Annotated in this window: 190 protein-coding genes and 2 tRNA genes (1 of these 192 cut by a window edge); 76 read left to right on the forward strand and 116 right to left on the reverse strand. The window is 42.2% G+C overall.

Going from position 1 to position 230,686, the window contains the following annotated elements; all coding sequences use genetic code 11:
• Window positions 1-154: 154 nt before the first annotated feature.
• The 3 genes from ACFQ1M_RS01945 to ACFQ1M_RS01955 form a co-directional block, all read right to left on the reverse strand.
• A complete protein-coding gene (locus ACFQ1M_RS01945; RefSeq protein WP_386403064.1) occupies window positions 155-2,101 on the reverse strand; it encodes a putative porin in 1,947 nt (648 codons plus the stop codon).
• A gap of 262 nt (window positions 2,102-2,363) precedes the next feature.
• Complete coding sequence (locus tag ACFQ1M_RS01950; RefSeq protein WP_386403066.1) at window positions 2,364-3,761, reverse strand: RagB/SusD family nutrient uptake outer membrane protein; 1,398 nt, start codon at window positions 3,759-3,761, stop codon at window positions 2,364-2,366.
• 20 nt (window positions 3,762-3,781) lie between these two features.
• Entirely contained in the window at window positions 3,782-6,751 is a 2,970-nt protein-coding gene (locus tag ACFQ1M_RS01955; protein ID WP_386403069.1) for a SusC/RagA family TonB-linked outer membrane protein, read from the reverse strand.
• Between the two features lie 201 nt (window positions 6,752-6,952).
• Here ACFQ1M_RS01955 and ACFQ1M_RS01960 point away from each other — a divergent pair, with 201 nt between their 5' ends.
• Together ACFQ1M_RS01960 and ACFQ1M_RS01965 are read left to right on the forward strand one after the other, a co-directional pair.
• Window positions 6,953-7,549 carry a ribonuclease HII gene (locus ACFQ1M_RS01960; protein ID WP_386403072.1) on the forward strand — a complete coding sequence of 199 codons (597 nt, stop codon included), beginning with the start codon at window positions 6,953-6,955 and terminating at the stop codon, window positions 7,547-7,549.
• Window positions 7,550-7,586: 37 nt separating this feature from the next.
• Window positions 7,587-10,073, forward strand: coding sequence for a ribonuclease HII (locus ACFQ1M_RS01965; RefSeq protein ID WP_386403075.1), 2,487 nt, complete (start codon window positions 7,587-7,589; stop codon window positions 10,071-10,073).
• Between the two features lie 43 nt (window positions 10,074-10,116).
• On the opposite strand, the gene lipB is transcribed toward ACFQ1M_RS01965, so the two are convergent.
• The gene (gene lipB / locus ACFQ1M_RS01970; protein ID WP_386403078.1) at window positions 10,117-10,824 is read right to left on the reverse strand and encodes a lipoyl(octanoyl) transferase LipB; all 708 of its coding nucleotides are present in this window, start codon (window positions 10,822-10,824) and stop codon (window positions 10,117-10,119) included.
• 169 nt (window positions 10,825-10,993) lie between these two features.
• Here lipB and ACFQ1M_RS01975 point away from each other — a divergent pair, with 169 nt between their 5' ends.
• A complete protein-coding gene (locus ACFQ1M_RS01975; protein ID WP_386403080.1) occupies window positions 10,994-11,479 on the forward strand; it encodes a hypothetical protein in 486 nt (161 codons plus the stop codon).
• Between the two features lie 351 nt (window positions 11,480-11,830).
• Here the strand turns inward: ACFQ1M_RS01975 and ACFQ1M_RS01980 are convergent, their stop codons facing one another.
• Window positions 11,831-12,313, reverse strand: a complete 483-nt coding sequence (locus ACFQ1M_RS01980; RefSeq protein WP_386403083.1) for a hypothetical protein — start codon at window positions 12,311-12,313, stop codon at window positions 11,831-11,833.
• A 952-nt stretch (window positions 12,314-13,265) separates the two neighbouring features.
• Complete coding sequence (locus ACFQ1M_RS01985; protein WP_386403086.1) at window positions 13,266-14,765, reverse strand: hypothetical protein; 1,500 nt, start codon at window positions 14,763-14,765, stop codon at window positions 13,266-13,268.
• Between the two features lie 170 nt (window positions 14,766-14,935).
• On the opposite strand from ACFQ1M_RS01985, the gene yiaA reads away from it, so the two are divergent.
• The 4 genes from yiaA to ACFQ1M_RS02005 all read left to right on the forward strand — a co-directional run bounded on the left by yiaA (window position 14,936) and on the right by ACFQ1M_RS02005 (window position 18,785).
• The gene (gene yiaA / locus ACFQ1M_RS01990; protein ID WP_386403088.1) at window positions 14,936-15,415 is read left to right on the forward strand and encodes an inner membrane protein YiaA; all 480 of its coding nucleotides are present in this window, start codon (window positions 14,936-14,938) and stop codon (window positions 15,413-15,415) included.
• A 103-nt stretch (window positions 15,416-15,518) separates the two neighbouring features.
• Window positions 15,519-16,790 carry a DUF2157 domain-containing protein gene (locus tag ACFQ1M_RS01995; RefSeq protein WP_386403091.1) on the forward strand — a complete coding sequence of 424 codons (1,272 nt, stop codon included), beginning with the start codon at window positions 15,519-15,521 and terminating at the stop codon, window positions 16,788-16,790.
• Between the two features lie 10 nt (window positions 16,791-16,800).
• A complete protein-coding gene (locus ACFQ1M_RS02000) occupies window positions 16,801-17,352 on the forward strand; it encodes a GDYXXLXY domain-containing protein (RefSeq protein WP_386403094.1) in 552 nt (183 codons plus the stop codon).
• 113 nt (window positions 17,353-17,465) lie between these two features.
• A complete protein-coding gene (locus tag ACFQ1M_RS02005) occupies window positions 17,466-18,785 on the forward strand; it encodes a hypothetical protein (protein ID WP_386403097.1) in 1,320 nt (439 codons plus the stop codon).
• A gap of 112 nt (window positions 18,786-18,897) precedes the next feature.
• On the opposite strand, the gene ACFQ1M_RS02010 is transcribed toward ACFQ1M_RS02005, so the two are convergent.
• Both ACFQ1M_RS02010 and ACFQ1M_RS02015 read right to left on the reverse strand, forming a co-directional pair.
• Window positions 18,898-19,332, reverse strand: coding sequence for a thiol-disulfide oxidoreductase DCC family protein (locus ACFQ1M_RS02010; protein WP_386403100.1), 435 nt, complete (start codon window positions 19,330-19,332; stop codon window positions 18,898-18,900).
• Window positions 19,333-19,409: 77 nt separating this feature from the next.
• Window positions 19,410-21,155 carry a hypothetical protein gene (locus ACFQ1M_RS02015; protein WP_386403103.1) on the reverse strand — a complete coding sequence of 582 codons (1,746 nt, stop codon included), beginning with the start codon at window positions 21,153-21,155 and terminating at the stop codon, window positions 19,410-19,412.
• A 198-nt stretch (window positions 21,156-21,353) separates the two neighbouring features.
• On the opposite strand from ACFQ1M_RS02015, the gene ACFQ1M_RS02020 reads away from it, so the two are divergent.
• The 4 genes from ACFQ1M_RS02020 to ACFQ1M_RS02035 are packed head-to-tail and all read left to right on the forward strand — an operon-like array spanning window position 21,354 to window position 24,278.
• A complete protein-coding gene (locus ACFQ1M_RS02020; RefSeq protein WP_386403106.1) occupies window positions 21,354-22,190 on the forward strand; it encodes an alpha/beta fold hydrolase in 837 nt (278 codons plus the stop codon).
• A gap of 1 nt (window position 22,191) precedes the next feature.
• Window positions 22,192-22,689: an RNA polymerase sigma factor gene (locus ACFQ1M_RS02025; RefSeq protein WP_386403109.1), complete on the forward strand. Its 498-nt coding sequence runs from the start codon at window positions 22,192-22,194 to the stop codon at window positions 22,687-22,689.
• Window positions 22,676-23,245: a hypothetical protein gene (locus ACFQ1M_RS02030; protein ID WP_386403112.1), complete on the forward strand. Its 570-nt coding sequence runs from the start codon at window positions 22,676-22,678 to the stop codon at window positions 23,243-23,245. The genes ACFQ1M_RS02025 and ACFQ1M_RS02030 overlap by 14 nt, the downstream gene beginning before the upstream one ends.
• A 58-nt stretch (window positions 23,246-23,303) precedes the next feature.
• Entirely contained in the window at window positions 23,304-24,278 is a 975-nt protein-coding gene (locus ACFQ1M_RS02035; protein ID WP_386403115.1) for an endonuclease/exonuclease/phosphatase family protein, read from the forward strand.
• Between the two features lie 33 nt (window positions 24,279-24,311).
• On the opposite strand, the gene ACFQ1M_RS02040 is transcribed toward ACFQ1M_RS02035, so the two are convergent.
• The 5 genes from ACFQ1M_RS02040 to ACFQ1M_RS02060 all read right to left on the reverse strand — a co-directional run bounded on the left by ACFQ1M_RS02040 (window position 24,312) and on the right by ACFQ1M_RS02060 (window position 30,768).
• The gene (locus ACFQ1M_RS02040; RefSeq protein WP_386403118.1) at window positions 24,312-25,913 is read right to left on the reverse strand and encodes a hypothetical protein; all 1,602 of its coding nucleotides are present in this window, start codon (window positions 25,911-25,913) and stop codon (window positions 24,312-24,314) included.
• A 117-nt stretch (window positions 25,914-26,030) separates the two neighbouring features.
• Complete coding sequence (locus ACFQ1M_RS02045; protein WP_386403121.1) at window positions 26,031-26,942, reverse strand: endonuclease/exonuclease/phosphatase family protein; 912 nt, start codon at window positions 26,940-26,942, stop codon at window positions 26,031-26,033.
• A 7-nt stretch (window positions 26,943-26,949) separates the two neighbouring features.
• Window positions 26,950-28,647: a lysine--tRNA ligase gene (lysS, locus tag ACFQ1M_RS02050; RefSeq protein WP_386403124.1), complete on the reverse strand. Its 1,698-nt coding sequence runs from the start codon at window positions 28,645-28,647 to the stop codon at window positions 26,950-26,952.
• Between the two features lie 63 nt (window positions 28,648-28,710).
• Window positions 28,711-29,607, reverse strand: coding sequence for a thioredoxin family protein (locus tag ACFQ1M_RS02055; RefSeq protein WP_386403126.1), 897 nt, complete (start codon window positions 29,605-29,607; stop codon window positions 28,711-28,713).
• A gap of 108 nt (window positions 29,608-29,715) precedes the next feature.
• Window positions 29,716-30,768 (reverse strand): response regulator transcription factor, encoded by a 1,053-nt coding sequence (locus tag ACFQ1M_RS02060; RefSeq protein WP_386403129.1) that lies wholly within the window; start codon window positions 30,766-30,768, stop codon window positions 29,716-29,718.
• Between the two features lie 99 nt (window positions 30,769-30,867).
• Here ACFQ1M_RS02060 and ACFQ1M_RS02065 point away from each other — a divergent pair, with 99 nt between their 5' ends.
• Both ACFQ1M_RS02065 and ACFQ1M_RS02070 read left to right on the forward strand, forming a co-directional pair.
• Window positions 30,868-31,026, forward strand: a complete 159-nt coding sequence (locus ACFQ1M_RS02065) for a YqaE/Pmp3 family membrane protein (RefSeq protein ID WP_386403132.1) — start codon at window positions 30,868-30,870, stop codon at window positions 31,024-31,026.
• An 11-nt stretch (window positions 31,027-31,037) separates the two neighbouring features.
• The gene (locus tag ACFQ1M_RS02070; RefSeq protein WP_386403135.1) at window positions 31,038-31,838 is read left to right on the forward strand and encodes a hypothetical protein; all 801 of its coding nucleotides are present in this window, start codon (window positions 31,038-31,040) and stop codon (window positions 31,836-31,838) included.
• A 119-nt stretch (window positions 31,839-31,957) separates the two neighbouring features.
• Here the strand turns inward: ACFQ1M_RS02070 and ACFQ1M_RS02075 are convergent, their stop codons facing one another.
• From ACFQ1M_RS02075 to ACFQ1M_RS02095, 5 genes are all read right to left on the reverse strand, one after another.
• Window positions 31,958-32,338 carry a cytochrome C oxidase subunit IV family protein gene (locus ACFQ1M_RS02075; protein WP_386403138.1) on the reverse strand — a complete coding sequence of 127 codons (381 nt, stop codon included), beginning with the start codon at window positions 32,336-32,338 and terminating at the stop codon, window positions 31,958-31,960.
• Between the two features lie 66 nt (window positions 32,339-32,404).
• On the reverse strand, window positions 32,405-33,379 hold the full coding sequence (locus ACFQ1M_RS02080) for a cytochrome c oxidase subunit 3 (RefSeq protein ID WP_386403141.1): 975 nt from the start codon (window positions 33,377-33,379) through the stop codon (window positions 32,405-32,407).
• Window positions 33,380-33,429: 50 nt separating this feature from the next.
• The gene (locus tag ACFQ1M_RS02085; RefSeq protein ID WP_386403144.1) at window positions 33,430-34,011 is read right to left on the reverse strand and encodes a cytochrome c oxidase subunit 3; all 582 of its coding nucleotides are present in this window, start codon (window positions 34,009-34,011) and stop codon (window positions 33,430-33,432) included.
• Entirely contained in the window at window positions 34,012-34,917 is a 906-nt protein-coding gene (cyoE, locus tag ACFQ1M_RS02090; protein ID WP_386403147.1) for a heme o synthase, read from the reverse strand.
• 218 nt (window positions 34,918-35,135) lie between these two features.
• Window positions 35,136-37,241 carry a gliding motility protein RemB gene (locus ACFQ1M_RS02095; protein WP_386403150.1) on the reverse strand — a complete coding sequence of 702 codons (2,106 nt, stop codon included), beginning with the start codon at window positions 37,239-37,241 and terminating at the stop codon, window positions 35,136-35,138.
• Between the two features lie 390 nt (window positions 37,242-37,631).
• On the opposite strand from ACFQ1M_RS02095, the gene ACFQ1M_RS02100 reads away from it, so the two are divergent.
• A complete protein-coding gene (locus ACFQ1M_RS02100) occupies window positions 37,632-38,945 on the forward strand; it encodes a polysaccharide lyase family 7 protein (RefSeq protein WP_386403153.1) in 1,314 nt (437 codons plus the stop codon).
• Window positions 38,946-39,020: 75 nt separating this feature from the next.
• Here the strand turns inward: ACFQ1M_RS02100 and ACFQ1M_RS02105 are convergent, their stop codons facing one another.
• The 12 genes from ACFQ1M_RS02105 to ACFQ1M_RS02160 all read right to left on the reverse strand — a co-directional run bounded on the left by ACFQ1M_RS02105 (window position 39,021) and on the right by ACFQ1M_RS02160 (window position 58,938).
• Window positions 39,021-39,824: an energy transducer TonB gene (locus tag ACFQ1M_RS02105; RefSeq protein WP_386403155.1), complete on the reverse strand. Its 804-nt coding sequence runs from the start codon at window positions 39,822-39,824 to the stop codon at window positions 39,021-39,023.
• Window positions 39,825-39,935: 111 nt separating this feature from the next.
• Window positions 39,936-40,649 (reverse strand): energy transducer TonB, encoded by a 714-nt coding sequence (locus tag ACFQ1M_RS02110; protein ID WP_386403158.1) that lies wholly within the window; start codon window positions 40,647-40,649, stop codon window positions 39,936-39,938.
• A gap of 59 nt (window positions 40,650-40,708) precedes the next feature.
• Window positions 40,709-41,113 (reverse strand): VanZ family protein, encoded by a 405-nt coding sequence (locus ACFQ1M_RS02115; protein WP_386403161.1) that lies wholly within the window; start codon window positions 41,111-41,113, stop codon window positions 40,709-40,711.
• Window positions 41,079-41,459 carry a glycine cleavage system protein GcvH gene (gene gcvH / locus ACFQ1M_RS02120; RefSeq protein WP_386403164.1) on the reverse strand — a complete coding sequence of 127 codons (381 nt, stop codon included), beginning with the start codon at window positions 41,457-41,459 and terminating at the stop codon, window positions 41,079-41,081. The genes ACFQ1M_RS02115 and gcvH overlap by 35 nt, the downstream gene beginning before the upstream one ends.
• 151 nt (window positions 41,460-41,610) lie before the next feature.
• Window positions 41,611-48,969: a T9SS outer membrane translocon Sov/SprA gene (gene sov / locus ACFQ1M_RS02125; protein WP_386403167.1), complete on the reverse strand. Its 7,359-nt coding sequence runs from the start codon at window positions 48,967-48,969 to the stop codon at window positions 41,611-41,613.
• A gap of 5 nt (window positions 48,970-48,974) precedes the next feature.
• Window positions 48,975-49,556 (reverse strand): Holliday junction branch migration protein RuvA, encoded by a 582-nt coding sequence (gene ruvA, locus ACFQ1M_RS02130; RefSeq protein WP_386403170.1) that lies wholly within the window; start codon window positions 49,554-49,556, stop codon window positions 48,975-48,977.
• A gap of 44 nt (window positions 49,557-49,600) precedes the next feature.
• Window positions 49,601-51,886 (reverse strand): NADP-dependent malic enzyme, encoded by a 2,286-nt coding sequence (locus tag ACFQ1M_RS02135; protein ID WP_386403173.1) that lies wholly within the window; start codon window positions 51,884-51,886, stop codon window positions 49,601-49,603.
• Window positions 51,887-51,952: 66 nt separating this feature from the next.
• Window positions 51,953-52,891, reverse strand: a complete 939-nt coding sequence (locus ACFQ1M_RS02140) for a carbohydrate kinase family protein (protein ID WP_386403176.1) — start codon at window positions 52,889-52,891, stop codon at window positions 51,953-51,955.
• An 8-nt stretch (window positions 52,892-52,899) separates the two neighbouring features.
• Entirely contained in the window at window positions 52,900-54,069 is a 1,170-nt protein-coding gene (locus tag ACFQ1M_RS02145; protein ID WP_386403179.1) for an amylo-alpha-1,6-glucosidase, read from the reverse strand.
• Complete coding sequence (locus tag ACFQ1M_RS02150; RefSeq protein WP_386403182.1) at window positions 54,069-55,928, reverse strand: trehalase family glycosidase; 1,860 nt, start codon at window positions 55,926-55,928, stop codon at window positions 54,069-54,071. The genes ACFQ1M_RS02145 and ACFQ1M_RS02150 overlap by 1 nt, the downstream gene beginning before the upstream one ends.
• Entirely contained in the window at window positions 55,912-57,138 is a 1,227-nt protein-coding gene (locus tag ACFQ1M_RS02155) for an MFS transporter (RefSeq protein ID WP_386403185.1), read from the reverse strand. Before ACFQ1M_RS02155 ends, ACFQ1M_RS02150 begins: the two co-directional genes overlap by 17 nt.
• A gap of 81 nt (window positions 57,139-57,219) precedes the next feature.
• Window positions 57,220-58,938: a sodium:solute symporter gene (locus ACFQ1M_RS02160; protein ID WP_386403188.1), complete on the reverse strand. Its 1,719-nt coding sequence runs from the start codon at window positions 58,936-58,938 to the stop codon at window positions 57,220-57,222.
• 198 nt (window positions 58,939-59,136) lie between these two features.
• On the opposite strand from ACFQ1M_RS02160, the gene ACFQ1M_RS02165 reads away from it, so the two are divergent.
• Both ACFQ1M_RS02165 and ACFQ1M_RS02170 read left to right on the forward strand, forming a co-directional pair.
• The gene (locus ACFQ1M_RS02165; protein ID WP_386403191.1) at window positions 59,137-60,171 is read left to right on the forward strand and encodes a LacI family DNA-binding transcriptional regulator; all 1,035 of its coding nucleotides are present in this window, start codon (window positions 59,137-59,139) and stop codon (window positions 60,169-60,171) included.
• Complete coding sequence (locus ACFQ1M_RS02170; RefSeq protein WP_386403194.1) at window positions 60,168-61,187, forward strand: LacI family DNA-binding transcriptional regulator; 1,020 nt, start codon at window positions 60,168-60,170, stop codon at window positions 61,185-61,187. The genes ACFQ1M_RS02165 and ACFQ1M_RS02170 overlap by 4 nt, the downstream gene beginning before the upstream one ends.
• On the opposite strand, the gene queG is transcribed toward ACFQ1M_RS02170, so the two are convergent.
• The 11 genes from queG to ACFQ1M_RS02225 form a co-directional block, all read right to left on the reverse strand.
• On the reverse strand, window positions 61,177-62,112 hold the full coding sequence (gene queG / locus ACFQ1M_RS02175) for a tRNA epoxyqueuosine(34) reductase QueG (protein WP_386403197.1): 936 nt from the start codon (window positions 62,110-62,112) through the stop codon (window positions 61,177-61,179). The genes ACFQ1M_RS02170 and queG overlap by 11 nt on opposite strands.
• 3 nt (window positions 62,113-62,115) lie before the next feature.
• Entirely contained in the window at window positions 62,116-63,447 is a 1,332-nt protein-coding gene (locus ACFQ1M_RS02180; RefSeq protein WP_386403200.1) for a cytochrome P450, read from the reverse strand.
• An 87-nt stretch (window positions 63,448-63,534) separates the two neighbouring features.
• Window positions 63,535-64,557, reverse strand: a complete 1,023-nt coding sequence (gene ruvB, locus ACFQ1M_RS02185; protein ID WP_386403203.1) for a Holliday junction branch migration DNA helicase RuvB — start codon at window positions 64,555-64,557, stop codon at window positions 63,535-63,537.
• Window positions 64,558-64,685: 128 nt separating this feature from the next.
• Window positions 64,686-66,488, reverse strand: a complete 1,803-nt coding sequence (locus ACFQ1M_RS02190; protein WP_386403206.1) for a cytochrome c oxidase subunit I — start codon at window positions 66,486-66,488, stop codon at window positions 64,686-64,688.
• A gap of 43 nt (window positions 66,489-66,531) precedes the next feature.
• Window positions 66,532-67,596, reverse strand: coding sequence for a cytochrome c oxidase subunit II (locus ACFQ1M_RS02195; RefSeq protein ID WP_386403209.1), 1,065 nt, complete (start codon window positions 67,594-67,596; stop codon window positions 66,532-66,534).
• Between the two features lie 38 nt (window positions 67,597-67,634).
• Window positions 67,635-69,002, reverse strand: a complete 1,368-nt coding sequence (locus tag ACFQ1M_RS02200; RefSeq protein WP_386403212.1) for a quinol:cytochrome C oxidoreductase — start codon at window positions 69,000-69,002, stop codon at window positions 67,635-67,637.
• 33 nt (window positions 69,003-69,035) lie between these two features.
• Window positions 69,036-69,593 (reverse strand): c-type cytochrome, encoded by a 558-nt coding sequence (locus tag ACFQ1M_RS02205; RefSeq protein ID WP_386403215.1) that lies wholly within the window; start codon window positions 69,591-69,593, stop codon window positions 69,036-69,038.
• A gap of 7 nt (window positions 69,594-69,600) precedes the next feature.
• Entirely contained in the window at window positions 69,601-70,125 is a 525-nt protein-coding gene (locus ACFQ1M_RS02210) for a DUF3341 domain-containing protein (RefSeq protein WP_386403218.1), read from the reverse strand.
• A gap of 2 nt (window positions 70,126-70,127) precedes the next feature.
• The gene (gene nrfD, locus ACFQ1M_RS02215; RefSeq protein ID WP_386403221.1) at window positions 70,128-71,882 is read right to left on the reverse strand and encodes an NrfD/PsrC family molybdoenzyme membrane anchor subunit; all 1,755 of its coding nucleotides are present in this window, start codon (window positions 71,880-71,882) and stop codon (window positions 70,128-70,130) included.
• Between the two features lie 42 nt (window positions 71,883-71,924).
• On the reverse strand, window positions 71,925-75,074 hold the full coding sequence (locus tag ACFQ1M_RS02220) for a TAT-variant-translocated molybdopterin oxidoreductase (protein ID WP_386403224.1): 3,150 nt from the start codon (window positions 75,072-75,074) through the stop codon (window positions 71,925-71,927).
• A 48-nt stretch (window positions 75,075-75,122) separates the two neighbouring features.
• The gene (locus tag ACFQ1M_RS02225; RefSeq protein ID WP_386403227.1) at window positions 75,123-76,397 is read right to left on the reverse strand and encodes a c-type cytochrome; all 1,275 of its coding nucleotides are present in this window, start codon (window positions 76,395-76,397) and stop codon (window positions 75,123-75,125) included.
• A 212-nt stretch (window positions 76,398-76,609) separates the two neighbouring features.
• Here ACFQ1M_RS02225 and ACFQ1M_RS02230 point away from each other — a divergent pair, with 212 nt between their 5' ends.
• Complete coding sequence (locus tag ACFQ1M_RS02230) at window positions 76,610-77,029, forward strand: SPOR domain-containing protein (protein WP_386403229.1); 420 nt, start codon at window positions 76,610-76,612, stop codon at window positions 77,027-77,029.
• A gap of 149 nt (window positions 77,030-77,178) precedes the next feature.
• Here the strand turns inward: ACFQ1M_RS02230 and infB are convergent, their stop codons facing one another.
• The 3 genes from infB to rimP are packed head-to-tail and all read right to left on the reverse strand — an operon-like array spanning window position 77,179 to window position 81,712.
• Complete coding sequence (gene infB / locus ACFQ1M_RS02235; RefSeq protein ID WP_386403232.1) at window positions 77,179-79,950, reverse strand: translation initiation factor IF-2; 2,772 nt, start codon at window positions 79,948-79,950, stop codon at window positions 77,179-77,181.
• 55 nt (window positions 79,951-80,005) lie between these two features.
• Window positions 80,006-81,238 (reverse strand): transcription termination factor NusA, encoded by a 1,233-nt coding sequence (gene nusA, locus ACFQ1M_RS02240; protein ID WP_386403235.1) that lies wholly within the window; start codon window positions 81,236-81,238, stop codon window positions 80,006-80,008.
• A gap of 12 nt (window positions 81,239-81,250) precedes the next feature.
• Window positions 81,251-81,712 (reverse strand): ribosome assembly cofactor RimP, encoded by a 462-nt coding sequence (rimP, locus tag ACFQ1M_RS02245; protein ID WP_386403238.1) that lies wholly within the window; start codon window positions 81,710-81,712, stop codon window positions 81,251-81,253.
• A 154-nt stretch (window positions 81,713-81,866) separates the two neighbouring features.
• Here rimP and ACFQ1M_RS02250 point away from each other — a divergent pair, with 154 nt between their 5' ends.
• From ACFQ1M_RS02250 to ACFQ1M_RS02265, 4 genes are all read left to right on the forward strand, one after another.
• A complete protein-coding gene (locus tag ACFQ1M_RS02250) occupies window positions 81,867-82,688 on the forward strand; it encodes a universal stress protein (protein ID WP_386403649.1) in 822 nt (273 codons plus the stop codon).
• A 61-nt stretch (window positions 82,689-82,749) separates the two neighbouring features.
• Window positions 82,750-83,994: a DNA cytosine methyltransferase gene (locus tag ACFQ1M_RS02255; protein WP_386403241.1), complete on the forward strand. Its 1,245-nt coding sequence runs from the start codon at window positions 82,750-82,752 to the stop codon at window positions 83,992-83,994.
• A gap of 2 nt (window positions 83,995-83,996) precedes the next feature.
• On the forward strand, window positions 83,997-84,692 hold the full coding sequence (truB, locus tag ACFQ1M_RS02260; RefSeq protein ID WP_386403243.1) for a tRNA pseudouridine(55) synthase TruB: 696 nt from the start codon (window positions 83,997-83,999) through the stop codon (window positions 84,690-84,692).
• A gap of 101 nt (window positions 84,693-84,793) precedes the next feature.
• Complete coding sequence (locus ACFQ1M_RS02265; protein ID WP_386403245.1) at window positions 84,794-85,498, forward strand: hypothetical protein; 705 nt, start codon at window positions 84,794-84,796, stop codon at window positions 85,496-85,498.
• Window position 85,499: 1 nt separating this feature from the next.
• On the opposite strand, the gene ACFQ1M_RS02270 is transcribed toward ACFQ1M_RS02265, so the two are convergent.
• Window positions 85,500-86,105 carry a thioredoxin family protein gene (locus tag ACFQ1M_RS02270; protein ID WP_386403248.1) on the reverse strand — a complete coding sequence of 202 codons (606 nt, stop codon included), beginning with the start codon at window positions 86,103-86,105 and terminating at the stop codon, window positions 85,500-85,502.
• A gap of 141 nt (window positions 86,106-86,246) precedes the next feature.
• On the opposite strand from ACFQ1M_RS02270, the gene ACFQ1M_RS02275 reads away from it, so the two are divergent.
• From ACFQ1M_RS02275 to ACFQ1M_RS02285, 3 genes are read left to right on the forward strand one after another with little or no spacing between them, the layout of a single operon-like run.
• Window positions 86,247-86,816: a DNA-3-methyladenine glycosylase I gene (locus ACFQ1M_RS02275; RefSeq protein WP_386403251.1), complete on the forward strand. Its 570-nt coding sequence runs from the start codon at window positions 86,247-86,249 to the stop codon at window positions 86,814-86,816.
• Window positions 86,800-87,384 carry a hypothetical protein gene (locus ACFQ1M_RS02280; RefSeq protein ID WP_386403253.1) on the forward strand — a complete coding sequence of 195 codons (585 nt, stop codon included), beginning with the start codon at window positions 86,800-86,802 and terminating at the stop codon, window positions 87,382-87,384. Before ACFQ1M_RS02275 ends, ACFQ1M_RS02280 begins: the two co-directional genes overlap by 17 nt.
• A complete protein-coding gene (locus tag ACFQ1M_RS02285) occupies window positions 87,371-88,051 on the forward strand; it encodes a DUF2490 domain-containing protein (protein ID WP_386403255.1) in 681 nt (226 codons plus the stop codon). The genes ACFQ1M_RS02280 and ACFQ1M_RS02285 overlap by 14 nt, the downstream gene beginning before the upstream one ends.
• Here the strand turns inward: ACFQ1M_RS02285 and ACFQ1M_RS02290 are convergent.
• The 5 genes from ACFQ1M_RS02290 to ACFQ1M_RS02310 form a co-directional block, all read right to left on the reverse strand.
• Window positions 88,048-89,799, reverse strand: a complete 1,752-nt coding sequence (locus tag ACFQ1M_RS02290) for an agmatine deiminase family protein (RefSeq protein WP_386403258.1) — start codon at window positions 89,797-89,799, stop codon at window positions 88,048-88,050. The genes ACFQ1M_RS02285 and ACFQ1M_RS02290 overlap by 4 nt on opposite strands.
• A gap of 75 nt (window positions 89,800-89,874) precedes the next feature.
• Entirely contained in the window at window positions 89,875-90,510 is a 636-nt protein-coding gene (gene aat, locus ACFQ1M_RS02295; RefSeq protein ID WP_386403261.1) for a leucyl/phenylalanyl-tRNA--protein transferase, read from the reverse strand.
• 203 nt (window positions 90,511-90,713) lie between these two features.
• On the reverse strand, window positions 90,714-92,096 hold the full coding sequence (locus tag ACFQ1M_RS02300) for a short-chain fatty acid transporter (protein ID WP_386403264.1): 1,383 nt from the start codon (window positions 92,094-92,096) through the stop codon (window positions 90,714-90,716).
• 187 nt (window positions 92,097-92,283) lie between these two features.
• Complete coding sequence (locus ACFQ1M_RS02305; RefSeq protein WP_386403267.1) at window positions 92,284-92,658, reverse strand: DUF3127 domain-containing protein; 375 nt, start codon at window positions 92,656-92,658, stop codon at window positions 92,284-92,286.
• Window positions 92,659-92,751: 93 nt separating this feature from the next.
• Window positions 92,752-93,627 carry a flavin reductase family protein gene (locus tag ACFQ1M_RS02310; protein ID WP_386403270.1) on the reverse strand — a complete coding sequence of 292 codons (876 nt, stop codon included), beginning with the start codon at window positions 93,625-93,627 and terminating at the stop codon, window positions 92,752-92,754.
• A gap of 117 nt (window positions 93,628-93,744) precedes the next feature.
• On the opposite strand from ACFQ1M_RS02310, the gene ACFQ1M_RS02315 reads away from it, so the two are divergent.
• Window positions 93,745-94,905 (forward strand): sensor histidine kinase, encoded by a 1,161-nt coding sequence (locus ACFQ1M_RS02315; RefSeq protein ID WP_386403273.1) that lies wholly within the window; start codon window positions 93,745-93,747, stop codon window positions 94,903-94,905.
• Window positions 94,906-94,991: 86 nt separating this feature from the next.
• Window positions 94,992-95,351 (forward strand): hypothetical protein, encoded by a 360-nt coding sequence (locus tag ACFQ1M_RS02320; RefSeq protein ID WP_386403276.1) that lies wholly within the window; start codon window positions 94,992-94,994, stop codon window positions 95,349-95,351.
• Here the strand turns inward: ACFQ1M_RS02320 and ACFQ1M_RS02325 are convergent.
• The 6 genes from ACFQ1M_RS02325 to ACFQ1M_RS02350 all read right to left on the reverse strand — a co-directional run bounded on the left by ACFQ1M_RS02325 (window position 95,340) and on the right by ACFQ1M_RS02350 (window position 99,526).
• On the reverse strand, window positions 95,340-95,735 hold the full coding sequence (locus tag ACFQ1M_RS02325; RefSeq protein ID WP_386403279.1) for an HIT family protein: 396 nt from the start codon (window positions 95,733-95,735) through the stop codon (window positions 95,340-95,342). The genes ACFQ1M_RS02320 and ACFQ1M_RS02325 overlap by 12 nt on opposite strands.
• 38 nt (window positions 95,736-95,773) lie before the next feature.
• Window positions 95,774-96,103, reverse strand: a complete 330-nt coding sequence (locus ACFQ1M_RS02330; RefSeq protein WP_386403282.1) for a 2Fe-2S iron-sulfur cluster-binding protein — start codon at window positions 96,101-96,103, stop codon at window positions 95,774-95,776.
• On the reverse strand, window positions 96,090-97,010 hold the full coding sequence (locus tag ACFQ1M_RS02335; protein ID WP_386403285.1) for a sterol desaturase family protein: 921 nt from the start codon (window positions 97,008-97,010) through the stop codon (window positions 96,090-96,092). Before ACFQ1M_RS02335 ends, ACFQ1M_RS02330 begins: the two co-directional genes overlap by 14 nt.
• A 13-nt stretch (window positions 97,011-97,023) precedes the next feature.
• The gene (locus tag ACFQ1M_RS02340) at window positions 97,024-98,079 is read right to left on the reverse strand and encodes an NAD(P)/FAD-dependent oxidoreductase (RefSeq protein ID WP_386403288.1); all 1,056 of its coding nucleotides are present in this window, start codon (window positions 98,077-98,079) and stop codon (window positions 97,024-97,026) included.
• Window positions 98,080-98,151: 72 nt separating this feature from the next.
• Window positions 98,152-98,394 carry a NifU family protein gene (locus ACFQ1M_RS02345; RefSeq protein ID WP_386403291.1) on the reverse strand — a complete coding sequence of 81 codons (243 nt, stop codon included), beginning with the start codon at window positions 98,392-98,394 and terminating at the stop codon, window positions 98,152-98,154.
• Between the two features lie 4 nt (window positions 98,395-98,398).
• A complete protein-coding gene (locus tag ACFQ1M_RS02350; protein WP_386403294.1) occupies window positions 98,399-99,526 on the reverse strand; it encodes an Mrp/NBP35 family ATP-binding protein in 1,128 nt (375 codons plus the stop codon).
• Between the two features lie 147 nt (window positions 99,527-99,673).
• Here ACFQ1M_RS02350 and ACFQ1M_RS02355 point away from each other — a divergent pair, with 147 nt between their 5' ends.
• From ACFQ1M_RS02355 to ACFQ1M_RS02365, 3 genes are all read left to right on the forward strand, one after another.
• On the forward strand, window positions 99,674-100,510 hold the full coding sequence (locus ACFQ1M_RS02355) for a hypothetical protein (RefSeq protein ID WP_386403297.1): 837 nt from the start codon (window positions 99,674-99,676) through the stop codon (window positions 100,508-100,510).
• A gap of 274 nt (window positions 100,511-100,784) precedes the next feature.
• Window positions 100,785-101,231, forward strand: coding sequence for a hypothetical protein (locus ACFQ1M_RS02360; protein WP_386403300.1), 447 nt, complete (start codon window positions 100,785-100,787; stop codon window positions 101,229-101,231).
• Entirely contained in the window at window positions 101,228-101,614 is a 387-nt protein-coding gene (locus ACFQ1M_RS02365; RefSeq protein WP_386403303.1) for a hypothetical protein, read from the forward strand. Before ACFQ1M_RS02360 ends, ACFQ1M_RS02365 begins: the two co-directional genes overlap by 4 nt.
• 50 nt (window positions 101,615-101,664) lie before the next feature.
• On the opposite strand, the gene ACFQ1M_RS02370 is transcribed toward ACFQ1M_RS02365, so the two are convergent.
• Both ACFQ1M_RS02370 and trmB read right to left on the reverse strand, forming a co-directional pair.
• Entirely contained in the window at window positions 101,665-101,994 is a 330-nt protein-coding gene (locus ACFQ1M_RS02370; protein WP_386403306.1) for an MGMT family protein, read from the reverse strand.
• 56 nt (window positions 101,995-102,050) lie between these two features.
• On the reverse strand, window positions 102,051-102,725 hold the full coding sequence (gene trmB / locus ACFQ1M_RS02375; RefSeq protein WP_386403309.1) for a tRNA (guanosine(46)-N7)-methyltransferase TrmB: 675 nt from the start codon (window positions 102,723-102,725) through the stop codon (window positions 102,051-102,053).
• A 95-nt stretch (window positions 102,726-102,820) separates the two neighbouring features.
• Here trmB and ACFQ1M_RS02380 point away from each other — a divergent pair, with 95 nt between their 5' ends.
• Window positions 102,821-103,858, forward strand: a complete 1,038-nt coding sequence (locus ACFQ1M_RS02380; RefSeq protein ID WP_386403312.1) for a glycosyltransferase — start codon at window positions 102,821-102,823, stop codon at window positions 103,856-103,858.
• Here the strand turns inward: ACFQ1M_RS02380 and ACFQ1M_RS02385 are convergent.
• Both ACFQ1M_RS02385 and ACFQ1M_RS02390 read right to left on the reverse strand, forming a co-directional pair.
• Window positions 103,823-104,875, reverse strand: a complete 1,053-nt coding sequence (locus ACFQ1M_RS02385) for a sensor histidine kinase (protein WP_386403315.1) — start codon at window positions 104,873-104,875, stop codon at window positions 103,823-103,825. The two genes, ACFQ1M_RS02380 and ACFQ1M_RS02385, sit on opposite strands and share 36 nt — an antisense overlap.
• A gap of 4 nt (window positions 104,876-104,879) precedes the next feature.
• Window positions 104,880-105,563 (reverse strand): response regulator transcription factor, encoded by a 684-nt coding sequence (locus ACFQ1M_RS02390; RefSeq protein ID WP_386403318.1) that lies wholly within the window; start codon window positions 105,561-105,563, stop codon window positions 104,880-104,882.
• A gap of 176 nt (window positions 105,564-105,739) precedes the next feature.
• On the opposite strand from ACFQ1M_RS02390, the gene ACFQ1M_RS02395 reads away from it, so the two are divergent.
• Together ACFQ1M_RS02395 and ACFQ1M_RS02400 are read left to right on the forward strand one after the other, a co-directional pair.
• Window positions 105,740-108,544 carry a TonB-dependent receptor gene (locus ACFQ1M_RS02395; protein WP_386403321.1) on the forward strand — a complete coding sequence of 935 codons (2,805 nt, stop codon included), beginning with the start codon at window positions 105,740-105,742 and terminating at the stop codon, window positions 108,542-108,544.
• Between the two features lie 40 nt (window positions 108,545-108,584).
• The gene (locus ACFQ1M_RS02400) at window positions 108,585-109,898 is read left to right on the forward strand and encodes a multidrug transporter (RefSeq protein ID WP_386403324.1); all 1,314 of its coding nucleotides are present in this window, start codon (window positions 108,585-108,587) and stop codon (window positions 109,896-109,898) included.
• A gap of 75 nt (window positions 109,899-109,973) precedes the next feature.
• On the opposite strand, the gene ACFQ1M_RS02405 is transcribed toward ACFQ1M_RS02400, so the two are convergent.
• On the reverse strand, window positions 109,974-110,327 hold the full coding sequence (locus ACFQ1M_RS02405) for a toxin-antitoxin system YwqK family antitoxin (RefSeq protein ID WP_386403327.1): 354 nt from the start codon (window positions 110,325-110,327) through the stop codon (window positions 109,974-109,976).
• Window positions 110,328-110,760: 433 nt separating this feature from the next.
• On the opposite strand from ACFQ1M_RS02405, the gene ACFQ1M_RS02410 reads away from it, so the two are divergent.
• The 5 genes from ACFQ1M_RS02410 to ACFQ1M_RS02430 all read left to right on the forward strand — a co-directional run bounded on the left by ACFQ1M_RS02410 (window position 110,761) and on the right by ACFQ1M_RS02430 (window position 117,842).
• Window positions 110,761-111,963 carry a porin gene (locus ACFQ1M_RS02410; protein ID WP_386403330.1) on the forward strand — a complete coding sequence of 401 codons (1,203 nt, stop codon included), beginning with the start codon at window positions 110,761-110,763 and terminating at the stop codon, window positions 111,961-111,963.
• Window positions 111,964-112,039: 76 nt separating this feature from the next.
• Window positions 112,040-114,349, forward strand: coding sequence for an inorganic phosphate transporter (locus ACFQ1M_RS02415; RefSeq protein ID WP_386403333.1), 2,310 nt, complete (start codon window positions 112,040-112,042; stop codon window positions 114,347-114,349).
• 242 nt (window positions 114,350-114,591) lie between these two features.
• The gene (locus ACFQ1M_RS02420) at window positions 114,592-116,295 is read left to right on the forward strand and encodes a T9SS type A sorting domain-containing protein (protein ID WP_386403336.1); all 1,704 of its coding nucleotides are present in this window, start codon (window positions 114,592-114,594) and stop codon (window positions 116,293-116,295) included.
• A gap of 70 nt (window positions 116,296-116,365) precedes the next feature.
• Entirely contained in the window at window positions 116,366-117,343 is a 978-nt protein-coding gene (locus tag ACFQ1M_RS02425) for a LuxE/PaaK family acyltransferase (RefSeq protein WP_386403338.1), read from the forward strand.
• 61 nt (window positions 117,344-117,404) lie between these two features.
• On the forward strand, window positions 117,405-117,842 hold the full coding sequence (locus ACFQ1M_RS02430; RefSeq protein WP_386403341.1) for a YHS domain-containing (seleno)protein: 438 nt from the start codon (window positions 117,405-117,407) through the stop codon (window positions 117,840-117,842).
• 87 nt (window positions 117,843-117,929) lie between these two features.
• Here the strand turns inward: ACFQ1M_RS02430 and ACFQ1M_RS02435 are convergent, their stop codons facing one another.
• Both ACFQ1M_RS02435 and tyrS read right to left on the reverse strand, forming a co-directional pair.
• A complete protein-coding gene (locus tag ACFQ1M_RS02435; protein ID WP_386403344.1) occupies window positions 117,930-118,292 on the reverse strand; it encodes a hypothetical protein in 363 nt (120 codons plus the stop codon).
• A gap of 37 nt (window positions 118,293-118,329) precedes the next feature.
• Window positions 118,330-119,625, reverse strand: coding sequence for a tyrosine--tRNA ligase (gene tyrS, locus ACFQ1M_RS02440; protein ID WP_386403347.1), 1,296 nt, complete (start codon window positions 119,623-119,625; stop codon window positions 118,330-118,332).
• A gap of 235 nt (window positions 119,626-119,860) precedes the next feature.
• On the opposite strand from tyrS, the gene ACFQ1M_RS02445 reads away from it, so the two are divergent.
• On the forward strand, window positions 119,861-120,865 hold the full coding sequence (locus ACFQ1M_RS02445; RefSeq protein ID WP_386403350.1) for an NAD-dependent epimerase/dehydratase family protein: 1,005 nt from the start codon (window positions 119,861-119,863) through the stop codon (window positions 120,863-120,865).
• A gap of 9 nt (window positions 120,866-120,874) precedes the next feature.
• Here ACFQ1M_RS02445 and ACFQ1M_RS02450 read toward each other — a convergent pair whose 3' ends face one another.
• Genes ACFQ1M_RS02450 through ACFQ1M_RS02460 form a run of 3 tightly spaced genes read right to left on the reverse strand, consistent with a single transcriptional unit; the run spans window position 120,875 to window position 123,379 of the window.
• Complete coding sequence (locus ACFQ1M_RS02450) at window positions 120,875-121,312, reverse strand: DUF4296 domain-containing protein (protein WP_386403353.1); 438 nt, start codon at window positions 121,310-121,312, stop codon at window positions 120,875-120,877.
• Entirely contained in the window at window positions 121,309-122,646 is a 1,338-nt protein-coding gene (locus ACFQ1M_RS02455; protein ID WP_386403356.1) for a dihydroorotase, read from the reverse strand. Before ACFQ1M_RS02455 ends, ACFQ1M_RS02450 begins: the two co-directional genes overlap by 4 nt.
• Window positions 122,627-123,379, reverse strand: a complete 753-nt coding sequence (locus tag ACFQ1M_RS02460) for a polyprenol monophosphomannose synthase (protein WP_386403359.1) — start codon at window positions 123,377-123,379, stop codon at window positions 122,627-122,629. The genes ACFQ1M_RS02455 and ACFQ1M_RS02460 overlap by 20 nt, the downstream gene beginning before the upstream one ends.
• Before the next feature lie 117 nt (window positions 123,380-123,496).
• Between ACFQ1M_RS02460 and ACFQ1M_RS02465 the strand changes: the two genes are divergently transcribed.
• The 3 genes from ACFQ1M_RS02465 to ACFQ1M_RS02475 are packed head-to-tail and all read left to right on the forward strand — an operon-like array spanning window position 123,497 to window position 126,693.
• Window positions 123,497-125,275, forward strand: coding sequence for an ArnT family glycosyltransferase (locus tag ACFQ1M_RS02465; RefSeq protein ID WP_386403363.1), 1,779 nt, complete (start codon window positions 123,497-123,499; stop codon window positions 125,273-125,275).
• Entirely contained in the window at window positions 125,272-125,934 is a 663-nt protein-coding gene (locus ACFQ1M_RS02470) for a DUF4271 domain-containing protein (protein ID WP_386403366.1), read from the forward strand. Before ACFQ1M_RS02465 ends, ACFQ1M_RS02470 begins: the two co-directional genes overlap by 4 nt.
• A 12-nt stretch (window positions 125,935-125,946) precedes the next feature.
• Window positions 125,947-126,693, forward strand: a complete 747-nt coding sequence (locus ACFQ1M_RS02475; RefSeq protein WP_386403369.1) for a uroporphyrinogen-III synthase — start codon at window positions 125,947-125,949, stop codon at window positions 126,691-126,693.
• A gap of 76 nt (window positions 126,694-126,769) precedes the next feature.
• On the opposite strand, the gene pckA is transcribed toward ACFQ1M_RS02475, so the two are convergent.
• Both pckA and ACFQ1M_RS02485 read right to left on the reverse strand, forming a co-directional pair.
• On the reverse strand, window positions 126,770-128,386 hold the full coding sequence (pckA, locus tag ACFQ1M_RS02480; protein ID WP_386403372.1) for a phosphoenolpyruvate carboxykinase (ATP): 1,617 nt from the start codon (window positions 128,384-128,386) through the stop codon (window positions 126,770-126,772).
• 77 nt (window positions 128,387-128,463) lie between these two features.
• Window positions 128,464-128,856: a DUF423 domain-containing protein gene (locus tag ACFQ1M_RS02485; RefSeq protein WP_386403375.1), complete on the reverse strand. Its 393-nt coding sequence runs from the start codon at window positions 128,854-128,856 to the stop codon at window positions 128,464-128,466.
• Between the two features lie 79 nt (window positions 128,857-128,935).
• Between ACFQ1M_RS02485 and ACFQ1M_RS02490 the strand changes: the two genes are divergently transcribed.
• Window positions 128,936-130,306: a saccharopine dehydrogenase family protein gene (locus ACFQ1M_RS02490; RefSeq protein ID WP_386403377.1), complete on the forward strand. Its 1,371-nt coding sequence runs from the start codon at window positions 128,936-128,938 to the stop codon at window positions 130,304-130,306.
• Between the two features lie 85 nt (window positions 130,307-130,391).
• The gene (locus tag ACFQ1M_RS02495; protein ID WP_386403380.1) at window positions 130,392-130,862 is read left to right on the forward strand and encodes an Lrp/AsnC ligand binding domain-containing protein; all 471 of its coding nucleotides are present in this window, start codon (window positions 130,392-130,394) and stop codon (window positions 130,860-130,862) included.
• A 52-nt stretch (window positions 130,863-130,914) separates the two neighbouring features.
• On the opposite strand, the gene ACFQ1M_RS02500 is transcribed toward ACFQ1M_RS02495, so the two are convergent.
• The 3 genes from ACFQ1M_RS02500 to ACFQ1M_RS02510 form a co-directional block, all read right to left on the reverse strand.
• Window positions 130,915-131,619 (reverse strand): zinc metallopeptidase, encoded by a 705-nt coding sequence (locus tag ACFQ1M_RS02500; protein ID WP_386403382.1) that lies wholly within the window; start codon window positions 131,617-131,619, stop codon window positions 130,915-130,917.
• A 273-nt stretch (window positions 131,620-131,892) separates the two neighbouring features.
• Window positions 131,893-135,297, reverse strand: coding sequence for a leucine--tRNA ligase (locus tag ACFQ1M_RS02505; RefSeq protein WP_386403385.1), 3,405 nt, complete (start codon window positions 135,295-135,297; stop codon window positions 131,893-131,895).
• Between the two features lie 119 nt (window positions 135,298-135,416).
• Complete coding sequence (locus ACFQ1M_RS02510; RefSeq protein WP_386403388.1) at window positions 135,417-135,965, reverse strand: porin family protein; 549 nt, start codon at window positions 135,963-135,965, stop codon at window positions 135,417-135,419.
• Between the two features lie 256 nt (window positions 135,966-136,221).
• Here ACFQ1M_RS02510 and ACFQ1M_RS02515 point away from each other — a divergent pair, with 256 nt between their 5' ends.
• From ACFQ1M_RS02515 to ACFQ1M_RS02525, 3 genes are all read left to right on the forward strand, one after another.
• Window positions 136,222-137,100 (forward strand): cell division protein FtsX, encoded by an 879-nt coding sequence (locus ACFQ1M_RS02515; RefSeq protein WP_386403391.1) that lies wholly within the window; start codon window positions 136,222-136,224, stop codon window positions 137,098-137,100.
• Window positions 137,101-137,118: 18 nt separating this feature from the next.
• Complete coding sequence (locus ACFQ1M_RS02520) at window positions 137,119-137,382, forward strand: DUF3098 domain-containing protein (protein WP_386403394.1); 264 nt, start codon at window positions 137,119-137,121, stop codon at window positions 137,380-137,382.
• A gap of 87 nt (window positions 137,383-137,469) precedes the next feature.
• Window positions 137,470-138,264, forward strand: a complete 795-nt coding sequence (locus ACFQ1M_RS02525; protein ID WP_386403397.1) for an undecaprenyl-diphosphate phosphatase — start codon at window positions 137,470-137,472, stop codon at window positions 138,262-138,264.
• A 5-nt stretch (window positions 138,265-138,269) separates the two neighbouring features.
• Here ACFQ1M_RS02525 and ACFQ1M_RS02530 read toward each other — a convergent pair whose 3' ends face one another.
• Both ACFQ1M_RS02530 and ACFQ1M_RS02535 read right to left on the reverse strand, forming a co-directional pair.
• Window positions 138,270-141,521 carry a LamG-like jellyroll fold domain-containing protein gene (locus tag ACFQ1M_RS02530; protein ID WP_386403400.1) on the reverse strand — a complete coding sequence of 1,084 codons (3,252 nt, stop codon included), beginning with the start codon at window positions 141,519-141,521 and terminating at the stop codon, window positions 138,270-138,272.
• Window positions 141,522-141,766: 245 nt separating this feature from the next.
• Window positions 141,767-141,838: transfer RNA gene (locus tag ACFQ1M_RS02535), tRNA-Gln, on the reverse strand.
• A 205-nt stretch (window positions 141,839-142,043) separates the two neighbouring features.
• Between ACFQ1M_RS02535 and ACFQ1M_RS02540 the strand changes: the two genes are divergently transcribed.
• Together ACFQ1M_RS02540 and ACFQ1M_RS02545 are read left to right on the forward strand one after the other, a co-directional pair.
• Complete coding sequence (locus ACFQ1M_RS02540) at window positions 142,044-145,688, forward strand: glycosyltransferase family 117 protein (RefSeq protein WP_386403403.1); 3,645 nt, start codon at window positions 142,044-142,046, stop codon at window positions 145,686-145,688.
• A 1-nt stretch (window position 145,689) separates the two neighbouring features.
• Window positions 145,690-146,379 carry a polysaccharide deacetylase family protein gene (locus tag ACFQ1M_RS02545; RefSeq protein WP_386403406.1) on the forward strand — a complete coding sequence of 230 codons (690 nt, stop codon included), beginning with the start codon at window positions 145,690-145,692 and terminating at the stop codon, window positions 146,377-146,379.
• Here the strand turns inward: ACFQ1M_RS02545 and ACFQ1M_RS02550 are convergent.
• Both ACFQ1M_RS02550 and ACFQ1M_RS02555 read right to left on the reverse strand, forming a co-directional pair.
• Window positions 146,357-146,656, reverse strand: coding sequence for a thioredoxin family protein (locus ACFQ1M_RS02550; protein WP_386403409.1), 300 nt, complete (start codon window positions 146,654-146,656; stop codon window positions 146,357-146,359). The two genes, ACFQ1M_RS02545 and ACFQ1M_RS02550, sit on opposite strands and share 23 nt — an antisense overlap.
• Window positions 146,657-146,710: 54 nt before the next feature.
• A complete protein-coding gene (locus tag ACFQ1M_RS02555) occupies window positions 146,711-147,952 on the reverse strand; it encodes a metallophosphoesterase (protein ID WP_386403412.1) in 1,242 nt (413 codons plus the stop codon).
• Between the two features lie 209 nt (window positions 147,953-148,161).
• On the opposite strand from ACFQ1M_RS02555, the gene polA reads away from it, so the two are divergent.
• The 5 genes from polA (at window position 148,162) to ACFQ1M_RS02580 (ending at window position 157,893) form a co-directional block, all read left to right on the forward strand.
• Window positions 148,162-150,999, forward strand: coding sequence for a DNA polymerase I (gene polA, locus ACFQ1M_RS02560; RefSeq protein WP_386403415.1), 2,838 nt, complete (start codon window positions 148,162-148,164; stop codon window positions 150,997-150,999).
• Window positions 151,000-151,169: 170 nt separating this feature from the next.
• Window positions 151,170-151,751 (forward strand): RNA polymerase sigma-70 factor, encoded by a 582-nt coding sequence (locus ACFQ1M_RS02565; RefSeq protein WP_386403418.1) that lies wholly within the window; start codon window positions 151,170-151,172, stop codon window positions 151,749-151,751.
• Between the two features lie 63 nt (window positions 151,752-151,814).
• Window positions 151,815-152,780, forward strand: coding sequence for a FecR family protein (locus ACFQ1M_RS02570; protein ID WP_386403421.1), 966 nt, complete (start codon window positions 151,815-151,817; stop codon window positions 152,778-152,780).
• A gap of 90 nt (window positions 152,781-152,870) precedes the next feature.
• Window positions 152,871-156,398, forward strand: a complete 3,528-nt coding sequence (locus ACFQ1M_RS02575) for a TonB-dependent receptor (protein ID WP_386403424.1) — start codon at window positions 152,871-152,873, stop codon at window positions 156,396-156,398.
• A 13-nt stretch (window positions 156,399-156,411) separates the two neighbouring features.
• Complete coding sequence (locus tag ACFQ1M_RS02580; protein WP_386403427.1) at window positions 156,412-157,893, forward strand: RagB/SusD family nutrient uptake outer membrane protein; 1,482 nt, start codon at window positions 156,412-156,414, stop codon at window positions 157,891-157,893.
• A gap of 67 nt (window positions 157,894-157,960) precedes the next feature.
• Here ACFQ1M_RS02580 and ACFQ1M_RS02585 read toward each other — a convergent pair whose 3' ends face one another.
• Complete coding sequence (locus tag ACFQ1M_RS02585) at window positions 157,961-160,657, reverse strand: DUF5916 domain-containing protein (RefSeq protein ID WP_386403430.1); 2,697 nt, start codon at window positions 160,655-160,657, stop codon at window positions 157,961-157,963.
• A 232-nt stretch (window positions 160,658-160,889) separates the two neighbouring features.
• On the opposite strand from ACFQ1M_RS02585, the gene rplM reads away from it, so the two are divergent.
• The 11 genes from rplM (at window position 160,890) to ACFQ1M_RS02640 (ending at window position 174,848) form a co-directional block, all read left to right on the forward strand.
• Window positions 160,890-161,345: a 50S ribosomal protein L13 gene (gene rplM / locus ACFQ1M_RS02590; RefSeq protein ID WP_386403433.1), complete on the forward strand. Its 456-nt coding sequence runs from the start codon at window positions 160,890-160,892 to the stop codon at window positions 161,343-161,345.
• Window positions 161,346-161,732, forward strand: coding sequence for a 30S ribosomal protein S9 (gene rpsI / locus ACFQ1M_RS02595; protein WP_386403436.1), 387 nt, complete (start codon window positions 161,346-161,348; stop codon window positions 161,730-161,732).
• A 175-nt stretch (window positions 161,733-161,907) separates the two neighbouring features.
• Window positions 161,908-162,714 (forward strand): 30S ribosomal protein S2, encoded by an 807-nt coding sequence (gene rpsB / locus ACFQ1M_RS02600; RefSeq protein ID WP_386403439.1) that lies wholly within the window; start codon window positions 161,908-161,910, stop codon window positions 162,712-162,714.
• Between the two features lie 96 nt (window positions 162,715-162,810).
• Window positions 162,811-163,776 (forward strand): translation elongation factor Ts, encoded by a 966-nt coding sequence (tsf, locus tag ACFQ1M_RS02605; protein ID WP_386403442.1) that lies wholly within the window; start codon window positions 162,811-162,813, stop codon window positions 163,774-163,776.
• Between the two features lie 198 nt (window positions 163,777-163,974).
• Entirely contained in the window at window positions 163,975-164,682 is a 708-nt protein-coding gene (gene pyrH, locus ACFQ1M_RS02610; protein WP_386403445.1) for a UMP kinase, read from the forward strand.
• Between the two features lie 59 nt (window positions 164,683-164,741).
• On the forward strand, window positions 164,742-165,296 hold the full coding sequence (gene frr, locus ACFQ1M_RS02615; RefSeq protein ID WP_386403449.1) for a ribosome recycling factor: 555 nt from the start codon (window positions 164,742-164,744) through the stop codon (window positions 165,294-165,296).
• A gap of 98 nt (window positions 165,297-165,394) precedes the next feature.
• The gene (locus tag ACFQ1M_RS02620) at window positions 165,395-167,935 is read left to right on the forward strand and encodes a DUF5686 and carboxypeptidase-like regulatory domain-containing protein (protein WP_386403452.1); all 2,541 of its coding nucleotides are present in this window, start codon (window positions 165,395-165,397) and stop codon (window positions 167,933-167,935) included.
• A 93-nt stretch (window positions 167,936-168,028) separates the two neighbouring features.
• Window positions 168,029-170,428, forward strand: a complete 2,400-nt coding sequence (locus ACFQ1M_RS02625) for an efflux RND transporter permease subunit (RefSeq protein WP_386403454.1) — start codon at window positions 168,029-168,031, stop codon at window positions 170,426-170,428.
• Window positions 170,429-171,245: 817 nt separating this feature from the next.
• Complete coding sequence (asnS, locus tag ACFQ1M_RS02630) at window positions 171,246-172,688, forward strand: asparagine--tRNA ligase (RefSeq protein WP_386403457.1); 1,443 nt, start codon at window positions 171,246-171,248, stop codon at window positions 172,686-172,688.
• A 97-nt stretch (window positions 172,689-172,785) separates the two neighbouring features.
• Window positions 172,786-174,246 (forward strand): RNA polymerase factor sigma-54, encoded by a 1,461-nt coding sequence (gene rpoN / locus ACFQ1M_RS02635; protein ID WP_386403459.1) that lies wholly within the window; start codon window positions 172,786-172,788, stop codon window positions 174,244-174,246.
• A complete protein-coding gene (locus ACFQ1M_RS02640; protein WP_386403462.1) occupies window positions 174,243-174,848 on the forward strand; it encodes a hypothetical protein in 606 nt (201 codons plus the stop codon). The genes rpoN and ACFQ1M_RS02640 overlap by 4 nt, the downstream gene beginning before the upstream one ends.
• Here ACFQ1M_RS02640 and ACFQ1M_RS02645 read toward each other — a convergent pair.
• From ACFQ1M_RS02645 to ACFQ1M_RS02695, 11 genes are all read right to left on the reverse strand, one after another.
• On the reverse strand, window positions 174,843-175,523 hold the full coding sequence (locus ACFQ1M_RS02645) for a porin family protein (protein WP_386403464.1): 681 nt from the start codon (window positions 175,521-175,523) through the stop codon (window positions 174,843-174,845). The two genes, ACFQ1M_RS02640 and ACFQ1M_RS02645, sit on opposite strands and share 6 nt — an antisense overlap.
• Window positions 175,524-175,625: 102 nt before the next feature.
• Window positions 175,626-176,096 (reverse strand): ExbD/TolR family protein, encoded by a 471-nt coding sequence (locus ACFQ1M_RS02650; RefSeq protein ID WP_386403467.1) that lies wholly within the window; start codon window positions 176,094-176,096, stop codon window positions 175,626-175,628.
• Window positions 176,097-176,107: 11 nt separating this feature from the next.
• Complete coding sequence (locus ACFQ1M_RS02655; RefSeq protein WP_386403470.1) at window positions 176,108-176,731, reverse strand: ExbD/TolR family protein; 624 nt, start codon at window positions 176,729-176,731, stop codon at window positions 176,108-176,110.
• Window positions 176,732-176,733: 2 nt separating this feature from the next.
• Complete coding sequence (locus ACFQ1M_RS02660) at window positions 176,734-177,168, reverse strand: hypothetical protein (protein ID WP_386403472.1); 435 nt, start codon at window positions 177,166-177,168, stop codon at window positions 176,734-176,736.
• A gap of 23 nt (window positions 177,169-177,191) precedes the next feature.
• Complete coding sequence (locus ACFQ1M_RS02665) at window positions 177,192-177,917, reverse strand: MotA/TolQ/ExbB proton channel family protein (RefSeq protein WP_386403475.1); 726 nt, start codon at window positions 177,915-177,917, stop codon at window positions 177,192-177,194.
• A 415-nt stretch (window positions 177,918-178,332) separates the two neighbouring features.
• Window positions 178,333-178,420, reverse strand: a tRNA-Ser gene (locus ACFQ1M_RS02670).
• A gap of 62 nt (window positions 178,421-178,482) precedes the next feature.
• A complete protein-coding gene (locus ACFQ1M_RS02675; protein ID WP_386403478.1) occupies window positions 178,483-179,520 on the reverse strand; it encodes an asparaginase in 1,038 nt (345 codons plus the stop codon).
• Window positions 179,517-180,644 (reverse strand): 1-acyl-sn-glycerol-3-phosphate acyltransferase, encoded by a 1,128-nt coding sequence (locus ACFQ1M_RS02680; RefSeq protein ID WP_386403480.1) that lies wholly within the window; start codon window positions 180,642-180,644, stop codon window positions 179,517-179,519. Before ACFQ1M_RS02680 ends, ACFQ1M_RS02675 begins: the two co-directional genes overlap by 4 nt.
• A 69-nt stretch (window positions 180,645-180,713) precedes the next feature.
• The gene (locus tag ACFQ1M_RS02685; protein WP_386403483.1) at window positions 180,714-181,481 is read right to left on the reverse strand and encodes a TatD family hydrolase; all 768 of its coding nucleotides are present in this window, start codon (window positions 181,479-181,481) and stop codon (window positions 180,714-180,716) included.
• A 60-nt stretch (window positions 181,482-181,541) separates the two neighbouring features.
• On the reverse strand, window positions 181,542-182,276 hold the full coding sequence (locus ACFQ1M_RS02690; RefSeq protein WP_386403486.1) for a tetratricopeptide repeat protein: 735 nt from the start codon (window positions 182,274-182,276) through the stop codon (window positions 181,542-181,544).
• Complete coding sequence (locus tag ACFQ1M_RS02695; protein WP_386403488.1) at window positions 182,273-182,857, reverse strand: RNA polymerase sigma factor; 585 nt, start codon at window positions 182,855-182,857, stop codon at window positions 182,273-182,275. Before ACFQ1M_RS02695 ends, ACFQ1M_RS02690 begins: the two co-directional genes overlap by 4 nt.
• Window positions 182,858-182,978: 121 nt before the next feature.
• Here ACFQ1M_RS02695 and ACFQ1M_RS02700 point away from each other — a divergent pair, with 121 nt between their 5' ends.
• The 6 genes from ACFQ1M_RS02700 to ACFQ1M_RS02725 all read left to right on the forward strand — a co-directional run bounded on the left by ACFQ1M_RS02700 (window position 182,979) and on the right by ACFQ1M_RS02725 (window position 197,205).
• A complete protein-coding gene (locus tag ACFQ1M_RS02700) occupies window positions 182,979-183,947 on the forward strand; it encodes a hypothetical protein (RefSeq protein WP_386403490.1) in 969 nt (322 codons plus the stop codon).
• Window positions 183,948-184,035: 88 nt separating this feature from the next.
• Entirely contained in the window at window positions 184,036-186,024 is a 1,989-nt protein-coding gene (locus ACFQ1M_RS02705; protein WP_449343012.1) for a DUF7849 domain-containing protein, read from the forward strand.
• Window positions 186,025-186,213: 189 nt separating this feature from the next.
• The gene (locus ACFQ1M_RS02710; RefSeq protein WP_386403496.1) at window positions 186,214-188,793 is read left to right on the forward strand and encodes a CHAT domain-containing protein; all 2,580 of its coding nucleotides are present in this window, start codon (window positions 186,214-186,216) and stop codon (window positions 188,791-188,793) included.
• Window positions 188,794-188,842: 49 nt separating this feature from the next.
• Window positions 188,843-189,208 carry a retropepsin-like aspartic protease family protein gene (locus tag ACFQ1M_RS02715; protein WP_386403499.1) on the forward strand — a complete coding sequence of 122 codons (366 nt, stop codon included), beginning with the start codon at window positions 188,843-188,845 and terminating at the stop codon, window positions 189,206-189,208.
• Between the two features lie 126 nt (window positions 189,209-189,334).
• Entirely contained in the window at window positions 189,335-193,129 is a 3,795-nt protein-coding gene (locus ACFQ1M_RS02720) for a reprolysin-like metallopeptidase (protein ID WP_386403502.1), read from the forward strand.
• A 224-nt stretch (window positions 193,130-193,353) separates the two neighbouring features.
• On the forward strand, window positions 193,354-197,205 hold the full coding sequence (locus tag ACFQ1M_RS02725; protein ID WP_386403505.1) for a reprolysin-like metallopeptidase: 3,852 nt from the start codon (window positions 193,354-193,356) through the stop codon (window positions 197,203-197,205).
• Window positions 197,206-197,356: 151 nt separating this feature from the next.
• On the opposite strand, the gene pdeM is transcribed toward ACFQ1M_RS02725, so the two are convergent.
• From pdeM to ACFQ1M_RS02745, 4 genes are read right to left on the reverse strand one after another with little or no spacing between them, the layout of a single operon-like run.
• Window positions 197,357-198,013: a ligase-associated DNA damage response endonuclease PdeM gene (gene pdeM, locus ACFQ1M_RS02730; RefSeq protein ID WP_386403508.1), complete on the reverse strand. Its 657-nt coding sequence runs from the start codon at window positions 198,011-198,013 to the stop codon at window positions 197,357-197,359.
• Window positions 198,014-198,025: 12 nt separating this feature from the next.
• Complete coding sequence (locus tag ACFQ1M_RS02735) at window positions 198,026-200,500, reverse strand: ligase-associated DNA damage response DEXH box helicase (RefSeq protein ID WP_386403511.1); 2,475 nt, start codon at window positions 200,498-200,500, stop codon at window positions 198,026-198,028.
• 58 nt (window positions 200,501-200,558) lie between these two features.
• A complete protein-coding gene (locus ACFQ1M_RS02740; protein ID WP_386403514.1) occupies window positions 200,559-202,139 on the reverse strand; it encodes an ATP-dependent DNA ligase in 1,581 nt (526 codons plus the stop codon).
• Entirely contained in the window at window positions 202,136-203,152 is a 1,017-nt protein-coding gene (locus ACFQ1M_RS02745; RefSeq protein WP_386403517.1) for a ligase-associated DNA damage response exonuclease, read from the reverse strand. Before ACFQ1M_RS02745 ends, ACFQ1M_RS02740 begins: the two co-directional genes overlap by 4 nt.
• 167 nt (window positions 203,153-203,319) lie before the next feature.
• Between ACFQ1M_RS02745 and ACFQ1M_RS02750 the strand changes: the two genes are divergently transcribed.
• A complete protein-coding gene (locus ACFQ1M_RS02750) occupies window positions 203,320-203,751 on the forward strand; it encodes a TerB family tellurite resistance protein (RefSeq protein ID WP_386403520.1) in 432 nt (143 codons plus the stop codon).
• A 50-nt stretch (window positions 203,752-203,801) separates the two neighbouring features.
• Here ACFQ1M_RS02750 and ACFQ1M_RS02755 read toward each other — a convergent pair whose 3' ends face one another.
• The 5 genes from ACFQ1M_RS02755 to fbp all read right to left on the reverse strand — a co-directional run bounded on the left by ACFQ1M_RS02755 (window position 203,802) and on the right by fbp (window position 208,092).
• The gene (locus ACFQ1M_RS02755) at window positions 203,802-205,328 is read right to left on the reverse strand and encodes a hybrid sensor histidine kinase/response regulator (RefSeq protein ID WP_386403523.1); all 1,527 of its coding nucleotides are present in this window, start codon (window positions 205,326-205,328) and stop codon (window positions 203,802-203,804) included.
• Window positions 205,325-205,822 carry a Rab family GTPase gene (locus ACFQ1M_RS02760; RefSeq protein ID WP_386403526.1) on the reverse strand — a complete coding sequence of 166 codons (498 nt, stop codon included), beginning with the start codon at window positions 205,820-205,822 and terminating at the stop codon, window positions 205,325-205,327. The genes ACFQ1M_RS02755 and ACFQ1M_RS02760 overlap by 4 nt, the downstream gene beginning before the upstream one ends.
• A complete protein-coding gene (locus tag ACFQ1M_RS02765) occupies window positions 205,809-206,639 on the reverse strand; it encodes a cell envelope biogenesis protein OmpA (RefSeq protein ID WP_386403529.1) in 831 nt (276 codons plus the stop codon). The genes ACFQ1M_RS02760 and ACFQ1M_RS02765 overlap by 14 nt, the downstream gene beginning before the upstream one ends.
• A 24-nt stretch (window positions 206,640-206,663) precedes the next feature.
• The gene (locus ACFQ1M_RS02770; protein WP_386403532.1) at window positions 206,664-207,020 is read right to left on the reverse strand and encodes a fructose 1,6-bisphosphatase; all 357 of its coding nucleotides are present in this window, start codon (window positions 207,018-207,020) and stop codon (window positions 206,664-206,666) included.
• A gap of 64 nt (window positions 207,021-207,084) precedes the next feature.
• Complete coding sequence (fbp, locus tag ACFQ1M_RS02775; protein ID WP_386403534.1) at window positions 207,085-208,092, reverse strand: class 1 fructose-bisphosphatase; 1,008 nt, start codon at window positions 208,090-208,092, stop codon at window positions 207,085-207,087.
• Window positions 208,093-208,256: 164 nt separating this feature from the next.
• On the opposite strand from fbp, the gene ACFQ1M_RS02780 reads away from it, so the two are divergent.
• The 4 genes from ACFQ1M_RS02780 (at window position 208,257) to ACFQ1M_RS02795 (ending at window position 212,916) form a co-directional block, all read left to right on the forward strand.
• Complete coding sequence (locus tag ACFQ1M_RS02780) at window positions 208,257-208,736, forward strand: GNAT family N-acetyltransferase (RefSeq protein WP_386403541.1); 480 nt, start codon at window positions 208,257-208,259, stop codon at window positions 208,734-208,736.
• A complete protein-coding gene (locus tag ACFQ1M_RS02785) occupies window positions 208,737-210,002 on the forward strand; it encodes an aspartate kinase (RefSeq protein ID WP_386403544.1) in 1,266 nt (421 codons plus the stop codon). It abuts the gene before it with no gap.
• 105 nt (window positions 210,003-210,107) lie between these two features.
• On the forward strand, window positions 210,108-211,919 hold the full coding sequence (locus ACFQ1M_RS02790; protein WP_386403547.1) for a GNAT family N-acyltransferase: 1,812 nt from the start codon (window positions 210,108-210,110) through the stop codon (window positions 211,917-211,919).
• Entirely contained in the window at window positions 211,906-212,916 is a 1,011-nt protein-coding gene (locus tag ACFQ1M_RS02795) for a carboxypeptidase-like regulatory domain-containing protein (RefSeq protein ID WP_386403550.1), read from the forward strand. The genes ACFQ1M_RS02790 and ACFQ1M_RS02795 overlap by 14 nt, the downstream gene beginning before the upstream one ends.
• 37 nt (window positions 212,917-212,953) lie before the next feature.
• Here the strand turns inward: ACFQ1M_RS02795 and ACFQ1M_RS02800 are convergent, their stop codons facing one another.
• The 20 genes from ACFQ1M_RS02800 to ACFQ1M_RS02895 all read right to left on the reverse strand — a co-directional run bounded on the left by ACFQ1M_RS02800 (window position 212,954) and on the right by ACFQ1M_RS02895 (window position 228,504).
• Entirely contained in the window at window positions 212,954-213,391 is a 438-nt protein-coding gene (locus ACFQ1M_RS02800; RefSeq protein WP_386403552.1) for an arsenate reductase ArsC, read from the reverse strand.
• A gap of 24 nt (window positions 213,392-213,415) precedes the next feature.
• Window positions 213,416-213,907, reverse strand: coding sequence for a GNAT family N-acetyltransferase (locus tag ACFQ1M_RS02805; RefSeq protein ID WP_386403554.1), 492 nt, complete (start codon window positions 213,905-213,907; stop codon window positions 213,416-213,418).
• Window position 213,908: 1 nt separating this feature from the next.
• Complete coding sequence (locus ACFQ1M_RS02810) at window positions 213,909-214,400, reverse strand: DUF6428 family protein (RefSeq protein ID WP_386403557.1); 492 nt, start codon at window positions 214,398-214,400, stop codon at window positions 213,909-213,911.
• Between the two features lie 98 nt (window positions 214,401-214,498).
• Window positions 214,499-214,825 (reverse strand): ArsR/SmtB family transcription factor, encoded by a 327-nt coding sequence (locus ACFQ1M_RS02815; protein ID WP_386403560.1) that lies wholly within the window; start codon window positions 214,823-214,825, stop codon window positions 214,499-214,501.
• An 86-nt stretch (window positions 214,826-214,911) separates the two neighbouring features.
• Window positions 214,912-215,283, reverse strand: a complete 372-nt coding sequence (locus ACFQ1M_RS02820) for a YtxH domain-containing protein (RefSeq protein WP_386403562.1) — start codon at window positions 215,281-215,283, stop codon at window positions 214,912-214,914.
• A gap of 58 nt (window positions 215,284-215,341) precedes the next feature.
• The gene (locus ACFQ1M_RS02825) at window positions 215,342-215,728 is read right to left on the reverse strand and encodes a VOC family protein (RefSeq protein ID WP_386403565.1); all 387 of its coding nucleotides are present in this window, start codon (window positions 215,726-215,728) and stop codon (window positions 215,342-215,344) included.
• Between the two features lie 83 nt (window positions 215,729-215,811).
• Window positions 215,812-216,267 (reverse strand): DUF1801 domain-containing protein, encoded by a 456-nt coding sequence (locus tag ACFQ1M_RS02830; protein ID WP_386403568.1) that lies wholly within the window; start codon window positions 216,265-216,267, stop codon window positions 215,812-215,814.
• Between the two features lie 7 nt (window positions 216,268-216,274).
• The gene (locus tag ACFQ1M_RS02835; RefSeq protein WP_386403571.1) at window positions 216,275-216,781 is read right to left on the reverse strand and encodes a DUF4199 domain-containing protein; all 507 of its coding nucleotides are present in this window, start codon (window positions 216,779-216,781) and stop codon (window positions 216,275-216,277) included.
• A gap of 182 nt (window positions 216,782-216,963) precedes the next feature.
• Window positions 216,964-217,380: a response regulator transcription factor gene (locus ACFQ1M_RS02840; protein ID WP_386403574.1), complete on the reverse strand. Its 417-nt coding sequence runs from the start codon at window positions 217,378-217,380 to the stop codon at window positions 216,964-216,966.
• Window positions 217,377-218,369 (reverse strand): 2-hydroxyacid dehydrogenase, encoded by a 993-nt coding sequence (locus tag ACFQ1M_RS02845; RefSeq protein WP_386403577.1) that lies wholly within the window; start codon window positions 218,367-218,369, stop codon window positions 217,377-217,379. The genes ACFQ1M_RS02840 and ACFQ1M_RS02845 overlap by 4 nt, the downstream gene beginning before the upstream one ends.
• Window positions 218,370-218,399: 30 nt before the next feature.
• On the reverse strand, window positions 218,400-218,765 hold the full coding sequence (locus tag ACFQ1M_RS02850; protein WP_386403580.1) for a cupin domain-containing protein: 366 nt from the start codon (window positions 218,763-218,765) through the stop codon (window positions 218,400-218,402).
• Window positions 218,766-218,781: 16 nt separating this feature from the next.
• Entirely contained in the window at window positions 218,782-219,867 is a 1,086-nt protein-coding gene (locus tag ACFQ1M_RS02855; RefSeq protein ID WP_386403582.1) for a Gfo/Idh/MocA family protein, read from the reverse strand.
• Between the two features lie 118 nt (window positions 219,868-219,985).
• Window positions 219,986-221,338, reverse strand: a complete 1,353-nt coding sequence (mgtE, locus tag ACFQ1M_RS02860) for a magnesium transporter (protein ID WP_386403585.1) — start codon at window positions 221,336-221,338, stop codon at window positions 219,986-219,988.
• Window positions 221,325-222,107 (reverse strand): 16S rRNA (adenine(1518)-N(6)/adenine(1519)-N(6))-dimethyltransferase RsmA, encoded by a 783-nt coding sequence (gene rsmA, locus ACFQ1M_RS02865; RefSeq protein WP_386403588.1) that lies wholly within the window; start codon window positions 222,105-222,107, stop codon window positions 221,325-221,327. The genes mgtE and rsmA overlap by 14 nt, the downstream gene beginning before the upstream one ends.
• Window positions 222,108-222,113: 6 nt before the next feature.
• Window positions 222,114-222,536 carry a hypothetical protein gene (locus ACFQ1M_RS02870; protein WP_386403591.1) on the reverse strand — a complete coding sequence of 141 codons (423 nt, stop codon included), beginning with the start codon at window positions 222,534-222,536 and terminating at the stop codon, window positions 222,114-222,116.
• Complete coding sequence (locus ACFQ1M_RS02875) at window positions 222,536-222,847, reverse strand: DUF4286 family protein (RefSeq protein WP_386403594.1); 312 nt, start codon at window positions 222,845-222,847, stop codon at window positions 222,536-222,538. The genes ACFQ1M_RS02870 and ACFQ1M_RS02875 overlap by 1 nt, the downstream gene beginning before the upstream one ends.
• Before the next feature lie 38 nt (window positions 222,848-222,885).
• Complete coding sequence (locus tag ACFQ1M_RS02880; protein ID WP_386403597.1) at window positions 222,886-224,673, reverse strand: tetratricopeptide repeat protein; 1,788 nt, start codon at window positions 224,671-224,673, stop codon at window positions 222,886-222,888.
• A 214-nt stretch (window positions 224,674-224,887) separates the two neighbouring features.
• Window positions 224,888-226,159 (reverse strand): serine--tRNA ligase, encoded by a 1,272-nt coding sequence (gene serS, locus ACFQ1M_RS02885; RefSeq protein ID WP_386403600.1) that lies wholly within the window; start codon window positions 226,157-226,159, stop codon window positions 224,888-224,890.
• Window positions 226,160-226,253: 94 nt separating this feature from the next.
• Window positions 226,254-227,579 (reverse strand): HTTM domain-containing protein, encoded by a 1,326-nt coding sequence (locus ACFQ1M_RS02890; RefSeq protein WP_386403603.1) that lies wholly within the window; start codon window positions 227,577-227,579, stop codon window positions 226,254-226,256.
• On the reverse strand, window positions 227,566-228,504 hold the full coding sequence (locus tag ACFQ1M_RS02895; RefSeq protein ID WP_386403606.1) for a bifunctional riboflavin kinase/FAD synthetase: 939 nt from the start codon (window positions 228,502-228,504) through the stop codon (window positions 227,566-227,568). Before ACFQ1M_RS02895 ends, ACFQ1M_RS02890 begins: the two co-directional genes overlap by 14 nt.
• An 85-nt stretch (window positions 228,505-228,589) precedes the next feature.
• Between ACFQ1M_RS02895 and ACFQ1M_RS02900 the strand changes: the two genes are divergently transcribed.
• Window positions 228,590-230,686: the 5' portion of a reprolysin-like metallopeptidase gene (locus ACFQ1M_RS02900; protein ID WP_386403609.1), read on the forward strand. It continues 2,076 nt past the right edge of the window; only the first 2,097 of its 4,173 coding nucleotides appear in the window; the start codon lies at window positions 228,590-228,592; its stop codon lies off the right edge, out of view.

The following is a 230,686-nucleotide window of genomic DNA, read 5'->3' on the forward strand; positions in this document are numbered from 1 at the left end:
ACATCGCAAAACTTTTTTCAAAAAATGTCGCAACGCCCTGAGAACACTAGACTTGCGCAACGAAAAAAAATCAAGGGACATCATGACGGGCCACTCAATCTTCAGGATCAACAACCTTTAACCAGTCTTTGAATTTTACAGTAGAAAACTGAAATCACTTAAAGAAATTCCATACAACCCCAAATCGGACGATAAAGTCGCGATACGGATAGTCAGGTGCTGAAAAGAAATTGTAGCCCGTGAAATTAGAGTTGAAATGCTCCGCCTTTAGAAATATCCGAGTACGCTTGATCTTGGCATTGACAAAGAAGTCGAGCCTAGGGAAATCACCGATTTCTCTTGTATCCTGAATATAAAACTCTCCAATCAATGGATTATAGGCATTCGCATAATACTTGCTAAAGTAGTTAAACGTTACGCCCGTCTGCAGGAAAAGAGCCTTTTTAAATAGCTTATTTGTATAATACAAGGAGTTTCGAGTCATCAGCTTTGGAACGTTAAGGATGTTCTCGCTTTGAGATACATTCTGATACAGAATTGTATTATCTAAAGCGAATTTCCCATAGCGAAACTCTTTTTGCAACTTTATTTTAAGATGGTTGATCGTACCGCCAAATTGTTTTGGTGCAACTACGACCGTGTCTGCTGTTGCTTGTGGTGTAAGTCCAAAGTATGCTCGGTCATCTAACACGGAATAAGCGACTGAGGCATTTAACCATTTATCAGACTTAATATCCAATGTCACGTTTTGTACTTTTTCTTTATTGAAATCATTTTCCCAATTATAGCTCGTATAATCGCTTTGATACAATAGAAAATTAAAGTTCGGAGATCTTGTGCTCGTGGAAATACTTGCAGCTACCTCTATATCATCTGAAAATTTGTATCCTGCGCCCCCTTTAAAATAGTTGCCACCGATATCACCAATAACGGTCGAGGAAGCATCGGCCATTACATTCAATCCAGCGATTTGGTGTTTCCAGCTGCCGCCTATGGCAATATCGCTATCCGATAGTTGATTTGGTTGCACAATCCCATTATTGATGATCACATCTTTAAAGAAGTAGTTATAGAAATAGTTATTAGCTTTGATCTTGACGTCACCAAATGTTTTGGTTGCATAGCTGACGCTAAGTTCGTTGAACATGGACCGTAATTGGGCTCTATCTTTTAGGTTTGTAGGAATGAAACTTTCGCCAAAATAGCCATTGGCCCTGGTCTGCTCGTATTCGTAGAACTTAGTTTCATATCGAAAGGTGTGACCGACCGCAATATTGCTATATGAATTAGCGTCCTTTTTATTCAGCAGTGCATAAGAATGATCAAAATAATATCGCTTACCATCCAACAGGCTGGTCGCATCCTGAAATCTCACTGAAAGTCTAGAACGATCAATGAACTCTTCTTCACCAGAAAGAAAATTGGTCAATGCTTGCGGAGTAAGCCCTCCATTCTCTTGATTGGTGATATCTTGCGCGGTGATATGTCCTCTGAATAGATATCTCCCATTTTTGGAATTATAACTTGCTCCAAATCTAAAGTTACCTGTGCTGGTCAATATATTCTGGTATTTTCCCAAAGACCGAAGGCCTTTATACGCCAAAAAAACATTTAACTGTCTTGAGGTGTTCATGGTGATCAATGCATCTAGCATTTGACCTTGCTCAAACGCAGACTTATACATTACCTCGGTGGTAACGGTAGGCACTTCAAAATAGGAGATATCTTCCACCTCCATATAATTAAAATGCTTGGCAGTCATCCCGATATTTGGATATTGTTTCACTTCGTCAAAATCGTACGCTAAGGTATTATAGGTCTGCCCAATATTTGAAAATCGTAAAAGTCCAAAATTATCTTTCCTTAAATAATTGTGCTTATAGTGCTTCCTAATTGTGAGAGCGGTATCGATATACGTTGTATCTCTACTATGGCTGATGATCTTGTAGTCCTTTATACTAAGTGAATCTGTCGCATTCGGCTCTTTAAAAGCTGGTCTCAGGCTTTTTCTAATAGAATCCTTAGGAATATCTTGTTGTTGTCTATTTTGAGCATTTGCCAATACTCCAGAGAGAAAAAGTAATACAACTAGTTTTTTCATTTAAACCTAAACGCTATTTATTCGCCGAAAATTATACATCACAAATCATTCCAAAAGGTGAAGCTTACTGATATCATTTAAGATCTTTGGCCATTAAACTAAACTACACTATTTCATCTGTGTTCAATTTGAATAGCACTCGATATTATTTTGGGGATAAAGGTATGTTTTTTGAAAGAAAATATTCTTTTCCGATACAGAATAAAAAAGCCTCCGCTGTACGGAGGCTTTCTTTTATATAATTACCAATACGTGATACTGACTAGTATCCTGGATTTTGCTCCAAGGTACCTTCACTTAAATCAACTTGGTTTACAGGAATCGGGAAAATAACTTTGTTAGCACCGGGAGCAGACTCTGCCACATTGGCCATACCTGGTCTTCTTAAATTATCTCCATTTCTCAAAAGGTCCATTCTTCTATGCCCTTCGAAACAAAGTTCCTTTCTTCTCTCATTAAGGATATCATCCAAAGTAACAGATGTCAAGTCTGCAAGACCTGCACGCGCTCTTAAGCGATTGATATCATTCAAGGGTGTATCACCTGTTGTAGTACCACCTCTAAAGTTAGCCTCTGCTCTTGTTAAATACATCTCTGTAATTCGAAGCACAGGTGCATTGTCTGCATTGGTAACACCATCAGGGTACTTGCTAGAGAATATTCTCCCAGCGTTTTGCTGTGCATCTGTTCCTGTTTGTGTTAAGGTGCTAAATCTTAAATCTCCTGGCTCTGCATTGAACGCAGCGATCAAATTATCAGAGAAAGGAGCATCACCTCTACCTTCTGGTACTGGGTTAGATAGACCTGAGAAACCTTGACCACTGTCCTGACCATCAGCCGCTGTATTTACCAAAGTGAATAAAAACTCTCTGTCTTGCGTGTTATAGAAAGTGTAATCTGTAGCTAAGGCATAAGCTGAGTTATTGATCACATCGTTCGCCAAGCCAGCAGCCTGCGACCATTTTTCTTGATACAAATACAATCTAGCAAGCAACCCTTGTGCTGCTCCTAATGTAGCAACTGAATTATCGGTATCATCTAAAAACATGATAGCATCTAATAGGTCTTGCTCTATCTGCGCTTGCACCTCATTAAGCGTAGCTCTTGGAGGATTTGTCACATTCCCATCAAAAGGCTCTAAAACCAATGGAACCGCGAGATTTGTACCTCCAGAAACCTGAAGTGGTTGAGCAAACCAATTTGACATGTTAAAGTATACTAATGCCCTGATAAACTTAGCTTGAGCCACCACATTGTTCTTTTCGGCATCCGTGAAATTAGGATCTGCCACTGTTGGAACATTTTTAATGACCAGGTTGGCAGTACCAATGGTTTCGTAATTATCATCCCACATACCTGATATAGAGGTATTATCTGAAAGGGTTGAATAATCTCTCACCTCTTGAAATGTTGGGAAAGACCCTTCAAAGTCGATATTATCGGCTTGCCAGTCCCCTGCCAACTGCCAAGTTCCGTTCAATACATCGTCTTGCTGGGCGGCACTATAAGCACCAGCCAAAACTCCACGAGCAAGCGTCTCATTAGAAAACGCAACATCCTGGGTAAGTTGGTCTTGTGGAGCGATATCTAAATCAGAATCACAAGATAAAAAAGTGAAACCTGACAATAAAGCCGCTATTATAAATTTATTTTTTTTCATATCCTATAATTAGTTTTGAATTAGAATGATAAACGAGCTCCAAGTACAAATGTCTTTGATTGCGGAGGCGTAAAGAACGTTTCTCCTTGACGACCGTTGTTGCTTGAGTCAGTTACCTCAGGATCGATTCCTTCTAAATCGTCTCCTTTAATTGTCCAAACATTGCTTGCAGTTGCATAGAGTCTAACTCCATTGATGAAACCTAATTTGGACGTCACACTTGCAGGAAGATTATATCCCAGTGTAATATTCTTAAGTCTCGCAAAAGAACCATCTTTCAACTGTTGCGTTGATCTTTGGTTGAAAGTTGCAAAAGTTGGGCTGCTGAAAGAAGGCAAGAAAGCTTCGTCACCTGGGTTTTCCCAAACATCCAACAAGGCCGTTCTTTTGTTAAAGAATCCATTAGGATTGTCTGTAAACCTTAAACCAGATACATAGATATCATTTCCAACACTAAAGTTGAAGAAGAAATTCAGGTCGAAGTTCTTATATCTAAATGTATTTCTGAAACCACCTACGAAATCTGGATTCGCGTCACCTGCGATCACACGGTCTGCAGATGTAGGAGTTGTTGTTGGATTACCGTCGATATCTAACCATTCAGCATCACCAGTTTGAGGATTTACCCCATTGTAGCGAATTAAATAGAAGCTGTTTACCGAGTTTCCTTCGATTGCTCTCTGCGAAGTTGTTGCAGCAACGAATCTTCTTCCCTGTGCATCTAGGTTAGCACCTGGCAAAGACAATACTTCATTTTCATTGATACCCAGATTCAAAGATGTTGTCCATTCGAAATCTTGCGTTTGAACGTTCACAGTGGTCAAATCAATATCCCAACCTCTGTTCTCCATATCACCAACGTTGTCGATGATCGAGTTAAGACCGCCATTCGTTTGAAGAATTGGTACGTTAAGAATCAAGTCACTTGTTCTTTTGTTGTAATAGTCAACGTTTAAGCTAATCCTATTGTCTAAGAAACCTGCCTCAAATCCAATATTATAAGATTCTGAACGCTCCCATCTCAAATTAGGGTTGGCAGCTGCAAGCTGTCTAAGTCCAGATATCCCATTATAGTTAGAGATGTTACCTCCTTGAAAACTTTCCAAAGACGCGAAATCTCCAATTCTATCGTTACCAGCCGTACCATAGTTACCTCTGAACTTTAATGTGCTGATCCAATCTACGTTATCCATAAAACTTTCTTCAGATACTAACCAAGCACCACCAGCAGACCAGAACGTACCAAATCTATTGTTAAATCCAAATCTTGAAGAACCATCTCTTCTGATCGAACCTTCTACAATATATTTTCCGTCGTACGCATAGTTTGCACGTGCGAAGTATCCAACAAGTCGACTGTTTGTGAACGTGTTGTTTGTTGTACCAGGAGTAGATGCAGAAATTGTGTTGATCTGTTCATCTGATAAGAATCCTGTAGCAGTCACAGTAATTGCTCTAACCTCGGTCTGCTCGTAAGACATACCAGCAACCGCCGTAATGTCGTGAACATCAGCAAATGTTCTATTGAAGTTCAATGAGTTTGTAAAAACAAACTTGTTTTGTTGATTTACGATATCTGAAGCAAAACCTCCAGGCGAGTTGATCTCAAATGATCTTTGGAATTCTTCCAAAACCAAACGGTCAATACCAAAGTCGGATCTAAAGTTCAAGCCATCGGCTAATTTGATCTCACCAAAGATATTCCCTGTAGTTCTGAAACTGTTGGCATCATTGATATCCAATGCCTCAATTGCAAGAACGTTGGCAATGAATCCTGTATTCACAAAATTTCCATCGGCATCAAATGCTTCTACCCATGGAGTTTGCAAGTACGCAGAGGTAAAAGGTGCAAACGTAGAGTTTTCAGCACCAACTCTGTCGTTACGAGTTTCACCAACACTCAAGTTCACTCCTAATCGCAACCAGTCGTTCGCATCATGCGTTAAGTTTACTCTCGCGTTTAATCTATTTAGATTGTTACCAATGATGAATCCTTCTTGGTCTTTGTAGGTTGCCCCAACAAAGAAGGTTGTCTTTTCACTACCACCAGTAACACTCACATTAACATCCTTAGAGAAACCTGTTCTTGAGATGTTCTCTGCCCAATCGAAACCTCCTTGTGGAAGCACATCAACTGATGGAGCAGAACCTCTATCAACGATAAATTGTCTGAATTGGTCAGCATTCATCATCTCAAACTCATCAGTACTCTGACTCCATGAAGTGCTTACATCTAGTGTAACTTTGGTATCTTGATTCTTCTTACCAGACTTTGTGGTAATCAAAACCACACCATTCGCACCCCTAGAACCGTATACTGCAGTTGCAGCCGCATCCTTCAAAACCGTGAATGTTTCAATATCGTTCGGGTTAAGGTCTCCCAGCGGGTTTAGTGCCTGACCACCTTGACCAGCAGTCACCAATGCATCGTTCAACGGAACACCATCGATTACAAACAAAGGTCTACCTCCAGAAGAAATAGAAGCTACACCACGAATTTTAATTACTGGCGCAGCACCTAAGATACCCGAAGAATTCACCACTTGTACCCCAGAAGCTTGTCCTTGAAGTAATTCTTGTGGAGAAACTGCCGGGATATCGGCGATATTCTCATTACTTACCACAGATAAACTCTGTACAAGCTTTTTCCTACTCTGTTGACCATAAGCAATAACAACCACCTCTTCAAGCTCATTATCTGGAGCCAGAGAGACGTTGATAGTGCTGGATGCTCCAACAGCTACTTTCTGAGTAGCATACCCTACGTAGCTAAACTCAAGAGTCTGACCTTCACTAGCGTTGACAGAATACTTTCCGTCAAAATCTGTACTCACACCCTGTGAAGTACCAGAAACAAGTACTGTAGCTCCTGGTAAAGGTAAACCAGCATCATCTGTAACAGTACCTGTAATCGTTTTCTCTTGTGCAAGAGATAATTGAAATACAAACGCCATAACGAGCGTAAGCATCCAAGTAAACTTTGATCTCATATTAACATTATTTGAATTAGTCCAGCAGCAAACTTCTTAATAATTTCTTAATAATACAAGTATTTCAGTAGCTGCAAATGTTAAATGCTGAATTTAATGTAAAAATACCTCCTTTCTTTTAGCATCTAAACAATTGATTAGATGTTGTTTTACGATAACGGTTGCGCTAAAATGTTAATTTTGCTAAAAACTTTAACATTCATGCTACTCCCATACCTAAAGAATGTCGCTGAAGCTGGGACAGATGAGGCCGGTCGTGGTTGTCTTGCAGGTCCTGTCACGGCATCGGCGGTTATTTTACCTAAAGATTTCAAACACCATGTGCTCAACGATTCCAAACAACTTACCAAAAACAAACGCGCTTCTCTTCGACCGTTTATCGAGGCACATGCGATTTCCTTTGGTATTGCCCACATATTTCCCGAAAAAATTGACGAGATAAACATTTTGAACGCTTCGATATTGGCAATGCACAATGCAATCGATGGTCTTAGCGAACCTTTGAATCATATCATCGTAGATGGAAACAAGTTTAAACCGTATAAAGAAGTCCCCCACCAATGCATCGTTAAAGGGGATAGCAAGTTTTTGAGCATCGCCGCAGCTTCTGTCCTTGCAAAGACCTACCGCGATGCCTATATGGAGAAAATACATGAAGAATTTCCTATGTACAACTGGAAAAAGAACAAGGGATACCCTACCAAAGAGCACCGAGCGGCGATCAAGAAATACGGCATCACAAAGTATCACAGAAAAAGTTTTCGCTTATTGCCTGAACAATTAAGCCTGAATTTTTGAGTTTATTATTTTTGCAGCAATATATCCAATGAAATACATGAGAAGCATTCTTGCAATTGCCTTGACCTTATTCGTACTAAGTTGTAAAAGTGAACGAAAGCAAATTGACGACCTTAGCAACTTTGCCCCTCATAATTCTTCGATCATCCTAAGTATTGCCAACAATGAAGCATTTCAAAGAGACCTAAAAAACAATGACTTTCTGAACATGATAGAAGGGCTGCCCGAGACCAAAGATGTGGTAGAAAAACTGACGGATATCACGACCTTAAATCCAAAGAGCGAATCATTGCTCTGTTTTGTTGAAGTGGGCAAGAATAATTTTGAATACAGTTTCATCACAAAGAGCCATCCTGAACTTGTTAAGTCGGATACCTTAGCGAATGTCACTTCCTTCAATTACAACAACACCCCAGTGAAGGAAAAACGGTACGATGGATCAGGTAGTCAAAGCTTCCAGACAACTCTAGATAGCATTTTTATTCAATCTTCTTCCAGATTAATCATTGAGAACACCATCAGGACCTTCCATTCTGCTTCGGAAGTGGATCATACATTCTTAAAGAATGCTCTAGAGACCTTCGACCCTCAAAAACAAAACGCAATTTTCATCGATGATAAGAAGGCGGCGGCTGTTTTTAAAAAGTCGATGCCCTCATTTGATAAGTTCTTAATGGGCGCGGACTTTGCATCGTGGGTCAACTTGGAAATAGGATTGGATCAAAACGCGATCCGATTGGATGGTATTGCGTTTGCCAACGATTCGCTACCCAAAATTTTGAATATTCTCAAAAATACCAATGCTTTAGAGAATACCTCACCAAAGATCACACCGATCTCAGCAGACGCAGTTATCAGCTTTACCTATGACGATTGGGAGACCCTAAGTGCCAATTTACATCTTTACGATCAAAGGACCTATGCCCAGAAAAGGGAGTTTGACAATGACCTTTTCTCTTCTATAAGCGAAGTTTCTATTATCTATGATAAAAATGAGAAGGTTGCTGCACTGCGCGCTTACGATATTATAACGACCACGGAAGCGCTTGGCGTAAAGGAACAACCAGCCAGCACTTTTAGGGATATCGAGATTTTCTCAACAGCAAATAAGGAAGTGCTTAATAAAAATCTTTATCCCCTTATAGAAGACACAACGGTATCCTTCTATGCCGCTATCGGGGACCATCTGTTGTTTTCAAATTCCCAAGCAGCTTTAGAAAACATCATCGCCAACTATCAAAGCAACAACACCTTAGCGCAAAGCAAGAGCTTTAAAGACCTCTCTATTGCTATGAGTGACGCTTCGTCCATCTTGATGATCGGAATAAATCCTGGCTTTAAAGAATTGCTGGCAGACCATATGAATGAGCAAAGTGCAGAAAAGCTTCGGGACATCGATTTGAGGAATTATCCTATGCTGGCATTTCAAATCGTACAAGAAAAAGGATATGCGCATGTTCATGGTGTGATCAAAAGGAATCGCCCACAAACCAATAAGAATACAGTCTCCCAAATTGCCAGCATCACTCTGGATGCCGATCTGGGCATCTCACCTCAATTCGTTATGAATCATAGGACCAAGGAGCGAGAAATTGTGATTCAGGATGTAGAAAACAATCTTTATCTCATTTCAAATCAAGGCGACGTTCTTTGGAAAAAGAAACTCGATGGAAGGATCATTGGGACTATTTCACAGGTGGACCTTTACCGAAATGGCCGACTTCAGTTAGCATTTACTACCGATCGATCTTTTATGGTGTTGGACAGAAACGGAAAGGTGGTCCCTCCCTTCGATGTCAAGTATGATAAAAAGGTGACACAGCCACTGGCGGTCTTCGATTATGAAAACAATAAGGATTACCGATTCGTGGTCACCACGGGAAAAAGGATTTGGATGTACAATAGAAAAAGGGAGGCCGTCGGTGGATTTACATTTAAGAATGCAAAAAATCAGCCACTTTTTGCTCCCAAACATCTAAGAATAAAAGGCAAAGATTATATTGTGATCGCAGAGGAAGGCGGAAAGTTAAATATTTTGGACCGTCGTGGAAAGACAAGAGTGCCTGTAGCAGAGAAGATCGATTTTTCGGATAATGAAATCTACCTCTATGAGAATACCTTCATGACCACAAACAAAAATGGACAGTTGGTACAGATAGACACCAACGGCAAGATGTCCAAGCGAGGTCTGAATTTGGAAGAACAACATTTTGTGACCTCTACGAGTAAGACGTTGGTCACCCTTTCTGAAAATCTATTGACCATTAAAGGTAAAAAGGTTGAATTGGATTATGGGATATACACCAGGCCAGAGGTGTTTTACATCAGCAATAAGATATACGTTTCAACAACAGACACTCAGAGCAAGAAAGTGTATCTCTTTGATAGCAACGCCAAAACAATCGCTAATTTTCCAATTTACGGACGCGGTGAGATAGATCTGGAGAACATCGATAAAGACCAGCAGTTAGAATGCGTTGTAAAAGGAGAAAGAAACTCCATCCTCCTATATCAAATTAATTAGATGCTCTTAGACATTTGATTCTTTGGTATGAGCGACCATGGCATTAGTTGGCTCTTATCATCTCTGCGTCGAATTGATCGGCGAAATGTTTCAGCAGTTTTTCCTTTACCTCGTTTACTGAGATATGTTTCATGCTCAACTCAACATTCAAGGATGTCACCGCCTTGCCTTTGATGCCACAAGGAACAATATTGTCGAAATATCCTAAGTCGGCATTTACATTTAGGGCAAATCCATGCATCGTGACCCATCGAGATGCTTTGACCCCCATGGCACATATCTTTCGGGCGAAGGGCGTCCCTACATCCAACCAAACGCCGGTCTCCCCTTTGCTTCTTGTACAACTAAGACCATACTCTGACAAGGTTAAAATGACAACCTCCTCCAATAACCGCAGGTACTTATGTATATCGGTAAAAAAATTTTCAAGATCCAAAATGGGATAGCCCACTATTTGACCGGGGCCATGATAGGTAATATCACCTCCCCTATTTATTTTATAAAAGGTCGCTCCTTTTTCAATTAATTGCTGCTCATTAAGAAGTAAATTTCTGATGTCCCCACTTTTACCAAGTGTATATACATGTGGGTGCTCTACAAACAATAAATGATTCTTGGTGACATCATTTCTTTCGTTGCGTCGATTTGAGACCTTGGTATCTACGATATTTTTGAACAAACGCTCTTGATGATCCCAAGTCTCCTTATAGTCTTTAGTGCCTAAGTCTAGGAGTTCAATCTTCTTATTCATTGGGACAAATATAAGAACATGACGGTTAACACACTAAAATCGGCGATTCACAACAAAAATTATTCGTGGCGCCCTATTATTTATATATTGAGACCTGTTTATACTGAAGATTACGCATTTCATCTATTAATCGAAAAAAAATGCAATTAACCGATAAAAATTGTGAGCGATGAAGATAATAACCAATTTTGACCAAAATAAATGCCCCAAACATATGGACAATTTATACACTTTACTCGACAAAACATTTAATAGCAAATTCTTAAAGCTAATTTTCTTAATTAGTGGTTGCACGCTATTTTTCCACAATACATCTTATGCACAGATAAATGCAGAAGAAACCACCCAAGCGGCTGATGGTGATAATGATATCATCGCGAATCAAGCGGGTGGAGACAATGACATTATCGCAACATCTTTTGCAGCGTTCAAGCAACAACAAACGCTTGCAGTTGACAACAAAGACAACAGAGATGTCCAGCGAATAGAAGTGTACAGCTTGTATGGCGAACTGGTAACGACTTACACGCCAACAATGGGAGAAGCAACTTCAGGCTTGTTTACCCTCTCACTCGGAGCATTCAGCGAGTCGACAGTAGTAGTGAAGATATTCACTGAAGAGAGTGTGATCGTCACTAAGATGACAGTAGAATAGAACGATAACGTCCATTCAACATAAAGATAAACCCCCGCAAAACGCGGGGGTTTTTTATTAGATATCACAGGATGTATTGTATTCCTTTATGTATGGTTCTTTGCATACCTATTGGCAGTAGTTTTCAAAATTCAATCACCTGTTTGTGCGTTTGCTCAACCCCCAATAGCCCTTTTTTGAATACTTATCAAACTCATTAGCGATTTCATAAGTAGATTCCTAATGGCGATTTTGAATGGTAAATATCTAGTATGACCGCAAAAAAGATAATGTATACATCAATCCTTGGTAATCATCTAGGTGAACGAGGTTCAATTGGGTATAAAAAAAAGCGCCCACGGCGCTTTTGAATCATTTTTTGGCTCGATAAGATCTACGCTTTTTTTGTATGCGCGCCTTACGACGATTCCATTTTTCCTTCCAAAGCTCATACTGACCTTCCTTTAAAATATCTCTCATCGCTCCTTGATAAGCGATATCGCTATTCAAATTCTGCATTAGTCTCTCATAGACCTCTGCATCATTCAATTGTTTTTCCGCATCTCTTCGGTCTTTTGCATCTTCTGCCCTCTTTCTTTTTTGGATGATCCTTTCTTCATTCAATTTAAAAACTTTCTTCTCCTGTTCATCACTAAGCTCCAGATCTAGCACCATCCGCTTGGTCTTAAGGTTTGCCGCCTGTTCTGGAGTGAGATTGTCCAAAAATTTTTTATGATGGTGTGGTTGACGCACATCTTCATGTACTGCCATCCTTTCTGGTCCGTTGCGCCCAACTTGTTGTGCGAAAAGGCTTGAGCCTGCAACGAGCAGCCCAACTAAAATTACTTTTTTCATTTCTATTAAGTTTTAACGTTTATTTTTAGACCTCACTGCTCCATGATAGTTTAATCGAAGAAGCCACTACAAATGTTAAATAAGTGTGAACTCCTGTAACAAATCTCTTCGGTCCTCGTACTTATTTATATAGCAAAGGAATAATTGTACTTACTTTTATATAGAATTTGAACAATTATTTGATTTAGTCCACGAAGCGTTACTTGTAGAAGTAGCGCTTTTTTTTTCCATATCTCACCTCAAATAGTTGGTTGTAAGGGTAAAAACACCCATGCGAAACCAACATTTCCCTCTACTTCAACGACAACTTTCATCATAAGTTTGTCCCAGAATAGATCAATGACCAACCAATACAATACAGAGAATGGCTAGCAATGCACACATCGTAGCGTCTTTCGAAGTCGCCGCCGGGTATAAAACAACCGCCACATTCAATGGAATAAGAGTAAAGGCACAAGGATATTTGGCATGCCACGGAAAAGATCGTACGCCCAGTGTGTATTTTTTGCAACGCAACACTGCAAAACCAACCCCGCTTTACGAGACGGACACAAAGCGGGGGCCATCTTTGTTCGGACCACCGTATCTACATTCCGCTATCCCTTTACAACAAATCAAGAAATGTTTACTTCTAAAAATGACTAAAAGCCCGAGTGAATTCATCTAAGAGCCACCAAAGCATCGCATAATTTTTTTCATAAATAGTTTGAGTTAGTTAGTTTAGTTAGTTGATGAACCGCCTCCATTCCAGAGGTGGTTTTTCAATGATAGAATTGATATGATCACGAAAGACCGACGCAGTAGTTTGATATCCCCGCGCCTAATGGCATTTCAATCGGATAAGAACAGAATTTAGGAAGGAGAAACCATTGGCCCGAAAAGCACGCTGCCATTACTATCGGAAGAAAAGTTCCTAGATGCGATGTGGACGGCACTTCTTGTGACGTTATTCTCATTTGAGATCTACAAGTTCCAATGTCGTGGTATAGATATCGGCGCCAAGCATCTTTGCCTTTAGCCATGCGTAGAAACTCATCACAAAAATATCTTCGTACTCCCTGGTCTTCCAGTCAAAGGCCTCTTCGACCTCTTTGATAAATTCATTGCTACGTACGATTTCGGGCTGATGATATACTTTTTTGACAAATCCCAAAAATATGAGTACACGCTCCTGCCCTATTTGTTTTAGGTACTTCGCGTATTTTCTTTGAAAGCTAACCAATCGAGCATCCACATAGTCTATATTTTCAAGCTCTATATGCAAAAGGATCTCCACCAAGTTCTTTTGAATTACCCATTCCACCCCAGCTTTTTCCTCTAGCCAAGTATCGGTATGGTATATTTTTGATAGTATTTGCAAAGCCTCCTTGAATGCTCTTTGCTGAAAGTAGATGACCATTGCTGCCAACTTGATATCGAGCTGTGTCTCAATATCGTCTACCTTCTTAAAAATAAATGGTAGAAGTGTCTCCATGGCCTTTTTTGGTTTCCCTGAATAGTTCAATGATAGCGCGAACAAACATCTATATTTCAATTCAAAAGCTTTGAAATAGCGCCTACGCTGCTGTTGCATTACCTCATTCATACTATCTAGGTAGATCAAGGCCTGATCAAATCTCTTGTTCCTGAAGAAACTATTGGCTACGAAGTACAATATTTGAATATGATAATATACCTGAGCGTCGGCCTGGATATCCTCTCTCTTTATCTGTTGATACTTTTCGAGTAAAAACCGGTCCAAGGCATAATAATCTTTGGTTACAAAAGCTGCGGTATTGGCCAATTGCGCCAATTGATATAAGGATTTATAGGTAAGGGCGTCATCTAACGAAATATTGTACTCCTCAAACCTTGTCGCCATCTCTTGTTGCAGGTGAACTACTTTACCTTTGTATATCACTTGTGAAAATAGCTTTCTAAGCGAGGCATATACGAGGTTCAACTGTTCCTCCTGCCCAAGTTTTATGCGATTCCTATTGAACCTTGTGACGAGTTGCTCTAAGGGCTCTGAATCATCGAGGAAGGCATATTGTATCTTGGTCTGATAGATTTCATGAAGTAAGCCAAACGCTTGTATTGCCGCGGCTTTTCGCTCGGTTTTCGCCAACGACCTCAAGGCCGTTCTATATTGTTTTTGCTTGAAGAAATATTGTGAAGCTATCAATTCTTTTCGAAGCTGCCACTCCTCGGAGTTTTCTTCGGCCAAGGCCTTGTTAGCAACAAAGTCCAATAAGGAACTATAAAGTCTTTTTCGCAAGGCATGATAGGATGCTCTCGACTGATTTGGGTAGAGCTTTTCCAAAATCACATCCTTGGATTCTTGCCGTGCCAATAATTTGAACAATTCGATGTTTTTCGTATCTCTCCGCTTGTTCCTTTGCTGAAGATATCTAACAAATGTCTGCTTATCTTCTTTAGAAAATCCGTCAACAATCGTATTGAGATCAATCATTTAATCGTCATTTATATTTTTTAATATAGTCTATTTTATTGGTTATTTTAATATTTATATCATTTTGTATCGTCTGTTTTATACTAAAAATGATTTCGGTAAGATCTTCTGTGACTGCATCTTTGCCTTGTAATTCTTAAATGACTATTACAATGAATCAACAGACATCAATGAGACCTAAAAGTCTCATGGAAAAGGATCTTTTAGAAGGATCTCCTTCCAAAAAAGAAGAAAAAAAGAAAGAAACAGTAATGCCACGTCCAACTCCCGCCTTTATTGGAGCATCTTGGCTGGCATTACTCACCGGAATGGTCGCTTATTGTATTGGTCTCTGGAATGCCGATATGGAACTGAACGAAAAAGGGTACTACTTCACCATTCTGCTATTTGGCCTATTCTCAGTGATCTCCGTACAAAAATCAGTACGTGACAAGCAAGAGGGACTTAAGGTGACCGATATGTATTATGGCATTAGCTGGTTCACCACCATTGCAGCCATGCTATTATTGGTCATCGGATTATGGAACGCCAGCTTATGGCCAAGTGAAAAAGGATTTTATGCGATGTCCTTTATACTAAGCATCTTTGCGGCGGTTGCCGTACAGAAAAACACTAGGGATCTTCAATTGTTTGAGAAGGAAGATGTCTAAAAAAGATGTTGGTTGGTTCTTCCCGTGATTCATCTAATTTGATGGGTTGCGGGATTTCCAGCCAAGATATGATTTCATATCTTTAATTGAAACAACGACCATTATGAACTCTAAACTTCAAAGGGACCTCGATGAATTATTGGATAAGAATATAATTACCGCCGAGGTTTCTCACAATATACGATCATACTACGCGACGAAAGCAGCCGATAGACCAAATCGCCTATTTACTATTTTTGGCGTTTTTGGTGCTTTGCTCGTTGGTCTGGGTATCATTTTGATCTTAGCCCACAATTGGGATGACTTTTCTAAAACCACCAAGACCATTTGGGCGTTTGCCCCACTATTGATAGGACAGGGGTTGACTGGATTTTCTCTTTTCAAAGATAAAAGCGCAACTTGGAAGGAAGCCTCGGGTACATTTTTGTTCTTTGCAGTTGGTGCCAGCCTATCCTTGGTAAGTCAGATCTACAATATCCCTGGGGAGATGAGTTCTTTTTTGCTCACTTGGATACTGCTTTGTGCCCCTCTGATCTATTTGCTCAAATCACACGCGCTGGCGCTACTACATCTTGTTTTTATCACGGCATATGCCTGCACCCTAGGGTATTTTGATGGAGATAAGACCCCTTGGCTCTATATTCCGTTGTTCGGGATGTTACTACCCTATTATCTCCAACTGATCAAAAACAATGAAGATGGTAATATCACGTCGATATTTCACTGGCTACTTCCAATTAGCATCACCATTTCTTTGGGTGCCTTTGTCGTTGGGCATGATACCATTGGATTTCTAATGTACGTGGCATTATATGGTCTATGCTACAATCTCGGTCAGCTCCCCTTATTTACAGATAAGAAACTAAGGACCAATGGCTATCTAATTGTTGGGTCGCTAGGTATGATATTCTTATTGGTCATGGTAAGTTTTAGATGGTTTTGGGAAGATATACCCGAGTCTTTCAACTATTCACCTCAAGACAGCCTGATCACCGCTATGCTTTTGCTATCAGGCGTTGGAGTGTTGATATTCCTATTCAACAAAAAAGTCTTGAAAGGATTCAACTTATTCCAGTACGCCTTTTTGATCTTCGCTGCCATCTTCTTTACCAAAGCGCTCGGCGATATACTTCCGATGGTCTTGACCAACCTGCTCGTATTTGCCTTAGGAATTTATGCCATACGGATCGGTTCAAAAAAGCATCATTTTGGGATACTAAATTATGGGCTCATTATCATCACGGTACTCATCGCTTGTAGATTCTTTGATACAAACATCGATTTTGTCATACGCGGTGTCTTATTCTTGTTGCTCGGTGTGGGATTCTTTTTAGCAAATTATCTAATGCTGAAACAGCAATCTAAAAATTCTTAAATTCTTTGATATGAAAAAAGCGTTCGCCATAACAACATTCACCCTCCTACTTATTGCTCAGTGGCTAGTGCCGGGCAATATGATCTACTTACAAGAGCGTGCGATCATAGCGGGTACTCCCTATAAATTTAGAACACAGCCTATTGACCCTTCCGACCCATTTAGAGGAAAGTACATCACTTTGAATTACGAACTTCGTTCTTTTGAAACAAAGGACACCGTAAATCGGAATAAGGATATCTACGTGTATCTAGAAAAGGATAGTCTTGGGTTTGCAAAAGTGAGTGCCATCAGTGAAAAACCCTTGGATTTGGACAATGATTTTGTTATGGCCAAAGCCACGGGATATTATTCTGGAAAGCAAAATTTTAGGCTTCCCTTTGATCGTTTCTACATGGAAGAAAGCAAAGCCTATGATGCCGAATTAGCCGTACGCAGAACACAGTTCGACTCGCTACCCAACAATTGCTACGCGCTGGTCTATGTTGAAGGAGCTACTGCAGTACTCACCGATGTGCTTATCGATGACATTTCCATAAAAGAATTTGTAGAAAAAGAGTGAGGAACTGAAAAAGACGAGTTAACTAACCGAAATCACCATTTAACTCATTATTGGTTGAAAAACTTAGGATTCAAAGGTAGCTTTAGGTTCACTAAATTCTAAAGCAAACAGTTATGAAAACAAAAGTTATCACTGCCACCAGCATCATCCTGCTGGCTCTAGCAGTTACCGTCGTCTTCTTGAATCGAAGCACAGAGCTCAAAGCTCCAGTTGCGCATAGCATGGAACCCGAGAAAGGTTGTGTCTTTATGACCACCTTTGGTGAACAGTCTTCTGAAGGATATGCCATCTTTAAGTCTGATGCAGCTATTATTACGGCCATTGACAAAGGTCTAGACTGGTTATCCCAATCGCAGCAACCCAATGGTGGATGGGGAGCCGGCCTGCATTCTATGCAGCATCAAATGGACCCCCACAGTGTAAAGACCGATCCTGCTACAACTGCCATGGTAGCCATGGCCATTCTAAGAAGTGGAAGCACTTTGAAAGACGGTCAATATTCATCTTCATTAAATAAAGCATTGAACTACTTACTCTTAGCCGTAGAAAGTACTTCAAAGGACGACCCCTACATCACCACGAATAGAGGAACACAGATACAATCGAAACTCGGCGAGCATATAGATGCGGTCCTAACAATGCAATTCTTTTCGAACTTGTTGAACCACGAGCTCAATGATGATAAAAAACGTCGTATCGAAAGGGCCCTGGACATCTGTGTCTCTAAAGTCCAAATGGCTACAGATGACCAAGGGAAGGTTAAAAACGCTGGATGGGCAGGGGTGCTACAATCGGGATTTGCTACCAACGCCCTAGAGTCAGCAGAGGCAGTAGGTGCCAATGTAGACAAAAAGATCCTCGAGAAACAGCGAGCCTATCAAAAAGGTAATGTGGACGAACAAACAGGCGATGTAAAAACTTCGGATGGTGCTGGTATTATGTTATATTCCGTTAGTAGTTCTGTACGGGCAACAGCCAAAGAAGCCAGGGAGGCCGAAGAGCAACTGAACAAAGCCAAAGAGGAAGGAATCATAGCCGTGGAAGAAATTGTGACACCACAAGCGCTTGAGCGGATCGGTTTTGATGCTGATAAGGCGAAGAAGTACAGCGCTTCTTACGGCGTATATAATGCGGCTAAAGAACAGGCGCAGCGCGATGATGTAATGACAGGTTTTGGAAATAACGGAGGAGAAGAATTCTTGAGCTACCTACAAACGGGTGAATCACTTTTGGTAAACAAGGACAATGATTGGAAGACCTGGTATGATAAGATATCGGGAAGAATTGTAAAGATCCAAAACAAGGATGGTAGTTGGAATGGCCATCATTGCATTACAAGTCCCGTGTTCTGCACGGCCACGAGCTTGATGATCCTTACAGTAGAGAACGACATCGATTGGCTGACAAAATTGGGAGAAAACACCAAAATCTAAAGGTAAGGAGGATCAGAATTTTAAAAATGTGCATCGCTATTAAACGAAGAGCGCCTCGGATAATTGAGGCGCTCTTTGTTTAAACATCAAATCGATGTAGAACTTCTATTTCTTATTTTCCGAAACTAATGGTGCAACTCTGAGATCGGCCAAACCATTTAACTCTATTCCTGGAGGCCAAATTGTATATGTGATCGCGCAGCATCCTCGGAATGAATCCAAGTAGCGCTGCGACAAGTTTCCATTTTGGTATTTTGGAGACTATGCGCAGAAAGCCATCCGAATGCGTATGTGGACCTTCCTCATCGATCAGAATCACCGTTTCCAATCGTTTGGTAGGATAGCCATATCCTTTGAGTAGATCCTGACCTTTTGGGGATTGGAACGGAATAAAATGAAATTGGTCTGTAGGGGCAAAACGCATCAGCCATCCAACGACCCCATTACATAGATTACACTCACCATCAAATATCACGGTACTTTTCTTTATCGATTTTTCCATCTGGTTTTTATTATATCGCATCTGGAAGAAGTAGTCGGTATCCATCAGGATTCATTTCGTGAAAGCACAAAAAAAGAAAAGCCTCTCGTCCGAGAGGCTTTCGCTAGAAAAATAAAATACGATTACTTTCTACATTCAGAATACATGTCTGCTACTTTTACTAGGTCTTCATAGGTGTTCTTAAACTCCCCATCTCTCAGACGAGTTTTAAGGTCCTTACACTTTCCTAGAACATCAGCCAATTTCTTATTAAAATCGAGTGTAGACATGGAAGTCTTTAATTTGTGGCCTTTATCTTCTTTATTTAACTTGATCACGTAACCTCCATCGCTGGTAAGGTTTTGATAGATAGTAACCTTCTCGGTCTTATGGTTGACCAAATAGAATTTAGCATTGCTCCCGAAGCTCAATGCAGTCGCATCTAGCAAGCTCTGCTTTATCTTGAACCCTTCATAGCAATCATTGGTCTCGGAGATACAGAAGGCCACCTCATCCTTTGGCTTGAAGGTCTTGGTCTTTTCTTTTCCTTTCTTTTCGTATCTAACTTCGACTTCCTTGGCATAGTCCGTACTTGGTTCTTCGACAGTGACTCCTTTGTCCATATCGAGAACTTTTTTGGTCTTGGTTCCGCCAAATTCGATAGTGATCTTACCCTCTAGAATTTTCTTTCCTTTATCATCTAGAACATATCCGGGCTTTGCGATGATATTATACTTTTCTAATTCTTCTCTTGAGGTTTCTTCTCCCCCATCTGCCAAAGCGCTTCCGCTTCCAGTGCTCTTTACCTCGCTGTAGTTAAGCTCGATATCTTTTCGGTTGCCATTTTCGTCAAAGAAGGCATCGTACTTGTCTGCCTCGCGCACGATGGCGTCAAACTCATATTGGGTACGCGCGTTTTTCACGTCTAGGGCTTTGGCCTCTTTGATGTATTCTTTGGCCTTCACATAGTCGCGCTTTATGCGGTATAGCTTGGCCAAATTGTAGTTAGCAGCCCAAACCACCTTCTTTTGCTTCTTGTCTTCTGGAGAATATTTGGAAGCTACATTTTCGTGAAAACTGATGAGCGAATTCAGCTTATCGCCAAGTGCGTTATAGTCCTCTATATTTTGAACACCACCAAATAGGGCGTTAAGCTCAGAGATCATCACTTCGGATTCCGCTTCCTCATCTACTTTCTTCACTCGGAAGAACATCTCATTAGAATCGATAAGTCGATAATCGAATTTGTTCCGCAGGTCTTCACCAACTTTGATGAGCAATCGCTCGTATTGAACAGACAAAATGTCTTTAAGAAACTTGTCTGTAAGTCTAAATTTCTTACCGTTATCTGAAAAAGTGATGTACTCAGCGGCTTTTTCTCTGCTGATCGTCCCCTTTTTCTCATAGTTGAAATCGGTATCCTTTTTCTTGTTGACCAATGAGCTTTGTTGTGGACTGCTAGGATTTTCTATTCTATCCTCCAACTTGTAAGGTCTCGTGTAAATTATCTTTTTAAAGGTTGGGTCGGTGACCAAGACCTTGACGGTCATTTTAGTCTTTACCTGATACGAAATGCTTTCATCTGAATTGATAGAAACATTCTTGGTGATGTGCGAATCTGAAGGTTTCAAAGAAACATAAAAGGTTGGACTTTCCCCGCTGGTAACGTATTCAAAGCTTTGAAAGTCTAATGTAGCTGCAATGGCTTCATTTGAAAGAACATCAATACCCCGCACCGGTAGGCTCGCAACACTATAAGTTGTAAATTCTTCTGGTAATGGATTTTTTGGATAGCTTGGTGCTTTTGCTATCACGGTTTTGCTGCTATAGGTTTGTGCTAGTGCCAATGAACTAACGAATAGCAAAATAATCGTAGGCAATTTTCTCATTATACGGTATTTATTATTAGGGCCTGCAAAGAAAGTATAATATCAGAACATACCAAAAGGATCCCACCATAATTTCGATGAATGGCATCACGCTTCGGTGTTGAATCTTTTTAATACAGAAAAAGTCAAAAAAATTGAAAAAAATGGTAACAAATGAAAGGTTGATGTATCCAAAGAGAAATCGTAAACCAAAATAAAATGAAAAATTCAGTCTTAAGTTTTTTAGTATTCTCAATCTTCAGTCTTCTTTCTTTCGGTCAGCAAAAAGAATTTAAAGTTGAAATCATAGGAACTGGAGCGCCCGTGCTTCTCTTTCCTGGCTTTAGCTGTACTAGCGAAGTATGGGAAGAGACCGTTTCAAATTTAAAGGACCAATATGAATGTCACATATTTACCTTTGCTGGTTTTGGAGATGTCCCTCCGATAGAGACTCCCTGGCTACCAAAAATTAAAGAAGCTGTCGAAAATTATGTCGTAGAGAAAAATCTTAACGAGCCAACGATCGTTGGACATAGTCTTGGTGGCACCCTTGGCCTCTGGCTTGCAAGCGACCAACCAAATTTTTACAAAAAATTGATCGTTGTCGACGGTTTGCCTTCCGTAGGCGCATTGATGATCCCAAACTTCAAAAGTGAAGATATTAGCTATGACAATCCATACAGCAAACAGCAACTCGCGATGGATGATGTCAGCTTTAGAGCGATGGCCTCACAATATGCAAGCTTTATGAGTCTCAACAAGGAAAAACACCAGCAACTCACCGATTGGATGGTTGCAGCAGACAGGAAAACCTATGTGCATGGCTACACAGATCTTCTTAAATTAGACCTCCGAAATGCCATTGCAAAGATCCAAATACCCGTGATCGTTTTGGCAGCGACCTATCCTAATAAAGAAATGGTGAAAAGCAACTACGAGAAACAATTTGCCAAACTTCCTAGCGCGAAAATATTCTACGCGGATGATTCGGCCCATTTTATAATGTTCGACCAGCCCTCATGGTTTTTAGAACAGCTCAATCAATCCTTAAAATAGTATGGGCGAGAAAGAACTTTTGTTTGATGCTATTTATAAGGAACATCACGCCAAGGTCTTTAGGCTTTGTAAAGGATATTTCGCCGCAGACGAGGCCTTGGCAAAAGACGCAACCCAAGAAGTCTTTATCAAAGTTTGGGAGCATTTAAAAAATTTTAGAGGGGATGCTTCCGTAAGCACTTGGATCTATCGAATCTCCGTTAACACCTGTCTGTTATTTCTCAGAAAGAAAAAAAATCGCAAGGAAAATATAATGACCAACATTACCGACGCTGCGGATAAGGAGTATGATAATGACCAAGAAAGGAAACTGAAGCTACTCTACAAAAGTTTAGCGACCTTGGACGAAAGCAGCAGGGTGATCATCCTGATGGTCTTGGAAGGTGTGAGCTACGAAGAGATCGCCAAGGTCATTGGTATTACCGAAGATACGCTTCGGGTACGAATTCACCGAATTAAAAATAAATTATCAAAAAAAATATCTCATGAACGAGTTTGAAGAACTACAAGCTACCTGGCGTGGTCAAAAGGATGTGGAAGATAGTACCAATAGCGATACTGTCATTGCAGAGGCGGAACGGCTTTCAAAAAAATTGAAAAAAAATAGAAGATGGACCTTGGCCATCCTCGCTGCCACCATATTAATTCTGATGGCCTTCGCGATCTACGTCAAAGTATATCGTAGCATACAGCCAACAGTTGGAATAGCTTTGATGATCTTGGGAGTAGTTCTACGATTGGTGATCGAATATCGGGACATCCAAAGATTTTCAAAAATTGAACGAACAGCATCATTAAAGGCGTATGCTGAACAAATGTTTGGATATCACAGTTCTCGAAAAACCGTCCATTTCGTTTTCACACCAATCATTCTTCTGGCATACGTACTTGGATTCTATTTGATGTTGCCCAGTTTCAAAGCATCGCTATCGGCAGGATTTTACCTTTATATCGTAATCTCAGCCATCGTTCTCTTGATCGTTTACAGCTTTTTCTTCTATCGAGAGGCAAGGAAGGAATTGGACATGCTTTCATACCTATCCTCTATAGAATAAAGGTCATTTGCAACAATTAAAATATGTTGATTACATTTGAGTATATAAATTATACTCATTGAAAAAAATTCTTTCTTTTTTATTAAAGGCCATTCTCTTTTTTGTCGTAGGATTCTTTGCATTTTTCTTTTGGGCGTCATCTTCCAACTTGGAAGAGAGCGAATATGAGAAGTCGATGACCCTAGACGTTGAGAACGTTACCAAAAATGATTCGTTATTCACCATTGCCACTTATAATATAGGTTACTTGAGCGGGATGACCAACAATACTGCTAAAGCCCGGCCTCGATTGCTCTTTGATAGCAACTTGACAAAAGTACAGGAGGTGATCGAATCTTCCCATATCGATATCTTGGCTTTGCAAGAAATAGATTATGCCTCTAGCAGGTCTCATTTCGTGGACCAACAAAAAGCACTGGCCGAGATGGGCTATGCAAATGTTGCACAGGCCATCAACTGGGATAAAAAATATGTTCCCTTTCCCAAATCTCCTTGGTCTGCGCACTTTGGAAAAGTGGTTTCAGGGCAATCGATTCTAAGTAAGTTCCCCATTATGGAACATCAACGCATAATTTTGGATAAGGTAGAGCGCCTCAACTTCTTTGAGGCGCCTTTTTATCTTGATCGATTGGCCCAAGTGGCCACCATTCTAATCGATAACAGGCCCGTGAAGGTCATCAACGTGCATACAGAAGCTTTCGACCAGGAAACCCGTATGAAGCATTTGAACAGACTTGCGGATCTCTATAAAAAGTATGCCTCCGATCATCCTACCATTCTTTTGGGAGATTTTAATAGTGAGCCAAAAGAGGAGACTCTTTTAAAAGACATTATTATGAGTATCGAAGGAATTGACGCAGCCGTGAACGATCTAAATGAAGGGACCTTTCCATCTATCGACCCGACCCGACGTATCGACTTTATTTTTTACAACAAACGTTTTATTGAGGCGATTTCATCACGAGTCATCACTGAGGTCGAGGACGCCTCCGATCATTTACCAGTGATGATGACCTTTCGGTTGAAAAAATAGCGCCCATCTTTTTGATGAGCGCCGATGTTTTTTCTAGTCAGTAGAAGATTTCTTTCTGGTCAGATATACCTCCCATATCTTATTGGAAGCCGCGGAATTGTCCTTGCCATAGGTGCCAGGATTCGATTGAAATGCTTCTATCCCTCCATAAATATGACCTACCAAAACACTGTCTTTTGTAAAGGCCACATTCTTTAGATCGATCATCTCTGAATCGACTCCAGCAAACTTTACCTTCGTGATCCCTTCACTCGGAATTAATACTGATTCTGCACCGTAAAAATTAGAAGTGGTTCCGAAGATATTATCCTGTCTTTTGACCACGCTACTTTTAAGCGAGTCTGTCTTCAAAGCGATATGTAAGCCGGTATTGGTGAAACCAGATAAACTTTGCGGAGTATATTTCCCATCGCCAATACCTCCTAGGAGGAAGGTGTGCAGCAACTTGGTATCGCTATCAAAAGCGACAAAATTTGCACAGGCATAGACATTGTAATTATTCTGATCGTAGGCTGTATCATGCGTATATAACCTGTCGTTTGCAAAATCGGGGTGAACATAGATGGCACTATTCCATGCTTGTAGGTCTTCGCCTGGTTTAAAGACGCCGGCATAAAATGTCAGGCTCTGCTCGTAGGTCTTATTGAGGTCGTTCCAATACATCGACGGCACCACCGGGCCATCGCGACGACGAAATATCGAATTCTCATCCGCAATAGGAAGTGTAGGGTCCTCAACGTCCGAAATAGCATCTTGTACGCTAATGGCAAGATTTAGGCTGTCTCCAGCGGCTACTGTAAAGGGATACACCGCATCAACATACTTTTGATTATCATTTGGTGCGGTCGTTCCGAAATTATGACCGCCAGATAGGTAAAATGTGGTTGTCACCCCACCTTTGGAATTTTTTGAATACATCTTCATGATCTCCGCCCCTGTACTGATCAAGGATTTATTTTGACCTAGACGAAATAGCGTTGCCCATTCTACGTCGGTAAGCGTTTCTCCTTTCACCAACTTGACCATCGAAGCGATATGGAAACGCGCCACTTGATTGAAGGTATTGTACGACTTGCTGGTGTTTTGTTGCCCGATGGAACCATAGCCGCCTACTACATACAAAAAACCGCCGTCTTGGGTCACCAAAGGATTCGAATTGATAAAAAGGGCACTGAAGGTATCTTGGTCGACGCCTTTTAGGTCGGTGCAGTATTTTTCACTTGCGATATTTCCGTTCTCACAAGCCGCGTTCAATTCTGTCCATACGTCGTTATAATGAATTGCATATCGCTTGGGATTGGTCTTATCTGCAACATACACAAAGACGCTGTCATTAAAGGATTTCTTAACGAAAGAGGTATTGGCATAATTACCATTTAGATCGTGAAGCCCTCCAAGAAGCGAATCTACCGTATTTGTTCTTCCAGCAAATAAGAGCCAGTCTTTACCGTGCGTGGCATGAACAAAAGACTGCAAGGCCGGTGCGTTGGTCTGGTTAAATGATTTGATCGCATAATCATAGGTATACGTATCGCTTACCGTATGTCCCCCGTGATCATCTTTGTGTTGCTTTTTGCAACCAAAAAGAAGTAAGGATGCGAATAGCAACAAACTATAAGTGTAGTGATTTTTCATAATTTGAATCGTTGAAAGTTAATAGTTCCGTGAATTGTACCACGAAATTATCAAATTCACCTCTCAAAACCTTGAACTCATGAAAAATCAGGTATTTATACGTGTATGGAAAAGGCGTTATTTAATGGAAAAGGTGGCAAGCAATAAAGCATGGTCAAATCCGACCTCATAGATGGCCTCGAACCGTTTGAGCGATATATCATTAGAGACCCAAATATGGTCGATCTGCCATAGCGGTATTCCATAAGGCCATGTGGTTGTAAATCCTTTTCCAATATCCCGCTGAGCATTATTAAAAACGTGTTTGTAATCATTAAAATGAACGGAGTTGAACGGAACATTAAAATCTCCTACCAACATTGTAGACTCTTTGGATTTGAAAGCATCATACAAGCTGCTTAATGCCTCCTTCTTACTATCTATGGGACTGGCAATAAGATCTACCAACGCCATATTCATTTGTTGGCCCTCCATCTCTAATGCTATATCATGAAACTTGGAACCGTCATCGAGATAAACGTATTCATTCTGTTGAATACCATCTTGATGAGCTATTAACATATCGCCCCATAACCAGCTAAAATTATACTTTGGAAGTAATTTGCTGAGATGGATCACGTTCTCATAGGTAATATTCTCTGTTTCAACAAGACAAATGGTGGTAGGTCGATGTGCCTTGACCTTTTCGACAATTAGGGGGAGCGGAAAGGGATTCTTCCTTCCCACATTCCAATACATTAAAGAATGATCGCCATTGTCGCCTCCGATGGAGTCTGTTCGGAAATTATAGTCATCGTGAATCCATAGACCAAGGATCATTATGTTTATTACGACAAGCGATATAAGAACTCTTCTCGCTCTTCTGAAGACCAACATAAGAAACATCCCCAAGATCAGCAATCCTAGTTTCGGAGTGGCATAAAACAGCACATCTAATATTTGAAAACGATCTTTGATGACAAAATGCACCAACAATGAAAAAGCATACACCCACAAGATGTATGCTTTGTATTTTTTGGCAGAACCCATAGCCTTTTTAGTCAACTACTTCTACCAATAGATCATCATCTGTTTTGGTCACTTTTGCCAAACCATTTTTGGTGAGGCCTTTTATTGTCTTATCCCACTTCTTATTGCTGAGACCTGACTGTGATTTCAAATCGGCCAAAGGCATGGTCGCCACTTTTTCTAAGATAGTGAATACAGCCTTCTCTTCGGCTGTCAATTCAACCGTAGGCTTGGTCTTTTCAGGCTTCATCTGTGGGAAGAACAACACCTCTTGTATCGACTGATTGTTGGTCAAGAACATCACCAATCGATCCATACCAATTCCTAGACCAGATGTTGGGGGCATTCCATACTCCAAAGCACGTAAAAAGTCGTGGTCGATAAACATGGCCTCGTCATCTCCGCGATCTGCCAGTTTTAATTGTGCTTCAAAACGCTCGCGTTGGTCTATGGGATCATTCAACTCTGAGTAGGCATTGGCAATCTCCTTGCCACAGACCATAAGCTCAAAACGCTCCGTTAACTCCGGGTTTTCGCGATGCTCTTTACAGAGTGGACTCATCTCCTTGGGGTAATCGGTAATGAAGGTGGGTTGAATAAAATTGCCTTCACACTTTTCGCCAAAGATCTCATCGATGAGCTTTCCTTTCCCCATAGAATCATCTACTTCGATGCCCATGTCTTTTGCAGCTTCTCGCAGCTCGGCTTCTGACTTCCCAGTGATATCAAATCCAGTGAATTCTTTGATGGCATCTGTCATCGTTACTCTTGGGTACGGTGCTTTGAAATCTACCTTATGTTCCCCAAACGTTGCTTTTGTTGTACCATTGACTTCCATCGCACAATACTCCAACAAGTTTTCGGTGAATTCCATCATCCAATTATAATCCTTGTAGGCCACATAGATCTCCATGGCCGTAAATTCGGGATTGTGCGTCCGGTCCATCCCTTCGTTACGGAAGTTTTTGGAAAATTCATACACCCCATCAAAACCACCAACGATAAGACGCTTTAGATATAATTCATTGGCGATACGCATATACAACGGAATATCCAAGGCATTGTGATGTGTCACAAACGGGCGTGCCGCTGCGCCTCCAGGAATCGGTTGCAAGATCGGAGTTTCTACCTCAAAGTATCCTGCCTTATTGAAAAAGGTGCGCATCGCATTAAATAGCTTGGTGCGTTTTACAAAGACGTCTTTTACATGCGGATTGACCACCAAGTCTGCATATCGCTGGCGGTAACGCAACTCTGGATCGTTGAATTCGTCATAGGTATTTCCTTCGGCATCGGTCTTTGGGAGTGGTAGTGGCTTCAATGCTTTGCTGAGCAATGAGAATTTTTTCACCATCACGGTCGGTTCTCCAACTTGGGTCGTGAACAACTCACCTTCGATACCTACAAAATCACCAATATCTAGCAATTTTTTATAGACCTCGTTATAGGCGGTCTTATCCTCGCCCGGACAGATCTCGTCGCGATTGAAATATACTTGTATGCGGCCATCGGCATCTTGCAACTCTGCAAAGGACGCCTTGCCCTGAATACGGCGACTCATCAAACGCCCAGCGATCACAACTTTCTTTCCTTCCTCGAACTGTTTTTTTATCATGCTAGAGGTCGTATCTACAGGATACAGATCTGCCGGATAGGGGTTGATGCCTAGCTCACGAAGCTTGGTCAGCTTCTCTCTTCGTACCAATTCTTGTTCTGAAAGTTGCATGTTAAAAATTTTAAACTGCAAAATTACACTTTTAGCACGAAAGAAAGCGGTTCCTTTTGGTATTTAGTTAGCGGACATCTGGGCTTGGAGCTTTTCGAGGGCCTGTTTTATTTTTTGGTTATCTGGAAGCAACGAATGGGCATTTTGGTAAAAGGACAGCGCCTTCATTTGGTCTGTTGCTTCATATATTTTACCTAAACTGAAATGAGCTATGGCGTCTTCAGGAAATAGCTCCATGTTAAGCTCGTACACGAAGGTTGCTTTCTCATCCTTTCCCGAAGTTACCAACACCCTACCGTATGTATTCAATTCGTAGACATTGGCCACTTCGTCCTTAAATCGAGCCGCCAATTTTTCCCTTTTCCTTCTTAGATAGCGCATGTTCTTCCTGCTAAAGAGTTGATGCAGCTGGGCGACCACTTTATAGTTTGGTGTATATTCATCAGTGTTTAAGATCGAAGAAATATCCTTTTCCAAAGAATTGACAGGACGCTCCACGATGCGGTTAACTTCTTTACCCTTGTCGTAGAAGATAATGGTAGGGACTCTATGAATATTCAATCCTTTTTCTTCATGTGATGGGCTCTGCTTATAATGATCCGCCCTATTGTCCACTGCCACAACTTTTAATTGATCCATGGGAAAGTTAGCTTCTGCTAAGATCTTGTATAATCTCGGAACTTCACGTTTACTATCACCACACCAAGTACCCATAAAGACAAGAATATTCATCTCCTTAATGTCATTCATAAAGGATTCTATGGCGGTAGCATCCACCTCGTATTCGTCGTAGTTCTTGTTAAACCAACTGGCATATGCAGTTCTTTGTAGTCCTTCCTTGTTGATTTCCCCGATGAGATAGGGGGTTCCTTTTTTGTTCAGTATCTCTTTGTTCATATACTGAGCAAATGACACCGAATAGCATGCCATCATAAGCATGGTCAGTTTAATGGTCTTCATCTCGTTAAGTTTACAGTTGCTAATGATGCGAAAATCCCAAAAAGGAAGCGATCGTTGGCGAGAAAGAGGGTTGAAATCGGGTCTAGACCCGCGGTGGAAATTATCTATCTACTTACTGTTTAATGACTTTATCTCCTCTCGAGATTGTACATTGAGTTTTTTGTAAAGGTGGTTGATGTGGGTTTTAACAGTACTTAGACTCACAAAAATTTCGGAAGCGATCTCTTTATTGGTCTTATTTTGAAGAATAAGGTCCAAGATCTTTTGCTCTTGATTCGTTAGACCGTTCAATTTTTTGGAAGCGATCTTGTTGCGCTCCCTGCGGTATTTTGCCAGAAAAAATACATTGAACCCCAATGAAACCAAAAGAATGGAATAGATCAAATACTTCCAAGGAAAACCAGCAGTATCTCTTAAGGATATCAAATGTTGGTCTGAGGATAGCTCGGCTTCGTAAAGCTCAGCGTATTTGGTCTCAGGGTATGTATTGTTTAGTCTATTCAACAATTGGTAGTAATAGGTGTTCTTAGAGAGGTCCTCCAAATAATATTCATAGGTCTCGTTGCGTTTGTCCGAAAGGAAATCAAAGATATAGAGTTCGGCCAGCGGCTCATTGAGTTTCGTTCCATATTGCTGTAATTTCTTAAACCAACTTTGCATGCTCAACTTTCTATTGGCGGCACTTGGATATTCGGATATATCAAAGAACATTTCTTCCTTCAATTGATCGATCTCCAGCAGCATACTCGCTCTCGGGTCGTTGCTCTTTATATCGCAAAGTAGTTCGCCATCTCGCGAGGAAGGAAAGTAAATCGTGTCCTTATTGTTTGCTATAAAGGAAATACTCTTGCGCTCGTTGCAATAACCGAGAAAATGATTCATACTATTTTCCTGGTCATTACAGCTGTCCACATGAATACGATATATACCATTATGGGAAGGTAGATTATCTCCACTAAACTGAAACATACCCATGCTATCCACTTCGGCCATCCGAATGATCTGGTCTAAAGAAATCCTAGATAATTTTCGATAATCCTCCACGATAGAAAGGTAAACCACTGTCACTTCAGACCCGCCTCCTACATGTCCTCGGAAGGAATACTGCGCCCAACTTGTAAAGGTCGCCAGCATCAAAAATGAAACAGCCGTTTTTCTCATGGATTCGCTTTCATAAAGCTAAAAATAGTTCAACTTTGTAACAAAACACAATCAAATTCAACATATAAACGTCATCAATCATTAAACATCATCATCACTATGAGCTTTTGGAGAGTCTTACTTGCCATTGTTTTTCCACCTTTGTCAGTCATCGGAAAAGGTTGTGGGTCTATTTTAATTGTTTTACTTTTAACCTTGTGCGGTTGGATTCCTGGAGTCATTGCCGCATTGATCATTTTAAACAATCCCGATAGATAATTAAAGAACCTATGAAAAAAAGAGTTTTTGGGCTGCTCGCAATGGTGGCCCTTTTATTTTGCAGTTGCGAGATCAAAGAAAAAATTGTCTTTGACAAGGACATGAGTGGTAAATACACTACTACCATAGACATGTCCCCTATGATGAAATTGGCCAACGAAAATATGCCACCTTCTCCAGAGAAAGAATCAAAGGTAATGGATACCCTTATTGTTTTTTCTGAGATGCTCGAAGCATACAAAGACAGTATTGCGACACTCTCTATTGAAGAGCAACAGAAGATCAAACGCTTAAAGGGATTTTCTCTTGGCATGCAGATGAATGAGTCCAAAGGAATATTTGTGATGGATATAAGCAAGGAATTTCAGGATTTTGACCAGCTAGCCACGATGGCCGATGATATGGCCGAAGTGATGAACGTTGCGAAAGGTCAGAGCGGCGCAGGTCAAGGAGCACCGCCACAAATGGACGATATGTTAAAGACAGACAGGGTTACATATACTTTTGAGAATAACATTTTTAGACGCGTAGACCTAGCAGTTGTAGAAGCTGAGAGTGAGGAAGAAATAGAAGAGGTCGAAGAAGAGGAAGAAGACCCAATGATGGCCGGCATGATGCAACAGTTCGAAGATATGCTAAAGGGCTCATACATGACCATTGAGTACACCTTTCCTAAAAAAGTGGAATCCGTCTCTTTTGAAGATGCCAAGATCTCAAAGGATGGGAAGACCGTTATTGTAAAAGCTGACTGGAAAACGCTTATGGACAATGACGAGCTCTTAAAGGACCTGAGAATTACGTTGAAAGAATAATAATGGTAGCTACCGATCCTAGGGTTTAAACCCTAGGCCAATATATGGTAATCGTATTAAAAAAAGGCCGCTCAGATATTCTGAGCGGCCTTTTATATTATCTATTTATCTGCAATGGTTTAGAAATCCCAGCTCATAAAACCGTTGTCCATCACATCGTAAATGTAATCACCCTCTACCAATAGGATGAAAGCCAGATAGACCACTAAAAAGACCGGTGTCCAAACGATGGCTCTTCTCAAAGACGATTTTTCATCTCTTAAGTGCATAAAGTCCCAAGCGATATAATATGCTTTGACCAAGGTAAGGATGATAAAGATCCAGTTGAGAAGTTTCATTCCCAAAACTTTGACCATCAATGACTCTGGTTTTACAATACCAAGAGCTACCTCAACCGTTGTAACTATCGTTAACCAGATAAGGACTCCCCATATCTTTTGTACGTTACTCTTGAACTTTAAAAGTCCTCTAAATATTGCTAATTTGTGTTCGTGCGCCATGGCGTAATTTCTTTGATTAAATTCCTGCTTCCTAAACCTTCGAAGCAGAAGGATAATTTATTTTTTTTAGACGAGATAGAAAAAGGTGAATACAAAGACCCAAACGAGGTCTACAAAGTGCCAATAAAGCCCAACTTTTTCCACCATTTCGTAATGTCCTCTTCGTTCATAGGTTCCCAAGATGATATTAAAGAAAATGATGATATTGATCACTACTCCAGAAAATACGTGAAAACCATGAAATCCTGTAATGAAGAAGAAGAAATCAGCGAATAGACGATTTCCGTATTCGTTGTGTATAAGATTGGCTCCTTCGACCACTCCAACGGCCTTTTTTATTTGTTCTACAGACGCTGCTCTGCTGAGTACGACCTTTTCACCTGCTTCATTGATCTTCTCTGAACGGATAAGAAGGTTATCATTTGCCAAAAATCCTTGGGTGACCTCTTGTACCGTGTAGTTGGGTAAAGACCCCTCGCCTTGATACCAAATACCATTCTTCTCTAAATGTGTGGTTCGTTGATCGGCGATCGGAGTTGCAAAATCAGCAAGTGCCACGCGCTTTCCAGCGGTATCTTGGAACTGTAGTATTTGTCCTCCTCTAGTCTCTAACGCACCGTAATCTCCTTTGATGAAGGTTGCCCATTCCCAAGCCTGCGAACCTACGAAGGCCAAACCACCAATAATGGTAAGGAACATGTAAAGGACCACTTTGCTTTTTTGCATCTTGTGCCCTGCATCAACTGCCAAAACCATGGTGACCGAGGACATGATGAGTATAAAGGTCATCAATGCCACATAATACATAGGAGCATCTACACCGTGCAAGAATGGAAAGTGCGTAAACACCTCATCTGCAATAGGCCATGTATCTATATTCTTGAATCTTGAAAAGCCGTAAGAGGCCAAAAAACCAGAGAAGGTCAAGGCATCCGACACGATGAAGAACCACATCATTAGCTTGCCATAACTGGCACCTAGTGGCTGATTACCGCCTCCCCAAACTTTTCCTTCTGTCCCTGTAGTAACAGTCGCTTCCATAAAAGAGTTTATCTACTAATTTAAAAATCGTTCAAATTTAAGCTTTTTTCCTATCTAAAGAAATATAAAAATAGAAACAAATACACCCAAAGTACATCTAAGAAATGCCAAAACATAACACCCAACTCTAAACCAAGGGTTTGCCCTGGCTTGTACTTACCTCGAAAATGATTGATGGTCACTACTAAAAGTACGATCAGACCAGCTATGACATGCACTATATGCACCGCAGTGATCACATAGACATAGGACATCGTAATACTGCTTCCAGGTCCAGTAAAATAATATCCTGCATCGATGATTTCCTGAAATCCAACAAACTGAAGTCTAATGAATGTAATACCCAGCATCAAGGTGAGTAATAATAATATCGAAGCCAAACCGCGCTTGTTGGCCTTTATTGCTGTTTTCACCAAATGAAAGGTGATACTGCTCATCAATAATACACCAGTACTAATGAAAAAAATGTTTGGGAGTGCAAATTCTGACAACCAATCGGGTCGAGAACTACTCACTATATATGCACTGGTCCAAGCTGCAAAAGACATGGTAAGCGCCACCATTAAAAACAAAAGCATCATTTTTTTTGCTCTTGCATTCTTTTGCTGAACTGTTCCTTGAGTAAGATCCATTTAGTGTAAGAATTTATCGATCACGTAAACAATTTGTATTAGGGTGATATATGCAACACTGGCCAACATCAATGCCCTTGCCGCCTTATTATCCATTTTTTGATAGAGTCCAATCGCGTAGTACAACATTCCTAGTCCAAGAAGTCCTACCACCACAGCTGCAATAGGGGACAAATACAATGCCCCAGTTAAACCGGTGGCAGGGAATACCGAGGCCACGATCAACCAAATGGTATACATAATGGCCTGCAATGCGGTTGCCTTATCTCTTTTCCCCGTTGGAAGCATATTAAATCCTCCTTTTTTATAGTCGTCATGCAACATCCAACCAATGGCCCAAAAATGCGGGAATTGCCAAAAGAACTGTATCATAAAGAGTGTGCCAGGTTCGATACCAAAATCATTGGTCGCCGCCACCCAGCCCAACATAAAAGGGATGGCCCCTGGAAAGGCTCCTACAAACACCGACAATGGCGTTTTGGTCTTCAGCGGGGTGTAAACACTAGTATAGAGAAATATGGAGATGGCACCGAACATCGCCGTTTTAGGATTGATCATGTAAAGGATCGCTATTCCAAAAATGGTAAAAATAGATGCGATGGCAAACGCTGCATTCACGGACATTCTTCCAGAAGGGATAGGACGATTTTTGGTACGTTGCATCAAAGCATCCAAATCTTTTTCTATGATTTGATTGAACGCATTCGAAGCTCCTACCATAAAATAACCTCCTAGAGCAAGCATGATAACCGTTGGGATTTGAATGGTATCTGCTCCTAAGAGATAACCTGCGACAGAGGAAAAAACGACACTCAATGACAGACCAACTTTTGTTAGTTGCTTGAAGTCGTCAAATATGACAGCGAAAGAACGTGTGGATGTAGTCGTCTCAGAAATCGTTTTCATGTATCATTCTAAATCGGCTGCAAAGATACACTACAGTTTATTGTTTTGCAACGAATAAACGAGGTTTTACGAGGCTCTTTAAAAGTATACAAAACAATCTTTGAGTTTACACTTTATCAATAAATGATAGCAGGAACTTAGACGATACTGTCATCATTGGATTCCCGCCAGGGTTTATCCTGAGCGAAAGCCGAAGGACGGGAATGACACAAAGGTTATTAAAAATCAAAATACCAATTGAAGATGTCTGTGCGTAAACCAATATTGAACCATGTCGTATTTTGCTGAAACTCGGTCGCCGTATCCGCCTCTGGGTCAAAGTTGCGATAGGTGATATTCGCAAACAATTTCAAATTCGTCGTTGGATTGACCAAATAGCCTGCTTGTAAGTCCGCCAGGAATACATTGGTGGTATTTCCCTGCCCGATTTCAATGCCTGTGTCGCTAGGACGGTCGACCTCGGAGCGATAGATATCGCCCCCATAATTGAATGTATCACCACCTTCGTTAAAGTCGAAACCTCGCTGCCCCATGATGAGCTTGGCGCTACCATACCACCGATCGTGGCGATAGCGCGCTATCCCAATGAATTCTTTGAAGTTCGCACCCCAAAGATGTGCCATGGATTGGTTGTTGTGACCATAATTCAACACTCCTGTATTATGGGAATAGGTGTATGGGCGAACCTGATTGTATTCTGCCTGCAGCAAAAGGTTCTTCACTTTAAAGGCATTATAGTATTTAAACCCGATCTGGTATCCATACTTGTTCTTCCAGCTTTTATTTCCACCCTTGATATCATTCAAGGAAAATTCATCCAGTATAAATTGTCCGTACATATTAAAAGTATCCGACCACTTGTATTTAGAGCTCAATCCAACGATGGCATTTCCAGCTCTAGAACCCGTAGAAAACTCGATCGCTCGGTAAAAGATCACCGGGTTCAAATAATTCACATCAAAGCCGCGACCATTGTCATTTTTCCACATCACGGCCTCAAAGAGGCCAAGGTTGAGGCGCTTGCTCACATTCCAGCTAAGATAATGGTTGGCCATATACTTCGTTTGAAAGGCACCTGTACTATCTACTGCTGCAGGACGGACATCTCTAAGCGACATCCAAGTATTGGTGTATCGTATCTTCCAAAATTGTGTGTTCAGTTTCAAATATGGATAAGGACTTGCGACATCACTTTGCAATAAGGAACGGTACCCATCTCCGATAAAATTTTTACCATGTCCAAATTGCACATTGAATGCTCTGGTAGGGGAATATGATATATAACCTTCGGCCACGGGATAGTCGAAGGCATCCTCTTTAAATACCTTAGCGATGCCTCTCCCTGGAATAATCCCAGGATTCCCGCCGGCAGGTGCAATGCTCCGTGCATAGCGATTCACATAATCGGCAAAACGCGCCTGACTTTCGAATACAGTGGCCGAAAAATTGAAACCTTTTCCAAGGCCTCCCTGCACCTGAAGTCCTCGAGTGTTATTGTAGGTGTAATCTACATTATCGTCGCCACTGGTCCCTAATTGAAGGTCGACTATAGGATCGATGGTGAACCAATAGTTTTCACCACTGATGGTACCCATATGTTCGTTCCATAATTTACGACCCCACCAACCGCTTTTGTTCTTTAAGAGCGATTCTCGCTGTGCGTCCAAATCGAAGTAGCGAGACACCTCACTGTAGATATAGGGCTTTGAGGCGGTGTGATTATTACTTCCAACCACATTGAGTGCCTGATCAAATTCGGAATAGCGATCATGTGAAAGCGGAATATTGAGCGCGCTGGAATATTCAAAGATGGTATCTTTTTTTAAATCGAATTCTATCATATCGAATTCATTCTTTACCTCAGCCTTGGAAATGGCATTGGTTTTCTCTTTTGATCCAATGCTAGACAGCGTCATTTCTTTGGTTAGCGGTATGGTGACCGGCAATGTGAATTGCATATATGTTGGCCGACCACTATATAAAGGAGGAGCTACCGTTGGTAACAGGCCAAAAACACGTTTGGACTCTTCTATAAGCTCCTTATAGACTGCGTCTACATAAAGCACTTTGAATGCACCTTCGGACGTCACTTCGAACAGAATGACGAGCTTTCCCTTATAATCCTCTTGAGCTATTTTGGAAGGCACTTCGAAATTTTCAAATATGAAGGTTTTCAAAGTTGTCTCGAAACAGCTGGACAATTCTTCTACGGTCACCTGTTGGCATTCCTCAAAAACAGGATATTTGTAATAAGCATCATAAGTTTTCTGTGCATTTGTTGCAAATGCAACCAAGAACGCGCATAACAAAAGGGTCTTCTTCATGGGTAGATAACGCAAATAGGTCGTTTTTATGGCCGAAAGATAGTGAAATTATAGTTTGTGATTCGGCGTCCCTGCGAATGCACAAAACTGTTTGCAAAACAAATTTCGTCAAACATAAGATCCCAAAGCGCCCTAGCCTTGCACATACCCCTTTGGTTTATGGCGGGTATCATTTTCCTTTCCGGGTCCAAGTAGAGGGTAAATTCTCATCCATAAGCGATCAATATGTATTTTCAAATAAACAAACATCCATATTCCATATTGTTTAATTTATCATCAAATTATTGAGAATTCACTAATTTTTCATAAATTGGTTTACCAATCTGGATAACCAGATGAATCGTAAATTGAATAGATTTAACAAGAATACTAACCAAAAACCAAAGTACTATGAATTCTCAATTGCTCTTTATTAAAAACAGGACCTTCATAATTGTCTTTTATCGTTTAGGACTTCTCGTCTCAGCATTTCCGCTTCTTTTGCTTGGTTGCTCGGAACAGGGGTCAGCGATGGAAGAATTGGAGTTTTACCCATCAAGCGATAGAGCGGTAAAAATTATACCAAATCGCGCTTGGGCCAATGGCGACGACGGCAACCGCCCAGCCAACACTTTAGACGGTAATTTAGGTACCAGATGGTCTTCATACGGATATACCGGAAAATATATCACCTACGATCTAGGATCGGTAAGATCGGTATCTAGGGTGAAGCTGGCCTGGTACAAGGGCGATCGCCGAAAAGCATACTTCAAGATACGGGTAGGTACTTCAACCTCTGATCTAAGGACCGTAATAGACAAAAAAAGAAGCGGAAGTAGCGGGAATACACTTCAATTGGAAAACCACGATTTTGATGCTGTAGATGCACGTTATGTACGTATCTCATGCTTTGGAAATTCTAGTAGTGGTTGGAATAGCCTTACAGAAGCAGAGATCTATGGTGAAAACGGTGGTGGTGAAGGTGATTCGGGAGGTGATTCGCCAGGAAGTATCTTGGGCTTGACCTCAGACGCATGGAAACTAAATGGATTTACAGGAAATCCAGGTCCTTCGGCTGATTATCACGATGATGTGCTTAGGGCTACTGGAAAGACTTTTGACAACTATGTTGACCCCAATTACTTCTACACTGATGGAGAATGGACATTCTTCAAGTGTTATCGTGGTACGGAGAGCTCATCCGGCTCTGGCAATCCTAGGGTAGAATTAAGGGAATTGAAAAATGGGAATCTTGCAAGCTGGGATGGCTCTAACGGAAATAATAGTATGAGTTTCACCTTACGCGTCGACCGCTTACCTGAAGATAGGGATGGAAGGGGTGGCGTCCTATGCTTTGCCCAAATTCACGGGCCATCTAGCACTGTAGACGATGTAATAAGAGTTCAATTTATCGGTGATGAGAATCAATCTTCTGGAGGCGTGCGTATGAAGATCAGTGGCTATATCACCGAAGAAGTACAAGGGGGAAGTAAGATCATTGATAGAGGGTATCGATTGAATACCAGTTATACTTTTAAGATCACCTATAACAACGGCATCGTCAAACTATTTGATGGCTCCACACAAATTTTCTCGCAAGCCATCGGCACCAATACGGCTGGCAATTATTTTAAAATTGGCAATTATTTACAATCGGTTCAAAATGCCAGTTATAATGGTTCGCACGGAATTGTACGAATCAAAAACCTCAATATCACACACTAAAGATCGATCTTTATCAATACAAAACAGCCGAAGGTGTTGACCATCGGCTGTTTTCATTTATAGATCGCTTATGGTTTATAATGCATTAAAAACGATAGGAACACTATAGCTGACACTAACATAGTTATCCCGTTGTTTTCCAGGAATCATGGTAGGGACCTTTCCTATCACCCGAAGGGCTTCCTTTTCTAATACAGGATGTGGGGCCCTAACTTTGATATCGATGATCGCCCCCTTTTTATCGATAGTAAACTGGGTAAAGATCCTTTGTGTTCCCGAGAGTCCATAATCGGAAGCTATAGAAGTATTGAATTTTCTTCGTATAAGCTTCCCTAACTTATCACTAAGGCATTGCCTACGGTCTTGGTTATTATCAAGTCCTTCGCAACCGGGATATATTGGAGAGACCTCGACCAATATAAGAGGAACTACGGGATCATCAAGGACCTCCTCGCCTGTCACCACTTTGTTAGGGTCAAACTCATTCGGGTTCTCAGCTTCCTGAGGTTGCACCCCTTTGGTCTCTGCCCTATCGCTACTATTTTTGTCAATTTTGAATTCCGGATTCAAAATTGGCTTTTCCGTCTTTGGTTCTTTCTCGATCTGCTCCTCCATCTTCGGTTCTGGCTTTTTCTCCAGAATGTAGTTTACGTAAACGGGATTTTCAATGAGAGGCTCTTGGGTCTTAGCAACAACTGTGGCCTCTTTTAAAGGAGTTTCGACCTCCAATACAAAATAAGCGGCCATCAAAGCAAGGATCAATCCGATCTGGAAATGTAATAGCGGTCTTTTTTGTAAATTCGCATCGTGCTTCGATGGCTTTTTTGAGGTCTCTTGGTTGCCGCCAAAGACCTTCCAAAGGTTCGTGCCTTTTTTCATAATAAATGGTTTTAATGTTAATATTATGCTAAGACACAAGAAGCATACCAAAAAAGAAAATCCCGAGCAATGCTCGGGATTTTCGATTTAATATATTTTATACCTAAGTTTTTATTGAAGTTTAAAAGTAATTGGAATACTGAACGGAACTCGCACTGCTCTACCACGTTGTTTTCCAGGGGTCATCTTTGGTAATTTTCCGATGATACGAGCCGCTTCCTTTTCTAAATTCTTATCTGGTCCACGCATCTTAACATTGGTGATGCTACCGTCTTTATCAATCGTAAATTGCACGTACACACGTCCTTGGACACCCATTTCTTGTGCTATCTCTGGATAACGGAAATGCTTGCGGATATGCTTGTTCATCTGCTCTTGGAAACAAGATCTTCTTTTAGATTTGGCAACACCTTCACAGCCAGGGAAAACAGGCACGTCCTCGATAACTGCAAAAGGAACATCTACATCCTCCACCTCTTCTTCAACTTCAATATCTTCCACATCCTCGATCACCTCTTCAGAGTCGGTCTCCGTAGATTCGATCACCGTCTCTTCTACCTCTTCCTCATCTTCTACCACATCGATCACCTCTGGTGCCGCTGGTGGCGGTGGCGGTGGCGGTGGTTGTTGTAATTGTTGCGTGATTGGCACCTCTTCATCTAATTCTTCATCCAAGGCCAATTGATCAAACTCAAAGCCAGATTTCTCATAGGTCTTCCACTCGATGCCTCTCCATGCAAGAAAAGTGATCAAGGCCAGACCAATCGCAAAATACAGTCCGATGTTTCTATCTAAGTTAGCTTTTGGATTTTTCTTTGGTTCCATTGCTTAAGTTTTAATTCTTGCTAAAGTAAGTATTTCTTACCCAATTTTACAAGTAAATTTTAATTTTTAACGATGCTATAATATATCTTTAAGACACCAATTCCTATGGCTGCACCAAGGGAATTCGCTAAGATATCATAAAGGTCAAACGTTCTACTTTGAACTAGAAAATGCTGCAAGAATTCCATGATGGCACCATATATTATCGCTGAAACCGATGCAACTATGTAGGCATTCCTAGTTGAAAAGATCGATCTTTCGAAAATAAAGAAAAGTCCCCACGAAAATGATAAGGCAGCATAGGCTACAAAATGTCCTATCTTGTCAAAAAAGGAAATGTTTATTTTAGGCAGATCCTTGCCCGGCACTAGGCTTAATACCGCTATGGCCAATGTACAAACAAGAGCCGACCACAAAAATCCATTGCTGCTAAGCTCCGATAAGGTCTTTGTACGCTTGTGCATCTAAGAGATCTTCTACTTCCGCCTCATCCGAGAATTTGATCTTTACCATCCAGCCCTCTCCATAAGGATCATTATTTACTTTCTCTGGTTCGTCTTCCAAGGACTCATTGAATTCCAAAATCTCTCCTGAAAGGGGTAAAAATAGGTCTGATACAGTTTTTACCGCTTCAACGGTACCAAAAACCTCTTCACGATCGAGCGTTTCATCCACAGTTTCGACCTCTACATACACGATATCGCCCAGTTCTCCTTGTGCAAAATCGGTGATTCCAACGGTAGCCATATCTCCGTCGATCCTCACCCACTCATGGTCTTTGGTGTATTTTAGTTCGGTAGGTATATTCATCTGTTCTTATTTTATTTATGGTTTGGTAACGATCCCTAAAGACCTACGACTGACTCTTTCTGGTCATTTTCGCTAAGTCCCCACCATTCAATTTTGAATGACGTACGCAAATGTACTTTTTTAGCCGCAAAATATAAAAGAGCTGAATTAATTAATTCCCAAAATTATATCTCAATGTAAATCCAGATCGAATGGTCGTTTGCGGGAAAGCCGTTGAGATCGCAAATTTAGAGAAGGTGTGGTCATAAAAGAATAGTGTCGTAAGGTTTTTACTCAAGGCATAATCTGCGGTAAATTTTATGCTCCAAATGTTCTGACCAGCCGTCACTTGATTGCTATTGATGTCCAAATTTCTGATGATGGTAAGGTTATCCCTCAAAGACAGATCCGCCTTAAGGTTGATATCTCCTTTCAAGGTTACTTTTTTACCTCCCAGATTCGTGTTAAAACGCACATCGCTAAAACGATAGCCCAGTCCTATCACATACTCATTACCCTTGGTCTCTGTGAGTAAATTGTTGTCCAAACTCAGTGATAAGGCCCGGTCTTTTCGCAATTCAGCTAAAATTCGGATAGAGTTTTGCATTTCCATATCGAAGGAGATCAACGGATTGAATTGCTCTACCAAATTCACATTAGTGATCAAGGTTTCGTTAAGGAAGTCGTCGTTCACTGGATTGATAGGTCTAAATCCGGGAACGATAGGGTCTCCATTCGCATCTAAATTGTCTCGCACCTGTTGCTGGTAATCTAAGTTCGCGTTAAAGTTGTTGATCGTATAACTCGCTCGATACCCATGCGCCAATGAAAAACGTTTGAAATTCTTCTTAAACCATTTTAGACGCATCAGTCCAGTATATTTTAAGGTCCAGTTGGGCAGCGGCACATCCCTGAATGTCCGCAAACTGATCTTGCTCGCATCCCTACCTTTGTATGCCGCCAAAAACGCTGGAAGCAATACGGCCTGGTTGTTCTTGCTAAAGCGCTCTGGGAAACCATCTGCATCCAAGTTGGTATCGATGGGCTCGCCATTGGCCAATGCCAAACGCTGCGCTATTAGCAACCTGTTCTCTTTGAAATCCTCGAATGCTTGAGATATTTCCTCATCACTTTTACCAAAGGCCGTGCCGATGAGAATTGTAGAGATTCCGAAATTCCCGAAACGGTTGCCTATTTGTGGAATGTATTCAAGTTCTCCGCTTATCGGGTTGGGTCGTACTTCAAAGTTCTCCGCAAAGTTCTCAGAGAAGTTACGGTTACCCACCACATCGATCGTAAGGTCTGGAATAAGGTCGATACCTGCATTATAATCTATCTGAGAGTTGTCGATCTCGGTAAATTGCTGATTGAAGTTTGGGAACTGCGTCAACCATCCTTGTTTTGCTGCTTCAAAACGAATGTCCTGCTGACTTCCGAAGATAAAACCAACCGATGGCTTCAAAGTTCCGATGAACCCGACATCTGGAAGATATCCTGGAAGCACCTTTCCGCCATTTTGAGAATAATTCAGTTGAAAACGCTTTACAGCTGTGATCAGCCCTATTCCTGTATTCAGAATTTTGGTTCCCACATTGTCTTTCACCTTTTTCTCTTTCTTAGGTGGTTTGGCTCCTGGTACGGGAGGCGTCTTTGTTCCGCCACCGCCAGGGCCTGCAATTTTCTTGGCGCCTGCTTTTTTCTTTACTTTTTTTACCAATCCAACCGATTTGTATAGCTGGTCCAACGCCAAAGAGGTGTTGATGCTGTGTGTGGCAGCATTTTCAACCCTGTTTACAATTCCCAGTGTATTTCCATTTTCATCTCTCACATCCTGCAAGGCATCTGAACCTCTGGTCCAGGCAAAATTACCTGTATAGTTATAACTCGAAGTAACGAAACCTAGCCCAGGAATCTTGCTAAAAGGCAGATCGTAAGTAACATTTAGCGCAGTACTATGCCTGTTGGGATCTCCAGTATCCCAAAAGCCATCCCACAATCCCAGATCCCTGTTGATCGTGCCGTCATCCTCAAAATAGTTCTTTACAATAAAATTGTTGGAAGCCGTGAAATTCATTCGCAAGGAACGTGTGAAATTATGAGTGATCGCATAGGACCAATCGAACAAGAAATTCCGTTGCTGCAAGGTTGGAACGATAGAGCCTTGAGGCAACCCAACATCTCTAAAGGTCTGCTCATTGAAGCTACGGTTGATATTCGAGGTCAATGAGATATTTGAAGGAAGTAGATTCAAGTTAAGGTCCTTTAACCAGGTCAAGTATTTCTTTTCACTTAAGAATTTCATATTCTTAAACGGCTCAAAATACTTTGGTTTAAAGCTATATCCATAATTGGCTCCCACGCGAACTTGCTGGTCGATAAATTCTGCTATCTCGTAATTATGTCTATTGGTCTCGTTATAAGAATACGAGAAGTCGAAGTTCTCAATATCATAGAAGCGTTGCTCTTGTTCGGCTCCTCTGTTTTTCCGCACACCGATAAAGTTGACGCTTCTACGCTTGGTATAGTCTATCGCCGTATTTCGTATCGAATCTTTGTCTTGCTGAGTGTCTGCAGCATCTATTTGGTCTTGCAGTTTCAGATCTTGGAAGAAGGGATCGAACTCTGGAGTGATCAGCTCTTCAGAAATACTATAGTTGAAAGGCACCTGTATGCCCCACTTTTTAGGTAATAGCTGTCCAAGATTCACATTGGTGTTCAAGGCATATTCTTGTGCATCCTCTCGTGCACGAGCATTGGGCACCTGATCGATCGACCCAAAACCAATGGTACTGATACTTCCAGTTGCAGAGACTGATGCGAAATCCGCCAAATTAGCGTCTAAGGCCCCAACAGCGGCCCAACCACCTTGCTGATCCAATTCGGCCAACCGCAATTCATTGAACCATACTTCCCCGTCAACATCCCTGTTGGTTCCGTTCTTGATACCGATCATCATATTTCGGATACTGCCAAGCGTTGGATTTCCCGAGATCGCTACCCGATGTCTTCCCGCAATAGGGGTCACATTTGCCGTTAACACATCTCCCACAAAGGTCAATTCCTCTCCATTGACATCAAAGAACAAGGCGTCTGTCGTTAATGCCCCCGATGTCAATGCCTCTGACTTGATCCTAGAAAGAACGTCCAGCGAAAGATCGATGGAATTTTGATCTGGCCAAACCTGTTCCGCAGACAATCTGTTGGACTGGCCGATCACATACGGTGTTGGCGAAAGTGGCACTTCTATCTGATAATAATTCTCATTAAGGTCGGTACCAATTCGAAGGAAACCGATAAGGTCGCCATCGGTGATATCTGGTTCATCTTGCAATCGTTCGGCATGCATAAACATTTTGATCTGTTTGTATTGCCGCATATCCACATCGACATTCTTAAACACCCCTCTTGCGTCATCCACTTCGAGATCACGCACTCTAAACGCCAAGGACTGCTCATTGAGATTGACGATGGTGTTGTTGTTGTTTAACTGTTCCCGTTGCAACCCTGGAGGTAAGACATAATTAATTGGAGAACGATTCTCATTCTCTAGAATGTTCACAGCACTTACATCTACAGTTGTATTTGGGTCTCCAGAGTTATCGGCTTCTTGGTCCAAGGACTGCGTGTAACGCCTCCAATCTCCTCGTATGAGGTCTAAGGTTCCAAAACGCATTACCACAGGCTGGTCGAAACCAGTAAGGTACATTCTCATAAAACGCACGGAGCGTAAGTCTGAGATATTATCTGGATTTTCAAAGAAAGGTGCAAAGGTCGGATTCTCGTAGAAACCAGGGGTTACCGGTATCTTAAATTGTATCCAGCGCACCTCTGGGATCACATCATTGTTGGGCACCTCCACATTGCTTAAAATTCTGATATCAGTAACAAAGGGATGATTCTCAGGTCGCATGTTCTTTCTTATCGGAATACGATATCCCAGATAATTATTGATGGTATTCATCGTCTGGTCTCGGTTGATATCCTCCGTATCTGGCAAGGTCGTAGCCCCACGATTCGTATCTCCCACGATCACGGGCGAGTTTCCGTCGGTACCATTATAATCTCTATACCGCTCTAAGATGGTTCCGTCAGCGGCCAGGTAGAAACGGTAATTGTCCAAAGCGGGATCTTCTAATCCGCTATATCGTTGTTTTAAGGCAAAGGCTGTAGCATCAATATCTGGTGGTGTACCCGGAGTTGGGTCTGAACCATCTTCAAAAGCATCGGACAAACCGTCAAAGCCAACATCTTGCGCCTCCCTATTAGTTTCATCTGCATCAAAGGCATAGACTAAAGACTGGGCAGAGGGGACCGATGCCCAATTTGTTTCAGTTACGAAATCATTACTTGTAGGGGTTGGCAAACCATTTTCATATTGTTTTCTTCCATCTTTTAATACATCCTCGGAAATATTTCCCAAGTTGAATACCAGTTCTCCCAAGTCGGTACCCGGAGCGGTAGAGTCGGTAAAAGTATCCAACAACCAGAACTGAATGAATTCTACATTGGCCTGCTCAAAGTTGGTCGAAGTGATGGCACGAGTAATTCCACCCCAGTTTTGTGATGGATTAGGAATCTCGTTAAGATTGGCTGTAGTATTCTGATTGGTATAATTGTAAGGCCCTCTTTCTTCGGGATAATAAGCCAGGTCCAAGGTAGTCTGTACCGTATTCTGTCCCTGTACCAGATTTTGCTGCGGAAAGATCTCGTTGATAAAGATGCGACGCGTCTCATTTAATGAGATATCATCATCACTGACATCGCCCGGACGCTGGGAGCTATAAAAAATAGGGTCGATCGTGTACCAAGCTAATTTTGCTCTATTAAACCCAGAACCTAAATCGTCATTAGGCAAATCACCTCCCGGAACTTCTTCTGGCACACTTGATAAACTCCAGGCCAGCACACCTTTCATATCGATATTGGTCTGTGAGCCTTCAAAATCATCCACATAGGAGGTCGCCTCCCCTTGGAATTCAGAATTTTTGGAAGCTCCAGCCGCCAAATACGCAAATTCTCCACGTACCGACACATTGGATGGTGCATCGGTATCGATATTGGGTAACTTATTCACCATTCTGGTCAAAAATGGTACTTCGGTAGAATAGTTACCTCGAAAACCTAACATGGTATTGTTTACAGGTTCTACCCCGTAATTTGCCTTTTGGGTCAGCGGACGTTCATTAAGATTTAAGACGGTAGCGCCAATAATAAAATTGTCATTGAACTGATGCTCTATATCCAAGCCAGTGAAGCGCTTGTTTTGCTGCCCAAAGACCGAATTGTTCTCTACCGAAACTTCGATGGGGGTGTTGGACGCCTTGAGGGCTTCATCCAAAATTTGCACACGCCCGATCTGGTAATTCACCGTATAGTCCACCCCTTCTTGTAAGACACGACCACCAGCGGTAACACGTACCGACCCTCGTGGGACGTTGAACGCGCCGATCGGAATACCATCACCGGCACCAGAAGATTTGTAACGACCCTTTAATTGAAACTTATTCTGTTCGCTACTTTCAAAAGCCGCAGCTTTGGTCTTATCATAGAGATCCCTATAGACGTATTTTGCCTGATTGGGATTATAGGTGGACGGATCGTTATAATTCTCAGGACCCACGCCGGGTGTATTGTCGAGTGTTTCGAATAAGAATTCCCCAAAAGGCTCTACCGTGGTAAAGATGATGCGGCCATATTGTTCATCGACCGTAATTCCAGGGAGGTAATCAAAGAATCCATCTCCCCCTTCTTGTGGGTCGTTATAAATATTTAACTTGTCCAATCTAAAGACGTTGAGCAATATCGTTTCCTGCAGGTCGGGATCGGGAAAGTTGGTTCCTGAGACCGGCGTGATATAGTTGATCGGGGAAGGATCTGAATACAGAATATTCATTGAGAAATCTTCGCGATTCAACTGAAAGGCCCCTGTAGAATAGATGTTCTTCATCATCAGGTCCCACACGGGCTGATCTACATTGGTAACGCTACTCTTCAGCATTTTTAGCACCAGACTCTGATTGTTCACTTCGATGACCTGACCATTGACATCCAATTCTACATCGGTAGAGTTCACCCCATCATTGGCGAATTCTCCCACTTGGAAGACTTGGCCCCCAGCGGTATATTGAAACGCAACGGCGATGACCTCATCATTGCTGAGTCGTTGATTCAAGGAAATATACCCAAGCTGCGTGTTGAGTTGATACTCGTTCGGCTCTAATTTTCGTGCCGATTCCATCACCGCATAATCAAAACCTTCTTGTGCTGTCCCTTGGGTAAAACCACTTTGGACAGTGGCGATGTCCCGTATAGCCTCTGACAAGATATTGCCTGCATTCCCTATTTCCGTGGGGTCGAAGTTGTTATTGCTGTTATCGGGAAATGCATTGGGGTCTGCCGTATTAAAGAAAGTAGCCACCTGATCGTCATAGGTCGTTTTTTCTGGATTGGACTCTCCCAGATCTTGAATGGCCACCACATTCCTCACATTGTTCGTCCTTGCCGTACGGTTGGTGACATACACCTCTATACGAGTGATCTGAATGGGCGAATTGATATAAGGATACGAACTGATATTGTTATTGTAGGTATCTCTAAAATATTGCGACAGGAAGAAGTGACGATCCTCGTCATAATCCAATGCGAACAATTGAAACTCTTGTAGCGTTCCTCCACCTTGGGCCGTGACCGACTGGGTTTGGGAACGTTGTTCGGAAAAGACACCCGTGATCCTCGTTCTTCCAAATTGTAGCTCGGTCTTTACTCCAAAAAGGCTTTGAGCTCCATTGATCAACGAGCTGTTGATCGGCATGGATACGTTACCCACTTCGATCTTTCTAATGATATCATCCTCGGTAGGGGCGTATTCTAATTTGATCAGGTTTTGAAAGTTGAAGGTGGATTGTGTATCGTAATTGGCAGTCACTCTTAGACGCTCTCCAACTTTACCCAACAAACTAAGGCTAATACGCTGATCGAAGTCAAAGCTGATATTGCTTCTATTTCGAGGTGATAATGAAGGGTTATCGTTCTTTTGATAGCGTATTCCAAGGTCCATGGCCACAGAACCCTGCGGGATGACCTCGATGGTGTTTCCTCCAAAAATGGTCTCGAAGAAACTAGAGTTGATATAAAATTCTGGTAAGAGATTTTTTCGTGCCTCTTCGGTACCATCTTTTCTCCCAGAGATGGCATCGATCTTTTCTTTGAAATAGCCCTTCATACTCTCTTTGAGGATAAGGTCTTGATATTGTTCGGGAGAAAGGATCAGCGGATATTTGATGTCGAATTCACCGACGGTCTCGGTGTAGACGTACTTGTCGAGTAAAGGGTCGTAGGTGTATTTTTGAACGATGCTATTGGGGTTCTTCAATTCGATCCTCCCTAAGCTATGGCCCGTCTTCACTGAATCTTGAACGGCTTCGTTCGGAGTTTGTTGCGCCCAAGTAGCACTGAGACCACCAAAGAGAAATAGTGCGAAAACGAAACGATGTATTCTTGTAAAAAATATTGGTTTGTTAGTTGTTTTCAATACAATTATAATTTTTTAAGCGCCCCTTTAATAATATCCTCTACGGCAAGTTCCGGAGTTTCCTTAAGGAGTTGATCCACTACTTTTTCAGAGGATTTTCGCGTGAAGCCCAAAACCTCTAATGCAGATAACGCTTCATCCTTATTGGTATTGCTTTCAAAAGGAGAAATTTCGTCGATGTCAAAGACCTTCAATACTTTGTCTTTTAGATCCAAAATAACACGTTGCGCAGTTTTAGCCCCAATTCCTTTGACAGCCTGTATCGACGCGACGTCGCCCGCTGCGATAGCATCTCTTACCATTTCGGGACTCATAGAAGATAGCATGGTTCGGGCAGTGCTTGCTCCCACCCCAGAAACCGACAGCAATAGCCTAAAGATGGTACGTTCGGATTTCTCCACAAAACCGAATAAGGTATGAGAATCTTCTTTCACTATTAAATGGGTGAATAGGCTGAGATTTTCAGCATCCGGAATTTTGGAAAATGTATGCAGCGATATATTAATAAAATACCCCACTCCATTGCAGTCGATTACAACTTCGGTAGGGTTCTTTTCTACTAGCCGCCCTTTGATGTGCGTGATCATGTTTTGGGTCCCAAGATTAAAGTCCCAAATGTAACAAAATCATTTTAATCCGCTCGCTGATGTTTTTCCTTTTCTTGGGCGTCGATGACCGCCACGGCTGCCATGTTGACCATTTCTTCAACACTAGCGCCTAACTGCAAGACGTGCGCGGGCTTTTTCATCCCCAATATGATGGGACCGATAGAATCGGCCTTGTTCAATTCTTTCATCAGCTTATAGCTTATGTTTGCTGAGTCTAAATTGGGGAAGACCAAGGTGTTGACCTTTTTTCCTGCCAATTTGGAAAACGGAAACTTATCCTGATGCATTTCTTTATTCAATGCAAAATCCGATTGCACTTCACCATCCACAACGATATCTGGATAGTAACGATGCAGATACGCGACAGCTTCCCCTACTTTCCTTGATCTTTCGTTATCCGATGACCCAAAGTTGGCATAAGAGAGCATCGCAATGATCGGTTCCATTCCAAACATACGCACGGCATAGGCGGTCATTTGAGCGATCTTCGCCAGTTCTTTTGCTGAAGGGTCAATATTGATCGAGGTGTCTGACAAAAACATCGGTCCCCGTTCGGTGATCATCAGGTTGGTCGTAGCCACCTTTGCAACACCAGGTGCCTTTCCAATCAATTCCAGCAATGGTTTAAGCACGGTTGGATAGCTTCGAGAATAGCCCGAAAGCATGGCATCGGCATCGCCTTCGTTCACCATCATTGCAGCAAAATAGTTACGTTCGCGCATCTTTGCCCTAGCATCGTAATGCGTAACACCTCTGCGCTTTCTAGATTGCCAGTAGATCTTGGCATAATGATCCTTGATCTTCTTGTACTCATCACTCTTTGGATCGACAATAGGTACTTCGGTATCAAATTCTATTTCTGCCATCAGCTCCTTGATCACATCCTCTCTTCCCAATAGAATTGGGTGCCCGATGCCTTCATCAAGAACGATTTGAGCAGCTTTGAGAACATCAAGCTGGTCAGCTTCTGCAAATACAATTCTTTTTGGATTGGTCCTTGCACGATTGTGCAACAAACGAACGATCTTATTATCATTCCCCAGTCGCTGTAACAATTCCTCTTCGTACTTTTCCCAATCCTCAATGTCTTCCCTTGCTACACCACTTTCCATCGCCGCCTTTGCCACAGCTGGTGGAACTTCGGCGATCAACCTTGGGTCAAATGGTTTTGGTATGATATATTCTTTTCCAAAGGTGAGTTTGGTCTCCCCGTAGGCGATGTTCACCTGCTCTGGGACCGGTTCTTTTGCAAGATTTGCCAGTGCTTTGACGGCAGCCATCTTCATGGCCTCATTGATCTTTGTTGCCCGCACATCCAAAGCTCCTCTAAAGATGAAAGGGAATCCGAGCACATTGTTTACCTGATTGGGATGGTCGGAACGTCCGGTGGCCATAATGATATCATCTCGGGTATCGATCGCTAGGTTGTAGGAGATCTCCGGATCTGGATTGGCCATGGCAAAAACGATCGGGTTTTTGGCCATCGACATCAACATTTCGGGAGAAACGATATCAGCAATGGAAAGTCCGATAAACACGTCGGCATCTTTCATTGCCTCTTCCAACGTATCGATCTTCCTTGATGAAGCAAATTCTTCTTTTTCTTTACTAAGTCCTTCCCTATCTTTTCTGATAACTCCCTTGCTATCCAACATAACGATGTTCTCGGCCTTCGCACCAAACGCCTTGTACAATCGTGTGCAAGACACAGCAGCTGCCCCAGCACCGCTTACCACGATACGCACCTTATCTATCTTCTTTTTGGCGATCTCTAGAGCGTTTAGCAAGGCAGCGGCAGAAATGATCGCAGTACCATGCTGATCATCATGCATTACTGGGATGTCCAACTCTTCTTTCAATCTGCGTTCGATCTCGAAGGCCTCTGGCGCTTTGATATCTTCTAGATTGATTCCTCCAAAAGTAGGTGCGATGGTCTTTACTGTTTCAACGAATTTATCGACATCCTTTGTATCCAGTTCGATATCGATACCATCGATGTCGGCAAATATTTTGAACAATAGCCCTTTTCCCTCCATCACAGGCTTGGATGCCTCTGGACCAATGTCTCCCAAACCAAGAACTGCTGTTCCATTGGTGATCACGGCCACCATATTTCCTTTGGCGGTATATTTATAGACGTTATTGGTATCGCGAGCGATCTCCAAGCAAGGTTCGGCAACACCTGGCGAGTAGGCCAATGCCAAATCTCGTTGAGTTGCATATCTCTTCGTTGGAACGATCTTTATTTTGCCAGGCGTTGGTTTTGCATGGTATATAAGCGCTTCGCGTCTTTTACTTTCTTTACTCATATCGTTGGTTGAAATGAATTATTTGGCTAACAAAGGTAAGGGGATTTATCTTCTGAAACATCATTATTATGTAATCTTCAATAACTCTGAGAGCACATCGACATTCTCGGGTAAACGTCCCACGTTCTGAAGCTTCAATGCAGCTAGCATCAAAGCTGTTTTAAGACATTGCTCCGTCGTTTTGTCTTTGATATAGGCAAACAAGAATCCAGACCAAAAGGCATCTCCTGCTCCAGTAGCGTCCATCACTTTTTCGATCTTGATAGCTGGTAGAGAAATTGGTTCTTTTCCTTTTTGTGAGAGTTTTACGCCTTTGCTTCCCAAGGTGAGACAAACAATGGTCACTCCCAACTGATGGAAGAAATCGAAGATCTCTTGATGGGATAATTCTTTATCGAACAAACGTGCCATATCATCTTCGCTTACCTTGACCAGGGGATCGAGAGAACAATATTCTTTGATGATACGCATCGCCTCCATCCGATCGGGCCAAACTCTTTCGGCGTAGTTCACATCGATGCTTAGCTTTGCCCCTAGACCATTGGCTTCTTTAGCTTTGGAAATGATGGTTTGCTGCGAAGGTTTTCCACTCAAAGCAAAGGCGGTCGTATGAAATACCTTTGTTTGGCCCAGTAAGGCTGCAGGAAGTTGCTCTGCGTGAATCTGTTGATCTGCCTGCCGATAAGGAATGAAATCGGGAGTACCAGTGGTCTTCGAAACAAAGATCACCGTGGTTGGGGTATTATGAAGACTTCTTACATTGGAAGCATCAATGCCTGCCGTTTTGAACTTATCCAAAATATATTCTCCAAACCCATCTTTTCCTACCGATGCCACCATGGCCGTGTGCATTCCCAGCCGCGCCATATTCATTGCTACATTGGTAGGCGACCCTCCCAGATATCTATGATAATCCTTGGTCTCGCTGATTCTTGCATCCATCTGGTGACCTATAAAGTCTATGAGTGTTTCTCCCACACATAAGATATCTACCGTCTTTTCCATACTATTGATCAGGTTAAAAGTTCTTTTCCTTCCAAAGAATTCTTAAGCAACACAGCACCTGCAGCACTCCAGGCGCAATGCTTCACCCCGGTGGTCATACCGGTTTCGGTATTGAAGTTTTCATAAAATCCCCAATCTGCCTTCTCATTTAAATCGTCGATCTTTTCCAACACCTGTGCGGCCTCATCTCTTTTGTCATATTTGAGCAATCCGAGACCATAGAACCCATTGACCATTTGCCAGGTTCCGCCATTGTGAAATTCATACGGGATATTTCTAAACTCATACTTACAATTATTCTCTAAAAGCTTCCAATCCGCATCCTCAGGTTTGATTGGTGGCCAAAATGCTGGCAAAAGTTGTAATTTTAATGATGTTCTCAATCTTTCTGAATGTTGAATCACAACTTCGGCAAATTCTTCGTTATCGATTTCCAAGATCAAAGCGATCGCATTGGCCAAGGCATCATATTGTTTTTGATATCCTGATGGGTTGAAGCTTGCCACCCAATAGTTCTTTTTGCGCAATTGTTTATACGCTTTTGGATGGTAGGGCTCATTACGAATATGATGCTTGCGATAATTTTCGATGATCTTTCTCGTCACCTTCTTTATTTTCGTCGCTGTTGCTTCATTGGGAAACAACTGTTGGTAACATCGAAGCGCCCATAAGCGCAATAACTGATCGTATAGAATATAACCTTCGGTAATATATTCATCAGCCCAATTACCCGAACGTGGGACATAAACCAAATGATTATTGTTAAACTCCCATGCCTCGAGCAATCGGAAACCTCTATCGATATTTTGAAGATGCCTATTGGCAAACTCGATATTGTCGGTCAATTTTGCATAGTTGCAAACCCCAATGATGAACCATGCCACGGTATCTACACGACCGGCTAGGCCTCCAAAGCTTAAGAGGGTCTTAGGTTTATCGAAAAAGACATTGGAAGGAATATTGCCCAAGGCGTGTTGATGGTCTGCCAATGTTTGCAAGGTGGCCCTGAACGTTTTTACCAATTGCTTATCCCCATCGAGCAAGGCTGCCAACCCGCAAATGACACCATCTCTAGCCCAAATTCTTCGATAATTGGTAATATCGTTGGCACTTGCCAAAAATCCTTTGTCGGTTGTTACTTTTTCGAGTAAGGCTATCGCTCTTTTATAGGCTTCCATTAGTTGAAGAGTTGATCGGGATCCATAAGTTTGTTTAAATTGTTTCGGTCTTTTTTAGCTAGAAGGCTCAATCCATATTGATAGGAAGCATTCATCCACCCAAAACCCGAGGTCGTAATATAATCGAATTCGGTACCGACATTTCCATATTCGGCATATACTTTATGTGTACAGGCTACGACATCATACTTTTCTGGTATCGTTCCGTTGTAATCCACAGCATTCTTGGTGATCGTCCACAGCCAACGATAGATGAGTTCGCGAGCTTCCTCTTTAAAACCATAATTGAGCAATCCTTTCCAAATGATCATCTGATGAGGCGCCCATCCATTTGGGTAATCCCATTGTCGTTGTGGCAAAGAGGGGTCTCTGTCTTCCATCATCTTCTTTGAAGTTCCGGAGATGCCGCCTTTTTGTTTTAAGGTTTCAAATAAGGTCTTGACCATTTTTTCGGCTTGTTCTTTCGAACATAATCTTGCCCAAAGTGGGTAGAAATTGGAAGCCGACTCGAACTTGGTCTTTTTCTTATACTTGATATCGTAATCAAAAAAGCTGTCGTGCTTTTTACTCCACATATATTCATTCATTCGGGCTTTTCGCGAAAAAGCAAGGTCTTGCCAATATTCTGATTTGTATTTCTTGCCTTTCGAGCTTACAAACTTGTCATCAAAATAGGTCTCGATCAAATAGGCGATATCTGTCTCGTACTTGAACAAAAGGGAATTAAGGTCCACACAATTGAGATTGGCACAGACACCATCTAACCGCCAGCTCGTATCATGACCGCTTTCTCTGAGACTTCTATCGTGAATGAAATAACGGTCGAGATCGTCGTCATTGATCTCTCCAGAGGTATAGGATCTGGTAAATTCTTGGAGTGAAAGCTCATACTTTCTAGCATAGGTCTTTAGAACCTCATCGAAATGTCCATCTTCGGTCTCGGGGGGTATGCCGATGCCTTCTGCGAGATAGCGGTTGAGCTCATTCTTGGTAAGCCGTTTCCCCGAAACCATCCATACATTCTTGTATTCTTTGATGGCCATTTCCAAGGTCGAGGACAACCAAGCATGATCGGTGCCGCCTTCTGCCTCATAGACCTCTCGAATGAATGAGGTAAGAAATGGCGGCTGCGTTCGGGTAAGATAATAGCTGCGATTGGCATTCAATATCTTACCATAATGTTTTACTTGATAGCAGAAGTTATCCACCATGGCCTTTGCAAGATCGATACGACCATCGAGCAACAGCCCGATGCCTTCGAAATAGCTATCCCAACCGTACATTTCGTTGAACCTTCCTCCTGGAACCACGAAGGGCACCCCTTTATTTTTCTTGAGCTTCAATGCCAATATACCAGGCTTGTCATTGATCGACCTCACATATTCGGGTGTGATATTTTGGGGCAAGGTGATCACTTGCAGTTGAGGAAGTTCCTTAGTTAACTCTTTGTAATAATTTATTCCCTTTTTATCATCGACCGGCACATAGATTCTTTGCGTTTTATCAGTGGCTTTCTCATCTTCCAGGATCCTTTGGATACCTTTCCTGTCGATGGTGCGTGTAAGGTCGTCCCAGAAGTAATCTCTGATCATTCTAGAAATGCGATCGGTGGGAGGCTCTTCAATTTGGTCAAGAGAAATCTCGGCGACCTTTTTGCCTTTTTTCTTCTCTAATGCAAGTTCTTGCAGCAGGTTTGAAAGATGATAGGTTCCTTTTACGATATATTCTTTACCATCGTCACTTTGCAACTTCAACTTTTTAGGGCCTTGATCCTCTTTGGTGATCTTTTTATCACCATCGGTGTCTTCCTGTGCAAGAAGAACGGCAAGGGTCTCTTTTATGTTAAGCTTGAAGTGCATTCTTTGCGGTAAGTCGTTTTAGAATAAAATACGAAATTAAAAGCAGCCCCATCGGTATGAGGGTATAATAAAATGCATTTTCTGGACCTTTGTTCTTAAATAACCACCCTATGACCCTTGAGCCAAAAGTTCCTCCTAGTGCCGAGAACACAACGATCAAACCTGTCATTGGACTATGAAGTTTATTGGGCAATGCGCTGAGAACCACAGAATTTAACAATGGATATATCGGTGCTATAAAGAGTCCTACTATAGGAAATGCGAATCCAATTAATGGAATATCGCTCAACTTTTCTATTTCACCCACATCTGCTCCTACCGTTTCGGGCAACACAAAGACAACCATCAGCATCGCAACGACCGTGCAAGATGTAAGCACCCAAATCCAATCTACCTTTCTTGTTAGAACGCCTGCCAACAATCTTCCTATTGCAAGCGAAATGGCAAGGATGCTCGCCATCATGATACTCACGTTCTCTGGAAGGTCCAAGACCTTGTCGTTGAAAGAAGGTAGCCAGGTCATGATTCCCTGTTCTATCATAACAAAAAGGAATGCGCTAATGACAAATACAATGATCAACAATCGTATCAATAAACGGAACATCTGTGCAAAGTCATCGACCAAGTTGGCCCCAGGAATTTCTGGTTCTTTCTCAAACTTAGTAAAGAGTAAGAATAAGAAGGACAAAGCAGATAGTCCTGCTAACAGCCAATATACATCGAGCCAAGCGTTGGGGCTATCTTCGCTATTGAAGGCTGGAAACAAAAAGTATGCGAGGGCAATCCCGATCATAAAGACCCCTTCAATGGAACTCATTAGACTATTGTGTTCCTTTTTACTCTCGGTAACCATTCCTATCATGGTATATACCGAAACTTTGATCAATGCAAAAGAAACACCTACTGTAGCAAAAAGCAATTTGGCGGTATCAAAGGAATTTCCAAAATACATGGTCACACAGGCCAAAGCTACGAGCCCTAAGCCGATCAACATGGCTTTCTTATATCCCAATCTTGGAAGAAAAGACGCCACAAAGAAGGATACGATCGCAATAGGAAGGTCTTTGAAGGCCTCCAAAATACTCGCTTGAACCTCATCTACGCCATAATTCTTCTGCGACTTCAAAATCACGATTCCAACGCTATTCAACAGAATTGCAAAGACAAAATAGTTGAGATAGAGCGATATTTTGATTCCCAAGTTTTTCATAGACATTTCAAAAATTAAAAAGATTCCCGCTACGTCATTTTACTGAACCACGGGAATCCCAATCGAGAACAATTGTATCATCTACCAAAAAGACCCCACTACGATTGCCGTAACAATGAGCAAGATAATGGCTAGTTTTCTATAATTCTGGTACCAAGGCAAACTTTTCAGTTCTTCGCTTTCCTCGGTAAACATTTCCTTTTTATAGGTGTATTCTGCTATCTGAGCTGCTGGTGATGGAGGAGTCGCTAAACTTACCACAATGTGAATCACTACACAGATCACAAATAGGATGCTCGCCTTTCCTAAGAAATGAATCTCATTCACCTCTGGCAGCCATTCGAATACCTGCGAAAGGATCATAAATATCGCCAGGGTGAATCCTATGAGTAAGCTAACGATGGACCCATTGCCATTGGCTCGTTTCCAAAACAATCCTAATATAAAGGTTGACACGGCAGGTGGACAAGTGTAGGCAATCACCAATTGAAGATAATTCCAAAGCGAATCACTGACCTTCTCTATCTGAGGTACCCACAAAATTGCCAATACCACCAAGATCACCGTTGTTATCTGGCCAACGCGCACCAATTGTTTGCTTGTAAGCGACGGATTTATCTTTCGCGCAAAATCCATGGTTACCAAGGTCGATGCCGAGTTGAAGGTTGCCGAGACCGATGACATCATCGCAGCCATTAAGCCGGCGACCACCAATCCAAGTACGCCTGTTGGCAACAACTGGAATAGCAATACGGGATAGGTAAGGTTTGGACAATCTGATAGGTCTGCACACACACTTCCATCGGTAAGTTGATAATTAAGTGAGGATATATCAAGTTGATTAAATAGTAATAAAGCCAAAACACCTGGCACTACCATGATAAAGATCACTGGGAGCTTTAAGAATCCTGCGAACAGGGCACCCCAACGTCCATGGTTAAGGTCTTTGGCCCCAAGGACACGTTGCACCATGAATTGATTATTGGCCCAGAAATAAAACCCTAGAAGCGGCACCCCAGTAAGCAAGCCCCACCAAGGCATGAACTCGTCATTGCTAGGCCTTACCAGGCTAAAGACTTGATCGGAAGTCGTTGGAATATACTTTCCTTCCTTTGCTCTATCGCCAAAATCTACATCGCCAGCAGCCAGTGAAATATCTAGTCTGTCCATCATGGCAGACCAACCTCCTCCCAATTCATCAAAGGCGAAGTAGGTAAGTAGACATGAGCCAATAATTAGCAGCACGGCCTGTATCACTTCGGTCTGTATCACCGAGTTCAATCCTCCAGGAATGGTATATGCGGCAGCAGCAACTGCCAATATGATCAATATTGCATTGGGATCCAATTGTGGGAACAATAGGGTCAACACTATTTTGCCAACATAGAGACCAGCGGCGGTATCAACCAAAATGTTACCGACGACCGTGATAAATGAAAAATAATATCTTGATCGGCTGTCATATCTACGTTCTAAAAACTCGGGCATGGTATAGACACCAGACCTGAGGTAAAACGGCAGAAAGAAAATGGAAAAGAAAATAAGGACAACGACAGCGAACCATTCGTAGTTGTAAACGTTGATATTGGTCTGATAAGCATCAGAAGCCAATCCTACTAAGGTAGAGCTCGAGATATTCGCCGAAAACAAAGCGATACCAACTATGGGCCAAGTCATTGTTCGTCCACCTAAGAAATAATCTTCGGAGCTCCCTCGTTTCGATTTAGAAATACCATAAATGATAATACCTACGAGGTAGATGACGATCACCCCAATGTCAATACTAGATAAACTACTCATTAAATGCGGAATTGGTTAGTTAGTTAAAACAGATCATTTTCGATAAATCGATAATTGGTTGAAATAAAACCTATAGATTTCTCAAAATTTTACCATTTTAGTTATCGAATATACATTTTTACAAAATTTTAAAAAAATTATTCGTTTTTTTAATTAGCTTAGAGCCTCGTCGAAAACGTTAACTGTTAATATCTTTAAATGAAAGAAGTGACCCTTAAAGACATCGCTCAAATCTTAGGGATTTCAGTGACTACGGTATCTAAAGCTTTAAAGGGTTACAAGGACGTAAGTCCAGAAACAAGGAAGTCGGTATTGATGCTGGCAGAGAATCTCAACTACAAACCCAACGCCGTTGCACTTAATTTAAAGAATCAGGAAACGCGTACCATTGGGGTGATCGTACCAGAGATCGTGCATAATTTCTTTTCGAGTTGTCTCCATGGCATCATTGCTGAAGCAGAAAAAAACGGTTATTTGGTGATCATTCTTCAATCTGGTGAATCTGACCTGCTCGAACAAAAGCAGCTAGAGATGCTTGTAGACAAGCGCGTAGATGGCATTCTTATCGCAATTGCAGATGCGACGGATGAATACAGTCACATTCAAAGGATCATAAAAAAAGAGATTCCCATCGTTCTGTTTGACAAGGTTACCGAGCAGTTGCCTTGCTCTAAAGTTACCATCGATGATAAGAAAGCTGCATACAATGCCGTTAAAGTACTCATCGACAGTGGATGTAAGAAGATCGCTCATTTGCGCGGTCCTCTTGGTGCTTCCAATGCCGTTGATCGTCATGAAGGCTATGTGAGCGCCTTGGAAGCACATGGTATAGCGTACGACCCCAGTTTGGTGTATATGTGTGATGGATATAGCATAAATGATGGCAAGCAACATGCCGAGGATGCCTATAAAGAAAATCCGGATATCGATGGAGTCTTTTGTATCACCGACATGGTTGCCGCTGGTGCTATCGCTTATTTTAACGAAGAAAAAATTTCCATTCCCGATCAAATTTCTGTGATGGGGTTCAGCAATTCGCCGATCTCCTCGATCATACGTCCATCGCTCTCCACGGTAGATCAGCCAGGAAGGCAGATGGGGAAGGAAGCTGTTTCCTTACTTATAGAGGAAATCGTTAAATTGAAGAAGAAAGAACCTGTAGAACACTACCATGTGCAATTGCCGACCAACATCGTTGTTAGAGATTCGGTAAAAAGCAACCCTCGCCCATGAGCAACGTAACCCTCAAGGATATCGCCGAAATTTTGGGCGTTTCTGTGACCACGGTGTCCAAAGCACTTAAGGACTACAAGGACGTGAAGAAAGAAACTCGGGAGGCGGTGCGCCTTCTAGCGGAAAAGTTGAATTATAAGCCCAATCCACTTGCCTTAAACCTTAGGAATAAAGAATCGAAGACCATAGGCGTGATCATTCCTAGGATCGATCACAATTTCTATTCCAATGTTCTCAATGGAATAATTGAAGAGGCTGAATCTAGAGGCTACTTGGTCATCATCTTGTTTTCAGGAGACTCTGCCAAACTAGAGAAAGAGCAGGTAGAACTCTTAAAAGACAAGAGAGTCGACGGCGTTTTGGTGGCTGTGGCCACCGAAGCTAAAGAGGTGGACCATCTTAAGGAGCTGATGAGAAATAATATTCCACTGGTCCTTTTTGATAAGGTTGTTGAAGATCTAAAGTGTTCAAAAGTAAGCATTGATGATGAAAAAGCTGCTTTCGATGCGGTCACTTATCTGATCGATAGTGGATGCGGACATATCGCACACCTAAGAGGTCCTCTTCCAACCGAGACCTACACCAACCGATATTTGGGCTATAAGAAGGCTGTTGAAGCGGCGGAAATTCAATTTGACCCGTCATTGGTCTATGTCAGCGAAGAACTATCCTTTGAAGATGGTTACGACCTTGCGAAAAAAGTGATGAGCGAACATCCTGAAGTAGATGCCATTTTTGCCATGACCGATCTTGTTGCCATGGGTTGTTTGGCCTTTTGCAAAGATGAGGGTATCAAAGTGCCAGAACAGGTTTCCATTATGGGCTTTAGCAATTGGTTCATGTCCAGAAATAGTTCTCCGAAGCTCTCCACTGTGGATCAACCGATCACCTTGTTGGGCAAAGAGGCCACTTCTATCCTGATCAATGAGATCAAAGAAAAAAAGGAGGATTCTCGTAGCTTGTATCGTTCTGTAAAGCTTCCAACCAAGGTCATTGCGAGAGAGACTACCCGTTAGTTGGTTTCAAAAAGTTGATATTTCGTTTTAAGCCCTCATATTTGGTTCGCTTAACGGCCGACCGCTTAAAAAGTTCTTTGAATACCTCTTCTGTGATCTCCTCCCAGTCATTCTTGCTCATCGATAGCAATTTGGGATGTGGATCAAATAGTGGTTCGCTATGTGATTTTGAAAATCGATTCCAAGGGCATACATCTTGACAAACGTCGCATCCAAACATCCAATTATCAAATTTTCCTTCCATGGTCTCAGGAATTGCCTCCTTTAACTCGATCGTAAAGTAGGAGATGCATTTACTACCATCAACGACATAAGGAGCGACGATCGCATCCGTTGGGCAGGCATCTATACAAGCTGTACAGCTTCCGCAGTGATCGGTAACGGGGGTGTCGTAATCCAACTCTAGATCCACTATAAGCTCTGCAATAAAATAAAAGGACCCAAGTTGTTTGGTAAGGACGTTACTGTGCTTACCCATCCAACCGAGTCCGCTTTTGGTCGCCCAGGCCTTATCCAATACTGGAGCAGAATCCACAAAGGCCCTACCATGTACTTCCCCAACCTCTTTCTGGATGAATTGCAGCAATTGTCTCAATTTATCTTTGATCACAAAATGATAATCTGTGCCGTAAGCATATTTGGATATCTTTGGGGCTTCAGAATCTTCCTGTGTTTCTGATGGAAAATAATTTAATAATACAGAGATGACGCTCTTGGAACCTTCTACCAGTTTGGTCGGGTCTAGGCGCTTATCAAAATGATTCTCCATATAGCGCATCTCGCCATGCATATTATTCTTGAGCCAAGCTTCCAAACGCGGAGCCTCTTCCTCCAAGAATTCGGCCTTACTAATCCCACAAGAGATGAAGCCAAGTCGCCTGGCTTCGGTCTTGATCAGGGCGGTATGTTTTGACTTTAACGACAATGTCTAGTTTCTTTTTGTAAAGGTGACTTCGGCACCCACTGGCTTCAAAGTGATCAGCGGATTGGCGACAATATCCTTTTGCTCGGTCTTAATATCGAAACCTTTGATGATCGTATAAAGCGTCAATAGCATTTCGTATATGGCAAAACCATTACCAATGCAAAGTCGTGGTCCTGCCCCAAAAGGTAAATAACTCCCTGGAAATTGCTCTTTCATCCTTTGAGGAGAAAAACGCTCGGGATCGAAGACACTTGGATCACTCCAATATTTAGGGTTGCGATGTAGTTCATAGAAAGAGATGCCCAACAGGGTACCCTCCTCGATCGCAAAATCACCTACTGTATCATCTGCCAAAGCTACTCTATCGATGATCCATGCCGGTGGATAAAGTCGCATCGACTCGCGGAGGCATTGTTTCGCGTACGATAACTTTGCCAATAGCGATATCAAATCAATATTTTCATCTATATCGTCGATCTCTTGGCGCAGTTTGTTAAGCTCGTTCGGATTTTGCGCCAATAAAGACAACGTAAATGTTAAGGTATTTGCTGTGGTCTCGTGGCCAGCGACGAACAGGATCAAGATCTCATCGATCAGGGTGTCATTGCTCATATTACTGCCATCTTCGTAGGTGACATTTAGAAGCAGGTCCAACAGATCATCGTGCGTATCTTTTGATGCCCTCCGTTCTTCGATGAGCGTAAGAATTATTGCCCTGCTTTCTTTTGCCAGATGCTCATGGTATTTGACTTTACCACTAAGTTTGAACCACCATTTCTTAAAAGGCAAACGTATTTCTTTAACGATATGCGCTTGTAACTCTTCGATGATCTTCTGCAGTCGATCAAAGGTATGTGAGTCCGAATCATAGTTGAAAAGTGCTTGAGCCACCACTTGAAAGGCCAATTTATTCATTAGCGGATACAATGGTACGTTGTCGTCCATTGGTAAGCGCTGAATCTCCGCTTGGATCGTCTTTTTCATGATCCCTAAGAGCCCCTCCATTTTGGTCTTGTGAAATGCAGGCTGAATAAGGCGACGTTGTCGTAACCAATGATCACCATTTGAGGTGAGCAAACCATGACCGATGTATTTGGCCAAATTAACGGTTTGGAGTTTTGATTTATGATAATTCTTATGATTCTTTTGAAGTATATGTCTGGCGACCTCGGCATCTCTAGAGAGAAATATAGGCTTTTTGAAAACAAAGTTTAGCATGAAGGAATCTCCAGCTTCCGAGAAGCATTGGCGGTGAAAAGGAATTGGGTTCTTGGCAATTACCGCTATATTCCAAAAGAATTTGCTAACTTTTATTTTGGGTGGTCTTTTGGCCATATCATATAGGTCTATACATTATAATGTAGGATACACGAATGTCACGCTGAGTGCGCAAGTCAACAAAGCCAGCGCTCAGCCTGACCATCAAAACAAGCCTCCTTGCGTTCCACCTTTGATCCTCCCGAGATGCTTGTAGGCCAATTCTGTTACTTCTCTACCCCGTGGTGTACGGATGATAAATCCTTCTTGAATGAGAAATGGCTCATAAACCTCTTCGATGGTTTCACCACTTTCAGAAACCGCTGTTGCCAATGTAGTGATCCCTACTGGACCACCTTTGAACTTATCGATGATAGTGGTGAGGATCTTATTGTCCATCTCATCGAGTCCATGGGCATCTACGTTAAGCGCTTTGAGCCCATATTTGGCAATTTCGATATCGATATTCCCATTCCCCTTAATTTGAGCAAAATCACGTACTCTACGAAGTAAGGCATTGGCTATACGGGGCGTACCACGACTTCTTCCTGCGATCTCGATAGCCGCTTCCATAGAGATGGGCACCCTAAGTATATGAGCACTTCTTTCCACGATCGTAGAAAGCAGTTCGGTAGTATAATATTGCAATCTACTACTGATACCAAAACGAGCCCGCATCGGTGCTGTAAGCAATCCAGAACGCGTGGTAGCTCCTACAAGCGTAAACGGATGAAGATTGATCTGTACGGTACGGGCATTGGGTCCAGATTCGATCATAATATCGATCTTGAAGTCCTCCATGGCCGAGTAGAGATATTCTTCGACAATTGGGCTCAAACGGTGTATCTCATCGATAAAGAGCACATCCCTTTCTTCGAGATTTGTAAGAAGTCCAGCGAGATCCCCAGGTTTGTCCAATACAGGACCGGAGGTCACTTTAATGCCAACGCCCAGCTCATTCGCTAAAATGTGCGCCAAGGTTGTTTTTCCAAGTCCTGGAGGGCCGTGAAATAAGGTGTGGTCTAAGGCATCATCTCTAAGATTCGCTGCCTGTACGAAGATCTTCAAATTTTCCAGCACCTGTTCTTGGCCAGCAAAATCTTCAAAGCTCAATGGTCGTAACGCTCTTTCGATATCGAGCTCCTCGGAAGAGAATTGTTCGTTTGTAGGATCTAGATTTTCGTTCATATGACCTTCACCCCAACCCTCTCCCAGAAGAAGAGAGTCGTTCTTTAGTTTTCGTGTTCAAACAAATATACAGTAAAAAGAAAAGCCTTTCTATCTAGAAAGGCTTTCTTCAAATTATTTGAAAACAGTTAATGTTGTAATTCTTCTTCTCCGTCTTTGAGTGGGACTATTTGAGACACCCAATCTTCTTCATGTCCAGGCTTGCTGTAATCATAAGGCCAACGATATACATGCGGAATTTCTCCTGGCCAGTTACCGTGCATATGCTCTATTGGAGCCGTCCATTCTAGGGTGTTAGACTTCCATGGATTCTGAGGCCCTTTCTTTCCGTAGAAGATGCTGTAGATGAAATTCCAAAGGAATACCAGCTGTACCGCACCTGCAATCAATGCAAATACCGTGATCACAACATTTACATCTGCTAGGTCATCAAAATATGGGAAAGCTGTGTTGGTATAGTAACGTCTCGGAAGACCTGCCATACCAATAAAGTGCATAGGGAAGAATACCCCATAAGCACACACTGCCGTCACCCAAAAGTGAACATACCCTAAGTTCTTATTCATCATTCTACCGTGGAACATTCGCGGGAACCAATGATAGACGCCAGCAAATAGACCGTACAAGGCCGAAATTCCCATTACCAAGTGGAAGTGAGCTACCACGAAGTAGGTGTCATGCACATTGATGTCTAGTGTACTATCCCCAAGGATAATACCTGTAAGTCCTCCAGAGATGAAGGTCGACACCAAACCAATAGAGAATAGCATCGCGGGATTCATCTGCAGATTTCCCTTCCAAAGTGTTGTGATATAATTGAACGCTTTTACCGCAGACGGGATGGCGATCAATAGTGTTGTAAATGTAAAAACTGATCCGAGGAATGGGTTCATCCCCGAGATGAACATATGGTGCCCCCAAACGATGGTCGATAGAAAAGCGATCGCCAAAATAGATGCGACCATGGCACGATACCCAAAGATGGGCTTGCGTGAATTAGTTGCAATGATCTCTGAGGTGATTCCTAATGCAGGAAGCAACACGATGTATACTTCTGGGTGTCCTAGGAACCAGAATAAGTGTTCGAATAATACTGGAGAACCCCCTTGATAATGAAGCACTTCTCCCTGAATAAAGATATCCGATAGATAAAATGACGTTCCGAAGCTTCTATCCATGATCAATAACAGTGCTGCTGATAGAAGTACTGGGAACGATACGACCCCAATGATCGCTGTAACAAAGAATGCCCAGATAGTTAGCGGCAATCTCGTCATGCTCATACCTTTGGTACGCAAGTTGATCACCGTTACGATATAGTTCAAAGAACCTAAAAGCGACGATGCGATGAAAATGGCCATAGAGACCAACCAAAGGGTCATTCCCATTCCAGAACCTGGTGTTGCTTGAGGAAGGGCACTTAGAGGAGGGTAGATGGTCCATCCTGCGGATGCCGACCCACCTTCCACGAATAAAGAGATACACATGACCACACTAGAGATAAAGAACATCCAGTAAGATATCATGTTCAGTAGTCCTGACGCCATATCTCGTGCTCCGATCTGCAACGGAATAAGCAAGTTACTAAAGGTACCACTCAATCCGGCGGTCAATACGAAGAATACCATGATGGTACCATGAATGGTCACCAACGCCAGGTATCTATCGGCGGTCATCACACCTCCAGGAGCTCCTTCACCAAGAAAGATCTCTAAAAGTGTAAAAGGTTCCTCTGGCCAAGCCAATTGCATACGGAAGAACAATGACATTGCAATTCCGATAGCTCCCATGATCAAACCAGTAATCAAATACTGCTTTGCAATCATCTTGTGGTCCTGACTAAAGATATATTTTGTTATAAATGTCTCTTTGTGATGATGTCCATGATCGTGTGCATGATCTTCAACGTGTGCATGTGCTGTAGCTGACATATCTAATTTAATTTCGTTATATAATCTTTTCTTTTTCTAGCAATTATTTTATAACCTCCGCGAACGTTGGCTGCTCCGCAACCCACTTCGCGTAGTCTTCGGGTGTATCTACCACTATCTTCATTTGCATATTGTAGTGGGATTGTCCACAGATCTTATTACAAAGTAACAAATAATCGAATGTGTAAGGGTCTAATCCTTCTTCTCCCTTCGCAGCGAGCTCTTTGCTCTTCTCCGCTCTAATATTGTTGATCTTCTTCACTTTCGCAACGATATCAGGATTCTGACGCATTTCCTCGGTGGTCGTGGTCGGTGTGAAGGCGAATTGCGTGATCATCCCAGGAACACAGTTCATCTGCGCCCTGAAGTGCGGCATGTAGGCAGAGTGTAAAACGTCTTGCGAACGCATTTTGAACAATACCTTTCTACCCACCGGCAAGTGCAACTCTTGGACGACCACATCATCCATTCCGTTAGGGTCTGAGGCGTCGATACCCACAAGGTTCTTCCCATCAAAATCCTGTAAGAAACGAACATTGGCATCCCCTAGTACATTATCTTCGCCTGCAATACGCGCTTTCCAGTTAAACTGCTGTGCATAAAGTTCAACGATCAGAGGATCATCTTCGGTATCTACATTCATGATATTGGTCCATGTGTATAATCCGTAAAGGATAAGCCCTGCAAGTACGATCACCGGAATGATTGTCCAGATAAACTCCAACTTATCATTATCTGCATAGAATAATGCTTTTTTACCTTCCTTACCTCTGTACTTATAGGCGAAGTAGTGCAATAGAAATTGGGTGATCGTTTGTACAAAGAATATCAAAGCAAAAGAGATCCACAATAATTGGTCTACATCTTTACCGTGTTCTGAAGCCGAATCTGGCAGCAATACATCTCCCCATTCCCAAAAAGAATAGATCGTTAACAAATAAATAAAGATCAAGAAGGCGAACATCAATTTACCATTGATATCATTGTCTTTGTCATTTGCAACTTCTGACTTTTCGGCCTTGACTTGTGATAATTCGAAAATCTTGGTCATTTGCCAGATGGCAATTCCTACAAGTACTAAAATTGTTATCGTTAATAGAGCAGTCATTTATTCTATCCTCTTTACTTAATAAATCTTCAAATTAATTAATAGTGAAAGTGCTTACTTTCTTCCACAAATGGGTCACCTTTGGCCAGAAGCGGTGCTTTGGTCAGCGTAGTAAATACTACAAAGATAAACAGTCCGAAAAAGAACAGCATGGACCCGACCTCTGCTGCTCCGATAAACCAACGGTCTCCCACGGTAGCGGGCATGATCATATTGAAAACATCCACATAGTGACCTAAAAGAATTACAATCCCAGCAGTGATCACAATAAAGTTCAAGCGCTTATAATCGCTATTCATCAGGATCAACAATGGGAATATGAAGTTCATGGCGACCATTCCGAAGAACGGCAACTTATAATCCTCGATTCGCGTCACAAAGTAGGTGACTTCCTCAGGAATATTGGAATACCAAATAAGCATAAATTGAGAGAACCATAGGTACGTCCAGAAAATACTAAATCCGAACATGAACTTGGCCAAATCGTGAATATGACTATCATTCACAAAGTCCAAATATCCCTTGCCTTTGAGATATATAGAAATCATTGCGATCGTACTCACACCACAAACCATCATTCCGGCAAAAACATACCAACCGAATAGGGTGCTAAACCAGTGGTGATCAACCGCCATGATCCAATCCCAAGACATCATCGATTCTGAGACCAAAAAGAATACAAGAAAAGCAGCTGAGATTCTAAAGTTCTTTTTGTGATAAGATATGTCATTTGCACTGTCTTGTGCAATAGAGAATTTTCTAGAAAAATGGCGATATAACGCCCAACCTGCAATGTAGATCGCAGCTCTGACCAGTAATCCCGTCACGTTCAAATAAGGGCTCTTCCCTACCGTTAATGGGTCATAGTCTGGACTATTTGGGTCGAGAAGTTCTGGGGACATCCAATGAAAGATATGGTTATGACCTACGTGGAAAGATGCTAATACGAGCAGCACGAACATGACCAATGCGCCTACAGGCAAATATCCAGTGATTCCTTCCATTACCCTGTATAAGACAGGTGACCAACCAGCTTGTGCAGCTCTTTGAATTCCATAGAATGCAAGGACCCCAAGTGATATCATAAAGAAAAAGAAAGCTGCGATATATAGTGCCGACCATGGTCTATTCTGCAATTGATGCAATACATGCTCGGCATGCTCGTCACCGCTATGAACTCCATGTGCCTCTTCAGTACCATGCGCAGAAACCGCTGCTCCTGAATGTGCATCTGTCGCGTGTGCGGATTCACTTCCATGTCCCCCATGAGCTGCTTCCTCGGCCAACATTTCTTTCACCTCGTCAACCGAATGCGGTGTTGTGAAATAGCCATATCCAAAAAGCAAGGCTCCAAGCACCATTGCGATGATCGAAAACAGTTTTAATTTACTTGAAAACGTGTACATATCTTAAAAACTATATCTTCCTTAATTCCGTTATTATTTTTCTAAGTCTGCCTTTAGCTTCAACACGTATTGTGTGATCTGCCAGCGTTCTTTTTCGTTGATCTGAGCCGCATGTGACCCCATGGCATTTCTACCGTAATAGACCACATGATAGATACTCCCTTCGGTGATCGCTCTTCCAGCATCGTCATAGCTAGGAACCCCTAGGAATTTCTCGTTCTGTACCAACCAACCTTGTCCGTTTCCTTTTGCACCATGGCAGATAGCGCAATAAAGGCCATATAATTCCTTGCCCTCGGCTAAGTTCTCCTCATTGGCTTCCAATGGATTCTTCAAGTTCGCTTTGGCTGCTTGATATCCTTCTTCAGAGTCTTCATAATCATAAGGCATCCAACCTCTAGAAATGGTCCCATCTACAGGTTGCATCGCTTCGATACCTTCAGGAAAGGCAGAAGATTGGGAATAGGTCTCATATCCTACCGACTCATACATGTTAGGAAAAAACTGGTAATTGGGTTGCGATTTGTCAAAGCAGGAGGTCATTACGACCGCTACCATGATCACGATTGCTATGTTAGATAAGCTCTTCATCTCGTTATTAGTGCTTTTCTTGAATATTAACTTCTACTGCGCCTGTCTCTTTCAAAAGTGCCGCAACTTCTTCTTCATTTCCATGAACGGCGATCTCCATTAAGAAATGATCATCTGTCGTACGAACGTCTGGATTCTCCGCCTCCTTAAATGGCCACATCTTACTTCTCAAATAAAAGGTGATCACCATCAAGTGTGCTGCAAAGAATACAGTTAATTCGAACATGATAGGAACGAAGGCCGGCATGTTCTCTATATAGCTAAAGCTTGGTTTACCACCAATGTTCTGTGGCCAATCCTCGATCATGATAAAATTCATCATCACAATGGCCACGGTAAGTCCGATACAGCCATAGATAAACGACATAATGGCAATTCGTGTTGGAGCCAAGCCCATGGCCTTATCTAGCCCGTGAACCGGAAATGGTGTGTATACTTCCTCGATATGATGATGCGCAGCGCGGACTTGCTTTACCGCATTCATTAGCACATCGTCATCGTTATAAATTGCTTGTACAACTTTTGAAGCCATAATTATGCATTATCGTTTAAAAAATTCTTTGCTTGACCTGCCCAGTCATCTCTTTGTGCCCTTCCTGGGAAAGAACCAGTGATACTATCTAACAAGTCATATTCTTTTTCTGTCATTCTGCTCACCTGAGCGAAGGTGTAGATTCCTATTTGGTTAAGGGTCTCCTCCATCTTAGGTCCTATTCCACTCACTCTTTTAAGATCGTCAGCTGTCTGGGTATTCGGGTCGAATGTTCCCAAAGAACCAAGAAGGTCATTCAATTGCTCTTCTTTTTCCTTCTCCACAATGATCGGCTCTTCGGCCTTTATAAAGACCGTCTTGCTTGCGGCAGGCTTTGAGGTGCGCTCATCGGCTCCCGTACCTACCAAACTTTCACCAGATTCTCTTAATCTCTTATATCTTTCTCCTGAGGATTTCAGGATGGTCTTCACTTCCGCCTGCGCGATCACTGGGAACGTTCTTGCGTATAAAAGGAACAATACGAAGAAGAATCCAATTGTTCCTATGAAGATCCCGATATCGACAAATGTTGGCGAGAACATCGTCCATGAAGATGGAAGATAATCGCGGTGCAATGAGGTAACGATGATCACGAAACGCTCGAACCACATTCCGATGTTTACCACAATAGAGATGATGAAAGAGAACATAATACTTGTTCTTAGTTTCTTCGACCACATGAATTGTGGAGAGAACACATTACAGGTCATCATCGCCCAATATGCCCAAGCATAAGGTCCTGTTGCCCTATTTAAAAATGCATATTGTTCATATTCAACACCAGAATACCAAGCGATGAATAATTCGGTGATATAGGCACATCCAACGATAGAACCTGTGATCATGATCACAATGTTCATCAATTCGATATGCTGAACCGTGATATAGGCCTCAAGACTAACCACTTTACGCATAATGATCAATAGGGTGTTTACCATCGCAAATCCCGAAAAGATCGCCCCCGCAACGAAATACGGTGGGAAGATCGTCGTGTGCCAACCTGGAATTACCGAGGTAGCAAAGTCAAAAGATACGATCGTGTGTACCGAAAGTACCAGCGGCGTGGCCAATCCTGCCAACACTAAAGAAACCTCTTCGAAGCGCTGCCAGTCTTTAGCTCTACCCGACCAACCGAACGATAATATTTTGTATACCTTCTTTTGGAAAGGCTTCACAGCTCTATCACGGATCATCGCAAAATCTGGTAATAATCCTGTCCACCAGAATACCAACGATACGGATAGATAGGTAGAGATTGCAAATACGTCCCAGAGAAGTGGGGAATTAAAGTTAACCCATAAAGAACCAAACTGGTTTGGAATTGGCAACACCCAATATCCTAACCATGGACGCCCCATGTGAATGATTGGGAACAACCCTGCTTGGACAACCGAAAAGATGGTCATCGCCTCTGCAGAACGGTTGATCGCCATTCTCCATTTCTGACGAAATAGCAATAATACGGCCGAAATCAATGTTCCTGCGTGACCGATACCTACCCACCATACAAAGTTGGTGATATCCCAGGCCCATCCTACAGTTTTATTCAATCCCCAACTACCAATACCGGTAGAGATCGTGTAAATAATACAACCCAATCCCCATAGAAATGCAACTAGGGCAATTGAAAAAACCAACCACCATTGTTTGTTGGCTTTTCCTTCTACAGGAGCTGCAATATCCACCGTTACATCGTGGTAGCTTTTATCTCCTATTACTAAGGGTTTTCTTATAGGTGCTTCGTAATGCGACGCCATAATCCTCTTATAATTGTTTCTTAGTTAATTTATTTCTCGGTCTTAGCTGTTTCTCACTTTCACATGATACTGAACATTGGGTTTTGTCCCAACGCTCTCTAACAAGTGATACATTCTGTCATCTTTCAAAGACTCAGCCACTTTACTTTCTTTATTATTGATATCACCAAAGGTCATTGCACCATTGCCACAAGCTGCAGAACAAGCGGTCTCGAATTCTCCAGCCCCAACTTCCCTTCCATCGCGTTTTGCATCAAGAATGGTCTTCTGAGTTTTTTGGATACACATCGAACATTTCTCCATGACCCCTCTAGAACGTACAACAACATCTGGATTCAACACCATACGACCGAGATCATCGTTCATGTGGTAATCGAATTCATCGTTCTTATTGTACAAGAACCAGTTGAAACGACGTACCTTATAAGGACAGTTGTTTGCGCAGTATCTTGTTCCAACACAACGGTTGTAGGCCATGTGGTTTTGTCCTTGACGTCCGTGCGACGTCGCCGCAACCGGACAAACAGTTTCACAAGGCGCATGGTTACAATGCTGACACATCACTGGCTGGAATGCTACTTGAGGATTGGCAGCAGGATCTTCCATTTGCCCAAATCCTTCAAGCGACCCAGTTTCGCCAGTAAGTCCGCTTATATTATCCTTGAATTGATTATCATCTTCGAAGGTATCTGCAGAAGAATAGTATCTATCGATGCGCAACCAGTGCATATCTCTTGAACGACGCACTTCTTCCTTACCTACAACAGGAACATTGTTCTCCGAGTGGCAAGCGATCACACAAGCACCGCATCCGGTACACGCGTTCAAGTCGATCGACAAGTTGAAGTGATGCCCGATAGAACGATCAAATTCATCCCAAAGATTGGCTTCAGGAGAAGTTGCATCGATCATCTCATGGTCTTTGGACACATGAGGCATCTCGTTCCAGTATTTTTTATCTTTTGTATTGAAAACTTCTAAGGTGGTCTCCTTTACGATATCGCCGCGCCCCATCAAGGTGTTGTGCAGCTGCACACACGCAAATTCATGTGAACCACTTGCTTTCTCGATGGTAACATCTTGAACGGCATTGAAACCGTTATATAATGGGAAAGCGTTTACTCCTGTCTGCATTTCTGGTTTTAAACCAGCTCTCTTTCCATAACCAAAGGCCAATCCGACCGAACCGGGAGCTTGACCAGGTTGAATGATCACAGGGGCAGTGACCGTCACACCATTCACCGTGATGTTTGCATAGTGACCATCCAAGGCTCCAGTGGCTACATTCCAATTTTCTATACCCAAGTTGGCTGCATCTGCAGAAGAAATGGTCAGATAGTTGTCCCAAGACACCCTTGTTATAGGGTCTGGGAATTCTTGCAGCCATGGATTATTGGCTTGTTGACCATCACCCATCCCAACTTTAGAATAGAGTGTAAGCTCAAACCCATTTGCTTTCTTTGTCCCAGCTAATTTATTAGCTTGAGTGACCGCATCTGTGATTTGGCTATTTACAGAGGTTGGCACTGCCGCCATCTCAGTTGCTGCTGTTTCGGCAACATCTCCTTCTGGAGCTTCTGCCGCAGCTTCTACTGCCGCAGGTGCTGAACCAGCAAAAACACCATCATGCAGCGCCTTGTTCCAAGAGGTTCCCCCTAAGATTCCAGCACTCCAATTTTCCTTGATGTATTCGTAATATGATTTATCGTTTCCAGTCCACGTCAATATGGCGTCCTGAAATTGTTTGGTATCAAATAAGGTCTGAATAGTTGGCTGCACTAAGCTAAAGTGCCCTTTTTTTATCTCAACATCTCCCCAAGATTCTAAATAATGAGGAGCTGCAGCCACATATTTTGAAGCAAGCGCTGTCTCATCTTCTTTCATGGTGAATACCACTGAAAGTTCCAGTCCCTTCAAAATTTCGGCGAACTCTGCTCCATTGGGTAAAGAATACACAGGGTTAACTCCGGCCATGATCACTCCGCCTACTCTTCCCGCCTTGGCATCTGCCAAGAATTGGGCTACCGCTTTATCGCTTCCCTGGCGTGTTTTTCGTGGAGCTGCAGTATCAATGGCCTCGCTTCCAAGCATTTCATTGATTGCCAATACAACCGATTGTGCGCCTGCATCATCGATTCCAGATACCACAACTGCTTTTGAACCCGCTTTTCTGATCTCTGCAGCAATCGCTTTTACTTCGGCAGCATGATCACCAGAAACAGCACCTCCATTTAAGGCTTTGTACAAGTTTCCGAGTATTACCTTTTGCTGAGAGGGAGTAGCCAATATGCGTTTGTCAGCATTAGCACCAGTCAGAGACATATTCGCCTCAAATTGAATATGACGCGACATGGTCTTGTGACCTTTTGTGCCTTTTGGAATACGCCCTTTGGCATAGCCAGCGTCATATCCACCACCTTGCCAATCTCCTAAGAAATCTGCACCGATAGAGATGATCAGGTCGGCCTTCTCAAAATCGTAATCTGCCATCGCACGTTCGCCATATTTGGCCTCGAACGCGTCTAGCGCTGCAGATTCCGAGATCGCATCGTACACTACGTGACGTACGTTGCTATATTTTTGTTTGAACTCTTCAATTAATTTTTTGGTCGAAGGTGAAGCAAATGTTTGTGTAAACAATACCACTTCTTTTCCTGCACGTTGCAAAGCGCTCAACTGATTGATCACTTTGGCATCGAAAGTAACCCAATCTGTTGTTTCTCCATCGATCTTTGGAACTTGCAATCGCAAGCTGTCATATAAAGAAAGTACCGAAGCATTTACTCTAGCATTGGCACCTCCGTTGACTTTGGCGTCTTTGTTATTTTCAACTTTGATAGGACGTCCTTCGCGAGTTTTGATCAATACATTTGCAAAATCAAATCCATCAGCGATGGTCGTAGCATAGTAGTCTGCAACACCAGGACGAATACGCTCTGGCTGTACTACATAAGGGATTGATTTTACCACAGGACCCTCGCATGCCGCCAATGACGCTGCCGCTGTACTGAATCCTACATATTTTAAAAAGTCTCGGCGAGTTGTAGAAGACGTTTCTAGGGTTTCTTTATCCCCAAGAAAATCGTCCACCGGGATCTCCTCAACAAACTCATTCTGTCTTAGCGTCTCAACAACGGAACTGTTTGGGTTCAGCTCTTCAACACTTTTCCAGTATTTTTTGTTTGATGCCATGTTATATAGATAAATTAACTTCTTAATTATTGATTTTATAGAATACTCTTAATAGTGGCACTTACCACATTCTAGACCACCCATCTCGGCAGCCGTGAGCTTTTCTACACCGTATTTTTTAGAAAGTTCTGCGTGAATTTTTGCATAGTACTCGTTGCCTTCAACCTTGATGTTAGTCTCGCGGTGACAGTTGATACACCAGCCCATCGTTAAAGAAGAATACTGATACATGATCTCCATTTCTTCCACAGGCCCATGACAGGTCTGACACTCCACCTCGGCAACCTCTACGTGTTGTGAGTGGTTGAAGTAAACGAAATCTGGAAGGTTGTGAATACGAACCCACTTTACGGGCTGTGATTCGCCGGTATATTGCTGGCCATCCCAACCAACGGCCTTGTACAACTTCTGGATCTCTGCATTGTAGTCGATGCCGTATTCTTGCTGACCTTCGGCCAAAGTTTCAGCGGCGACCTCTCCAATATACTTGTGGCAGTTCATACAAACGTTCAAAGCTGGAATTCCGGAATGTTTGGACACCCTTGCGGAAGAGTGGCAATATTTACACTCGATCTTGTTCTCTCCAGCGTGAATTCTGTGTGAGTAGTGAATTGGCTGAACAGGTTCGTACCCTTGATCAACCCCTATCTGCATCAAATAGCCATAAGCAAAATAAGCTCCAGCCAACAATAAGAAAATGGTTGAAACGAGCACCAAGAATTGATTCTGAACGAACGCTTTCCAAAGCGGTAAGCGTTTTTCCGCCTCTTCTTCGATCTCCACGCCATTGGCCTCAGCAATTCTGCGCAAGGTCTTGTTTACCAAGAACAACATCATCACCAACAAACCGAAGATCAATACGAGCGCACCCAAAATGAGTTCGTTAGAGATTCCCGAACCTCCTGTTACAGCGCCACCTCCAGCCGGAGCTGCCGCAACAACTGGCTCAGGTTTTGGCTGTTCTACGTAGGCTAGAATGTTATCCATCTCTGTTGTTGTCAACAACGGGAATGCGTTCATCGCTGTAGGACTCCATTCGCTAGCAGCAATGGCATCGGCATCGCCAGAAGCGATGAGCGCTGCATTGTTGTTGATCCATTTGTACAACCATTCGCGCTCATACTTTGAAGTAACCCCATTAAGCGCTGGACCCGTCATATCCTTGTATGGATTGTGACATGCAGCACAATTGAGATTAAAGAGCGATTTCCCGGCGGCGACATCGCCTTCTTGGGCAAATAGAGCGGTTGAAAATGTTAGCAGGAATGCTAAAGCAAAACCAAAAATTCTTGAAACAGAATTACGGTGATACACCTTTTTCATATTGAAATGTAAATTATCGTCTATCTTTTGGCACGATTTTTTATGCAAATACAGCAAAAAACACCGTTTAAAAACCGGACACAAAAATACGACTTAGCTACGATATGGAAAATGTTAGGGTATTCTTAATTTATAATTTATAATTGTTCTAAATAATAAATAAGGTTTGTTTAAGTTCTATTATTTTAACTTTGCAGAAATTTAAGTTCATTATGAGCATTTTAGCACCTTTCAAGAGAATTGGCCTTGTTGCAGGTCTCTTTCTAACAGCACAAATAAATCTGGCTCAGGCCCAAGATAGCATCCCTAGTTTGATAATTCCAGACGGGAAACTCACTATCGTTCAGGACCCAAAAATAGACCGCCTACTAGCCTTAAAAAAAGAGGTAAATGAAGACATCGATCGGATGTACTATCGCATTCAGCTGTACTACGGATCTTTGAACAAAGCAGAAAAGATTTTAGGGGAGTTTAGGTCGTTATATCCAGATTGGAGAGCCAATTTGTATTTTGAAACTCCATATTACAAGGTGCATGTTGGAAGATATACTTCTCGACTTACAGCCGACCAGCGTTTGGCCGAAGTAAAGAAAAAATTTCCTTCTGCCTTTCTGTTGGCGCCACAGAAGTAACGAAGCGTTCAGAGCGCAGCATATCAAATAAAGACCTGTGTGGCCTCAGAGCTATTAATATATGGTATAAAGAAGAAGGAAGCTATCGAGATAGACGAAAAAAGGGCATTCATAGTTGAATGCCCTTTTTTTATATATTTACGATACTATTACTTCAGTTTCTTCTTGACGGCCACTTCTTGGAAGCCTTCCACAATATCACCTTCTTTAATGTCATTGTAACCTTTTATCTGCAGACCACAGTCATATCCTTTCGAGACTTCCTTGACATCGTCCTTAAATCGTTTCAGCGAAGCAAGTTCTCCAGTATATATGACCACTCCATCACGGATGAGTCTAATACCCGAATTGCGATAGATCTTGCCATCGGTGACCATACACCCTGCAATGGTACCCACCTTGGAGATCTTGAAGGTTTCTCGGATCTCGGCGTTACCCGTGATCTCCTCCTTCATCTCTGGTGAAAGCATTCCTTCCATGGCATCTTTGAGATCGTTGATCGCATCATAGATGATACTGTATGTACGGATATCGATCTCTTCCTTATCTGCCAACTGGCGAGCGTTCCCCATTGGACGTACGTTGAATCCTATGACGATCGCATCCGAGGCCGAGGCCAATAAGACATCAGACTCCGTAATTGCACCAACACCTTTGTGAATGATATTTACTTGAATCTCTTCTGTTGAAAGTTTTTGGAAAGAGTCGGTCAATGCCTCCACAGAACCATCAACATCTCCTTTGAGAATGATGTTCAACTCTTTGAAGTCTCCTAAAGCGATACGACGTCCTATCTCATCTAGTGTGATATGTCTTTGCGTACGCACCGACTGTTCTCGTTGCAATTGAGTACGTTTTACAGCAATTTGCTTTGCCTCACGCTCATCTTCAAACACATTGAACTTGTCACCCGCCTGAGGCGCTCCGTCCAATCCTAAGATCGATACTGGCGTGGATGGCCCGGCTTCCTCTACATTCTTCCCTCGTTCATCATGCATGGCTTTTACTTTACCGCTGTTTTTACCAGCGAGCACGTAATCTCCAATGCGCAAAGTACCCGCCTGCACCAAAATGGTAGACACGTATCCACGTCCTTTATCCAAAAATGCTTCGACCACCGTACCAGAGGCAGGCTTGTCTGGATTTGCTTTCAGGTCGAGCAACTCAGCCTCTAATAATACTTTCTCTAACAATTCTTTGACGCCAGTTCCAGTTTTAGCTGAGATATCGTGCGATTGGATCTTACCGCCCCAATCTTCCACCAATAGATTCATGGCTGCTAATTTCTCCTTGATCTTGTCTGGATTTGCCGTTGGCTTATCCACTTTGTTAATTGCAAACACGATCGGAACTCCTGCAGCCTGCGCATGACTGATGGCTTCTTTTGTCTGAGGCATCACGTCATCATCGGCAGCGATCACTATGATCGCAATATCTGTCACTTGGGCACCGCGCGCACGCATCGCCGTAAAGGCTTCGTGACCGGGTGTATCCAAGAACGCTATTTTCTGACCGTTCTGTAATTGAACGCCATAGGCCCCAATATGCTGTGTAATACCTCCAGATTCTCCTGCGATGACGTTCTCTTCTCTGATATAATCGAGCAATGATGTTTTACCATGATCAACGTGACCCATAACGGTAACGATCGGCGCTCTATATTTTAAATCTTCAGGAGCATCTTCATCCTCTTGTATGGCCTCTTCGATATCGGCCGTTACAAACTCTACTTGATATCCAAATTCGTCTGCGACAATAGATAATGTTTCGGCATCTAGACGTTGATTCATCGTAACCATCATCCCTAAAGACATACATGCAGAAATAATGTCGGTGACGGGCACTTCCATCATGGTAGCAACCTCGGCAACGGTGACAAACTCTGTCACTTTTAGTACTTTGCTTTCCGCCTCGATAGCCGCTTGCTCGTCTTCGGTCTTTTGACGGTGAATATCTCTTTTCTCTCTGCGATACTTGGCCCCTTTCGATTTCGAGGTTTTCCCTTGAAGCTTTTCGAGGGTCTCCCTTACTTGTTTTTGTACTTCCTCTTCTGTAGGCTCTACTTTCGCAACAGGTGCTTGACGTTTACGTCCTTTTCTACCTCCACGATCGTTGGTATTGCCTGTTCGGCGGTTACCTCCTTGCCCACTACCCGGGGAGGAAGCACCTTCCTTGGTGATCCTTCTTCTGCGTTTCTTCTTATCGTCGCTAGAATCTCCTTTGGACTCTTCCTTTTTCTTCTTTGGTTTGTTGAATTGTGCAAGATCTATTTTTTGCCCGGTCATCTTCGGGCCTGAGAGCTTTTGATACTGCGTTTTGATGCGCTCTTTTTTCTGCTCATCAGGTGCTTCAGCGGTTTTAGCCTCCTTTGTAGCTTCTTTCACCACCGGTTTTGCTTTCACCTCTTCTGACTTCTTCTTTTCAGAAACCTTCTTAGCACTATCAGATTCGGGCAGGTCGATCTTATCTTTTACAATTTTTGGACCAGCCAGTTTTGGAGCTTTGGTCTCAATTTTCTTAACAGCTGGTGCTTTTGGAGTCTCTTCTTTTTCTGGGGTCTCTTCGGGTGTTTCTTTTGGCTCCAAGTCGATCTTCCCAACCTGTTTTGGGCCAGCTATTGACGCTTTGGCCTTTACGACTTCTTGACGAACTTTTTTGGCTTCTTGCTCTTTTTCCAACTGAATACGAAGCGCCTCCTTCTCCTTCCTTTTCTCTTCGCTAACTTCTTTAGAAGCAACTTTTTTGCTCTTGTCAGTTTGAAATTCGTCAAGCAAAACGTTGTACACCTCGGCAGATATTTTCGTAGTAGGTCTAGCCTCTACTTCAAATCCCTTTGAAGAAAGGTACTCTACCGCTCTATCCAACGAAATGTTGAGTTCACGTAATACTTTATTAAGCCTCATTGTTCTGTTTTCAGCCATGCGCTACTGTTAATTTAACCCCAAAAATATATAAAAAACCCTAGCTTGAGGTTTTTTAGTCCTCAAACTCCTCTTTTAAGATTCGGACGACCTCCTCTATGGTCTCTTCTTCCAAGTCGGTGATCTTCACAAGATCTTGAACATCTCGCTCTAAAACACTCTTGGCCGTATCCAAACCTATTCTTTTAAATTCTTCTATCACCCATGCTTCGATCTCATCAGAGAATTCTGCAAGTTCCACATCCTCTTCTACACCTTCTCTATACACATCGATCTCGTATCCTGTGAGTTGACCGGCCAATCTAATGTTGAAACCACCTTTTCCAATAGCCTTGGAAACTTCTTCTGGCTTAAGGTATACTTCGGCCCGCTTTTTCTCGTCGTCCAATTTGATCGATGTAATTCTCGCCGGGCTCAACGCCCTTGTCACATAGAGTTGGTTGTTATTGGTATAGTTGATCACATCGATGTTCTCATTGCCAAGCTCTCTAACGATACCGTGAATACGCGACCCTTTCATTCCCACACAAGCTCCTACCGGGTCGATTCTGTCATCATAAGAATCTACCGCTACTTTTGCTTTTTCACCAGGGATCCTTACCACTTTCTTCACAGTTATCAATCCGTCAAATACTTCTGGTATCTCTTGCTCAAATAATTTCTCAAGAAACTCTGGAGCCGTACGCGACATAATGATCATCGGTTTGTTACCTCTAAGCTCAACACTTTCGATCACACCTCTCACATTCTCTCCTTTTCTAAAGAAATCGGAAGGTATCTGCTTTTCTTTCGGCAGAATGATCTCATTGCCCTCATCGTCCAACAACACAATTTGTCTGTGTCTAATGTGATGCACTTCTGCTGTATAAATATCACCGACCAACTCCTTGAATTGTTTGTAGAGATTGGTATTATCGTGTTCATGAATCTTTGATATCAGATTTTGACGCAATGCCAAAATCGCTCTTCTTCCCAGATCGATGAGTTTTACCTCTTCTGAAACATCTTCACCAACTTCAAAATCAGGCTCGATCTTGCGCGCTGCGCTCAACTCTATTTCCTGATTATCGTCCTCTACCTCACCATCGGCAACGACTATTCGGTTTCTCCATATCTCCAAATCTCCTTTATCTGGGTTGATAATGATATCGAAGTTATCATCAGAACCATACTTTTTCTTAAGCGCGTTTCTAAAAACGTCTTCCAAAATTGCCATTAGCGTTACACGGTCGATACGCTTATCATCCTTAAATTCTGAGAAAGAATCAATCAATGCAAGATTTTCCATGCGTACTTCAAATTAAAATGTTATCATAACTATTGCTTCTTCTATATCATCGTAAGCTATCTCTTGTTGCTTCGTAACAGTCACCTTACCTTTACCGACAGGTTTAGGCTCTCGAGCTTTCCACTCCAGGGTGACCGCATCTTCCGTAGCCGCTATCACTTTGCCTTCTATCGTTTCCCCAGCCGCTCTAACACTAAGCTTTCTGCCTATATTTTTGACATACTGTCTCACATGTCTAAGAGGAGCAGAAACCCCTGCAGAAGAAACTTCTAAAGAAAAGTCCTCTGCCTCCCTATCTAGGTTGTGCTCTATGTGCCTACTTACATCCATACAGTTCTTCAGCGTCACACCCTTATCGCCATCTAGAATTATGTTGATCTTATTGCCAGCGTCAATGGTGAAGTCTATCAAGAATAGATCTTCATTTATCGATAACACTTCTTCTAGAAGTTGGGATACGCGCTCTTTGAACATCAATTGTACTTATAAAACGAGGGGACTTTTGGTCCCCTCTCTGATACTTTTTCTTACAACGGTGCAAATATACGATTTTTCTATGGAATTATATACAGCCCACACAGTAAATTTATTTGTAACTTTAATACTATAATCAACCTTTGATCTTATGATGAAAAAAATACTCGTACCCACCGATTTTTCCGAAAAGGCCGCTTATGCATTAAAAGTGGCTGCGCATCTAGCCAAAAAGAACAATGCCACCCTATATGTGTTACACATGCTGGAGCTTCCCTTACATTTGGCCACCGCAGGAAGCAGTGGCGAATTGCCAGAGGCCATATACTTTATGAAATTGGCCCATCAAAAGTTTGAAAAATTGCTTCAACAACCCTACCTCAAAGGCATCGATGTGCAAGAAACGGTCGAATTTCATCAGGCTTTTGACGGTATCATCGATTCTGTGAAGAAGCACAACATTGACCTTATCGTTATGGGGTCGGCTGGTGCAACAGGGCTGAAAGAGCTCTTTATTGGGTCCAATACCGAGAAGGTAGTTCGCAATGCAGATGTTCCGGTGCTCGTCATTAAAAAAGACATGGAAACCTTGAATGTAGAGAATTTCGTATTTGCCTCCGACTTTGGGAGCGAATACAAAGCTACTTTCGAGAAAGCCTTATCATTTGCAACTTCCTTCGATGCTAAAATTCATTTGTTGATGGTCAATACTCCCAACAAATTCATAACGAGTCATGCAGCCACGGAGAGAATGGAAAAATTTGCTTCCAAATTCGATATTCCTAATTGCACCTACAACATCTATAACGACGATACTATCGAACATGGCATTATGAATTTTAGCAAGAGCATCGACGCCGACCTCATTGGTATTAGCACCCATGGCCGAAAGGGTTTGGCGCACTTCTTTAATGGTAGTTTAAGCGAAGATCTCGTCAATCATGCGCTGCGCCCGGTCATCACCTTTAAGACTTAACGATAACACATTTGGATCGGTCGAACGCTTCTGTTATATTTGCATGTCCTAAATATGGAAAATGTCAAAAGAAATCCTTCGTGTTGTTGAGTTGTTTGCCGGTGTTGGGGGCTTTAGATTAGGCCTTGAGCAGGCCAATCGGAATTTCACCGATAAAGTCTTTGAAATAGTTTGGAGCAACCAATGGGAACCTTCCACCAAAACGCAGCACGCCTCGTTGGTGTATGAAGCACGTTTTGGTGCAGCGCATCATTCCAATGAGGATATTTCTGAAGTTCCGACCGATGACATTCCAGACCATGATCTTTTGGTTGGTGGTTTTCCATGCCAAGATTATTCGGTGGCTACTGCACTGAAAAATTCTAAGGGCCTTATAGGAAAAAAAGGGGTGTTATGGTGGTCGATCCATAGAATTCTCTCCGAAAAGAAAAACAAACCAAAGTATCTTCTTTTAGAAAACGTTGATCGTCTGCTGAAATCGCCAGTTTCTCAACGAGGAAGAGACTTTGCGATTATTCTTAAAAGTCTTGAGGAATTGGATTATGCCGTAGAATGGCGGGTGATCAATGCGGCCGACTATGGCATGCCACAACGAAGAAGACGTGTCTTTATCTTAGCCTATCACAAGAGCACAAAAATCCACAAGATCATCCAAAAAAGTAGTAAAGCCGATTGGATATCGCAAGATGGCCTCATGGCGTCTTCATTTGCCTCAACTACAGAAACGAATTCATTAAAACGTTTTGCCATCGATGGAGACCTTGTTGCCCTTAGCAAGGATTTCAACAAGAATAAAAAGGGGTCTCCTTTTGAAAATAGCGGTGTCTTTCTAGATGGAACTGTTTACACTGGCAAGACCACTGCGAGTTTTTCTGGTCGCCGAACCACACTCAAGGACATCCTCCAAAACGGAGAGGCTGAAGAGGAATTTTTCATTCCCGAAGAAGAAATTTCCAAATGGGAATATCTAAAGGGAGCTAAGAAGGAGGTGAGAAAAAGCAGCAATGGCTTTGAATATCATTACAGCGAAGGCAGCATGGTCTTTCCCGACGCACTGGATAAGCCTTCCAGGACCATCATTACGGGAGAAGGAGGAAAATCAGCCTCACGCTTCAAGCATGTGGTACAAACCGATAACGGACTTAGACGATTAACGCCCATCGAACTAGAACGGTTAAACATGTTTCCTGACGATCACACCAAACTGCCCGGGATCACCAATGCCAAGCGCGCATTCTTCATGGGCAATGCTTTGGTCGTTGGCATAGTAGAAAGAATAGCGACCGAAATACTGAACAATACATAGCAATGACCAAGACAGCAGAGGACTTTATAGACGGACAAATACTACTAATCGACAAGCCTTTGGTGTGGAGTTCGTTTCAGGCCGTAAATAAGATCAAGTGGGTACTGAAAAAGAAATTCGACCTTAAGAAGATCAAAGTCGGCCATGCTGGTACACTTGACCCACTCGCAACAGGGCTCTTGATCATTTGCACGGGGAAGTTCACCAAGCGCATCCCAGAATTACAAGGGCAAGTGAAAGAGTATACAGGCACTATCACCCTTGGGGCTACCACCCCTTCCTATGACTTGGAGACCCCAATTGACAAAACCTATCCCTTTGAACATATCACTGCGGAATTGATAACTACAGCCACCCAACAATTTACAGGGGAAGTGGAGCAGGTCCCACCTATTTTTTCAGCTTTAAAAAAAGATGGGAAGCGATTGTATGAATTTGCTCGCGAAGGAAAGGAGATCGCAATAAAAAAGAGAAAAGTACAAATTGACACCTTTGAAATCACCCAAATTTCCTTGCCCGAAGTAAGCTTTAGGATCGTATGTAGCAAAGGCACCTATATTCGGTCTATCGCTAACGATTTTGGAAAGTCATTAAATAGTGGCGGTCATCTTTCTTCATTAAGACGCACGAAGATCGGTGAGTTCGATGTAAAGGACGCCATTTCGCCTCAAGAATTTGAAGCTAGCATCCTTTTGTAGAAAATTACTATATTGCTGAGCTACAATAAATTCTAACGAATATTGTTATTTTTAAAGCTGTGAGACTTAAATCACAACATAAAGCCCTAATAATTACCAGTATGATCGCCTTGCTCGTAGTGAGCTTGGTTTTCAATATAGGGCTTTCCTTGCATAAGCCAGAACAATTCTATGAACTGACGGCTTCGGAGGAGGTGCTTAAGGAGTTAGAAGAGGAAGAAGAACAATTGGTAGAGGAAGAATTAACGGACTTAGCACAAAATTTACAGACCAACCAAGCGTTCAATGAAGATCAAAAGGCATTGGAAAGGGAAATCGAGGAATTCAAGACTTTGGATGAGATAAGGGAAGAAGCACAACAGAATGAATCGGAGGATGACCCGAACGAATCGGATTCCGAAGAGGACGGTGAGTTGAACAATGAAAATGATAACAGGGTCGCTTCGGTCATTAAAAAACAAGAATTGGCTTCTAATGGCAAGGACCTGTCCGAAGAAATTGCCAAAAATAACGATACCAGCAATCGTTTTAGTTCGGCTTCCTATTCATTACTAGGCAGAAAGGCGAGAAAGCATCTTCCAAATCCAACATACACCTGTATGAGCGGTGGAAAGATCGTAGTGAATATCACCGTAGATGATTATGGTGACGTGATCGAAGCTGAAGTGAATGAAACTGCGTCCACTTCTAGTGTTGGATGTCTCTGGGACAATGCTTTGGCCTATGCGCGGCGTGCTAAATTTACCGAAGACCTATCGAAGAGTTCACAGAAAGGCACTATTACCTACTACTTTCAAGGAAAATAAGCTAACCCAATAGCTCGATAATATCTCTCTCGGTATCCTGCCCCCTATCTTTGTTGTACCAAACTTGAAGTTCCTGTTTAAATTCTGGCGTCAACTTCCCATATTGCTCCTTATAATTTTTCACCATCAGTGTTGCAGTAGTAGGTCTAGGACCCCATTCTCCGATCACTTCTCCATCCTTCTTATCAATTGCAATGAGTTTAGGGATCGCGCGATTGCCATTGGTCAAAAATTGATCCATCAACTCCAAATTATCATCCCGAAGTACCACCTTGAAATCAATACCCTCATTGAGTGCAGCGATCTTATCTATGACCGGCATGGTCTGGGCCGCATCGCCACACCAACTCTCTGTAAGCACCAACCAAATGACATCACCGCGAAAGCTCAATGCCCGTTGTCTTGCCTTTTCAGAGAGTTTGATGGTCTTATCCAACCGTTTCATTCTACGGTCATTTAACTTGGAGTAATTGAGCAAGGCCTCTGATTGCTCCGGTCCGGTAGAAAGCCCTTTTTCGATCGATCGACTCACAAGTGCCTTGTATTCTGAATAGGACATCGCTTTGTCCAAAGCTGTATCGATGACGGTTCTCTCAAATACTTCCATTATTGATGTGTATTATTCTTGTTGACGAAATTATAATGATAACCCCTGATTAGTGCTTATTTTAGAAAAAACTTACATATCTTTCTTCTATCAAAAAATAGAGAAAATAAATACTAGCTACCTAAAAATATTGGCACCAACATGAATAAACATCGCTGCGGATGGTGTGAAGGAGACCCATTGTACGAACAATACCATGACGAAGAATGGGGAAAACCACTTTATGACGAAGATAAATTGTTTGAATTCTTGATCCTGGAGACTTTTCAAGCCGGATTGAGTTGGATCACTATTTTGCGGAAACGCGAAAACTTCAGAAAGGCATTTGACCATTTCGACTATAGGAAGATCGCCACCTACGATAGCACCAAATTTGAAAGTTTGATGCAAGATACTGGCATCATTCGCAACAAATTGAAAATAAAGGCCACGATCACCAACGCGCAAGCTTTTATGAAAGTTCAAGGGGAGTTTGGAAGTTTCAGCAAATACATCTGGGGCTTTGTCGATGGAAAACCTCTTGTCAATGAATTTGAGAGCTATAGAGACGCTCCGGCAAATACACCACTTTCAGATAAGATAAGCAAAGACCTTAAGAAACGTGGTTTTAAGTTTGTAGGAACCACTGTTATCTATGCCCATATGCAAGCTACAGGGATGGTCAACGACCACGAAATCAATTGTTTCAGATATCATGAAGTACAAGGCTAAAATACTCTTCTTATTGCTTTTCATAGCATCTCTCGGTTTTGCCCAACAAAAAGAGGAGCGGGAGTTTCGGATAGATAAGGAACAATTTCCAAAAAATGCTTTGCAATCCTTAGAACCACAGCTAATGGATGCACGAAGAGTAAGATATTACAAGGAAATTGACGGTGACAATATTAGTTATGAAATAAAATTCAAAAAGAGGAGAGCATTTTATAGTGTGGAATTCAATGAACAAGGAGTTCTTGAAGATATTGAGTTTGTGATCAAAAAGATTGAAATCCCAGAAGCCAGTTATGATCGAATGAATGCATATCTCAAAAAGCATTTTGAGAAGTTTCGCATCAAAAAAATTCAACAACAATATCCATGTGCAGACGCCGAAGATACCCAAAGCACCATTTACAAGGCATTTCAAAACTTGTTGATCGAGGGTCTAAACTATGAGATCGTCGTATCTGGCAAGAAGCAAAAGGAATATAGGTATTATGAGTTGTTATTTGATGCCGAAGGAAATTTTTTGCTCTCTAGAGAACTTTTATCAACAGGCTATGAGCATGTCCTATATTGATAGATGCATAATCCTTTTTGCAATTCTTTTAAGTTCTTTTGCATTCTCACAAGAGAACCTCACTGGTTTTTGGCAGCCCAAAGTTGCACTCAACTATAAGGTTGGCACTAACTACTCGCATAATTTTAGTGTGGAACAAAGAAATTACATCTACGAGACCGAAAATTTAAAATTTACCACCCGGCAATTGGATTTTGATCACTTTTCTAAGCTAAAACTGACCAACGTGCGAAGTATCGCATTTGGGATAAAATATCGCTTCAGAGAAATTTTTGCGGGAAACAGCAATGAACTTCGATTTACACAACAATTCAATAGTACGCATACCAACGAAAAATTGAGGCTTGGGCATCGCATTAGAACAGAACAACGTTTTACGAGGTCACTTACTATTCATAGATTTCGCTATCGTTTCGCCCTGGATCTTCCACTTAACGGAGAAACGCTCGACATTGGAGAAACCTATCTTGTTACCTCTACAGAAAGCCTGCTAAGTGTTGCAAAGGCAAATAATCCACAACTGGACCAGCGACTATCATTGGATATTGGCTGGCTTGTTAGTGCCAAGACCAAAATTCAGCTCGGTAGCGAGTTTAGGTGGGAAGATTACACACAAAGAACGCAATACGTCCTATTTCTGCATACGATGCTTATTTTCTCACTTTAGAGCTTAATGATCTTCCTGCTTACCTTCCCAAAATCACCCGAAAAGGAAATGACTAGCGGCCCATTCCAATCGGCATCGAGCTTTAGGTCCAAAATTCCATTTCCATGTTGAATATTTGTGGTATATAATTTCTGACCAAGCATATTACTTATGGAAACGTCAACTGGTCCTTCTACATTATTCAGGTCAAAGGAAACGTTCCCTCTTGTAGGATTAGGATAAGGTGCCGAAATGTTCTTCTGCGCCCAATCTTCTGTAGAGAGCGTTGCATCGATCGTGGTGGTCCAATAACCTGCTGGGGCCACCAATGGACGAGTGATCGTCTTTCCTGAATTTGCCTCTGCCCAGATGTAATATTCTAGATTGTTAGTACTTGCCGCCAACGGAAGATCGGCGGTCCAATTATCGCCGCTAACAAGGGTCATCGTCGTTTCATTGAAGGTCGTCGTTCCTTCCTCTCTCCAAAAGACCTTTGCATCACTGATGCCCGAATTATGCTTTAGGGATGCGTCAATCGTTATAACACTACCATAAAAAGCCAGATCCACTGGCTGATGAACGATCCATAAAGGATCGCTTACCCCAATGGTATGGGTGATACAGTGAATAGCTCCTACCATGGATATCAGATTTTCACCTGAATTGTCCACATCGATTCCCACGACATTGTATCCCGGCATCAATTCTTGATAACGGGCCAAGGCAGGACCATCGACACTGGGTCGATATGTAGGAACAAGAATGGACTTGTTTACGATAAGTGAATTACTGTAGGTGCGATAATATCCTCCGTTGTCTGGATAGTTTCCAGAAGTGCTAGGCGGTGCATCTATCCACTCTACGTTGTATGGAGTACCAAATGGTGATTGAAAATTATTCAATACATATTGGATATTCGCTTCTATCTGGGGGCCATCTGCTACCCCTGTAGGATATTTGCTGACCAATAAGGTCTCTTCGTCCAAAAGTTTCATATGCATATCAATATGATGAATGGCATCGTATGGCAATACAGGCATTTTAATATAATTATTGATACCCATATAATTGGACATGATCGCATCTATCTCAGCCTCGGTCTTTGTGGTAACTCCGTAAGGATTTCCGGCGGCATTTTCGTCCAATACAAGCTCGGATGCAAAGGCATTGCCGAGTCCATCAGACATAAAGTTCCCTCCTGTATTTACAAGGTCATTCGTTCCGGAATTCGTTTCATAGAGTGGGATCCCGATGGCACTTGCATGTGCGGATGGCACGAGGTCGTCATAAGGGCGAGGACGATTATAGATCCAATCGACCAAAGCTCTTTGCCCAACATCGTTCGAATAGATGGTGTTCCCGGCATAGTCTCGTATCCAAATACTATTGGATTGGGTATTGACAAAGGTCACATTGGTCAGGTCCACACCGGCCGAGCTAAGATAGGAAGATACCGAGGCCTGGTCTTGTGTGACGATCATCACTTTACATTCGTTGACCCCGACCTGTACGATCTGTCGAAGGATGTTTTGAAAACCAGAGGTCCATCGCACTACCAGATATTCAACTTCTTCCCATTCTGCTGCGGTTCTTACAGGTCCAGATGGAGGTGCGCTTAATCGAGCACTTCTAAACTGAAAATCGGATATCAGACTTTTTTCGGATGCGTCGAGTCCTTTGGGAAGAATTCTTTCTTGGGAAAAAAGAACATTAAAGGACATCACAGAAAAGATGATGAGCACCAAGCGTTTGGTTCTTAGCGTAGGCATAACGTAGGTATTTTTAGATTAGGGAATAACTAAGATAGCCTTTTTAAGATAAAAACCAAGTTATTTTGTTTAAAATTAAGCCTTTAGAACGTTCAAGAACTCCTTCCTCGGTATTTCTTTGGCCCCCAAACTTTCTAGATGTTTGGTGTACACTTGGCAATCGATAAGCTTATATTTCTCCCTTTTGAGCTTCTCCACCAAATAAACGAATCCTACTTTACTGGCATTGCTCACTTTAGAAAACATACTTTCTCCACAAAAGATATTTCCCAAGTCGACCCCATAAACACCTCCAACAAGTTCATCTTCTTGCCAGACCTCCACTGATTGTGCATGACCTAAATTGTGTAGTTCAGAATAAGCATCCACCACCCCTTTGGTAATCCAAGTACTATCTTGCCCCGGACGATCGATCATCGCACAGTTGGCAACAACTTCCTTAAACGCCTTGTTGAAGGTCACTTTGAATTTTTTGCTACGTATTACCTGTCGTAAACTTTTTGAAACTTTCAATTGCTCGGGAAAAAGCACCATTCTTGGATCGGGGCTCCACCACAGTAATACCTCATCATCCTCGAACCAAGGAAAGATACCGCTATGGTACGCTAGCATAAGCCGTTGTGGTGAAAGGTCGCCACCAACGGCAACGATTCCCTCAGGAGAGGCACTTTGAGGAGGTGGAAATTCTAATTTTTCGGTAAGAAAAAACATTAATTATTACTTAAGCGCTCTTTTTAAGGTCTTTGAGACCCCAAAAATAACAGCTATTCCTTTGAAATTCGAAGTTTTTTAACCAAATTTGTAATAGCCTTTAAAAACAAAATTATTTTCATCATTGCTTTTTGAGTTTGTATTTTGAAGGTGAAACCTAAAACCACAATACTAAGCCTCGGAGGAGTCCGAGGCTTTTTCTTTTAGAGTAGGAGAAGTCCTAGAATATAGATAGTACTTCCCAACAGCATCAATAGCAGGGTGTACGGGAGGATCTCTTTTGCTTTAAGCTTGGTGATGCCTAAAAGTGGTAACGCCCAAAATGGCTGTAGCATATTGGTAACCTGATCCCCATAGGCCAAGGCCATGATCGCCTTGGGCAACGGCACTCCTAGGCGTACTGCCGATTCAATGACGATAGGCCCTTGTACGGCCCATTGCCCACCTCCGCTAGGTACAAAAATATTCACCAGTCCGGCACTGAAGAAGGTAAATATCGGTAAGGTGGTCTCTGTGGCTACCGAAACAAAGAAATCCGAAATACTTGTGACCATTCCAGTGCTTTTCATAATTCCCATGATGCCAAAATACAGTGGAAACTGAATCAATATGCCCGAGGTTCCCTTGATCGCCTCTTCTACTGCATTGAGAAAGCTTTTAAAACTACCGTGAAGCAGCACACCTAGCCCTAACATTAGGAAATTAAGCATATTTGGGGTTAGTTTTAATTGTTCGAAATCACTGATCTTTGCCCAATATTGATAGAAGAACGTGATCAATAAAAGGCTACCAACGCCAATAGCCAATACCTTTGAAGCATCGAGCTTTTCCGCACCTTGTGCTTGTCCTTTTGTTGCTTGGAACATATACTTGGGCAGGTTGATCTCAGTAGGGTCGCTCCTTTTTGCAAGAAGCCTGAGAAATACCGGGATGATCACCAACAAGATCGCAAATATCAAAAGATTCCACCAGCTAAAGATGGTCTCGCTAGAACTAATGGCGTCTGGAAGTGTGGTCAACACATCGGCTGGCAACACGTCGCCCAAAAAACTTTTGATGTGCCCTTCCTCTGCCACTTTTGACGGTGCAGAACCACTAATTCCGCCATGCCAGATCATCAGCCCCACATAACCCGCGGCCCCTACCAAAGGGTAATTGAGGGCATAGCCATTTTGTTGGGCGTTTTCGGCTACCTTCCGTGCCATGATCGCTCCAAAGATCAATCCAAGTCCCCAGTTAAAGAAAGAGACGAGCATTGTTGAGAAACTCACCAACATCACTGCATTTTCGGTATTGGACGCGTAGGATACAAGCTTCATGATCAGATGATTCATGGGTTTGCTCAACACCAAAACATGGCCCAACACCAAGATCAACATCATCTGATACGCAAAGACCAAGAGGTCATTGTTCCATATGCCGCTTTCCCAGTATGAAAAGATCTCCAACAAATGGTTTCCTTCGGATCTGGAAGGGGTAAAGAAGAAGGCCAACAGCATGGTTATTAGCGTCAATAAAATGGCAATGGTAAAAGGAGAAGGAAGAAACCGCTTGAATAGGGTCTCAATGCTCTTTGTGATATTCATTGGGAATAGGATTTGCCTAAGATAATTTCATCAAAAATAAAGAAAAGAAAAAAAGCGCCCTATGGCGCTTTCTTGTATTGATAAAATATTTCCGAGGCTCAACAACCTTGGCTCGGCTCCGTTGCCCTTAAGTTCGAGAAATATCTTCTATAGCTAAATTGATGAGCTCTTGTGATTCACCGTCTCGTTAAAAAGGAAGATCATCGTGTTCTTCTTCCTTAAAGTCATTCGCGGGCTCAAAGGCATCGGCGGGTGGCACAGGAGGCATTCCGGCCGGCGCTTCATCTTGTACACTTTCTATTCTCCAACCTTGTATGGAGTTAAAGTATTTAGTTTCGCCCTGTGGATTTACCCACTCTCTTCCTCTTAGGTTGATACTTACCTTTACCTGTTGCCCAACCTGAAAGTTATTTAACAGATCGCATTTGTCTTGCACAAATTCGATCATGATATGTTGTGGATATTGTTCTTCTGTGGTGACCACCATTTCGCGCTTTCTAAAGCCGTTATTCCCGAAGGTCTTTGTTTCATCGATTAACTTTATTCTTCCCTGTACTTCCATTAAAAAACTATTGATAAACTGTTTATGCTCGTCTGAAAATTTGTAAAAAAGCTCTACAAAGATACTGTTTTTACCTCAAGAAAAAATCGATTGCTATTCTTTATGCAATAATACTTTCCAAGCAGAAAGCACATCGTCATTCTTCAAATATTCCTGAACCTTCGCATGTAATTTCGCCTCATCGTCGGCGGTGACGATACTCTTCAATTCTATGGAACTCTCTACAAATGCTCTCGACTCTTCGCGGGTGGGAAGCTGTTCTACATTGCCTAGCATTCCCAGGTCATTTCCAGTAAGTACCTTGCTATTTCTGATGCGCTTTGGTATGTTGTCCACTCCCACTCCTAAAGAAGAAAGGGGTTTTGGCACTGTAAAGGCGCCATCCTTCGCTCGTGAATACCAGTTGCCGCCCATTCTAGAAACCTGATCGATCTTAAAAGGGTCGATACCTCCATCGGCATCCAAAATGTGCTCAGCCACATGTAGTTTCACCACCTCACAAATGATCAAATTTCCTGCTCCGCCTTCTTGTCCGAGGGCGATGACCTCATTGACCTTACATTCAAATTGAACAGGAGATTCTGCCACACGAAAAGGCCTTACCATATCCGAATCTAACATGGTCAACCCAGCCTTCTCGAACTCATTGACGCCTTCTGGGTATTCTGTACTTGATAGGGACATCTGTTGTACGATCTCATAATTTACAATATTGATCACCACCTCCTTGGTCTGCAGCGCATTTTCTAGCGTATGCTTGGTCGTATTGTTTCGTACGCGCCTAGCTGGCGAGAAGATCATAATTGGTGGATTCGCACTAAAGACATTAAAAAAGCTGAATGGGGATAGGTTTGGATTTCCATCGGTATCGATGGTACTCGCAAAAGCGATGGGTCTCGGCGCTACTGCTCCCAACAAATAGCCATGCAGTTTTGATGTGGGTATATCCTTTGGATCGATCGATAGCATAAAAAAAGAGTTTTAGCAAAGGTATCAAATTAGTGTGATTGCATTGCCCATGAAACACTTGCAATAATATCTGTATAATTCGTTTATCTTTAAGATGGAAATGCTTTAAGCAACGCTATGAATTTTAAAGATCAAAACAACAACACGCGACTCGTGTTGATCATTTCTTCCTTTGTCATCGTCTTGATGATCGTTTGGAATACATATTCACTCTTTCAAACTATAAAAAAAGAAGAACGCACAAAAATGGAGCTTTGGTCCATTGCACTGATAGAGTTGGTTCAGAGCGAAGATCTGGAAAAGGATTATGGGAATCTCGTTCTAGAGGTCCTAAGCAGTAATACCTCGACTCCTATTATTCTGGTAGACGAGAATGGCACCATCACCGACCACCGGAACATCGACCCCAAGAAAATCGTGGAAGGAGATACCACATATCTGCAAAAAGTCTTAAAACGCATACGAAAGGAAAATGCTCCGATCCAAGTAAAATATAAGAACATTATCAATGGTAAACTATATTATGGCGACACTTGGCTGCTTCGCACCTTAAAATATTTTCCCATCGCATTAGTGCTTATCATATTCCTCTTCGCTGCGGTAGCTTATTTCTTTTATAGTACCTCCAAAATTTCCGAGCAAAACAAACTTTGGGCAGGTATGGCGAAGGAAACTGCCCATCAAATTGGCACGCCGCTTTCCTCCCTGCTGGGGTGGCTAGAGATATTGCGAGCGGATAACGTCTCTGAGGACACCCTTACTGAAATAAAAAAGGACATCGATCGATTGCAGACCATAACAGAGCGTTTTAGCAAGGTGGGCTCTGTTCCCGAACTAGAAAAGATTGACATTGTTGAAGAGACCAAAAAATCTTATGACTATTTAAAGGCACGTAGTTCTAAATTGGTCTCCTTTGAAGTTGAGTTGCCCGAAGGTCCTATTTATGTGATGGGAAATCAAAAATTATATAGCTGGACGATTGAAAACCTGGTCAAAAATGCCATTGACGCGATGAAGGGAAAAGGCACCCTTAGAATAGAATTGAATCAGCTCGAGGACACCGTTTCATTGTATATCTCTGATACAGGTAAAGGAATTCACAAGAGCCTGCATAAGAAGATCTTCGAGCCAGGATTCACTTCAAAAAAACGTGGGTGGGGCTTAGGGTTGTCTTTGGCGAAGCGGATCATCGAGGATTACCACAATGGTAAGATCAAGGTGAACCATTCAGAATTGGACAAAGGAACGACCATGAAGGTCACGCTAAAATCTGTTTAGGAGTGATGCCTTCTAAGTAAGCAATTCATCCAAATCGTACATTTTTATCGTATTTTCAATACCTACTCGTCCCAAAACTATGAATTATGGAATCTAAATATGTAACTGTCAAAGAGGCAAAGTTGAGCAATCATTGCCCTGAATGTTATACCAACGAGGGCTTACTTCTTCAATTCAAACAACAGCATATCTCGTCACGTCTGTTCAATCGTGTGACCAAAAAACTCGAAGAGGTTCTAGAATGTCAAAAATGCGAGACACGCATCTATCCAGTTCGCTGGGACGATGACATAGAGCGGGTCTACGACTTCCATAAAAAGATGTTCAAACCAAAAAAGGCAAGACTACGATTCACGGCTCTCTTCTATTTGCTATTCTTTCTGATCGTCGTCATTGCTACCGTCGCCTATATCTATGTAGAAAGACCAGAGTTGCTAGGACTGTAGTACTGCTCGTATTTTGGCAGCCGTCGCTTCAAACTCATCGCGCGAAAGCGAGACTTTATGGTTAAATGTCATTTCCTTCATGTCGTTCAATGGAATGAGATGAACATGCACATGAGGCACCTCTAAACCCACCACGGCAACCCCCACTCGCTTGCAAGGAATCGCCTTTTCCAATGCTATTGCCACTTTCCTCGAAAAGAGCATTAGCGCTGCGTATGTAGATTCCTCCAAGTCAAATATCTTATCCTCCTCCTTCTTCGGAACACAAAGGGTATGTCCTTTGGCATTCGGATTGATATCTAAAAACGCGTAGAAGTGATCATCTTCTGCAATCTTATAGCTGGGAATCTCTCCTTTGATGATCTTTGTAAAAATACTAGACATGATGGTCGTTGGTTATGTATGCAATAATACGTTAAACATCAGCTTTCTGGCGCCAAGGCCACTTCAAGGCCGTCCAAATCGGGGGTGATCGGTATTTGGCAGCCCAAACGACTGTTATCTTTTACATGAAAAGCTTCGGCCAGCATAAGATCTTCATCATCGCTCATCTCTGGCAGCTCATGTCCCGAGTTTATATAGCATTGACATGAAGCACACATGGCCATGCCTCCACAGACGCCAATGGTGCCTTCAGGAGCAAGCTCGTATGAACGGACGACCTCCATCAGGTTCATTGCCATATCTGTTGGTGCTTCAACATGGTGTTCAACCCCTTCTCGGTCTATAATTTTGATTTTAACGTCTGTCATAGGATTCTTTTAATTTGGCTCGCAACACTTTCGCTCGCTTGTCCTCACCATCATGACTCCAACCAGGCGCAAAGAAAATATATTTGAGCTTATCCTTCAACTTTTTTGCCCTAGAAACATCGTTTTTTATCGCTTTATATTCGTGTGTCGCTACGATGAAGGGATGGTACGATTCGATATTCTGTGTAAGGCCATATACTGGTTTGGCGTCATACTTTTCTTCAGAAAATGTACCAAACATTCGGTCCCAGATGATCAACACACCGGCATGATTGCAATCTAGATAGCGGATGTTAGATGCATGATGCACCCGATGATGCGAAGGCGTATTGAATATGAACTCTATTGGAGCTGGCAATTTACCCACCAATTCGGTATGTATCCAAAATTGATAAATGAGGCTGATTCCCATCATAGTGAATATCATAAGCGCGTCAAATCCTAAAAGTGGCAACCACAACCAGAAGAAAAATTTATGTACCCGTTCGCCTACTCCTTGTCGCAAGGCTGTGCCAAAATTCATTTTCACGGAAGAGTGGTGAGGCACATGGCCAGCCCAGAAAAGGCGTATCTCATGATTGGCTCTGTGAAACCAATAATAGGTGAAATCCTCTAAAAAGAACAAGGAGATCCAGGCCCACCATTGGCGCCCTACGATATCTTTTAATGGACTTATCTCGTGAAGATAAAAGAAGGCGATGAATGCCAGCGCTTTGGGAAAAAACTCCACAAGAGCGGAAAAGATCAACATCCACATCGATGCGGCGGTATCCTTGCCATAGTAGAGTTCTAAATGCTTCTTCCTACTGATAATGACCTCTAACACCATGGCCACCAAAAATATAGGCACCGCGAAGAGGATCAAATTGTCCTCCAACACATATGCTATGGCTTCATTGAAATTCACCGATCCCTATCGTTTATCCTATTTTCTTTACGACTGCTTTTTCCGCTTCTTTTCGAGAACCGTCAAAACCACTTACGCCACTAACCGTAGTATATTTCATTACATACTTCTTATCGGGATGAATCCGCTGATAGGCACTTTGACACATCAAGGTTGCTTCGTGAAAACCACAAAGGATCAACTTCAGTTTTCCTGGATACGTATTGACATCTCCTATGGCATAGATGCCGGGGATGTTTGTTTGATAGTCCAGCGCATTGTTCACTTTGATGGCATTTTTTTCTATTTCCAGCCCCCAATTGGCGATCGGGCCTAATTTTGGAGCCAATCCAAATAAAGGGATAAAGTGATCGCACTCTAAGATATATGGCTCTTCGGACTGTCTTTTGATCTCAACACCTCTTACCTTACCCTTACCCTTTATGCCTATTACTTCTGCTGGTGTGATGAGATTTATCCTTCCCAACTTAGAAAGTTCTTCTACCTTTTCCACAGAATCCAGAGCCCCTCTAAATTCATTACGGCGATGAATAAGATTCACCTCTCCTGCGACATTTGCAAGATAGATGCTCCAGTCTAAAGCTGAATCACCTCCACCAGCAATGACAACTTTTTTCTCGCGGTAGATCTCGGGGTCTTTGATCATATATTCGACTCCTCTATCCTCGTAGTTCTCAATGCCTTGAATGGGAGGCTTACGTGGTTCGAAACTACCGAGCCCACCTGCAATCGCAACCACAGGCGCATGGTGTTTTGTTCCTTTATTCGTGGTAACGACAAAGCTGCCATCATCTTGTTTTTCTATCGTTTCGGCGCGTTCTCCCAAGGTAAATCCGGGTTCAAATGCTTTGATCTGCTCCATCAGGTTATCGATAAGGTCACCTGCCAGAACTTCGGGATACGCCGGAATATCATAGATAGGTTTCTTGGGATAGATCTCTGCGCATTGGCCACCTGGTTGCGGTAACGCATCTATCAAATGGCACTTTAGCTTAAGTAGGCCAGCTTCAAAAACAGTAAAAAGCCCCGTAGGGCCAGCTCCTATGATAAGTATATCGGTCTTGATCATGTTAATCTTAAACAATTGGGTACTTCAAACATAAGGTCAAAATATATCGTAAGTAATGACAAATGTCTTTTGTTAGACTTCCACATTGATCACTTCTTCGATCTGGGGAGCATATTTCTTAATGGTCATCTCCACCCCGCTCTTCAGTGTCATTTGATTCACACTACATCCCACGCAGGCTCCTTCGAGCTGTACTTTGACAAGCCTATCCTTCTCTATAGCCACTAGCGAAATGTTCCCTCCATCAGATTCTAAAAAAGGTCTTATCTCATCTAATGCCTTTTCCACATTTGCTCTAAGTTCTTCTGTTGTCATATTTCTACTTTTTAACCGCCGAGCATCCTGCCATCGTTGTGATCTTTATAGCTTCGGTAGGCGGTAAGCTCTCATTTCTATTTACGACCTCTTGCACCACATTTCTGGTCAACTTTTCGAAGGCCTCTTCTAAAGCCGTCGCCGTTTGAAGTGCCGCAGGCCGACCAACGTCACCAGCCTCCCTGATACTCTGCACCAACGGAAGTTCTCCGAGGTAAGGAACCTTCAGGTCGTCTGCTAAATTTTTAGCTCCCTCTTTTCCAAAGATATAGTATTTATTGTTTGGTAGCTCCGCTGGAGTGAAATAGGCCATATTCTCTATGATTCCCAAGACCGGAACATTGATACTCTCTTGTTGAAACATCGCCACACCCTTTTTAGCGTCGGCCAAAGCAACATTCTGAGGGGTACTTACGACCACTGCCCCTGTGATGGGTAATGATTGCATAATACTCAAATGAATATCTCCGGTTCCAGGAGGCAGGTCCAATAGTAAAAAATCCAATTCGCCCCATGCAGCATCAAATATCATCTGATTCAATGCTTTCGCGGCCATAGGGCCTCTCCATATCACTGCCTGATCGGGCTGTGTGAAGAATCCTATCGAAAGCATTTTGACCCCATAATTCTCTACAGGCTTCATTTTCGACTTACCGTCGATATTGACCGCTAGCGGACGCTCACCTTCCACATCGAACATCAATGGCATTGAAGGTCCGTAAATATCGGCATCTAAAACACCTACTTTAAAACCCATCTTGGCAAGTGTCACAGCCAAGTTAGCTGTTACTGTAGACTTTCCTACCCCTCCTTTACCCGATGCTACGGCTACGATATTGGTAATTCCGGGAATCGACCTTCCTTTGATCGAAGGTTTCTCGGGTGCTTCTACTTTGATATTCACCTTCACCTTTGCCTTTTCGTAGACCTTCTCGTGGATCACCTTCATGATGTCCACTTCGACCTTTTTTCGGGCCTGAAGGCTTGGATTGGTAATGGTAATATCAACGACCACCTCATCGGCAAAGGTCATAATGTTCTTCAGAGCTCCACTTTCTACCATGTTGGCTCCTTCTCCAGGGACGGTGATGCTTTCAAGTGCTTTTTGTATGTCTTGTTTATTGAGCTTCATCTCTTGATTTCAACGGCTTAATTAGATTCATTCTAAAGTGCAAAGATAGGTGTTCCCGTTAGATTAATGAAGCGTTAGAATTGATTTTGTTTATGGCCTAATTATTGATAAAGTATTTCCTCAAAAAACAACTCATAACCAATGAACATGAAAAAAGGAATACTCTTCACCACTGTCTCGCTATGCTGGGTAACGATGGCTATCGGCCAACAAGGAAAGCTAGACAAATCCAAAAATAGTCTAAGCACCAAGACCCGAGCTACAACGAGCAGAACCGTTTCAAATAGTAATGGCAGCAGTTCGGACGATAATAGCAATTCATTTGCTGAGGATATCGCATTATTCTTTGTACAAATTGCCGGTTATACCGCGTACGGTATTGTGGGAGAATCGCCTTGGGAAGTAGACCGTCCGATGCATACGGCAGACTTTTCCCCATATACCTATTACAAGAACGGTCAGGGCGAGTATAGTCTTACCGATGGGGATACCATACAAACTGTTCGGTTCGACCTCAACTACAATTTTTTAAGAGAAAGTAGTAAATTCAACGGTCATCAATTACGGTTTGAAACACGATTCGCCAGACGCTTCGGTGTAGCGTTGAGTTACCTGAATTTTGTAGAGGATTCCCCTAATTTGGACGAGGACAACCTGTCCATAGTCAGCGCAATGGCAAACTACTATCGTATTCGCACTGAAAAAATGAGCCTTTGGTGGGGATTAGGGGCTACCCACGTAGGTAGCGGAGTCGATGCTACAGGTTTCTCTTACCAAATTGGTGCCCGGGTATTTGTGTTAGACCCTATTAGTCTAGAATCATCATTTAAAGGTAGTTTTATCAACGATGAGACCTTGAACCAATTCAGAGTTTTAGGCAAATACCACTACAGTAATTATTGGCTTTCCGCTGGATATGAACATTTCAAATTAGGTGCTCCGACCGCTTCTATGTTCTCAGTTGGAGTTGGGGTTAGCTTTTAATAGTTAATAGTATTTCTCTTACCTTTTTTTCGTATTTATCAAACTCTTAAAATGAGTTTCTGAAAAATATAGAGTCTGCATTTTTGAGATCGAATTTTAAGAAATGGGCAATCGCAATTTGTGATCATGAATAAATAGTTAAATTCCCTTTTTCACTACAACGTTATAAATTTAAGCTTCGGTTAAGTCGTGCGAAAAACCTTGTTAATGCTGCTTTTTAACGATAATTTTACATCAACATGTTACCGTTAGTAACCATTAAAACCAACTACCGATGAAAAAAGCAATCGTATTTTTCACAGTGCTTTTCAGTCTTATCGCTTGCACGACCGATCCAGTAACAACCGAAGAGCATCTTTCCAAACCAGATCAGGGTTTGCCAGCAAGCGCCCGCAATGCCTCGGCACCGGCAGAAGTGAAGCTTCTTAAAGCCTATACGGCAGACATCAGCAATCCAATTTATCAGGGTATTCAGCGACAATTCACAGTGAAGGTGAAAAACTTGGCCTTCGAAAAAACGGTGGTCATTCACCATAAAAGGAAGGATGGCTCTTGGGTCGATGTAGGTTTGACGTACAGAGGGCCTGCAGAAGATGGATTTGAGATCTGGTATGGAGAAACATCTTCATTGGATACAGAATACGCCAATGAATTTGCTGTTCGCTATACCGTTGATGATCAAACCTATTGGGACAACAATGGGGGCAAAATTATCAAATGACCAATAATAGCGGCACCTTTCTTAATGGCATCGAAGTTTCATATCGAACAGAAGATGCTCGTATCACGCGACACGCCGTTGACTTTAATGTGGATGTTCAGAATCTGAGTTTAGAGAAAAGCGTCAAAATCGTATATACCTTGGATGACTGGGCTACCGTAAAAGAGTTTGAGCTCGATTTTCAACAATACTATCGCGTCGGCTACTATAACTATCTATATAGCCCTAACGCCTTTGATGTTGAACGATGGAGCGGACGTCTTCGCTACGATACCACAAACGATCCGAGGGAAATAGAATTTGCTGTTGCATATACCGTAAACGGCACTACTTATTGGGATAGTAATTACGGCCAAAATTACAAATTGGTGGGTTTATTCTAAATGAAGGTTATAAAAGAATATATGGAAACCCCGCGGCTCGTCGTGGGGTTTTATTTTAGTTCTTTAGCTGGGTCCCAAAAAATTTCTTCAAAATTCTGAATCTGATCGTTCACCACCTCGACACCTTCGTTTTCTAGTAATTGCTGCATCAGATTGATCCCTTGAAAGTGGTGTTTCCCAGTCAAAAGTCCTTTTCTATTCACCACGCGCTGCGCCGGAACGTCCGCGGGACAACTATTCATTGCCCACCCGACCATCCTGGCACTGCGAGCAGCACCTAGATATGTAGCGATCGCGCCGTAGCTGGTCACACGCCCGTAGGGAATGAGTCGAGCTACTTCATAGACCTTTTGAAAGAAGTTTTGGTTTTCTGGTTTCAAAATAAAGTGTTGGTATATTAAACTTTTGGATTCCTGCCTGCGCAGGAATGACAAAATTACTGCAACCTAAATCGGATGTACGTGATCGGTTTTCCTTTTTCTAAATACTGACTTTCGTAAAAAGTCTGAATGCCAGTAACTTCTTCTGGGCTCCCGTGATTTTTATACACATCGTGGTTGGCATATAATACTTCGTGTCCCAAACCATGAAGCAATCCTAGGGTATAGCCATGCATGAACTCGCTATCGGTCTTTAAATGCATCAATCCTTCCTTTTTTAGGATACGCTGATACTTCTTTAAAAACACTTTATTGGTCATTCGATGCTTGGTCCGTTTATACTTGATCTGTGGATCTGGAAAGGTGATCCATATTTCATCGACCTCATCTGCCTCGAAGAAGTTTTCGATCAATTCTATCTGTGTGCGTAAAAAACCCACATTGGCAATTCCCTCTTCTAGAGCTGTCTTTGCACCTCTCCAAAAACGCGCTCCTTTGATGTCGATCCCTATGAAGTTCTTTTCGGGGTATTTTTTTGCCAGATTTACACTATACTCTCCCTTTCCACAGCCCAACTCAAGCACAATGGGATTCGTATTCTTGAAGAAATGCTCGCGCCATTTGCCCTTAAGGTCAAAACTTCCGCTTAATGCCTCTTCCCTGCTAGGCTGAATGACATTCGCGAACGTCTCGTTCTCTTTAAATCGCTTTAATTTATTCTTGCTTCCCACAACCTTTTCTTAATGTAGCGGCAAAATTAAGGAAAACTTTAGCAGCTAAAAATATTCGTACCTTTACTTTTATGAATGAGCCCAAAACAATTCTCGTGGCGCCATTAAATTGGGGACTAGGGCACGCCACCCGTTGCATTCCCATCATTAATGCTTTACAGGACAGCGGGTTCACCCCTTTGATCGCTTCAGACGGGTCGTCCTTGGACCTATTGAAAAAAGAATTCCCTTTGTTAGAAACCATCGAACTCCCGAGTTATAAAATTGAATATGCAAAGAAGGGAAGGCATTTTAAGTTGAAGATGATCAAAGATTCTCCTAAGATGTTCAAGGCCATAAACAAAGAGAGAAAACAAATTGGGAAACTGGTTAGACAAGGGCAAATCCAGGGTATCATCTCGGATAATAGATTTGGGGTTCGCAGTAAAAAAGTTCCTTCGGTATTTATCACGCATCAACTAAATGTACTTACTGGCAATACCACCTGGCTAAGCAGTAAGATGCATCGACGATTCATTAAAAAGTTTGATGAATGCTGGGTGCCCGATGTGGAAGGAACACCTAATCTTAGCGGGAAGCTTGGACACATAAAAAAGCCGTTACCAAATTTAAAATACATAGGGCCATTAAGCAGATTGGGCACGCCAGAAACTATCGACTATTATGATCTTTTGGTCATCCTGTCAGGACCCGAGCCACAACGTACGATGCTTGAGAACAAGCTGTTTGAGGAAGTAAAGGACTTTAATGGAAAAGTACTTTTTATACGTGGAAAGGTAGAAGAAAAGCAAGAACAGTTCGATTTTTTGAACTGCCGCGTATTCAATTTCATGACCTCCAAGGAACTGGAGATCGCCTTTGGCCAAAGCGCCATGGTCCTTTGCCGTTCAGGATATACAACCATGATGGATCTTGCGAAAGTGAACAAGAAAGCATTTTTGATTCCAACACCAGGTCAGTACGAACAAGAATACCTCGCAAAGTATTATAAAAAAATGGGGGTCGCCCCTTGTTGTAATCAAAAAAAATTCAGCATAGACAAGTTAGAAAAAGTGGATGGATATCCGGGATTTGGAGGGTTCTACAAGGAAACCGACCTAAGCGATCTCTTTGGCCTTTTCGAGCGTAAATGAGAACTCCGAACCCACTCCATATTCGCTTTCTACATAGATCTTTTCGTCATGGGCTTCGATAATGTGCTTTACTATAGAAAGGCCCAAACCAGAGCCGCCTTCTTTACGACTACCGCTTTTATCAATACGATAGAAGCGCTCGAACAGCCTTGGAATGTTTTCTGCCTCGATACCTTCGCCATTATCGGTGACACGAACGAGCACCTTGTTCTTCACTAGATTTTCTATACTTACTTCGGTCGTTCCTTCTTCCCTTCCATATTTTATTGAATTCACAATGAGGTTGGTGACCACTTGCTGAATCCGTTCTCTGTCTGCATAGACCATGATCGGTTTGTCATAGACCATGTCAAAGGCCAACGTAATGTCTTGCTTCGCCGCTTTCATCTCGAGGAGCTCAAAGACGTTTCCGACCAATTCGACAATATCAAACTCTTCCTTTTCCAAATTCAGGTCGCCAACCTCAAGTTTGGTGATCATATCGAGGTCCTTCACGATATAGATCAAACGCTCAACGCCTTTGCTTGCTCTTTTCAAATACTTTTTTCGAATATTTTCATCGTCCATAGCACCGTCCAACAAGGTCAATATGTAGCCCTGAACAGTAAAAAGCGGCGTTTTTAGTTCGTGCGAGACATTCCCTAGAAATTCCTTCCGATAGTTTTCTCGGATCTTAAGCGTTTCGATCTCTAATTTTTTATCAGTGGCAAACTTTTCAACCTCTCTTTTTAGAGTGGCCATATCGGTGGTCACTGGTTGTCGCTGGAACGAGGTAGACTCTAACAAAGAAACTTCATCGTAGATATCCTTCACCCTTTTGTAGATAAAATTCTCTACCCGATATTGAAGTATAAAAAAGCAAAAAACAAAGCAAAACAGCGCAAACCATAGAAGTATCCACCAGTTAAGCTCAAAGAAAATATGAAGCAGTATGCCTAAGGTGGGGATTGAAAATAATGCTATAAAAAAAGACGATCGAAGCGCAAATCGATACGACCGTTTTAGTTTTCTGGCCATCTATTTATAAAACAAACTTATAACCTACGCCTTTGACAGTCTTAAAATTATTGTCGCCGATCTTTTCACGCAGTTTTCTTATGTGTACGTCGATGGTTCTTCCCCCAACGATGACTTCATTTCCCCAAACCTTGTCAAGGATCTCCTCTCTTTTAAAGACTTTTCCCGGTTTCGAGGCCAATAGCGAAAGTAGTTCAAACTCTTTTCGGGGAAGAATCATTTCTACGCCATCATTGACGATCTTATATTCCTCGCGATTGATGACCAAGTTGCCAACGGTCATTACCTGTGCTGCGGTATCCTCCTCTTTCAATCTTCTAAGTAACGCCTTCACTTTGCTAACCAATACCTTTGGCTTTATAGGCTTTGTGATGTAATCGTCTGCTCCCGCATCAAATCCAGCCACCTGACTGTAGTCCTCACCACGCGCTGTTAAGAATGTGATGATGGTATTTGATAGTTCGGGTACTTGGCGCATTTGCTCGCAGGCCTCAATACCGTCCATTTCGGGCATCATCACATCCAAAATAACTAAATGTGGATTTTCCTTCTTCGCCTTCGAGACCGCCTCTACACCGTTTGTAGCCGTCGACACCTGATAACCTTCTGTTGACAAATTGTAGCCAACGATCTCCAATATATCTGGCTCATCATCAACCAATAGGATCTTTATGTCCTTTTTCTTCATCGTTATTGCTGCGTTGTTTGCATCAAAAGTAAAGATAATATTAATTCTAAAGACCGCTTAACATTCTTTTAATGTGATAACGTTTAGCTAACACACATATCACAGATGTTTAACCTGAGTGTAACATCATCTTTACTCCTTACCGCTTTCTTTGCCCCAGAATTTAAAAACATCGCATGAAAAGAATATTGGCTCTGATAGCCATCTTAGCAGTCGCTCATGTTTCGGCGCAGAATACGGGATCGATCGTTGGTAATATAACTGACAAAGAAATGAACAACGACCCACTACCTTTTGCCAATGTACTGATCAAAGGAACCACGAAGGGCACTACCACAGATTTTGATGGATTATATCGAATAGAAAATCTAGAACCTGGAAGCTATACCTTGGTCTTTAGTTTTGTCGGATATGAGACCGTTGAGATTTCCGATATTATTGTCGAAGGAGATAAAGCGACCACCGTGGATACCGCTATGGGAGCTGGCAAAGCCGCACAGCTCGAAGAGGTGGTTGTTACAACCACTGTTAAAAGAGAATCGGAAGTTGCCTTGCAGTTAGAACAAAAGAAAGCGGCCGAAATTCAAACTAAGATAGGGGCGCAAGAGCTTTCGAGAAAAGGTGCGAGCGACGTTGCCACTGGCCTCACAAAAGCTTCGGGGATTTCGAGAGCTAGTGACAAATTATATGTTAGGGGTCTAGGTGATCGTTACAATAACGCCTATTTGAACGGACTTCCAATTCCTTCATTGAATCCAAAATTGAAATTGATCGATCTTGGCATCTTTCCAACGAAGATCGTTGAAAACCTGGGTATTTATAAGGCATACTCTGCAGAATTATATGGAGATTTCGCAGGTGCGAGTGTTGATATCGACACAAAGGACAATCCAGGTAGCGGATTTTTGGAAGTTGGTGTAAGTACAGGTGCTAACTCTAATGCGCTATCCAATGATTTCTTTTTACTGAACGGTGGTAAATATGATTTTTTTGGAATCGAGGACGGTTCTAGGAATGTCCCTGCTTTTGTGAATATTCCAAATTATAATTATGTAAGTACCGATATCGATTTCTATCCCTTCGACACTTCATTCAATCCCGAAAAACGTTTCAACGCGCCAGATGGTGGGGCAAACATCATCGGTGGCAAAAGTTTCCAGATAAGTGAAACTCGAAGGTTGGATTTCTTAGTGAGTGCATCCTTTGGTCAAAATCACAACACTGCTCTTAACGGTATCGAAGCAGCATACAACTCACAAGGTGAACCTATCGGCTTTGGCCGTTTTGAAAATGTTAGCAGATACCAATATAGCACTAACACCACCATCTTGGGGAGTATCGGCTATCGATGGAACAACAATAACAAGATCGTGGCTACCACATTATTTGTAAATGATACCCAAGACGAACTAAGATCGTTTGTAGATGGTGTTGGAGGTGAAGATACCGATGTTAAGATCCGACTGCGTCGAGGTACTTTTGAGCAGAACAATCTCTTCACACAACAACTTACGGGAGAACATAAATTCAACGACAGAAAATATGTACTGAATTGGGGTGCCGCATACAACAAGGCCCTAGGGTACACGCCAGACAGAAGGCAACTCTTTTTTACCGAACTCCAGAATGGAAATCTTGTCTTCGGAAATCGGGTTAGTCCTGACCTAGCGAACAACCAACGCTTCTATCAGGTGTTGAACGAAGAGGATATATCCGGAAAGTTTAGCATGGACATCAACTTTGATAAAGACGATACGGAAGCTTACCAGAGTAAGTTTACCATGGGTGTCGACGTAAGAGCTAAGAATAGAAACTTTGAAGCGGATCAGCTCAACTACAATCTCAATGGTTTTATCAACGAAAATGTTGACTTCAATAATCCTGATGAATTTTTGAATGAAGGTAATTTCTTAAATGGTCTTTATGTAGTTCAGGAAAACTTGAATCCCACTAGGATCTACAAAGCAGATTTTAAAAACTTTGCAAGTTTCGCTGTCGTTCAAAAGAAATTGGGAGACAAGCTTACCTTGAATGCAGGTGCTAGACTTGAAAACTTTGAACAAAACGTCTTCTACAGACAGATAGAAGATCTTGAAACCAGTCCGTTTAGAAGTGAGACGATCAATGAGCTTTTTGTATTACCGAGTATTAGCTTCAAATACGAGCTTAATGAAAATGCCAACCTTCGCTTCGCGGCCAGCAAGACGGTAACCCTTCCAAAATTCACGGAAGTGGCTCCATTCTTAGATGAGGATGTCACAGAAGCCACATTGGGGAACCCGATCGTCACCAATTCTGATAACTATAACCTAGATATAAAGTGGGAATATTTTCCTGAATCGACGGGAGAAGCATTTGCCGCCACCCTATTTGGTAAGTATATCGAAAATCCGATCGAAAAGGTCTATGTAGCCTCCGCTTCCAATCAAAATACCTTTATCAACTCAGAGAGCGCCAAAGTCTATGGTGTAGAGATAGAAGCCAAGAAGAATATCGGAAGCCTCTTGGGTGCAGCCGAAAATAATGTTTGGAGTGTTGGACTAAATGCGACACTTATGAAAACAGAAGTCGAGATAGACCCGAATACAGTGACCTTTAACGGTTCTAATATTGCACCGACCAACAACAACCGAAGATTACAGGGAGCTTCTCCATTTATTATTAATGCAGATATAAGCTATAGCAAGGAAATGAAAAATCACAAGCTTTCTTCAACATTGGACTTCAACGTCTTTGGAGACCGCATTTATTCTGCAGGTGGCAATGGTGTTGGAGATATTTTTGAGAGAGGATACGGCACCCTCAATTTCAACTTCAAGGATGAGATCGGAAAACATTGGGAATTGGGTCTGAGCGCCAAAAACCTTCTGGACCCTTCAATAGAAAGATTTCAAGACCAGGCGGATAGAGGTGAAGAATATATTACCTACGATTTTAATATCGGTATCAATTTTAGCCTTGGGGTAACCTATAAATTTTAACTGCAAACACAAAATAGCAACGAACATTTAATTTATCACAATGACAACAATTAGCAAAAAAATCTTTGGAGTGACCGCAATTATGGCAATGGCCTTCCACTCGTGCACGATAAATGAAGATACTATTGGCGATGTGACCATCATCCAAGGCTCTGGAAACAATGGCGACAACTGTGTGATCTTAGAAGGACAAATCACTTCTGACCTAAACTTAACAGCAGACAACTGCTATCAGTTGCGAGGTGGTGTATCGGTCGTAGATGGCGTTACATTGACCATAGAAGCGGGGACGACCATCCAAGCCGGTTCGGACGGTGGCGTTTTCTCTTATTTAGCCATAGAACAAGGTGCCAAGATCATGGCAGAAGGCACACAGTCACAACCTATCGTATTCACGTCGGATAAATCAACACCAAACCCAGGAGATTGGGGTGGATTGTTGATCGCTGGAAAGGCCCCGATAAATCGAGCCGCAGTTTCGGCAACTACCGAAGTTGCCAATTTAACCTATGGAGGTAATGATTCGAATGATGATTCTGGGATTCTGAGATATGTGCGCTTGGAATATACGGGTGGTAAGATCAACGATGATGCGGAATACAATGGTCTTTCGCTATATGGCGTTGGAAATGGCACCACCATCGAATACGTTGAGGCATATCTTGGCAACGATGACGGCATAGAGTTCTTTGGAGGAACAGTAGACTTAAAGTATGCCGTAGTAATTGGTGCAGGAGACGACTCTATCGATTGGACCGACGGTTGGGTAGGACGCGGGCAATTCTGGATCGTACAGCAGACCGCGCTAGCTGGGGACAAGGGAATTGAAGCCGACAACCTAAACTCTACTCCAGACGCAATTCCATTCTCATATCCGACAATTTCTAATATTACCCTTATCGGTGCCGAAGATGGTGATGGCACCAACAAGGGAATCGAATTTAGAGCGGGCACTAAAGTTGCTGCTTACAACATGATCATCAAAGGTTTTCCTGGGATAGGAATCGAGGTCGATGACGATCAAACATTGATCAACTTCAATGCTGGAGAAGTCGAGGTTCGTAACTCTATCATTGACAACGTAAACTCTTTTGACCTTGATCATGATGGAAACGCCGCTTTCGACCTTTCGGATTTTGCAACTTACAGTAATTATACATTAGACGGTTCCGGGGCTCCTTTCAACAGTGACGGTACTGCTGTACCAGATGATTTCCAGATTTCTGGATTTAGAGGCTCATACACAGCAAACGCCTTTGACCCGACTACTTTAGATGCTTGGTTCAGTTCGGCGACATTTGTCGGCGCCTTGCAAGAAGGAGACACCTGGACTTCAGGATGGGTGAGATTGTAGTTTAAACGAAGGACATTGAGTAAATAAAAAAGCCGCGCAAATTGCGCGGCTTTCTATGTTCTATTTTTCGATGCCTTAATTCTTAGCAACGGTACTTTTCTTCGACCACTCGCTCACGTTAGCAATAGTATAATCCTCATAAGTTACCTCCTTCAAGGTGTCTGCATTCCAAAAGAACCACTTTCCTACTTTTTTACCATTGTCATAATTCCCAATGGCAACCTTTTTGCCTTCAAGGTCATAACTCTTCCAAGTACCTTGTAGCTTTCCTTTGCTATTGTAGAAACCATGTTGTGCTATCTTACCATTATCGTGATAGTAGGTAGCTTCTGTTAATTCTCCTTTCTTCTCAAACTTGGGTTTTATCTCTTGAGCAAAAGCCATGGAAGAAACCAATAGCAAGGTGATTGTTAGAGCGAATATTTTCATGGGATGTAAGATTTTATCAATTACCTATTACGAAGATAGTAATTAATTTACATTGAAACAACTTTTTCGTAACATTGAATTAACATTGAAAAAATGACCCATAGAATTGACCTAAGCACAAAATAAGTTCAACATATTTCTCTTTACCCATTCTTCAATTCCTTTCACAAATTTTAATAAATACATAATGTTTTCATCACATAGGGGCCTTAGAAAATAACGAAATTTGCACCGTCTAGAAAACGTTTGACAGACTGTATTTCATAGATCTATTAGTTTTTGTCGACTTAGATTTTATTGAAATTCTCAGGCTACCTTGGCCAGGTAGCCTTTTTATTTTGGTCATTTTATCTTTCACTCAATAATAATCTCAGAGAAACATTAAGTTAACATTATTATTAGTTCTTTGCAGCGACAAAAACTAGTAATCCTAATGAAATTAAAATTTATTGTGACGGCAGTCCTTCTATTTACCTTCTTAGAAGCTGTCTCTCAGAAAACCCCCGCACCTGAATTTGGTAAAGGCATCCTTAACCTAGTAGGAAAAGATAGCACTTGGAGCATGAAATTTGCTGCGAGAATGCAGTTCCTGTATAATTCTAACTGGGACGTCCAAAATGGAGATGTCATCAATCCTGAATTTGACTTCTTAGTAAGACGTGCACGTTTAAAGTTTGATGGTTTTGCCTATTCTACAAAACTCAAGTATAAGTTAGAGCTCGGACTTTCTAACAGAGACATTTCAGGAGCATCAGAGTTTACTGGTAATTCGGCGCGATATATCCTAGACGCGGTCGTTATGTGGAATTTCTATGAGAACTTCGAACTTTGGTTGGGACAGACCAAATTGCCGGGTAATGTGGAACGGGTTATCTCTTCAGGAAATTTGCAATTGGTAGATCGTTCACTTGTCAATAGCCGTTTCAACATTGATCGTGATATGGGCATTCAACTCCGACATCACTTTAACCTAACAGACAAGTTTCTAGTTCGCGAAAAGTTAGCATTCTCGCAGGGGGAAGGTAGAAATGTTACCTCAGGGAATCTTGGTGGCCATCAATACACTGCGCGTTTAGAATTGTTACCCTTCGGCACCTTTAAAAGTAAAGGGGAGTATAGTGGCAGTGATCTAAAGCGCGAAGCAAAACCAAAATTGATGCTCGCCGCGACCTATGACTTCAACCAAAACGCTGTAAAGAATCGAAGCAATCTAGGTTCTTACATGGTGAATGACGTAGGATTTTACGAGACCGATATCTCCACACTATTTGTGGATGCCGTTTTCAAGTATAAAGGGTTTTCTTTCATGGGCGAATACGCTGCCCGTGAAGCAGATGATCCCATCGCCAAAAATAGCGACGGAACTCCAACCGGTGATGTGGTGCAGGTCGGTAATGGCATCAACTTGCAGGCGGGCTACCTATTGAAGAGTAACTGGGAAGTTGCGGGTCGCTATACCAATATTAGCCTTGATAGAAATATTACAGGTAGAGATATAGAGAATCAGTACACTCTTGGTATTTCAAGATTTATTGTAGGGCACAAACTCAAGGTGCAAAGTGACCTTAGCTACTTATCGCTTGCCGATAACAATGGCCAGTTAATGTACAGACTTCAATTTGATATACATTTCTAAAACATCAAATAATGTTTTGGTAACGTTACCTTGGCTTTCAATTTAGATATTTGCACGCTATTTTATTTTTTGGATTATGGATAATATTTATTTGTTGATGATTATTGCGCTGGCCGTCTTGGCCATCGCAGATCTTGTGGTAGGAGTTAGCAACGATGCAGTGAACTTTCTGAACTCCGCCATTGGTTCTAAAGCGATCTCTTTTAGAACGATCATGATCGTTGCGAGTATCGGTATTGCTTGTGGAGCCATTTTCTCGAGCGGGATGATGGAAGTAGCTCGGAAAGGAATTTTCAATCCAGGGATGTTCAATTTTGAGCAGATCATGTTCATCTTTATGGCCGTAATGATCACAGATATTTTGTTGCTCGATTTCTTCAATACCTTAGGGATGCCGACCTCAACAACCGTATCTATCGTTTTTGAACTCTTAGGGGCTTCTGTCGCCATGGCATTGGTCGCCATTGGTGCAGACGGCGGAAACTTCGGAGATGTAGTCAATTATATCAATACCTCCAAGGCCTTACAGATAATTTCAGGAATTCTATTATCGGTCGTGGTCGCTTTTTCCATAGGTGCCATCGTACAATGGATTTCCCGTTTGTTGTTGTCCTATGATTTTGAAAAGAAAGCGAAATGGGTAGGTGCCATTTTTGGCGGAATTGCCTTGACATCTATCGTTTATTTCATTTTGATGAAAGGTATCAAGGGCACAGCAATCGCCGGCGAAAGTTTCGATATTATAGGTGGCGCAACCATTAAAGACTTCTTAGAGAATCAAGTATATTTTATTATCGCCGTTAGCTTGGTGTTATGGTCGATCATCTCTTACATATTGATCGCTTTTGTAAAAACAAATATCTATAAGCTGATCATTGGTGTAGGTACTTTTGCTCTTGCTTTGGCTTTTGCGGGGAACGACCTGGTAAACTTCATCGGGGTGCCAATAGCAGCTTACCAATCTTTTGATGCATGGTCAGCATCAGGAATCGCGGCTACAGAATTTAGCATGGACGTTCTAGCGAAAAAGGTTCCGACTCCGACATTTTTGCTATTCATCTCTGGTATGGTCATGGTGGTGACATTATGGTTTTCGAAAAAGGCGCGCTATGTAGCTGAGACAGAAATTAACTTATCTAGAGAAGGAGAAGCCAGAGAGCGTTTTAATCCCAACTTCCTTTCAAGAGGATTGGTTCGTTTTACCATTTTTATGTCGAGAGGTCTATCATCTATCATTCCTGCTGGCGTAAAAGCAAATATGGACGAGAAATTCAAAAAGCCAGTTATTGCGCTTCCTAAAAATAAGACACATGAACTCCCTGCTTTTGACATGGTTCGTGCAGCTGTAAATCTTATGGTAGCCGGTATATTGATCTCTATCGCTACTTCGTACAAATTACCGCTGTCTACCACCTACGTCACTTTTATGGTGGCCATGGGGACCTCTTTGGCCGACAGAGCTTGGGGCTCGGAAAGTGCCGTATACCGTGTTGCAGGGGTATTAAATGTTATCGGCGGTTGGTTTATGACGGCGATCGTCGCCTTTATCGCCGCGGGAACCATACTCGTTCTGATCAATTTTGGTAAAGGTGCCGCAATAGCGATACTATTGTTTGCCGCTATATTACTATTAGCGAGAAATTACATTGCGCATAAAAGAAAGTCAAAAGAAATAAAAGCCGAAGACCAATTGCAGCAAGCTGAGAGTAGCTCGGTTCAAGGAGTGATCCATGAAAGTGCCGATAATATTTCGGCCGTAGTCAATCGAGGAAATAAGATCTTGACCAATGCAATGAAAGGATTGGCAAGACAAGACCTTCCACTGTTAAAGAAGAACAAGAAGAACATAGTGAAATTGTCCAATGAAATAGATGATCTAAGAGATAATATCTTCTATTTCATAAAGAATCTCGACGAATCTAGTATTGGAGCCAGTAATTTCTACATCAATGTCCTGAGTTATTTACAAGATATGACGCAATCACTTGAATATATCTCTAAAGTGAGTCATAAACATGTGAATAATAATCACAAGAAATTGACCTTCAGTCAAATAAAAGAGCTAAAAGAGGTCGATGATGCCTTAGAGAACCTTCTGAATCGCACCAAGGAAGCTTTCGACTCTCGTTCTTTTGAACAAATTGGCGATATTCTCAATAACAAACAAGCCGTTTTTGAAATGGTGAAACAGAAGATCCAAAAGCAAGTGGAACGCACGCGTACTGAAGAGTCGAGCCCGAAGAATACCACCTTGTATTTTGGGCTACTCTTAGAGATCAAAGATCTTATTACTGCCATGATGAATCTTTTACAGGAATATCATAATGCTCATGATAGTTCTGTTGCGCCAGCGACGATAGAGAGTCTTCCAGTCGAAAAGGAGTGATCTTAATAAAAAGCAAAAAGGTGATGGAGCATTCCCTTTTACACAACCGAGTATCGTCAGGTGCATAGAGGTGTTTCTTAAATCTCTGGGATAAGGTGCGGCCACATGAACATATTCGGTTACGATTGACTTGGTATGTGACCAAATAGTTAAGAATACCTTGATTATCGTTCTCCCGACGTCCAAAACGCGACGAAGATTTCGTATATTTGATACAGTCTAATACACTAAATAATCAAACAATGAAACGAAATTACTTTTTAGTGCTTATCACCCTCATGGTAAGTACATTGTCTTTTGGGCAAATTTGGACAGAGGACTTCGAATCGTACACGAACAATACCGGAATCCAAGGCCCTGGAGTTACCAACTCTGGAGATTATCCAGCAGGTGTGACCAAATGGACGCTCGATGCTACCAACGCAAACATGACCGCAACCTCAGATTGGGCATGGACCGAAACGGGTGTTTTCAGTTTTAGGGATACTGACGGCACAGGAGGAGTTATCTGGGAATCTGAATCCATTGATATTTCAGGAGCTACAGGTCCTGTAACTTTTCAGCTTACAGCCTCTAATAATGCTGGTGGTTTTGAACCCCTTGACTTTTATGATGTTTCCTATAGTATTGATGGAAGTCCTTTTACACTCATCCAAAACTGGAATGGCCTAGGTGATGCGACACATACCATCTTAGGAGAATCCGGAGGTGCTGATTGGAATACCGTAGAGACCATCCAACAAGCCGGAATCACGGGAAGCACCTTACAGATCCGAGTACAAGTTTTGGTCAATGCAGGAGCGGAACAATTCTTTTTAGATGATATTTCCGTCTTTGAAGGAACTCCTCCTCCGAGCATCACTATCACCAACCCAGCGGATATGACCGTATTCGCTCCAGGCACGACGAATGTGAATTTGGAATATGTGACGGCGAACTTGGTTGGAGGTGAAACTGTGAATGTCACGGTAAACGGAAATACCACAAACGGTGTTTCTAGTCCTTTTCCAATCGCCACCGCCGATGGACAAACCTATAACGTCACTGCCGATCTTCTTGATTCAGGAAGCATGGTTGTCGATACGCAATCCATCTCCTTCAGTGTAGCTTCTGCCACGGCTGCCGCGAACATTGCTGCAGTAAGAGCTGGTGCTATCGACCAATATTTTACCTTGACCAATGAGGTGTTTGTGAATTTTGTAGCAGGAAACTCGAGGAACCAGATCTTCATTGCAGACGCCTCTGGCGCCATTCTCATCGATGATCCTTCTGGAGTGATCACTACCACTTACAATACTGGAGATGGAATTACTGGTCTCACTGGACAACTTTCTCAGTTTGGTAACATTTTTCAATTTAGACCATCTCAGGACCCTGGTGCTGCAACAACTACAGGAAATCCACTCGTTACCGTTTCTGCGACGATCTTGGATATTTTGAATAACTTCAATAATTACGACTCTAGTTTGGTAGAAATAGCGGATGTCACCTTTGCTGATGCCGGAATGACCTTTGCAAACTCTACCAATTACAGTATTTCTGACCCATCGGCAAGAGCTGCCACCACATTAAGAACACAATTTGCCGCGGCTGGCCTGGACGGACAGACCATTCCGACAGGGCCTACACCGATCCGTGTATTGGTAGGTGAATTTAGTGGCACACCACAGGTATATCCTGCTTCGGTTGGAGGTATCTTGTCTAATGAATCTTTTGATGCAGGTGAACTTCGCATCTATCCGATCCCTGCAAAACAATATGTGAACATCTTTACTACAAGAGGGTTGGACGTGCAAGTACAGGTATATAGTATTCTTGGCAAGAAAGTACTCGAAAGCTCAATCGCTGACAACAGGTTGAATATTGGGTCGCTCGCCACTGGAATTTATATTCTTAGAGTCACAGAAGAGAATAAGACCGCTACGAGAAAATTGATCGTAGAATAATATAATTCACATATCATGAGAAAGCGTCCTTTTAGGGCGCTTTTCTTTTTTTGAGCTACTTTTGCAATGCATGGATCCGAGCGATATATTTAACATACGATCAGATGAGGAATTCAATCGACTAACCCTCGATATCTTTAAGTATCAGCACGAAAACAATGATGTTTATCGTTCCTTTTGTGACCTCTTGTATGTTCACCCAAGCGATGTGAGTAAGATCGAAGACATTCCCTTTCTTCCCATAGAATTCTTCAAGTCGCGCGAAGTTCTCTCTTCAACAAAAAATACTCAGAAGACCTTTACCAGTAGCGGAACAACAGGGAATACCACGAGTAAGCACCATGTAATTGATATACAACTCTATGAAACGAGTTATTTGAAAGGGTTCGAGCATTTTTATGGCAATGTCGAAGACTATACGATATTGGCACTACTCCCCTCCTACCTAGAACGCGAGGGTTCTTCGTTGATATATATGGTTCAAGATCTCATTGAACGTTCCAAAAATAAGGATAGCGGATTCTACCTCAACAATTTGTCCGCTTTAAATGAAAAACTCAGCGCATTGGAGGCCTCGAGAAAAAAGATATTGCTCATCGGCGTGTCCTTTGCATTATTGGACCTTATTGAAAAGTATCAATTTCAACTAGAACATACCTTTGTCATGGAAACAGGTGGTATGAAAGGGCGAAGAAAGGAGTTGATCCGCACAGAGCTTCACCAACTACTGAAAAAAGGTTTTGGTCTTGATAAAATACATTCGGAATATGGAATGACGGAGCTATTATCCCAGGCCTATTCTAAAGGAGAGGGAATTTTTAAGTGCCCCCCATGGATGAAAATATTGATCAGAGACCCTCAAGATCCGCGCTCCATCCAACCATCGAACAAGACGGGTGGCATCAATGTGATCGACCTTGCCAACTTCAACTCTTGCTCCTTTATCGCAACACAAGACCTTGGAAAGATCTATGAGGATGGCGAATTTGAGGTGGTAGGCCGATTTGACCATGCCGACATCCGAGGTTGCAATCTGATGGTGCTATAGCAAGGTATCGCATTGTAAGGCTACGCTCTTCATTTCGACCAATCTAAATAATACCTTTGCTATGAAATTTTCAATTATTGCCTTCTTGCTCGTAGGCTATGCTTTTGGCCAAACGGACATCTATCAGAAAAGAGGTTATGCGATAGGGGGTTATGATATCGTATCCTACTTTGATGGCGTCGTTAAAGAAGGTGACAAAGCCCTTAGTTCAGAGTTCAATAAGGTTACCTTTTTATTTTCTTCGAAGGAAAATCTAGAAAAGTTTACTGCTGAGCCTGAAAGATACCTTCCCGAATATGGTGGATTTTGCGCGTATGGTGTCGCTTTGAATAAGAAAGTGAAGGTCGATCCAAAAACTTATGAGATCAGAGATGGAAAGCTCTATCTTTTTTATAATAGCTGGGGAATGAATACCCTGACGCGTTGGCAAAAAGCAAACCCAGATAGCCTGAAATTAGTCGCTGACAAAAATTGGGAAAAGATAAAAGGAAAAGGCTAATTTTTTCATGTTTGACTGTTTTTTAAGGTTATTAGCCGAAAGAACCCCGTCATAGAAATGATGGGGTTTCTTTTTTAGCATTTGCGATCAACGATCGATCACTTGTGAAACCGCTTCCTTATCATCATTGAATATCATGACAGCTCCAGCCGTAAAAACGGCTCCCAAACCTATCATTTTAAAAGGCGAAAGTCTTTTTCTCTTTATTTCAGCTATCTCAATTATCGGAAACTTCACAAGGGTCGCATTTCGGGTCTTCGCGATGATGGTGTCGTTCATGACCTCTTCTACCAGCACATCCCACTGCTTTCCCTGTTTCAATATGAATCTATATGCCTTTCCCGACTGGATATCTTCATCAGCTTTATGCTCTAGCACCTTATATGAATAGCATCCTTGCAAAAGAAAGCATCCACAGAAAAGCACTTTGATAACACCTCTATACCTCATCCGTTCTGAATACCGATATCTGAATATATTTTGAACACTATTCGACGCTTAATAAATAGTAATTTTTCTTTCCGCGTTGTAGTAGCACAAATTTGTCGTTGATCAAATCTTCCTCAGTGATGATGTGATCCTCCTTTACCTTTTCTTTATTAACAGAGATCGAGTTCTGTTTCAACTCGCGCCTTGCGGCTCCATTTGAATCTAGGAAACCTGTCTTGGCCGCTAGGGCCCCTATCATGTCCAATCCATTTAAAATTTCCTCACGTGAAACCGCTGCTTGCGGCACGCCATCAAAAACATCTAAAAATGTCTGTTCGTCCAACTTCTTTAAATCTTCGGAGGTAGATTTTCCGAATAATATGTTGGATGCTCGGATGGCATTTTCCAGATCTTCCTCAGAATGAACCATCTTGGTCACCTCCTCGGCAACCTTCTTCTGCAATACACGCAAATGTGGCGCCTCTTTATGTTCTGTAATCAAAGCATCGACCTCTTCCTTTGTTAAAAAAGTAAAGATCTTGATATAATTTTCGGCATCTTCATCAGAAGCATTTAACCAATATTGGTAGAACTTATAAGGGGAAGTACGCTCTTTGTCTAACCAAACATTGCCGCCTTCGGTCTTTCCAAACTTGGTGCCATCTGCCTTGGTGATCAATGGACAGGTGATGGCGTATGCCTTCCCTCCTAATTTCCGTCGGATCAATTCTGTTCCTGTAGTGATGTTCCCCCATTGATCGCTACCTCCCATTTGAAGCTTACAGTTCTTCTCATTATATAGGTGAAGAAAATCATATCCTTGGAATAGCTGATAGGTAAATTCTGTAAAAGACATCCCCACATTAGATTCGGAAGAAAGACGCTTCTTCACAGAATCCTTCGCCATCATATAATTAACGGTCAAATGCTTTCCGACATCGCGTACAAAATCGATCAGCGAAAATTCTTTCATCCAATCGTAATTGTTCACCAATTCTGCTGCATTCTCTTCCTCGCTGTCAAAATCCAAGAAACGCTCTAGCTGTGTTTTGATACCACTGATATTCTTTGCCAAGGTGGCCTCGTCGAGCAGGTTTCGCTCATCAGATTTACCGGAGGGGTCACCTATCATCCCAGTAGCACCACCGACCAATGCGATGGGCTTATGTCCGGCTCGCTGAAAGTGCATGAGGATCATGATCTGCACCAAGCTACCAATATGTAGCGAATCGGCAGTAGGATCGAAGCCGATATAACCGGCTGTTGATTCTTTTAGCAATTGTTCTTCGGTATCTGGCATGATGTCGTGCAACATCCCTCTCCACCGTAATTCTTCAACAAAATTTGTTGGCATCTTTATAGGTTTTAAATGATACTATCGAAGCTGAAAATTCCGCAAAAAAAACGAGATTGCCGCCTGAACGAACGGGCAGGAGCCCAGCTATCTTTTTTAAATTCCAGGTCGCTGCCATGGTCTTCAAAACAGCGTTTCAAGAATAAACAGCGCAAAGATAACAATTCGCCCTTTTGGGGATTAGAAAAGCGGGGCAAATATGATTTCGTCCTAACTATTTTAATATTTTAGCAGCATGATATTGGTAACTGGAGGCACAGGACTAGTAGGTTCGCATTTATTGCTCGATCTCACAAAGCAAGATATAAGGGTTAGAGCGACTTACAGAAATCCAGAGAAGCTAGAACAGGTAAAGGAGGTGTTTTCATTTTATTCAGAAAATGTCGATCAGCTGTTTGCCCTTATCGAATGGGTGAAAGCCGATATTACCGATATCCCTTCACTGAAGCCTTGTTTTGAAGGGATAACGAAAGTTTATCATTGCGCCGCACTGATTTCTTTTGACCCCAATGACTACGATAAATTGAAGAAGACCAATATCGAGGGCACTGCCAATATCGTAAATCTTAGTATTTCTCAGCGGGTAGAAAAATTATGTTATGTAAGCTCTATCGCTGCACTTGGCGAAAAGCGAGACGGCCAGTTCATCACCGAAGAAGCTACCTGGAACGTCGAAGCGGACAACGATTGTTATGCCATTTCTAAATACGGAGCAGAAATTGAGGTATGGCGAGGAAGCCAAGAGGGATTGAATATGGCCATCGTAAATCCCGGAGTGATCATAGGCGCAGGGTTTTGGGATTCTCCGAGTGGTCAACTTTTTACCGCGGCAGCAAGAGGATTTAAGTACAAAGTTCCAGGAGTGACGGGCTATGCGGATGTAAAAGATGTGTGCAAAGCACTTTTGATGCTCATGGAAAGTAACAAACAGAACGAGCGTTATATCTTGGTGGCAGAGAATCGAAGTTTTGAAAGTATATGTAAAAAGATCGCTGTAGAATGCGACAGCGAACCTCCATCTATCACTCTTAAGAATTGGATGATACAACTGGCCTGGCGATTGGATTGGTTTCGCCATTTTGTATTTCGTAAAAAGAGAAGATTAACCAAACAGCTCACACATACCGCATGGTCTCTTACATATTTCAGTAACGAAAAGATAACAAAGGCCTTGAATTTCAATTTCAATCCGATAGACGATACGATCGAAGAGGTCGCCGCGAAACTAATGAAGGATTAGTGATTACAACTATTCTTCTGTGCTGTCTTTGATCTTCTCCCGCATCTTTTGTGATCTTTCGGTTTTATTTTTTGTTTCCTTTCTCTTCTCGTTAGAGGTTCGCATCTTCTTGTCAATGCTATCCTTTAATGCAATGAAGCGCAGTTCCACTTTATTAAATAGTGCCGCATACTTTTGCGGGTTAGATGCGTAATAAATATTACTTTGAGCAAAGGAGAGACTATCTATTTGATACTTCTCATAAATAAAATCTTCTGGTTTTATTTTCCAAGAACTCAAAGTCCCAGCACTATAACCCTTCGTGGCATTTAAAAAATAAACATCAAATAGAATATCTTCCATCTTATCCTCTGAAATCAAATTCTCTGGTCTAGGCACCACTTCTTTTTCCTTACAGGAAATTAAAACTATCAGCAGAACAGATATGTAACAAAAAGGTATTCTCATCGATCAAATGTTAAGCGCATTCCTTTTAGCTCGTCACTAAGTTGTCCGTTGTGGTATGCCAAATGCCCATTGATGAAGGTATGTGTTATCTTGGATTGGAATGTTGTTCCTTCAAAAGGGGACCAACCGCATTTGTACAGCAAGTTGTCCTTGGAAACTGTCCAAGAATCATCGGGATCGATGAGCACAAGATCAGCAAAATAGCCTTCCCTGATAAATCCTCTTTTCTCCACCTGGAAAAGAATTGCTGGATTATGGCTCATCTTCTGAACGATCTTTTCAATACTTATCTTGCCTTGATGATACGCCTCCCACATGGCGACCATGGCATGCTGGACCAAGGGTCCGCCAGATGGCGCCTTGGTGTAGACATTTGCCTTCTCGCCTAAGGTGTGGGGTGCATGGTCTGTTGCGATCACATCGATACGATCATCTAACAGTGCCTCCCACAAGGCATCTTTATCTTGCTGCCCTTTTACGGCGGGATTCCACTTTATATGGGTTCCTTTTTCTTCATAATCCGCATCAGTGAACCATAAATGATGAATACATGCTTCTGCAGTGATCTTCTTTTTTTCCAATGGAATGTCATTCCTAAACAATTCCATCTCTTTGGCGGTGGAGAGATGAAAAACATGCAGCCTTGCGCCGGTCTCCTTCGCTAATTGGATGGCTCTTGATGATGACAGGTAGCATGCTTCCACACTCCTGATCTGTGGATGAAACCTTATCGGGATATCATCTCCATATTGCGCTATATACTTTGCTGTATTTGCTCTGATGGTCGCTTCATCTTCGCAATGGACAGAGATCAAGAGGTCGGTCTTAGAAAATATTTCTCTCAACACCTTCTCATCATCCACCAACATATTTCCTGTCGAAGATCCCAAGAAAAGCTTCAATCCTGCAACATTTCTTTTATCCACCTTAAGGATCTCCTTAAGATTATCGTTGGTGCCCCCAAACATAAAGGAAAAGTTGGCTGCCGAGGTTTTTTCTGCGATGGCAAATTTATCTTCCAAATGACCGATGGTCACCGTCTGTGGATTGGTATTGGGCATTTCGATAAAAGAGGTGATTCCGCCAGCCACAGCAGCCCTAGACTCGGTGGCTATGGTGGCCTTATGCGTTAGCCCAGGCTCCCGAAAATGTACTTGATCATCGATTGCTCCGGGTACGAGATACTTTCCGTTAGCATAGATTTCCTGTATATCATCATCGACCTTTAGGTCGGTGCCTATGCGCTTGATGTATTTTCCTTGGATGAGGACGTCGCATTGCTCTACACGCCCTTCGTTGACTACCTTGGCATTTTTAATGAGATGGTTCCCCATGATACTTTTGCTGTTTTGAGAAGATACTTCTTAATTTCATTCCTATGACCCCAAAAATAGCTTCAGAGAATATGGACGAACTCATTTTGGATTTTCCTCTGCTGCGATCGGTAAAAATGACTGACACTTCTTTGATCTTAAAGCCGCTGCGCCAAGCTTTGAACTTCAACTCGATTTGAAAGGCATAGCCCACAAAACGAATCTTATCTAGGTTGATGAATTCCAATACTTTTCTCGTGTAACAAACAAATCCGGCGGTAGTATCTTGTACGGGGATACCTGTAATGATACGCACATATTTGGATGCAAAATAGGACATGAGTACTCTGCTCATGGCCCAATTGACGACATTGACCCCGTTGATGTACCTTGAACCGACAGCCATGTCGGCTCCTTCTTTTTTACAAGCATCATAAAGGCGGGCCAGATCTTTGGGATTGTGTGAGAAATCAGCATCCATTTCAAAGATATAGTCATAGCTTCTGTCCAACGCCCATTTGAAACCGTGAATATAAGCAGTTCCTAAACCGTTTTTCCCAGCTCTCTTTTCCAAAAATAATCTGTCTGGAAACTCCTTTTGAAGTGTCGTTACCTTATCTGCTGTGCCATCGGGACTATTATCATCGACGATAAGCACATGGAATTCCTTTTCCTGCGAGAATACAGCTCTTATAATGTCATCGATGTTTTCGATTTCGTTATATGTTGGTATGATCACCAAGCTATCAACCATGTATATGGATTTTTCGGAAACAAAAATAATACTTTCCAATTCTTAATGCCGTACAATGTTTGCTTTAATATGCATTTAACACTTTCAACTAACACCAAATTGTTTAATTTTAACCGCATGAAATGGCTTTCAAAATTCAAAGAAAACCCAAAAAAGACACTCCTGATATTTCTTGGGGCCATGCTGATCATCAATCTTCTCCAAGGTCTTTTTACCGACCTGATCTTTGATGAAGCCTATTATTGGTATTTTGCACAGAACCTCGACTGGGGCTACTTTGACCATCCGCCGATGATGGCGCTTTTCATTAAGATCAGTGGCCTGATCTTTGGCGGAGAGCTCGGTGTCCGATTCTTTGCCCCGTTTCTTTTCGCTGGCTCTATCTACCTTACCTGGCTGTTGATAGATTCTCCAAAAAGAGATGAAAATATCCTACTCTTTTGTGCCATTGCCGTGGCCTTGCCATTGTTCAATGTGTATGGGTTCTTTATGTTACCGGACACGCCGCTCATCTTCTTTGGGGCCTTGTTCTTGTACGCATACAAACGATTCTTATCTTCCAATGCTTGGGTATGGGTGCTCTTATTAGGGTTTTCAATGGCGGCCTTGATGTATAGCAAATATCATGCGATCCTTTTGATCTTGGGCATTCTAATTTCCCATCCAAAATTGTTGTTGAAATTCAGATTTTGGGTCGCTATCCTTTTTTCCTTGCTCCTGTTCCTACCACATTTGATGTGGCTCTACGAGACAGAGTTTTATACGCTGGAATATCACATCATAGAACGTGCGAAGACCAACTTTAAAGCGGGTAGGGTCTTTGAGTATATTGGTGGGCAACTTGGAGCAAGAGGCTTTATCTTTTTCTTTGTCTTTCTAGCTTTGTTCAAATTTAAAAGTCGCGATCGCTTTCAAAAAGGATGTAAATATGTGGTCTTTACCGCATTGATATTTTTCTTGTTCAGCAGCTTCAAGAGAAACACCCAACCACAATGGACCATCGAAGTCATTGTACCTCTCATGGTGATCAGCTTTTATTATTTGATTGAAAATGTCCGCTTTCAAAAATGGTTCTTTCGGTTGGCTTTGGTAAACCTGGCCGTTATCCTATTTGCAAGAATAGCGCTGGTAAAGGAGGGATTGCTACCTATCAACTATGAAGCCCATGGCAACAAGACCTGGGTGGCCGATCTCTATGAGCAATCTGGAGGGCTGCCGGTCGTTTTTGAGAATTCCTATAGAGATGCCAGCATGTATGCCTTCTATGCAGGTGTCGACACTTATTCGGCCAATAACATCTTTTATAGAAAGAGCCAGTACGACCTTGATAGTACCGAAATGAAGATGCAGGGAAAAAAAGTGGTTTATGTTCACAAAGGCAGCAGACCTTACGACATGAAAACATTTTCTGCCTATAAGCAGCGGACATTGAAGGGAAAGATCATCGACGAATTTCATTCGTACAGAAAGTTACGATGTGTGATTCCTCTTGAGGTATTGTCTCCAAATACTGCTGATCGAATTCCTTTGGAAATTTTCAATCCGTATAACGAGGCGATCGATCTGAGAGAAGAAATCATCTTTCACGGTTTTTACTTGTTCGAAAACAACAAGATAGCCGCTGGTTTCACCTTTATCCCAGAGGAGATGAAGAATGGTGAAAGCATCATCATAGGACCCAATGAAACGCTAAGGCTCCATTTTTCTTTAAAGACCCCGTCAGAATTGAAACGCATCGAAATGGCCAACGAACTGAAAAAGAAAGAAGAGGATCGAAGGCCAGCATCGGAGATCGACGAGAAATATGAAAAGATCAAATTTTTCAGAGTTGCACTATCCGAATATGGTATCCCGCCAGGTTTTCAAGGACGCAGAATTGCAATAGACGAGCAATGACGTATCATCTTCGACATATCGCGACTGATGATTGGATGACCATAATTTTTATGACCTGTCTATTGCTTATCGTTACCTCAAAGGCCCTTTTTCCATTCCGCTTCATTCATTTCCACACCTTGCCAACTTCCAATAAGTATCTGTTGCTATATGGCAAGGATAAGAACCCCATCCCCGCCCGATTTAACATTCTATTGTTCGTCGTGCAGGTCTTGTCGTTCTCTGCGCTGATCGTGCTTGCGCTGTATCAATTAGAAGTACGTTCCTCTGACGCGACTCTTTTCATACAGGTAACCACATTTTTGACGGCCTTTGTTGGTCTCAAGTATCTTTTAGAGAAGATCGTTGCAGTCACTTTTGAGTTTGAAGGTATTTTGGACCAATATAACTTTCAGAAGCTTAGCTATAGAAATCTGATCGCCCAATATATTCTACCTCTGCTATTATTGACGACTTATGCCCCTTTCGGTCAAAAGACATTCTTTTTCGTAACTATTGTCCTATTTGGGCTACTAAATTGCATTTCTTTCTACATAGTTCTCAAAAATCATCAAAACTTAATTAGCAAGCACTTCTTTTATTTTATTTTGTATCTTTGCGCCTTTGAAATAGCACCCTATTTGATCGTGTATAAACTTGTTTCAAATAGATACTTTTAAATTATTTCATATATGAAGGTTAAGACAATTTTGGTTTCTCAACCAGAACCAAAAGTAGAAAATTCCCCCTACTTACAACTTATAGAGAAACAAAAGGTAAAAATAGATTTTAGACCTTTCATACATGTAGAGGGACTTACCGCCAAGGACATAAGACAGCAAAAGATCGATCTGTCAAAATTTACTGCTATCGTCTTAACGAGCCGTAACGCCGTTGACCACTATTTTAGACTTGCCGAAGAGATGCGTTTCAAAGTGCCGGATAGCATGAAGTATTTTTGTCAGTCAGAGGCTGTTGCCTATTATCTACAGAAATATGTTGTGTATCGCAAGCGGAAGATCTATGTTGGTAAACGTACTTTCGAAGAACTGGCAACCATTATCAAAAAATACAAGGATGAGGAATTCTTATTGCCTTCTTCGGACGTTCTAAAGCCAGAAATTCCAAATACGTTGAACGAACTAAAAGTGAAATGGGTACGCGGAATCTTCTATAGAACTGTGGTGAGCGATCTGTCGGATCTTAGAGATGTATACTACGACATTTTGGTATTCTTTAGTCCATCTGGAATCGAATCCCTATTCAAGAATTTCCCGGACTTCAAGCAGAACGACACGCGCATTGCGGTCTTTGGCAATACTACCGTAAAAGCGGCTGAGGCCGAGGGCCTACGAGTAGATATACAGGCACCGACACCGGAAACACCTTCTATGACCATGGCGTTGGACAAATATATCACCAAGGCGAATAAAAAGTAATCCTAAGAGAGGTAACTATAAAAAAGGCCTGAAAGTTGATTCTTTCAGGCCTTCTTATTCTATCTTTTGTTTCTAATTAGAAAGCATAGCGCTGAGGGCCACCTCGTCTAACCTCTTCGCTAGCGTCAGATTCGAACTTTTTAAAGTTCTCTCTAAAAGCATTGGTTAGTTTAAAAGCCATTTTATAGTATGCCTCATCATCATTCCATGTGGCCCTAGGACTTAGTACAGTATCTGGCACGCCAGGACACTTTCTGGGTTGTGCCACACCAAATACCGAATGGATATGATAATCGTCATAATTGTAAAGGCCAAATTCTCCATTGAGCACCGCTTGTATCATAGCACGTGTATACTTTAACTTGATCCTAGTTCCTACACCGTAGGGACCTCCTGTCCATCCGGTGTTCACCAACCAAACATTCACTCCGGCTTCTTGCATCTTTTTACTCAACATTTCTGCATAGCGTGCGGGATGTAAGGGCATAAAAGGCGCCCCGAAACATGCAGAGAATGAAGGTTGAGGCTCTTCGACTCCAGCTTCCGTTCCGGCAACTTTAGCTGTATATCCAGAAATGAAATGATAGGCCGCCTGAGCCGGTGTTAGCTTCGATATCGGAGGCAAAACACCAAAGGCATCAGCTGTCAAAAAGAAAATATTCTTTGGGTTTCGACCTATTGAAGGCACTTGAATGTTATCGATATGGTAGATAGGGTAGCTGACCCGAGTATTTTGTGTGATGCTCGTATCGGTAAAATCAACGACCCCGTTTTCATCCATGATCACATTCTCGAGGATCGCTCCTTTTTTGATAGCATGAAAGATCTCTGGCTCACTTTCCTCTGTAAGGTTGATGGCCTTGGCATAGCATCCACCTTCAAAATTGAAAACAGTATTCTCGTTCGTCCAGCCGTGTTCGTCGTCTCCGATCAATTTTCTTTTGGGATCTGCCGATAGCGTTGTCTTCCCCGTTCCAGAAAGCCCAAAAAAGATGGCGGTATCACCATCCTTGCCCAAATTAGCGGAACAATGCATAGGTAAGGTATTCTTTTCAACAGGCAAGATGAAGTTTAAAGCGGAAAAAATACCTTTCTTTATTTCTCCTGTATAGCCAGTTCCACCGACCAAGGCAATCTTCTTTGTAAAGTTTAAGATCGCGAAGTTATGCTGTCTTGTGCCATCTACTTCGGCATCCGCCATAAAACCAGGGGCATTGACAACCGTCCATTCTGGTTCAAAATTCTCCAATTCCGCTTCTGAAGGTCGTAAAAACATATTATAAACAAACATATTTGACCAAGGGTATTCATTGATCACCCGAATGTTTGTCTTGTAATTGGCATCCGCACAGGCATAACAGTCTCTGGCAAAGATCTCTTTTCCAGAAAGATAATCTACCACTTTATCATATAAAGCATCGAACTTATCACTTTCAAAAGGAATATTGATATCTCCCCACCAGATCTCGTCTTTGGTGATATCATCTTTAACGATAAAACGATCCTTGGGAGAGCGCCCAGTGAATTCGCCCGTATTGACAGCCAAAGCTCCAGAACTGGCTTCAACGCCTTGTCCTTTTTCGATGGTGATTCTGTGTAATGCTGAGGGAGATAGGTTGTAGTGCACGGTGGCACCAGTGATTCCGTAATTTTCTAACGAAATCGTTTTCGAGGTTTTCGTGTTTGCCTCCATAAAAACGATGTTAAATTTGTGTTGTTCTATGGATACAAAGCTAAAAATTATTTAACGAAAACGTTATAGACGGTTATTTAATTGTCATTTTTTAACTTAAAAAAACGAATTCCTAACAATATCCAAGCGATGATCAACAATGTACCACCTATTGGTGTTAAAAAAGCTATTATACGCAAATCCACTCCCAATAGTTCATCGATCGTCAAAAAATAGATCGATCCAGAAAATAACAAAATACCTATCAAGAACAGATAATAGAGCAAGCGTTTCTTGTCTTGAGAAATTCTATCAAAACTTCCTAAGAAAAGAAGCACCAAGGAATGGTACATTTGATACTTGACTCCTGTTTCAAAAGAATTAAGGGTATCAGCGGCCAACAGGCCTTTCAAACCATGCGCTCCAAAAGCACCAAAGACCACGGCCAAAAGTCCAAAAACAGCCCCGCTCAAGAGTATTCTTTTATTCATCGATTTTCGTTAAAATGATTTTTTATAAATGTAACATTTAATTACATTCGTGTGATATTTATAAAACCTTGCTTTTGCTATGAGAAACATATTGGTAATCGGTGCAGGCCGTTCTGCTTCATCCTTGATAAAATATTTACTAGACAAATCTCAAGTTGAACGTCTCCATATAACAGTCGCTGATGTTTCCCTCGCTTTAGCCAAGAGCAAAGTTACTGATCATAACAACGCCACTGCCATGGCTTTGGACATTTTTAAAGCCGAGGAGCGAAAAAAAGCCATACAAAAGGCAGATATAGTCATATCGATGCTCCCTGCAAGATTTCATATCGAGGTGGCCAGGGACTGTATCACCTTTAAAAAACATATGGTTACCGCCTCCTATGTCAGCGAAGAGATGAGAGCGCTCGATAGTGATGCGAAGGAAAGAGGACTGATCTTTATGAACGAAATCGGGGTGGATCCAGGAATCGACCACATGAGCGCCATGCAGGTCATTGATCGTATCCGAGATAACGGTGGAAAAATGATTCTTTTTGAATCCTTCACAGGAGGTTTGGTAGCTCCGGAAAGTGACACCAACTTATGGAATTATAAATTTACTTGGAACCCAAGAAATGTTGTCGTTGCTGGTCAAGGAAGCGCGGCCAAGTTCATTCAAGAGGGGAAATACAAATACATTCCTTATCACCGACTCTTTAGAAGAACAGAATTTTTGAACATCGAAGGCTATGGAAGGTTCGAGGCCTATGCTAATCGCGATTCTTTAGATTATCGATCGGCCTACGGACTCGATGACGTGCTCACCCTATATCGAGGTACTATCAGGCGTGTTGGGTTTTCGCGTGCTTGGCATATGTTCGTACTACTAGGGATGACCGACGACAGCTATACTTTGGAAGACTCTGAGAATATGAGCTATCGCGATTTCATCAACTCGTTCTTACCCTATAGCCCTTCGGATTCCGTGGAACTAAAGCTTCGCCATTATCTAAAGATCGACCAGGACGACATTATGTGGGGAAAACTTGAAGAATTGGACCTATTTAATGCCCAGAAGAAAGTAGAACTTAAGAATGCCACTCCTGCACAGATCTTGCAAAAGATCTTGGAAGACAGTTGGACCCTTGATGAAAATGATAAGGACATGATCGTGATGTACCATAAATTCGGGTTTGAAATGGATGGCATAAAAAAACAGATCGATGCGAATATGGTGGTCATTGGAGACGATCAGACCTATACTGCAATGGCCAAGACCGTTGGCCTGCCTACTGCCATTGCTACTCTTAAAATACTAAATGGAGAGATCACCACTCCAGGAGTACAAATTCCCATCTCCAAAGAGATATACGAACCGATCCTTAAAGAATTGAAGGAGTTTGGTATAGCTTTTAACGAGGTAGAAGTCCCCTATCTGGGATACAATCCTGATAATGTCGGTGGATGAACTTCTGAATCGAAATACAAAGAGGATTTTCATATACATGTTTGACACTTAATTTGTACTTTTAACTTCAATTTGAAGTCTAAGTATGAAAATTACCAATAATATTGTTGAAATTGATGGTATCGATAAGGAGATCTTACGTAATCTTATGGAAGATGCCCGAAAGCCAATTCTTGAGATCGCGCGAAAGGTGGGTATTTCTGGTGCGGCAATTCACCAACGCCTGCGTAAGCTAGAAGCCTCAGGGCTTATCTCAGGTTCTAAGTTCATCGTTAATCCTAAGGTACTTGGATATTCGACCATGGCCTTTATCGGTATCTTTCTAGACAAGGCCATGAGCAATCCAAAGGCAGTAAAAGAGCTTCAAAAAATTCCTGAAGTGCTGGAATGCCATTATACTACGGGTAATTGGTCCATCCTTATCAAGATCTTATGTAAGGATAACGAACATTTGATGAATGTGTTAAATAAAAAGATACAACACATCGAAGGTGTCTCAAGGACAGAAACCTTCATCTCGTTGAATCAGCAGATCGATAGACAGATAAGCATATAAAAAAGCGCGAACCTCTTCGCGCTTTTCTCAATATTTTATTTATCATTTATAATTAGTCTCTACTTGCTCCAGCCACTCTCATCGCAAAATAGATCAGGGTCGCCAAAGAACCAATAGCTGCTACCACATAGGTCCGTGCCGCCCATTTCAAAGCGTCCTCAGAACCTGCATACTCTTGTTGACTTACCATATTCTTGGACTTCAACCAAGCCAAGGCTCTATTGCTGGCATCGTACTCGACCGGTAGCGTGATAAAGCTGAACAAGGTAGTTAGCCCATAAAGCCCTACTCCTACCCAAGCGATGGTGCCACCAAGAGGTGTGGTCTGCATCAAGAACAAACCGCCAATAATTGCCCAAATTGAAAACTTGGAGCCTATGCTTACCACAGGTACTAACTTAGAGCGCATCTGCAACCATTCGTAGCCTTTGGCATGTTGTACCGCATGACCAACTTCGTGCGCAGCCACAGCCGCAGCCGCTGCATTTCGCTGAGAGTATACACCTTCACTAAGATTTACGGTCTTCTTCAAAGGATTATAGTGATCGGATAACATCCCTGGTGTAGAAACGACCTGTACATCATAGATACCATGGTCGGCCAACATCTTCTCTGCGATCTCTGCACCACTCATCCCATTTCTAAGATGCACCTTCGAATATTTCTTGAACTTACTCTTTAAACGAGCACTCACCAGCATGCTTACTCCTCCAAAGACCACGGCAATAAGAATATAGCCCATATCAAATCCAAACATAATTTTCTTTTTCTTTAGTTGAAATATAAATTTACAACAATAAAAGCAAAAACCTCGCCGAAATGGCGAGGCCGTTTTTTTACTGAAGTTTTGTCACTTTCAATGTCACTTCGAGTGGCTTTTGCAAGGCAAAAGTTGTATCGAGCAGTGTAGTTTAGAAGCAGTTCTAGGAATTGCGGAGAGCAAAACCCTTCCGTCCTTCGGGCACCCCTGCCTTTGCCGGCAGGCAGGTTCCCTTGTCAAGGGAAGGAATAAAATCCATGTTCTATTCCACTAACCTACTACATTGACAATCTTACCTGGCACTACGATCACCTTTTTCGGCTGACGCCCTTGAAGTTGCGCCTGTGTCTTTTCGTGAGCCATCACTGCTTTTTCAATTTCTTCTTTGCTCATGTCCAATGGTAATTCGAGCTTAAAGCGCATTTTCCCATTGAAGGAGATGGGGTATTCCTTGCTGCTTTCCACCAAATACTTCTCATCAAATTGTGGGAAAGGTGCTGTAGCGATCGACTTGCTATGGCCCAATCTTTCCCAAAGCTCCTCTGCAATGTGTGGCGCATAGGGTGAGATCAAAATGGCCAAGGGCTCTAAAATTTCTTTAGAAGTGCACTTCTGCGCTGTAAGTTCATTCACACAGATCATAAAGGTGGATACCGAAGTGTTGAAACTGAAGTTCTCAATATCTTCCTCTACCTTTTTGATGGTCTTGTGCAAGGTCTTCAGATTGTCTTTGGTCGGTGCAGCATCATTAAAGTTAACGCCTCCCTCACCGATATAGAGTTTCCAAAGTTTTTTAAGGAAGGAATGCACCCCGGTGATCCCGGCGGTATTCCATGGCTTTGCCTGTTCTAATGGCCCTAGGAACATCTCGTACATACGGAGTGTGTCAGCACCGTAGTCTTGGCAGATATCATCCGGGTTGACGACGTTGTATTTGGACTTGGACATCTTTTCGACTTCGCGACCGACTTTGTAGACGTCCTCTCCTAGATCCTCTCCATTGGAGAGGACTTTGCCACTTTCTCCAATAAAGATCGCGTCTTTAAATTCTGGAAGCCAATTTCTGAATCCTTCAATGTCTAGTTCGTCCGAGGCATTTACCAGAGACACATCTGCATGAATCTGTCCGAATAAAACTCGTGAATCATCTTTTAGCGCTTGCTCGCTAAACGTAACAGTCTCCTCTGGATAAACAGCTGCAAGTATTTCGTTGAGATTCGACCTTAAAGATTCTATATTATTTCTTACTCCATTAGAAACTAAAACCGTCGGTAGTTTTTTTGTATCAATCATTGGACCTGAATCAAGCGCCCACATAATTCTATAAACAAAAGCGCTCGTCCCCAAGATCATCCCCTGATTGATCAGTTTTTTAGCAAACTCGTCCACTGGCACCAAACCTTTATCGAACATAAACTTCTGCCAAAAACGTGCATACAATAAATGTCCGGTGGCGTGCTCGCTTCCACCGATATAAAGATCCACTTGTTGCCAATAGTCCACCGCTTCTTTAGAAAAGATCGCCTCGGTATTATGCGGGTCCATATAGCGATTAAAATACTGTGAGCTTCCTGCCCAACCCGGCATGGTATTCAACTCTAATGGAAAGACGGTCTTATGATCGATCTTATCATTTTCCACGATGGAATTGGTTGATGTATCCCATGCCCAGACGGTAGCATTGCCCAAAGGTGGTTCGCCAGTTTCTGTAGGTAGGTACTTCTCCACCTCGGGAAGTTCTATCGGTAAATGCTTCGCTTCGATCATCTGTGGCATCCCATCCACATAATATACTGGGAAGGGTTCTCCCCAATAGCGTTGACGGCTGAAGACCGCATCGCGAAGGCGGTAATTTATCTTTCCTTCTCCTTGACCGATCTCCTCAAGTTTTTCTACGGCCCTTTTGGTGGCCTCTTTATAATTCAACCCATTAAGGAAGTCTGAATTGGCTATGACAGTATTTTCCTTATCGGCAAAGGCCTCCTCGGAAATGTCCACGCCTTCAAAAATATTCGGAATTTCAATATTGAAGTGCTTTGCGAAATCGTAATCGCGCTGGTCGCCGCAGGGTACGGCCATTACTGCCCCAGTCCCGTAGCTGGCCAACACATAATCACCGATCCAGATGGGTACAGGTTCTTTGGTGAATGGATGTTCTGCATACGCTCCGGTAAATACCCCGGAGATGGTCTTCACATCGGCCATACGGTCGCGTTCACTGCGTTTGGCTGTGGCTTCGACATACGCATCAACGGCAGCTTTTTGCCCAGCGGTGGTGATTTTGGAAACAAGATCGTGTTCGGGCGCCAAGGTCATAAAGGACACTCCGAATATCGTATCGGGACGTGTGGTGAAGACGTCTATTTTGTCCTCTCCCCTGCCCTCTCCAATGGAGAGGGAGTTCAATACCTCTTTGATTTTTGCTATTACTTGTGAAATATCTTTTTCGACTTCCTCATTAGTGAATCGAAGTATGGTATATCCCAACTTCTCTTTTAAAACAACTTCTCTTTCGCTATCTTTTTGAATTTGATGGTCATGAATTCTACCATCAATTTCAATTATGAGTTTTTTCCCAAGACATACAAAGTCCGGTATGAATTCATCAATAGGATGCTGCCTTCTAAAACGGGCTCCTAATTTTCCTCCTCTAAGCTTTTCCCAAACTGAAGCTTCAGCGGGAGTAGGGTTTTTACGCATCTCTTTTGCTCTCTCAAGCAGAATAGCCGCAATCTCAGGTTTAGCTGTCCAAAAATATTTTGAATCTGCTTCCCCTCCGTCGGAGGGGGCTGGGGGGAGGACATTAAACGTCACCGAAGCTCCTTCAGAGCGGCCGATCCAATTGGTCTGGGAATCCTTTAACGGCTGTGGCCAATCGATCTTGTTCAATCCATCTAACAGGCGCTGTGCGTAGGCACTGATGCGCATGCTCCATTGGGTCATTTTTTTGCGTATTACGGGATGGCCTCCCCTTTCCGAAACACCATTGACGATTTCGTCATTGGCCAGAACCGTTCCTAAGGCTGGACACCAATTTACTTCGGTCTCTGCCAAATAGGTCAATCTATATTTTAGAAGGATCTCTTGTTGTGCTTTCCAGGATAGCGCATTCCATTCTTCGGCAGAAAATTCTTCTACGGTCTCGTCGCATAGCGCATTCACCGTTCTATTACCTAGTTTTTCAAAAATGGCGATCAGGTCATCTATCGGTAATGCGGAATCATGGTCATTACAATACCAGGATTCAAACAATTGAATAAATATCCATTGCGTCCATTTATAGTATTTAGGATCTGAGGTCCTAACCTCACGACTCCAATCGAAGGAAAACCCTATCTGGTCCAACTGTTCTCTATATCTTTTGATATTGGTCTCCGTGGTGATGGCTGGATGCTGTCCGGTTTGAATAGCATATTGCTCTGCGGGTAAGCCAAAGCTATCATAGCCTTGAGGATGCAAAACATTGAATCCCTTGTGGCGCTTATATCGGGCGTAGATATCACTGGCAATATACCCTAAGGGATGCCCAACATGCAACCCGGCTCCAGAAGGATAGGGAAACATGTCTAAAACATAGTATTTTGGCTTATCTGAATGGTTTTCAGCTTTGAACGTTTGGTTCTTTGCCCAATATTTCTGCCATTTGGCCTCTATCTCGTTAAAGTTGTACTTCATCACCTTTAAATTGAAGTGGCAAAGGTACAGCTAATGGGTAAAAGAGAAAAGTTTAATTGACCCACAAAAAAACGGGGCATAGGCCCCGTTTCTGTCTTTTGTGTTCTTGTTTTGACTACTTAGAAATTATATCCTACGGAAAGCTGAAAAACATTGTTGTTTACATCCGGATTTTCACTCACTGTGGTAATCCCTAGCACGTACCTAGCTTGAGCAAATAGTCCGAATGGTGTTTTTGCCCCTAATCCGAAAGCTGCGCCAAGATCGAACGAACTGGTATCGGCTTCGGTAACAGCTCCCAGAAACTCATCTGCATTATCATTGATCAAAAAGGAAAACTGCGGACCTACATCAATACTAAGCAGACTAGGCACAATATAATACTTGGCGAGAATAGGAATGGAAATGTAATCCAATTTAAACTCTTCATTTCCAGATTTCGCACCCTGGGTAGAATAGAGCAGTTCTGGCTGAAGCGCAAAGGTCTTCAACAGACTGACCTCTAGGGTAAGTCCAGCATGGAAGCCCGTACGGCTATCTGCATCGATCCCATCCCCACTGATATTGGCAAAGTTGAGTCCGCCTTTGATACCGACATCTATGTCTTGAGCGTTTGCAGAGCTAAGTCCTAACATGGAGATAGCCATTAAAAAAAATACTTTTTTCATAATGTTTCTTTTATGGTTAAAATTTGGTACGGTTGAACAAATAGCATGCCAACCGAAGATAAAGAAAGCCCGTAAAACTGTAATATGCAAATAAAAGGTCCGCTTAGCGTATTTTTTTGCCCATGTTCGTTCCATTGCCTCGTTCTTGAAAATGATCGTTTCAAGGGTGACATTTTCAACGAAAGGCCCAAATATTTCTTAAAATTGCACGTTGTCTATTTAGTTTACTATTTTTACCCAAACTTCTAAGAATCGTATGAGCTCTTCTTTTGAAAGGTACCAAAAACGACGTTTGATCTCTTCTTACTTTTCGGTGGTGCTTAGTATTGCACTTGTCCTTTTTTTGCTGGGCACCTTAGGCTTACTGGTTTTGAATACGAAGAAAGTTGCCGATCATTTTAAAGAACAGATCGCAATGACCGTTTATCTCAAAGAGAATGCTAAAGAAGTTGAGATAAAGCAGCTAGAAAAAAGTCTTGCCTTGTCTGACTATACCAAATCGGCAACCTTTGTGTCAAAAGAAGATGCGGCAGAAGCCCATAGTGAAGAAATCGGTGAAAACTTCATGGAGTTTCTTGGCTATAATCCACTTCAAAATTCTATCGACGTCTATCTTAAGGCCGATTTTGTCGATGCCGATTCTATCGCCAATATTGCTGAAGATCTTAAAGCCAAAAATTTTGTTGATGATGTTGCTTATGACAAACCCTTGATCGCGTTACTGAATGACAATATTAAAAAAATAAGCCTCTGGGTCTTGATCATCAGTGGTGCTTTTACAGTGATCGCGATGTTGTTGATCAACAGTTCCATTAGACTATCGATCTATGCGCGACGCTTTATTATCAAGACCATGCAGATGGTAGGTGCTACCAAGCGATTTATTCGACGACCCTTTATATGGAAAAGCGTTCGTCTCGGCATCATTGGGTCTTTTGTGGCCATGGCCGGAATGGGCGGCGTTCTTCATTATCTTAACAAGACGTTTCCAGACCTAAATCTTATGGAAGATCAGTTCATGGTCATTGGATTATTTGCAGGTATCTTTGTGGTTGGAATCCTAATTACATGGATAAGTACCTTTTTGGCCACCCAGCGTTTCCTAAATTTAAGGACCGACGACCTATACTATTAATCGAACCTTAATTAATGTATGAAGAATAAAAAAAATACTATCTCTAAACAACCTGAAGCAGATTTTATCTTTAAAAAGAAAAATTACACCTGGATGTTCATCGGGTTGGCGGTTATCGCCCTAGGCTTTATCCTTATGTCTGGTGGCGGCAGTGATGACCCTGATGTATGGAATCCTGCCATCTTCAATTTTCAGCGTATACGATTGGCTCCTACCTTGGTACTGATCGGTTTTGGTATCGAAGTATATGCCATTCTATTGAATCCTGACAAAAAAAAGTAATCCTTTAAAAAATTCAAATCTCGAGCACCGAATTCCATTTCCTTTTCTTTGGGGTTTGTCATTTGAATTTTGAAATTTCACCGAACTATGGAAATCATCGACGCCATCATCTTAGGAATCATCCAAGGACTCACCGAATTTTTACCAGTTTCCTCAAGTGGACATTTGGAGCTAGGCAAAGCCATTCTAGGCGACAATTCCATTCCAGAGGAAAGTCTGATGTTCACGGTGGTATTGCATTTTGCTACAGCGCTCAGTACCCTGGTGATATTTAGAAAGGAGGTCTTTGAGATCATCGGCGGACTCTTTCAATTTAAATGGAATGAACAATCGCAATTCTCCTTAAAGATCATACTTTCTATGATCCCGGCCGTGTTTGTGGGATTGTTCTTTGAAGAACAATTAGAGTCGCTTTTTGGAGGCAATATCTTATTGGTAGGTTGTATGCTTCTTGTTACCGCAGTTTTGTTATTCTTTGCCGATAAAGCCAAAAATACCAATAAGAACGTTTCTTATACGAATGCGGTCATCATTGGTATTTCTCAAGCGATTGCCATGTTACCAGGTATTTCTAGGAGTGGCGCTACGATCTCTACATCGGTCTTGCTAGGAAACGACAAGTCCAAAGCGGCACGCTTTTCTTTTTTGATGGTCGTACCGCTGATCTTTGGTGCCATCGCCAAGGATATTCTTGGAGGTGAGCTCTCTTTTGACAGTCAACAGATGTTACCACTGTCGCTGGGTTTTATAGCTGCTTTCTTGTCTGGACTCTTTGCCTGTAAATGGATGATCGCTCTGGTCAAAAACAGCAAGCTTACCTATTTTGCAATTTATTGTGTAATTGTAGGCCTATTGGCCATAGCTTTTGCCATTTTTGGCTAGCGAAACTATCTTAGCACCACTTTTTTAGAGAACATACCATTTGCAGTTTCAACTTTGACGATATGCATCCCTGCAAGTCCATTTGTTGCGATCACTGCTTTACCATCTGATAGTTTTACGCTCTTTAATTCCTGTCCGAGCATATTATATAATGTTGCATTATTCAATGAATTGGAAATCGCATTGGCAATGATCATCAACCGATTCTCTGATGTCGCGATTTTGATGGTCTCTTCTGATAATTGTTCCTCTTCGATACTTAGAACTTGTTGTCTTGAGAATACCAACTTAAAACGATGCTTGAAGGTGCCAGAAGGCAAGTCCAAGCGCAGCACTCCATCTTCTAAATTAAATCGCTCTTCGGTCGTTGAATCGTAAAGGAACACTTCTAATCCTTCGGGGCGATTCTGTAAATCGCCTAGTGCTATCGTAACTAATCCAGCATTTCTAGCTTTGATCGTCAATGGTAGTTCGGTTGACTCATCGATCAATGGTATTCCCTGAATGATAAAATTCTCTTCTTCTATGATCCAACTGGCATCGTCATAGACGAAGTCCTGGTTTTGGGCATCGTAAGCGACATCTTTTCCATAAGTGGAATGTTCATCCTCTGTGACGAGCAACTCCCTAGAAATACCATTGGTCGAGGTGATGTTCAACTTTAATTTGAACCGTGAATCCATAGCATCACTTTGTGTGGCGTTTTCATCATTTCGAAAGAAAACAGATGCTCCATCCGTTTCCCTCTTAAAGGTTCGCTGGTTATTATTGAACTTAATGGCACCTCCATCTGCGGCCGTCACAAAGAATCCTTGTGCTACCGAAATAAATGGTGAAGGTTCTTTTGATCCCGTTCCTGTCTGCGAAACATCTGGGTGTGAGATTGCACTCACCCCACCAGATAAGTTATAGGTTGCGTATCCTCCTTGATAATCTCTTAAAACATGGGTTCCACCGCCAAAGTGTTCCCAAAAATAGAGTGTGCCATCGATAACGTTTGTGGTATTATTGCCACCATTTGCCAAAGAGATATTATCTCGAATGAATTGATCTGCATCCAAGGCTGAAGGGTAAGGATTACCAACCAAGTATTGCTCTCCTGCCGAAAAGTCTAGACTGATCTCTCCATTGTTTGGCTTTCCTACAAAAACATAATTCTGCTCTTGCCCAACAGTTCCTGCACCGCTGCCTTTCATAGTATATCCGGCACCGGGACCTATGGCCGTTGTGCTTCGCACTTGGGTAAATGCGTTGATGTCATCTGCCGCTCCTCTAAAAGTGAATATCCAATAATCACTGATGGTGATGGGGTTTGTAGCCCCATTATCGGCAGCTGTATGCGAACTACGAAAATTAATATCCTTCAAATTCGTTACGTCACTACCATCTTTCAAGATTTGATTTATGGACACGGCCTTATTGTTCTCCACATCATTGATAGCACCCACAGGCGAACTCCAATAGTTGTAAGTGAAGCTATCTGCGGTTCCTTGCTGCGAACGCTCCACACTACCCTTGCTGTTAGGGTCTAATATACTTTCAGCCGTTTGAATTAGTTGTGATTCTCCTCTTAAGCGAATGACACCATCCAAGTTGAGATAGGCTGTATTTTGTAACTCTTGATCATTGAGTATCGTTAGCTTAGTGCCCTCTTCGAGCAACAACCCTAAATGTGTATGGCTAGCTACCGATGATAGTTTTGCCTCATTTATGATCTTTACAATTGCCCAATCTTTATGTGGCGTATTATCTATATCCCAAACATCACCATGTAACCACACATTTTCGTCCATCCAATTACCACTTTTATATGCAATATAAGGTGTGGGCTGGTTGTTTTCTTGACGCTCTTTCATATTGTGAAGAATCCCGTCAATAGCATTTGCCGAGGCGTCAGTGGTCGTTGCCAATCGGTCATCAACGTTGTCCATTTCGAAGTACAACCTCAATCGATCCCAAGAAAGACCTGTGATCTCGTTCTTTATCACACTTCCTTTAACAACACCATCATTTTCTTCTATTTTCTGATAGATCTGCTTCCTTAGCTGGTCTTCATTTAGCGCTACATTATAAACTCTTGCTTCGGAGATAGCACCATGGAAATAATCGTTTTCATTAAAACTATTTCGCCCGATCGAGAAACCATGGTTTTCATTCCAGTTTCGTCCGTTCCTAATGTTTCCACCAAGAATGGCCCGCTCTTCATTCAATAGTTCACCATTGATATACAGCTTTAGAGAATTTCCATCATATACGGTAGCCACATGATACCATAAATTCTTCTCCAACGTGGGTGCCATGTCTGCGGCGATACTCACATTGTTGGCTGCTGGAGCGTCCGTTCTCACGTATGCCCTTAGTTTGTCGTCACCGTTAAGGAACAATCTAAAATTTCTTTGCCCCATAATATCTGAAGGACCGTTGGACGCATTATCGATCTTTATCCAAGCCATCATGGTCGCTTCCTCTTCTCCTCCTAAAAAAGCAGGGGCACTGATATAGTCATCAACACCATCAAATCCCAATGACTGGGGAGTACAAAAACTTATTTTTCCCAAGCCAGAACCATGCACGAATCCTGGAGTGCAGGTGTCACAGTCTTGCCAAAGCAACGTAATGCTGTTGATATAATTATCATCGTAAAAATTAAGCCCTACCGATGCATTGTCGCCAGATGTTGAAGGAGCAAAGGCATTAACAACACCTCTATTGTTCGTGGTGTATGACGGTGTGTTGGATTCTGTAAAAATAGGATAGACAGTATCTCCCAATGTATTGGTGGCGGTGATGGTATACTTATCTCCATTTTGGCCTCCTGCATTTACGTGATGTATATCAAAACCAAGACCAAAGATCGGCTCACTAAAGGTAATTGTCATGGTAATTCCTTGATTTGAATAGCCAGAAGTAAAAAGGTTGAGAACCTCGCTTAACCCATTCACAGCCTGTCCACCGACGTGGGGAGTATCGGGTCCTCCTCGAAAATTCCAATCTTCGAGCGCATAGGTATCTCCGCTGAAAGTGATGGTCATGTCCACTCCTGAGCCATCCACATTTGTAAAGGTATTCGTCAAGCTTCCTTCTGGGGTCCAGTCGAATTCATCTTGCGAGTTTGGTGCGGTCGTCCAATTGAGGCTAAAGTTGTTTGCGCAGCCATTGGTCTCATGCAGTTGTGCATGACCTTTTGGCGTACCGAGTACCAGAACAGCCGAAGCCGTGATCAAAAATTTTAGTTTTTCTAAATATGTAGTTTTCATTTTCATACGTATTATGATGTGAATGTCTGCCAATTGGCATGACGATTTCAGACACCTACGAGAAAATGACCGGGAGGGTTTGGTTTTTCTTTAAAATTTTTTTGGAAAATTGCTATCGTGCTTCAAATCAAGAGGTTTCACGATGGCCAGCGATTCTTAACCCGATGCTTTACAAACTTTTGAAATAGAAACGATTTCGAAATAAAAAAACCTCCTAGCTTCTTCAAACTAAGAGGTCTTATCTGTTGGCCTACAAGGACTCGAACCTTGAACGACTGAACCAAAATCAGCTGTGTTACCAATTACACCATAGGCCAATACCAATATATACTGCATCCCTTTCGGTAAATGCGAGTGCAAATTTAAACCAAACTTTTATATGCACAAACATTTTTTGGGAAAATTACCGAAGTATAAGGCGCGGAGCGATACAATTTTACCGCATGTTAACGTTTGCTAAAAAAAACAGCGGTATCCAGCGATAATTCTTAAATTCGCCACAAGTCAAATTTTCAACGCTCTATGACGTTTTTCAACTTTAAGAAATTGAACACCATCCTTGGATGGACCGTATTTACGATAGCACTGATCACCTATGGTTTGACCGTAGAGCCAACGGCCAGCTTTTGGGATTGTGCCGAGTATATCGCTACCTCAGCAAAATTGCAAGTTGGTCACCCTCCCGGGGCACCTTTGTTCCAGATGATGGGAGCCTTTTTTGCCATGTTTGCCTCTGAGCCCGACCAGATTGCCTTGATGGTCAACTACATGTCGGTGTTTTCGAGTGCTTTCACCATTCTTTTCATGTTTTGGAGTATTACTATCCTCGTAAGAAAATTTGTTGTGAAGGATGAAGAAGCGGATTCCGCTCAAAACATAGCCATCTTTGGTAGTGGCCTTGTTGGTTCTTTGGCCTATATGTTCTCTGATAGTTTTTGGTTCAATGCCGTAGAGGCCGAAGTATATGCTATGGCCACCTTTATAATGGCCTTGATGTTTTGGTTGGCTCTAAGATGGGAACAGGACATGCACAAGCCGCGAGGCAATCGATGGTTGATTCTCATCGCGTTCTTGATCGGGCTCTCTTTTGGGGTCCATTTCATGGGACTCTTAACGATCCCTGCGATTGGAATGATCTACTTTTTTAAGAATTACGAGAAGGTAACGGTAAAGAATTTCATTTTAGCGAATGTGGTATCTGTAGCAGTCTTATTGTTCATCTTCAAGCTGTTATTACCGTCTACCTTAAAATTCTTTGGATACTTAGAGGTGTTTTTTGTCAATTCTATTGGCTTACCCTTCAACTCTGGAACCATCATCGCAGGAATTGCGATCATCGCCGCATTTTATTTCTTGTTGAGATACACCCGTAAGAAACAATATGTTCAACTAAATACTATCACCCTTTGTGTGTTGTTTGTTCTGATAGGATTCTCCTCTTGGGTAATGATACCTATCCGTGCCAATGCCAATACGGTGATCAACGAAAATGCTCCTTCCGATGCCCGTTTGCTACTTGCATATTACAATCTAGAGCAATATCCCGAAACACATTTGTTTTATGGCCCAATGTTCACAGACATGTATTCTGGTCAAGATGAAGAAGAGCCTTACATAGATGATAAGCCAAAATATGAACGAAATTATGAGACTGGCAAATATCAAATAGTCAATAAATGGGAGAAAGCCCGCATCAACTCCAATCGGAAGCACAAGGGTATTTTACCAAGGATGTGGAGTCCTGAGCACGCCGCTAATTATATGAAGATCATCGGTCCCTTGGATTTTAAAATGGTACCGCAGAGCAAATATATCGGTATTCGTGAAGATCAATATGGCGAGCTTAATGAGGAACAGCTTAATTATTTCTATAGAGAGTATGAATATTTAAAATCCCAAGCTCGGCAATTCAAAGCGGACTATGCCAATGGGGAGGCTGACGAGGAAGATTATCATAAATTCCTCCAAAAGAATTGGCGTCACTTAGATATTGAACGACCCACACTGTGGAACAATTTGCAGTATTTGTTTCAGTATCAGATGAGTTATATGTACTGGCGGTATTTTATGTGGAATTTTGTGGGACGGCAAAATGACGTCCAAGGAAATAATGATGTGGTCAATGGCAACTGGATAAGCGGCATTAAGCTCATAGACGAATGGAAACTTGGAAATCAGGACTATTTGCCCTCCGATTCTTTAAACAACAAAGCGAGAAACACCTATTTCTTCCTACCACTCATATTAGGTGTCATTGGTTTTGTCTTTGCTTTTAAGGAAAATATGAAATGGTCTTGGGTGCTCCTAGTATTATTCCTTTTCACTGGTCTGGCACTAAAGGTATACCTCAACGAGCGCCCTTTTGAGCCACGAGAAAGAGACTATGCATTGGTAGGGTCCTTTTATGTTTTTGCCATCTGGATCGGCTTGGGGGTTTACGGATTGTATGATGAGTTCAAGCGATTCTTATCACCAAAAATATTGGCCCCAACGGTGACCGTTGTTTGTCTTTTGGCAGTACCGGTGTTAATGGGCTTCCAAAATTGGGATGACCATGACCGGTCTAATCGTTATACGGCACAATCCATGGCAAAGGCCTATTTGGATTCTTGCCAAGAAAATGCGATCATATATACCATTGGTGACAATGACACCTTTGCGCTTTGGTACGCACAAGATATTGAGGAATACCGCCAAGACGTTCGCACCATCAATACAAGCCTTCTGGCAACTGACTGGTACATCGATCAGACCAAGCGAAAGACCTATGATAGCCCACCTGTAAAATCTCAACTTCAGCACTATCAATATGCCTGGGGTGTCAATGATTATATCGTGCACGAACCTGTTGAGCCTTTTAGCGAGCAACGCTGGAACATCAAAGACTTTATGAATTGGATCGCTAGCGATAATCCTGGCAACAGAAGAAGAGCATTGCTTCAACGAATGCAAGGGGATAACATTAGCTTGTACTCGGAAAGCGCTTTGGACATGATCTACTACCCAACCAATAAGATCCGTATTCCTGTAAATAAAGAAAACGTGCTAAAATATGGTATCGTTGCACAGAAGGATGCCGACAAGATCGTCGACTATATCGATATCGATCTACCGACGAGTGGATTGGCCAAAAATCGAATCATGATGCTAGATATTTTGGCGAATAATGAGTGGAAACGTCCTATATATTTTACAGGCGGTAGTTATAGCCCCGAAGAATATATTTGGCTAAAGGATTATTTACAGTTAGATGGGCTAACCTATAAATTAGTGCCGATAAAAACCCCTGTAGATAGGAATAACCCTTACGAGATGGGACGAATCGATACCGATACTATGTATGATATCGTGATGGAATGGGATTGGGGCAATTCTGGGTCACCAGACATTTATCACGATCCCGAAACCCGTAAGAATAGCATCTCGTATCGTGGGAATCTTGCACGTTTGGCAGAAAAGCTGATCGCCGAGGGTAAAGATGAAAAGGCCAAGAAGATCGCAGACCTTGCCATGGAAAAGATGCCAGTAAAATATTTTGGCTATTATAGCCTGGTCGACCCGTACATTGGTTTTTACTATCATCTCGGTGAAGAAGATCGTGCTAGAGACATCTATAAAGAAGTTGCACAGAAGTATAAGGAGCAACTACGCTATTACGAAAGCTTGAAACGCAGTAATAAATATACTGTTGGAGAAGATATCATAACGAATATCGAGCGTTATCGCAACTTGCTGGAAACGCCCATGCGCTATAAAGATACCCAGCTCGTGGAATCCGAATTGGATACCTTCATCGAATTGACCAAACCCTTTATGGAGCTTTACGGAAGTTATGATTATTATACACTCCTAGACCGAAGTATCAACGCTTATTATGAAGCTGGGAATGCTGATAAAGCAAGAAAACTATTTGCCGATGTCTCTGGAGAGTATCAAAAGCGGTTGGCCGAATTGAATAATTTGGACCCACAGCTGAAGATGCAACTAAGCAAGCGAATTGTAGAGGAGGTGGAAAGTTATCGCACCTTGATCGATATCCTCATGAGGAATAATGACACTGCAATTTTGGAAGTGGAAGCGAAAAAGTTCAATAGTTATATAGAACCTTTTATGAAACTCTATGCAGAGCAACCAGATATGGACTCGCTGCCATCAAACATAGAGTAACATGAGCTATATCTCTCCAAAGATTCCTTGGCTGCTTCGAAAGTCATTCCCAAGCTACCTTTGGAGATCATACACCAAAGAGAAGATCCTTTATCTCACCTTCGATGACGGCCCTATCCCAGAGATCACAGAACGGGTGTTGGATATTCTAAAGGACTTTAATGCAAAAGCCACTTTCTTTTGTATTGGAGACAATGTCGATAAATATCCGGCGATCTTGAAAAGGATCCTTACAGAAAAGCATGCTGTTGGCAATCATACTTACAACCATGTCAAGGGTTGGAAGTGTTCTAATGAAGCGTATCTGTCCAATGTACTCGAAGCTGAAGTGCTATTGGAGAGTTTTATTCGTGATTTTAAAAAGGATTTGCCGAATAGAAGCAAGGAGATGGATATGAAGCTATTTCGCCCTCCTTACGGTCAAATAACACCTACGCAAGCAAGGATGCTCCAAAAATTAGGGTACACCATTGTGATGTGGGATGTGGTTGCGATCGATTGGAAATCTGAGATTTCGCAAGACAAGGTCGTCGATAATGTCTTGAAAAATGCAAAGGAAGGAAGTGTCGTCATCTTTCACGATAGTGTAAAAGCCTCTAAAAATATGTTATACGCCTTACCTAAGGTCTTGACGTACTATCACGATAGAGGTTTTACCTTTAGGGCCATCAGCCCACGTACTCTTGCATAAGTCCGATAAGGGTATTGGCATCTTGTTCCCCACTCTGTCTCCAGACCATTTCTCCTCCCCTGTAGATCATCAGGGTCGGGAGCCCTTTGATACGCAGCGCCTCAGCCAACTCTTGGTTCTTATCAACATCTATCTTTATGACTTTTCCCTTATCACCAATAGCCGCTGCGACATCTTTAAGTACGGGATGCATGGCCGTCGATGGTTCGTTCCACTCGGTATAAAAATCAAGCAAGATTGGAATATCCGCATCTATTAATTCACCAAATTTTGACATAGGTTTTGATTTTGGCTGATAAATTTAATTTACAAATTTAACATTTTCTGCAAATTACGTAGTTTTAGAACCCTTTTTCAGCTCTATCACCGAAATTTCAGGCCATATACCTACCCTTCCAGGATAGCCGATATATCCAAATCCACGATTCACATTTATGTATTGGTCAAGTTCTTTATAGATCCCAGCCCAATAGCGATAACGCCATTTAACAGGACTCCATTTTATCCATCCTGGTATCTCAATTCCAAATTGCATACCATGCGTATGTCCACTCAGTGTTAGGTGTATGTGCGCATCGTGATTGATCACTTCCATCTCCCAATGCGACGGATCATGGCTCATCAAGATCTTGAAATCTTCCTTGGATACAGGTGTCAGCGCCTTGTCCAAGTCTCCTGCCTTTTTGAAGCGGCCTGCCCCCCAATTCTCAACCCCGATCAATGCCAGACGTTGTCCATCCTTCTCCAAAAAACGTGTTTCGTTAAGCAATAGGTCAAATCCCATCTCCTTCTGAATTTCCTTCAAACGGTCTAAATTCTGTTGCTTTGCCTCCATATCTCCATTCCAGTCGGAATAGTCTCCATAATCGTGATTTCCGAGAATCGAGTAAACACCATCTCTTGCCTTCAACCTTCCAAAAGTATCCTTCCACGGTTCCATCTCACTGGCCAAATTGTTCACCATATCACCCGTAAACAAAATGATGTCAGATGCTTGCTCGTTGATCAAGTCTATGGCATATTCCACCTTCTTCTTGTTATCAAAGCTACCGGAATGTATATCGGAAATTTGGGTCAATTGATACCCATCAAATGCTTCGGGAAGGTCTTCAAAATGTAAGGTATACTTCAACACCCTGAAATTATACTTCCCTTTATACATCCCATACAATAGCCCAGCAAAGGGAATAGCTGCAACGCCCAACGCGGTAAGGCTCAGAAATTTTCTTCTGGAAGGAAGAAATCCTCCGCTTCCATTCGTTGTTCCAGTAAACTTGTTGTAGCCCCAACCCAGGAATCGTACAATGTCTTCGAACAACATAAAGGCTCCGCCAAAAAGGCCTAGTGTAAAAAATGCCAAAAAAACTCCCATGGAAATACTCATCGCCGAGGTCATGGCTTGTCCGCGTTCGTAGCCACTAAACTGAATATATAAATTGACCAATACCCCAAGAAAGATCAATCCGTACAAAGCATATAACCATTGATTCTTTACAAGGGTCTTGAATGCTTGAAAACTATAAAAAGCGCCAATCAGATAGATGATCGCAAGTATGATGAAAAATCTAGACATAAGTAGTAGCTATTCAATATCTGCAAAAATATCAGTTATTCAGTCAGTTGGTCTCCTATTTAAAGCAAAATTAACAACTAGCGTCGTCCATTTTTTACGGTATCCCACCAGCAAATCGTTAAAAACTTTCATCTTGGCGTTCTAAAGAAACGGGCTAAACTTTGTAGCTTTGAGTTTTGGGCCTAGTCCTTCAACCTAATTGATCATTCATGTCAGAAAAAAAACGCCTTTTCCTTTTAGATGCCTATGCCTTGATCTTTAGAGGATATTACGCATTCATCAAAAATCCAAGAATCAATTCAAAGGGGATGGATACCAGTGCCATCATGGGCTTTATGAATTCACTTTTGGATGTGATAAAGCGCGAAAGACCAGACCATCTTGCGGTTTGCTTCGATAAAGGAGGCAGCGTGGACCGCGTAGAGCTATTTCCCGAATACAAGGCCAATAGAGACGAGACTCCCGAAGCGATCAGAATCGCCATTCCCTATATTGAAAAGATCTTGAGGGCCATGCATATTCCGGTGATGGTCAAAGAAGGATACGAAGCCGATGATGTGATAGGTACGCTGGCAAAACAGGCGGAGAAGCAAGGCTATATGACCTATATGGTAACTCCAGACAAGGATTTTGCACAATTGGTATCAGAGAACATCGTCATGTATCGACCACCGCGTATGGGCAATGGCTGGGAACATTGGGGAATTGAAGAGGTGAAAAAAAAGTTTGAGGTAGAGCGCCCTGAACAAGTCATTGATTTTCTGGGAATGATGGGAGATTCTATCGACAATATCCCAGGACTTCCTGGGGTAGGTGAGAAAACGGCAAAAAAGTTCTTGGCACAATTTGGAAGTATGGAGGGCCTGTTAGCCAATACCGATCAGCTAAAGGGAAAGATGAAGGAAAAAGTAGAGGCCAATGCAGAATTGGGCCTGCTTTCCAAAAAGCTGGCAACGATCCTATTGGACGTTCCGGTCGAGTTTCATGAGAAAGATTTTGAGCTTTCCCATCCAGATGTCGAAAAAGTGACCGAGATCTTCAAGGAGTTGGAGTTTCGACGTATGACCGATAACTTTTTAAAGACCTTTGGACAAGAGGACAAAGCAGCCCCGGCAACAGAGACCAGTAGCGCTAAAAGCCCAAAGCAACGTGCTGCCGATGCCACCCAGTTCGATCTGTTTGCGCAGCCGGGCACCGGCACGACCGATAACAAAGAAGCGGGCATCAACGGATACAGCACCATCGAAAATACCAAGCATTTTTATCAATTTATAGACACCTCACTTTCAAGGAAATTATTAATTCAGAAATTACTTCAGCAAAAAAGTGTTTGTTTCGATACCGAAACCACCAGCATAAAATCGCTGGAGGCAGAATTGGTAGGTATTGCTTTTTCCTGGGAAGTCGGAAAAGGATATTATGTGGGCTTCCCGGAAGATCAAGAAGAATCAAAGACGATATTGGAGGAATTTAGGCCTTTTTTCGAAAGCGAGAATATTGAAAAGATCGGACAGAATCTAAAGTACGATATCAAAGTATTGTCCAATTATGATATGCCAGTAAAAGGTCCGCTTTTTGATACAATGATCGCACATTATTTGATCAATGCCGATATGCGACACAATATGGACGTATTGGCAGAGACCTATCTTAACTATCAGCCCGTCTCTATAGAAGCGCTCATCGGTAAAAAGGGAAAGAACCAGCGTTCTATGCGTTCTGTCCCGATAGACAAGCAAACCGAATACGCCGTAGAAGACTCGGACATTACACTGCAATTGAAGGTGCATTTCGAAAAGGAAATGGAAGCTGGAAACCTCACCAAGCTCTTTAGAGAGGTCGAGGTCCCGCTGGTGAGTGTACTCTCAGAGATGGAGATCGAAGGCATCAATGTCGATATCGATTATTTGAAATCACTTTCTTCGGCACTTACCGAAGATATCGAACGCTTGGAAAAGGCGATCTACGATCAAGCGGGAGAAACGTTCAATATCGCCTCTCCTAAGCAATTGGGACCCATCCTTTTTGATAAGTTGAAATTGGTGGACAAACCAAAAAAGACAAAGACTGGCCAATATTCAACGGCAGAGGATGTGCTATCCTATTTGGCAAAAGACCATAAGATCGTTGCCGATATCCTAGAATACCGTCAATACAAAAAATTACAAAGCACCTATGTAGATGCCCTTCCCAATGAGGTGAATCCTAAGACCCATAGAATTCATACGGTTTACAGCCAAGCCGTTGCGGCTACTGGCAGATTGAGTTCCAACAATCCGAATTTACAGAATATTCCTATCCGAACCGAGCGTGGAAGGCAAGTGAGAAAAGCTTTCGTCCCGAGAGATGGAGATCATGTATTGCTCGCGGCCGATTATTCGCAAATAGAGTTACGCATCATCGCTGCCTTAAGTGAAGAAGAGAATATGATAAAGGCATTTAAGGACGGTGAGGATATTCATGCTTCCACTGCTGCGAAAGTTTTTAATGTATCCATAGACGAGGTGACCCGAGAACAGCGCAGCAATGCCAAAACCGTTAATTTTGGTATCATCTATGGCGTTTCGGCCTTTGGATTGAGCAACCAGACGGATCTTTCGCGAAGTGAGGCCAAAGAACTGATCGACACCTACTACAAAACCTATCCAAAATTGCGCCAATATATGGCAGATCAAGTTGATTTTGCGCGTGAAAATGGCTATGTAGAGACCATTCTGGGACGCAGACGCTATTTAAAAGACATCAACAGTCGTAACGCCGTAGTACGTGGTGCAGCCGAGCGAAATGCGGTAAACGCTCCGATTCAGGGAAGCGCGGCCGACATTATCAAAATTGCCATGATCAATATTCACAAACGTTTCAAGCTAGAGAATTTCAGATCCAAGATGCTATTACAGGTACATGATGAATTAGTATTTGATGCACACAAAGACGAATTAGAGACCATCAAACCCATTATACAACACGAAATGGAGAATGCCTATAAATTGACCGTGCCGTTAGACGTTGAAATGGGAGTTGGCGAAAACTGGCTCGAGGCACATTAAACGATCGTTATTCTCGGTCAATCTTTTGTGATACATTTACTACTATAGAAAGTAGCAAATATTTGATCACCAGGGCGTTATTTTAAGACATGAACTTCATAGAATAATTTTCATTTGCGCTTCTTATTGTTATTTTTTTATTAAGTTTATCTTAACAAACCAACCGTCTCATGCGCTATGATTCCCTCTATATGAATAGCGAAGCTTTTATTTTATCCTTAAATAATGGCGATGCGGCAGCATTCGAGATGCTCTTCAGACTTTACCATTCTAAACTCCGTTTTATAGCGTCTAACTATATATCCCAAGCAGAGGACAGCGAGGAAATCGTACAAGATGTCTTTATAAAGATATGGAAGCGAAGGAAGTCCCTGAACATAAAGACCAATTTGAACAGCTACCTTTTCACCACGGTAAAGAATACTTGCCTCGACCATTTAAGAAAGCAGCGCCGTAAGACGGGATTTAGACATCGCTTAGAGCTTTTGGAAAACACGATCAACTATAACGCTTTGAAAGATGCTGCAGCCTCTGCGATCATAGAGAAGGAATTAGCTTTAGAAATTGAAAAAGCGATTGCACTTCTCCCTGAAAAATGCAAGCAGGTCTTCATGAAAAGCAGAGTTCAGGGGATGACAAACAAAGCCATTTCGGAGCAGCTTCATATTTCAGTGAAAACGGTTGAGAACCACATGACCAGAGCCCTTCGCCATATGCGTCTGCACCTTCAAGATTTTTTACATCTACTTTAATTTAAGCATTCACTAGGGGGTCTTCTTATTTTTTACGTCTATATAAGTGTAATGACCAACTAAATGAACCAAGACCTCCTTAAAAAATACTTTCAGAAAAAAGCCACGTTCTCCGAGAAAGAAGAGGTTTTGGAATGGGTAAGGCTTTCCAAAGAGAATCAAGAAGAATACCATCTGCTTAAAGCTCAATATGTAGCGGACCACCTGAATTCGGTGAAGGACGCCTCGAGTCACGCCTCTCTAATACGCTTTCAAACAAGCATGGGCAGTGCCTATAAAAAGTATATTCCCTATGCCGCTGCCATCATTTTGGTCGCTACAGGTATATTTTTTCTAGTCCAAAGGCCTTTGGACACTATCTCTCCTACAGAAAAGGAGCCTCATAGAAAGACGATTACCTATTATAAACAAACAGCAGGGAAAAAGGTGACCCTGCCAGACGGCAGCTCAGTATTATTGAATGTAGACAGTCATATCGAATTTGCGCCTACCTTTAAAAAAGACATTAGAGAAGTTAAGCTAGTGGGGGAAGCTTTATTTGATATCATACACGATGCTTCTCGGCCTTTTGTGGTCAAGACCAAAGACTTCAATGTTAAAGTATTAGGCACCTCTTTTAATGTAAAGTGCTACCCAAATGACGTGCAAACGGAGACCACATTGATCACAGGAAAAGTAGAATTATTGAGAGAGGAAGAAACTCCTATTATTCTGGCACCTTCACAAAAAGCCGTATATCACAAGACTCAGAACAGAATTGCTGTTGAGGAGGTGATCTCTGAAGACGTCATCGCTTGGAAGAACGGAACGCTCATTTTTAATAACACCCCGATGCAACAAGTGGTACTGGACCTAGAACGAAAATACAACGTAAAAATAATTATTAACTCACCTAACCTTTTGAAGTATGAATACACAGGGACCTTTGATAATCTAGAACTGGAAGAAGCATTACAGTTGCTAATGATCTCCTCACCTATCAACTATACTAAGGAAAACCAGAAAATTATATTTGATATGAATGACTAAGGTCAGATGAAAAGAGGGTGCTGCAACACCCCCTTCATCAATTATTGACCAACTAATAAATAATCGACCAACTTTTAACTTTCCAAAATTATGAAAAAAAGCGAACCTAGGGGTTTCTCGCTTAGAAAACGGTTTCTAAGAATTATGAAGATCTATATCGTTCTTGCCTGTATCAGTTTGGCAAAGCTCTTTGCCAGTGAAACGTATGGACAGGCTATAACTTTGAATTTAGAAGATGTCCAACTGAAGGACATCCTAGCTAAGATTGAAAAGGATAGCGATTATCATTTCTTTTACAACAATAGTCTTGTCGACGTTTCTAAAAAAACCTCCATTCACGCACAAGAACAAGAGATACAGAATGTCTTAAAACTACTCTTGTCAAAGACCTATATTGATTATAAAATTTTTAAAAATCAAATCGTATTATTTCCGAAGAATGATACTTCGGTACTAAAGATATTAGAGGAGATCGAGAGCCAAGAACTCCAAAACTCCAAGGATAGATCCCTTAATGCCATCAATAAGGGGCTAACTTCAATGATACGTAAAGCCACCCAGGATCCCATTAGAGGAACTGTGTCCGATGGAGATGGTTTCCCGCTACCGGGCGCTTCTATTGTGGTAAAAGGCACCTCCCGAGGAACGCAGACAGACTTTGACGGTAATTATCAAATTATTGCCGACACTGGCGAAGTTTTGGTATTTTCTTACGTGGGTATGACGACCCGAGAAGTCACCGTTGGCAACAACAAGGTGGTCAACGTCTCTTTGACAAGTAGCGCAAGTGAACTGGAAGAGGTCATTGTGGTGGCCTATGGTACCGCCAAGAAAAGTGATTTTACAGGATCTGCCACACAGATCAATGCCGAGGCGATTGAAGATCGTCCGATATCTAATGTCGCTCAGGCATTGCAAGGAGCTTCTGCCGGGGTAAACGTTTCTGTGGTAAGTGGACAGCCAGGTGCGGCTCCAAACATCAGAGTGCGCGGAATAGGGTCGATCAACGCTTCGAGCGATCCTTTATATGTGCTTGATGGCGTCCCTTTACAAGAATTAGCGCTTTCCAATCTGAATCCGAATGATATTGAGAGCATCACGGTCCTTAAAGATGCGGCATCCACCTCCTTATATGGAAGTAGAGCTGCCAACGGGGTGGTATTAATTACCACTAAGAAAGGAAAAAAAGGAAAAGAAATCATTACCCTCAATATAAGTCAAGGCATTACCTCGAGATCGATCCCAGAATATGATCGGGTTGATGCGCGCCAGTATTATCCCTTAATGTGGGAGGCCTATAGAAACAGCCTCTCTATTTCTGGAACCACCCCTGTAGATGTTGCAAATCAAACGGCGACCGACGATATTTTTGGGTTGCTAGGGTATAATCCTTTTAATGTACCTAACGATGAGATCGTATTGACCAACGGACAATTGAATCCAAATGCACGCTTACTCTATGCAGGAGATCTCGACTGGCAATCCCCGATTTTGCGTGCAGGAACACGCAGCAATATCGATTTTTCCTATCAAGGCGCCAGTGAGACCACGGACTATTTCGTATCGCTGGGATATCTAAATGAGGAGGGATATGTGATCAATTCTGATTTTAAAAGAATTACAGGGCGTGTGAATATCAACTCCCAGCTCAAAGAATGGTTTAAGGCTGGGGTGATTCTTTCAGGGACCACCTCTAAAGCTAATCAAGGAAATGACAGTGGTTCCAATTCTTTGGTGAATCCATTCCGGACGACAAGATACATTGCGCCCATATATCCTGTTTATCTCCATGACCCCGTTACGGGTGCCTTCATCCTAGATGAGAATGGGAATAGGATCTTTGATGAAGGAAGTGAAAGAGTTGGTAGCACCAGTGGAAGACACGTCATTCAGGAAACACTTTTAAATATAGATAAAGACGAGATCACCTTTTTGTCCGCCAGAACATATGGAGAAGTGACCTTCTTGAAGGATTTCAAATTTACCTTTAATGCCTCCTTAGACCAACGTTTCTTTATCAATGAGGACTATGGAAACAGAATAATCGGAGATGCAGAACCTTTAGGGAGCTCGAGTAGATTTCATACCCGACGAACGGTGATCAACTATAACCAGCTATTGAATTATAACAGAGACTTTGGCAGCCATACCGTTGGGGTTCTTTTGGGCCATGAAAGCTATGATGAAGAGCTTAACGTGCTCAATGGCAGTAGAAACGGCCAAATCTTTGACGGTAACACCGAATTGGCAAACTTCGTAACTGTGACCGATCTCAATGGATTCACCGATCGACTTACCATCGAAGGATACCTGAGTAGGGTCAATTATGACTATAATGACACTTATTATTTATCAGGATCTTATCGAAGAGATGCCAGTTCTAGATTTGTCAATGAGCGATGGGGAGATTTCTTTTCTGTTGGTGGCGCATGGCGGATCGATCAGGAAGGTTTCGTCCAAAATTGGGATTGGCTAAGTGCATTGAAGTTCAGAGCATCTTATGGAGAAACTGGAAACCAAGACCTTGGCTCGGAATATATTAGTCGAGGGCTCGTCGGGGTTGGCCCAGATTTCAACAATGCTTCAGAAGCAGGTTCTATAGGGATTTCCAATGAAAATTTAGATCTTACATGGGAGAATAATGTGCAGAAGGACATCGCTCTAGAATTTGGCTTATTCGACAATAGAATAAATGGTACGGTTGAATATTACAATAGAAAATCAAAAGACCTATTGTTCGAAGTTCCTGTCCCGGTTTCTTCAGGATTGGACGACCGTCCTGATAATATAGGTGACATGGTAAACAGTGGACTAGAAGTGGATCTTTCCATAGACTTAATAAGAAATGAGAACGTAAGATGGAATTTTAGTGTCAATGCGTCCACATTGAAAAACGAGATCACCAGATTACCTCAAGAGGAAATAATAACTGGAACCAAGAAATTGGTTGTCGGTGGAGATATTTTCGCCTATTGGTTAAGAGATTGGTATGGCGTAGACCCTGCGGATGGCGCTGGTTTGTATATTTTAGATCCTGACGAGGCAGATGGCGGAACAGATGAAAGAGTGATCAACGGTACGAACGTGACCACAAATCAGAATAAAGCACTCAGGGATTTTGTTGGTACGGCAACACCTGATCTCTTTGGAGCATTCAGCAGTACCGTCGATTATAAAGGGTTCTCCTTTGGATTCACCTTCACCTATCAAATAGGCGGTGAAACATATGACACCAATTATGCGACCCTGATGTCTTCTGGAACCTATGGGCAGGCATTGAGTACAGACATTTTAAGGCGTTGGCAACAACCAGGAGACATTACAGACGTACCACGTTTGGATGTCAATCAGACAGCGCAGTTCGGTGCTGCATCCGATCGATGGTTGACCAGCTCCACAAATCTTGCGCTGCGACAGGTCAATCTTGGCTATGCCTTCAATAATAATGTGCTAGATGCACTAGGACTAGGTACAGCCAGGTTGTATGTAACTGGAGAGAACTTATTTTTGCTCTCCAAAAGAAGAGGGATGGACGTAGGTCAAAATTTCAACGGTACCACATCTAACCGTTTTACCCCTGCGAGAATAATCACTTTTGGTTTGAATCTAACATTCTAAAAAATCTTAAGTTATGAAAACATATAAAATATTATTTACCTTCTTTTCTTTATGCATGCTGTTGAGTTTCAATTCATGCAGTGAAGACTTTTTAGAACAACTTCCGACGGATGCTACGGCCACCGAGACCGCTACTGCAACCACCGGCAATCTCTTGCTGATAGTAAATGGAATTCACCGTTCCCTTTATGTTCGGTATGGAGCTCAAGGGCGGACGGGCATCGGCGCCATGATGATACAAAATGACGTCTTAGGAGAAGACCTGGTGATGACCGCCCGTGCAAATGGATGGTTTATCAACGCCTACCGATGGAATGACCATACAAACTCTCTAGATGCAGATAATTTGTTCCCTTATAGAACATATTATAGGATCATTAGAAATGCGAACTTGATCATCAATAATGCCGCAAGTGCCAGTGGTCCAGATGCGGAAAGAAACCTTGTTTTGGGGCAGGCACTGACCTATAGGGCCTGGGCTCACTTTCAGATGGTACAATTATATGGAAGTCGATACGTCCCTGGCGGAAATAATGTTCAAGATGGGATTCCCATTAAATTAACGGTTGATAATGAACCGCAAGCTAGGAATACGGTAGAAGAGGTATATGCCCAGGTCAATGAGGATCTGGACAATGCCATTATTGCGCTTGAGAATTACTCGAGACCTAACAAATCTCATTTGGATCAGAGTGTAGCTCAGGGCTTAAAAGCAAGGGTCGCTTTGGTACAAGGCAACTATGCGATTGCTGCACAATTTGCTGCCTTGGCCCGTTCGGGTTATTCGCTAATGTCCAATGATACTTATTTTAACAACTTTAGCGACTACGAAAATGATGAGTGGATGTGGGGAAGCTTTATTCAAGAGGACCAGACCGACCGTTTTGGGAATTTTGGAGCTTTTATGTCTCGAAATTTCAGTTCCTCTAACATTAGAGGAAATCCTAAGGCCATCAATAGCTTACTATATGATCAGATCTCAGATACCGATATTAGAAAACAACTTTTTGATCCAACAGGCGAGCACAATGTGCTTCCTCCTGGGATAGAGATCTCTTCACGGCACGCTAGAAGACCATACACTAGCCAAAAGTTTATTTCGGAATCAACGGGTGACAGTAGAATGGATGTGCCGTATATGAGAGCTGCCGAGATGTATTTGATCGAAGCTGAAGCATTGTCATATTCGGATGAAACGGCAGCTCGGCAAGTGCTGTTCGAATTAGCCTCAAATAGGGACCCCAGTTATACCTTGTCCACCAATACAGGGCAAGCACTTAAGGATGAGATCTATATTCAGCGAAGGATCGAGTTATGGGGCGAGGGCTTTAGATTTTATGATCTTAAAAGATTGAACCAGCCTTTGAATAGAAATGGTGCTAACCATACCGCCTCACTCGTTGTGATATTCGATGTTCCCGCTGGCGATGAACGTTGGCAATGGCTCATTCCACAAAGAGCTTTGGACGCCAATCCGTTGTTAGACCAGAATTGATATAATTTGTCTATTCTTTAAATTATCCGATCCCTCTCGAAGCATGTGACTTTGGGAGGGATCTCTCTTAAAGTATAAATCGATACGTCACCTTCAACAAGAAGATATTCTCAATCGTCTGGTCTAAAATTTGGGTCCTTAAACTCGTTAGTAGTGGATCCGCAGGGTCGCCGCCACCTCCACCATTCTGAGACCATACCAGAAAAATCTCCGAACCTGGAATGTATTCCCATCTAAAGACCAAATTGGAGCGCCATTGTACAAACGCAAAATCTGGATTTCCAAAAGAATAATCTACGGTACCGTCTGCATCTTCGTCCACAAAATACACATCGCTATTGGGGTCAAAAGTTAACTGCGTCTCATCATATTGGTCGAAACGATCTTCAAAGCGGTCGGCGATTGGATCTGTGACATGCTTGAAATTAGAATATCGACCTCTTGAAATAAATGGCTGCCCCCAATATTGCAAGGTCATATTTGGATTGATCGTATAATTAAGCCGCATGGACATACTAAGCGTTCGCTGATCGATGGTCGCATTCAAATACCTCACCTCATTTCCGACCTCCAAATTATCGACATATTGCAACTGGTCATTGTTTAGGCTATATGATGGATTCAATGAAACACGCAAGGAATTTGTTGGCTGGTAGCTGATGCCTCCACCAATTCTGAAGAAACTCGTAGAATTGTCAAAGGCCTTACCACCACCATTACTCAGATTAAAACGCACCTTCTTGCGATTATCCGTCCCAATGTTGTTCCAATAGTTATAATCTCCTGTAAATCGAAGTCTTGGCCCTCCACGCAAAGCAAAATTCGAATAGCGCACCGGTGTGATGTTTCCCCCAATATTGGCAAACCAGTTGTTGATAAAATTTGCCCAGGAATTAACATTGAAGCCTACTAGATTATTATTTCCCTCAAAATCCCACGCTACCCAATGATTATAGTTCAAACCAAGATTTCTGAAGGTCTTATCTGGTTTAAGAGTGCGATAGCCTGCCCAAGTATAATGACGAATGTCATCCGCCTGTCGTTGAAAGCCAATATCATTGAGCTCTAGCTCTGGCGAACGCCAGGTCATTCCGGATTCAAAACGCCAATGACCCTTTCCTATTTTCCCTATTTGAAGATTACCGCCAGTCCCGGTCAACGAAGTTCTATTTGGGTCGACGCGCACATGGTCGGCATCAACGCGTTGAAATAAATGGGTGATGGATTCTTGAGTATTCTGAATAGCCTCTGGACTTCCTTCTACATGGCTCATCACCAAATTTCCACCTAGATACCAGGCCCTGTTATCCCATTGATGCTTAAAATCCAATCCGCCAGTGTATGCCCGTCTGTGCAGAAAGCTTACATTTTCACTTAGAGCATCCCTATTTGTTGCAGTAAAAATACCTCCAATAAAAGAGTTGCGATCATTGAAATCCTTCTGAAGTCTTCCCACAAAATAATTGGTCAACGGCTCCACCACTTCTTCCCTACCATCAATACGTTGGTCAGTATTTGGGTCTATTTCTACAATTTCCGCTTTTTCTCTGGCAGTGACACTTTCTAATATTCCGATCGACCAACCGTTCTTGGTTTTTCCACTGAACTTTGCCGCCCCCCAAATGGTCGTATTCTCTGGTTGGTCCGCATACTCGTTAGTTCCAAGATTGGCAGAACCATTTGGATTTCTTCCTATTCTTCTTGAATAGAACAAGTTATCGAAACCGAAAGTATTCCCCGCCTGAGAGTTTGAAAAGTTGTAGTTAAAGATATTCGCGTTTTCTACAAAGAATGGTCGTTGTTCTCTAAAGAATATTTGAAAACCATCTAAGGCGATTGCTGAAGGATCGGCCTCTACTTGTCCAAAATCGGGATTGATGGTAAAATCTAGCGTAAGATCATTGGTTACGCCTACTTTGCCATCAATACCAACATTGACCATTTGATCCTTCCCATCTCTAAAAGGATTTCCTTCTTCCTTTTCGAAGGTCTCAGCAGATGATAGCACAAAAGGTTGGATCTCTAATTGTTTTTGTGGCTCCAGATCCACCAGTCCGTGGAGCTCTCCAAACTCACTTACCCATCCCGCTGCATCTTGGGGCACCCGTTGCCACACGGAGCGCTCTTCTTCTCTGAAAAAACGTCTTGTGGATTGAAGACCCCAGACTTGCTCTTCAGCCTTACCAAAGCGCAACTGGCTTAAAGGAATCTTCACCTCTGCGGTCCACCCTTCTTCATCGATGTTCGTTGCTGTATACCAAACCGGGTTCCAACTACCATCCCAATTATTACCGTTATTTGAAATGAATTCATCGCCTTTTACCCCGGCAGCGGTAATGGTAAAGGAAAAACCAGAGCGCTTGTCGTGATAACTATCGATGTTCATTTCTACCCAATCCCCTGCAAAACCATCTCTTCTAGAAAGACGCCGTTCGATCTTATCTGGTTCGGGATCATAACATCGGTAGGCGATATAAAGGTATTTCTTGTCATAAATGATCTTGAACTTGGTCTGCACACTTGGTTGGGTATTCTCATCTGGACGATTCTCTATATAGTCTCCTGTCCACTCAACATTATCCCAAGCAGTTTCATCTATGATGCCATCGATGATCGGAGCCTCTTGCCCATTCAATGCTTTTGTAGTGTAAATCCTTTTCGGAACTTCTAGTGATTTTGGGGCTACACTCTGCTGGGCCGATACCCAAGAAAATGACGTAAGCAAGAGCACAACAATGACGATTGATTGATGAAAGAATCTCATTTTTGGTTAGTTTGTTTACAAGCAAAGACATTTATAGAACACAACTGTTACAGCCAGTATTATTTTTTTAATAAAACCTTAACAGATCGACCCCATGCCAAGTTGTTGAAATACGGTTTTTTATATCCCGAAAATGAATTGCAAAAGGGGGTTTGTAAATAAAATTTAAAACCGTACATTTGCAGCCCAATTTTATTGGGATAGGAATGTTTAATATTTTAATTAATTGAGTGTGGACACATTAAGCTACAAGACAATTTCAGCCAACAAGGCCACTGTTAATAAAGAGTGGGTTTTGGTAGATGCTGAAGGACAGACGCTTGGGCGCTTAGCATCTAAGGTGGCAAAGCTACTTAGAGGCAAGTACAAGCCCAATTTCACACCGCATGTTGACTGTGGCGATAACGTTGTTATCATCAACGCAGAAAAGATCAACTTAACAGGAAATAAGTGGGAGGCGAAAGAATATGTTCGTCATACCGGGTATCCTGGCGGTCAGAGAATTTTAACTGCTAACGAACTGTTTGCAAAAGATCCTGCAAGGTTAGTAGAGAAGTCAGTAAAAGGTATGTTGCCTAAAAACAAATTGGGAGCGGACTTATTCCGTAACCTTAAAGTGTATGTTGGTGCAGAGCACAAACAGGAGGCGCAAAAACCTAAAGCTATTAACTTAAACGATCTTAAGTAAATGGAAATTATTCACAAGATTGGTCGCAGAAAGACCGCTGTTGCTCGTGTATATGTTTCAGAAGGATCTGGAAACATTACGGTAAACAAAAAAGACCTAGCTAATTATTTCACTACGGCTACTTTACAATACAAAGTAAAGCAACCATTGGCACTTACGGATAACGCAGAGAAGTTTGACGTTACAGTAAATGTATATGGCGGTGGAATTACAGGACAAGCCGAGGCTGTTCGTCTAGCTATCTCTAGAGCACTTTGCGAAGTGGACGCTGAACACAGACTTACGCTAAAGCCAGAAGGGCTACTTACGAGAGACCCTCGCATGGTAGAGCGTAAGAAATTTGGTCAGAAGAAAGCGCGTAAGAAATTCCAGTTCTCTAAACGTTAATACTGGGCACTTGCTGAAAAAGATTCAGCAATCGATTAAAAGTTCATTAAAATTGTTGTCGTTGTCCCATAAACCGGGAGTTAGTTTAGCATCTAAATGGGTAAGGCCGATTCCGATAGCTATCGGAATGCCACTTATTCATTGCTAATTCAACGGAACGTAAACTATTACAAAAATGGCAAAGAACATAGAAATAAAAGAATTGCTAGATGCAGGTGTACACTTTGGTCACCTCACTAGAAAATGGGATCCGAACATGGCGCCATACATTTACATGGAGCGCAATGGAATCCACATCATTAACCTATACAAAACAGCTGCAAAGATCGAAGAGGCCAATGAGGCGCTTAAGAAGATCGCAGCCTCTGGTAGAAAGATACTTTTCGTCGCTACCAAAAAACAAGCTAAAGACATCGTTGCTGACAAAGCAGGAAACGTAAACATGCCTTACATCACAGAAAGATGGCCAGGTGGTATGTTGACCAACTTTGTAACGATCCGTAAAGCCGTAAAGAAAATGGCTTCTATCGATCGTATGAAAAAAGATGGTACGTTCAACACGCTGTCTAAAAAAGAGCGTTTACAAGTAGATCGTCAAAGAGCGAAGCTAGAAAAGAACCTAGGTTCTATTGCTGACATGACACGTCTTCCTGGAGCATTGTTTGTAGTGGACATCAAGCGCGAGCACATCGCGGTAAAAGAAGCACAAAAATTAAACATTCCTATTTTTGCGATGGTTGATACCAACTCTGACCCACGTCAGGTTGATTATGTCATCCCATCCAACGACGATGCTTCAAAATCTATCGAGAATATCCTTACCCATGTGACCGATGCAGTCGCAGAAGGACTTTCTGAAAGAAAAGCGGAAAAAGAAGCTAAGAAAGCTGTAGAAGAAAAAGCAGAAGCCCCAGCGGCAGAAGCTCCGGCTACAGAAGAAAAGGCTCCTGAGACTGCAAAAGAAGCAACGACTAAAGAATAAATTGTAACAAATAACACTTTAGTGAAATTCAGAAGCCGGAGAGTTATAACTTTTCGGCTTTTGAAAAATAAACTACAAAATACAAAACACATGACAATGGTAAAGATAAGTGCCGCCGAAGTAAGTAAATTAAGAAAAGCTACGGGTGCTGGTATGATGGACTGCAAAAAAGCCCTAGTAGAGGCTGAAGGTGATTTCGATAAAGCCATCGAAGTACTTCGTAAAAAAGGTCAGAAAGTGGCAGCAAAACGCGCTGACAGAGAATCTTCTGAAGGTGTTGCGATTGCCCGTGTATCGGAAGATGCCACCAAGGCGATCGCCATGTCTCTTAACTGTGAGACCGATTTCGTTGCGAAAAATGACGATTTCGTTACCTTGGCAGAGCAACTGGCAGACCTTGCTTTAGATTTTGAAAACAAAGACGCCTTTTTGGCTGCGGATTTCAACGGAATGACCGTTGCAGAAAAGCTTACTGAGCAAACCGGAGTTATCGGCGAGAAGATCGAGATCGGTGGTTTCGAAAGATTAGAGGCCCCTTTTATCGGTTCTTATGTTCACGGAAAGAAGATCGCTGCTATCGTTGGTCTTTCTGCCAAAATAGACAAGGCCGCACAATTGGCCAAAGAATTGTCTATGCAGGTTGCATCGATGGGCGCAACATCACTCTCTTATAAAGGTTTCGACCCTGCATACGTAGCTGCCGAGACAGAGGCTAGAATCGCCGCTATCGAAAAGGACAACGAAGAACTTGCTCGCCTAGGTAAGACGTTGAAGAATGTACCCAAGTATATCTCTATGCAACAATTGACACCTGAGGTCTTAGCGCAAGCTGAAGAGGAAGCAAAGGCACAATTGAAAGCAGAAGGAAAACCAGAGCAGATCTGGGATAAGATCCTTCCTGGTAAAATGGAGCGTTTCATCTCTGACAATACAACACTAGACCAAGAACAATGTCTTTTGGACCAGAAATTTATCATGGACGAGAAAAAGACCGTTGAAGAATATGTGAAGTCCTTTGGGGACATCACTGTCGTTGACTTCAAAAAAGTTTCTTTGGTATAAAAATTTTTCTATTTCATTTCCATGAAGATGGAAATCTATGAAAAAGGTAAATCATACAAACCGCCTTTCCTATGGAATCGGCGGTTTTTTATGTCCCTATCGGATGGTATGGTATAATTCTGTTCTTTAAATACCATCAGAATTACAAAAACACAAATTCCCTTTTTATATATTTGCACAATCTTTCTAACAAAATTCATGCAATACAAAAGAATCTTACTTAAACTCAGTGGCGAAGCCCTAATGGGTGACCGCCAATATGGAATTGACCCGAAACGCCTTGCCGAATATGCAGAAGAAATAAAATCCGTCGTAGACAAAGGCGTGGAGGTTGCTATCGTTATAGGCGGGGGCAACATTTTTAGAGGAGTCGCAGGTGCCAGCAATGGTATGGATCGAGTTCAGGGAGATCATATGGGGATGCTCGCAACGGTGATCAATGGGCTTGCATTACAAAGCGCATTGGAAGATAACGGAGTACAAACGCGCTTACAATCTGCCATTAAGATCAACGAAGTTGCAGAACCTTTTATACGACGCAGGGCATTGCGACATCTTGAAAAAGGTCGCGTAGTGATCTTCGGGGGAGGTACTGGGAACCCATACTTCACCACAGATTCTGCCGCAGTTTTAAGAGCCATTGAGATCAATGCCGATGTCATCCTTAAAGGCACAAGAGTAGACGGCATCTATAACGACGATCCAGAGAAAAACAAAGAGGCCACTAAATTCGATCATATCTCTTTTGATGATGTTCTTAAACAAGGGTTAAAGGTAATGGACACCACAGCATTCACTTTAAGCCAAGAAAATGAACTCCCCATTATCGTTTTTGATATGAACAAAACCGGAAATCTATTGAAAGTAGTGTCTGGTGAACGAATCGGAACCAAAGTTAATTTGTAGCTAAGGTATTTGTGGCTTTATTTTTGTTGTCCTATTTTTGATTATAAATTTTTTCAAAAATGAATGAAGAAATAACCTTTATACTAGATACCGCTAAAGAAGCAATGTCGAATGCCATTCTTCATTTAGAAAAGGAATTTGTGAATATTCGGGCCGGAAAGGCGTCACCTGCCATGGTCGGTAGTGTCATGGTCGATTACTACGGTTCTCAGACACCGCTATCGCAAGTGGCCAATGTAAACACTCCAGATGCACGGACCATTAGCATTCAGCCGTGGGAAAAATCGATGCTTCAAGAAATCGAAAGAGCGATCATGATCGCCAATCTTGGCTTCAATCCAATGAACAATGGAGAAAGTGTGATCATCAATGTACCCCCGCTGACAGAAGAAAGGCGACGAGACTTATCAAAACAAGCCAAAGCAGAAGCGGAACATGCCAAAGTTAGTATTAGAAATGCACGCAAAGACGCCAATAATGAAATTAAAAAAGCAGATGTTTCTGAAGACCTTCAGAAGAATGCAGAGATCGACGTTCAAGAATTAACGGATAGTTATATCAATAAGGTCGATGATGTCTACGCTGTGAAAGAAAAAGAGATAATGACCGTTTAACGAGCAATGTTAAACTTCTTATAAACTAATGCGTTCAAGAGTAGGGACGCATTTTTTTATTGCAAAAAACTAGTATTTTCGCTTTCAAAGCATCGTTGATGAAGCATCTTAATATTTTTTTGGTTCTCTTTTTAACCACAGGTTTCACTTGGTGCCAGAAAAGCATCACGGGGCTTGTGACCGACGCCAATACCAATAAACCACTCCCCTTTGCGACTGTCATATCTTCAAACAATGTCGGCACAATTACCGATAGGGATGGCCAATTTGAGCTTAATGACCCGAACGACTTCTCAGAAATCACCATTTCTTATGTAGGATTTAAAAAAAGAACCGTTTCTGTAAACGATTCAAGCTTTCTCAATGTATCACTGATACCATTGGTAGAATCCTTACAAGAAGTAGTATTGGTTGGTGGAGAGAATCCCGCCTTACAGATCATTAGAAACACCATAAAAAACAGGAGGCAAAACGACATCGAACGTGCACTCGAGTCTTTCAGATTTAAAGCTTATAACAAACTGGTCGTTAGTGCCAACCCAGATTCCATCCAAGGAGATATCGATTCCATCTTCGTAAAAAAAGATGGGAAAATCGTTTTTAAAGAAGTCGATTCTACCAATTTCAACATTAAAAAGAATCTGAGTCGAAGCCACTTCTATATGACAGAAAAAGCCTCAGAATATCTTTTCACCAAACAAAAAGGAAAACGTGAGCATGTAATTGCTACGCGCATGGCAGGCTTCCAGGAACCCATTTACGAGTTTTTGGCCATTCAATTACAATCCTTTTCGTTTTACAAAGACAAATACACTCTTTTTGCAACAGATTATATCAATCCCATCGCCAACAATGCGCTAAATGAATATAGTTATAAGATCCTAGATACTGTGAATAAGAGAAGTCGCCCTGCCTATATGATCTACTACAAACCAAAAAAGACAGGCGAAACCGTCGGGATGCAGGGCGTGCTATACATCGACATGGAATCATATGCTTTGCAGAAAGCGATTGCACAATTAAAGGCCGTCATCGATATAAAAGCCGAACAGATTTTCGAATATTACCCAAAACAAGATATCTGGTTCCCAAAAAAGACCAGTATCAGTCTTACAAAGGGAGAAAATGAGGAGGGAATCAATCTTTTCGGGGGATCAGTTCAATTCAGCATCGGAAAAAGAGATTCGACCGTGGTCCACACCAACGAACAAGAAGCCACGGACCACATGTATCTTAGGTCGTTTACCAAAAACTTCGATGTTGAAATTAATAAGGAAGTCAAGATCAAAGGCTCTGGTCTGGCCGTAAGCTATGACGAAAACGCAGCTAAACAAGAAGAGGCCATTTGGCAAAGCTATCGAACAGACTCCATTACACGGCGCGGAAGAGAGACCTATCGAATACTAGATAGTGTAGTAGCTGAACAGAACGTTGAAAAGAACATTAGATTATTTCGAAAATTGGCGCAGGGTTATATCCCCACCAAATACTTTGACTTTGAATTGCGACATCTTTTTGGCTTCAATAATTACGAAGGTTACAAATTGGGAGTTGGCGGTGTTACGAACAGCAATGTCTCGAACAAGTTCCGCGTCAATGGATTCTTTAAATATGGATTTAGAGACAAAGCATCTAAATATGGCCTCGGTGCTGCCGTGCGATTTGACCGCTTTTCCAACACATGGCTTGGCGCCATGTATAGCGAGGATCTTCGCGAGACAGGTGACACTTACTACTCGACATTGGCAATAAGCCCTTTTTTGATCGATGCGAGAATATTAAATACGAGTCTCTTTCATAGGAATGAACGTGCTGAGGTCTATCTGACTCACAATATCAATCCTAAGATACAGACCAGATTAGAGGTTGCCACTACCAGCGTAATCCCTTTGTATGAATACAGTTATAACCTAAATGGAGAGCAAATTATAGAACACGATGTTACCACAGCGTCCTTTGGGTTTAACTGGAATCCTTTTAGCGAATATACACAAACCCCGAACGGTCTATTCCAGTCGAAAATAGCTTATCCACAGTTTACAGCGCAGTATACCAAAGGAATCGATGGACTTCTCGATGGCCAACTTGATTTTAGCAAGGTCGATCTTAAAGCGACGCACATCATAAAAGGTAAAAACCGCAATACGACCGAGTTTACCGCCTTAGCGGGAATTATTGTTGGAGATGCTCCCCTGCAACAATTATATCATAACAATCCAAACAATCCGATAGCCGATGCCATCATGAAACGATTCACCGCTGCTGGAAATGTCAGCTTTGAAACGATGTATTTTAACGAATTCTTCTCGGATAGATATGTTTCACTACAGATTAAGAAAAAATTCAACAAGGTACGTATAGCAAAATGGTTCAACCCAGGTATTTCCCTGATCACCCGATTTGCCATTGGCGATATTAGCAATATTGAGGATCACTCGGGACTTGATTTCAATTCAATAGAAAATGGTTATTTCGAGTCTGGTATAGAATTGAACAGTATTTTTCGAGATTTGAAGATCAATCCGTTATTTCAGGCTTTTGGACTTAGCCTATCTTACAGGTATGGCGCATATCACTTACCAAATTTTGATGATAATATTGCGCTGAAGTTCACCTTTAATTCCCCATTTGGTTTTTAAGGATATCTCCGAAAATAGTTATCCTAAATCCTTTATTTTCACCTCGATTGCATAACAGGTTTTTGCTACCTTTGCCTCAGCTAAAAAAATAGCATGATCAGTTGGATAAATACAAAATTTTGGGCCACTGTTGCCCGAATTATTCTTAGGAATAGAATTCTAATATTACTGCTTCTCGTAGCTGGAACCGTTTATATGGGGTTGCAATGGAAACATATGCGCCTAACGCACTCCGAAGCCAATCTACTTCCCGATGATCATGAGGTAAATGTCGAATACCAGCAGTTTTTAAATACATTTGGGGAAGAAGGAAATCTTATCGTGCTTGCCGTAAAGGATTCTTCACTCTTTACCCCTGAAAAATTCAATGCATGGAATCGTCTTAGCGAACAATTCAACGCCATGCCAGAAGTGGATCTGGTGGTCTCTTTGCAGAATCTTCAGAAGTTGATACGCAACGACCAAAAGAAGCAATTCGACCTCGAATCTTTAGTGAAATCCAATCCTGAAACCAAAGAAGAGGTAGAAAAGATAAGATACGAGCTGTTTCAAAAATTACCATTCTATGAGAATCTTCTCTTTAATAAGGAAACGGGAACCGTGAGAACAGCCGTTTATTTAGACAAAGAGATCGTCAATACCCCTGTTAGAAAAGATTTTGTCTTCGACGAATTTATTCCTCGCGTAAAAAGCTTTGAAGAAAAGTACGATGTTGACGTTCGTGTTTCGGGAATGCCTTATATACGAACACTCAACTCACAGAATATCGTAGATGAGATAGGCATTTTTATTCTTGCGGCATTGGGCATTACCTCGTTGATCTTTTTCTTTTTCTTCAGATCATTTAGGGCCACCTTTATATCGATGTTTGTGGTTACCATCGGTGTAATGTGGGCTTTCGGAACTTTGGGACTTTTCAAATATGAGATCACTGTGCTCACAGCACTCATTCCACCTTTGATCATCGTGATCGGGATCCCGAATTGTATTTTCCTCATCAACAAATATCAACAGGAGGTTAAAAAACATGGAAATCAGGCCTTGTCGCTTCAGCGTGTGATCTCCAAGATCGGAAATGCCACATTGATGACCAATGTGACCACCGCCTCCGGTTTTGCGACCTTCATCCTTACCAATAGCAAGATCTTGAAAGAATTTGGTGTTATCGCTTCGATCAATATCTTGGTGATCTTTCTTCTTTCATTGCTGATCATCCCTATTTTGTACAGCTTCATGTCGCTTCCTAAGACCAAACACCTCAAGCATTTGAATAAAAAATGGATCGGTGCCTTTGTCAATTGGATGGAACGCATGGTAAGACACCACCGCATTGCGATCTATAGTATCTCACTGTTATTGCTTATCGCGAGTATGATAGGTATGTATCGCATTCGAATCTCTGGAAGTCTTATCGAAGATATGCCCAAGAAAACGGAGTTCTTCAGTGATATTCGCTTTTTTGAAGAGGAATTTGACGGAGTGATGCCCTTGGAGATCATGATCGATACCAAACGGCCCAATGGTGTAATGAAATTGGCCACCATAAGAAGGATGAACGAATTGGAGGAGCTTATCGAGGAGACACCCGAACTTTCTAAGCCGATGTCTATAGTGAGTCTTGTAAAATATTCTAAACAGGCCTATTATAGGGGAAATCCGAAATTCTATCAAATTCCCAGTGCACAAGAAAACAATTTTGTGCTTTCGTATGCGAGGAAATCTTCGAGTGATGTAAATCTGCTCAAGAGTTTTGTCGATTCCACAGGTCAGATTGCTAGGATCACCACTTTTATGCGAGATGTGGGTACCGACAGAATGGATCGTATCGAAGAAGACCTGCTTACGAAGATCGAGAAAGTGTTCCCAGAAGACCGATACGAGGTTAGCATGACGGGGAAAGCTCGTGTTTTTTCAAAGGGAACTGAGTATTTGGTCAATAATCTGGTGTTATCGCTCTCTCTAGCCATTGTTTTGATTGCCTTATTTATGGCATATATGTTCCGCTCTTTCAAAATGATCATAGTATCCCTTATTCCTAACTTGTTGCCATTGCTGATCACAGCAGGTATGATGGGATTTATAGGAATTCCTATAAAACCATCAACGATCCTTGTGTTTAGCATTGCCTTTGGAATCTCGGTAGATGACACCATTCACTTTTTGGCGAAGTACCGTCAAGAATTGATCGCAAATAATTGGAAGATCAGAAAATCGGTCTATGCTGCTTTGAGGGAAACCGGGCTGAGTATGTTCTATACCTCTATCGTTCTCTTCTTTGGCTTTTCCGTTTTTATGATCTCCAGTTTTGGTGGTACCGTCGCACTAGGCGGATTGGTCTCGGCCACATTGCTCTTTGCAATGTTGGCAAACCTGCTCTTGCTCCCTTCGCTCCTGCTCTCTCTCGAACGAAATATTGCCAACAAAGAAGTGCTGAAAGAACCTGCCTTTAACATCATTCCAGAAGAGGATCAGGGCGAAGATCAACCAAAGTAGCATCCATAGTGTTGGATAATCAGGACTAGTGTATATGATTCCAAATCCTATGACCATAGCGCTGATAAATGCGCTTGGCCTGTTGAAAATACTTTGGTAGACCTATCATCTTGCGGGGATAGGCTTTCTGACCAACAAGGCAAGTTCGACTGCGATTCCATTTTGCTTCGCTCGTGCCATTGCAGCATCACTAAATCAAGAAAGCCTGTATAAAACAGGCTTTCCACGTAAGTTCCCCAACTTACCCCTAAACTTTAAATGCATGGTTGAAATGCATTTATCGATTAATAGCAGGATAAATTTAAGACAAACTTCCTTTTAAAACGCGGGCATTTTTCCCCACTTATCGCATCACTAAATATGGTTAGTCTATCCGAATTTTGAAAACAGAGCAACTTTACTTAGGCTTGTGATGTATCCCATGCCGATTTAAAGAAAGTTACTATTTATTGTAAGAAGTGTCATTTTGGAGGAGCGGAAGCTTGACCATGTATCATCACTGGAGACCAATGCCATAAAAAAAGAAATCCTGCTGGTTCGTAGCTACCAGCAGGGATTTCATAGTAAGTTCCCCCAAACCTACCTTTCATTTTAAGGGATCATACAACAGAAGCTATAAGTCCCAAAAAATGTATAACTCAAATTTACGTAACATCTTGTTACTAAAAAATCGCTTTTATGGTGATTTTTTATCTAACTACAAATAGTGATAAAATGTCTTTTTTCCTACAAAAATAAACTTTTAAAACAGAAAAAGCTATCTGCTTTTCTTTAAAAAAAGTATCTTTGACACCTTAATAAATGAGCGTTTTTACACATGAAAACATACAAAGTTGCAGAGCTTTTGTTATCAGAAGATTTCCACAAAGAGGTAAAGGTGAACGGATGGGTGAAATCTTTTAGGGCCAACAGATTTATCGCATTAAATGACGGCTCCACCATAAAAACCATTCAATGTGTAGTAGATTTTGAAAAGATGGATGCAGCGCTTTTGAATAAAGTGACTCTTGGGGCTGCTATTTCGGTAATTGGAAATATTGTTGAAAGTCAAGGCAGTGGGCAACGTGTGGAGATCCAGGTAAATCAAATTCACGTCTATGGAGAAGCAAATCCCGATGAGGTGTCGAAGACTGTGCTACAGCCAAAGCGACATTCTTTGGAATTTTTAAGGGAGCAAGCACACCTAAGGCCACGCACCAATACTTTTGGAGCAATAACAAGAGTGCGGTCCGCATTGGCCTTCGCTGTGCATGAGTATTTTCAAAAGAATGGATTTTATTATATAAACACCCCTATCATCACAGGAAGTGATGCAGAGGGTGCTGGAGAAATGTTTCGCGTAACAACCTTAGACCCTTCCAATCCTCCAAAGGATGAGCATGGTCAGATCGATTACAAGGAGGATTTTTTTGGAAAGGAAACAAACCTCACGGTTTCGGGCCAATTGGAGGCTGAAGTCTTCGCAATGTCATTAGGTCAGGTTTACACCTTTGGCCCTACCTTCAGAGCTGAAAACTCAAATACTTCTCGTCATTTAGCAGAATTTTGGATGATCGAACCCGAGGTCGCTTTCTGCGAGTTGGATGGAAATATGGACCTGGCAGAAGACTTTATCAAGTATGTGGTAAACTATGCACTTTCCAATTGTGAGGAAGACTTACACTTCCTAGAGGAACGCTTGTTGAATGAAGAGAAGTCGAAGCCGCAAACCGAACGCAGTGAAATAGCTTTGATGGAAAAACTACGCTTTGTGACAGAGAACAACTTCAAAAGAGTAAGCTATACAGAGGCCATCGAGATATTGAAGAACAGCAAACCCAATAAAAAGAAGAAATTCAAATACCTGATCGAGGCGTGGGGGGCAGATCTACAAAGTGAACATGAGCGTTATCTGGTAGAAAAACACTTTAAGTGCCCCGTGATCCTATTTGATTATCCTGCCAGCATCAAAGCTTTTTATATGCGTCTCAACGAAGACGGAAAAACCGTTCGCGCGATGGATATCCTATTCCCTGGCATTGGTGAGATCGTCGGTGGTTCGCAACGTGAAGAGCGTTTTGAGGTGCTGAGAGAAAAAATGGCCGCCTTAGATATTCCCGAAGAGGAATTATGGTGGTATCTGGATCTGCGCAAGTTTGGGACCGCCCCGCATAGTGGATTTGGTCTTGGTTTTGAACGCTTGGTTCAATTCGTGACAGGAATGGGCAATATCAGGGATGTCATTGCTTTCCCCAGAACACCTAAAAATGCTGAATTTTAATAATAGTAACCCTTTTTCGAAATAAAAGATAAAACCGACTACTATTGGACATAAGTAGTTGGTTTTTTTTAATTTTATTACAAGCTAATAAAGATCGATGCTAAAACAACAATTACAATTTAAACTTTCGCAAAAGCTTTCGCCGCAGCAAATTCAACTGATGAAGTTGATACAACTACCGACGCAAGCCTTTGAACAACGTTTAAAGCAAGAATTGGAAGAGAATCCTGCCTTAGAAAGTGGCAAAGAAAGCATCGATGAATACGACAATGATATCGATGGCGATGATCATTATGACGACTTCGGCACCGAGACCATCGATGCCCAGGATATCAATGTCGACGATTATTTAAGCGACGATGATATCCCAAATTATCGGCTTCAGAGCAATAACTATAGTGGAGATGACGAAGACAAGCAGGTTCCCTATGCCTCTGGCACCTCTTTTACACAACATCTGGCCACTCAGCTAAATACATTTCGCTTAAACGAGAATCAGCGTGATATCGCAGAATTCTTGGTGGGTAGCATCGATGAAAGTGGTTACATACGTCGGCAGATCTTGGATCTAATGGATGATCTTGCCTTTACACAGAACATTTATACCACCGAAGAAGAGATCGAGGAAGTACTAAAGGTGATACACCAGCTAGACCCAGCTGGTGTTGGGGCTAGAGACCTACGAGAATGCTTGCTGATACAATTGCGTAGAAAGGAGCTTACCTTTCCGATAAAGCTGGCCATAGAAATACTAGAAAAGTCCTTCGAGCAATTTACCAAAAAGCATTATAAAAAGCTTTTGCAGCGATTTGATATAGACGAAGAGGCCTTGCGAGATGCCATTATGGAGATCGAAAAACTGAATCCGAAACCGGGAGGAAGCTATGCTGGAAATACGAAAATCGTTGAACATGTCGTTCCAGATTTTACCATACGTATCGTGGATGGAAAACTAGAGCTCACCCTAAACGGAAGAAATGCTCCTGAGCTACATATCTCTGGGGAATACAACAATATGTTGAAAGGCTATAAAGAGTCTAAAGACAAAAGCAAATCCCAAAAGGAGGCAGTGCTGTTCATCAAACAGAAGCTGGATGCGGCCAAATGGTTCATAGATGCCATAAAGCAACGTCAGCAAACGCTTTTTGTGACCATGAACGCCATCATGCATTATCAAGAGGCATACTTTTTATCTGGCGATGAGCGAAAATTGCGTCCTATGATCCTGAAAGATATCGCGGATACCATAGGAATGGATGTATCTACCGTCTCTAGGGTGGCCAATAGCAAGTATGTAGACACACCCTACGGGACAAAACTCATCAAAGATTTCTTCTCTGAGGCCATGAAGAACGAGCAGGGTGAGGACGTTTCTACAAGAGAGATCAAGAAGATACTTGAAACGGTGATTCAAGAAGAAGATAAGAAGAAACCGCTCACGGACGATAAATTGGCCAAAATATTAAAGGAGAAGGGATATCCGATTGCCCGAAGAACTGTGGCCAAGTATAGGGAACAGTTAGATCTTCCTGTAGCACGTCTTAGAAAGCAAATATGAGTGTACTTCTAAGGTTTCTATCATACCTTTTTCACCCCATCTTTATCCCTCTAATGGGAACGGCCCTTTACTTCATTGTTAGTCCTAGAAATTTCACCCTCCCATTAATTAAGGGGGTTTTGTTACAGATCGTCATTTTGAGCATCTGTATTCCATTTGTGTTCTTTTTTCTTCTAAAGAACATGGGGCTTATAAGGTCTATCTTTTTAAGGGATGTACAAGAACGAAAAATACCCGTTCTTGCCAATATGATCTTAATGCTCATGATCATTTATCGCGTCATTCCAAGTGTATTCTCCCCTCCATTATTTTATTTTTTCGTCGGCATTATCATCACTATGTCGATAACGTATCTGTTCATCCTATTTCGATTTAAAGCAAGTATGCATATGATGGGTATCGGAGGATTGGTGGTGTTTTTGATTGGTCTAAGCCTTCACTATCAAATAAATATTTCATTGATGATCGCTTGTTTCGTTCTAGCTTCAGGCGCTGTGGCAACGTCCAGGCTCTACCTAAGAGCCCATACCAAAACTGAATTGGTCATCGGCTTGCTTATTGGAACCATACCACAACTAGCCACCTTCATATTTTGGCTATAGGATATAGAATATCAGCCCAAATTTCAAATCCCTCATGGTGATCTCGTTGCCCTGAATAGTACGTACATCATCCTCCAAAAGGCTATTAAGACCATAATATATATAAGCATTCCAAGTGCCATATCCTGCCGCTAGAGAGAGTCCATATTGAAAATCACGAAGGTTATCATTGGAAAAACGTTCCTTTCCTTCACTGCTTTCAAAAACATAATTATTGGCAAAGACATATCCCAACTTTACTCCCCCGTAGATACGCCAAAACTTGTACTCTGTAGGGGTAGAAGTGCGCCATCGAAACTCAATGGGCATTTCTAGGATGTGGGTCGTAAAGCGATTTTTATCGAATTCCAAGGTAGAAATTTGGGCATACCCAATTTGTCCGTTGTCCTCGAATGCTCTAAGATTGGTGAAATAAGTATTAAGATTGTATCCTAGCCCAATTCCCAAAGCCTTAGTATGCCTTCTATTGATGGCTATATCCTTGATATATCCAAGAAAGATACCATTGGATACATTATTCTGTGAGACCCCGACTGGGGCATCTAACAATAAGTTATAGGTGACGCCCAAATAAAATTGATCCTCCCGATACGTATACTCCACCTCTAAACTATCTTGTGCCATTCCAAGAAAGGTGATCAAGAAGATGAGTAGAGATTCCAAAAATCGTTTCATAGTCAAATTTGATACATTAAAGATAACGTAAATCCATATATGATATAAAGACAAAAGACGCCTGGCGGGCGTCTTTTTATGAAATAAAAATTAAACTCTCTCTTATTGTTGTGTCACCGCTTCGCGATCGACAGTAATATAATTGATCTTCAGAAGATTGGCATCTCTTAGCTCTTGCTTAATATCCGAGATAAGGCCCATATTGGTTTCCTTATCAACTTTAAAAGCTACAGTAACTCTCGACTTTTTCTCCTCAGCGATCTTATCATTGACCTCTAGAATTACGTAATCTTTAATTTCGCTAACATCAACGATCTTGTCACCGATCTGAATCTGTGAGGTTGTCACTTGACCAGAAGTCGGCTTCCCAGCATAGATATATACCACTGGATCCTTTTTATCGAGTTCGTGTACCTGATCCGCCCTTGGCATCGTTTGTGTCACCTTAATTGTATCATCTTTCATAACGGTTACGGTCATAAAGAAGAACAACAACATAAACACAATATCAGGCAACGAAGCCGTTGATACCGGTGGCAAGTCTCCACTCTTTTTTTTCTTAAATTTAGACATACCCTAAATTATTAGTTATTTTTCCTTGGTTCGGCCTCCGACAATTTCTGAGGATACATTTCTTGAATCCTCTCGATCTTTGGCTTAAGAATATCTTTCCTTTCTTGCGATGTTTTACCAGCTTGATACTCAGCATCCATAGCGGTGAACTTTGTATTAAAGATCCTCATGGCCTCTCTATCTCTCAGCTCATTATATGCTGCCACCAATTCATTGGTTACCGCGATATAGGTTTCATATTTGGTTTCCCTATCATTCTGAAGGGAGATAATCGCTTTGTTGGGGTGGTCAGAAGATTCTGGATCTCTGGCACCTTTACAATAGTCACATCTGTTCCCTTTCTCACCTTCACCTCCACCATTATCTAGGAATGCAACTGCGGCGGCTCTTAGGTCTTTGATATCCATCAATTCCTCTTCCACGAGTAGTCGTCCATCTTTATTTACGACCACGGTGAAGATATTCTTCTGTTTGATAATTACCTCTTCTGGCTCCTCCTCTTGCTTTGGCGGCAGCTTCCTATTAATACCAGAATTGGTCTCAATAGTCGTTGTAACCAAGAAGAAAATCAGCAGTAGAAAGGCAATGTCTGCCATCGATCCGGCATTTACTTCCGGTATCCCTCTTCTTGCCATAATTATTTGATTAATATTTTTCTAATCCCACCCCAAATAATAGAACCGATCGCTATGAGGGCGAAGATATAAAATACATACAATCCGGTACCTACATACTTCGATGTAGATTCTTCTACAATGATGGGTTGTTTTCTGTTTGCGAACTCTTGAATAAGGTCAGTGCTGACATCCGACAGCCCATATCCTAGTCCTACGATCACAATTAAACCTACCAATGAGATCAGTGTCTTTTTGATATTGCCTCCGCTTATGGCTGCCTTTAATCCGAAGAAGATGGCTGCGATGGCCGCCATAGCGATCATGATATATCCCAGCTGAAGCATAGGTCCGATCATGCTACTCTCTTCACCACCGTTTGCTATCATCAAAAAGAAAATGACACCAATAACCGATAATATAATTGCGATTATACCTACTATTTTACTTATTTTCATAATATCTTGAGATTGGTGTTATCTTATTTGTGACGTACTAAAAGGTCAACTAGCGAAATTGAGGCATCCTCCATTCCATTCACGATACTATCGATCTTTGCAATAATATAATTATAGAAAATTTGAAGGATGATCGCTACGATAAGACCAAAAACTGTAGTCAATAGTGCTACCTGAATATCACCTGCGATAAGAGACGCATCCAATCCACCCGCGGCACTGATCTTTTTAAATGCCAAGATCATACCGATTACCGTTCCCATGAACCCAAGCATCGGAGCGATCGCGATAAACAATGAGATCCATGAGACGTTCTTTTCTAATTGTCCCATTTGAACACCTCCGTATGCGATCACTGCTTTTTCCGCATTCTCAACACCTTCATCTGCTCTGTCCAATCCTTGATAGAAAATAGATGCTACTGGTCCTTTTGTGTTTCTACAAACCTCTTTAGCAGCTTCAACGCCGCCAGAAGAAAGTGCATCTTCTACATTTGCCAATAATTTTGCATTGTTGGTCGTCGCTAGATTTAAGTAGATGATTCTTTCTATACAGAAAGCAAGGCCTAAGATCAAACACAGTAGAACGATTCCCATAAAACCAGGGCTACCAGCGATAAAATATTCTTTCAGAACTTGATGAAAAGGTTTAGACGCCTCTGCGGTTGCTTCCGCATTCTGACCAAAAACCGATACTGTATTGAATAACATGAAACCAGCCAATGTTAGTGTAGAGAATAATTTTTTCATTTCTATGAAATTAATTTTGTTAGTTAATTGGGTTAAAGATATAAAAAAAATGTTATTAAATTAACGTTCATTGTAGCAGAGAATAAGGGATTTCATGCTTTATTCTCTTAAATGCCACTTTTAAAAATGTGCCTAGATATTTTTAGAAACATCTGCAAATCGATCAGCTTTCGTCAAACCAATGAGTTTATGATCCGTGTTCGATTCTTTTTTCTATGATCTAGTTGCTATCGATGGCAGAGAGGAAGGGATCAACCTCGTTCATCCCCAATTCTCTACTGTTGAAAATACTATTATCAATTTCTTTATGAAATTTTCATATTCAAAATAAAACTTCGCTTTAAAAAGTAATTGCCTTAACGCAGACTTTTATTTTGAATATGAACCCTGCCTGGTTTTATAATAGTGCTTATTGCAGAGAGGAAGGGATTCGAACCCTCGATACGCTTTTGGCGTATACACACTTTCCAGGCGTGCGCCTTCGACCACTCGGCCACCTCTCTAATTTGTAAATTAAACAGAGGGCAAATAACAAAAAAAACTTCATATGCTAAAATACCCAGCGTTAATTTTGAGACATTTCACCTCTCAATGGAGTTTCATAAATGGTTTTGAATACTTTAGCTCCGACCTCTGCGCCCATCAAATACATCAATTTGGCCAGGGCCGCTTCCGTGGTGATGTCCTTTCCACTGATCACCCCCAACCTCTTTAGGGATTCGCTCGTTTCATACTGTCCCATATTCACACTACCACCAGAACATTGAGTTACATTTATGATGATCTTACCCTGCAAATTTGCTTCTTTTATCAATTGCAAAAACCATTCTTGAGTGGGTGCGTTCCCAGCTCCGAAAGTTTCCAAAACAAAAGCTTTTACATGATCGGCGAGCATAATGCATCGCATCGTAGACTCATTGATCCCGGGGAACAGTTTTATTAAGGAGATGTTGTCCTCGAGTTGATAATGCACTTGGAGCTTTTTCCTGCGATTGGGCTGCAGCAAGTATTCATCGTACACTTTTAAATGCACCCCCGATTCTGCCAAAGGCGGATAATTCAAAGAAGCAAATGCTTCAAAATGTTCGGCATTGATCTTCGTCGTGCGATTACCGCGGTACAATTTATATTCAAAATATAGGCACACCTCACAGATCTTTGGTCTTCCGCGTTCTTGCAATCCAGCGATCTGAATAGAGGTTATAAGATTCTCCTTCGCGTCGGTACGAAGATCACCGATGGGCAACTGCGAACCTGTGAGAATGACTGGTTTTGCGAGATTTTCCAGCATGAAACTAAGCGCCGATGCAGTGTAGCTCATCGTATCGCTCCCATGCAGAACTACAAACCCGTCGAAATGATCATAATGCGCCTCTATGATGCCAGCGATCTTTACCCAATAGGAAGTATTCATGTTGGAAGAGTCGATGGGTCGCTCAAATGAGATGGTCTCGATCTCGCAATCCAATTGAGACAATTCTGGAATACGCTCTAGCAGCTGATCAAAATCGAAAGCTTTCAGGGCACCCGTTTCATAATCCTTGATCATACCAATGGTACCTCCTGTATAGATGAGCAATATCTTTGGGCTCTTTTTCGTCACGTCAACTGTTCTTTATTGATCACTGGATTGGCATACATGGCGAGATAGTTGTTCATGGCAACCTCGTTTGCCCTATCTACTCGGCGCTCTATACGACGCTCGAATTGCTTCTTCTCCTTTTCGGTGTAAAACTGAGCATACTTATCGCCTCCATGCATCAGATCATAGGCGATGTATTTAGAAGGCCATAATTTATAACTCTCAATGATCCTGTCATCGATCAAACTTGCCAAAGCTTGCAACTGTTTGTTGGGCTTTTGCTCATTCCTGGATATCTCATCGAGCTCCTTCTCGAGGATGTCGCCTATTTCTATATGAATCCGTTTTTTCTTGCCAAGGGCTCCTTTCATTATGGCATTAAAATCTTCATTTCCGGTCTTTACATATTCTTCATCGTGATGCTTTGCCACAAGTTCGGGTACTTTTAAAATATCGGTCGGGTCGTATTCGTAAGAGATAGCCACCGGAACCACTTTCATCTTTTTAAAGTAATCCATGATATTCGCCTCATCACTTGCCATCGCTAACATTTTTAACACGCCTTGCTGTGTCTTATCGTCACCGTCTTTGGCACGGCCCTCGCGTTGCGCGATCCATACCGAGCGATGCTCTTTGAAAAGCATCTCATAAATGTAATCCGATACGAGCTGGGAGCTTTTCAATAATTCTCTTGGAGGCAGATCACGCTGTATCAAGAAATTTCTATTTAAACGGGACAGTGCCATAAGAAAAGGGCGTCCTACCAAATTATCCCCAATGGCAGAGGCTGTCATCACCAAACCATGCTCCAACAATGCAACATTCAATAGTGAAGTGTCGAGCACAATATCCCTATGATTGGAAATGAAAAGATAGGATGTTTCAGGTTGAAGCTTATCAAAACCGCTGGTGGTAAAGCCCTCGGTGGTATTTTCCAAGAGACGCTTCAAGGCAACATAGATGACATTTTGTTGAAATTCCTTTATGGAATGACATTGGTCCAAAATCCCATCGATCTCATTATCTGGTAAATTTGGGAAAGCAAATCCGAGCAGCACTTTTACTAGTGGATGTCGCTTGAATTCTTGGAGGGCTTCATGTACCTCGTGATCGTGATACGGCCGAATGTCGTCAAATCTGGTCAAAAATTGGTCGGTTAGATATTATGCTTCACAAATGAACAAAATTTAACAGACTTAATTTTAAAATTGACGTTAAATACCAAAAACTTCCTTCGAATTTTCTGTAGTGATGTGTGCTATTTCGTCTGGGGTCCTCTTGTAAATATCTGCCAGCTTATCCAACACTAGGGTCACATAGCTGCTCTCATTGCGTTTGCCGCGGTACGGCGTGGGAGATAGATAGGGCGCGTCGGTCTCGAGTACAATATGTTTCAGGTCGATCTCTTCGAGAAATTGGTCGATCTTCCCATTTTTAAAGGTGACCACCCCTCCGATTCCCAATTTCATGTTGAAGGAGATCGCTCTTTCCGCTTGCTCCAAGGTGCCTGTGAAACAGTGAAAGATGCCAAAAAGTTTATCATCCTTTTCTTCTTCCAGGACCTCGAAGATCTCATCAAAAGCTTCCCGACAATGGATCACTATCGGCAATTCATATTTTTTCGCAAGGTGAATCTGTCTTCTGAAGGCATCTTGCTGCATTCCCAGCGTGCTTTTATCCCAATAAAGATCGATTCCTATTTCACCGACCGCATAGAACTTGCGGTGTGCCAACTGTGCTTGGACATGCGCCAACTCCTCCTCATAGTTCTCCTTAACATGTGTTGGATGCAGTCCCATCATTAGAAAAATATTCTTGGGATACTCTTTTTCAAGCTGAATCATGGCATCGGTATAGGTCGAATCGATGGCGGGAATAAAAAACCGCTTGACTCCGGCATCCATAGCCCTCGCTATCATTTCCTTCCTATCTTCGTCGAAGGCCTCACTGTATAGATGTGTGTGGGTGTCTGTAATGATCATCCGGCAAAAATAGGAAAAAAGCCATCACTCCTAAACCCTCAGCGCAATAGCGATCAGAAGCTATAATTTTCTCAACAGTTTTCGTGCCTGTCGATACATGCCTGCCTCTTTAGGAATCGTTTTTAGAATTTCTTCGCAACCCTTGTAATCAAGATTTTTAAGTTTTCCAAGGGCTTGGTACCAGCGGGCTTCGTACTTGTAAGCAGAATTTCCTTTGGAAAGTGTCTCAAACACCGCATCGGCCTCTTTAAATTTATTTACTTCTAAAAGAGAACGCCCAAGATAAAATTGTACCTCAGCATTGTCTGCCCCCGTCTTCAACACTTCCTTAAACAAGGCCTCGGCCTCTTGAAAGTTTTTACTGTTGTATGCATTTTGCGCCTTTAACAGAAGCTCCTCCCCCTCGCCTCGCTCGACCAAACTAACGGTCTCATATATCGCGTAGTCTTGATATGCAGGTGTGCCAGAGAAACTAAAGACATACACGCCAATCAAGATCACAATGCTCGCTGCAGCTGCATACTGCCATGGTCTGAATCGGATGACCTTCGTTTCCCTTTTTTCTTCCTTTTTATTGAAGTGCTCATTGGAAATAGCTTCTAGATTAGTGGTAAATGCCTTTTTTTCTTCCGAGAACTCGCTCTCCAAAAATTTTGAGATATTCTTATAGGCTTCTAACTCATTTGCTAGTTCGGAATCTGCAGAAAGTTGCGCCTCAAAGTCGACGGCAGCCTCTTTTGAAAGGTCCCCAGCGAGGTAATCTTCAAATAGTAGGTATTTTTCTTCTTGAGTCATGAGGTCTGTTTTAATCGTTGATACTCTTTAGACGATACCACCAGTTCGGTAAGTTTACCTGTGCACAGTGATTTCTTCTTACGTGCGTAGGCATAACTTACTCCCAGCTGTTTCGCAACTTCCTCCATAGACCTAACTTTGAAACTCGTGCTTAGCAACTCTTTACACTTGTCTCCTAACTTTTGAAACATCAATGCAAAGAGCTTTCGTTTTTCAGCTTCTATAGACGTTTGCGCTGCCAGTTCGGTCGCATCGTCATACTTAGATGTGACCTCCTCGTTAATTGTTACCTCTTTTTTTGAAGTTTTTTTAAGTTCATTCAACCATCGACGCTTGCACAACAAAAAGAAATAGGCATCAAAAGGACAGGTGAGCTGCAGATCTTTATGCTTTGCCTGATCGTAGATGGTGATCAATACCTCTTGTACCACATCTTTGGCCTGCATCTCATCACCGTTGTTGTTCTTTATATAGTTGATCACCTTTGGAACGAAGTTCTTGTAGATCTCTTTGATAACAAAAGAATCATTGGTCTTTAAACCTTCGATATATCGTTGGTCTTGGTGGGATTGGTTGGTCATTAACCTTAAGGTTTTCAACGAATTTAGAATTTTTTTCAGAAAAAGGGGTAACAAAGTTTCTTAGGATTTGATGTAAGGGTGTAAAACAAGAAAATCATTCAACATTTAAATTTTAGAAAACATGAAAACTTTAAAAAACATTTTTGGACTTTTATTGACCTCTGCACTAACATTAAGCAGCTGTTCAACTTCAGATGACGCAGACCCAATGATATTCGACACGCCAACGGCGGAAGAATTCTCTGATCTAAGAGAGCAGGCATTGGATGCACTTCGACAAGACTTTCAATTTGACACAAACGACGGATCTACAACTTTTACTTCAGCAAATGGAGTGGACATCACGATCAACGCTGCTTGTCTTTCCTTAAATGGAAACGCTGTAACAGGAACCGTAGATATCGAGTATGTAGAGCTTTTTGATAAGGCCAACATGCTAGCTACCAACAAACCCACTATGGGCGTACTACCTAGTGGTGACAAAGCGATGCTGATCTCGGGAGGAGAATTCTTTATCGAAGCTACCCAAGCTGGACAAGAAATAGATCTTACATGTAATGTACAATTGGTTATCCCAACTGCTCTTACTGGTGGCCCAGACAACGAAATGACATTATGGACCGGTATCATCGATGAAGATGGCGACCTGGCTTGGGAAGAAGCTAGAGACGCAACAGGCCAAGGTGGAGTATTTGCAGAAGGCGGGGAATATTATGCATTTCTTAATGAGTTCGGATGGTCTAATGTAGATCGATTCTACAATGATCCTAGACCAAAGACCACATTGCTGGTAGATGCACCAGACGGTTACGACTATGAGAATAGCGCGGTATATCTTTCATATGATGGTGAAGAAACTGGCCTGGCCAATTTGGATACTTATGTGAGCGGAATGTTCAGCGAACACTACGGACAGATTCCTGTTGGATTGGAATGCCATGTGATCTTCGTCACCGAAGAAGACGGAAACTGGAGATATGCTATAAAAAGTGTGACCATTGCAGCTAATGATGTGATTACTATAGACCTTAACGAAACTATAGTTGGTACCCAAGCACAATTGACCACTGCTATCAATGGATTACCTTGATCTTTTCATAATTAATTTGGTTAGAGTGGCGAAACTTCGGTTTCGCTGCTTTTGTTATCTTAGTATTCACCTAACTAAAACTTTAATGATGAACAAACTAGCATCCCTTTTGTGTATTGCTTTGTTCCCCACCCTTTCTTTTGCACAACAACCTTCTGTGAATGATACCATTACGAGAACTGCGGTCATAGGATTTGATATAAATGGCAACGAAGTATATTACAATCCCGAGACTCCGCCTTTGAATCAAATCGCAGGAGCACCGAAGGCGTTTTATACCTATTTCTGGGAATTCGGCGATGGTAATTACAGCTTCGATAAAAATCCCAAACATGTTTATAAGAAAAAAGGATCGTTCGAGACTAGACTTTGGACGACCAACAACTATGACAATGGCAAACCCCCTGTTGCCAAACCCAAAAAGATAGTGGTCACCAATGTGGACAAAGACTACAATGATATCGTCCAATTGGACGAACACTTTGGCTTTAGGCTACAACGAAATAGAGAACCACTTCCCGAACAAGAAATGGTGGTGGTGGTCAGTTACAAGAACGAGAAGGACTACACCACCAATGGGCGTATCTATCTGTTTTATAATGAGCGACAATTTAAGAATGACAATTTTGAATTGATCGACACTCGTACCTACCATGGCGAGAGAAAGATCGAAGAAGAAATTATCGCTTCCTCATTGGAGAAAGATGATGGTCATAGTATGCTCGCATCTTTGGAAAACAATATCGCGAAATATCAAATTCAACTGCAAGATACCACGCTGCGAAACAACTTGCCACTAACCCTTGAAGAATCCAAGACCAAATACAAAAAATGGAACATCTTGGAGTTTGACGATATGGAACCTGGGGAAGAGCGTAATATCTTTCATACCATCAAGACCACTCCGGAAATGATCAAGGACACCAGTGCCATTGTCACCCTTCGAGGCGTATATGTCCCCGACAGGAACTATGATGACCATAAAGTGAAGGAAATGGAAATGGAAATCGTTACCTCGCACGATCCCAACAAGATGTCCACAAAAGATGTGTTGCTTAACTACCGATTTGTTCGTTTTAAACGTGTGAACTACAAGATCCGCTTTCAGAACAATGGAGAAGGTCCGGCCAGAACCATTAGGCTCGAAACGGACATCCCTGATATGTTCGACAAAACTACCTTAGCGGTTGAGGACATGTATCCCAAATGTGAGATATGCCCAGAGGAGGAAGTCAATTATAGCTGTCTGGACACGATGTTCACTGATAAACAAGCCATTTTCACGTTTAAGAACATATACCTCCCTGGAAGTAATCAAAAGAACGTAAAGGAATATGATTCTACACAGGGTTTTGTAAAATATAGCATCAAATTTGGGAAGGATTTCCATAAGATAAAGACACGGAGTCGAACAGCCATCATTTTTGACAAGAACGAACCGATACTCACCAATTACTCCACCACTCGATTCTTGCCTGGAATTTCCATTGGTGCTAAAACGGGGTTCAATCTCTTTCCAGAGGTGGACAATTCTCGAAGTTACTTCGTTGGCGCCACCATTTCACCCTATAAATCATATCGTGGATACCTACAGGCCGAATTGATGCTGGGTAATCACACTTATGATACCAGAACCACGGTTCAGGAAGATGTTATAGGCCCTATCGACACTCCCATTGGTATCTTGGATCGTGTCTTACGAAGAAGAACGTCCAATGCAGAAGTAGAGAAATTCAATGTCGATATCGTACCTGTTAGCTATCGATACAATCTTAACAAATTCATTGGTGTTGGAGGCGGACCCCAAGTTTCGCTAGATGTCTCCAATAAAAGGACCCTGACTTTTAGCGAGGAATATTTCCTTTTTATCAACAATCAGCAAGGCGACCCTATTCCAGAATTATTTGACGAAGGAACTTCCGAAATCTCAGATTCCTTTAGCGACATCAGGCTTGGCATATTCGCAGATATTACCCTTGGTACTGCCCGCATTGGGCCAAGTGCGGGGATTCGATATGTACAAAATTTCGATTTCCCAAACCGACAATGGCAATTTTATGCTATCTGGAAATTTTAAAATAGCGCTTCCTGCAAGGTTTATGAAACCTTATAGGAATAGTCTCCCCGCTTCATTAATAAACAAATAGATATGTTTCTTTATTAAAATATTCAAGGTTAACAAAATCATTATCTTCATAGCATGAGACTACTTCTTCTTGTGATATTTCTTTTCCTGCATAGTACAGTTCTTTCACAAATCGAAGAAATGAACATAGCAAAGCAGGAAGATGACCTGGCCAAGTATCTCTACGCTGTTCTGGATGAGTTTCAACAACACCCTTCGCTGGAAGGCATTGATTTTCTGATTCGCGCAGAACAGAGCCTGTGGCGAAAACCAAAAAATAAAAATGAACTGTTGGCAATGGTGTTCCTATGGTGCAATAAGGGCTATTACCAACGACAATTTGGTCAAAGCTTGAAAGCGATATCCTCCTATGAAAAAGCATCGCAATTGTACGATAAAGAACGTTTAGAAGGATATGACATTATCGAGTTCTGCAAGAAGCCATTGGGTAATCTCTATACCCAGATAGGAGATTACGGACAAGCAGAGAGCACCATCAAACAGTATTTGCTGCAAGCGGAAAAAGAAAGGAATATTCCGCACATCATTTCAGGAACCAACAACCTTGCTATCGTTTATCAAAGTCGCGGTCAGTTTTCTCTGGCCATCGACCTTTTGAATGCTGTGATCGATCGATACCCCAAAAAAGCGGGTGCAAACGGAGATCTGTTCAACAATTTAGCCGTCAATTATATCGCTATCAATGAATACGGGAAGGCCGTATCGAATGCTACAAAAGCAGTAGAGATCTACAAAGAGTTCGATTCCACCACTACAAAACTAGTCAACGCCTATAAAAACTTGTCGCTGGCCAGTGTGCATCAGGGCCGTATGAATAAAGCCGCGGTTTATTTTAATGCGGCTGCCGATATCGCACTTAATAGCCTGGAAATTGCGCCTCGAGAGCTTGCCAAGATTCGGCTAGAGGAAGCGACCATTCTAATGGCACAAAACCGTCTTGAAGAAGCGAAACAACGTCTTCATAGCGCTTTGAAGATTTTGATTCCAAAAATAGAAGAAACATTTCCCGACCCGTCTTTGCTGTATCCAGAAACGACCCTAGTGGATATTCTGGACTTTTACGCCCAACTCTTTCGGAATGAGCAAGAATACGAGAAGGCACTCCAAGCCTATGACCTTAGCTTCGTCGTAGAAGACCTTCTTCGCGAACAACATGGCTATGAAGCTTCGAAATTCATTCAGCAGATAAACAATAGGAATCGAAGTGAGCGATGTATTGCCATCTTGTTTGAATTTCTTAATGAACAAATAGGTTGGGAAGATCGCGCACTACACTATGCCGAAAAGTCGAAGAGTATCCTATTGCGGGAACAACTATTACGGGATCATACGATAGCGCAACTACGGGATGAGAAGTTGGTTCAAGAAAACATCCTTCTGAGCCAACGACTGGCCAACGTGAATAATGCGCTTATACTAGAACAATTGAAAGGGGATATGGCAAATCTATCGCGGATTCAAGAGCTCCTTCAATCCAAAAATGAGGTTGCGCTTCGCATAAAGGAATTCAATGAAACGCTTCGGTCAGAATTCCCTTCGATGAAGGATCAATTCGATATAAGCCAACTAAAGACCAAAATCAAGGAGGACGACCTGATCTTTATCGAGTACTTCTTTGGAAGAGATGCTATTTATCAATTTGTTGTTGACGAGCGAATGACCCGCATTCAAAAAATTGAACGAACGGCTGAGCTTGAACATAACTTACAACAATTCATTCGGTATTTTGACAAGGCCTCGAATATCACCAATGATATTGTAGGTTTTAAGAATGCATCCTTCAGTATTTACAAGCAATTGCTCGTCAATAGCTTTACTAATAAGCATAAACTAATAATTATACCCGACGGTATACTTAGTTTTATTCCTTTTGAAGTGTTGCTGACCCAAGTTACCGATGAGCTTCAATTTGAAGCGCTGCCTTACATCCTAAAAGAGCACCAAATTATCTACAACTATTCTGCAAACTTCTATCTAGATGAAGCCAAGGGACGCGTAAATAAAGATGAAGTACTGGGCGTCTTTCCTGTATTCGAAAATACCAATCAGCCACTTATGCATTCATTGAATGAAGCAAAAATGATCGCCAATGAAATGCATGGACGCTTTCTAAGACGAGAAGAAGCCTCGAAGCAACACTTTGAACGCCTTGCGAGATCCTTTGATATTTTGCATCTCTCCACCCATGCCAACGCCGGTAGCAACAGCATCCCAGCTTCGATACAGTTCTTTGACCAAACTTTGCTTTTACCCGAGCTACAGGCAATTGAGATGAACCCAAAACTTGTTGTTCTGAGTGCCTGTGAAACAGGCATAGGCAAATTGGAAAAAGGCGAGGGACCGATGAGCATTGCCCGAGGATTTAAAGCCAGCGGTGCTGAGAATTTACTGTTCTCCCTATGGAAGGTGAACGATATGACCACTGCGCAATGGATGGGCAAATTCTACCGTTCGTATGCAAGGAGTCACTCCGCGAACAGCTCTGCACATCAGAGTAAACTGGCCTATCTATCGGATGAGACGATTTCAAATGCCAAGAAGTCTCCCTATTACTGGGGCAGTTTCGTTTTCTACGGACAGATCGAACCACAAAACAACAAACTTATTTGGGTGATATCATTAGGTATAATTTTAATTATGGTAATTTTATGGCTGATCAGCAATAAAAATGGCTTCGCTTCGAAAGTTTTTAAAAGATAAACGATACATCCGAATTCCTCTAAAAAGAATCAATACCAATCATTATGAGATGATTGCCGAGATCAATGATATTAAAGGACGATTTATATTGGATACGGGTGCATCAGGCACCTGCGTAGGAATTGGGGCCGCAAAGAAATTTGGTCTTCATTTAAACGCCAAAGATAGCACTATTAAAGCTGCTGGGGCGGGAGGTGTTGGTCTCGAAACGATGATCGCCAAAGGAAACAGCATTCATATCGGCACTTGGAAGCGTAAAAGGTTCGATATCATTCTGTTTGATATGATACATGTAAATACGGCATTGGTGGAGCACAATGCCACACCTGTTGACGGTATCATCGGAGCCGATATTTTGAGGAAGGCAAAGGCCGTCATCGATTATGACAAGAGTTGTCTTTATTTAAAAAGGTGATGACCGATCTGTTTCAAAATATATCTTTCTGCAAAAGCTATGATAGACTATTTAAGTATTCATCCTAATCCTAAAGGTTATTTTTATTCGTATCACTATTAACCAACTTTCTTTAACCGAATCATCATGAAACCATTCTACAGTAGCATCTTCTTATCATTTTTGATGTTCACCCTTTTCTCTTCAGTTAGCGTTGCGCAAAACGGATCATCTTTATGGAAAAAATCTAGCTATGAGATGGCCACGAAAGGGAACTTATCGCTTAGGAAAACCCTGCCCAATAAAGCCATCTACTACGAATTAGATGTCGTTAGATTAAAACAAATACTGCAAAGAGCGCCCAAGCGATCCTATAAAACAGTACTTTCTGGTATTTTGGTTGACTTTCCAAATGTAGCAGGATCGTTAGAAAAATATGAGGTGATGGAGGCTTCGATCATGGAAACTGCCCTCCAAGAAAAGCATCCAGAAATACGGTCCTACGTAGGTCAAAGCATTACAGACCGGTCAACATTAATTCGATTCAGTTTAACTCCTCAGGGTTTACATTTAATGAAACTATTACCTGGAACCAGCGCGGAGTACATCGACCCCTATTCAAAATCAGCAACTACGAATCACTATATCGTCTATGCAAAAAAGGATCTTCCTCAGTTTGATGAAGAATTCATATGCCATGTGATAGACCCGATCATTGCTTCAGAAAAAAGCGCGGCCAATAAAATGCAACGCAATGCAGACGATGGTCGGCTCCGCGATTTCAGACTCGCCATTGCCAGTACTATTGAATACTCTGCCTTTCATGTGAATGCTGCAAACCTACAGAGTGGTACGCTGGCACAGAAGAAAGCAGCCGTGTTGGCTGCCATGAACGTAACCATGACGAGAGTAAATGGTATCTATGAAAGAGATCTGTCGATCACGATGAGTATTATCGCCAATAATGAGGATATTATCTTTATCGACTCTGATAATTTTAATAACAACGATGCCAACGTTCTTATTGGTCAGAGTCAAACAGTGATAGATAATATAATAGGAAATGCCAATTACGATATTGGTCATACGTTCAGCACGGGAGGTGGCGGCTTAGCTACGCTAAATTCTCCTTGTGTTGCTGGCTCAAAGGCAAGAGGTATCACTGGACTCTCATTTCCTGTTGGCGACGTTTTCGATGTTGATTTTGTAGCACATGAAATGGGGCATCAATATGGCGCTCCTCACACCTTTAATGGAAACGAAGCCAATTGTGCTGGCGGCAATAGAACGGCTTCTAATGCTTATGAACCGGGCAGTGGTACTACGATCATGGCCTATGCAGGTATATGTGGCTCGCAGAATGTGCAGTCTAACAGTGATGCCTATTTTCATCAGAAAAGTCTTCAGGTCATTTGGGACAATGTCTCTACTGGCAATAGTACTTGTGGCGATCAGACGGTTACTGGAAATATCGCACCAACCTCCGAGGCAGGTCCCTCTTTTACGATCCCTGCGTTGACCCCTTACAAATTAACCGGGTCCTCAACAGATATGGATGGCACCGGATCACATACCTACACTTGGGAGCAATATGATCTGGGGCCTTCGGGCGTACCCACTGAGACGACTTCGGCCGGACCTTTGGTACGTACGTTTGAAGGCACTTCAGACCCTGTAAGATACATCCCGAGACTACCAGACATTATCTCGAACGGAGGTATTTCAACAACATGGGAAAAACTAGCAGCTGTCTCCAGAGATCTCAACTTTAGACTAACAGTTAGAGATAATGATCCTCGTGGAGGACAAACTGCCGTCGACCAGATGACGGTCACTGTCGATGAAAATTCAGGACCCTTTGCGGTCACTTCCCAAACATCGAACGTCGTATACGATGGCGATTCGGTCCAAACGATCACTTGGGATGTTGCAGGCACCAACGCCGGGGTGGTCAATGCAACTGGCGTGAATATCTTAATGTCCGATGACGGTGGAAATACGTTTCCGTACATACTAGCCTCTGATGTATCTAACGATGGGTCTCATGATGTGGTGATACCCAACATCAACACCACCGAAGCAAGAATTTGGGTGGAAGGCGCCGGAAACATTTTCTTTGCCGTAAACAACAGTGATTTTACGATCAATCAGGTTGCAGCTTTCGAACTGATCTTTTCCAATACCGAGGATATTATCTGTCAACCACAGGATGCAACATATACCTTTACCTATAACACAGTGAATGGCTTTAGCGACACCACCGTTTTTTCTGCCACAGGTATCCCAACGGGTGCAAATGTGAGTTTCAGCCCTCCCTCGGCTTCTTTGAATAATACCACAGTGACAATGACCGTAAGCAATACGGCGGCAGCCGCTTCAGGATCATATCCAATAACGGTACAAGCACAAGCACCCTCGCTAACAAAAACACAAGAATTGAGTCTTGCTGTTCTCAATTCTAATTTTGACATCTTAAACCTCAGCTCGCCAGCTGATGGGGCCATAGATATAGAGACAAGCGCTACTCTTTTATGGGATATGGACCCTCTAGCTACGGGATATGATATAGAAATCGCTACAGACAATAGCTTCAGCACTATTGTAGAAAGTAATTCTACCGTTGGCACCAACTATACGGCATCTTCATTATTAACCGACACACAGTACTTCTGGCGCGTAAGAGCCACCAATCCTTGTGATCAAGGAGCCTTTTCTACACCAAGGAGTTTCACTACGGTGGTGTTTGGCTGTGGTGACTTTGCCGCCATTGACACACCCATAAATATTACAACTGTTGGGAACCAGACCTATACCAGTGTAGCCATTGTATCAGATGTCCCTACAAATTTTAGAATAATCGATGTGAATGTTACCATTGACATTTCTCATACATGGAATGACGACTTGGACATATTTCTCATAGATCCCAATGGCACAAGAGTAGAACTTTCTACCGATAATGGGGAACGCGGAGATGATTATACCAATGTGACCTTTGATAATGAATCGACCAATATTTTACCTACAAATGAAACAAATATTACAGGAACCTTCGCTCCGGAAGGGGATCTATCGGTACTTTATGGCAGCGACTTCATCAATGGAAATTGGGTTTTGGAAGTCACGGATGACACTGCCCAGGACGGGGGAAGCATCAATAGCTTCTCGGTAGAGATATGCGCCGAGGCAGATACGGATAATGATGGAGTCGTAGATAGTCTTGACAATTGTCCTACCGTTGCCAATCCAGGACAAGAAGATGCAAATTCCGACGGTGTTGGTGATGCGTGTGCTACGGCCGTGATTGCTGCAAATATTTATCTGGAAGGAGCCTCGAAGAACTCAACGGATACGCTTATGACCAACGACCTTAGCAGTATTCTACCGACCACCTCTCCTTATTCTGACGGAGCCACGGCGAACGCCACGGTCTTTGCCGTGAGCGGCAACGATGCCATTGTCGATTGGGTCTGGATAGAACTTCGGAGTGCTTCAGACAATAGTGTACTTATCGATGGTAGGTCTGCCTTATTACAGCGAGATGGCGACGTAGTTGATATGGATGGAATCTCAGCCATCACCTTTAACCAGACGGCAGGTGATTATTTTGTGGTCATTGACCATCGAAATCACATTCCTATCATTTCGACGAATACTATCTTTTTAGATACTAGCCCAAAAGATCTCGATCTATCCACCAGTCCTACGACTGTTCTTGGAGGCGCCAATGCCGTTACACTTACAAGTACTGGAAAATACGCCTTGATCGCTGGTGATTATGATGGTAACGGGCAGGCTCAGAACACCGATGTCTCAGGTATGAGACCTCAACTGGGTAACGCCGGATACAATGCTGCTGACCTTGATATGAATGGACAAGTACAACTTACCGATATCAACAATGTCTTAAGACCCAACATTGGTAAAGGACAACAGTTCTAAACTTCTAGAATAATACCTTTTGAACTATAGCTAGGCTTGATACGCCTAGCTTTTTTATGCGATAGTTTCCCACAGAAAATTGACGATTTCGTAATTTTTATTGATGGACAACTACAAGATATGCCATTTTACAACAAAATCTCTATATAATTTTCAGTTTTTGTCCAAAAAAAGTACATTTGGCAAATTCAGAAATTCCCTGGAAAAATTTAGAAGATTAACCTATGAATAGATCACTACACCACTTCGTATGTTTTGCATTGGCCATATTCTTTTCGACTGGTTTTGCACAAAACAGTTATTGGACGCGCGATGTTTCCAATAGACAATACAACACGGTCTCCCTCGATAAATTAAATCAAGGAGAATTTGAAGTGTACCAATTAGACTTTGAAGCCTTCAAACAACAATTATCCGGAACGCCACTTAGAGAAGTTGCAGCAGCATTGGGTGGAGAAAAGATTATGGTCTTTCCAGATGACAAGGGAAATTTAGAGCGTTTCAAAGTGGTGGAGGCACCTATTTTGAACGTTGAGCTTTCCAAAATGTTCCCAGAGATCAAATCCTATCTTGGTTTTAGCTTGGATAATGAAGGTGCGCGTATTCGTTTTACCGTTTCTCCTCAAGGGGTAAAAACTATGACTTCTTATGTAGGAAAACCGATGGTGTTCATGCAGCCAGTGGAAAGAGGCTCTGGCAGCTACCTCGCCTACAATCGCGCAGCGAGGGGAGATAGCGGCAGCTATGCATTTGAATGTCTTACCGAAACAGAAGAACTGCCTATCAAAGAACAAGATGTTACGAGCCTAGTGTCTAGAGATGCGAATGATCAGGTTCTCAGAGAGTTTGTGTTAGGACTTTCTGTCACTGCCGAATATACCCAATTCTGGGATGATGGCGATAACTCTAATGGTGATGCAGTCGCCGATGCCTTGGCGCAGATCAATGCCACCGTCGCAAGAAGCACCGAAATGTTCGAAATAGATTTTGCTGTCACCTTTACACTCGTCACAGGCCCTGCTGGTAACCCTACTGAGTTGATCTATACCAATACTGGAACAGACCCATACTCAAATGACAGTAACTATAATGGAGAACTTCAGGGAGCACTAGATTCGGTTCTAGGAAGTGGCGGATATGATGTTGGACATCTTTTAGGCCTTAGTCCTACGACTCCAGGTAACGGAAATGCCGGTTGTATTGGTTGTGTCTGTAATAATGGTCAAAAGGGAAGTGGATTTTCTACCCACCCTTTCAATGATAATGATGGAGGCCCATACATGGCCGACTTCTTCGATATCGATTATGTTCCTCATGAATTAGGACACCAATTTGGTGCTAACCATACTTGGGCCTTTAACACCGAAGGAACAGGTGTAAATGCAGAACCTGGAAGCGGTACTACTATTATGGGCTACGCTGGTATTACTGGAGGCAATGACGTTCAGGACCACAGCGATCCATACTTTCATTATTTCAGTATATTACAGGTATCCAATCATATTGCAACAAGAACCTGTGACTTGGAATCCGCCATTTCAAATGATCCCCCCGTTGCCAATGCCGGTGCTGACTACATAATTCCACAAGGTACTGCCTTTGTCCTTAAAGGAGCCGCGACGGATGCGAATAGTGGTGACACTTTAACTTATACTTGGGAGCAAATCGACAGTGGACAACAATCGAATACCCAGTTTGGCCCTACAAGAACCTCTGGGGGACTCTTCCGGTCTAGACCCCCTAGTACCAATCCAAATCGTATAATGCCACTAATGAGTAGAGTGCTTGCGGGTCAATTAACAGAATCGAACCCTGTTGAAACCATCGATAATACCTCATGGGAGACCGTAGCAACAGTAACTAGGACCATGAATTTTGCTCTCACTGTAAGAGACCGCTCGGAAGCCAATGGCACGGCCCTTGGGTTAACACCTCAAAACGACTACGATACCATGGCTGTCACAGTGGATGGTGCGTCTGGTCCTTTTGCCGTGACCTCACAATCTTCCAGTGTTACCTACGATGGCAACTCTACGCAAACCGTTACTTGGGATGTTGCAGGCACCAACGCTGGTGCTGTGAATGCAGCAAATGTGAATATCTTGATGTCCGAAGACGGAGGAAATACCTTCACTTATACGTTAGCATCGAATGTTCCGAATGATGGATCGCACGATGTTGTGATGCCAAATATTAATACAACACAAGCAAGAATTTGGATTGAACCAAGCGATAATATTTTCTTTGCTGTTAACAGCAGTGATTTCGCAATCAATGAGATCTCTGCCTTTGGTTGGACCTATGATAATATAGACGATAGTGTATGTCAGCCCGCTGATGCTGTCTACACCTTTACATACAATACTGTTGGAGGGTTTAGCGAAACGACCAACTTCTCTGCTTTAAATGTTCCTTCGGGTGCATCGGCAAGCTTTAGTCCAACCTCCGCTACGGCGGATGGGACCCCTGTAACTGTTACGTTAAGTGGCACAGGAAGCGTTGCCGTAGGAAACTACGCAATCACCATCAGAGGTACATCCACATCCCAGACCGAAGATCAGGTGGTGGACCTTAATGTTTTCAGTACTACCTTTGGAGCATTGACTTTGACAGCGCCAGCCGATGGTGCTATCGACCAAGCTATTGATGCCAACCTCACTTGGAATGCAGATGCCAATGCTCAAACCTATGACGTACAAATCGCCACAGACAGTGGATTTACCAATGTAATCGAGAACACTACTACCGCCAATACATCATATACGGCTACTACGTTGTCAGCAGGAACTCAATATTATTGGAGAGTAAGAGCTACCAATCAGTGTGGCCAAGGAAGCTATTCTGCGGTGAGAAGCTTTACCACCTCAGCATTCGACTGTGGTATCTTCACCGCCACCGATACGCCAATTACTATTAGTACCACTGGCGGAATCACTTATACGAGTGATACAGCAGTTTCTGGGGTTCCTTCTACTTTTGTAGTGACCGATGTCAATGTAAATATCAATATTCCACATACCTATAATGACGACTTGGATATTTTCCTAATTGCTGCAGATGGTACGCGTGTAGAACTTTCTACAGACAATGGAGGAAATAGAGACGGATATATCAATGTCACCTTCGACAACGAATCGACCAATGTCCTACCCGGTGGAAATGGTGACATCACGGGCACCTATGCTCCAGAGGGCGACCTTTCGGTTCTTTATGGACAGCTAGGCGCAATTGTAAATGGCACTTGGACCTTAGAAGTGACTGATGATGCTGGGCAAGATGGAGGTAGTATTGAACTTTTCTCTGTGGAAATATGTGCAGAAGCTGACACCGATGGAGACGGGGTGTTGGACAGTGTTGACAACTGTCCTACCGTTCCAAACCCAGGCCAAGAGGATGCTAACACCAACGGAATTGGTGACGCTTGTGAAACTGCCGTTGTTGCAGTAGATATCTATTTGGAAGGAGCTACTAAAAACTCTGGAGATGCTTTGATGACAGATGACCTTAGAGCGATCTTACCTACAGCGACACCATATACCGATGGTGCTACCTGTAATGCCTCTGTATTTGCCGTAACTGGTAACGATGCCATTGTAGATTGGGTATGGGTTGAACTAAGAAGCGCTTCAGACAACAGCTTGCTGATCGATGCAAAGTCTGCCCTAGTGCAGCGTGATGGTGATGTAGTGGATACCGATGGTGTTTCGCCAGTGACCTTTGATCAGACTGCAGATAATTATTTTGTAGTAGTGAACCATCGCAACCATATCCCAGTGATGTCTGCAACGACCCAATTCTTATATGCGACTTCTACAGATGTGGATTTGGCTTCAGCATCAAGCTCGGTAGTTGGTAATGCCAATGCCTTAATTTTGACTGCTACTGGAAAATATGCCATGTTCTCTGGTGACTATGACGGTAATGGCCAAGCACAGAATACTGACGTATCTGGATTGCGGCCTCTATTGGGAACTGCGGGTTACGACGCTGCAGATCTGGACATGAACGGACAGGTTCAATTGACAGACATCAATAATGTTCTTCGCCCTAATATTGGAAAAGGACAGCAATTCTGATGATACGAATAGAGAAATTGCAAAAAAGAGGCCGAGCATATTGCTCGGCCTCTTTTTTGCTGATATTATCTTTGGAGCGCATATTTTCTAGGGCAGTACAAGAAGAATGGAACAGTCTCGATTGTGAGAGAAAAATCAGAAGCCGTCGCACTCAAGACCTCGAAGAAGGTGTGGCTGAAAAACAAATCACCTCTTTTTTAGTGATGGCGAAAACCTGATCTTCTTTTTTAGGAGCCAAGATATACTTCCCCGTGAAATCTCCAAATGCTGGAAAGATCAATTGATCTTTGGTCTTGAAGAAACAAGGCAATCGCATGCTTTGTTTTCCGCTGCCTTTCAATTTTACTCCGGGATGTATATGGCCGCAAATATTGAAAAGGGTATCATGTGTTTCCGGATGGTGTGTCAACAAGAAATCATCTATAATCCATTCTTCAAGGATTTGAATTCCTAAGGCTTCATATTTATGTTCTGGAATTATATCATGATTTCCTGTTATGAGATACACCTCTGCCTTCAATGTGTCTACCCACGCTTCAAAAAACAACCATTCGCTATTTATATAACTGTGAAACAGATCTCCCAGAAAGCATATTCTCGTCGGCTTAAATAACTTGGTGATATCGTCTATCCGCTGAAAATTGCTGCTGATGACATTATTTGGAATCGCCACTCCATGTTTCCTAAAGTGCGTAGCCTTCCCAAAGTGCACGTCCGCAACGAGCAGCATGTCCTGTGCTTCCCAGAATGCAGCACCGCTTGGATGCAGTATAAACGTTTGATTTGATATTTTTAGGGTCTGGGTCATAAAAATAAAGCGCTAAAGTTTTTCCAATTGCAATCGCATCTTTCTTATACGATCTTCTAATTTTTCTGATGATAATTTTTCTCTAAGCCTATCCGTAATGATCGGAAAGCTTAAAGGTGTAGGTTTCTTACATTGCTTCCATACGATCTCTTGCGTTTCAATTCGTTCCAAGGCCTGCTGCAGACGGCCTTCTTCAAGCTGATGTTCGAATGTTTCGGTAAAGGCTTGCTGATAAAGCAGGTTGTCGGGCTCAAAATCTTTAAAGACATTGAAAAGCAGCTGCGAACTGCTTTGAAGGTGCTTTATTTTCAATCCCTTTTCAGGGTATCCAGTGAATACCAGTCCAGAGATGACAGCGATGTCTCTAAACTTTCTTCTGGCCATTTCGGTAGCATTCAAACTTTGTTGTAGGTCGCTATGCATATAATCTACCGTAAATAGATCATTGTCCAGCACCTGTTGCATGTCTATTTCCTGATCACTCAGTAATTCAAATCCATAATCGTTAAATGCCAATGAAAAGGTGATCGGCGATAACAGACTTATCCGGTATGCAAGAAGACTGGCGAGCGCTTCATGTACAAAACGTCCTTCAAAAGGATAGAATATCGCATGAAAACCTTCGCGAGTCTTAAAGGTCTCGATCAAAAACTGCCGGTTGCTTGGAACAATGCTTTCTATTCGTTGTCGCTCAAAGATATGCGCTATCGATTTTAGCTCTCGAGACCGATTGTTGCTATCAGTAGATTCTTCCCTTCCCGTATACAACTCCTCTCTTAATAACTCACTCATTTGCGAGGTTAGCGTCATTCTCCCTCCCATCCAACTCGGAACTTTGTTTGTTCTTTTCTTAGAGTTACGCACTTGGACCACCATATTCTTTATTCGAATAAGTTCTAAATTTCTTCCTGCGAACGTAAAGACATCCCCTGGAGTAAGCTTAGAGATGAACCACTCTTCTATGGTACCGATATAACCTCCGGTGATGTATTTAACTGAAAGGTTGGCGTCGCTGACAATAGTTCCGATAGAGAGACGATGTCGCATCGCAACTCCTCGGCTATTTACCTTGAATCTTCCATCCTCTTCAATTTCTACTTTTTTGTACTCATCATAGTTCTGAAGGCTTTGGCTGCCGATGGTAATATGATTTAGTATCCATCGCCACTGACCTTCGGTAATCGCCTGATAACAAAATGTGCTTTTCACCTCTGGAAAGATCTCTTTGGGATAAAAACCTTCCGAAACAGCAAGTGTGGTCAAATATTGAACCAGCACATCAAAGCTGTTCAGATACGGAATACGATCCTCTACCGTATTTTTCTTGACCGCTCGCTGCAATGCAGAAGCCTCGACCAATTCTATCGCATGCGTTGGTAAAAAATAGATAACGCTATCCTTTCCAGGTTGATGGCCACTACGCCCAGCTCTTTGTAAAAAGCGTGCCACTCCTTTTGGGCCACCAATCTGCACAATGGTCTCAACTGGAGCGAAGTCTACCCCAAGATCCAAGCTAGATGTGCATACGACCGCCTTCAGACTTTCGTTACGGATCGCCTCCTCTACCCAAAGTCGGGTTTCTTTATTGATGCTTCCATGATGCATCGCGATCTCGCCAGCAAATTCGGGATATTTTGCAAGTATTGCCTGGAACCATATCTCGCATTGCGCTCTGGTATTCGTAAAAAGCAAGGTGGTCCTACTATTCTTTATTATGGGAATTACTTCATCCAACAAGTGCAATCCCAAGTGACCGCGCCATGGAAAGGTTTCCATCTCCTTTGGAATGATCGATCGTACGCGGATCTTCTTTTTGATATTGGCCTTGATCATCACCGAATTTTCTAGCGCCCTCGAACTTGGTCCCAACAGCACCTCTCTAGCCTGTTGTAGATTTCCTATCGTTGCAGAGATTCCCCAAACACGGAGCTTTGGCGCCACCGTTCTAAGTCTGGAAAGGGCCAACTCTGTTTGCACACCTCGTTTACTGCCCAAAAGTTCGTGCCATTCGTCGATGACAATTGCTGTGCAATCTTTAAAGGTCCTAGGGTAATTCTTTGATGCTAGGAGCAAGTGTAAACTCTCGGGTGTGGTAATCAACAGATCGGGCATTTTCCGCTTTTGTGCAGCGCGTTCTTTCTGTGAGGTATCGCCTGTACGAATCCCTACCTCCCACGACAGCCCAATATCATCTACAAAGCGCTGAGCTGCTTGCCTGATCTCTACCGAAAGTGCCCGTAATGGTGTGATCCATATGGCTTTGAGACCACTTTTATCTTTTGATCGGTAATCGGGATTATTTTTGATGTGATCCAATACAATTGCTATCCACAGCGCATAGGTCTTTCCGCTTCCCGTAGGCGCATTGAGCAAACCATGAGACCCTTTTAAAAAAGCTTCCCAGGTCTGCTTTTGAAAAGGAAACGGTTTCCAGCCTTGTTGTTGGAACCATTGTGTTGCTATGTCGAATAACTGTTTCTTGTTCATTAAGGTGGAATAAAGTTGTCTTAGTTCCTTTCCCTGGCCCAAGGAAGGAGCTTATACCTTATTTTATCATACTCTTCAAATCCTCTAAAGTATTTGCCTCTTCGATCTTCTTATCCTTTCTCCATCTCAAAATTCGTGGGAAACGTGTAGCCACTCCACTCTTGTGCCTAGTTGATGGTGCGATTCCCTCGAAAGCGATCTCAAATACGAGTTGTGGCGTTACCTGTCTCACCGGTCCAAAACGATCGGTAGTATTGGCCTTGATAAACTTGTCCACCTCTCTAAATTCGGCATCTGTTAAACCTGAGTATGCCTTTGCGAACGTGACCAACTCTCCATCATTCCAAAGTGCAAAAGTATAATCTGTAAATAGATTAGAACGTCTTCCATGACCTCTCATCGCATAGGTTAGCACCGCATCGATGGTCAAAGGGTCCACCTTCCATTTCCACCAGTCACCTTTCTTTCTTCCAACGAGGTAAGGAGAATCTGTTCGCTTTAACATGAGTCCTTCGCTCTTTTTTTCGCGCGAACGAGCTCTTTCCTCAGCAACCGCATCCCAAGAGTCAAAGCGCATCGTATCGGAAAGATAAAATGCTGGATGCGTGGTGCTCTTATACAATGTTTCTAATAATGCCCTTCGTTTCGAAAAGGGGCGATCTCTGATATCATTGCCTTTCCACTCCAGCAGGTCATAGGCTTTAAGTATCACGGGGATTCTTTGGAGTAGCTTCTTTGACACGGTCTTACGTCCGATTCTGGTCTGGAGATCATTAAAGGTCCCTATTTCATTATCCGGAAATGGCAGTAGCTCTCCGTCTAGAACGGTCCCGTTAGGAATGACCTCAGGAAAATTCTGGAACTCTGGATATTTATCCGTTACCAATTCTTCTCCTCTACTCCAGACAAATACTTCATTATTTCTAACGATCACTTGCGCTCGTATACCGTCCCATTTATGTTCTGCACTCCAGGCTTCAACATCGCCCAAGTCGGTAATTTCTCCTTCTATAGCATACGCTAGATAAAAAGGATATGGTTTACTTAGATAATCCGCTTCGTTTTCCTCAAGGATCAATTGTTCGAAGGAAGTGGTTGCAGGAGTCCAATTACCCATCAACCGATACGCTAAAATATCTTGGTCGATACCCGTTGCATAAGAAAGTGCTCTGGTCATCAATTTTTGGCTCACACCAATTCTGAAGCCACCGGTGATGACCTTGTTAAATACAAACCGTTCATAATAATTGAGTCGTTTCCAATTCTCTTGCAGATACACCTTCTTCTCTTCTTCTGAACGATCTTTGAGTTGACTGATCTCTTCGATATAAGCTGTAAGACTCTTATCGACCTCTTCCTTGGTCCCTGGCACAACGAGAGCGATGGTTTCTGCCAGATCGCCAACAATATGATAGCTTTCCTCAAAAAGCCACGAAGGAATGTTAGCCGCCTCCGAGGCCCATTCTCTCAACAAAGTGGTATTCACTGGTCTTTTTGGTCTTCTGTGTGACAACAGTGCGATTGCCCAGAGTTTATCCTCCTCATCGGCACTTTTGAAATATGCTGCCAAGGCCTCAACTTTAAGGTTGGTCTTATTGGTACTATCTAATTTTCTTATGAGTTCAGCAAAAACCTTCATGTGATCGTTGATTCCTCGTTTTTATCTAAGCTTTCTCCTTCATATTGGGTGTTCTCAGTTCGGGCATCGTACCCTAATTCTCCAAGGTAGCGGGAAAAAATATCTGTATAGCCGTGTGTGGCGATCACCCTTTCACATCCCGAGGTCTTCACTGTGTCTATAAGCCCTTGCCAATCTGCATGGTCCGAAAGAACAAAACCCTTATCGATGGCTCTTCTTCTGCGAGCCCCTCTAAAGGCCATCCACCCGCTTGCTGTGGCCGTGACAAATGGGGTAAATTTGCGTAACCATACCGAGCCATGGGCGCTTGGAGGTGCTACAATAATATTTCCCAAGATCTCTTTCTTATCGGTTTCTCTAGTGATCAAGGTGGTCGTTGGAAGCGTAAGTTGTGGCCTAAGAACCTCGGTCATGTTTTCAACTGCACCATGGGTATATATCTTTCCGATAGAGGTGTCCAAGTGCGCTAGTACACGTTGTGCCTTTCCAAGCGAATATGCAAATATTACTGAGGTCTTCCCTTCGGCTTTGTTTACCGTCCACCATTCATTGATATCCTTAAAGACAGCTGCTTGCGATTGCCATTTAAATGCTGGCAGTCCAAAGGTACATTCGGTGATCAGGGTATTGCATTTTACAAGTTCAAAGGGCGTGGAGATACCATCATTTTGAATCTTGTAATCTCCAGTGAACACCCACACCTCGCCTTTATGTTCTACTCTGATCTGAGAGCTCCCTGGGATATGTCCTGCCGGATGCAAGCTAAATTTAACGTTATTGACATGAAATGATTCTGAATAGTCCACAGCGGACGTATTGATCTTTCCCAATCGATGCTTTATGATGGGGATATTGCCTTGATAGGTGATATACTTTTTATGGCCCCATCGAGAATGGTCCGCATGACCATGGGAGATGATCGCCTTTTCAACTGGTCGCCACGGGTCTAGGTATATGTTTGCTGGAGGACAGAAAATTCCTTTATCTGTGAATTGTAGGAGTGAATCGGACAACTTTTTCTTTTCGTGTTAAGTTACGGAATGTTTGCTTATTAGAAAACCCAAAAGGTGGGAGCCCTATGCATCTGGCGAAAAGAAAAAATAACCTCCTTAAAAAGAGTTCATTTTTGATTTTAAATCGTTTATGGAATGGTTATATTTGCGCTGCTAAAATTGATTGTATGACAATTGCAGATTTATTTGACAGTGGATTTCGTAAGAGAAATCAAGACCATTTTGCAGCGATCGTTCGTATCGCAATGAGTAATGGAATCATCAGTGATGAAGAAAAGGCGTTCTTAGACCGTTTGGCTACTAACTTGGATATCTCGGAAGATGATTATGAGCGAATTTTAGAGAGTTATATGTCTCATCCTATCAACCCTCCAATCACCTATGACCGGCGTTTAGAGCGTCTATTCGATCATACAAGAATGGTCTGGGCGGACAATCAAATAAGTGAAAAGCAAGATGTTTTATTAGAAAAATTGGCCATCGGTCTTGGTTTCACCCCAGCTAATGCCAAATATGTTATCAATAAGGCTCTTGATCTTGTAGAAGAGGACGTCGATCTCGACACCTTTAAAGAAGAGATAAAGAATATGAACAGATAATATTCTTATACCATATTTCAACGAAAGCCCAACGATATAAAGTTGGGCTTTTATTTTGGCAGATATTTATACATGGTATTGAGCAAGGATTCTTCATCAAAGGGTTTTCTCACTACATCATCGATACCAGATTTTTTATACACTTTAAGATCATCGGGTTTATGATGAGCGGTCAAGGCCAATATGGGTACGTTTCGTGTATTGTTAAAACCCATGGCCCTTATTTGTCTTGATACCTCGTCGCCCTGTGTGCCTGGAATCTTTATATCCATTAATATTAGATCGTACTCTTCATGTTTTAAGGTCTCGATGACGTCTTGGCCATGACTTAGAATGTCCAAATAAAAAGCGCCGGTCTTTGCCAATATCTTCAATACGATCATCTGTGTTAACTCTATATCCTCTACCAACAAAACTTTGAACTTTTTCTTATTGGCAGGTTTCCGGTATTTAGCTTTTTTGCTTTCACTTTTAGGCTTTTCCAGTTCTTGATCAAATGGGAATTTTAGAACTAGGTTGAAGCTAAAGGTCGTTCCTTTGTTTTCTTCGCTCTCTACCTTTATTTCGCTTTGCACCATATGCAATAGCTCCTTCACGATGGTCAATCCAAGACCTGTACCTTTGTATTTGTTACTGTCATGGGCTTGAGTGAAGCTTTCAAAAACATCTTCCAATTTATCTTTAGGGATTCCCACACCAGTATCGATGATCTCGAAATGCAAATGCGTGCGATTCCCTCTAGCAAAATTCTGTTGTACTTTCAGCGTGATACTTCCCTCATGTGTGAATTTCATTGCGTTTTCTAGCAAATTGACAAGAACTTGCTTAAATCGATGCTTATCTCCTTCAACATACCTCGGAATCTTTTCATCGATCTTGCAATGGAATTCAAGTTGCCGCTGCCTGCATTTGGCCGAATAGATAAATTTTATTAGTTCTAGCTCTTCATGAATATCAAAAACATCGATCTCCAGTGAAAGTTTTCCAGCTTCTATTTTTGAAAGGTCTAAAATATCCTCCAATATCTTCCTTAGGTCATCGGTCGCAGATTGGATGACGTTCACATAGTCTTGCTGATCGAGATCGAGATCGGTCTTTTCCAACATCTGGCAAAAGGTAAGCACGCTTGTTAGTGGATTGCGGATCTCGTGACTGAAGTTGGCGATGAATTTATTCTTGAACTCTTCCTTTTCCTTTAGGTATTGATTTTGAAGATCAAGTATCTGGGAAGTGATCACAGACTCATTTCTAGATTGTGCTACGTTTTGGTATTCCTTGTAATGGTCTGTAAAATCGTGTATGACCAGTAGACTCTCTTCCTTATTCACGCTCAGGTCAATGTCACAGACGAATTCGTCCTCTTTACCAAGATGAATACATTTAAAACTATGATTATCTGGTGCAGCCTTTAAAAGCTGTATCATGCTTTCGAAAAAGGGGTGAATCTTGGTGATGGTTTCATTCGCCCCTATCTTCACAAGGGCTCCCAACGACTCTTTTACCGTTCCGTCATTATTCAAAATAATGAATTGAGAACGTGTTTGAAAAAAATTTCCTTTATAGTCGGTGAGGTTCATCGATCTAAAAATTCTTTGGCCAGTTGTACGAAAAGTTCTTCGACCTTGTCACCAGACTTGGCACTGGTAAAATAATCGGGGCGAACACCATAACTATCCATATGCGCTTTGATGTATTTTTTAGTGACCAGATCAGATTTGTTGGCAGCCACCTTGACCGGAACATCTGAGAACTTGTCTTTAAGATAATCCAGTGATTCTTTGAGGTCTTTATAGGTAGCTGGTCTCGTTATGTCAAAAACATAAATAATTCCGTGAGTGCCGAGCAAATAGGATTGTCGGGTCTTTTTTATATCATCGTACCCTTCCAGGTCCCAAATGATGAGGTTCACGTCTTTGCCGTCCTCTATGAATTTTACTTCCTTTTTAAGAATATGTACCCCGATGGTCACCTTGTAGCTATCGGTAAATGTATCTTCTACAAATCGTCTTATCAAAGAGGACTTGCCAACACCGAAGTGCCCTAACAAAACGATTTTCTTAGAGATTTTCATTTTTGAAATAATATGATAGTTCTTTTGCTATGCTCTGTTGATCTAAATTTTCATGATGGATCATCAGCCCCATAAAATTTTCATAAAAATCAAATATAACGTTTTGAAGTTTATCCTTGAAGGCAGTGTTGTAATTTCCAGAAATGACAATAGCGATATAATGGCTTAAAAAACTTTGAATATGAATATTATAGAACTCGTATTGGATGAGCTCCAAGTTCTGTCCTCTTTGTTGAAAGGCGTCCTCAACGAAACTTTTGATCGCGGTTAGCATACCAGACATCATATCTTGGTCGATGGTCTGTGCCCTGCTATAGTTACCGATCAAGATCCCAGAATTCTTTTCTATGATCATTACCTGTAATACCTCGGGAGGAGCAGCCATCTCAGATAGCAACAGGTCTTCTTCCTTAACACCACTGAACCATGCCTTGAAGCGTCTTTTCCATCCTCTGGCGCTGAAACTGGCGTTTACTTCCCTTCCGATGCGCTCGGAGAGTATTTTCATTTCTTGGGCGATGTATTTTTTTATCATCTTACCCATGATGGGATACAACACCTCCACCACCTGATCTTTGGACTCTTCGATCTGTGTCTGTAAGGCCTTGGTGATCGTTGGGCCCAATGTATCGGGAATCTCTCTAGTAAATTGCCTCAACCGATCCTCAACGATGGGATCGACCTTCTCAGAAAGTTTATAGCGCTCGTTAATGGTCTGCTCTAAAACCGCGATACGCTCTTTAATATTATCGGCATACTCCTTTTCGTCTGTAAGAAGTATGTCCCTTAATATCGATAGCTTATCGGTTTCATCCATGTATTTAGGAGCAAAGGGTGGTTTTTATTTACGAATATTTTCACCGAGCTTTATGAGCAGGTCTCCCAATAATGCACGATCGACCTTTTTGTCCTGCAATTCGTCGGTTCTTTCTTGCAAGGAATTTTCCAATTCTGTGATCCTAATATTAAGGTCTGTGCTTAGATTGTCTATATTTTGGAAAAGCTCTGCTCTAACATCGTTGATGATGGCATTAAGCTCTTCTTTCTTTTCCTGAATATCTTGCTTTATCTTATCGAACTCAGTATTATATTCTTGGATATTCTCTCCAAAAATGAGGTTCTTTATGGCCTCGATCTTAGAAGAAGGGTCTATGGTCGCATTGCTTGGTTGTGCCTCACCCTCTTTTTGTTTGCTCATGATTGGTCTAGTTATTTCATATACTAACAAATATAGGAAAAATAGAAATGTTAAAAAATGAGGCTTAGCTATAGATCTTCATAAATTCTTCGGCCTTTTCTACCATCTTTCGACTCCCACAGAAAAAAGGTACTCGCTGATGTAATTCGGAAGGTTGAATGTCCAAGATGGCCTTAAAACCATTGCTGGCTTTTCCTCCTGCCTGCTCAGCGAGGTACGCCATAGGATTACACTCATACAGCAAGCGTAACTTTCCCTCTGAAGCCTTACTACTTTTTGGATAAAGGTAAATACCTCCTTTGATCATATTTCTATGAAAGTCAGACACCAAAGAGCCTATGTATCTCGAAGTATAGGGACGATCCTCTTCCTCCATTTGGCAATATTTGATATAGTCTTTCACACCTTGCGGAAAGTGGGAGTAGTTTCCCTCATTTACAGAATAGATCTGACCGGTCTCAGGAAATTGCATATTGGGATGCGAAAGATAAAATGTGCCAATGGCAGGATTTAGGGTAAATCCGTTGACGCCATGTCCAGTAGTATACACCAGCATGGTCGATGTGCCATAGATCACGTACCCGGCCGCGACCTGATTACGTCCTGGCTGAAGAAAATCTTCGAGGGTCACGGGGCTGCCGATAGGAGTGACTCTCCTATAAATAGAAAAGATCGTCCCCACGGATACATTCACATCGATATTGGAAGAACCGTCCAAAGGATCGATCAAGACCACATATTTGTTCTGATGCTGTTCGTCATGACTGTTCACCTCGATGAAATCGTCCTCTTCCTCTGAGGCGATACCACAAACGATCTCTCTATTTTTCAAGGTTTGAATGAACTTTTCGTTGGCCAGCACGTCTAGCTTTTGCTGATCTTCGCCTTGTACATTGGTGTCGCCCACCGCTCCCAAAATATCGACCAAACCTGCCTTATTCACTTCGTGATTGACGACCTTTGCTGCTAACCGGATCGCATTGATCAGTTTAGAGAGTTCGCCTGAAGAGTATTTGAATTCGGATTGATTTTCAATGATAAATTCACCAAGGGTCTGGTTTTTTCTCGCCATTGTAGAGCAGGTTGTAATTTAGATCACAAATATCGATATTTTTGATTAACTACAACGTTTTCGATATAAATGAATATATAATTTTTATAACTTTTTGTTATATTTATAACGTTGTATCATTTGTATATAATTAGCGTTTACATTTGTATTGTTAATTTGAACTCATGCAATATTCAATAAGAACGGCCACTAAAGATGACATGCCTGCGGTTTTATCATTGATCAAGGAACTGGCTTCTTTTGAGAACGAACCACATGCTGTTGATATCACCGTTGATGAACTGAAGCGAGATGGCTTTGGAACTAAAAAACACTTTCATTGCTTCGTTGCAGAGCATCAAGATGAAATTGTGGGTATGGCATTACTCTATCCAAGATATTCTACCTGGAAAGGGCCTACCATACACCTTGAGGACCTGATAGTCAAAGAGCGCATGCGTGGTACAGGTATAGGAAGTGCATTATTTGCCGAAGTGATCAAGTACGGCCACGAGCAGGGTGTCCGAAGGATAGAATGGGTAGTTTTGGATTGGAACGAACCGGCCATTAAATTTTACGAGAATAATGGCGCCCAAGTGTTGCGCGATTGGGACACTGTTCAAATGAACGAAGAAGGAATAGAGAATTATATAGCCAATTTATAAATGAGAATTTTCAAGTTTGGAGGAGCTTCGGTAAAAGATGCTGAAGGTGTAAGAAATGTTGCCAATGTATTGCAACAAGTAGGGCATAAGAACACACTAGTTGTTGTATCGGCCATGGGAAAGACCACCAATGCGATGGAATTGGTTGTGAAGCACTATTTCGAAGACAAGGCCGCTTTGCAATCTTCGATCCAAGAGCGAATAGATTATCATCACGCTATTCTGATGGAACTATTTGCAAGCGATGGCGATGACCCAAAACAACATCCCATCTTTAAGAAGGTCAAGGCGCTCTTTGAAGAACTCAAAGGCTTTTTGGCATGGAACAAGTCCCCGAAATATAACTTTGTTTACGATCAAGTAGTCAGTTATGGAGAACTGATCAGCACCACCATTATTAGCGCGTATCTCAATGAAATAGGCATTGAGAACCAATGGTTGGATGTTCGCAATTTTATCAAGACCGACAGCAATTACCGCGACGCCAATGTGCATTGGGATAAAACGCAAGAGCTTATCACCAAAAACATTGATCAACAAACATTGAATATTACCCAAGGATTTCTTGGAAGTGATGAAAACAATTTCACTACCACGCTGGGAAGAGAAGGTTCGGATTATACAGCCGCCATCTTTGGCTATTGTCTAAATGCTAATTCGGTAACGATCTGGAAAGACGTACCTGGGGTACTCAATGCAGATCCTCGCTACTTTGAAAATGCCCAACTGCTCGACCAAGTTTCCTATCGCGAGGCTATTGAGCTCGCTTTTTATGGCGCCTCCGTCATTCATCCAAAAACTTTACAACCATTGCAGCGTAAAGAGATCCCCCTATACGTAAAATCCTTTTTACACCCAAAACAAAACGGTACTGCTGTAAGCAAAGGAACTGGAATTCAGCCAACGGTTCCCTGTTTTATCGTAAAAAAGGATCAGGTATTGATCCGTCTATCTTCCTTGGATTTTTCATTTATCGTTGAAGATAATATCAGTGACGTTTTCAAACTGTTGGCCGATCATCGTATGAAGGTCGATCTTATACAGAACTCGGCCATCAGTTTTTCGGTCTGTGTAGACAACAAATTCAATCGATTGGAGGACCTTCTCAGTATCCTGAAATCCAAGTTCAAGGTAAACTGTATAGAGGGTGTTTCACTTTACACCATCAGGCATTTTGATGAAAAGGCCATTTCCTCCCTGCAAAATGGAAGACAGGTGCTTTTAGAGCAACGAACTCAAGAAACAGTTCAACTCGTTGTAAAATAATAGGATAGGGTGGTCTTACAAGATGCAAGCCTTTGAGGTTTAGAACAAATCCCGCTTTCAACCCATTTGTTTTTCTATATTTGTGGTTAGCCTAAACAATAACCTATGGGATTAGTAACCTCTAAAGAAGTCGCCAAGGCGATCAATGTTGACAAATACGGGTTTTTAGGAACCTTTGTCGGCTGGCTTCTAATGAAGGTATTGAAAATTGAGACCGCAAACAAGATCTACAATCGCAATAAGCATTTGAGCGACCTAGAATTTTTGAATGCCATCTTGGATGAGTTTCAGATAAAGTTTGACATTCCTGAAGAGGACTTGAAAAGACTTCCCAAAGAAGGTGCATATATCACTATTTCCAATCATCCACTTGGCGGAATCGATGGTATTTTGCTTTTGAAGCTGATGATGGAACAGCGTCCAGACTACAAGATCATCGCCAACTTTCTGTTACACAGGATAGAACCGCTTGCACCGTATGTGATGCCTGTAAATCCTTTTGAAGAACACAAAGATGCCAAAAGCAGCATCGCAGGTTTTATGCAAAGTATGCGACATCTAAAAAACGGCCATCCGCTTGGAATTTTTCCAGCCGGGGAGGTTTCGACCTATAAAGATGGAAAGCTTATTGTGGATCGTCCCTGGGAAGAAGCCGCTATGAAACTGGTAAAGAAAGCCGAAGTCCCTGTCGTACCTATTTATTTTCATGCAAAGAACAGCAGGCTATTCTATCGACTTTCCAGAATCAGTGACACACTGCGCACGGCGAAATTACCTTCAGAATTGCTTACACAGAAACATAGAGTGATCAAGGTACGGATCGGAAAGCCGATCAGCGTCGATGCCCAACAGGAACATGAAACCCTAGAGAATTTTACAGATTTCCTTCGGAAGAAAACGTATATGTTGGCAAACGCCTTTGAGAAAGAAAGTATCTTAAAAAAAGTGCCTAACTCCTTAAAGATCCCCAAAGCCCCAAAAGAGATCGTCACAGCCGTTTCCCCTGAGATGATGGAAAGGGAGATCGATGATTTGCGCAAGGCTGATTTTAGGTTACTACAAAGTAAGAACTACGAGGTTTACTTGGCCGAAGCCAGTAAAATGCCAAAGGTACTGCGCGAAATCGGCCGACTAAGAGAGATCACCTTTAGAGAAGTCGGTGAGGGTACCAATCAACCTATTGATCTCGACCAATTTGATCGCTACTATCACCATATGTTCCTTTGGGATAGCGATAAAAAGCGTATTGCGGGCGCCTATCGAATGGGGCTTGGCTCAAAGATCTTTGCCACCTATGGTATCGATGGATTTTATCTACAGGACCTCTTCAGATTTGAACCCGAACTTCATAGAATGATGAGTCAAAGCATCGAAATGGGGAGAGCTTTTATCGTATCGGACTATCAACAGAAGCCCATGCCGTTGTTTTTACTATGGAAAGGCATTGTTCATACCACACTGCGTTTTCCTGAGCATAAATATTTGATTGGCGGAGTAAGTATCAGCAATCAGTTCTCTAACTTTTCCAAATCTCTGATGATCGAGTTTATGAAATCTCATTATTGGGATCCCTTTGTTGCGCAATATGTGCATCCCAAGAAAGATTTCAAAGTGAAGTTGAAAGATGCCGATAAGGATTTCATCTTTGACGAGACCGAAGCCGACCTTAACAAATTTGACCGACTCATCGATGAAGTTGAACCTGGCAGCTTACGTCTTCCCGTCTTGATCAAGAAATATATCAAACAAAACGCCAAAGTAGTTGCCTTTAACGTCGATCCTTTGTTTAATAATGCTGTTGACGGACTGATGTACATTAAGATCGCCGATCTTCCTGAAAGTACTGTAAAGCCAGTAATGGAAGAATTCCAGGCAGAGCTGGAGCGTAAATTTATGAATGGAAATGGAGAAAGCTAGTTTTTTGTATACGCTATTATTTCTATCTACTTCAATCATCAATGCTCAAAATCTTGAAGGTGTGGTCTTGGACGGTGCTACCAACGTCCCCCTCGAAGGAGCCTCGGTCTACTATGATGGAACTACTATCGGAACGATCACCAATGCGGAGGGTTACTTCGACATAGAAAAAAGGACTGATATTGCAGCTCCATTGATCATCAGTTATGTCGGTTACTTTCAACGGGTTTTCGACGATATATCCGATTGGAAGAAACGGAACATTTTACTGAAGCCGAACAATATTAAACTCGGAGAGGTGGTTCTTACGGCCGACCCCTGGACCAGAGCGAAGAAGTTACGCTATTTTAGAAGTGCCTTTCTGGGACGCACCCTTGCCGCAGCGGATTGCTCCATTACCAATGAAGATGACATTAAGCTTCGCTATGATCCAACAACCAAAAAGCTGACCGCCTATGCGGAGAAACCTCTGGTGGTTAAAAACAGCCATTTAGGATACACCGTTCAATTTAACCTTTTGTCGTTCGAGGCCATCTTTGAAAAACCTCCTTCAGGATTTTTCTTTATGAAGCAATCGTATTACTCAGGCACCAGCTTCTTTAAGGAGTTGAACAGCAAGACCAAACGAAAAACACGTACGAACAGAAAGACAAACTATCTAGGCTCTACCATGCATTTTTTCCGTGCAATGGCTACCAAACAGCTCCTTGAAAATGACTTCAAAATTTTTAAAGGCTCCTACCAGATCGACCCATATGCTGCCATTGAACTTCAAAAGGAAGGTGAATTTACTCGGGTCACATTAAGTGAAAAGCGCTTGAATGTACTCTATGACCAGATCGAACAATCGTCGCTTCATAAGGTGCAAGAATCCTTCTATATAGATACCTTGGGTAATTTCACCCCCACAAATGCCATTATGTTTGGCGGAGAATTTGGCTTGCAAGGTGTGGCCAATATGCTACCGCTAGATTATAAGCATGATAGAGGCAAGTGAAATACACGACCTTTTATCCGCTGCTATGCACTAGTTGCTATTTTGTAGGCGTACTTGCTGCGACATGGGCATTAACAAAATTCTTGCAATAGGCTTTGATCTCATCTCTGGCACTCTCAAAGGCATCGTGAATTCTCTCATCACTCCCAGATACTTTCGACGGGTCTGTAAAATCATGATGCAGTCTAACGGCCTTTTCACTTGGAATGTATGGACAATTTTCCTTTGCGTGGTCGCAGACTGTAATGATATAGTCAAAATCTACCCCCAAATATTCATCAACATGGTTGGAAGTGTGTTGAGAGATGTCTATACCATCTTCTTGCATGATCGCGATCGCTTTAGGATTTACTCCATGGGTCTCTATGCCAGCGCTATAAACATTGGCTTTAGAGCGCGCAAAATGGTTAAGGTAGCCATGTGCTATTTGGCTTCGGCAAGAATTTCCTGTGCACAATACTAAAATGTTCTTCATGTTGATCAAAATGATTTATTATCGTTAATCGATTCCAATGATGTCACTCCTTCGCTCCAGAATACAGTTATCGTGCCAGATACCATGTAATTTCCCTATGCGTTCACGTTTTCCTATCAGTCTGAAACCCATGTCTCGATGAAGTTTCAAACTCGCAACATTATTTGGAAATATTCCTGCTTGCAAGGTCCATATACCCTCTTTCTCACTGGCCGAGATCAATGCCTTCAGCAACAATTTCCCCAATCCTTTTCCTCGAGCGTTGGCAGCGGCATAGACGCTTACTTCTGCAACGCCAGCATAGACACATCTACTCGAAACCGGTGTTAACGCGGCCCAAGCCAGTACAGTATCATCGTTTTCTACAACAAAACGGCACGAACGCATATGTGCCATATCCCAATCTTCCCAACTCGGTACGGACGATTCAAAAGTGGCCATGCCAGTGGCAATTCCTTCTTCATAAATTCTTGCCACTGCAACCCAATCCGACGCCCGCATTGTCCTGACCTTCATTTTAGCAGCAACCTGATCCTGGTAAGCAAGCAGCAGAAGCGCTTTCAGAGCTCACTGTTTCCGGAATCCCACAATCTTCCTTGGCCTTACAATCCGTTTTTGTGACCGCTAAGTTAACGATCAAGTTGGAACCCTTTATTTCGAAATCGTTAACGAATAGTTGTGCCGTATGAAATAACGCATTACCATACTCAAACTTTACCTCGGCCTCTTGATCCATCGCGCGCATTCTGTCAACTTTTTTTAGAATTGCCAATGCCTTATAGGCGGTCATATATTCGGTTTTGCCAATTTCTGATGGGCTTTCCCATAATTGTATCACCGTTTCGTTCCATGAGTCAGATCTCGCCCCACAATCCACCGACTCCACCATGATGTTCTTCACCTCGGTGATATGGTAGTTGGCACCGACCAATTGGTTGGGCATATATTGAAATAGCAAGGATTTTTCTTGATTCGCTTGCAATGTTTGAAGAAATTCTGAAGTTTTCATACTATCATTGATATTTGTTATTGACTAAAAAGACCTCATGACCATCTGTGTCTATACCGAAGGTAGCCTGACCAATTCTGAAGGTATTTTTGGCATGGTCATTTACAGCAATTGATCTGTGTTTTTACAAAGAAATCGTTGAGCATTCTACGGCAATCGTTAAGCCGATCGGCATCTACGCAATAGCAAACGCTTTTACCTTCGAATTCTCCTTTGATGATCCCGATCTTTTTCAATTCTGACAGATGTTGAGAGATCGTTGCCTGTGCGAGCCCCACCTCTTCCACGATATCATTGCAAATACATCCTTCTTGCGAACTGATGTATTGCAATATGGCTACACGCGCTGGATGGCCTAATACTTTGAAGACCGTTGCCAGTTCGTTCTGTCGCTCATCAAAGATCTGTGTCTTGGTAATTCCCATGTCTTTATTATTTATATATTGCAATATTACGATAATATCATGTAAAATAAAAGCCTGAAATAAAATTTTCAGGCTTTTCATCTTTTTTATAGACCTTTGAACCATTGTTGGAACTGCGTCCCCAATAAAAATACTGGTTTTTGTTTCCCGCCAAATGCTCCCACCAAACTGATGATCCACATGACGAAAGGCAGTATCCATAATACCAAGTTGAGCACTGGTATTAGGCCACAGACAAAGCCAAGCAACATAATTCCAAGGACCTGTCTGATATAGAAAGAGCCTATTTCGGACTTATTGCTACTGTTCATAATGATTGCAATGACCCACCCTATAATGGTAAGATGAGCAATAATTGCAACGGTCTTCCCATCGTTAGAAATTTCCTTAACGGTTTCTTTTGTTTCTTCGATAGTCTCTTTTGCAGTTTCTTCGAAATCTTTTTTTTCTTCGGACATGTTAGTGTTATTTTTTTGAAAGGTTGATTCGGCGCCTAAAATACTAAATAATTTATTCTCAAAGAAATGCTTTATCTACCGGCTCCCATAATTCTAGCTTATTCCCTTCAGGATCCAATATCCATCCAAACTTGCCGTAATCATATTCTTCAATCTCCCCAACAACGGTTACTCCTTCGGCCTTGAGTACATTTAACAATTCAACTAAATTCTCCACCCGAAAGTTCATCATGAATTGCTTTTCACTCGGCTGAAAATAGGTGGTCGCCTTATCGAAAGGGCTCCATTGCGTTGAACAGTCGTTCCCTTCCTTATCTTTCCACCAAAAGGTACATCCGTATTGATCCACTGGCAATCCCAATCGTTCTTTATACCATTCTTTCAATTGTTTTGGGTCTTCCGATTTAAAGAAGAATCCACCCAAACCTGTTACTCTTTTTTTCATAGGTCATATAGCTTTGTCATTGACTTCGTCGAATCTTAGATTTTCTGCGCAGCTGCCTGACGGCAGACAGGGGCAGGAATCAATTATTTTTTTATAGCGTTCTCATAGATCTCGATCCATTCTTCTGGGGTCATTTTTGTGCATAACTCAGCGATCAGATCATATGGGATATTATTGACATTCTTAAATCGGATGCAACTTTTGCCCATGTCCAATTTGGTCCTTACATGTTTTGGATATTCTGCCACGAACCAGTCGTGTAATTCCTTTTTTGCATAGATCCCGCTATGATACAGCGCAATAAAATTCTTTTGCGAAGCGAGATTCATAAAAGGCAGCGGTACTTTGGGGTCGCAATGATATCCATCGGGATAGGTGCTATGCGGCACCGTATAACCGATCATTCCATAGCCCATCCCCTCTTGAAAACCTTTTGGCAACTTATCATTGATGATCTTTCTAAGTTTACTAACGGGCTCTTTACGGTCATCGGGTAAGTTAGCGATATATTCCTCGGGTGTTTTAGCATCTGAAGTCATGAGTGTATTACTTGCGTTGTAGAATTAACGATGAGATCAAAGAGATGATAAATCCGATAACAAACACTGTCATAGACATGATGGCGAAGCTCATTAAAGGATTCATAAATAGTTCCTTTTCGGCTTCTAATTCGGCCAGTTTCACCTCAAACTCCTCAGCTGGTAACGACGCTTTAAGTTGCTCTACCGAATGGTCATAGTAAGTTGTCATAAAATCGGGGTTGAGATACTTCACATACACAAAGTCTAACAGCCCGAAAGCGAATGCGGTGATCAGTGATATTAGCACGCCGATCAATAAGGCCTTTCCAAAGTTGACCTTCCCTCCATTCTCTCGATCCCGAAAATGCTTGATCCCAAAAAATACAAACATCAATGAGACCACCATGGAGGCATATCCGATAATCTCTTGTGTGCTATAGCTAAGGCCATCACCGATGCTCAGCGATAACAGGAAAAGTGCACAAATGGCCAAGGCGCCAAATAATCCGTAACGAACAACAGTTTTCTTCATCTTGATCTTTTTTTAGGTTAGAAGTTTCGAACAAATCTAGGCTCACAACTCAAAACAAGGCTCATACTAAAGTACCAAAATCTTAGTACTTTAGTGCCAATCCATTATTTTGGTCCTTATTTTGGACGGGGCGGGGCGAATCGGGCAACCCTTCGAAGGAAGCAAAGATGCCGAATTTGGTATTAAAATGGTATGATCTGAAATTCTTTCGCCTTTTGAAGCGCTTGTGTTCTCCTCTTGGCATCGAGTTTTAATAGAAGATTGGACACATGCGTCTTGACGGTGCTTTCGGAAACGAACAATCGTTCCCCAATCTCTTTATTTGAAAGCCCCTCAGAAAGCAAGAGTAGCACCTCATATTCTCTAGGGCTGATGCCTAGAAGTTCGATCTTTCGTTTATCGATCTGCCCTTTGGGCAGTTCCTTTTGGCGAAGACTCTTTTTGTTCAGATATATTCCAATGATGAAAAAAGTGATCGCAACGATCGCGATGACCCACTCTATTCGTTGATCACCAGCAATGACCGAATATTTGCTTAGTTGAAACAAACTTAGCAACGCAACGATCAAAGCAGCAAATATAAATATGGTCTTTTTCACGCTGGTGTTTCCACAAAATTCGCTTTGATCTTATCTACTATGGTTTGTGCTAATTTTTCTTTGCTCTCAACAGTCCAGCCGGCGACATGAGGTGAAAGCAGCACGTTGTCGGCCTTTCGCAAATATTTGAATGCCTTTGGGAACTTGTCCTTCTTCAATTTTGCCTTCATTAGAAAGGTATCGAGTTTGCCGTCACTGAACATATTCTCAAAAGAGGCTTTCTCGTATTCTAAAACGTCTAGTCCGGCGCCCAAGATGCGCCCATTCTTCAATGCCTTGACCAGGTCTTTGGTCACCACGCTTTTGCCTCTAGCTGTATTGATCAACCAAAAAGGGTTGGAGAATTCTTCTATATATTTGGTGTTTACCATGCCAACCGTCAGCGGTGTTTGGGGTATATGTAAACTTACCACATCCACATTTTTCTTAAACTCGAGGATTCCTACTTGACGTGCATTTTCATCGCCTACACCACCTTGAATATCATAACAGATGACCTCGACATCGAACCCGCGTAATTTTTTGGCAAAGGCCTTTCCCATATTCCCGTAGCCAACGATACCAACTGTTTTCCCGTCGAGTTCTATTCCTCGGTTCCCCTCACGATCCCAGATTCCTTTCCGAACTTCCTTATGCGCCTTATTCAACTTGTTTAGCAGCGCTAGCAGCATTCCCAACGTATGTTCTCCAACTGCATTTCTATTGCCTTCAGGTGCGTTGAAGAGCTCCACATCGTTAGCTCTGGCGGCTTGCTGATCGATATTCTCTAGACCAGCACCAACCCTCCCAATGAACTTTAAGTTGTGTGCTTTTGAAAAAAAAGCTGCATCAATTGGAAATCTGCTTCTAATGACAAGGCCATCGTAGTTGGCGATCTTATCTTCGATCTGTTCTTTAGAAGATGTATAATCCTCGTGATTTTCAAAACCCAATTTATCGAGTTGTTCGATAAGGGTCGGATGATTGGTGTCTACGTGTAATATTTTCATGTGTTAAGCTTGATAGACAAAAATACAATTTCAAATTTTTGGATACTCGGCCTGGGTCTTTTCATGTTGCACTTCGCCCGTATGTTTGGTAGAAAGTTTCTCAAACAAGAGCAAATGGACCTCCTCGTCATCTTGTGTCCTTGGATTGTGCTCTACCCCTTTTGGTACCACTATAAACTCACCTTCGTTGACGATCTCGGTACGGTCCCTGAACTGCATATACAAAGTCCCTTTGGTGACCATGAACAATTCGTCTTCATCATCATGTGAATGCCAGACAAATTCGCCTTGAACTTTTGCCAAGAGGACCTGCATAGTGTCTACTGTCGCAATTTGGTGTGGATGCCATTGTTTACTAAAGAGGCTATGTTTTTCTTTAATGTTTATCGGTTTCATTGACAACTTCTATAATTTAGAGTTTCACCATTTTTTTACTTTCAGCAGCCTCGTAGATAGCTTCCACGATTCTAATATCGCGCATTCCTTCTTCTCCGGGGACCATAACAGCTGTATCATTTAAAATCGCCAGTGCGTCATCATCCATTTGTTTGGCCTGTTGATTATCTACTCGTTGATTCAGCAAGGTACCGTCGCTGGCTTTCCCTTGAATACCGCTATATGACTGAAAAGGGCGCAACCCATAGGACCCTTTTTCGCAGGTTACTTGCAGCGTATTCATCCCTTGCCCAAAGCTGGTCTTGCCATAAGCGACCGCACCAGAAGGGAATTCCAAGGTAAAGTGGGTCGTTTCATCAACCTCGGTGTAGATATTAGGTCTTTTGGTCGTATGAGATGCCTTTAAGACTGCAATAGGTTCTTCACCGGTGGTATATCTTGCTGCATTCAATGGATAGACGCCCATATCGTACATCGCCCCACCTCCCATCTCCTTGTTTTGTTTCCAGTGGTCAGATCTAGAATCATAATACCCAGCCTCCGCAATTAGCGTCTTGATCTTACCGAAGGGTTTGGAGTTCGCCCACGAAATGATCTTTTGGGTATTAGGCTCGTGCTGCATCCTATACCCGATAGAAAGCTTTACTTTATTTTTGTTGCAGGCATCAATAATGGATTGGCATTCCATTTCGGTCCTCGCCATCGGTTTTTCGCACCATACATGCTTTCCTGCATTGGCTGCCTTAATAGCATACTTTGCATGTAATCCCGTGGGAAGCACAATGTATATGACATCGATCTCAGGATTGTCGGCAATACGATGCATATTGTCATAATTATACACATTGCTATCCTTGATACCATATCGTCGCTGCCATACTGGGATCTTCCACGGACTGCCCGTTACGATTCCGGTCAGTTGACAATGTTCTGTTAGCTGCAATGCAGGTGCCAGCAGGTCTGTACTATAATACCCAAGCCCTACCAGGCAAACACCTAGTTTTTTCTGTTTTGAAGTAGCAAATGACCAACTGATGGGGAGCGTGCTTGCCCCAATGATCAAGCCCGCATTTCTAATGAATTTTCTTCTGTTATATGACATCGCAGCAATAATTTGATGGATGCCTTAAGATACCTAATATTTCGAAATGATGTTGTTTGTGGTTTGTTAAATTGGTCGCACTTGGAAGGTCTATGCCCGATACTTGAAGGGAATCACATTAAATATTCAAAATAAGCTTGGCGATCCAGAAGTAGATCAGAATTCCGAAGATATCGTTGCTGGTAGTGATGAAAGGCCCAGTTGCAATGGCCGGATCGATTCCTCTCTTATCCAGAAATAGTGGAATGAACGTGCCAATGATACCGGCAACGATGATCACTACAAAAAGTGAGATAGAAATCGCCAAAGCGGAAAGATGGTCATCTTGCCAGATCCATGTGAAGAAAAATAGAACAATGCCCAATATTGCTCCGTTAAGCATGGCAAGGAGCATTTCTTTTACCAGTCGGTCTGCAATGCTTCCCTTTACATCATCATTTGCGAGCCCTTGTACAATGATGGCAGAGGATTGCACCCCAACATTCCCAGCCATGGCAGCGATGAGTGGTGTAAAGAAAAATAAGATCGCATAGTTTTCAAGGATCTCTTCAAAACCTCCCATGATCGCAGCAGCGCCAACGCCTCCCATAAGTCCTAAGAACAACCAAGGAAGTCGGGCACGCGTGAGATCCAAGATACTATCTTCAGCATCGACCTCTTGTGTGATACCTGCTGCGAGCTGATAGTCTTTCTCTGCCTCTTCTTTTATGACATCTACGATATCATCGATGGTGATACGTCCCACGAGTCTCCCCAATTCGTCGACCACCGGAATCGCCTCCAAATCATACTTAGACATGACCTTGGCAACCTCTTCGGCTTTGTCGTGTACCTTCACGTAATCGACCTTTGGGATATAAACATCTTTGATATCTGCTCTAGTTGAAGTCGTGAGCAGATCTTTGAGCGATAAACGTCCTTTCAACCTATTTTGATCGTCCACCACATAAATAGAATGTACACGGGTCACTTCTTCGGCCTGTGCGCGCATCTCCTTTACACATTTAAGCACATTCCAGTTCTCATTCACCTGTACCAATTCTTTCGCCATCAAGCCACCTGCGGTATCTTCGTCATAACGAAGTAGTTCAACGATCTCGGCCGCATGTTCCTCATCTTCGATTTGGGCAATGACCTCTTCTTGTCGTTCCTCGGGAAGTTCCCCGATGATATCAGCGGCGTCGTCGGTGTCTAATTCTTGGAGTTCATCGGCAATCTCCTTGTCAGATAAATTTTCTAAGATCTTTTCTCTCACGTCCTCATCCAATTCGGCGATGACATCAGAAGTCTTATTGCTATCTAACAATTTGATCAAATAGGTTCCTTCATCTTGACCCAACTCATGAACGATCTCTGTGACATCCGCATAGTGCAGTTCCTCCATCAGTTTGAGGAGTTTGCTATCGCTTTGGTCAGCGATCAGCTGATTGATCTCTTCTACGAGTTCGTCGGTGAGCTTAAACGGTGTCATTCTCTATCTTTTGGGTCAGGGAAACAAAGGCTTCTACACTCAATTGCTCTGGGCGCTGCCCAAAGATAGCATCTTCTTTTAAACTATCGGAGAGGTTAAAAGTTTTTAAACTGTTGCGCAAGGTTTTTCTACGTTGTTGGAAGGCTGTCTTGACGACCCTAAAGAACATTTTCTCATTGCAGCGCAACTGGTGATCTTCCTTTCTGGTCAAACGCAAGACCCCAGATTTTACCTTTGGTGGTGGATCAAAGACCTTTTCTGAAACGGTGAACAAGTATTCGGCCTTATAAAAAGCCTGTGTAAGTACGGAAAGAATTCCGTAGGTCTTGTTTCCCGGACCTTCACAGATGCGCTCGGCCACTTCTTTTTGAAACATTCCGGTAAATTCCGGAACTTGGTCGCGCATTTCTATGGTCTTAAAAACGATCTGTGACGAAATATTGTAGGGAAAGTTTCCAGTGATGGCAAAAGGCTGGTCGCCAAAGAGCTGCCGAACATCATATTTGAGGAAGTCTTTGCTATGAATTCGGCCAGATAGTGCCAAAAAATGAGCGTTGAGATATTCGACCGATTCGGGATCGATCTCGATCACATGGGTCTCAACCGGTTTTTCTAAGAGATATTTAGTAAGTACGCCCATTCCCGGACCTATCTCCAATACATGTTTATAACCACTTAGTTTGAGGGTATCTGCGATCTTCTTTGCGATATTCTCATCGGTGAGGAAATGTTGTCCGAGGTGTTTTTTTGCGCGTACTTTGTCGTTCATAGATTTTTATTGGCTCAGCTTCGTCACCTTTTCTTCGATGAATTTTTCAATTTCTAACCGATCTTTTTTTGTAAACCATGAAAGCTCCACATCGATCCTTCTACCATCCTTCAACATAAAAAAGGGCTCGCTACCTCCTCGAGCTCGCCCGAAGCTTTCGATCTCAGAGAATTTTCTTGGAACACCCTGAATAATGATCGCATGTTCTTTCAAAACAACCGAAGGAATCCCTCTTAAAAGCGTAAGTATGATCGCCGCTAAGCAACATACCAACATAATGACTCGTATGACGATCAAAGCCAGTCCGGGAATTATGACTCCCACTAATGAAAGCCCGATGTCGAAAAACAAGAATCCAACTGCTGTGAGCAAAAGGATACCTACGATCTTAAAGATATAAAGTATGGTAGGTCGATACTGCTTCTCCATCAATGCTCACTTATAAGTTCCAGCTCGGTCCTAAAGGCGACAAATTTATCAGCAAAACGTTTCAATGCATCCTCTCTGAGCCTTGGCGCGTCCTCTTCATAATACCTTTGCAAGGTAGCTTTACTGTCGGTAGTGTATTGCACGGAATAGGTAGTCCCGCCCAACGCTTCATCATCGAGTACCTTTACCATTCGGGCATGGCTGAATTTTCCGGTAGCTATCATATCGGGGATGTGTGTTTCCTGCATCCAAGACAGCCATTCGTTGTGAACAGTATCCTCTATATTGATGGTTACATTGTATATGATCATGGGTAGTTTAATAATGGCGCAAAGGTACGACGGCTTTATCAATTCACCGCATCCCCGCGAAGTCTTCGGTATTTCTTTCTAGCCTCCACGAAAAAAATGCTATCTGGATGATCAAAGATGATCTTTTCATAGTGAGGCATGGCCTTTTCTGGCTCCCCCAGATGATTCACAAATAGTTCGGCCAAGGCAAAATGAGCGTCGTCTGCTAGAATATCGGTAGGATAAAATTCAACGATCTTTTGATAATTCAATCGCGCCTTGTCGAAATCCCCCGACTTCTCCAGAAGTTTCCCTTGTTTAAGCAATGCTTCGTCCTCGATTTTTTCACCCTTATGATTCTGCAATATCTCATCGAGCAATGCTATCGCCTCTTTGTTCCGTTTCTGGTAGGCCAAAAGGTCTGCTTTCGCATAGATCTTCAGGGCAGTAAGGGTAGAATCTTGAAAGGCATTATCAGAGATCAGCAGCTTTAGTTCTAAAGCGTCATTGGCAATCAATTGCGATGTGGATGACTTCAGTACTTTGCACTGGGTCTCTGCCCATTCAAAATCACCTTTGAAATAACTGGTCTGAGCCACCTTAAAACGTGCTTGTTGGCCAATCACATCATTTTTCAAGGATTTTTGGATTTGGGAATAATAGATCAATGCTTGATTGAATTTTTCATCATAGACCAAAATATCCGCTAGGGCCATCTTTAATTTGGCCTTTTGATATCTAGCCATGGGCGTGTCGATCGCTTCTTGAAGCAAGGTAATGCCGTTTTGTGTCTCCCCTTGACCAAAGGTCAAAAATTTGGCATACTGAATCTGCAACCCGACCGTCTGCTCTCCTTTGCCAAAATTTTCGAACAGCATGGCAAATTGCTTTTCGATATCTTGATGATCCTTGGTATTCGCCTCGGCTATTTGTAACTCGAGTAGATGCTCGTACGCCCATATCTTCGTTTCAGCATCAAGGGTATTTTCAATTAAATATTGAAAAATCTCTTCCGCGACCGCCTTGTCATACTCCAAAGCCTCTCTTCCTAGGTCTATGATCCTTTCAAGCGTAGCTTCATCACTTCGATTATAAATGGCCATCTCTTGCCGGAAAGCCTTATCATATTGACGCTGCTGGACAAATAACCAGCTTAGCAACTCGTTCCAAATAAGGTCTGGATTATTTTGCAATCGTTTTAGAAGTGCCTTTCTAAAGAAAACATTATTCTCATTGTCGGGGTCGTCGCTCACAAAACTGTTGATGTTTCTAAGGACTGTAGGGCGATATGCCTGGTTCCTCAAGATCAGGTTGAGATAGCTTTCGAACATTTTTTCAACATCGCCTTGCTCACCATAGATCCGTGCTACTTGGACATCATAATTGAGTCTTGGCATCAATCGCATGCCTTCATTATATGCTAGCAAAGCCTTATCCAGCAAGGAATACTTCTGAAAAGTATTTCCAACGGCACTTGTGAAATTAGGGTTCTCCCTTATTTTATCCATTGCCTTGTTGAAAAATTCATTGGCCTTGGCCATGCTATCTTGTAGCTGATAGTTATACCCTATTTGCACCAAAATTTGAGGTGGGTACACGGCTTGTCGGGTCTTGCTTTGAAGCAGCCTGTTCGCTTTCTCGTATTCTTCCAGTTGCTGCCATGAAGATATGAGGCTTTCCAAATAATCTATTCGTCTAGGATTGGTCTCATATAATTTTTCGTAGGACGCCGCAGCTTTTTCAAATTCTCCCTTATTGAAGTATTGCTTTGCCAATATATCGCTTTGTCCGCTAGCCGAACCAAAAATACAGCTGAAAAGAAAAATAAATAGTACTGAGGCCTTCATGATCGATCTCCTTTGAATCAAATATACGAGTTGCAGGTTTATTTTATGTGAAAGAAGCCATAAAAACGGGGCAGTATTCATTAAATTGACATGAAGGGCAATTCTAATGACCTCTTTATTAAAACAGGAGGAGCAGACGACCTATTTGCAAAACATCTACAACAAAAAAGCCCCAATCATGTATCGGAGCTTTCAATGGGGTATCTTTTTAGATTCAATCGATGATATCAAAGCCTGTATAAGGAATTAGCGCTTCTGGAATCTTAATACCATCTTTTGTTTGATAGTTTTCCAATATTCCTGCCAATACTCTTGGCAATGCCAAAGCACTTCCATTCAAGGTATGCGCCAGTTGCTTTTTCCCGTCCTTATCTTTGAATCTCAATTTGAGTCGATTGGCCTGAAAGGTCTCAAAGTTAGATACTGAGCTGATCTCTAACCATCGGTCTTGTGCCGTAGAGAACACCTCAAAATCATAGGTCAGTGCCGAGGTGAAGCCCAAGTCACCGCCACACAACCTTAAAATTCTATATGGCAACTTTAGTTCCCTTAAAATATCCTTTATATGTTCTACCATACCGTCCAGTGCAGCGTAGGAACGCTCTGGGTGTTCGATTCTTACGATCTCTACCTTATCAAATTGATGCAGACGATTCAGTCCTCTCACGTGTGAGCCATAACTACCTGCTTCTCTTCTAAAGCAAGGCGTATATGCCGTACAGCATATCGGCAGATCATCGACGCTGAGAAGATCATCTCTAAAAAAATTGGTGACAGGTACTTCGGCGGTTGGAATCAAGTATAAGTCGTCACCCGTAACATGGTACATCTGCCCTTCTTTATCTGGCAACTGACCTGTCCCAAAACCTGAGGCCTCATTGACCATATGTGGAACTTGGTATTCCTTATAGCCTTTGGAAGTGTTCTTGTCCAAAAAATAGTTTATCAAAGCCCGTTGAAGTCTGGCTCCTTTTCCTTTATACACAGGGAATCCTGCTCCGGTGATCTTATTGCCGAGTTCGAAGTCGATGATATCATATTTCTTTGCCAATTCCCAATGAGGCAAGGCATCATCTCCTAGCTTGGGTATCTCTCCTTCTTTAAAGACCTCCTCGTTATCCTCATCAGAATTGCCAGCAGGAACCAGTTCGTTAGGGACGTTTGGAAGCTGATACAACAAATCGTTGAGATGGTCGCTAACATCTCTCAATTGCTCTGTCAATGTCTTTGCATCTTCTTTCAATTGAACTGTTTTTTCCTTAAGCAAGCTCGCTTTTTGTACTTCCCCAGATTTGAAGTGGGCGCCTATTTCTTTTGACAATTTGTTGGAGGCTGCCAGCGTATTATCCAGGTCAAGCTGTGAAGAACGTCTTTTGTCATCTAAACGCAATACGTCTTCGATCATTTTGGTTGCATCCAAATTGCGTTTTTTGAATGCCTTTAGAATATTGTCTTTGTGTTCTCTGATATAAGATACTTGTAACATTATCTATGATTTGTGCGATTTCAAAAAGTCATCGCCACAGTTGCTGAAGGCACAAATTTACAGAGTTTGGTAAGAAATCTCTAAATAAAAGCTGTTATTCTTTAGGGCTGGGTAATATCCAATGATGATGTGAAAAGTGATTCCACTCCTCGGATGCCAGATCAATTTCGGGATCGATAAAGGGGCTAAGTTTTCTTCCGTTGACGCTAAGCGCACTTTCATAGGCATAGACCTTCACTTGCTGCCCCAAGTCGGCGTATTGTCTTTCCAGATATTGCGCAAACTGCCAGATGACATCGGGTTTGGTGGCGACCATTCGTCGTTGCTTCTTGGAGAGATATTCCCCAGGATCGATGATCGAGACTGTTTTGGTGTTCTTATTGACCACCTTGAAACGAATGCGTCCATATTTGGAGCGCAGCATCATACGCCAACTCATACGGTGACCTTCTTCTGTCCATAGCACATCATCTTTGATCGCCCAATGCCGTAATGGCAATCCGATCTGAATCAGAAAATACAATGCCCCAAGAGCAATAAACGGCTTGTACACCTTTGGAGTTTCTATCTCCTCCCCTACGTAATACGTTTTTCTTTTGGATAGAAACAATTCGTGTATGGTCTTCGTCTCAAAAAAGAAAACGGTAAATGCCAGCGACAGATACGGAAAGATCCCTATTTGAAAGACAATGGAATTGAATAAATGAAAGAAGATAGAGACTATGAATGCTACTTTGCGCGTTGGTTTCCATAGCAAGGCTGGAATGATAAGCAGATCGAAAAAAATACCAAAATAGGTGATGATCACATGTATGAAATGTTCTTGAAGAAGTTCTCCTATGATAGGATAGCCTCTCCTAGTTGCCATCAAATTTTCGGCAACCGTATGATCCAACCAATCCGGATAAAGCTTTGCCACTGAAGCATAGGTATACACGATAAATAATTGCAAAATGATGATAACCTTCACCCATTGGGGCATAGCAATGGACTTTAGGTTGGGATTGCGCTTTACATCTAGAGAGAGGGAACGATGTGCTGGTAATATACACATAATGGCACATAACAAAATGAGCAAGTAGTAATGGTTGTTGTAGGATGCCTTTTGCATGAGATAGGTGGCGGTCCACATGATGGTGAATACTGCTATGCTGAGGCGATACCTATAACCCACCATCACAAAGAGCCCGAAGACTCCCATGACCAAATAGTAGAAATACATTCCATATCCGGGTAATGGCTGCAACCATTCAAATCCTATAAAACTAAAAGTGAACTCTGGGTCGATCAGTGTCCTCTTTACCCAACCAGTAAAAATAGCGCCAACAGATTCCAAGAAAATAAGGAGCCCGAAAACAATTCGAAATACAATAAGCGGACTGTTATCGATCTGTTTGAATAAAAGCTTATCCAACGTCATTTTTTTCAATGTAATTTAGTGCCTTCTGCTTGTCCTTTGAGAGTTGGATCTTCAAGTCATCGACAGAGTCAAATTTACGTTCTTCCCTCAACCGATGTAGCATCTCAATGGTTAGGTGTTGTTCATACAAAGACCCATCGAAGTCGAAGAAATGTACTTCCACAGAACGAGACCTGCCTCCTACGGTAGGCTTGTTGCCAATATTCATCATTCCAAACAATTGGTTGTCCCCAATAGTACTTTTTATGACATATACGCCATCCATGGGTATCAGCTTATATTCTTCTGCGATATGAATATTGGCCGTGGGATAATCGATCTCTCTTCCTAGCGCATTGCCTTTTATCACTTTTCCGTTGAGCATAAATGCATATCCCAAATAGGAATTAGCCTTCTTAATATCGCCTTCCATTAGCGCATTTCTAATTTTTGTTGAGCTTACCGATACTTCATCGACCTCTTTGGCGGATATTTGTTCAACCTCAAAATCATAAATTTGCCCAAAATCCTTGAGGTCCTCGATATTCGCAGTTCTATTACGTCCAAAACGATGATCATATCCAACGATCAGTTTTTTAACTTTTACCTTATTTACCAACACATCCCTTACAAAATCCAGGGCAGTCATCCGACTGAATTCTCTCGTAAAAGGATAAACGACCAAATTTTTAAGTCCAATTTTTTCCAAGAGCTGTCTTTTCTCCTCTAGCGTATTGATCAGCTTGATATTTGCGTCTTGTTGTAAGACCATCCTAGGATGTGGGAAAAACGTCAATAATGTAGGGGTTAAGTCGTACTCTTCCGCTTGAACGACCAGCTTCTTAATAATTTCCTGATGGCCCAAGTGTACTCCATCAAATGTACCAATAGTGACTATTGTTGGCGAACTTTGAACGATGGTTGATTTTTGCTGTATTTTTTTCACAAAAAAACTCAATAAAGTGTGATAATCTTAAAAAAAGTTTAATTTTGAGTCAAAATCATCACAAACAAATTAATTTAATTCAGTTATGAAAACAAACTTACGTTATGTTTTTTCAATAACGTTGTTCTTAATGGCGTTTTCGGCATTTGGACAGAATAGTTATTGGACGAGAGGAGTTTTCGAAGATGGAACGCAAGGCGTTTCATTAAGAAATCTTGACAGTAAGGAGTATGAAGTGTATCAATTAGATATTGACGCCTTTAAACAACAACTTGCCAATGCGCCCCTTAGAGGGCAGATCAACGGAAGGTCTACGACCAAGATCAGCTTTCCAAACGAAAAAGGGCAGTTAGAACTTTTCAATGTGGTAGAGGTGCAGACACTTTCTTTGGAAATGGCCGCTCGTTATCCAAACATTAAGACCTATTTGGGAACCAACCAAAATGGCGCTAGAATTCGTTTTAGTGTCACCCCGCTGGGCGTCAGCACTATGCTTAATCGCCCTGATGCGATCATGACGTTTATGCAACCTATTACCAAAGGAAGCAACCAATACATCGCATACAACAGAAGCGCGAAAGGTATGGTTGAGGATAAAGTCTTTAATTGCGAGTCTCCAGACACGCCATTAGAATTATCCAATAATAGCAACGCGGGAAGAGACGCCAATGATCAGATCCTAAGAACATTTAGACTCGCCTTATCGACCACCGGAGAATACACTAATTTCTGGGGTGACGATGACGATACCAACGGAACCAACCAAGAAGATGCCTTGGCAGCCGCAGTTTCAACACTGAATAGAAACAACGAGGTATTCGAAGTGGACATGGCGGTAACTTTTACGCTGGTCACCGGAACCGAAATTATCTATCCAGACGCTAGTACAGATCCGTACACAGGATCATTTAATAGCCAATTGCAGAGTACCCTCACGGCTGAAGTTGGAGAAGCCAACTATGACATTGGGCATCTCTTCAATTTTGGAGGAAATAATGGAAATGCTGGATGTATAGGTTGCGTTTGCGTCGATGGGCAAAAAGGAAGTGGATTCTCCAGTCACTCTTTTCTAGACAACGATGGAGGGCCGTACATGCCAGATTTCTTTGATATCGATTATGTTCCCCATGAAATAGGTCACCAAATGGGAGCCAATCACACGTGGTCTTTCAACTCTGAAGGGACCGGTGTGAATATGGAGCCTGGAAGTGGAACAACGATCATGGGCTATGCAGGTATTACAGGTGGAAATGATGTGCAAGATCATAGTGACCCATATTTTCACTATGCAAGTATCGATCAGATCCTAAATAATCTAGGCACCAGAACTTGTTGGACCGCAACCGCAATTACAAACAATCCACCAGTCGCCGATGCCGGTACAGATGTAGTAATTCCAGCAGGTACAGCTTTTGTTCTAGAAGGTTCTGCAACGGATGCTGATAGTGGCGACACTCTTACCTACACTTGGGAGCAGATAGACAATGGGGTCACGACCAATGGCACCTTTGGACCAACAAAAACATCAGGGGCTGTTTGGAGATCGAGACCTCCAAGTACAGACCCAAATAGATACATGCCAATTCTTCAACGCGTAGCAGCGGGACAGCTCACAGAGACCAACCCTGTTGAGACGGTAGATAATACTTCTTGGGAAACTGTTTCAACTGTTTCTCGTGCTCTAAACTTTGCGTTGATCGTAAGAGATCGATCTGAAGCTGGAGGTGTAGGGCAAATGCCACAGAGTAGTTTTGACACGATGACGGTGACCGTCGATGATACGGCAGGACCTTTTGCTGTGACCTCACAGACAGCCACAGAAACTTGGAATGTGGGTACCACCCAGACCATTACTTGGGATGTTGCTGGTACCGATGGAGGAGCTGTCAATGCGGCGAATGTAGATATCATGCTTTCTAGAGATAGTGGCCTAAGCTTTCCTTTTACCATTGCGACTGGTCTTCCAAATAACGGAACTGCCAATGTTTCTATTCCTGCAACAGGGGGAGACACCTCTACTGCGAGAATAATGGTAAAAGCGAGCGACAATATATTCTTTGCTGTTAACTCTGCAGATATTACCATTCAAGAATCAGAGTTTGTATTAGACGTAAGCAATCCTACTGTGGATGTATGTAGCCCGGCCGATGCCGTGTATAACCTTACATATCGCACCTTTTTA

Source organism: Sungkyunkwania multivorans (assembly GCF_042675645.1).
GTDB classification, from domain to species: Bacteria; Bacteroidota; Bacteroidia; order Flavobacteriales; family Flavobacteriaceae; genus Sungkyunkwania; species Sungkyunkwania multivorans.

Bases quoted from the DNA above. Each gene is read 5' to 3' on its own strand.
- ACFQ1M_RS02545 (WP_386403406.1), top strand. From the start codon at position 145,690: ATGAGCTATATCTCTCCAAAGATTCCTTGGCTGCTTCGAAAGTCATTC.
- ACFQ1M_RS02225 (WP_386403227.1), bottom strand. From the start codon at position 76,397: ATGAAAAAGGTGTATCACCGTAATTCTGTTTCAAGAATTTTTGGTTTT.
- ACFQ1M_RS02355 (WP_386403297.1), top strand. From the start codon at position 99,674: ATGAAAAAAGGAATACTCTTCACCACTGTCTCGCTATGCTGGGTAACG.
- ACFQ1M_RS02085 (WP_386403144.1), bottom strand. From the start codon at position 34,011: ATGGATCTTACTCAAGGAACAGTTCAGCAAAAGAATGCAAGAGCAAAA.
- rpsB (WP_386403439.1), top strand. From the start codon at position 161,908: ATGGCAAAGAACATAGAAATAAAAGAATTGCTAGATGCAGGTGTACAC.
- ACFQ1M_RS02165 (WP_386403191.1), top strand. From the start codon at position 59,137: ATGAAAGAAGTGACCCTTAAAGACATCGCTCAAATCTTAGGGATTTCA.
- fbp (WP_386403534.1), bottom strand. From the start codon at position 208,092: ATGGCGAGAAAAAACCAGACCCTTGGTGAATTTATCATTGAAAATCAA.
- ACFQ1M_RS02620 (WP_386403452.1), top strand. From the start codon at position 165,395: ATGAAGCATCTTAATATTTTTTTGGTTCTCTTTTTAACCACAGGTTTC.
- ACFQ1M_RS02360 (WP_386403300.1), top strand. From the start codon at position 100,785: ATGAAAAAAGCAATCGTATTTTTCACAGTGCTTTTCAGTCTTATCGCT.
- ACFQ1M_RS02390 (WP_386403318.1), bottom strand. From the start codon at position 105,563: ATGAAGAAAAAGGACATAAAGATCCTATTGGTTGATGATGAGCCAGAT.
- ACFQ1M_RS02550 (WP_386403409.1), bottom strand. From the start codon at position 146,656: ATGTCAAAATTTGGTGAATTAATAGATGCGGATATTCCAATCTTGCTT.
- ACFQ1M_RS02145 (WP_386403179.1), bottom strand. From the start codon at position 54,069: ATGGAAGCCTATAAAAGAGCGATAGCCTTACTCGAAAAAGTAACAACC.
- ACFQ1M_RS02045 (WP_386403121.1), bottom strand. From the start codon at position 26,942: ATGGGTTCTGCCAAAAAATACAAAGCATACATCTTGTGGGTGTATGCT.
- ACFQ1M_RS02695 (WP_386403488.1), bottom strand. From the start codon at position 182,857: ATGACCAACCAATCCCACCAAGACCAACGATATATCGAAGGTTTAAAG.
- ACFQ1M_RS02845 (WP_386403577.1), bottom strand. From the start codon at position 218,369: ATGAAAATATTACACGTAGACACCAATCATCCGACCCTTATCGAACAA.
- ACFQ1M_RS02820 (WP_386403562.1), bottom strand. From the start codon at position 215,283: ATGTCCGAAGAAAAAAAAGATTTCGAAGAAACTGCAAAAGAGACTATC.
- ACFQ1M_RS02055 (WP_386403126.1), bottom strand. From the start codon at position 29,607: ATGAAGACCATTAAACTGACCATGCTTATGATGGCATGCTATTCGGTG.
- ACFQ1M_RS02020 (WP_386403106.1), top strand. From the start codon at position 21,354: ATGAAAAATTCAGTCTTAAGTTTTTTAGTATTCTCAATCTTCAGTCTT.
- ACFQ1M_RS02430 (WP_386403341.1), top strand. From the start codon at position 117,405: ATGAAATTTTCAATTATTGCCTTCTTGCTCGTAGGCTATGCTTTTGGC.
- ACFQ1M_RS02395 (WP_386403321.1), top strand. From the start codon at position 105,740: ATGAAAAGAATATTGGCTCTGATAGCCATCTTAGCAGTCGCTCATGTT.
- ACFQ1M_RS02485 (WP_386403375.1), bottom strand. From the start codon at position 128,856: ATGAATAAAAGAATACTCTTGAGCGGGGCTGTTTTTGGACTTTTGGCC.
- frr (WP_386403449.1), top strand. From the start codon at position 164,742: ATGAATGAAGAAATAACCTTTATACTAGATACCGCTAAAGAAGCAATG.
- aat (WP_386403261.1), bottom strand. From the start codon at position 90,510: ATGTTTTTTCTTACCGAAAAATTAGAATTTCCACCTCCTCAAAGTGCC.
- ACFQ1M_RS02415 (WP_386403333.1), top strand. From the start codon at position 112,040: ATGGATAATATTTATTTGTTGATGATTATTGCGCTGGCCGTCTTGGCC.
- ACFQ1M_RS02570 (WP_386403421.1), top strand. From the start codon at position 151,815: ATGAACCAAGACCTCCTTAAAAAATACTTTCAGAAAAAAGCCACGTTC.
- ACFQ1M_RS02625 (WP_386403454.1), top strand. From the start codon at position 168,029: ATGATCAGTTGGATAAATACAAAATTTTGGGCCACTGTTGCCCGAATT.
- asnS (WP_386403457.1), top strand. From the start codon at position 171,246: ATGAAAACATACAAAGTTGCAGAGCTTTTGTTATCAGAAGATTTCCAC.
- ACFQ1M_RS02040 (WP_386403118.1), bottom strand. From the start codon at position 25,913: ATGAAAAATCACTACACTTATAGTTTGTTGCTATTCGCATCCTTACTT.
- ACFQ1M_RS02010 (WP_386403100.1), bottom strand. From the start codon at position 19,332: ATGGATACCGACTACTTCTTCCAGATGCGATATAATAAAAACCAGATG.
- ACFQ1M_RS02850 (WP_386403580.1), bottom strand. From the start codon at position 218,765: ATGAAACCGATAAACATTAAAGAAAAACATAGCCTCTTTAGTAAACAA.
- rsmA (WP_386403588.1), bottom strand. From the start codon at position 222,107: ATGAACGACAAAGTACGCGCAAAAAAACACCTCGGACAACATTTCCTC.
- ACFQ1M_RS02250 (WP_386403649.1), top strand. From the start codon at position 81,867: ATGAAAAAAATACTCGTACCCACCGATTTTTCCGAAAAGGCCGCTTAT.
- ACFQ1M_RS02470 (WP_386403366.1), top strand. From the start codon at position 125,272: ATGACGTATCATCTTCGACATATCGCGACTGATGATTGGATGACCATA.
- ACFQ1M_RS02685 (WP_386403483.1), bottom strand. From the start codon at position 181,481: ATGATCATTACAGACACCCACACACATCTATACAGTGAGGCCTTCGAC.
- ACFQ1M_RS02540 (WP_386403403.1), top strand. From the start codon at position 142,044: ATGACGTTTTTCAACTTTAAGAAATTGAACACCATCCTTGGATGGACC.
- ACFQ1M_RS02135 (WP_386403173.1), bottom strand. From the start codon at position 51,886: ATGAGTAAAGAAAGTAAAAGACGCGAAGCGCTTATATACCATGCAAAA.
- ACFQ1M_RS02180 (WP_386403200.1), bottom strand. From the start codon at position 63,447: ATGGCCAAAAGACCACCCAAAATAAAAGTTAGCAAATTCTTTTGGAAT.
- ACFQ1M_RS02725 (WP_386403505.1), top strand. From the start codon at position 193,354: ATGAATAGATCACTACACCACTTCGTATGTTTTGCATTGGCCATATTC.
- ACFQ1M_RS02465 (WP_386403363.1), top strand. From the start codon at position 123,497: ATGAAATGGCTTTCAAAATTCAAAGAAAACCCAAAAAAGACACTCCTG.
- ACFQ1M_RS02210 (WP_386403218.1), bottom strand. From the start codon at position 70,125: ATGGCTTCAAAAGTTGTACAAGCAATTTATAACGATGACGATGTGCTA.
- ACFQ1M_RS02255 (WP_386403241.1), top strand. From the start codon at position 82,750: ATGTCAAAAGAAATCCTTCGTGTTGTTGAGTTGTTTGCCGGTGTTGGG.
- ACFQ1M_RS02585 (WP_386403430.1), bottom strand. From the start codon at position 160,657: ATGAGATTCTTTCATCAATCAATCGTCATTGTTGTGCTCTTGCTTACG.
- ACFQ1M_RS02795 (WP_386403550.1), top strand. From the start codon at position 211,906: ATGGAGAAAGCTAGTTTTTTGTATACGCTATTATTTCTATCTACTTCA.
- ACFQ1M_RS02030 (WP_386403112.1), top strand. From the start codon at position 22,676: ATGAACGAGTTTGAAGAACTACAAGCTACCTGGCGTGGTCAAAAGGAT.
- ACFQ1M_RS02495 (WP_386403380.1), top strand. From the start codon at position 130,392: ATGAAAATTACCAATAATATTGTTGAAATTGATGGTATCGATAAGGAG.
- ACFQ1M_RS02530 (WP_386403400.1), bottom strand. From the start codon at position 141,521: ATGAAAACTACATATTTAGAAAAACTAAAATTTTTGATCACGGCTTCG.
- ACFQ1M_RS02365 (WP_386403303.1), top strand. From the start codon at position 101,228: ATGACCAATAATAGCGGCACCTTTCTTAATGGCATCGAAGTTTCATAT.
- ACFQ1M_RS02785 (WP_386403544.1), top strand. From the start codon at position 208,737: ATGAGAATTTTCAAGTTTGGAGGAGCTTCGGTAAAAGATGCTGAAGGT.
- ACFQ1M_RS02475 (WP_386403369.1), top strand. From the start codon at position 125,947: ATGAAGGTTAAGACAATTTTGGTTTCTCAACCAGAACCAAAAGTAGAA.
- ACFQ1M_RS02060 (WP_386403129.1), bottom strand. From the start codon at position 30,768: ATGAGAAAAACGGCTGTTTCATTTTTGATGCTGGCGACCTTTACAAGT.
- ACFQ1M_RS02555 (WP_386403412.1), bottom strand. From the start codon at position 147,952: ATGTCTAGATTTTTCATCATACTTGCGATCATCTATCTGATTGGCGCT.
- ACFQ1M_RS02735 (WP_386403511.1), bottom strand. From the start codon at position 200,500: ATGAACAAGAAACAGTTATTCGACATAGCAACACAATGGTTCCAACAA.
- ACFQ1M_RS02800 (WP_386403552.1), bottom strand. From the start codon at position 213,391: ATGAAGAACATTTTAGTATTGTGCACAGGAAATTCTTGCCGAAGCCAA.
- truB (WP_386403243.1), top strand. From the start codon at position 83,997: ATGACCAAGACAGCAGAGGACTTTATAGACGGACAAATACTACTAATC.
- ACFQ1M_RS02385 (WP_386403315.1), bottom strand. From the start codon at position 104,875: ATGGCCAGAAAACTAAAACGGTCGTATCGATTTGCGCTTCGATCGTCT.
- ACFQ1M_RS02855 (WP_386403582.1), bottom strand. From the start codon at position 219,867: ATGTCATATAACAGAAGAAAATTCATTAGAAATGCGGGCTTGATCATT.
- ACFQ1M_RS01985 (WP_386403086.1), bottom strand. From the start codon at position 14,765: ATGATTGATCTCAATACGATTGTTGACGGATTTTCTAAAGAAGATAAG.
- ACFQ1M_RS02230 (WP_386403229.1), top strand. From the start codon at position 76,610: ATGAGCATTTTAGCACCTTTCAAGAGAATTGGCCTTGTTGCAGGTCTC.
- pdeM (WP_386403508.1), bottom strand. From the start codon at position 198,013: ATGACCCAGACCCTAAAAATATCAAATCAAACGTTTATACTGCATCCA.
- ACFQ1M_RS02805 (WP_386403554.1), bottom strand. From the start codon at position 213,907: ATGAAGGTCAGGACAATGCGGGCGTCGGATTGGGTTGCAGTGGCAAGA.
- lipB (WP_386403078.1), bottom strand. From the start codon at position 10,824: ATGAATAAGAAGATTGAACTCCTAGACTTAGGCACTAAAGACTATAAG.
- tsf (WP_386403442.1), top strand. From the start codon at position 162,811: ATGGTAAAGATAAGTGCCGCCGAAGTAAGTAAATTAAGAAAAGCTACG.
- ACFQ1M_RS02760 (WP_386403526.1), bottom strand. From the start codon at position 205,822: ATGAAAATCTCTAAGAAAATCGTTTTGTTAGGGCACTTCGGTGTTGGC.
- ACFQ1M_RS02660 (WP_386403472.1), bottom strand. From the start codon at position 177,168: ATGAAAATAAGTAAAATAGTAGGTATAATCGCAATTATATTATCGGTT.
- rpoN (WP_386403459.1), top strand. From the start codon at position 172,786: ATGCTAAAACAACAATTACAATTTAAACTTTCGCAAAAGCTTTCGCCG.
- ACFQ1M_RS02310 (WP_386403270.1), bottom strand. From the start codon at position 93,627: ATGCTATCGATCGATCCAAAGGATATACCCACATCAAAACTGCATGGC.
- ACFQ1M_RS02490 (WP_386403377.1), top strand. From the start codon at position 128,936: ATGAGAAACATATTGGTAATCGGTGCAGGCCGTTCTGCTTCATCCTTG.
- rimP (WP_386403238.1), bottom strand. From the start codon at position 81,712: ATGTTCAAAGAGCGCGTATCCCAACTTCTAGAAGAAGTGTTATCGATA.
- ACFQ1M_RS02070 (WP_386403135.1), top strand. From the start codon at position 31,038: ATGAAAAAAAGAGTTTTTGGGCTGCTCGCAATGGTGGCCCTTTTATTT.
- ACFQ1M_RS02005 (WP_386403097.1), top strand. From the start codon at position 17,466: ATGAAAACAAAAGTTATCACTGCCACCAGCATCATCCTGCTGGCTCTA.
- ACFQ1M_RS02000 (WP_386403094.1), top strand. From the start codon at position 16,801: ATGAAAAAAGCGTTCGCCATAACAACATTCACCCTCCTACTTATTGCT.
- ACFQ1M_RS01960 (WP_386403072.1), top strand. From the start codon at position 6,953: ATGCTACTCCCATACCTAAAGAATGTCGCTGAAGCTGGGACAGATGAG.
- ACFQ1M_RS02280 (WP_386403253.1), top strand. From the start codon at position 86,800: ATGAAGTACAAGGCTAAAATACTCTTCTTATTGCTTTTCATAGCATCT.
- pyrH (WP_386403445.1), top strand. From the start codon at position 163,975: ATGCAATACAAAAGAATCTTACTTAAACTCAGTGGCGAAGCCCTAATG.
- ACFQ1M_RS02720 (WP_386403502.1), top strand. From the start codon at position 189,335: ATGAAACCATTCTACAGTAGCATCTTCTTATCATTTTTGATGTTCACC.
- infB (WP_386403232.1), bottom strand. From the start codon at position 79,950: ATGGCTGAAAACAGAACAATGAGGCTTAATAAAGTATTACGTGAACTC.
- ACFQ1M_RS02435 (WP_386403344.1), bottom strand. From the start codon at position 118,292: ATGAGGTATAGAGGTGTTATCAAAGTGCTTTTCTGTGGATGCTTTCTT.
- ACFQ1M_RS02525 (WP_386403397.1), top strand. From the start codon at position 137,470: ATGGAAATCATCGACGCCATCATCTTAGGAATCATCCAAGGACTCACC.
- ACFQ1M_RS02345 (WP_386403291.1), bottom strand. From the start codon at position 98,394: ATGACAACAGAAGAACTTAGAGCAAATGTGGAAAAGGCATTAGATGAG.
- ACFQ1M_RS02505 (WP_386403385.1), bottom strand. From the start codon at position 135,297: ATGAAGTACAACTTTAACGAGATAGAGGCCAAATGGCAGAAATATTGG.
- ACFQ1M_RS02155 (WP_386403185.1), bottom strand. From the start codon at position 57,138: ATGAAAAACTTGGGAATCAAAATATCGCTCTATCTCAACTATTTTGTC.
- ACFQ1M_RS02405 (WP_386403327.1), bottom strand. From the start codon at position 110,327: ATGAAAATATTCGCTCTAACAATCACCTTGCTATTGGTTTCTTCCATG.
- ACFQ1M_RS02740 (WP_386403514.1), bottom strand. From the start codon at position 202,139: ATGAAGGTTTTTGCTGAACTCATAAGAAAATTAGATAGTACCAATAAG.
- rpsI (WP_386403436.1), top strand. From the start codon at position 161,346: ATGGAAATTATTCACAAGATTGGTCGCAGAAAGACCGCTGTTGCTCGT.
- ACFQ1M_RS02830 (WP_386403568.1), bottom strand. From the start codon at position 216,267: ATGACTTCAGATGCTAAAACACCCGAGGAATATATCGCTAACTTACCC.
- ACFQ1M_RS01995 (WP_386403091.1), top strand. From the start codon at position 15,519: ATGAACTCTAAACTTCAAAGGGACCTCGATGAATTATTGGATAAGAAT.
- ACFQ1M_RS02105 (WP_386403155.1), bottom strand. From the start codon at position 39,824: ATGAAAAAAGGCACGAACCTTTGGAAGGTCTTTGGCGGCAACCAAGAG.
- mgtE (WP_386403585.1), bottom strand. From the start codon at position 221,338: ATGACACCGTTTAAGCTCACCGACGAACTCGTAGAAGAGATCAATCAG.
- ACFQ1M_RS02330 (WP_386403282.1), bottom strand. From the start codon at position 96,103: ATGACAGACGTTAAAATCAAAATTATAGACCGAGAAGGGGTTGAACAC.
- polA (WP_386403415.1), top strand. From the start codon at position 148,162: ATGTCAGAAAAAAAACGCCTTTTCCTTTTAGATGCCTATGCCTTGATC.
- nrfD (WP_386403221.1), bottom strand. From the start codon at position 71,882: ATGGCGTCGCATTACGAAGCACCTATAAGAAAACCCTTAGTAATAGGA.
- ACFQ1M_RS02700 (WP_386403490.1), top strand. From the start codon at position 182,979: ATGAAAACTTTAAAAAACATTTTTGGACTTTTATTGACCTCTGCACTA.
- ACFQ1M_RS02870 (WP_386403591.1), bottom strand. From the start codon at position 222,536: ATGGAGAAGCAGTATCGACCTACCATACTTTATATCTTTAAGATCGTA.
- ACFQ1M_RS02765 (WP_386403529.1), bottom strand. From the start codon at position 206,639: ATGGATGAAACCGATAAGCTATCGATATTAAGGGACATACTTCTTACA.
- ACFQ1M_RS02015 (WP_386403103.1), bottom strand. From the start codon at position 21,155: ATGAGAAAATTGCCTACGATTATTTTGCTATTCGTTAGTTCATTGGCA.
- ACFQ1M_RS02115 (WP_386403161.1), bottom strand. From the start codon at position 41,113: ATGCACAAGCGTACAAAGACCTTATCGGAGCTTAGCAGCAATGGATTT.
- ACFQ1M_RS01975 (WP_386403080.1), top strand. From the start codon at position 10,994: ATGAAGATAATAACCAATTTTGACCAAAATAAATGCCCCAAACATATG.
- ACFQ1M_RS02220 (WP_386403224.1), bottom strand. From the start codon at position 75,074: ATGGCATCAAACAAAAAATACTGGAAAAGTGTTGAAGAGCTGAACCCA.
- ACFQ1M_RS02450 (WP_386403353.1), bottom strand. From the start codon at position 121,312: ATGAGAATACCTTTTTGTTACATATCTGTTCTGCTGATAGTTTTAATT.
- ACFQ1M_RS02790 (WP_386403547.1), top strand. From the start codon at position 210,108: ATGGGATTAGTAACCTCTAAAGAAGTCGCCAAGGCGATCAATGTTGAC.
- ACFQ1M_RS02705 (WP_449343012.1), top strand. From the start codon at position 184,036: ATGAACAAACTAGCATCCCTTTTGTGTATTGCTTTGTTCCCCACCCTT.
- ACFQ1M_RS02500 (WP_386403382.1), bottom strand. From the start codon at position 131,619: ATGTTTGGATTTGATATGGGCTATATTCTTATTGCCGTGGTCTTTGGA.
- ACFQ1M_RS01955 (WP_386403069.1), bottom strand. From the start codon at position 6,751: ATGAGATCAAAGTTTACTTGGATGCTTACGCTCGTTATGGCGTTTGTA.
- lysS (WP_386403124.1), bottom strand. From the start codon at position 28,647: ATGCAACTTTCAGAACAAGAATTGGTACGAAGAGAGAAGCTGACCAAG.
- ACFQ1M_RS02340 (WP_386403288.1), bottom strand. From the start codon at position 98,079: ATGATCAAGACCGATATACTTATCATAGGAGCTGGCCCTACGGGGCTT.
- ACFQ1M_RS02140 (WP_386403176.1), bottom strand. From the start codon at position 52,891: ATGGAAAAGACGGTAGATATCTTATGTGTGGGAGAAACACTCATAGAC.
- ACFQ1M_RS02890 (WP_386403603.1), bottom strand. From the start codon at position 227,579: ATGACGTTGGATAAGCTTTTATTCAAACAGATCGATAACAGTCCGCTT.
- ACFQ1M_RS02150 (WP_386403182.1), bottom strand. From the start codon at position 55,928: ATGCACTTCAAGCTTAACATAAAAGAGACCCTTGCCGTTCTTCTTGCA.
- ACFQ1M_RS02835 (WP_386403571.1), bottom strand. From the start codon at position 216,781: ATGAAGAAAACTGTTGTTCGTTACGGATTATTTGGCGCCTTGGCCATT.
- ACFQ1M_RS02080 (WP_386403141.1), bottom strand. From the start codon at position 33,379: ATGGAAGCGACTGTTACTACAGGGACAGAAGGAAAAGTTTGGGGAGGC.
- ACFQ1M_RS02270 (WP_386403248.1), bottom strand. From the start codon at position 86,105: ATGGAAGTATTTGAGAGAACCGTCATCGATACAGCTTTGGACAAAGCG.
- ACFQ1M_RS02580 (WP_386403427.1), top strand. From the start codon at position 156,412: ATGAAAACATATAAAATATTATTTACCTTCTTTTCTTTATGCATGCTG.
- ACFQ1M_RS02875 (WP_386403594.1), bottom strand. From the start codon at position 222,847: ATGATCATATACAATGTAACCATCAATATAGAGGATACTGTTCACAAC.
- ACFQ1M_RS02425 (WP_386403338.1), top strand. From the start codon at position 116,366: ATGGATCCGAGCGATATATTTAACATACGATCAGATGAGGAATTCAAT.
- ACFQ1M_RS02065 (WP_386403132.1), top strand. From the start codon at position 30,868: ATGAGCTTTTGGAGAGTCTTACTTGCCATTGTTTTTCCACCTTTGTCA.
- ACFQ1M_RS02420 (WP_386403336.1), top strand. From the start codon at position 114,592: ATGAAACGAAATTACTTTTTAGTGCTTATCACCCTCATGGTAAGTACA.
- ACFQ1M_RS02350 (WP_386403294.1), bottom strand. From the start codon at position 99,526: ATGAAGCTCAATAAACAAGACATACAAAAAGCACTTGAAAGCATCACC.
- ACFQ1M_RS02170 (WP_386403194.1), top strand. From the start codon at position 60,168: ATGAGCAACGTAACCCTCAAGGATATCGCCGAAATTTTGGGCGTTTCT.
- ACFQ1M_RS02205 (WP_386403215.1), bottom strand. From the start codon at position 69,593: ATGAAGAGCTTATCTAACATAGCAATCGTGATCATGGTAGCGGTCGTA.
- ACFQ1M_RS02110 (WP_386403158.1), bottom strand. From the start codon at position 40,649: ATGGAACCAAAGAAAAATCCAAAAGCTAACTTAGATAGAAACATCGGA.
- ACFQ1M_RS02160 (WP_386403188.1), bottom strand. From the start codon at position 58,938: ATGAGTAGTTTATCTAGTATTGACATTGGGGTGATCGTCATCTACCTC.
- yiaA (WP_386403088.1), top strand. From the start codon at position 14,936: ATGAGACCTAAAAGTCTCATGGAAAAGGATCTTTTAGAAGGATCTCCT.
- ACFQ1M_RS02880 (WP_386403597.1), bottom strand. From the start codon at position 224,673: ATGAAGGCCTCAGTACTATTTATTTTTCTTTTCAGCTGTATTTTTGGT.
- tyrS (WP_386403347.1), bottom strand. From the start codon at position 119,625: ATGCCAACAAATTTTGTTGAAGAATTACGGTGGAGAGGGATGTTGCAC.
- ACFQ1M_RS02810 (WP_386403557.1), bottom strand. From the start codon at position 214,400: ATGAAAACTTCAGAATTTCTTCAAACATTGCAAGCGAATCAAGAAAAA.
- pckA (WP_386403372.1), bottom strand. From the start codon at position 128,386: ATGGAGGCAAACACGAAAACCTCGAAAACGATTTCGTTAGAAAATTAC.
- ACFQ1M_RS02650 (WP_386403467.1), bottom strand. From the start codon at position 176,096: ATGTCTAAATTTAAGAAAAAAAAGAGTGGAGACTTGCCACCGGTATCA.
- ACFQ1M_RS02200 (WP_386403212.1), bottom strand. From the start codon at position 69,002: ATGTACACGTTTTCAAGTAAATTAAAACTGTTTTCGATCATCGCAATG.
- ACFQ1M_RS02095 (WP_386403150.1), bottom strand. From the start codon at position 37,241: ATGAAGAAGACCCTTTTGTTATGCGCGTTCTTGGTTGCATTTGCAACA.
- ACFQ1M_RS02655 (WP_386403470.1), bottom strand. From the start codon at position 176,731: ATGGCAAGAAGAGGGATACCGGAAGTAAATGCCGGATCGATGGCAGAC.
- ACFQ1M_RS01945 (WP_386403064.1), bottom strand. From the start codon at position 2,101: ATGAAAAAACTAGTTGTATTACTTTTTCTCTCTGGAGTATTGGCAAAT.
- ACFQ1M_RS02400 (WP_386403324.1), top strand. From the start codon at position 108,585: ATGACAACAATTAGCAAAAAAATCTTTGGAGTGACCGCAATTATGGCA.
- ACFQ1M_RS02750 (WP_386403520.1), top strand. From the start codon at position 203,320: ATGACAATTGCAGATTTATTTGACAGTGGATTTCGTAAGAGAAATCAA.
- ACFQ1M_RS02825 (WP_386403565.1), bottom strand. From the start codon at position 215,728: ATGAAAAAAAGAGTAACAGGTTTGGGTGGATTCTTCTTTAAATCGGAA.
- ruvA (WP_386403170.1), bottom strand. From the start codon at position 49,556: ATGATCACGCACATCAAAGGGCGGCTAGTAGAAAAGAACCCTACCGAA.
- ACFQ1M_RS02290 (WP_386403258.1), bottom strand. From the start codon at position 89,799: ATGCCTACGCTAAGAACCAAACGCTTGGTGCTCATCATCTTTTCTGTG.
- ACFQ1M_RS02190 (WP_386403206.1), bottom strand. From the start codon at position 66,488: ATGTCAGCTACAGCACATGCACACGTTGAAGATCATGCACACGATCAT.
- ACFQ1M_RS02025 (WP_386403109.1), top strand. From the start codon at position 22,192: ATGGGCGAGAAAGAACTTTTGTTTGATGCTATTTATAAGGAACATCAC.
- ACFQ1M_RS02320 (WP_386403276.1), top strand. From the start codon at position 94,992: ATGGAATCTAAATATGTAACTGTCAAAGAGGCAAAGTTGAGCAATCAT.
- ACFQ1M_RS01980 (WP_386403083.1), bottom strand. From the start codon at position 12,313: ATGAAAAAAGTAATTTTAGTTGGGCTGCTCGTTGCAGGCTCAAGCCTT.
- cyoE (WP_386403147.1), bottom strand. From the start codon at position 34,917: ATGAAAACGATTTCTGAGACGACTACATCCACACGTTCTTTCGCTGTC.
- ACFQ1M_RS02770 (WP_386403532.1), bottom strand. From the start codon at position 207,020: ATGAGCAAACAAAAAGAGGGTGAGGCACAACCAAGCAATGCGACCATA.
- ACFQ1M_RS02410 (WP_386403330.1), top strand. From the start codon at position 110,761: ATGAAATTAAAATTTATTGTGACGGCAGTCCTTCTATTTACCTTCTTA.
- ACFQ1M_RS02195 (WP_386403209.1), bottom strand. From the start codon at position 67,596: ATGACTGCTCTATTAACGATAACAATTTTAGTACTTGTAGGAATTGCC.
- ACFQ1M_RS02755 (WP_386403523.1), bottom strand. From the start codon at position 205,328: ATGAACCTCACCGACTATAAAGGAAATTTTTTTCAAACACGTTCTCAA.
- ACFQ1M_RS01965 (WP_386403075.1), top strand. From the start codon at position 7,587: ATGAGAAGCATTCTTGCAATTGCCTTGACCTTATTCGTACTAAGTTGT.
- ACFQ1M_RS02815 (WP_386403560.1), bottom strand. From the start codon at position 214,825: ATGGGAATTACCAAGACACAGATCTTTGATGAGCGACAGAACGAACTG.
- ACFQ1M_RS02780 (WP_386403541.1), top strand. From the start codon at position 208,257: ATGCAATATTCAATAAGAACGGCCACTAAAGATGACATGCCTGCGGTT.
- ACFQ1M_RS02460 (WP_386403359.1), bottom strand. From the start codon at position 123,379: ATGGTTGATAGCTTGGTGATCATACCAACATATAACGAAATCGAAAAC.
- ruvB (WP_386403203.1), bottom strand. From the start codon at position 64,557: ATGAACGAAAATCTAGATCCTACAAACGAACAATTCTCTTCCGAGGAG.
- ACFQ1M_RS02515 (WP_386403391.1), top strand. From the start codon at position 136,222: ATGAGCTCTTCTTTTGAAAGGTACCAAAAACGACGTTTGATCTCTTCT.
- ACFQ1M_RS02315 (WP_386403273.1), top strand. From the start codon at position 93,745: ATGAATTTTAAAGATCAAAACAACAACACGCGACTCGTGTTGATCATT.
- gcvH (WP_386403164.1), bottom strand. From the start codon at position 41,459: ATGAATATACCTACCGAACTAAAATACACCAAAGACCATGAGTGGGTG.
- ACFQ1M_RS02575 (WP_386403424.1), top strand. From the start codon at position 152,871: ATGAAAAAAAGCGAACCTAGGGGTTTCTCGCTTAGAAAACGGTTTCTA.
- ACFQ1M_RS02100 (WP_386403153.1), top strand. From the start codon at position 37,632: ATGAATTCTCAATTGCTCTTTATTAAAAACAGGACCTTCATAATTGTC.
- ACFQ1M_RS02325 (WP_386403279.1), bottom strand. From the start codon at position 95,735: ATGTCTAGTATTTTTACAAAGATCATCAAAGGAGAGATTCCCAGCTAT.
- ACFQ1M_RS02710 (WP_386403496.1), top strand. From the start codon at position 186,214: ATGAACATAGCAAAGCAGGAAGATGACCTGGCCAAGTATCTCTACGCT.
- ACFQ1M_RS02665 (WP_386403475.1), bottom strand. From the start codon at position 177,917: ATGAAAAAATTATTCTCTACACTAACATTGGCTGGTTTCATGTTATTC.
- ACFQ1M_RS02300 (WP_386403264.1), bottom strand. From the start codon at position 92,096: ATGAATATCACAAAGAGCATTGAGACCCTATTCAAGCGGTTTCTTCCT.
- ACFQ1M_RS02715 (WP_386403499.1), top strand. From the start codon at position 188,843: ATGATTGCCGAGATCAATGATATTAAAGGACGATTTATATTGGATACG.
- ACFQ1M_RS02565 (WP_386403418.1), top strand. From the start codon at position 151,170: ATGCGCTATGATTCCCTCTATATGAATAGCGAAGCTTTTATTTTATCC.
- ACFQ1M_RS01950 (WP_386403066.1), bottom strand. From the start codon at position 3,761: ATGAAAAAAAATAAATTTATAATAGCGGCTTTATTGTCAGGTTTCACT.
- ACFQ1M_RS02265 (WP_386403245.1), top strand. From the start codon at position 84,794: ATGATCGCCTTGCTCGTAGTGAGCTTGGTTTTCAATATAGGGCTTTCC.
- ACFQ1M_RS02640 (WP_386403462.1), top strand. From the start codon at position 174,243: ATGAGTGTACTTCTAAGGTTTCTATCATACCTTTTTCACCCCATCTTT.
- ACFQ1M_RS02645 (WP_386403464.1), bottom strand. From the start codon at position 175,523: ATGAAACGATTTTTGGAATCTCTACTCATCTTCTTGATCACCTTTCTT.
- serS (WP_386403600.1), bottom strand. From the start codon at position 226,159: ATGTTACAAGTATCTTATATCAGAGAACACAAAGACAATATTCTAAAG.
- ACFQ1M_RS02455 (WP_386403356.1), bottom strand. From the start codon at position 122,646: ATGGGGAACCATCTCATTAAAAATGCCAAGGTAGTCAACGAAGGGCGT.
- ACFQ1M_RS02305 (WP_386403267.1), bottom strand. From the start codon at position 92,658: ATGGAAGTACAGGGAAGAATAAAGTTAATCGATGAAACAAAGACCTTC.
- ACFQ1M_RS02075 (WP_386403138.1), bottom strand. From the start codon at position 32,338: ATGGCGCACGAACACAAATTAGCAATATTTAGAGGACTTTTAAAGTTC.
- ACFQ1M_RS02445 (WP_386403350.1), top strand. From the start codon at position 119,861: ATGATATTGGTAACTGGAGGCACAGGACTAGTAGGTTCGCATTTATTG.
- ACFQ1M_RS02690 (WP_386403486.1), bottom strand. From the start codon at position 182,276: ATGACTCAAGAAGAAAAATACCTACTATTTGAAGATTACCTCGCTGGG.
- ACFQ1M_RS02520 (WP_386403394.1), top strand. From the start codon at position 137,119: ATGAAGAATAAAAAAAATACTATCTCTAAACAACCTGAAGCAGATTTT.
- ACFQ1M_RS02510 (WP_386403388.1), bottom strand. From the start codon at position 135,965: ATGAAAAAAGTATTTTTTTTAATGGCTATCTCCATGTTAGGACTTAGC.
- ACFQ1M_RS02285 (WP_386403255.1), top strand. From the start codon at position 87,371: ATGTCCTATATTGATAGATGCATAATCCTTTTTGCAATTCTTTTAAGT.
- nusA (WP_386403235.1), bottom strand. From the start codon at position 81,238: ATGGAAAATCTTGCATTGATTGATTCTTTCTCAGAATTTAAGGATGAT.
- ACFQ1M_RS02275 (WP_386403251.1), top strand. From the start codon at position 86,247: ATGAATAAACATCGCTGCGGATGGTGTGAAGGAGACCCATTGTACGAA.